The organism is Xanthomonas sp. CFBP 8152 (assembly GCF_014199025.1).
In the GTDB taxonomy this organism is placed as follows: domain Bacteria; phylum Pseudomonadota; class Gammaproteobacteria; order Xanthomonadales; family Xanthomonadaceae; genus Xanthomonas; species Xanthomonas arboricola_B.
Map to the genome: position 1 here is coordinate 56,758 of NZ_JACHNO010000004.1, position 230,686 is coordinate 287,443.

A 230,686-nucleotide genomic window follows, 5' to 3' on the forward strand; every position below is an offset into this window, starting at 1 on the left:
CCCGCCAGCTGGCCGAGCTGCAGGGCGGCAGCGGCCTGCCGCCCCCGCTGACCGGTGCAGCCGGGCGCGCCGACGAGATCGACTACCGCATCGTCGGCAACGACATGCAATTCGTGGAGGTCGAGCTGGACCCGGGCGAAAGCGCCATCGCCGAGGCCGGCGCGCTGATGTACAAGGACGCCGCGGTGCAGATGGACACCGTGTTCGGCGACGGCTCGCATGCCGGCCAGAGCGGCGGCGGCGGCTTGATGGGCAAGCTGCTGTCGGCCGGCAAGCGCGTGGTCACCGGCGAGAGCATGTTCACCACGGTGTTCACCCATGCCGGCAGCGGCAAGGCCAGGGTCGCGTTCGCCGCGCCCTATCCGGGCACGGTACTGGCGCTGCGCCTGTCCGAGCATGGCGGGCAACTGATCTGCCAGAAGGACAGCTTCCTGGCCGGCGCGCGCGGCGTGTCGCTGGGGATCGCGTTCCAACGCAAGATCCTCACCGGCCTGTTCGGCGGCGAGGGCTTCATCATGCAGAAGCTCGAAGGCGACGGCTGGGTCTTCGTGCATGCCGGCGGCACCGTGGTGGAACGCGAACTCGGCCCCGGCGAACGCATCGATGTGGACACCGGCTGCGTGGTCGCCTACCACGCCGGCGTGGACATGGACGTGCGCCGCGTCGCCGGCCTGAAGAGCATGTTCTTCGGCGGCGAAGGCGTGTTCCTGGCCACCCTGACCGGCCCTGGCAAGGTGTGGCTGCAATCGCTGCCGTTCTCGCGCATGGCCGGTCGCATGCTGGCCGCCGCCCCGCAGGCCGGCGACCAGCAACGCGGCGAAGGCTCGGTGCTGGGCGGCCTGGGGCGGTTGCTGGATGGCGATAACCGGTTTTGATGGGGTGAAGCGGCAGGCGCGCGTGCCGGCACCCTTGTCCCGCCGGGAGAAGGTGGCGCGTAGCGCCGGATGAGGGGACGGGCGAAGCCTGCTGCGATCCCATGTGGCCTCGCTTCTTAACCTCCCCCCGCTCCGCGCCCCTGGCCCGTGCAGGTGGCTGCGGTCATCGCCCGAATGAACCGGCTCGCCCTTCTTGCCGGGACAAGGCAGTGCAACGCCTGCAAACGATGCCGTTCTGAACAATCTCCACGCACGCCAACCATCAGCGCCGCCGTGACGGCACGCGTGTATTCTCCCTCGCCTTTCCCATCGACGTTTTCGCCATGACCGCGCTCCGCCGCCCCCGCTCTCTCGCCTTGATGTCGTTGCTCGGTCTGCTCTGCGCCTGCGGTGGCGAACCGCGACCGGCGGCACCGGCGCCGGTCGTGCAGGCACCGTCTGCCGGCACGGTCAAGCCGGTGAAGATCGGCGTGGCGCTCGGTGGCGGCGCGGCCAAGGGCTTTGCGCATATCGGCGTGATCAAGATGCTCGAGGCCAACGGCTTTGCGCCGGTGGTGGTGTCGGGCACCAGCGCCGGCAGCGTGGTCGGGGCGTTGTATGCCAGCGGCATGGACGCGTTCCAGATGCAGGAAAAGGCCGTTGCGCTCGACCAGACCAGCATCCGCGACGTGCGGATCTTCTCCGGCGGCCTGGTGCAGGGCCAGAAGCTGCAGGACTACGTCAACGAGCAGCTCGGCGGCAAGCCGATCGACAAGTTGCGCAAGCCGTTCGCGGCGGTCGCCACGCGGCTGGAAGACGGCGAGCGCACCGTGTTCGTGCGCGGCAATGCCGGCCAGGCGGTGCGTGCGTCCAGCAGCATCCCCGGCGTGTTCGAGCCGGTGACCATCGGCCAATACCACTATGTGGACGGTGGCGTGGTCAGCCCGGTGCCGGTGGATGCGGCGCGCCAGCTCGGTGCGGAGTTCGTGGTGGCGGTGGATATTTCCAGCAAGGCCAGCGGCAGGAATCCCGGCGATCTGCTCGGCACCGTCAACCAGTCGATCTCGATCATGGGCCAGCGCCTGGGCGAGGCCGAACTCAAGCGTGCCGACGTGGTGATCCGCCCCAAGGTCAACGACATCGGCTCGGCCGATTTCAACCAGCGTGGCGCGGCCATCCTGGAAGGCGAGCGTGCCGCGATGGCGGCCATGCCGCAGATCCGCGCCAAGATCGCGCAGTTGCAGGCGCAGCGCAGCAGTGCCACCCGCACCGCCGCCGAGCAGGCTGCCGCCGCCAAGGCGGAAGCGTATCGCCGCTGTCTGCAAGAGCGCTCGCGCTGGCAGAAACTGCGCGGCAAGGACGAGGCCTGCGTGGCGCCGTGAGGCGGATGCAGTGCGAGGTCATGCGGAGCTGATGCGGGTGTCGCGCGAGGTCATGCGGAGCTGAGCGGGCGCGGGGTGCCTGTTTCGAGACGCGCGCTGTTAGGGCCGACGCGTGGGGCGACTGCGTTGTTGGATGCCTTGTGTTGATGCACCGAGCGGATGCCGGACAGGGGTGCGGCGGTTCTTTTCGGTGCGCTGGGGCGTGTCGGGATGGGGTCGCGGCCGGGGCCGCTCCTACGAGGGTGCGGCGGTCTTTGGGTGTATCGGCGCGACGTCGGCACGGCCAGCGCCGCTCTTGTAGGAGCGGCCCTGGCCGCGAGGCCTTACCCGTAGTAACCCCTGGACTTCACCGGCAACGCATCAACCCCGGACGTCATCGGCGACGCCTCAATAGCGCCAACGCAACGACACGCTGACAAACCGCGGCTCGCCGTAGTTCTGGTAATCCAGGTTGGCCCAGTAGGTCTTGTCGAAGGCATTGCGTACCGCCAGCGTGGCGGTCCATTGCTCGCTGATGCGGTAGTTGGCGTTGAAATGCACCAGCGCGTAGGGGTTCTGCACCACGGTCACCGGCGTGGTGGCGCCGGTGCCGTCGCCGGTGGGGCGCGCGATGTTGAAGCCGCGCACCGCGCTCTGCCAGCTGACCCCGCCGCCGATGCTCAGGCGCTCCCAGGCGCCGGGCAGGCGCAGCTGCGTGGACAGCTGCAGGTAATCCTCGGGCAGGTTGGCGTAGATCGCAGCGGTGGGCGGGCGCGTCACCTTGACGTGGGTAAAGCCGGCATTGACGGTCCAGCCGGGCAGGATCTCGCCGTTAAAATCCATTTCCCAGCCACGGCTCTTGGTGCCGTTGATGCCGATGTAGGCCGAATTGCCGTCCGGCAGCGAGGATTCCGGCTGGGTCATGTCGCGCACGGCGAAGTTGTCCTGCTTGGCCTCGAACACGGCGGCGGTGGCCATCGCACGGCCGTCGAGCAGCTGCGCCTTGATGCCGGCTTCCAGGTTGGAGCCTTCCACCGGGGCGAGCAGGTTGTTGTCCTTGTCGCGGTAATTCTGCGGGTTGAAGATTTCGGTGTAGCTGGCGTAGAGCGACACCTCCGGCACGATGTCGTAGACCAGTCCCACATACGGGGTGACTTCGTCGCTCACCTCGTACCGGCCGCTGGTGCCGGTGTAGGCGCCGCTGGCATTGAAGGCCTGGGTGCGGGTTTCCCAGGAGCTCAGGCGTGCGCCGGCGATCAGCGACAGCGGGTCGGCCAGGCGCAACCGGGTGGAGGCATACACGCCACGCTGCGTGGTGCGCGCCTCGCTGCGGCGGCCGTTGCGCGCATAGGTCACCTCGGGGATATCGCCATCCCAGTTGCGGATGTCGGGGATGAAATAGCAACGTTCGCTGCCGCAGGTGGACCAGTCGGCGGGATAGGTCTGCGCGACGCCATAGGAGGTCGACTGCAGATCCTGCCAGCTGCCGCCGACCACTACATCGTGCTGGTGGCCGAACAACGAGAAACCGCCGGACAGGTACACGTCCACGCCATCGCGCGCGTCGCTGGTTTCGCCGGCAGCGGTGCGCAGGAACATGCCGCTGCCATCGGCGGCCGGATAACCGGTGCCGTAGACGCGCAGGCTCTGCACATCGCCCTTGGTGTGCGCGTAGTTGACGCGCAGCAGCCAGTCCTCGCCGAAGCGCTGCTCCAGGTTGGCGAAAGCGGTGCTGGTCTCGCGCTGCCAGCGGCTCCACTTGGGCGCCATGTTGGTCGAACGCGGCAGGTTGGCAGGCGAACCATCGGCGGCGAAGAACGGCACCGTGCCCCAGGTCGAGCCGACGGGGGTGTTGTCCTGGCGCTGATAGCCGACGGTGAGCGTGGTGCTGTCGGTCAGATCGCCTTCCAGCACCGCCATGCCCGACATCTTGTTGTCGTGGTAGCGGTCGTAGTAGTAGTCGCGGTCCTGCCAGGCGGCGACCACGCGGCTGCGCCAGCGCCCGTCTTCGGTCAGCGGCGCATTGACGTCGGCCTGCATGCGGCGGAAATCCCAGGTGCCGGCGCTCACCGCAAACGAGGCATCGAAGTCCTTGCCCGGGCGCTTGCGCAGCAGGTTGACGGTGGCCGAGGGAATGCCGGCGCCGGTGAGCAGGCCGTTGGCGCCGCGGATCACCTCGATGCGGTCGTAGAAGACCGTGTCGTATTCCTGGTTGGTCGCACCGCTGTAGGTGGGCAGGCCATCGACCTGGAAGTCGGTGATCTGGAAGCCGCGTGCGAAATACAACGGGCGCTGGGTGTCGTAGAACGACACATTGACGCCAGTGACGTTGCGCATCACATCGTCGATGCTGAACAGCGATTGCTCTTCCAGCCGCTGCAGCCCGATCACGCTGACCGATTGCGGCGTTTCCTGCAGGGTCAGCGGCAGGCGCGTGGTGGTGGCCGGCTGTGCGCGGCTCACCGCGCCGTTGACATTGACCTGGTCCAGCGTCTTGGCATTGCTTGCATCGGCGGCATCGGCGGCACGGGCAGCGCAGGGCGTCAGCGCCAACGCGCATAGCAAGGCAGCGGACAACGTGGCCAGGGGAGCGGAAATCGCGGGCATTGGAGGGTTTCTCATCGATCGGTGCGGGACGCGTGGCGTCACGGGGAAGAAAAGCGCAGGCATGCGCGGCGCGTCCCACTCGGGCGACGAGCTGGCTGGCCCTGCAGGGCTGGCGGATCGGCGAGAAGACATGCCGGACGCGGCCGGATGTTACGCAAATGTAAATCGTTATCGTTTGAGAGGCAAGTCACACTGCGCGCGCGCCCTGCCTTGCATCTCGCCGGATCACCCCAGATGCGAGAGCGGCAGGCCTTCCGGCGCCTTCACCGTGCGCAGGACGAAGCTGGAATTGACGTCGGACACGCCGGTCGCATTGAGCAGGCGGTCGAGCAGGAAGCGCGAGAAATGCTCCAGATCGCGCACCTGCACCTGCAACAGGTAATCCATGTCGCCGGTGAGCGCCCAACAGGCCACCACCTCGTCCCAGCCGCGCACGCCATCGGCGAAATGTTCGATATCGGCCTGGCCGTGCTGCTCCAGCTGCACCCGCACGAAGGCCTGCAGCCCCAGCCCCAGCGCCTTAGCATCCAGGCGCGCGCCGTAGCCGGCGATGATGCCGGCCGCCTCCAGCCGCTGGGTGCGGCGCAGGCAGGCCGAGGCCGACAGATTGACCTGCACCGCCAGCTCCGCATTGCTGCTGCGGCCCTGCGTCTGCAGCAGGGCGAGCAGGCGCAGATCGGTGCGGTCCAGGGCGATTGGCTGGTCCATATGTTGCGCAGCAGCAGAGGAAGACGCACGAATCTTGCGCCTTCAAACACTGGACACGCAAGATTCGCAATCCCGTTGCGCGGCCGTCGGGCTAAGGTGAGCGCTGATCATCGGGAACTGCCGCCGCATGAACATCGCACCGCAACGCGTCGAGAATCAGCTCACCGACAAGGGCTATGTGCCGGTCTACACCACCGCCGTGGTCGAGCAGCCGTGGGATGGCTACAGCGCCGACGACCACGCCACCTGGGGCACCCTGTATCGCCGCCAGCGCGCGCTGCTGGTGGGGCGCGCCTGCGACGAGTTCCTGCAGGCGCAGGATGCGATGGGCATGGGCGAGACCCACGTTCCGCGATTCGATGCGCTCAATACGGTGCTGCAGGCGGCCACCGGCTGGACCCTGGTCGGCGTGCAGGGCCTGCTGCCGGAGCTGGATTTCTTCGAGCATCTGGCCAACAGGCGCTTCCCGGTGACATGGTGGATCCGCCGCCCCGATCAGATCGACTACATCGCCGAACCGGACCTGTTCCATGACCTGTTCGGGCACGTGCCGCTGCTGATGAATCCGCTGTTTGCCGACTTCATGCAGGCCTACGGCCGTGGCGGGGTCAAGGCGCACGGCATCGGCGCGGACGCGCTGCAGAATCTCACCCGCCTGTATTGGTACACGGTCGAATTCGGCCTGATCGCCACGCCGCAGGGGCTGCGCATCTTTGGCGCCGGCATTGTGTCGTCCAAGGGCGAATCGCTGCATTCGCTGGAATCGCCGGTGCCCAACCGGATCGGCTTCGACCTGCAGCGCATCATGCGCACGCGCTACCGCATCGACAGCTTCCAGAAGACCTATTTCGTCATCGACAGCTTTGCGCAATTGATGCACGCCACCGCGCCGGATTTCACTCTGATCTATGCCGATCTTGCGCAGCAGGCGCAGGTGCCGGCCGGCGACGTGCTGGACACCGATCAGGTTCTTCAGCGCGGCAGTGGCGACGGCTGGAGTCGCGACGGCGACGTGTGAGGGGTGCGTGGGACGGCGCTGGATCGCGTCGATCCAGGATCGGCGCGCGAGCGCAGCTGCCTCACCGCCGCATCCGCTGCACCGACTCGACACCACCGCCGACGCGCACTATGGTCAAACCTCCCCACACCGCCTTCGCTCAATGGACCTGACGCAGCTTCGCATCCGGCGCTTGGAGCTGGACGACACCCGCCTGCTGTTCACCCTGGTCAACGGCATCCGCATCGACGAGCCGATCCAGGCGCATCGGTTGTTGTTGAAGGCATCGCCGCCGCTGCGCGCGCAATGGCAGCTCACCGACGACGGCTTCGGGGTGAACTGGCCGGCAGTGGCGCCGCCCACGGCAGAGGGGCTGCTCAACATGCCCGAATTGCTGTGGCGCCGTCGCAGCGCACGGGTGCAAGCCAAACTGACCGCGCTGCGAGGACGCAGGGATGCCTTGTCGCCGGGCGAGCGCGAGCTCGTGGCATTGGCGCGGCTGGATGCGGACATGAGCGAGAGCGGCTATGCACGCTATTTCGACCGCTGGGATGCCGCCACCCGGCGTGACGCAGTGCAGGGACTGGGCGCGATGGGTGCGGCGCAGGCGCGCCAGGCGATCGAAGGCCTGGGCGCGGTGTTCGAACGCCTGGAAGAAGATCCCAACCTGCTCAGCATCGAAGACATCCTCGATGCGATGAGCGAGACCGACCGCCAGCGCGTGGAGGGTTGGGAAGAGGTCTACTACCGCCGCTCCGGCGAACTGGCCCGGCTGGGGCTGCATCACTACGGGATCGACAAGGCGTAAGGAGGCGGGCGCCCGCTGCCGGACAGGGCGCGGGCGTTGTGCAGTGACGCTGCAGGTGTTGCCAGGCGTATGCCTCCGCCCTCAGCTTGCAGACGCCGCCGCGTACCCGGGCAGATTCACTGGCTGCGCGGCAATGGTGGGCTGCGCCCACGCCGGCCCAATGGCAGGGACAGCGTAAAGGTGCAGCCCCTGCCGATCCCGGCACTGCTGGCGATGACGCTGCCGCCGTGCGCCTGGACGATCTGCCGGACCACCGCCAAGCCGATTCCCAGGCCTGCACCGTTGAATCCGATCGCATGACTGTCCTGCATGAACGGCTCGAAGATGCGCTGCAGCGCCTCGTTGCCGATGCCGATGCCGTTGTCGCTGACCACGATGATGGCGCGGCGTCCGTGCAGGTTCAGCTGCAGGGCGATGCTGCCGCCTTCAGGGGTGTACTTGGATGCGTTGTCCAGCAGGTTGCGCACCACTTGCGACAGGCGGACAGCGTCGCCATGCAACAGCGTCGGCTGCGGCGGCAAACGCAACGCGAACGCCTGCTCACGTGCGGTGAGCAGCGGCAGACACGCTGCCGCTGCCTCTTCGACAACCGCATGCAGATCGATGGATTGCTTGAGGATGCGCAGTTTCCCGGTGCGCACGCGCGACAGATCGAGCAGATCGCCGATCAGGCGTGTCATATGCTGCACCTCGTGCTCGATGATGTGCCGCATCCGCGGCAACTCCGCGCATGGCAAGCTGTTGAGCATCGAACTGGCGACCAGGATCGGGGTCAGCGGATTGCGCAATTCATGCGCGACGAAGGCGAGCATCTCGTTCTGTCGTTGCATCCCTTGCTTGGCGGCCGCATGCAGCTGCTGCGCACGCAGCGCGGCCAGGATCAAGGCGCTGTTGGCCTGACGCAGCGCGTCGTGCGGATCGTCCGGCAACAGCGGCGGATCTGCAGCGGCCGGCGCCGGATCGGCGTGCGCCAGGTCCACGGCGATGCAATCGCGGTAGAACATGAAACGCGCCGCGACATTGCGCTTGGCGCAGTACATCGCATCGTCGGCATGCTGCAGCAGTGTCATCCCGGTCTCGCCATCGTCCGGATACATGCTGATGCCGATGCTCGCGCCCAGGTGCAGTTCGTGCTTGCCGACCAAGCAGGGCGTATCCAGGCTTTGCACCAGCTGGCTGGTGATCGCGGCGGCCGCCGCGTGGCTGTCGACGCCGTCCAGCAACACCACGAATTCGTCGCCGCCATAGCGCGCCACGATGCCCGAGGGCGCCGCCGCAGCAGTGAGCCGTTGCGCGGCCAGACGCAGGAATTCGTCGCCGGTGCTGTGCCCGAACAGATCGTTGATGCGCTTGAAATCGTTCAGATCCACAAACAGCAGGGCGATACGCGTGCCCTGGTGCTGCGCGGCGACGATGGACTGTTCCAGCCGCTCGAAGAGCAGCGCGCGGTTCGGCAACTGGGTCAACGGATCCCGGTTGGCATTGTGCGCCGCTTCACGCAATGCGCGCACGTGATCGTCCAGCTTGCTGTGTGCCTGCAACGAGGACAGCACCAACTGCTCGTTGGCGGCCTGCAGATCGAGTTGCAGCGCAGACGGCAGTTGCCTCTTCAGATGCGTCAGGTCCCGATGCAGATGCCGCAGTTGCAGCCTGACGCTGCGTGTCTGCCGCCGCAGCTCCGACAGCTCGCGCCTGGCGAGGTCCGTGTCGGCGTTGCGGGGCGGCGGCTCCACGCTCATCTGCCGTCGGCGGCAGCCGGCTTGCGTGTGGATCTGCCGCTGAGCAGGCCTTCCTGCTGCTGCAGCGGCGCACCCAGATGCAGACCGGCCTGATCGATATGGAATTCGCGCAGCTCGTCCGAATGCGCGCTGGCCCGCACCTTGACCACCGCCAGGATGCGCCTTAGCCGGCTGTCCACTTCGACGTAGCGTTGCACGATGATGGCGTCGGTCATGAACGCCGTCCCGTAGGGGCTGAAGCGCAGATCGGTGTAACGGTCCTCCAGTTCGGAGGTCATCAATACGGTCACGCCGGTGCCGGCCAAGGCCACCACCAGGCGCGACAGCGATTCGCGGAAGTCCTCGCGGAAGGTGGGCGCCAGCGCCAGCTCGAATGCGGACAGCGAATCGATCACCACGCGCGTGGCGCCGAGTCGCGCGATCTCCTGCAGCAGCAGCGCCAGGGTCTCGTCGATCGACAGGTCCGGCGCGCGGCTGTCCACCACCCCCACCTGACCGCTGGCGATCACCGCCGACAGCGCCGGCATGCGCGAACGCGGGCCGTGCTGCTCGAAGCGCGCCAGCACCCCGGTTTCGCCATTGCGCACGCCTTCGATCAGGAAGGCCGCTGCCAGCAGGCTCTTGCCCGACCCGGACGGCCCGGCCACCAGCAGCGAATAGCCCTGCGGCAATCCGCCGCCGAGCATGGCATCGAGCCCGTCGATCCCCATGCCCAGACGTGGTGCCACGTGCGCCGGCAACGCGTCCTGGCGGCCGCCCACGCTGGGGATGGGTGCGAACACGCGCAGGCCCGCGCTGTCGATGCGGAAGCTGTGCAAGCCCGGCAGGGACGGCCTGCCGCGCATCTTCATGACCTCCAGCTTGCGCACCATCGAATTGCGCTGCACGCTCTGGCGCAGCCAGATCAGCCCGTCGGCCACCGTGAACACCGGGTTGGCATCGGTCTCCACGAAGTACTCGCCGATCAGGAAGGTGGTGGATTGCCAGCTGGTCATCAGCATGCCCAGCTGCTGCACGAAACGCTGCAGGTTGTTGTGCACGTTGCCGTCGGCATTGCTGGCCAGCACCACCGAACGGAACGAATCCACGAACACCATCGCCGGCCGATGCGCCTGCACCTCGGCGACGATGCGCAGCAGCACCTGGTCCAGATCGCCGGCCAGGGTTTCTTCGGACAGATTGATGAAATGGATCGCGCTGTTGATCGCCTCGGCATCGAAGAAGTCGAACTGCTGCTGGTAGCGCAGCATCTTCAAGGGCGGCTCGCCCAGCACGGTGAAATACAGTGCAGGACGCTCGGGCGTTGCCAGTGCAAACATCAGCTGATGCGCCAGCGTGGTCTTGCCACACCCGGGTGGGCCGGCGATGAGATTGAACGAAAACTCGGGCAATCCTCCACCCAGCACCTCGTCGAGCCCGGGTACGCCGGTCTGCAGGCAGTGGATGGCGACTTTGCTGCTCATGGAATGTCCTGCGCGGAAAGTCCGCTGGAAAAAGTGATCCAGACCGAGCGCAACAACCGCTCGGTCAGGGAGGGGCCGATCATGCTGACCAGCACCGCATGGAAGGTGTGCACGAAGGCAGCGCCGCCGGCAGCGGCCATCTCCGTACCCTGTTGACTCAGCACACCGCCGACGGTCTCGACAACGTTGCGGTCATCGGACGCCTCGACCGCAACGAAGGCCGCGTCCAACCAGGGAAAGTCGTCCTTGGTCAGAAATAGCGCACGCTTGAACAACGCTGCGACACCGCGCGGTCCAAGGATGGGAGTCAGCACCGTTTCGATTTGCTGCAACATCGCCACGACGGTGGACGCGATCGTCGATGCTTCAGCACCCGCAACGACCTGTCGTTCGAGAATCGCTACGGCTGCGGCTAGTGCAGGATGATCCATGCCTAAGCGCGCGCCTGCGTGAGTGTCGGACCACTGTATACCTTTCGCGCAGCCGCAACCCGGGGGGCTAATGGGGCACCTGCATGAGCCTGCTTGCCCACGCGTTGCGCGCGACAGCGGCAGTGCGCCATCGTGACGAGCACACGCAGCAGCGACCCGAACATCTTCGTGCGCGTCGTGCGGCTTGGGATGGCCGATCATGCCGATGGTCATGCCGCGCAACACACCGCAATGGCTGCCGGCCTGGAGCGAGTGACACCGGGTCACGGTGTTGGGCCGGCAAGAAGTCAGGCTGGGCAGCGCATCTACGCTGCCGGCACGTGCGATGCACCAGGCCGACGGCTCACCCTGCCGGTTCGAGAAGATAGGCCAACAGCAGCACGAGTGGTTCCTCGCCGGTCTGCTGCAGGGCATGGGTGCTGCCTGGGCGCGTCAGCAGCGCATCGCCTGCATCGACCTGGTAGTGCTTGCCATCCAGCGCGTACAGCCCACGCCCGCTGACGATGTAATAGATCTCGTCCTTGTCGTGCAGATGCAGGCCGATGCCGGCGCCTTTGTGCAGCACACGTTTGCGCAGCACGAACGGCAGCTGCGGTGCGTCGGCGAAGAACGGATACGCCGTGGTCGGCCCGGCACCGCCGTGTGGGCCGGGTTGCGGGCGTGCGAGATCGCGTTCGTGCACCACCAGCGAGGGATGCGCCTGCGCCGCGCGTTGGGCGGCGGTGTCGGCGGCTGCGCCGCAATCGGCATCGCGGCGCAGCTGTGGCGTGAGATCGGGTTGCAGCTGCACCCAGCCATGCACGACCAGGCACGCCACGGCGGAGGCGCCGGCGCGGCTGAAGTGGGTGCCGTCGGCCTTGCCTTGCTCGGGGACGAACAGGAAATACGGCCTGGCCGCCTGTTCGCCGAGGGCACGGATCCAGTCGCTGGAACTGGCATTGAGATCGATCAGGCCAACGTGTTCCTGCGTGGCGAGTTGCTGCATGGCCAGGGTGTAGCGGCCGTGGGTGTCGAGCAGCGCACCGAAGTCGTAGAGCAGACGTGCAGCAGGCGTGATCAGGATCGGCGTGGCGCCCTTGCCGCGCGCGGTGGCGATATAGCGGCGCAGGAACTGCTGATAGTCGCCTTGCGCATCGGTGTAGCGGCTGGGATCTTCGTGTTTGGCGTCGTTGTGGCCGAACTGGATCAGCAGGATGTCGCCGCGTTGCAGTTCGCCGGCGATGGCGTCCAGGCGCCCTTCGGCGATGAAGCTGCGGGTGCTGCGGCCGCCCTTGGCGTGATTGCGCACCTGCCATTGCGCCGGGTCGAACCACTCCTGCAGCACCTGGCCCCAGCCGGCCTGCGGGGCGCGCTCCGGGCCATACTCGGCGGCGGTGGAATCGCCGGCGATGAAGATGTGGTGGGATGCGGCGCGGGCGCTGTTTGCGCAGAGCAGCAGCAATGCGAACAGCAGCAGACGCATGGTGGGCTCCGGGAAAAATGCTGAGTGCGCGACGCTGTTTCCTTCTCCCATCGGGAGAAGGTGCCCGAAGGGCGGATGAGGGTACGGCGGCATAGAAAATGTTGGACGGCCGTACTGTCGTCTCAAGCCTTTCAAGCCTCCCCGTTCAGGCCAGCTGTCTTCCGCCTTACCCTCACCCCAACCCCTCTCCCGGCGGGAGAGGGGCTAAAACGCAGTGGCTAATTACGCCGCTGCTGCGGCGGCTTCGGGCTTGCCCAGCACGCCGGCGACGAAGGCGCGGATCTCGGCGTCCTGGGCATTGTCGAAGAAGCACTGCTGGAAACGCTCGCCGCCCACGGCCTGCTTGATCAGCTCCGGGTCGATGGCGCGCAGGCCTTCCAGGTAGGACTTGGCGGTGGCCTGCTTGAGCTGGGTCAGGATGCCGGCGTTGGCGGCCTGCGATTCGCGACGCTCGGCCGGGTAGCCCATGCCACGCTCGCCGCTGAAGGCCTTTTCGAAGATGTAGCGCACGTTGATTTCCGCGCCCCAGCCGTAGCCCTTGGCGAACGCCAGCGACAGCGCGTTGCCGTTGTTGACCTGGGCGAACAGGTAGGCGTCGGTCGGCTCGATGCAATAGCCGCAGAACACGCCCGGATGCGCATTGAGCGACATCATCGCGCCCTGGCCGGTGCCGCAGCCGGCGACGACGAAGTCCACGGCCTTGGAGTTCAGCAGCAGGCTGGCGACGATGCCCAGGTGGATGTAGGTCAGGCGGTGGTCGTTGTCGCCGTCCATGCCGACGTTGAAGACGCTGTGGCCCTGCTCGCCGGCGACGTCGTTGAGCTGCTGCAGGATCACCGGGTTCTTGCCGGCCTGACTGAACTCATTCATGAGTGCGATTTTCATGGGGATGCTCCGATTGGTTTGGGGACGTTGTTTTGAATGTGGAATGTGGTGACTGCGCGCGTCTGGGTGCTGTCTTGATTCGCTTTTCAGGTGCCTTATCCGTGAGGGATCAAGGCTCTGTAGAAACGTTGCCGGGTATGCAGCGCACGTTTGCCTGATGCGCGTGCTCGCCGGCCCTCATCGGCCCTTCGGGCACCTTCTCCCGGAGGGAGAAGGCACCGCGTGGGTTTGACTCAGCGTGCCAGCCAGCCGCCGTCGACCGGGATGATGGCGCCGTTGACGTAATCCGAGGCGCTGCTGGCCAGGAACACCGCGGTGCCGCCCAGGTCGGCCGGCACGCCCCAGCGCGCGGCCGGGATGCGGTCCAGGATGGCCTTGTTGCGGTCCTGGTCGGCACGCAGCTGGGCGGTGTTGTCGGTGGCCATGTAGCCGGGCGCGATGGCATTGGTGGTCACGCCCTTGCTGGCCCATTCGTTGGCCAGCAGGCGGGTGATGCCGGCGATGCCGGACTTGCTGGCGGTGTAGGACGGCACGCGGATGCCGCCCTGGAACGACAGCATCGAGGCGATGTTGATGATCTTGCCGCTGCCCTGGGCGATGAAATGGCGGCCGGCGGCCTGCGCCATGAAGAAGGCCGATTTCAGATTGACGTTCATCACGTCGTCCCAATCCTGCTCGCTGAAATCCACCGCGTCGGTGCGGCGGATCAGGCCGGCGTTGTTGACCAGGATGTCCAGGCGACCCAGGCCGTCCAGCGTTTCCTTGAGGATGCGCTCGACCGGTTCGACGCTGATCAGGTTGGCCTGGATGGCGATGAAGCGGCGGCCCAGGCCCTTGACCAGTTCTTCGGTCTCGGTCGGCGCCTGGATGCCGGCGGCGGCGATGTCGGCGCCGGCCTGCGCCAGTGCCAGCGCGATGCCCTGGCCCAGGCCCGTGTTGGCACCGGTGACCAGTGCGACCTTGCCTTCGAGACTGAACGGATTGCTCATTACCTTATCGCTCCTGCTGGATGTGCCACGTTGGATGAGTGCGTGCGTCCGCGCGATGCGCGGCCGCTGGCATGGGGTGGATCTGGCGCGTTGATCGGGCTGTCGCATCGACGCGGTGAGTGCGGTGCTGCCCGGCACGCATGGGGTTACTTGAGCTGGCAGATGTCCAGCACGTGCATGTCGGTGTAATCCAGGTTTTCGCCGCCCATCGCCCAGATGAAGGCGTAATTGCTGGTGCCGGCGCCCATGTGGATGGACCACGGCGGCGACACCACCGCTTCGTTGTTCTGGATCACGATGTGGCGCTGCGCGTCCGGCTCGCCCATGAAGTGATAGACGCGGTCGTTGGCGCCGAGATCGAAGTAGAAATACACCTCGCTGCGGCGGTCGTGCAGATGCGGCGGCATGGTGTTCCAGACGCTGCCCGGCTTGAGCACGGTCAGGCCCAGCAACAGCTGCGAGGACTGGCAGGTGGTCGGCACAATGTACTGGTAGATGGTGCGCTCGTTGCTGGTTTCCAGCGCGCCGCGCTCCAGCGCCACGGCGTCCTTGATCGACAGTTGCTTGGTCTCGAAGCGCGCATGCGCCGGTGTCGACGCCAGATAGAACCTGGCCGGGTTGGCGGCATCGTCCGAGGCGAAGCTGACTTCGGTACTGCCCATCGCCACGTACAGGCCGTCCTTCGGTCCGAGCGTGTAGACGGTGCCGTCCACGGTCACGCTGCCGGTCCCGGCGCCGACATTGAGGATGCCCAGCTCGCGGCGCTCCAGGAACGGATGGCCGGCGGCAGACGCGGGTTCGGTCTGCCTGGGCAGTTCCAGCGTGGTGCCGAGCGGTGCTGCGCCACCGAGCACGAAGCGCTCGTAGTGGGTGTACTTGAGCGTGACCGCATCGTCGACGAATAGGCCATCGAGCAGATAGAGCTCGCGCAGGTCGTCGTTGCTGGCGCCCTTGATGGCGTCGGGATGGGTGGCGTAGTGGGTCTTGCAGTACAGGGACATGCGCGATCTCCGGTGCCAAGCGCGGGGGGAATGGCTTGCACCGAGCCATTCTACCGGCTCTGGTTAACCGGTGTCATTGCGCAGTGCACGATAGCCGCGTGGCGGCTTGGGAATTCTTTCTCCCGTCGGGAGAAGGTGGCGCGTAGCGCCGGATGAGGGTGCGCCTCAGGCGATTGCCACTGCCTGCCATGATCAACGCGTCGCCACGCGCCGTCACAAGCGACTCGCCAGCGCCTTGCCTGGCATCCCCTTGCCCGGGCTTCGACCTCGCTCAATCTTCCGGCGGTTGGCAGGAGTCGCGCACGATCAGGTGCGGGCGCACGCTGGCGGTGGGTAGTTGCGGGGCGTTATCGGGCTGGATCAGCATCGCCGCGGCGGTGCGGCCGGTGTCGCGGGTGTGGCGGCGCACCGAGGTCAGCGGCGGCCACAGGCGGGAGGCCAGCGAGCTGTCGTCGTAGCCGATCACCGACAGCTGGCGCGGGATGTTGATGCCGGCGCGTAGCGCGACCTTGTAGATACCGGCCGCCATTTCGTCGTTACCGGTGAAGATGGCGGTGGGGCGTTTCTTGCCCAGCAGCAGTTTTTCGGCCGCGGCCACGCCCGATTCGAAGGTGTAGCCGGCTTCGACGATGCGCTCGGGCGGCAGTTCGATGCCGCGCCGGGTCAGCGCGTCGGCAAAGCCGGAGGTGCGCTCGATCGAGGAACGGTAGGCGCTGGGGCCGGTGACCAGGGCGATGTCGCGGTGGCCGAGCGAGAGCAGGTAGTCGGCGGCCTCGGCGGCGCCGTCGCGGTCGTGGGTGATCACCGTCTGCGAGGTGGTGTCCAGCGCGACCGAGGCGATGCGGGTGTAGCGGCAGCCGATCTCGGCCAGCATGTCGGCCAGCGCCTGGTCTTCGGAGGCGCGTGGGACCAGGATCACCCCGTGCAGCTTCTGCGCCTGGGCGAAGCGGCGCACGCCTTCGATGTAGCCGGGGCTGCGGCTGTCGCAGGGGTGTACCACCAGTTCGAAGCTGGAGCCGCGCAGCGCGTCCAGCGCGCCGTACTGCATGTCCACGATGTATTGCGCGGTGGGGTTGTCGTAGACCATGCCGATCAGGAACGAGCGCCGGAACGCCAGCCCGCGCGCGAGCGGGTCAGGGGCGTAGCCGACCTCGCGCATCAGCGCCTCGACCTTCTCGCGGGTGTCCTGCCGCACCAGCGGCGAGTTGTTGATGATCCGCGAGACGGTCTTCTTGGAGACTCCGGACATCCGGGCGATGTCGTTGATCGTGGCTACCTTGCCCTTCGGCAGGCCAGGCATTCCCTCTTCGGGCATCTTGCGGGCGGGCATAGCGGTCAACCGTTCGAGTTGAATGGATTCTACCGGCCAGCGGGCCGGCAAGCCTTCGCAGGCCTGCCGATGTCCCGCATCCGCAGCATCGAGGCAGGCTGCGGCCGGGTGTGCCGCAGCCTGCCTGGCAGTGCGGAACGGTCAGTCCAGGGCGCGGTAGCGGAAGTTGCGGAACTCCACCTGGCCCTGTCCGGCGGCATACAGCGCCGGTTTCAGTGCCAGGAACTTGCCGGCCACGTTGTGGTGATAGCCGGACACTTCCATCTGCACCGGGTACTTGGTCCAGGTGGTGCCGTCGGTGCTGCTGTGGATGGTGACGATATGGCGGTTGTTGGTGACGCGCAGCCACAGCGCACCGCCCTTGGCACTGGGCGCCAGCCTGGCCGGGCGTTCCTCGCCGTAGCGGTGCATGACGAAGTTCTCGCCATTGCTGCCCACGCCGGCGTAGAGCTTGTCGCTGTAGAACAGCAGCGCCCCGCCCTGCCCGCCCGGCGCGACGGTCATCTGCACCTCGAACTGGTAGGCCTGGTCGGGCGCGATCACCGTCAGTGGCGAGGCATCGCGCGGCGCGCTGCCCTTGCCCTGCAGGCGCAGTACGCCATCGCCGACCTGCAGGCGCTTGGCCTCGTCGGCGGCGGGGTTGAAGAACGCCCATTGCGGGCCCAGCGTGCTGGCGCGGAAGTCGTCCGACAACGCCAGCCCGTGCGGCAAGGCCTGCCCGCTGGGCTTTTTCAGCGGCGTGCCCAGGTCGCCGCCCTTGGCGACGAACCAGCCGTCCGGGGTCCATTCGATCGGGTCCAGCAAGGCCTGCCGGCCCAGCGTCCAGTAGCCGTGCTCGTAGCCGTGATAGAGCATCCACCAGCGTTGGTCGGTGCCTTCCACCAGGGTGGCGTGGCCGCGCGACCACCACGGCTCGTCGGCGCTCTTGGTGCGGGTGATCGGGTTGTTGGGCGCGTTCTGCCAGGGGCCGTGGATCGAGCGCGAACGCGCGGTGATCACCATGTGCCCGGTCGGCGGGCCGGCGGTGCCGCCGACAGCGGTGGTCATGTAGTACCAGCCGTTGTGGCGGGTGATCTTGGGGCCTTCCTGCGCGTAGCCTTCCACGTCCCAGCTTTCCGGGTATTTCCAGCCGTCGTAGACGTGTTTGGGGGTGCCGACCACCTTGAGGCCGTCGTCGGAGAGCTGCACGTAATCGCCGCCGCTCAGGAACAGGTAGCGCTTGCCGTCCTCGCCCACCGCATGGCCGGGGTCGATGTACTTGCCCAGGCCGATGTCGATCGGCGCGCTCCACGGGCCGGTGATGTCGTCGGCCCAGACCACGAAGTTGCTGCGCTCGCCCTGGTCGCCGCGGCGCGCCGGGAAGTAGATGTAGTAGCGCTTGCCGTGCTTGATCAGGTCCGGCGCCCAGATCGCGCCAACGTTCTGGGTGATGGCATGGCCCAGCGGCCGCCAGTTGACCAGATCGCGCGAATGCCAGATCGGCAGGCCCGGATAGGCATCGAACGAGGACAGCGTGAGGTAGTAGTCCTGCCCGTCCTTGAGCACCGACGGGTCGGGGTGATCGCCGGCCAGCACCGGGTTGAGGAAGGTGCCGTCGCCCTGGTCGGCGATGCGCTGGTGTTCGATGCCGCGCTTCCAGTCGGCCGCGGCAGCGAGCCCGGCACACAGCAGCAGGCCGCCGGCCAGCAGCCAACGCAAACGGGTTGAAGCGATACGCACACGCATGCTTGCTCCTAGTCCCCGCTCGGCGGGGCGATACGACGGCCAGCGCCTGGAGCGTCGGCCGCCTGGATGAGGGCGGAACTACCTTCCAGCAGCCACGCTGCGCAGCGCGCCGGTAACGTCGGCCGGCGTTTGTCGGGCGAGGCGCGGCGCGCGGACATCGCATTGCACGCGCCGTGCAGGCCGCTGCCACGCACCGACGACGCCCGCCCGACGGACGCAGTCGGGATCGCGGGCACTTACGCGCGCAGCGCGCGTGGCAACCACAGCGACAGTTCGGGGAAGAACGCCACGATCAGCAGCACGCACAGGGCCGCCAGCCAGAACGGCCAGATGGTGCGCATGCTCTGGGCGATGGTGATCTGCCCGATCGAGGTGCCGATGAACAGCACCGAGCCGATCGGCGGGGTGATCAGGCCGATGCCGCCGGCCAACACCATCACCAGACCGAAATGGATCGGGTCGATGCCGTAGGCCTTGACCACCGGCAGGAAGATCGGCGTGCAGATCAGGATCTTCGGCGCCAGGTCCATGAACATGCCCAACAGCAACAGCATCACCACGATCATCAACAGCACCGTGTTCTTGCTGTCGGCGATGGCCTGCAGGAACTTCACCGCCGCCGCCGGCACCTGCAGATAGGCCAGCAACCAGCCGAACACCGCCGCGGTGGCGATCACGAACAGGATCACGCCGGTGGTGCGCGCCGCATGCGTCACCGCGGCGAAGAACTCGGCCCAGCGCAGCTGCCGATACAGCAGCGCGGTGACGATCAAGGCGTACACCACCGCGATCGCCGCGCTCTCCACCGCGGTGAAGATGCCGGCACGGATACCGATGAAGATCAACGCCACCAGCCCCAGGCCCGGCAACGCGCCGATCAGGCGCAGCGCCACTGCGCGCCAGCCGGGGAACGGCTCGGTGCCGTAGCCGCGGTGGCGCGCCACCGCATAGCCGGTGACCATCATCGCCGCGGTCATCAACAGCGCCGGGAAGATGCCGGCCGCGAACAGATCGGCGATCGACAGCCCGCCACCGGCCGCGGCCGAGAACAGGATCAGGTTGTGCGAGGGCGGCACCAACAACGCCACCAGCGCGGCGGTCATGCTCACATTGACCGCGTAGTCGCGGTCGTAACCGCGCTTGATCATCTGCGGGATCATGGTGCCGCCGACCGCCGAGACGTCGGCGATCGCCGAGCCGGACACGCCGCCGAAGAACAGCGACGACAGCACGCTGACCTGGCCCAGGCCGCCACGCACGCGCCCCACCAGCGAGGAGGCCAGCGCGATCAGGCGTTCGGAGATACCGCCGCGCAGCATCAACTCGCCGGCGAAGATGAACAGCGGGATGGCGATCAGCGAGGCCGAGCCGCTGCCGGCGGAAATCTGCTGCACCAGCACCACCGTGGGCAGGTCCAGATACAGCAGCGTGGCCAGTGCGGCCGCGCCCAGCGCATACGCCACCGGCACGCCGATCAGCAGCAGCACCACGAAGGTTCCCAGCAACATCGCGATGCCCATCAGCGCACTCCTCCGGCCTGGATCGGGCGCAGCACACGCCACAGCTTGTACAAGGCAAAGATCACCATCAGCGCACCGCCGATCGACAGCGGCAGGTAGTTGATGCTTTGCGGCATCTGCGCGCCGGCCATCTTGATATCCAGGCCATCGAGCAGCAGCGCCGCGCTCCACCACGCCAGCACCGCACCGATGGACATGATCATCAACGGGCGGATCAGGTCGAACACCCTGCGCACCAGCGGCGGCACGTGTTCGCCCAGCAGGTAGAAGCCGAAGTGGCGGTTGGTATGCACGCCGGCAGCCGCGCCCAGGCTCAGCGCGGTGCTGAGCAACAGCAGCGTCACCGGCTCGGTCCAGCTGGGCGAGTCGTTGAGCACGTAGCGGGTGAACACCTGCCAGCCCTGCACGACCACCAGGCCCAGCAGCGCGATGGACGCCACGCCAACGGCGGTATCGGAAACGCGGTCCAGCGCGCGCTGCAACGGCGCGACCGGGACGGCGACGGTCTCGGGTTCGGTCATCGGGTCACCTCTATGCAAAGTCGCGGATGCGGCGGTACAGCGCTTCGATCTCCGGCTGCTTGCGGTACTCGGCCAGCAGCGGCGCGGCGGCGGCGCGGAACGCCGGCATGTCGACCTGATTGAGCTGCACGCCGTAATCGATCACCTGCTTGCGCGCGACGGTTTCCGACGCGTCCCACAGCTGGCGCATCACCGGTACCGAGGCGCGTGCCAGTTCCACCACCAGGGCGCGATCGTTCGGGCGCAGCGATTCGAAACTTCGCCGCGACATCACCAGGATGTCCGGCGCATAGGAATGCTCGCTCTGCGACCAGTAATGCGCGGCTTCAAAGTGCCGGCTGGACTGGAAGCTGCGCATGTTGTTTTCCGCACCGTCGATCATGTGCGTTTCCATCGCCGAGAACGTCTCGCCCAGCGACATCGGGGTGGGATTGGCACCCAGCATGCGCATCAGCTTGAGGAAGATGTCCGACGAGGCCACGCGCAGTTTCAGGCCCTTGAGATCCTCCGGGCGGTGCAGCGGGTGCTTGGTGTTGTAGAAGCAACGCGCGCCGGAGTCGTAGATCGCCAGGCCCACCAGGTCGCGCTGCTCGAAGCTGCGCAACACGCTGTCGCCGACATGGCCGTCGATGGCGCGGCGCAGATGCGGCACCGAGTCGAACACGTACGGCAGGCACAGCGCCTGGGTCAGCGGAAAGGTGTTGTTCAACGCGCCCGAGTACACCCGGGTGATGTCGATGGCGCCGAAGCGCGCCATGTCGATCGCCTCGGACTCGCGGCCCAGCTGGCCGGAGTGGTACTGGCGCAGCTTGAGCCGGCCGTTGCTGCGTTGCTCCAGCTGCTTGCCGAACCACCGCACCGCCTCCACGGTGGGGTAGTCGCCGACATGCACGTCGGTGGCGGTCAGCAGCTGCCCGCCGGGGATCGGCGTGGTGGCACCCGCGCCCAGCCAGGGGGCGGCCGCGGCGGCACCGAGCCCGGCACCGAGGAAATGTCTGCGTGTGATCATTGGCGCCCTCCCAAGCGTCTGGTCACTGGGTCCGGCGTTACTTGGCGGACACAGCCGTACAGGAAATGTCGCCGATGCCGGCGAAGCGAATCAGCGCATGCTGTCCCACTTCGATGTCATGGATACCGGTGGCATTGCCCGTGGCGATGAGATCACCGCGCTTGAGCGGACGCCCGCGCCGGGCCGAACGACTGAGCGCAAATGCGTAGGCGGCGCGCAATCCGCCCGGCAGCGTGGTGGCCCCGCCGGTGCCGACGAGCTGGTCGTCGATCAGGGTTTCGGCGGTCAGCGCGGCTTCGTCGCGCGCCAGCCAATCGCTCACTTCCGGGCCCAGGATCAGGCCATTGTTGTTGCCGAAGTCGGAGATCACCACGCGCGGGCCCAGCGTGTTGATGGTCGCCAGCGGACTGCTGGCGATTTCCACGCCGATGAACAGCGTGGCCGGCAGCTGCGCCGCCTGCTCCGGGGTGAAGTGGGTCTGCTCGGCCGGCGCGTCGGCGTCCAGGCGCAGCACGTACTCGGCCTCGACCGCACCGAAGCCGCCTTCGTAGATCGGGAATTTGGTTGTTCCACCGGTAGCATTCCAGAGCTTGTGCGAGAAGATCGGGCCCAGCAGGCGCTCGTCGCCCGATGCATCGCGGCGCTCGGCGGCGATATAGCCCACCTTCCAGCCGACCACCTGGTCATCCCACTGGCTGATGGCGATATCCTGGACCTGGTAGGCGGTGAGCAGATCGTCGGGGATCTGCCCTGGAAAGTCCGGCAGCGATGCCCCTGCACGGCGTGCCTCCACAAAGCGCTGGGCGATCTGCGACAGCGAGGATGTGGCGGATGGTGGGGTGGCGGCGTCGTTGCTCAAGGGTGTCTCCCTGATAGGTGTTTTTGTTGCACTGCCAATCGACAGCGGCACGGTGTGCTGTATATGGTAAACCGGTGTCATTGGCAATGTGCAGTGCGGCAAAACCGGCCGCAACAACGCAGCAACCCTGGGAGGGGTGGATGGAACAGACAAGCCAGATGCGCGCTCTTGCCGCGTTCTCGAAGGTCATGCGCCGGTGCATGACGGTGGTGGTGATGGGATCGCTGCTGGCCGGGCCGGCACTGGCCGCCGAAGTGCCCGGCGCCGATACCGCTGCCGAGCAGGCCAGCCGGATCCCGCTGTGGCCCAAGGGAGTTGCACCGGGAGACAAGGCGCTCAAAGAGCCACAGCGCATCGTCCAACGCAGCAGCGACCCTGCCCTGCCCGATCGCTACATCCAGCAGATCAGCACGCCTTACCTGGTGGTCTACCGGCCCAGGCGGCCGAACGGCACCGCGCTGTTGGTCACTCCCGGCGGCGGCTACCAGCGCATCGTGCTCGACAACGAGGGCAGCGCATTGGTGCCGAGCTTCGTCGACCAGGCCGGCATCACCCTGTTCGTGCTGCGCTACCGCTTGCCTGACGAAGGGCATCCGAACGGCGCCGACGTGCCGCTGGCCGATGCACAGCGCGCGCTGCGGCTGATCCGCGCCAACGCCGCCCGCTACGGCATCGACCGCCAGCGGGTCGGGGTGATGGGCTTCTCGGCCGGCGGCCATGTCGCCGCCAGCCTGGGCACCCGCTACGCCGCGCAGGTCTACCCCAAGGTGGATGCGGCCGATGCACTGAGCGCGCGGCCGGATTTTGCGCTGCTGATCTACCCGGTCATCGACATGGACAGCGCCAACGCGCACCCCGGCTCGCGCGAGCGCCTGCTCGGCAGCAGTCCCAGCGATGCGCAGGTGCGCGCGTATTCGCCGCAACTGCATGTGGATGCACGCACCCCGCCCAGCTTTCTGCTGCATGCGCAGGACGACACCGTGGTATCGGTGCGCAACAGCCTGCTGATGCACGACGCGCTGCTGCGCGCCGGTGTGCCGAGCGAGCTGCACGTCTTCCCGCAGGGCGGCCATGGCTTCGGCACCGCCAGCGGCAGCGGCCTGACCGTGGCCGCCTGGCCGCAGCTGGCGCAGGCCTGGATCGCGCATGTCGCCAAGGCGCAGCCGCCGGCACCTGCATCGGGACCGGCGCAGGACACGGCGCGATGACAGCGCCGTCCACGCCCGACGCGCGCCGACGTACGCTGCTGCGTGGCGGCCTGCTTGTCACTGCCGCGGCAGCACTCCCCGGCTTTGCTGGCGCCGCCGCACCCCCGCCGCCACGCGACGACAGCGCGCCGCTGGCGCGCGTGCGTGGCGGCGCCTTGCGCGGTTATCGCGACCAGGGCATCTGCGTGTTCAAGGGCATCCCCTATGGCGGCGACACTGCCACGCGGCGCTTCCAGGCAGCGCTGCCGGAAAGCCCGTGGCAGCACGTGCGCGAGGCCAGCGCCTATGCTGCGGCGGCGCCGCAGCTCAAGGCCAGCGAGCCCACCAGCGAGGACTGCCTGTTCCTCAACGTATGGACGCCGGGCCTGCGCGATGGCGGCAAGCGCCCGATCCTGTTCTACATCCACGGCGGCGGCTACACCACCGGCTCCGGCAGCGACCCGCTGTACGACGGCGTGCGCCTGTGCAAACGCGGCGATGTGGTGGTGATCACCGTCAATCACCGGCTCAACCTGTTTGGCTACCTGTCGCTGGCGCAGCTGGGCGATGCCGGCTTTGCCGACTCCGGCAATGCCGGGCAGCTGGACCTGATCCAGGCACTGCAGTGGGTGCGCCAGCACGCCGGCGAGTTCGGCGGCGACGCCGGCAATGTCACCGTGTTCGGCCAGTCCGGTGGCGGCGCCAAGATCGCCACCCTGATGGCGATGCCGGCCGCACGCGGCCTGTTCCACCGCGCCTGGACCATGAGCGGGCAGCAGGTCACCGTGGCCGGCCCGCGTGCGGCCACGCAGCGTGCGCAGTTGCTGCTGGATGCATTGAAACTTGCGCCTGGCGCGCTTGCGCGCATCCGCACGCTGCCGGTTGCGCAGCTGCTGGCTGCCGCGCAGCTGCGCGACCCCTCGCGGGTGGAAAACAGCGCGCTGTACTTCGGCCCGGTACTGGATGCACGCAATGTGCCGGTGCATCCGTTCTGGCCGACCGCACCACTGCAATCGGCCAGGATTCCGCTGGTGATCGGCAACACCCGCGACGAGACCCGCGCGTTTCTCGGCAACGACGCGAAGAACTTCACATTGAGCTGGGACGAGCTGCCGGCCAGGCTGGAAAGCCAGCAGTACGTCGACCTGCTGCCGCAGGTGGTGATTGCCGAATATCGCCGGCTGTATCCGCACTACTCGCCTTCGGACGTGTTCTTTGCCGCCACCACGGCGGGCCGCTCGTGGCGCGGTGCGGTCGAGGAGGCCGAAGCGCGCGCACGCCAGGGCGCACCGACCTGGGTGTGTCAGCTGGACTGGGGCTCGCCGCTGGAGGGCGGCAAGTTCGGCGCCTTCCACACGCTGGATATCCCGCTGGTCTTCGACACCATTGCGCAGCCCGGCTCGCGCACCGGCGACGGCGCCGCTGCGCAGCGCATGGCCGAGCAGATGAGCGAGGCGCTGCTCGCCTTCGCACGCCATGGCGACCCGAATCATCGCGGCCTGCCGCGCTGGCGCCAGTACTCGCTGCAGCACCGCGACACGTTGCTGTTCGATGTGCCGAGCCGGATGGCCAACGACCCGCGCGGCGGCGAACGGCGGCTCTACCAGCAGGCGCCCTTCGTCCAACGCGGTACGTTCTGAGCGCTTTCGTTGCGGCGGGGCGATCAGCACGTGGCCTGCGGTCGCCACACCTGTACGAACGTCCCAGACCGGGAGGTCTGCGCAGGACACGCCAATTCCGCAGCGCTGGCCGCCCCCATCCGGCGAGCGCGCAGCAGTGTTTCAGTCGTTTTCGAGGTGATGCATGCGTAAGGACTGTGTTGTTGCACCGATGCTGCTGACAGCGCTGGCCGCTGCCTGCCTGCCCTTTGCCGATGCTGCCGCTGCCGCGCGGGTCGACACGCCGCTCGGGTCCGGGGCATCGACCGCCAACGTCTCTGCGCCCGCCGCGCCGGCCGCTGCGGCTTCGCTTGCCGCCAGCAAGATCGTCCTGGTCGGCGACTCCACCACCGCCGTGCAGGGCGGCTGGGGGCCGAGCTTTTGCGCGCAGCATGTGACCTCGTTTCTGAGCTGCCTCAATCTGGCGCGCGGCGGCCGCAGCACGTCCAACTACCGTGCCGAAGGTTCGTGGGAGATCGCGCTGCACGAGCTGCGCAGCGGCGGGTATCGCCAGGTGTACGTGCTGATCCAGTTCGGCCACAACGATCAACCGGGCAAGCCTGGGCGCTCCACCGACCTGGCGACCGAGTTCCCCGCCAACCTGCGCCGCTATGTGGCCGAGGCGCGTGCTGCCGGTGCGATTCCAGTACTGGTCACACCGTTGACGCGGCGGCAGTTCGCGCGCGGCCAGTTGCTGGACGATCTGGCGCCCTGGGCCGAGGCCACGCGCAAACTCGCGCAGGAACTGCAGGTGCCGTTGATCGACCTGCATGCGCGCAGCCGCGCCCTGGTGCAAGGCATGGGCCCGGTGCTGGCAATGCGCCTGGCGCAGCGGCCGGCCGATCCGGAGCAGGTGCTTGCCGCGCAATCAGGTACCACCATCGGCAAGACACCGGCGCAAACCACATCGACACCAGCCATCCCTGCCGTTGCCGCTGCGCGTGCACAGGACAACGCCAGCGCCGAGCCGATGGGCCAGGCCAAGCTGGCATTCGATTACACCCATCTGGGTGCCGACGGCGCCGATCTGTTCGCGGCGATTGTCGCCGACGAACTGGCCAGGCAGGTGCCTGCGTTGCGGCCGCTGCTGTTTCCGTGATGGGTGACGTGGTGCGTGGTGCGCGACGTGATGCATCGCAAGCGCAGGCGTTTGCGATGGCACCCTCACCACGCGTGAGCCTCAGCCCAGAACAGGCACCGGTGCGTCCGCTTCGATCACCTGGTCGCGCTTGAGCTCTTCCCACACCGCTGCCGGAATCGCCACCCGCATCGAGGCCGCATTCGCATGCGCCTGCTCGGCCGTGCGCGCGCCCGGAATCACCGCCGACACCACCTTGGGTGCAGCGGCAAACTGCAGCGACACCGTGCGCAGATCCACGCCGTGGCGCTCGCAGATGGCCAGCGCCTTCTGGCGCATGGCCGGCGCCCATTCCGGTACGGTGCCGTCGTAGAGATAACGCTCGCGCCCGGCCAGATAGCCCGCCAATAGCGGCGCGCCGACCACCACCGACGCGCCATGCTTTGCGATCTTCGGGAAGGTGTCGTGCAACGCGCGCGCGTGGTCGAGCAACGAATACTGGCAGGCCAGCAGGAAGATGTCCGGGTCGGCCTCCTCGATCGCACGCAGGGCCGGCTCGGGGCGATTGACGCCAAAGCCCCAGGCCTTGATCAGGCCCTCCTTGCGCATCTTGGTCAGCTCGGGCATCGCGCCTTTCACCGCTTCGGCAAAACGCTGTTCCCATGGCATGCCGAGGTCTTTCTCGTTCTCCGGCGACAGGTCGTGGATGTAGGCGATATCGATCTGCGACACGCCCAGCCGTTGCAGGCTGTCTTCGATCGAGCGACGCACCCCGGAGGCGCTGTAGTCGTAGCGATAGTCGAAGGGCGACGGCTGCTGCCACATCGTCTTCGGCGGTTTGCTGGTGGCGGTGAGCAGGCGCCCGACCTTGGTCGACAGCACATAGTCGTCTGCAGCGTGATTGTGCAGGTGGTGCCCGGTACGGCGCTCAGACAGGCCCAGGCCGTACCACGGCGAGGTATCGAAGTAACGCACGCCCGACTCCCATGCCGCAGCCAGGGTCGCTTCGCTTTGCGCATCGCTGGTTGGCGCAAAGCCATTGCCGATTGCCACGCCACCAAAACCCAGTCGACTTGAAGGCCGATAGCGTGCGCCCTTGCTTGCGGGATTGGTCGGCAACGCGGATGCGGCGGCCTTGCCGCGCGTGGGCATCACGCTGCCGGGTGCGGAGGTTTGCGCCAACAACGGGGCGGCGGCCAATGCGGCGGTGCCGACAGCAGCGGCGGAGAGGAACTGGCGACGGGTATTCATGAGAAATCCTTGCAACGACGCGATGCACAAGGATGGTCCCGCCTGCGTGCAGACAAGGTCAGCGCAGGGGCCGGGGGCCTACACATGCAGGCAACGAACGGCTCGCGTGCAGGTTTGCACAAGCAGGCACGTCAGCGCGGGTTGTCAGCGGTCGCTGCTGGCGGTCATCGCATGCACCGCATGCTCAGGGCATGCTGAAGTGGCCTGTGTGTCGGGCCGATGCACCTCATCGCTCGGCATTGTCCAAGAGCAGCTGACACGACATCGCAAGCGGTGGTGAGGTGGGTTCTGGCGCGCACTCAGAACTGCAGTGTACGCGTGGCACATGCCGCTTCCGAGCAGCGGCGGTGCAGTCGTTTTGCTAGCCGCTCTAGATCCCGGCGCAAATCTCCGTTGCACGGATCCAACTTGCATCAGCGTATTTCTAGCAGCTGCAGCTGCGCACGCGGCGGGCCACCGCCCAGCCACAGCGTGCCCACGCTGATCGGCAGGCTGAAGCGACGGGGGCCGGCGCTGCCCGGATTGATGTACAGCACGTCGTCGCGCGTGTGTATCGATGGCTTGTGCGAATGCCCGCTGATGATCACATCTGCAGCAACACCCGCCGCCAGCGCTTTCAGATCGTGCAGCACATGAATCCGCACGCCCGCGACCAGCAGATCCAGCGTTTGCGGAAGCTGCGCTGCCCACGGCGTGTTATCGATGTTGCCGGCGATCGCATGCAGCGGTGCCAGCGCCTGCAGCGCAGTGAGGATCTCCGGCTTGCCCACATCGCCGGCATGGATGATCGCCGCGCAGCCCTGCAATGCAGCCACCGCCTCGGGCCGCAGCAGGCCATGCGTGTCGGAGATCAGGCCAATGCGTAAGGCGGCAGCCGTCATCGGGTGTGGGTGAAGGTGGCGGGCGATCAGGATGCACTGCCGGGTGAGGCCGTTGCGTCAACGGGCCAGGTTGTTGGGCCAGCAGCATGGCCAGCGACCAAGCGCGACGCCGCAGGTGTTGTCCGGCACACCGTGGCGTGCCAGGCATCAATCGCGTCAGTGCGTCGACTCAGCGCGTTGCGCGCGCTTCCACGCCCAGACACTGTTGGGGTCGCCCTGCAGCCCGCGCCGCCTGCTCGCACGCGCCAGTTGCCAGTACGCCCATGCCAACACCAAGGCGATCAGGTCCACGACCAGCACCGTCGCGTCCTGCCATGGCAGTACAACGCCACGTGCCGAAACACAGCTGGCCAGCGGAATCAGCGCGGTCAATCCAGCGCAGGCCAGCAAGACCTCGTACGCACCACGTGCGGTAGGGCGGACCAGCGCCCACACCAGCACGGCCGCAAAGACCGCGTAATAGACATAACGCTCCTGTCCTTGCGCAAGCAAGCGTGCGGCGATGAACAAGGCCGAGATGCCGGCGACGCTGCCCAGGCAGACGCCGATGGTCAGGCGCGCCATCGCGTGGGTGCGCCGCGGTTGATCCACCAACCGACGCTTGCGGCGTGTCTCGATCCACAACAGGTTGCCGCTGTAGAACAGGAACGCACCGCCCAACCCGAGCAGGAAATACAACCACTGCACCGGCGCATGCCCGAAGTTGCCGAAGTGCAGCCCTTGCAGCCCGCGCAAGGCAGCCGTGCCTGCCGACATCGTCCGTGGTTCGAGCACGCGCAGGACCTGGCCGGTTGCCGCGTCCAATGCCACGCCACCGAGCGTGTTGAGGCGGCGCTGATCGTGATGGCCATACACTTCCGCGCGTGCATTGGCATCGCCTGCATCGTGAAACCCGATGCTCTCCGGTACAAAGCCCGAGCTGGCCGCGCGCGCCTTGTCCAGTAGCACCGCCAGCGGCAACACCGGTGCCGCACGCCTGGCCGCTTGCACATGGGGGGTGAGTTCGAACTCCGCTGCGAGGATCTTCATCAATTTGCCGTCGAACACCAGAAACTGGAACGGCGCCAGCAGCAGCACCCCGAGGCACAACACCGCGCCGGACCAGGCAAAGAGCACATGGAACGGCAGCGACAACATGCCGACCACGTTGTGGGCGTCCTGCCACAGCCGCTTGAGGTTATGGCCCGGCCGCAGCGCGAACAGGTCCTTGAAGAACACCGGCGCGTACAACACCACCCCACTGAGCAGCGCCAACCCGTACAGCACGCTCACCACGCCGAACAGATAGGTGCCGAACGCGCGCGGCAGGCCGGCGGTGAAATGCAGGTCGTAGAGGAAGTCGGCAAAGCCCACGCGCTGCGGCAGTTCCAGCAGGCGGCCATCGGCGGCCTGTTGGTACTGCCGCATGCCGCCACTGGCCTCGGCCTGCGGCCCATACCAGTACAGCCGCGGAGTCGGCCCGTGCTCGCTGGGCAGCAGCACCAGGAAGGATTCGGCCACCTGCGGATGCCGTGCGATCACCGCATCCAGCAGGGTCTGCGTGGCGGCGACGGGATCTGCCGGCGCAGGCTGTGTGACAGACGGCGTGGCCTGCCAGCCGCTCAATTCGTGCGTGAACACGGTGATGGCGCCGGCATAGAAGGCGATGAACAAGGCCATGCCCGCCAACAGACCCATCCAGCTGTGGACCGACAGAAACGCGCGCAAGGTCGATGCTTTCATGCACCCAGCTCCGTCCAGCCCAGTGCCTTGATGCCCGCAAGCGCCAGGTAGCACAGCAGCGTCAACCCGCCGAGCACGACCCAGGCGCGCGCTGCGCTACGGAACGCGAACGGCAGTGCCATCGCACCCACCCATGCCGGAAACATCAGCAGCAACCATGCCAGCGTGTAGCTCTGCTGCGGCCCCGGCAGCAACAGGGCGCACAGGCCCACCACGCCGACTGCCAGCGGCAGGCCCAGTACCACCGCGGCCAGCCATCTAGCCCACATTGCGCACCTGCCTGCGTTGCGCACGCGTCTGCTGCCAGGCATCCAGATACGGCAGCGCCACCGCCACCAGCATCAGCGCCGTGACTGCGGCGAAGATGCCGGCCCAGGTGCCCAAGGCCTGCATCGCGCAGCCCAGCGACAGCAGCAGCGATGCGCTGGCGCCGATGCGTAACGCGCGCGCCGACAGCCGGCGCTGCGGCCACAGGCGTTGATGCCGTGTTGCCAGGTAGAACGCCAGCGCCGACGCCGCAGCGGTGAGCAGATAACACCATGTCATCAAACCGCTCATGCCTGCGCCTGCGCCGAAGCGGAGAACGGCAACACACCGAGCTGCACCGGCCACATGTCGCCATGCCGCACGCCGACACACAGCGAACGTGCAACCCGCACCAGTGCATGCGCGCATCCAGCAATGCGCACAACATGGGTAAACGGCTCAACCATCGAAGAAGTCACCGCCATCAAGACGCCCACGCACAACACTCCCGTACACACGGTCGACGGAAGGCATGGCGGCGGCTGTGCCCGGCAGCCCTCCCCGGGCTGCCTACGTAGCGGCTAACACCCCTGTTGCGAAGCCCGGTGGGCGCTTGCAGCGAAGTGTTGGCCGCTCTACGGCGCGCAATCTAACAGGTGCCACAGCGCCGGACCAGCGGTCCGGCGCTGTGTGCGCTGCATCAGCCCTGCGGCGTCAGCACGATGACGCCCAACGGCGGCAACAGCAGCGGCAGGGAGTGCGCGTGGCCGTGCATGCACTGCTGCTCGGCGCTCACCACACCGCCATTGCCCAGATTCGCACCGCCATAGATGCCGGCATCGCTATTGAACACCTCGCGCCACTGGCCGCCTTGCGGCACGCCGATGCGGTAGCCATGCTGCACGATCGGGGTGAAGTTGATCACCACCAGCACCGGCGCATCGCCGCGTTTGCCCTTGCGCAGGAACGCGACCACGCTATTGGCCGCGTCATCGCCGACCACCCAGGCAAACCCGGCCGGGTCGTCGTCCTGCGCGTGCAGCGCGGGGGACTCGACATACAGCCGATTCAGGTCGCGCACCAGGGTCTGCACGCCGCGATGGCGCGGGTCGTCGAGCAGGTGCCAGGGGATGCCGCCGTCGTGGTTCCACTCGGTGGGCTGGCCGAACTCGCAGCCCATGAACAGCAACTTGCGCCCCGGGTGGGTGAACATGTAGCCCAGGTAGGCGCGCAGGTTGGCAAAGCGCTGCCAGTCGTCGCCCGGCATGCGGCCGAGCAACGAACCCTTGCCGTGCACCACTTCGTCGTGCGAGATCGGCAGCACGAAGCGCTCCGAATACGCGTAGACCATGCTGAAGGTCAGCTCGCCATGGTGGTACCGGCGGTAGATCGGATCCAGCGCCGCGTAATGCAGGGTGTCGTGCATCCAGCCCATGTTCCACTTGTAGTGGAAGCCCAGGCCGCCGTGCGCCACGTCGGCGGTGACGCCGGGGAACGCGGTGGATTCCTCGGCAATCATCACCGCACCCGGCGTGTGCTCGCGCACCACCTCGTTGAGCCGGCGCAGGAAGGCGATGGTCTCGTAGTTCTCGCGCCCGCCATGGATATTGGGCACCCACTCGCCGGCATTGCGGCTGTAGTCGCGGTACAGCATCGAGGCCACCGCATCCACGCGCAGGCCGTCGACGTGGAAGCGCTGCAGGAACTCCAGCGCACTGGCGATCAGGAACCCGGACACCTCGCGCCGCCCGTGGTTGTAGATCAGCGTATTCCAGTCGCGGTGGAAGCCTTCGCGCGGGTCGGCATGTTCGTACAGCGCGGTGCCGTCGAAATGCGCCAGGCCGTGGGCGTCGGTGGGGAAATGCGCCGGCACCCAGTCGACGATCACGCCGATGCCTTCGCGGTGGCAGCGATCGACGAAGTGGGCAAAGCCATCCGGCGAGCCGAAGCGCGCGGTCGGCGCGAACAGGCCCAGCGGCTGATACCCCCACGAGCCGCCGAACGGATGCTCGGTCACCGGCATCAGCTCGACGTGGGTGAAGCCCATATCGGCCACGTAGGGAATCAGGCGGTCGGCCAGACCATCCCAGTCCAGGTCCACGCCTTCTTCGCGCAGCCAGGAACCGGCGTGGATCTCGTAGATGCTCATCGGTGCGTCGTGCGCCTGACGGCGCGCGCGCGTGGCCATCCAGCCGTCATCGCTCCACTGATGCGGGGTGGGGTCGGCCACGATCGAGGCAGTGCCCGGCGCCAGCTCGGCACGCCGCGCCACCGGGTCGGCCTTGGCCGGCAACTCGTTCCCCTGCGGGCCGCGTAGCTGGTACTTGTAATGCGCCCCCGGGCCGACGTCGGGCACGAACAGCTCCCACACGCCGGACTGGTGCCGCAGCCGCATCGGATGCCGACGCGCGTCCCAACTGTTGAAATCGCCCACCACCGCCACGCGCGTGGCATTGGGCGCCCACACCGCAAAGCGCGTGCCGCGCACGCCATCGACTTCGATCGCGTTGGCGCCGAGCGCATCGGCCAACTGCAGGTGATGGCCTTCGCTGATCAGGTGCAGGTCGAAGTCGCTGAGCTGCGGGCCGAACGCATACGGGTCGGCGGTGTCCTGCTCGCCGCCTGGCCAGCCGATGCGCAGACGGTAGCCGCCTTGCGCCGGCAACGCGCCGGCGAACAGGCCCGGTTCCGGGCCCGCCTCCAGTGCGATGACCTGGCTGTCGTCGAGCACGGCATTGACGTACGCGGCGCCCGGTTGATAGGTGCGCAGCACCCGACCGCTGTCGGTCGGGTGCGCGCCCAGGATGGCGAATGCGTCGCCATGGCGTGCCTCGGCCAGGGCGCGGGCCGCGCCGGGATCCCATCGATTGGTCACTGCTGTCATCACTCCACTCATCATGTGTCTCCCGCACCAGCGCGCGCACGGTGCAGGATGCGTCGCAAACCCTCGATCGGCACCATCAACCAGCCGGGGCGGTTGGCAGCCTCGTAGCGCACCTCGTAACAGGCCTTCTCCACCAGGAACAGCAAGGTGGCCGCGTTGAACGCTGCCGGTGCGATCCACGGGTGCGTACTGGCATTGAGCACGGCATGGTACGCGTCCAGAAACGCCTGTGTGGAACGGCGGCGGAACTGCACCAGGAACTCGTCCAGATGCGTGTCCACGCCCACGCCGGCGCGCGCGGCGGTGCCTTCTTCGCCGCGTGCCGACACTTCGCTGGCGTAATCGAGCGAGCGCAGGAAGCCGGCCACATCGCGCAGCGGGCTGGCCTTGGCGCGCCGCTCGGACAGCGGCTTGGCCGGCTCGCCTTCGAAGTCGATCAGCACCACATCGTCGAAGGCCACCAGGATCTGGCCCAGGTGGAAATCGCCGTGCACACGGGTCAGCAAGGAATCGGCCAGCACGCTCGGTGCCTGGGCGAGCAAGGCATCCAGCTGCGGGCGCTCGGCCAGCACTGCCTGCAGCGCTTCGCGTTCGGTCGCATCGTCGCTGCCGGCCAGGCGTGCATTGACCGTGTCCCACATCTCTTCGACCTGGCGTGCGACGCCGGCCACCACATCGTTGGCGGTCGGAAGATCGATACGCTGCGGGGCGAAGTCGGCATCGTCGGTGTCGCGCGACAAGGCCTCGTGCAACTCGGCCAGGCGCTTGCCGACCACCGCGGCAAAGGCATCGTAGCCGGCGATGGCTTCGGCACGCGATTCGTCGGTCTGCGCGGTGGCGTACTCGTCGAAGCTGCGTGCCAGATGGTCCAGCGTCCAGCGCCAGGCATCGCCCTGGTTGCGGATGAAGCCCTGCAGCAGTGCGATCGTGGTGATGGTGCCATGCGCATCGATGCGGCTGACGCTGCCCAGCAAGGGCGCGGCATTGGCATAGCCCATCTCGGTCAGGCGACGGCCGATCTCGATCTCCGGGTTGGCACCGTTGGCCACATGCCGCAGCAGCTTGAACACCGCCTTGTCGGCCACCACCAGCGAGCTGTTGCTCTGCTCGGCCGACAGCCAGCGGATGTCCGGATCCTGCGGGATCTCCAGCGTGGCCAGCGCCGGTGTCGCTTCGAAGCGCACCTGCCCCTGCTGCGAGACGTCGTCGCCATCGCAAAAGTCCAGCGCGGCGTTGTCGCGCAAGGCGTCGATCACCCCGCGCACCATCGGCTTGAGCGCGAAGGCATCGGTGAGGTAGCCCACCTCGCGGCCCTGGCGCACGCGCGCCAGCGCAAGCTGCTCGGCCAGCGTGCTGGGCTGGTCGCGCTCCCACACGATGCCCACCGGCAGCATGTAGCTCTCGTGGCGGCCATCCTCCAGCTCCACCTCCAGCTCCAGCAGGCTCATCGGCTCGGCGCCCGGCAGCGGCGTACGGCGCGAGATGCGCACGTGCTTGAGCGCCTGATCCTTGGCCGAGAACCAGCGCCGTGCCGACAACCAGGCCGGCAGGATCTCCGCTTCCAGCGTGGGCAGGTGCGGCAACAGCGCGTTGCTCTCGTCGGTGTCGCTGCGCAACACCAGCGTGCGGTAGTCCGGCAACGGCACCGGGCTGGGCACATGCCAGTCCGGCAAGGTGCCCTCGCTGACCAGCTGGAACGCGTAGAAGCCGAACGGCGGCACGGTGAGCAGATAGGTCAGCCGCCCGACTGGCGGAAAGCTACCGCCGCCGATGATGTCCACCGGCACGCGTCCTTCGAACTCGGACAGGTCCAGCTCCACCGCCTGCAGCGTGTGCGACAGGTTGGCCACGCACAGCACCGTCTCGTCCTGGTAGCACCGCAGGTAGGCCAGCATGCGGCGGTTGCCCGGATACAGAAAGCGCAGGCTGCCGCGGCCGAAGGCCTGGTAGCGCTTGCGCACGCTGAGCACGCGGCGGGTCCAGGTCAGCAGCGAATGCTGGTCGCGGATCTGCGCTTCCACATTCACCGCCTGGAAGCCGTACAGCGGGTCCATCACCGGTGGCAGCACCAGCTGCGCCGGGTCGGCGCGCGAGAAACCGCCATTGCGGTCGATCGACCACTGCATCGGCGTGCGCACGCCATCGCGGTCGCCCAGATGGATGTTGTCGCCCATGCCGATCTCGTCGCCGTAGTACAGCACCGGCGTGCCGGGCATGGTCAGCAACAGGGAGGTCATCAGCTCGATGCGGCGGCGGTCGCGCTCCAGCAGCGGCGCCAACCGGCGCCGGATGCCCAGATTGATGCGTGCGCGGCGGTCGGCGGCATAGGTCTGCCACAGATAATCGCGCTCCGAGTCGGTGACCATTTCCAGCGTCAACTCATCGTGGTTGCGCAGGAAGATCGCCCACTGGCAGCTCTCCGGAATCTCCGGGGTCTGGCGCATGATGTCGGTGATCGGGAAGCGGTCTTCGCGTGCGATCGCCATGTACATGCGCGGCATCAGCGGGAAGTGGAACGCCATATGGCATTCGTCGGCGTTCTGGCCAAAGTACTGCTGGGTGTCTTCCGGCCACATGTTGGCCTCGGCCAGCAGCATGCGGTCCGGGTATTCGGCATCCAGGGTGGCGCGGATCTTGCGCAGGATCGCGTGGGTTTCCGGCAGGTTCTCGTTGGAGGTGCCGGAGCGCTCGATCAGGTACGGCACCGCATCCAGGCGCAGCCCGTCCACGCCGCGGTCCAGCCAGAAGCGCATCACTTCCAGCACCGCTTCCAGCACCGCGGGGTTGTCGAAGTTCAGGTCCGGCTGGTGCGAATAGAACCGGTGCCAGAAGTACTGCCCGGCAACCGGGTCCCAGGTCCAGTTGGATTTTTCGGTATCGCAGAAAATGATCCGCGTGCCTTCGTATTCCTGGTCGGTGTCCGACCACACATAGAAGTCGCGCTCCGGCGAACCGGCCAGCGCGTTGCGTGCGCGCTGGAACCACGGGTGCAGATCGGAGGTGTGGTTGATCACCAGCTCGGTGACGATGCGGATGCCGCGTGCATGCGCCTGCGCCACCAGCTGCTCGAAGTCTTCGATGCTGCCGTAATCCGGATGCACCGCCATGTATTCGGCGATGTCGTAGCCGTCGTCGCGGCGCGGGCTGGGGTAAAACGGCAGCAGCCAGATGGTGTCCACGCCGAGTTCGGCGATGTAATCCAGCTTGGAAATCAGCCCCGGGAAATCGCCGATGCCATCGTCGTTGGAGTCGAAGAACGACTTGACGTGCACCTGATAGATGATCGCGTCCTTGTACCAAAGCTGGTCTGCAACCACCGCGGACTGTTCCGCGTCGGCTTGTAACGATGGGACTGCATTCATGCGACCTCTCCTGCGCGGATGCGCCATAACGCGAACGGCCGCGTCGCCTCTAAACGGATGTGTTGCTGTTTTCCCTGCCATGTGAAGCGATGGCCGTCCCACAGGTCGTCCACCGCCACGCTGGCGTGATCGGGCAGGCCCAACTCCCACAATGGCACTTCGATTGCGGCATCCTGCGCAGCGTTGGGGTCCAGGTTGATCGCCACCAACACCATGCTGCGGCTGCGCGACAGGTAGCCGGCATCCAGAAACTTGCCGAAGTACAGCACCTGGTCGTTGTGCGCCTGGTAGAAGCGCGTACCCAGGTGCGACTGCAGCTCCGGGTGCATGCGGCGCAGCTGATTGAAGCGGGTGATCTCATCGACGATGTCGCCGGGCGCACGCTCGGGCCAGGCGCGCAGCTGGAACTTCTCCGAATCCAGGTACTCTTCCTTGCCCGGCGCCAATGGCGTGGCCTCGCACAGTTCGAAGCCCTGATACATGCCCCACAGCCCCGACAGCGTGGTCGCCAACGCGGCGCGGATCAGATGCCCGTTGCGCCCGCTGGTCTGCAGGAACAGCGGATTGATGTCCGGCGTGTTGACGAAGAAGTGCGGACGGAAGCACTCGCGCGGCACGCCCTGGTTCAACTCTTCCACGTACTCCTGCAGCTCGTGCTTGTGGTTGCGCCAGGTGAAGTAGGTATAGGACTGCGAGAAACCGCACTTGGCCAGGCGGTACATCATCTTCGGCCGGGTGAAGGCCTCCGACAGGAACACCACATCCGGCCGGCGCCCGCGGATATCGGCAATCAACCACTCCCAGAACGGGAACGGCTTGGTATGCGGGTTGTCGACGCGGAACAGCGTCACGCCCTCGTTGACCCAGAACAGCACCGCATCGCGCAACGTGTTCCACAGGTCCGGCACCGCACCGCTGGCATAGAAATCGACGTTGACGATGTCCTGGTACTTCTTCGGCGGGTTCTCCGCATACGGAATCGAGCCATCCGCGCGCCAGGTGAACCAGTCCTTGTGGTCCTTCAACCACGGGTGATCCGGCGCGCACTGGATGGCGAAATCCAGCGCCACTTCCAGCCCGTGCGCACGCGCAGCCTGGATCAACCTGCGGAAACCTTCGAGCCCGCCGAGCTCGGCATGCACCTCGGTATGCCCGCCATCGGCCGCGCCGATCGCATACGGGCTGCCCGGCTCGCCATCGACCGCAGTGACCGAGTTGTTGCGGCCCTTGCGGTTCTTCGCGCCGATCGGGTGGATCGGCGGCATGTACAGCACGTCGAAGTGCATCGCGCGGATATGCGCCAGCCGCTCGATCACATCGTCGAAGGTGCCGTGCCGTTGCGGATCGCCGCTTTGCGAGCGCGGGAACAATTCGTACCAGCTGGCGAAATGCGCCGCGCGTCGCTCGGATTCCACCCGGAAGGTCACCGGCGTCTCGGAGCGGAACGGCTTGTCGTCGGCCGCGGCCATCGCCTGCGCGGTGTCCGGCTCCAGCACGATCGCCAGCTGCTGCAGCGGCTCGCTCTGCGCACCGATGCGGGTGAGGATGGCCTGCAGGCGCTCGGTCAAGGCACCGCTGCTGCGCGCGTGCGCGGCCTGCACCACGGCCACCGCTTCCTGCACGTCCACCGGCAGCACCGTGTTGGCGGCGCGCTTCTTTTCCAGATCCGCATGCAAGGTGGCGAACACATCGCGCCAGCCTTCCACCCGGAACTCATAGGTGCCGATGCGCTCCAGCGGGAACTCCGCACGCCAGCGGTCGTTGCCCAACGCACGCATCGGCGCGCTGGCCCAGGTCTTGGCATCGGCCGGGCGCCACAGCACCGCCACCGCGATACGGTCGTGCCCATCGCAGAACGCATCGGCTTCCACGCAGATGCGGTCGCCCACGGTGCGCTTGACCGGGAAGCGGCCGTTATCGACCGACGGGGTCACCGACTCGATGCACACCCGCGGCCAGGCGGCCGCGGTCTGCGGGCGCGGGCGCATGCGCGGCACCGCCAGCACGTGCCGTGCGGGCACGCTGCGATAGACCCGCACCTCACCCGGCTCCAGTGCTTCCAGCGTCGCGCCGGAGAGCGTGCTGCCATCCTCGCCCACGAGTGCTTCGGCATCGCCGAGCAGGCGCAGCAGATCCGGCGCCGGGACCGGCACCACATGATCGGCATCGCCATTGATCAACAGCAGCGACGGCAAGCCGCCCAGCGGCTCGATCGCCACCGCCGTCAGGCCGGTGCCCTCGCGCAACAGCGGTCGCAACCGCAAGCCGGCATTGCTGGGCGGCACGCCATCGCTGGCCCTGATCGACAACGGCAACGTCTCCAGCTGCGTCTCGTCCAGCAGCCACGCCCCGCCCAGTGCCTGGGCCAGTTGCCAGTGCTGCCCGGCAGTGGCCGCACGTTTGCCATCGGGTGCACCCACCACCGCCACGACCTGCGACGCCAACGCGCGCAGCGCCGTGTCTTCGTCGAAGAACCAGCTGCCGCTGCCGTCCCACCAGGCGAGCGAGGAGAACCCCACGTCGAACCCGGCACCGGCCAGCTGCTGCAAGGCCTCGATGCCCAGGCCCGGCGTCCATGCCGCAAACACCACCTCCGGTGCCTGTGCATGCACGCGGGCGATCAGCTCGCGCCAGCGCTGCGCCGGCACCTGCTGCGGCTGCAACAGGCGGAAGCCGGCCACGCCCTGCGAGGCCCAGTCCAGCAAACGCGCACTCCACCACTCCACCAGCGCCGCACCTTCCTGCGCATAGGTAAAGCGTGCCTCGGCCACTTCGGGCGTGGCGCGCGGTTGGCGCGGGTCCGGTACCGCCGTGCTGCGTGCCCGGAACCACTGCGGGTTGTCGCGCACCACCGCGCTGGCGCCGCCCACTTCGTCCAGGCGCACATCGAGCAGCAGCTTCACGCCGGCCCGGTGCGCGGCCTGCACCACCTCGCGCAGACGCTGCGCGTCTTCCTCGCCGGTGGTGGCAACCTCGCTCAGCCGGCCTTCGGCATCGCGTGCAAATGGCGGCGCGAGCACGACATGATCAAAGCCCGCCTCGCGCGCCGACTTGCAGCGCTGCTCCAGCCCGGCCTGCTCGCCGGTTGCCTCATTGAGAACACAGATCCGCATGGCGCCCCCTCAACCGACCACGGCGCGTACGCGCGCCGTGCCAAAGAAAGCGATGCGGGCCGACCCACCCCGCAGATCCGCCGGCGCTCGGTCACGACGCACCAGTCCAACTCCCGTCCGGATCGACCCGTCTCTACCCGATCCCTGGTCGACCCTTCCTACCGTGACTGCACTCATGCGCAACTCCGCAACGATTCTTGACCGCTGCAGTCAAGCACCCCCACTGCGAATTTCATGTGTCGGTGGAATTGACGAAAATCAAACAAGCGCGGCTGTGGCACGCATGGCGTGTGGTGACACGGTCCTGCTGAAAAACCGGTCGTCTTGCCGCACACTATCGCTCCACATTTGGAGTGATTGCCATGCATAAGGCCTGGATGCTTGCCCTGTTGGGCGTATCGCCGCTGGTCCACGCCGCGTCTGCCGACGAGGACGTTACCTGCCGCAACGGGTTGTTCACCAGCGCGCCGGTGGCGTTCTCGCTCGGCAAGGTCATCCCGCCGCGCCTGTATCTGCTCAAGGACACCGATGGCTGTCCGGACAAGGGCGGGGCCGCATGCCAGGGACGCGCCTACGTGGTCAAGAACGATATCGTCCTGACGGCGCAGCGCCGCAATGCGTACGTCTGCGTGCTCTATCCCAACAAGGGAGGCGGCAATGCTGGTTGGGTCGCACAGTCCAGCCTGCAGATGCAGCCAAGCGCTGCCACGCCCACACCGCAGGCGTGGAATGGCCACTGGCACGACGGCGACAACACGCTGCAATTGACCACCAACCCAGACGGCAGCATCACCGTCAACGGCGATGCGTACTGGCCCAGCGCCTTTCCCGACCCGGAACAGACGCCGGGCGGCCCGCACACGGGCTCGGTCACCGCGCGCGGCTATCCAGAAGGCAACCGCGTTGAGGTCAACGAAGACACGTGCAAGGTTCGCCTGCAACTGGTGGGCGACATGCTGCTGGCCGACGACAACCTGGAATGCGGCGGAATGAACGTCTCCTTCGGCGGGGTATACCGAAAGAGGTAATCGCAAACCTAGCCACCCCGGTGCGCCGCACTCCTGCAGGGGAAGGCGCACAGGTGGTTGCGCGACCTCCAACCACCGGCCCATCCCAACGCAGTCCTACACGCCCCAACCAATGGAAGCACGCACGCCATCACTACCACCGCGCGGCATAAAAGCCGATGCCAAGCGGTGCAGTGCGGTTTACGGTGGCCCGCAACGACCAGAACGAATTCGGCTCGCTCGATCCCGCAATCAGTCCAATGGACGGTGATAGCAGCAGGACGCGCCAGAAGACCTTTTCAGGGGTGACGCACCGCGTAGACCGGCGTCATTTATCATTGTCGATTGCTGTTTTGAAGGAATTGCGTTGAGACGTTCCGCCACGCGTTTGATGCGCGCACCGCTGCTTGCTGCCATGGCGTTGCTTGCCGCTTGCAGCACAACCAACACCACCAACAAATCGTTGCTGCCGTCGGCGGACAATCCCGTCAACACCAGTTACTGCATCGGGCGTCTTGCCGTGACGACCGATGTGCCCCTGCACTTTCTGGGGAGTTCCGCGCAGTTTTATTGGGGCGACATCGATACCTACCGCGAAGACGCGGCCAGCTATGCGCAGCGCCTGCTGACCGCACAAGCATCGGCCAGCGATGGCAAGGTGCGCCAACTGATCAAGCCGGTGGAAACACTGGCACAGGATGATGGCAGGGTCATCGTCGCACACGCGGAAGACGCGTTGCCGCTCGACCCGAATGTCGTACAGGTCACCGGCTTCGCCCATCGCGACGGCACCACCTTTCGCTTCCAGAAGACGGCGATCAGCCGCCTGCAGGACATCACCGAACGGCGCACCAAGGAAATCCTGGCCTCGATCACCAGCAGCGCATCGCCCTTCCCGCCAGCGGCACAGTCCCAGCAGGGGTTTTGCGTCATGCATGGCGCCGTCAATCTGGCCCCGGGGCACGACTGGCACGAAGCTTCCAGGGTCGAAGGGGAATTCACCCTGCAGGAAGCGCGCTACCGTTTCAGTCTGCGTTCGCGCTACCTGCGCTCGCTGTCGTTGAACGCGCAGGAAGTGACAAACCAGCGCGACCTGCTACTGGCACTGGCGGGCGCCGTACCGGACTCCGGCCTGGTACCGATCAGTGAACTGCCGGTCGCCGCCAGCACCCCATCGCAAGGCAGCGCCAGCCTGCTCGAGATGACGACAGCCGACGGCAAGCACCAGGTCTATGAGTGGCACATGCCGGCCATTAGTACAGCGCCTGGTACGCCGGCAACGTTCCTGTATATCTGGCCAGCGTCCGGGCAGGCGTCAGCGCAGGACCAAGCCAAGTTCAGAAGCTGGGTTGTGGCCCACCCGCAGCAGACGACACCGCTGTTGCAGATACAGCAACTAGCCAGCAGCGTTGAACAGCAGCAGGCGACGCCAGCAGTAGAAGAGAGCAGGCTGGTGTACCGGATGCAGCTGCATTACCACGGCGACCAGGCTGCCGGCGGGCGCCATTACGTGATCTACAAGGATGGCCAGAAGGTCGATGATGGATTCAGCGATGCCCACGGTTTTACCAAGGCGCACAACGCGGATTACGACCAGATATGGACAACCGAGGTGCTCAATAAATGAGTACCTGCCTTAGCACACGAAAACCGCGCTGGTAGTGCCAAAGCCAACCAGATTGGCGGACTGGTTGGCATGTCGACCGCCTGAGCGATCGAGGCGTATGGGTTGGATACGGCAGGAGGCGAGCACAGCCATTTACAGCGCATGTGAGAGCGAACTCGATAAGACGCGGGAACAGGGCTTGCATGCTCTGGTGCGCACCTTACGTGCGCCATTAGGACGAACCCATGCGACTGCAGTTCTGCTTGCTTGCGTTGGCAATGACATTTGCGCCACACGCACTTGCCAAAGGACCTTCTACAGCGTTGTCTGATGCCAACATCAGGACGCTGCTGATTCAACAATCGATCAATGCATATCCCGGCAACTGCCCCTGCCCGTACAACGCGGCACGCAATGGCAGCAGCTGCGGCGGTAGAAGCGCATATAGCCGTGGTGGTGGCTACGCCCCGTTGTGCTACCCAAAGGACGTGACCAAGGCAATGATTGCCGACTACCGAGCTGGAGCACAGTGAAGCTGATGGCCCAAGCTGGCCACACCATTCGGGCCAAACGGCCCTTACGTCGTTCGTCTTCTGCGGCCCTGCATAACCATCAAGTAGTTACGAGGAAACATCCATGAAAAAGGCAAAGATCGTTTTGGCGGTCGTGGTAGCGCTCGCCTCCGCGTCAGTGTGCGCGCAGACCCGTGTCAATGGTTACCACCGCGCTGATGGCACTTATGTGCAACCTCACTATCGCAGTGCGGCCAACAGCACAACGCTCGACAATTATTCGACACGTGGGAACGTGAATCCATACACCGGAAAAATTGGAACTGTCGATCCGTATAAAGAACAGAACACTTATCGCCAGCCAGCACCACAGCCAATCTACGAACCATCCAGGGCTGACGCCGTCAATCCTTATGGATCCGGTTACTGATGCATCAAACCCTGCCTCGGCAGGGTTTTTTATCTGCGTCGATGTTTGCTGGTCGTAGCGCACCGGCATGCGTGTACAACACGGCGAGGATGCATCCTGATGTTCTCATCCGGCAGGCAACGCCCCCGGGCGTATCACTGCGCAGCAGCCCGGCACGCGGCCAGTGCGCGGCTGATGTGCTTTTCCACCATCTTGATCGAGATGCCCATGGCTGCGGCCACTTGCGGGTAGGTGAGGCCGTCGATGCGGTTGAGGATGAAGGCCTGGCGGCATCTGGGCGGTAGTGCGGGCAGCGTGTGGGTGTGCAGGTGCTGCAGGATGCGGCGGGCGTCGGCGATCTGGTCGACATGAGCGCCGTCTGCGGCCAGTGGTGCGATCAGGTCCAGTGCGACGTGGGCGTTGGCGTGGCGGCGGTGGCGGTGGCGCGTGCGCCAATGCTCCAGCACCACGTTGTGCGCGATGCGGTACATCAGCAGTGCGTAGTCGCCGATGTCGGGCGCGTCGCGGTAGGCCAGCAGGCGGAGCAGCGTTTCCTGAGTGAGGTCGTTGGCGGTGTCGCGGTCACGCAGGCGCCGGTGCATGTAGGCGAGCAGGTCGGCATGCAACAGGCCGATGGCCTGGTCGAAACGCGCTCTGCCCGCTGCCGGCTCCTCGCGTACGCGCCAACGCGTGGTGTGGCGTACACGGGCGTAGCCGCGCATAACTGCGGCGCGCGGATGTGCGACGTCCGCCGTGCATGTAGTGGCGGTTGTGCCTGAGCCGCTGCGCCGATGCCAGGCGGTGCAGGTAGTGGTTGCGCGTTCGGCTGGCAGCGGCATCCATGTGTTGCCGAAGCGCGGGGATGTGCCGAAGGTGCCGGCCAGGGTGTCATTCACCATGCGAGTTCTCCAACTGCGGGGTACACGCGCGGAGGCGGGTTGGTCACTCGGCAGGTGCCACGGTGACGACCAGCTCGCCGTTGCGCATGCTTATGTTGAGTTTGCTGCCGATGGTGAAGCCGAGTTGTTCCAGCCAGCGGCCGCGTAGGCGCAGCGTGGGGATGCGTTGGTGGCTGTCGGGGTAGTAGCCGTAGCCGACGGTGCAGTGTTGCGGGGCGCGGGGGTGGCCTTGGCGGCGCGGCTTGCTGGGATCGGGGCGGGGCTCGGGGATGGGGGTGCGCTCGAGGTAGCGCCGCGGCGTGATCGAGGGGTCGAGCGAGCGCCAGACGACCTCGGTGGGCGGTGGCACCGTGGCGCGCTTGCGCGCTGGCTTGGGACTGGACGTGGATCGACGCATGGCAAAGCCCTCCTTGACGAACAGGCCCCGCCGCCGGGAGGCGACGGGATGTCGGGAGGTTAGAAACCGCACAGAGCCGGCGGGCGTATTTCCCCGAAGGGTGTTGTATTAGCCGCCCTCCCGACGCAGGCATCGCGTCGGTTGCACCTGCAAGATGCTGCAGGCACAAAAAACCCACCGGTTTGACGGAGGTGGGTACCGCTCTGTGAGGAGTTTCTACGCTCCTTGTGGTAGAGATTGCTGCGGGTTTGTTGGGATGTCAACTGCTTTGAGCTAAAAAGTGACAGTGATTTTTTTGAGTGCGGCCACTACGAAGAACATGCAGATCGCGCCTGTTCTTGCTCGCTTCGCGCCATGCAGCGGACTACCGCTTGGACGAAGCATTGAGATTGTCCATGTCCGAGAAGATCAACCAGCGCTTGCCGGAATCCCGATGCAGCGTGAGAGTGAACTTTCCTATGTCGCCGGGCGCATCTCCGTAGCCGTACGCACCTATGATGTAGGCGACATCATCCTTGGCGGAAAAACCGAGTGAGCGCAGAAGTTGCGGCTTATCTTCGGCGGCAGGGAATTTCCTACGCGCATGCCATTGCAAATCCTATGGCGTTTCACAAATTTTCGGTTAGGTGATCGATTTGTACTTGGCAGTCAAAAAAATGTCTAAGGCATGTGCTATACCTGACATGCAGGGGGTGGGGCCTACGTGGTAGCCACAGTGCGACGGCGTCGGCTATGAGTCTTGGAGAGATGATGTTTATTCGATATGGAAGTTGTGAGCGTAAGGGCAGCTGCGGCCGCACGATTCTTGTTTTGGCAATTCTCTTAGGGGTTTCGGCTGCGTCAGTCGTCCCGGCTATTGCGCAAGAGAATACCAGCCGAGTCAGTTTGGCCTCGGTGGATAGTCAGACGCAAGCCGCTTTGACGCACGCCTTGAAGCTGGACTTGCAGAAGTACATAGACAACCACATGGGTCGAATTTGGGACCAAGAGAAACAAATCTTAGTTAACAGCGTTAGCGTGAGCGGCAAGGGCGAGTTGATAGTGGATTTGAGTAAAGGTTTTCTCCCGCCCAAGCCGGCAAGGATTGAGGAGAATCGACGGGATCAGATGAAGGAGCTCTATGTCGAAGTTATCGATCCAGTGCTGTCGGTGGATTTCCGCAACGCTCCGGTGATCTTTACTTTCGACGGCCGATCGATGGAAGAGGTCCAGCCCGAAGATCCTACGCTTAAGCCAAAAAAAAAAATAAGAGCATCAATAGTTGAACCTAAAAAGGTTGTAATTTCTGCTTCCCATGGACTTTTTTACAACCACGGCAACAAGAGGTGGGAGTATCAGCGACCAGACAAATGGAACGGGATCATTGAAGATCTCTTGACTCCGTCTCACGTGGTTGAGCTCGCTGCGCTCGTGACAACACGGAGTGAGGATGATGTGTACGAGCCCAGGACCAGAAGTACGACGATCAATTCGACGACCAAGAGGCCGTGGTGGGAGATGGCTGCGAGATATAATCTCGAAAGGGTCTATCCTGGACGGACTGATATCTGGGGTGTGACGGCAAGCCCTAATGATCCTATGCGTGAGTATAATAAGGATATTAATTCACGACCGCGCTATGCCAACGAGGTCGGGGCGGATGCTTTGATCAGCTTGCATACTAACGGCAGCAAAACCAACCCAAACGCGCGTGGAACGTGGGTACTGGTTAAAACTGATCGCCCCAATGACTACGCATTGGGTCAAAGCATTCTTTGTGCGATGAAAGAGCAAATTCATGCGGTCCCGGCTTATTCTGATTACCATGTTGACGAGGCACCGCGCGAAAGTGAAGCTTACGGTGAAAATAGTGGTTTCCCTGATATCAAAAAAGTTGTTGTGGAGACCGGATTCCACACGAACGTAGATGATGCTGCCGCGCTTCAGGATCCGGTATTTATTACTGCCGCAATGAAGGGGGTCGAAAAAGGCTATCGGCTAGATAGGGATGGCGTTACTTGTGCGCCGTTCAAAATTACGTCAATCCCGAATGTTACGTTTACCTACGGAAGTGGGTTGCAGAAGACTCCTATATTAATTCAAGGGTCTCCTCGTTATCCAATTGTCTATAAATCAGAAATAACTTCTTGCAGTGGAAGTTGCAGCGGTGCGACGAAGACAATCGCTGATGCCAGCGGGCTGACGATGGATTTCACTTGCCGGCCCGGCGGTTCAACGACGCTCTCTGCAAAACTAAAAGCTACAATGACCGACGCTGATCAAGTGGTGTCGACCTATGAGCACAGCGTTACCTGCAAAAAATAAAACACTGATTATTGTGGATTTCAAAAGCCTCTTCGCGAAACCGTGGAGAGGCTTTTTTAGCAATTTATTACTGGCGAGTCGTTTAAAGATGTCGTGAATCGGCAGGCAACATGTCTTGCCGTGATGCCGCTACAGTGACTAGCCAAGGCGTCAGCGCACGTAAGCCAAAGCCGTGCTCCGGGAGGCCAGCTCTTCGTTTGCGGCTATGCGTCTCTGATATGACCGTACCGCTACATCCGAGTGGGAGGAAATCCTACATGCGAGGTAGCCTTTTGCTGAGCCCGCTGCTGCGTGGGTCAGGGCAATCTACCCATGCCGTACGCGGTGCCAAAGTGGCCACCCAACCTGCGTGGCACGATGTCGCAGTGCCCGCGCTGCTGAAGAGCAGCCCCGACCGTTGCCACTTTATAGCAGGCCTTTGCCGGCATGGCCGACGTGATCGAGGACGGCGCCATCACGGGCGACGATACCCAATTCGTCTCCCGGCGGCTCGATGAGATCCTCGCCTGGCATGGCCTGGACAACCGCGACCGCGACTCGCGACCGCGACTCGCGACCGCGACTGCTGAGGGACTGGCATGTGCTACTCCGCTGAGATCCAGGCCGACTACCGGAAGCTGGTGCGCAACTTTGGCGCGATCATGTCGATCGGGGAGTCGACACTCCAACTGCGGGGTGCACGCACTGAGCGCGGGGTGCGGCTGGTTGGTCACTCTGCAGGTGCCACGGTGACGACCAGCTCGCCGTTGCGCATGCGGATGTGGAGTTTGCTGCCGATGGTGAAACCAAGTTGTTCGAGCCAGCGGCCGCGTAGGCGCAGGGTGGGGATGCGTTGGTGGCTGTCGGGGTAGTAGCCGACGGTGCAGCGTTGCGGGGCACGCGGGTGGCCTGGGCGGCGCGGCTTGCTGGGATCGGGGCGGGGCTCCGGGATGGGGGTGCGCTCGAGGTAGCGCCGCGGCTTGATCGAGGGATCGAGCGAGTGCCAACCGATCTCGGTGGGTGGTGGCACCGTGGCGCGCTTGCGCGCGGGCTTGGGGCGGGATGTGGATCGACGCATGGCAAAGCCCTCCTTGACGAACAGGCCCCGCCGCGGGGTTCGATTCGCACAACGTCCTGCAGTCGGATACCCTTGCGAGAACTCCGGCAGACATACGGAAACGAATGCACTTGACGGATACTTCCGGCAATCTGCATCGCCAACAGCCAAGACTCGGAAGGAATAATGGGTATGGGTGCCAATCACCGAAAGGCCTATGTAGCATTCGCTGGATTGCTTTGCGCCGCAGTAGCGGGGTGTACCTCACCTGCACCCGCCACCGCGTCACAGCGCGAGCATGCAAGTCAACACGCTGCAAAGGCTCCGGTTGTGTCTTGCCCCTCCAAAGATTTCGGCACGTTTCTGCAACGCTATGCGGATTCTGCCGACGAGAGCGTGCGTCGCAGCTTCACCGACGATCCGCTGGAATATGAGGTGCCAACTCACACGGTCGAAAAAGAAACGGATACGTCACCCGCCACGCATCTCTCCAAGCGAACAGGCCTCTCCCGCCTAGAGCTGTTCCCGTATCGTTATTTCAAGGATGCGAAGGTCTTTGATCGAGTCGTTCCAGGGGAGATGAAGCCAGAGCGCCAAAGTAAGGTGGGATACCCTGTGTCTATCCAGACGATGGCCGGTGACGGCCGCAGTGTGGACTTCGGCATGGAGTACGAAGTAGATACCTACGTTTTCAGACGGAGCCAGGGCTGTTGGTACCTGGCTCGCGCGATCAACCTGAGGGACTAACCAGGGAGTGGGCACATGGACGCACAGGATGCAACACAGCAGGTCCCTTATCGCGTCATTCAACTTGAGTGGGATGCGGAGAAGGGTTATCACAACGAGGCTGTCGAGAACTTCGATGGCCTGGTCACGCACCATCCCAACAGCAACAGCGGTGCGCATCTGGTCAATGGCACAGTGGTTGGCGGGCAAGCTGGACGCACGCTGGCGCTGGTTGGCGGTGAGATCCAAGAAATCGAGGTCGCCAAAGCGAACAACGATTATGGCCTTCGCCCAAGCCAGGTATTGCTGAAGAAAGATTTCATCCTTGAAGACTCCGCAATGCCCTCTGGACCTGCGTCAAGGGCACAGGATGTTCCATCGCCTGTTGCTGGTGTCGTGGGCACGGTCAACGCGAAAACCGGCCTGGTCGATGTGCTGGATCGGGAAGGGGGCGATGTCATCCTGCGTGTCCGTCACATGTCCCCTCTCCTTGTGCAGGAGGGTGACCAGGTCGAGTATGGCCAGGCGCTGGGGGTACAAGGCAAGCAGGCGACAGGCGCAATCCACGTGCACATGGAAGTGGATAGCCGTTACTACCAACATTACGAAAACTATGTCGGCGACCTCGTAAGTGGCCGTCTGTCCATCGATGCAGCGAGACGGGACCACGGCATCGAGCCCAGGCCGTTCGTGGATGACGGGACAATCCGTATCGGTGAGTCGTCGGAGATGGTGCGGCAGGTGCAGCAGACATTGAATGCCGAAGGCTTTCGAGGTGCTGACAATCAGCCGCTGCAAGAAGATGGCGTCTACCGCCTTTCGATGCAGGCTGCCGTTATCAATTACCAGCAAGCGCATGGCCTCTCCCAGACCGGAGACATCGACCCTGCAACGTTGCAGCAGATTGCTCCGCTCACGTTCCCGCCAGAGGTGAACAAGGACGATTACAACGCTGCGCCGACGTATCAAAACATCCAGGGGGCCATGCAATCACAAGACCCACTCCATCGCCAGGCAGAAGATGCCGTGCGCCGCCTGGAACAGGGACTAGGCCGTGACTATGACGACAACAGTGCCCGGCTGGCAGCAAGCAGCGCGTATCTGGCCAGGGATAACAGGCTATCAAGGATCGATCACATCGTGCTGAGTACCGAGACAAGTTCTGTGCGGCAGGGCGAGAACGTATTTGTTGTTCAAGGGGCGCTCGACAACCCTACCCACCTGATGGCGCACATGAAAACAAGCGACGCCATCGCACGGCCAGTAGAGCAGTCACTGAGTCAGTTGCAGGCGCTTGGCGAGATGCAACGGCAACAGCAACAAGCGCAACAGCAAGAACAGCAACAGGAACCTTCGATTACTCCACCTCATCGAATGGTGTGAGGTCGCAACCCCGCTCACCGGCGGCATACCAGGCCTAACCCAACGAATTTGTGTACGCGTTTGTGTACGCGGCGCGCCAGCGTTATTCCGTAGGTGCCACGGTGACGACCAGCTCGCCGTTGCGCATGCGGATGTTGAGTTTGCTGTCGATGGTGAAGCCGAGTTGTTCCAGCCAGCGGCCGCGTGGGCGCAGCATGGAGATGCGTGGTTGCTGGTGAAGTAATAGCCTTGGCCGACGGTGCAGTGTTGCGGGGCATGTGGGTGAGTGGCGGCACCTTGGGGCAGATCTGGCGTTTTGAGTTCAGCCGCTCCCAAAGCAGGTTTGCCTTGAATGAATTTTCTGACGCGACATTGGATCTCTAGCGGGTTGGGTCATAGATATCCAAGTCTAAGGAAATGCCTCTTTGTCCAAGCGCCAACAGGGCTTTAGCGGAAAGTGCTAAACCGTCATTCCTCCCGGCCATGAAGATGCCGCAGAACAAGTCAGGCTGATAGCGATTGCTCAAGTATTCCCACACAGTCAAGTCTTGGGTGAGCTGGTTCAGGATTTCGAAGATCTGTGCCTCGAGGTCCTCAGGCTCGCGTTGCGTTGAAGTCAGTCTCCAGCTGCCAGTCTTGGCAATGCGCACTGTGCCGTTCTTCAACTTAAGTTCTTGCCCCTTATGCCTGGAGGCCGTTGGGCTGCCCAAAAGCAACGCGCTGATCTCGTCGGGCACCAGGTCGTCTCCAAAGAATCGGAGTGTTGCTACGGAATACTCTAGTGCTCCCATTGGATCCCAATGTCTGAATTAACCCGCACCGCGAAGCGGCGTCGGCTTGGACGAACTACCAGGCTTATTTCCGCGTTGACGCATGCGCGGCCAGGAACTCGGTGATGCTATCAGGCTCGCGCTTGGATCCAGGCAGCCATTGAGGCTGCCACTCAGTGATTCGTGCGCCGCTTTGGTGCTGATAGACGCCTGGACTGGGTTCATTGATCGATTCCAGCTGCCGCACCAAGACCACGGGTGCCTCGGCACCCCTGTGCGCCTGCGAGAAGGCCAATGCCGACTCGTATTGCGCGAACGCGGCGAAGTAGTCATCGTCTCCAGCCAGTGGCGCCGCTCCCTGCTCGGGATGGAGCCAGACCCTGTACTCAAGGACGTGGTCATAGAAGTAGCCCCCCCCCCGGACTTCGACCGCCCTGAATAAGTTCCGACAAGCGATGGCTCTGCTGCCAGCGGATAGCGGCTCTGCTGTGATACAGACTGATCAAAGTGTGCAGATGAGAACGGAGCGATTGGACGAGAGCACGCCGCGACGACAACTGCCAACAATACTGCGATAAAGAAATTCGCTCGTTTCATTGCTTTCAAAGTATGACCTAGCCTGTGTGTAAAGCCGAGTCGCGGAGCAACTTCGGCTTGGATAAGTTTTTAGGGTACCCCCGTAGTCAAAGCACCATCTCCAGCACAGCGCTACGCATGCTGGTGTGCAGCCTGCGTCCGCATGATGCTCGTCGAGTCGGTGCCTACCGTCAATTGTTGGCCGCCTTGTCTGTCGCCTTCTCGCCATCATCCGCCACGGTGACGACCAGCTCGCCGTTGCGCATGCGAATGTGGAGTTTGCTGCCGATGGTGAAGCCCAGTTGTTCGAGCCAGCGGCCGCGTAGGCGCAGGGTGGGGATGCGTTGGTGGCTGTCGGGGTAGTAGCCGTAGCCGACGGTGCAGCGTTGCGGGGCACGCGGGTGGCCTGGGCGGCGCGGCTTGCTAGGGTCGGGGCGGGGCTCGGGGATGGGGGTGCGCTCGACGTATGGCCGCGGCTTGATCGTTGGGTCGAGCGAGCGCCAGACGACCTCGGTGGGCGGCGGCACCTTGGCGCGCTTGCGCGCTGACTTGGGACGGGACGTGGATCGACGCATGGCAAAGCCCTCCTTGACGAACAGGCCCCGCCGCCGGGTGGCGACGGGATGTCGGGAGGTTAGAAACCGCTAAGAGTCGGCGGGCGTATTTCCCCGAAGGGTGTTGTATTAGCCGCCCTCCCGACGCACGCATCGCGTCGGTTGCACCCGCAAGACGCTGCAGGCACAAAAAACCCACCGGTTTGACGGAGGTGGGTACCGCTCTTAGAGGAGTTTCTACGCTCCTTGTGGTGAAGCTTGCTGCGGGCTTGTTGGGATGTCAACTATTCCGAGCTACAAAGTGACGGTAATTTTTGAGTGCGGCCACTACGGAGAACATGTAGATCGCTCCACCTTGTTTACTCGCCTCGCACCATGCAGCGGATTACCGTTTGGCCGAAGCATTGAGATTGTCCATATCCGAGAAGATCAACCACGGTTTGCCGGGCGCTCGATGCAGCGTGAGGGTGAACTTTCCTATGTCGCCGGGTGCGTCTCCGTAGCCGTACGCACCTATGATGTAGGCGACATTACCTTCGGCGGAAAAACCGAGTGAGCGCAAACGTAGCGGACCTCCGCTGCTACCTTCATAGACCGCTTGAATAGCTGCCCTGCCCCGGATTGGAGGATGATCGCTCTGCAGCAAAAAGCCATCTTCCGCAAATAGTGCAGCAAGCGCGCCTGCGTCGCCCTTACGCCATGCGCGCTCATAGTCGCGAAGTACTCGATCAAGTTCGGGCGGTAACTCAATGCTGGGAACCGCTATTGGCTTGGTTCTTTCTGTGACGTTCTGACCATGCAATGGCCCCGTGGCAAGCACGAGACTGAAGACAAAAAAGGCAATGACTGATCGGCTCATATGTCTCAATTCTTCTAGAGCCTCGTTGGTTGACTACAGAATTATTCCGCCGCTTCGTAACTGCGGCGATCACATCGGATTTTAATTCAACCTGATCCCGTTATTCGCTCGAAAATTCGTTTGAAAGACTCACTGCCGTTGGATAGCCTCTGACACCTCTACAGCCCAACGCGAAGTGTGAATGATCCGCGTCTCTTGCAGCTGTTCTTGAAGGATCTCGCGTTTGGTCAGTTGAGAAACCGCCTCCCACTCGTTCCTAAAAATGTAGGTCGCGTTGCCTGACTCCGGACTCTCGAAGACATATCGGCGCCTGCGCGTGAATCCGAAGACGATGTACTCGCTAAATCCACCTACCCCCACCGCCATGAAGTCGGGCTCGTGCCGAGTGATAGTCCGGATGCGATTGGTCGCAGCTTCGCGAACGCTTTCCGATAGCCGCGCCAGGTAGCCCTCCAAGGCTAGAATCGCTCTATCGAATGGGAAGGCTCCAGGTGGAAGAATGCGCCAGTTGATCTTTTGAACCCTGACCGGCACCGCAAGGGTTGGATTAACGATCTCAAAGTGCGGGAAGCATTCTAAGTAGATATTGAGGAGATTGGCGATGCCATCTTCTGGCTCCGTCCGGTCAATGACCCTTGTGGCCATTGCGATGCCGCCAACAGTTAGTACTGCCGTCAAGAACTCACCAGGTGGAGCGATATATTCCCTAGGATAGGTGTCATACGATCTCGTCTGTGTGCCGTGATGCGTCCGCCCGTGCCAGTCTTTCCATGAGGTGTTGATCGTTCGAGACTTACTGATCATCGGAAGGTCTTTCCTGATGATCTCTTTTCCACGTGCATTAAAGAACGTAGCCGGCCCATCGGCGCTGGGCACAATGGATGCACCCGCGGGCGGGATATCGCCAAATCCCAGCAGCGCCGCTTGGACATCAGTTAGCGGTGCGCTGAGCAGGCGAAACTGTGGCAGTCGTCCGATTGTGCTTCGGTAGATTGAAAGACCTCTCACTTGCTTAGGCATGCGCTAATCTCTATGTAATAACCAGGAGAGTGGGTCAGGTGGACTTTTTAAGTAAACCTGACCCCGTTCTTCAGAGGTTACGCGACAGCGACAGCGACAGCCGCTGCCGGCCCCTTTTTACGAACTACTTCGGTTGCAACAGAACGCGCATTCACCTCTTTGATAAAGCTGTCAAAAGCGAGGATATCTGCCAGAAGTTCGTCTGGATCCGGCAATGCTACCCCTGCGATTTCCGGGCGGTCATGGGCGTAGTTCGAGCATTTAGTCATGCCGTCATTCACTCGCGCGTAGTCCCCATCTGAGACCGTAACTCCCGATAGGCGCTGTGTGTCGACACTCTTACGGAAGCGAATGACTACATTGCGAAGCAGCACTTCTTCGACGGACCGCTCCCAAGCGAGCCTCAGCAAGGTGTACGCCCTAACCGTATGCATCTCATAGTTCGCTTGGTCGTTCTGGCTGTGAGCCTTGGCAGCGAGGACTTGTATGTTCTTCACGACGCCCACCCGTTGACTGCTCGTCTTGCCTTCAAATGGGAGATCAGCGCTGGTCACGCCGAACCCTTGCTGCTGCCTGCTCACGCTTTGGGTCTGGACACTTACGCCCAAGCGCTTGCCGTCGTCTGCAAGGAGCTTTAGGAAGTAGAGGTCATGAGTAAAAACGATGACCTGCCTCTTCGCCGCCTCTTGAACCAGACGCTTTGCGACGAGCTCGCGCCGCCTGTGGTCGAGCGAGCAGACCGGATCATCGAAGATGATGCCGCTCGTTTGCCCATTCAAAGAGATCTCTGCCAAAAAGGACGCAATGGCGATGGCTCGCTGTTCGCCTTCGCTTAATATCTCCGAGGGTGTACGCGATTGGGGAAGCTCAAGGCGAAGCCGATGAAGTGGCTTACCGCGTTCGGAGCGACTTTGCGTACTGACCCGCAAGGCATTGACTTTGAGCACTGCGAATTCGCGATTGAGCGCATCAGCTAGCTCTTGGGACACGACCTTTTCAGCCAGCTCAGACGCCTTTGTTGATATGCCGTTTGTACGAAGTGCAGGTAGACAGGCGTTCAGTCTTGCCAAATGAGCAAGTTTGTCCACGGCTGACAACACCGCGTCCTTGACCAAGCCGAGCTGAGCCCTGGCGTCAAGTTCCCCGAGCTCTGATTGCATTGCCTTGCGTGCAGCCTCGTCAGATGCTTCTTCCAATGCTTTCGCCGAAAGATCAAGCTGGACCGATAGCTGGGAGAGTCGCTGGCTGAAACTAGTAGCGAGAGACAGCACGACACTCCAATCATTGCTCTCAGCTGCTTTCCGGATTGATTGCTGTCGATCCAGAAGCGCCGTCTCATGGGTAGATAAGTCTTCGGCAATCCCCTCATCTTCCGAACGAAGCGCCAAAAGAAGCGCCTCGTCCAAACCAAAGGCGATGGGTTGCTTGGTCACGGGGACGTAGACAACGGCTAACGCCGCCTTTTTGGCGGTATGAATCTTTTCTGCTTCGGCTTGAACGAACGCTTCGAAGCGATGCATCCGTGCAGCTCCCTCTTGCAAAGGCTGCTGGCAAAGAAGACAAGCATCTTCCGGCGTGAGATCGACAATGGTCTTGCCTGGGTCGACTTGCACTGAGAATCGTTTGGCCGCCTCGTATAGCTCGCGCCACACATCGCCGCCCGTGCCTGGCAAGAGGCTCTCGCCTTCGCTATGAAGTTGCGCGGCAAGCTCAGCAGCAGCTTTGGCAGTCCGATACTCATCAGCTGCTTGGCGAACCACAGCCAGCGCCTCATCGCTGACGCGAGCTTCCTGCTCTGCGACCTTGGTCGCAAGCACCGCCCAACGACGCGCGCGAATGCGCAGCGCTTGGGCTTTCTCCTTGGGATTGTTCTCCTTGAGACTCGTCCCAAGCTCCGCTCGCCGCGATAGCTCTGCGGCACTAAGTGTGGCAAGTGACTCAATTGCCTCCGGCTTCGACTTGGCTGTGAGCGCCGCGATCTGCTTGCCAACTGCTGTCTCTCCGCGCAGGTAAGCAAACGCACCGAGGTCAACTGCGCCTGCCAGGATCTGCTGGTCGACCTTCAACTTAAGCCGTTGACTCAGACGCGCGAGTGAACCAAAGACATCCAAACCGTAAGGGACATAGGAGAAATCATTCTCCTGTTCCAGATACGATTTCGCGCAGCGCGCGTCGAACACTGCAATGGAAGACAGTTCAGCAGGTGGTGCCGCATCGAGCCGCCAGACGATCTCTTGGTTAGCCCCGTTCACCGAGATCTCAAACGTGGCTTGGGCAACCCCGCCTTGACTGGCCGGCAGATTCGCGTTGGGATGGATTGGCTCTGATTGATCCCGTGCACGACATGCGCGCTTCAACACTCGCGAATAGCCAGACTTTCCCGAGCCGTTGTCGCCGTAGATCACAGTGACACCGGAAGGCGCCATCATGACCGACTGATCTGACGCAATGGCATTGACGTGGTGCAGGTGCTTCATCGTATGAAGCAGCACGACATCTCCTGTAACAGCAGCGGCGGGTACTTGGTCCTGTGACAAAGGCTTAGAAATCCGTCCTTCAGGGTCGGGAATTCCATTTTCTGAATAAAGCATCGCAAGCAGATCGTCGTCATCGCTGTAATCGAGATCTACCTTCGTCAGAAGACGTCCAACCGCATCACTTTGCCAAGATGGAAGCGTCGTCGTCCATTTGAAAATCTCTTGCAAAATACTCATAACAGCCCCCTGTTAATTTTATTTTGTTAGGTCTCTCGCCTAAGAGCCTGAGCTGCGCTCTCACGTATCGACTCCCAAGAAGTCTCCGGTGTGATCTTTATATCTAACGTCAAGAAATTATGTGGCCGAGCATCACGTCGTGGGTCACCTTGCCCAATTTTTCTCCATTGCCCGCGAAAACAAACAAGCAGTTCAAGCAAGACATCTGAGAATGCAATTCCGTTAGGAAATACTCCTTTGAGGTGCGGTACTTTGTTTACAGGATCAGTCCAAGCATTTGCATCGTCGAGTAGCGAGTTGACCGGTATGGCGGTAGCGCCATACATAGAGGATTGTCCAGGTGTAGAGCTCACACAGAACCCTTGTTCCCAGCTGGAATAGCCATGTTGTGCCCCATCAAGATGCTGTGAGGGCACATACACGAGAAGGAAGGCTAGATCCCCACAAGTGTTTCTCGCCTTAATAAGCTGTTTGCGGAGTGATGCATAACCACCAGGGGTCGCGCACCGGAGCTTTCCTGTCGCAGGGTCAAGAACCTTAGCCTGAAAGAGGCAGTCTTTTAGTCCTTCCGGGGATTGGACAACTAGGCGGAGATCAGCTCCGTTTTTCTTTTCTTGCTTGGCTGTAGTCTTTTTTAGATGTATGACGAAAGGTGGACCAGCTGGGGGAGAATGATTGAGCCAAATACATAGCATGTCGCAGAGTTCATCGGTAAGCGTGCGCTCATCAGACGAAAAGCTTTCGAGCTTTGCTGCAAGGTGTGCTCCTAAAGATCGGCAACACGCAGTTACACCAGCCGCATCAGTCAATGTTGTAAAACCGAAGGCAGTCGACATAATTCTTCCTAAGAGACCTAATGCCTGGATTAAGCCGCGCCGCTAAGCGGCGTCGGCTTGAATGAATTGTTAGCAATCATTCCGTGTCGTAGATTACTAGAGGTGTTGCAATCCATTCACCGAACGAAGTGTTTGCTGAAAAAACACGAACCAATGCGCGGCTAGGAAGAGATAGCCTATCGACTAACAGATGTGTGAGACCCTTAAACGCAGCAATCCCAGACATGAAGTATTGATCTGTCGGTGATAGAGCGAATTTGGCATCGCCGCTTTTGAAGCTAAAGAATGCTTCTTCTCCAACGAGTTCTTCACTTTTTTCGCTCTTGTTTGGATTTGATTTCCCAATGAGCGTGATTGTTTGCTTTGTCCTCGTTACTTTGATCTTGCTGATTCCAAGAGCACCCTCAATCCAGCAATACGTCGACGGTGAGTCCATTTTGTAATCGAGCGTCGCGAAATCTGGGTACTTAATAAGGCGGTTGTGAAGCTTATCCAACATCTCCAGGCTTGAAATACTGTAACTTCTGCTCTCACTGGAGTTGCCGCCGCCTGAAAGAAAGGCGATAGATGCCGATGCTTGAATTCCCTCAGTGCGCGTAATTTGAGTTTTTGGCGAGTAATCAAACTCTGATTCGTACAATCTCGATACGAACTCAGAGTCGAGGTAGATCAATCTTTCAGATAGCCGTTTATCTTTCATGAGAACTAACTACTATTGAACCGCCTAAGCGCGGCGTAACCTGATCCTCGGCGACTGCCTGACTGCGGTCAATCGCTACAAGTGGTTGAAGCTCATCGCTTTTCAACCGCATTCCTACTGCGGCCACACTAAGTGCCACGATGCCCCATGCCTTGCTCAACATTGTTTCTTCCCCCTGAAGAAATTTGTGGCTTTGCGGCTGCGTTACATACTGCGTGCCTTGATCCTCGCCGAGTTTTTGGGTTGCGTCAATGCGCTTACGCGACTGATCGCTGGCTTTATCGGCTTTGCCCTGATCCGCCCTGCGGGCACCTTCTCCCGCGCGCGGGAGAAGAGCTTGTGTCTCGGGTTATTGGCTGTTTTTTGCGGTTGCCGGCTTGGTCGGCACGGGTAGAGCGAGATTATTGTTGAGGTCGGTAATCTCCGGGGCGTTGCCTTCGGTCACCACACGCAGTTGCGCGGCTTTTAGATTTGCCGCGTTGGTTAGCGGCAGGCGTACCTGCGTGGTGATTGGCTGCAGATCGCGTGGTGCCGCGAGTGCCGGAAACGCCGCTCTGGCCAGCTCCTTCCCACGCGCATCCTCCAGCACCACAAACCCAGCCGGCGCATCCGCATGGCCGAGGCTATGCACGGTCACTTCAATGGCATCGGCAGTCACACGCACGTCGTCGTGGCCGATGCCCAGGTCCGGGCGTAGCTCGACCGGGCTGCTTTCTGCAATGCGTTCGAGCTGCAGGACGGTGGTGCGGCCTGCGGGGAAGTCGATGTCGATGGCCGCGCTTTTTTCGAAAGCGACCTCTTGCGTCTTGGCGTTTCTGTCGAGCTTGCCGTCATTGGCCTTGCTCACGCCCTGGGTGATGCGCCATTGGCCCGGGGCGACGTTCCAGCCGGTCATGCTGGCGCGTTGAGTCTTGTTTGAGGTGTTGTAGGCGATGACGGTGAAGCGGTCTTGCTGGGGTGCGGGGATGGCGATGGCCACTTGGGTGGCGGCCTCCGGGTCGTTGAAGCGCCAGCTCACGGTGTGCCCGGGGTAGGTTTGATTGCGCTTGAGCGCCACGCCGCCCAGGCGTGCGCGTTGCAGATTGACGGTGGGAGATTCCACGCGGTCGCTCCACCAGTGGCCTTCGGTGTTCATGTAGAAGTTCTGCAGTTTCTCGCGTGCCTCACTGCGGTAAATGGCGGCGAGATACTCGAGGTTGCCGGTTTGCTCCCAGGCCACATGGTGCGGGAAGTCCGGGGCGCTGCCGTCGTCCTTGTTTGCGGCATCAATGAGCTTGCCGCTCCAGTCGCTGCGCTTGCCCATGACGTCGAGGAAGTTTTCGTTGAGCAGCGACAGGCCGTTGGGGCCGCTGTTGGCCACGCGGTAGTCGATGGGCTTGAGATAGCGCTGCTCGCCGGTGAAGCGGTAGGCAGCCCAGAAGGTGTGCAAGGTGTCGGCGCCGCCGCTGCCTTCGAACAGTTCACCGCCGCGGGTTTTGCCGGTTTGCCAGTTGATCTCGTTGGGTAGCGCCCAGTTGCCCTTGGCGTTGGTGTAGGCGTGGGCGAGATAGGCGTCTGCCAGGCCGGTGACGATGCGGCGGCTGTTGGGGTCGGCGTTATAGCCGCCCAGCAGGATGGCCGGGTGCACGATGGGGAAGGAGTACGGTTTTTGCCATTGCCAGTTGGGCTCGCGGTACACCTTGCGGCCGCCGAACCAGTTGCTGGCAAACAGCAGGTGGCCTTGCGGGTTGACCTGGATGATCGTGTCGAAGGCTTTGACGGTTTGCATCAGGCGCTCGACGGTGCGCGGGTCGCCCCAGTTGAGGTACAGCAGGGCGCTGTTGAGGTTGATGCCCTCCTCGTAGGAATGCAGCTCGTCGGTTTCGATGGTGGACAGGCCGTTGGTGAACATGCCGTTGCGGTAGTTGGCATCGGACAGCGCGAGCATCGAGGCGTTGAGCATGTCCGGGTCCACACCCATCAGGGCGACGCCGGGCCATTGCTGCACCAGGTCCGAGTCGTCGGAGATGCCGCCACCGAAATCGCCATAGGCCACCTGGCGCTGCTCGATCCACCAGCGGATGTAGCGGCGGGTGGCGCTGAGGTCTTGCAGCTGCCAGAACGCCCAGGCGGGCACGCCCTTGGGCACGCTGGGCATCTCCACGGGCAACGCGCCCTGGTTGGCGTAGCTGATGTCGTTCCAGTACTGGCGGCCGAGGGCGTGGTCCGGGTCAACGTGCAGCAGGTCGGTGATGTCGGCGTCCAGGCGCTTGTAGAGCAGCTGGCGCTTGGAGGTGGTGTGCTCTTCGACCAGGAAGCCCCAGTTGTCCTTGACCTGGTTGAAGCGGTCGGCGACGTGCTCCTTGATGGCCTCGGCGCGCGGCTTGAACACCAGTTGCAGCTGGGTGCCGTCGAGTGCGTTGGCGTTGAAGCCGGGCGCGGCGGCGGCGATGCTGAGCATCAGGCTGTCGTTGCTGAGGATTCTGTCGCGCAGGTCCAGCCACAGCGTGCGGGCCTGACCAGGAGTGACCGCGACCGAGACATCGATCATGTCGCGCGCGGGCCAGATGGGGTCCTTGATGCGGATGTTGAGCGGGATGCTGCCGTTGTGGGTGGCCGGCAGGTTGAGCGCCGGCAGGGTGATGGCGATGCCGTCCAGGCCGTCGTGCATGTTCTCCCAGCCGTAGGACCAGCTGCGCATCAGCGCCTGGTCCGGCGGCGGGTCGCCCAGGCTGGACGGCACCAGGATGTGCACGATGGGTTGCTGCGCGCTTGCTGCGGTCTTGTCACTGGGGCGCTTGCGTGCGGGTGCCTTGGTAGGCAGCGCGATGACGGTCTGGCGCTCGCCTGGCGGGTAGCGGCCGGCGATGACATCGCGCAAGGGGGCGAGGTTGTCGTAGTCGGGCTGGATGTCGCTGCGCACGGTGTAGCTGAGTTGCGCGCTGCCTTTGGGCACCTCGCCCGGCTGCACGTTGTAGGCCCAGATTTCCTGGATGGGGGTTTCCTGCGCGGTGTTGGCAAAGCGCAGGGTGCCGCCGCGGCGCGCGGGGAACTGGTCCACGCTGCGCACCACGCCCTGGCTGCGCGCGAACAGCGGCTGCGGCTGCGCGTTGGGCGCGGCGTATGTGGCCTGGCCGTAGGCGGCGCCGCGCAGCTCGATGCGGTTGACCGGCTCGTCCGGCAGGGTGAGATCCAGCGCCTTGCCGCCTTCGACATAGGTGTTCCAGTCCGGCAGCTGGAAGTAGTCGTCGCGCCCCGGCAGGCGCGAGCGGTTGTAGACGCCGGGCCAGGTGGTTTCGGCGATGCCGTCGGTGGCCTTCCACATCCATTGCTTGAGGTCGCGCGCGTCGGTGAACTCCACCTTGCGGATGCGGGTGACCGGTGCGGTGAGTGCAGGCGGTGCGTGGCCGTTGTCCCAGCCGTAACGGTGCAGGAAGGCGGCGTGTTGCGATGCCGGTGTGGCCAGCTCGGCGGTGGCGGGCTCCTGCAGGCGTGCGAGCGCGGCGGCGCCGCTGGCGTCGAGCATGCGGTCGTAGATGCGGATCTCGTCGAAGTCGCTGCCGCGCAAAAAGTTGTAGCGGCTCTGCACCTGGTGCGGTGACATCACGCGGCCGGCCAGGCCGAACTGGTCGAGCGCGGCGTCGAAGTCGAGCGCGCCGCCGTTGGCGCAGGGCGCACCGCAGTCCACGCGTGCGGCTTCCTTGCCATCGACATACAGGCGCACGCCGCGGTTTTCGTCCCAGGCAAACGCAATGTGGGTCCAGTCGCTGGCGGCAGGATTCTTGTCCAGCTTGAAGGAGACGCGGGTGCGCGCGAGGTTGGCGTCGGTGACGAAGGCATCGAAACCGTGGCCATTCCAGTCGATGCGCAGCCAGGCCATGTCCCAACTGGTGTGGTCGGCGTAGCCGACGCGGAAGATCACGAACGGCGCTTCGCCAACGGGATAACGCGCGCGCCAGAAGAAGCCGAGCGTGCCGCGCTGGGTGTAGAGGTTGCCGGGCGCATTCCACGACAGCACGCCGTCGTCGGCCCATTCGATGGCGTTGCCGCGTTTGCCGGTGGGCACCAATGTGATCTTGTCGCGGAAGTTGGGCACGCCGTCGCCGCGGGCCACATCGGCCTGCAGGTCGCGGTCGGCCGACACCCGGAACAACAGCTCCGGCGCGGTGGTGGTGGCCGCGCTCACCGGCAGCGCGATCAGGCACAGCATTCCCAACAAGAACTTCGACACGCTCACCTCGTCAATTCCAAAACGTAAAACAGCCACCGCGCGCTTGCACGCGGTGGCGACGACGCACTTACAGACCGTTGGCGGTGCGCCACTTGGGAATGTCGTCCTTCAACAGCTTGTCCGGCCAGGTGCCGTGCCAGGCATAACCGACGCGGCGCTCGTTGGGCACCTGCATGTACTCGGTCAAGGCCTTGCCGTCGCGGTTGGCATAGAGCGGGCGTTGATTCTGCAGGTCGTAGAAGCGTGCCCATAGTGACGCACCCGGTTGCGCGACGAGGATCACGTCCTGCCCGGTTTCCTGGGTGGGGTCGTCGATCTTCTTGGTGGCCAGGTCGCGCATGCGGTGGGTGTCGAACCAGCGCGCAGCGGCCTCGACCGCGGTCTTGATCTGCGCGGACGGGTTGGGCTGGCGCATCAGAAAGCGCACGATGCTGACCGACTCGCTGGAGGCCAGCGACGCCAGCTCATACGCGCGTGCCTTGGCCGGCTTGAGCGTGACCTCGTCGTACTGCGCGCCCCAGATGGTGAGCGTGCCGCCGATCTTGACCTGGGTGGCGAGCACGCATTCCAGTCCCTTGGTCACCGCCTGGCGGGCGCGTGCACCGTGGCTGGCACGCAGCAGCGCACCGGTGTCGCCCTTGCCCTCGCTGATGTCCTGCAGCAGGTTGAGCACGCGCACCATCGCGTCGTCGTTGTAGGTGATCTGGTGATGGTAGGACGACAGGTCCGGGTAGAACTGCGGCCAGCCGCCGTTGGCGTATTGCGCGGTGAGCAGATAGTCCACGCCGCGCTTGGCGGCAGCCACGTACTTGGCGTTCTTCTCGGTCTTGTAGAGGGTGGAGAGGTAGCCGATCTCGTAGGTGGTGGCCTTGTTGTCGATGGTGGCGTCGTCCTTGCGCCCGGGTTGCTGCAGCTCGGCGATTTCCGCAGCGGTGAAGGTGCGGTTGTAGTCGACGGCGACGCCCTTGTACTGCTTGGACCAGCCACCGGAGGCGGTCTGCAGCAACAGCATGTTGTCGGCGATCTTGTCGGCCAGTGCGGACAGCGGTGCCAGCAGCAGCGCGGTGGCGAGGGCGAATGTCGTGAGCTTGCGCATCAGAACGGCCTCCAGCTGCCGAGGATGGTGTTGCGGTCCAGCGCGGCGGCCTGCGCAGCAGTGAGCTGGCGCGACCACTTCACGCGGCGCGACGGGTTGGCGCCGGCGCCGCTGCTCTGGTATTCGCTGTAGCGGGCGGTGGCCTCGTTGGCGGCGTTGCCCCAGTTGTTCCAGCCCTCGGGCAGGATGTGTGCGCCCAGCTGGCTGCCGATGAAGCTGACGCTGGCATACGGCCGCCACGGCCGGCCCAGGAACACGCGGCTCACGCCGCTGGCAGCGGTGACGCGCGCATTGCGGAACACGAAGCCGCGTGCGCTCTCCTGCGGGGTGGAGGCGGCGGTGAGATAGCCGTCGCCCAGCGAGTGCAGTTGCACGTTCTCGAACAGCGCGGTGCCGGCGCCGAACACGAAGTCCACGGTGCCTTCGACATAGCAGTCGAGAAAGTAGGACAGCTTGGCGCCGCGCAGGTACAGCGTGTCCTGGTAGCCCAGAAAGCGCACATTGCGGAATGCGGCGCGGTCGCCATCCACACGCACCGCCACCGCCTGCCCGACCGGGCCGGCGTGATTGCCGAAGCTCAGTTGCTCGGCAGTGAAGTCGTTGCCGGCGATGATGACGCTGGACGAGCCGGAGGTGCCGTACTCGGTACCGGTGGCCGGATTGATGCGTGAGGCGTAGTTGTCGTAGGTGATGATGGTCTGGGTGGCGCCGGCGCCGGTGAGCTTGAGCGCCGGTGCGTTGGACGGCACCACGATCAGTTCCTGGTAGGTGCCGGCGCCGATGTTGATCTGCGCGCGCTTGCCGCCCTGCACGGCCGCATCGATGGCGGCCTGCACGGTGCGGTAGCCGGCGCTGCCTTGCTTGGCCACGGTGTAGACCGGGTCGGCAGCAATGGCGGCGTTGCTGCACAGGCCTGCCACGGCCACCAACGCGGTGGCAGCCAACTGACGTAAGACGGTTCTGCGATGCACTTGCATGTCGCTCTCCTGGTCAGAACTTGTAGCGCGCGCCGATGTAGTACTGGCGCCCGGTGACGGTGTACTTGTCGGGCAGTTCCAGCGTGGAATCGACGTAGCGGCGGTCGGGGGTGTCAAGCAGGTTGATGGCCTCGAAGGTCAGCGACAGCTGGTCGTTGAGCTTGTAGGACATGTTGAAATCCACGTTTTCCACGCTGTATTTGCCGGTCACGTCGGCTGTGACCAGGCGCTTGCCATCCAGGTCGTAGACGTCTTCCTGGGCGAGGATGTTGTTGATGTAGCCATCGCGATAACTGGTGGACACGCGCGCACTGAAGCGGCCGTCGTCGTAGTAGACGGTGGCGTTGTAGGACTGCGGCGAGAGGTTGAGCAGGTCGCGCTCGGTGGCGGTGGTGGTGATGCTGGTATTGCCGCTGCCGGCGGTACTGAACAGATAATTGATCTTGGAATCGACCTGGGTGTAGTTGAGCTGCACACCGAAGTTGCGCCAGAAGCCGGGCAAGAAGTCGAAGGCCTGTTGGTAGGTCAGCTCGAAGCCCTTGAGCGGGCCGCCGGGCGTGTTGAAGTAGCTCTGCACGTTGAAGATGGTGTCCGGCGTAAAGCCGGCCGGCAGCAGGTCCAGCGAGTAGCCCATCGCTTCCCAGGTGCTGAGCACGCGGGTGCGCTGCACGTAGCTGTCGATGTCCTTGTAGAACACCGCCGCCGACAGCAGCGAGCCTTCGCGGAAGTACCACTCGGCGCTGAGGTCGTAATTGGTGGAGCGGAACGGGTCGAGCTTGGGGTTGCCCAGGTTGATCGAGAAAAAACGCCCGTCGTCGAAATACTGGGTGGGGCCGCCGCTGACGCTGGGCGACAGGTACGCCAGCGTGGGGCGCGCCATGGTCTTGGCCGCGCCCAAGCGCAGCACCACCTCGTCGCTGACATCCCAGGACAGGTTCAACGAGGGCAGGATGTCGCGGTAGTGGTGGTTGACGGTGGTGGGCACCAGCAGGCGCTCGCCGGCCGCGGCGGTGGCGCTGGCCACGCCGAAGAACGACTGGCAGTTGGGCGAAATCGCACCGGCCGCGGTGGCCGTGCACGGCGCATAGCCGCTGGCGGCGATCTGCGTCTGCACATAGCGCACGCCCAGGTTGCCGCGCAGCGCGCGGCCCCACAGGTCGGTGTTGAAGTCCAGCTGCAGGTAGGTGCCCAGGCTCTTTTCGTTGACGGCGAAATTGTTGTTGGACGAGCCGAAGTGGCCGACATCGGCCAGGCGGTAGTCGCCACCGGGCACGCCGGTGTCGCAGTCGCAATTGATGTTGAGCAGGTCGGCGACCTTCTGGAAATCCGGAATCACCCAGGTGGTGGGGAAGCTGCCGTTCAAGCTGCGGCCGAAGCCGTCCAGGTTGGTGCTCAGCTCATTCACGCCCACACCGGCCGGCAGTGCCTGCGCCAGTCGCCCGTAGGAGATGTTGCGCGACTCCGACGTGTCCATGTCGTAGTTCTTGTAGGCCAGCCCGGTGCGGAAGGTGAAGGTGGGGCTGATGTTGAATTCCAGATCCACCTTGGCGGTGTCGAAGGTGTTGCCCACCGACTGCGGGTTGAGCCGCACCTCGCTGATGTTGGTGCCGCGCGCGGTGCCGTTGCTGTTGACCGGCACTGCGCCGTAGCCCAGCCACTGCCAGTTGTTGGGGTTACCCGCGTCGAAGGGGAAACTCATGCTGGGGTAGTCGCCGCCGCCGCGCCGGTCCAGCACGAAGCCGTCCAGGTTGGTGTTGTCGAAACTCACCATCGAAAACTCGGGGCGTTCGTAGTCCGAGGTCGACTGGCCGACCAACGCGTTGACGCGCACCTGGTCGTTGAAGCGGTGCTGCAGGTCCAGGCTGAACTGCTTGAACTCGGTGGATTCTTCGATGTTGCTGGATTCGGTGCGGAAGTCGACGTTGTCGAACACGCCGTAGATGAGGCGGTTCTGGTCGTCCACCTGCGCCTCGCGCACGGCGATCTGGGTCTTGCCGCCGACGTTGGCGGTGCGGTGCAGGTTGGCGCCGACCGAGTCTTCGCGCTGGTCTTTGTCCAGCTTGGAATACAGCATGTCGAAGTTCAGCAGGGTGTCGTCGCTGACCTTGAACTGCAGCGCGCCAGTGACGCCCAGGCGCTTGATCTCGTGGTCGGTGCGGATATAGCGCGGGTAGCGCGGAATCCAGGCGTTGGTGGCGGTTTCGTAGGCCTGGATGTTCTCCGGCGTGTTGGCCGGGCGCGCGATGCCGGTGCCGCAGTTGGTGGCGCTGATGCCATAGCTGCCCCAGCCGTTGTTGCGGTCCTGGTTGGCCTGCGAGCCGACCCCGGCAGGGGTTTCGTTGGCCAGCGGGTTGCGCGGGGTCTGTGGGTTGTAGCCCGCCGGCGAACAGAAGCCGTAGGTACCGTTGTTGGTGGCGGTGCTCTGGTTGGAGTTGCGGTAGTTGCCGTGCTCCCAGCGCACCGGGTTGTAGCCTTCCTCGCGCAGATGGCGCTCGCTGTAGGACACCGACATCAGCGCGCCGACGCGGCCATCGGCCCAGATGTTGCTGATCAGGCCGGAAAAGCGCGGGTCCTTTTCGCGCGAGAGGTCGTTGTAGCCGTATTGCGTGGACGCGGCCGCCTCGAAGCCGTCGAAGTCGAACGGGCGCGAACCGCGCAGGTCGACCGTGGCACCCAATGAGCCTTCGTCCATCTGCGCCGACTGGGTCTTGCTGATGGTGACGCGGCTGAAGAGTTCGGAGGCAAAGGTATTGAAGTCGAAACCGCGGCTGCGGTTGACGCCATCGCTGCCGCTGCCGGCGGTGGCCAGCGCTTCCAGCCCGTTGATGCGCACGCGGGTGAAGTCCGAACCCAGGCCGCGCACGGAGATCTGCTTGCCCTCGCCGCCCTCGCGGTCGATGGAGACGCCGGCGATGCGCTGCATCGATTCGGCCAGGTTCAGATCGGGAAACTTGCCGATGTCTTCGGCATAGATGGCATCCACCTGCTCCACGCTGTAGCGCTTGGCGTCAAGCGATTGCTGCAGGCTTTCGCGGTAGGTGGCCTTGACCTGCACGCGGTCCAGGTCGACCGCATCGGTGGGCGTGGCCGGCGGGCCGACGGTTTGCGCGGCAGCGCCGACACCGTGCAAGGCCAGGACGATGGCCACCGACAGACGTGCGGCGGACAGGCGGACGCCTGCCTCGGCAGCGGGACGACGCAAACGGGCTTGCATGATGCACTCGCTCCAATGGCACTGGCTGCAATGACGCGCTCAGCCTCCCCACGGGCCACCGGCGTCGAGATGAGCGACCGGCAGCACCGCTGCGCAGTCGTCAGGCGACTGTCCGCTGCGTGGTGCCTGACGCTTCCAACATCACGCCCACCGCGTTGCATGCGTGCGGCAACGGCAACGCATGCGCAGCGATCAGGCGTCGGATCGGGGCCCGCTGCGCGTGTGCGCAGCGGGCAGACAGCGGGTCAGAACTTGTAGCGCAGGCCCAGCAGGTACTGGCGGCCGGTTTCGGCGTACTGCAGCGGCAGCTGGCCGGTACGCGGCGAGGACACCCATTCGTCGGAGGCTTCGTTGGTGAGGTTGATGCCTTCCAGGCTCAGCTCCAGCTGCTTGCTGATCTTGTAGCGCAGCGAGGCGTCGAGGATGGTGGTGCCGGTCATGCCGTGCACGCCGTCGACGTTGAAGCCGGTTTCCGCACCCGGTGCCTGGGTGAGGTAGTCGTCGCGGTTGGTGGCCGACACGCGCCCGGCGAAGGAGTCGCCTTCGTAGAACAGCGTGGCGTTCCACGACGAGCGCGATAGACCGAGCAGGTCGTTCTTCATCACCGGTGCGCCGCTGCTGGCCAGGTACTGGATCTGCGAATCGACCCAGGTGTAGTTGAGCTGCACGCCCAGGTTGGCCCACTTGCCCGGCAGGAAGGTGAAGGGCTGGGTGTAGTTGGCTTCCACGCCCTTCAATTCGCCGCCTGGGGTATTGAGCGGGATGCTGAAGGCGAAGTCGTCGTTGACGGTGGCGCCGGTGCCCTCCAGCAACGAAGCCGGCAGGCCGCTGCTGGAATACGGGCGCACTTCGCGCGCGGTCTGGATGAAGCTCTCGATGTCCTTGTAGAACAGGCCGACACCGAGCATGGCGCCTTCGTCGAAGTACCACTCCAGGCCGAGGTCGACATTGGTGGCTTCGATCGGATTCAGATCCGGGTTGCCGCCGGCCACGGTGCGCGCGCCGCCGGCCACCGCCACGGTCACGCCGGGGGTGAGGCTGCCCAGGCCCGGGCGGCTCATCACCTTGGCCGCACCGAGGCGCAGCAGCAGGTCCGGTGCCAGCTCGGCGACCAGGTTGAACGAGGGCAGCGTGTTGTCGTACTTGCGGCCCACCGTGGTCAGCGCCGGTGCGTTGTTGATCAGCGCATAGCCGGTGGATTCCTGCTCGGTCTCCACGTAGCGCACGCCGAAGTTGCCCGACAGCGGGATGGAACCCAGGTCGGTGGAGAACTCGCCCATCAACCACACGCCGCGGTCCTTTTCCTCGACGCTGCGGCTGTTGTTGACGCGCGGTGCCACGGCGAAGGTGCCGCTGTTGCTGTAGATGCCGAACAGGTCGGCCACCGCATCCAGGTTGGGCACCACCCAGCTGGACGGGCTGCCGTTAATGCCCTTGAGCCCGGCCTGTTCGGTCAGGTCGGCCGGCACGATGGTGCTGCCGTTGGCGAAGCTGGGCACGGCCAGTTCGTTGGCGCGGCGCAGCTCGACGGTGCTGAAGCTGTAGTTCTTGGCCAGCACGCCGCCCTTGAGGCGGAAGCCGGGGCTGATGTTCCAGTTGAAGTCAATCTGGCCGGTGTCGAAGTCGTTGTCCACCGACTGCGGACGCAGGCGGATTTCGGCCAGTTCCCAACCGGCGGGGTTGGTCGGGTCGATGCCGTAGTTCAGCACCGGCGCGCGGCTGTTGCCGCGGTAGTCGTAGCTGTACCCGTCGACGTCGTACTTGTCCATGATGATGGTGGTCTGCACCGGGTTCTCGTGCGCAGAGCGCGAGGTGCCGACCCGGGCATTGATGCTGAAGTCGTCGTTGAAGCGATGCTCCAGGTCCAGGCTGACCTGGGTGAACTTGGTGTTCCACTCGTCGTGGCGGTTTTCCGAGCGGATATCGACATTGTCGAACTCGCCATAGACCAGCGCGTTGTTGCGGATCTCGCCGTTGCGCACGATGGTGCCCGGCTTGCCGTCGCGCTCGGGCCGGCGCGGGGTGAGCCCGTCGCGGTTGCGGCTGAAGGAGATCGCTTCGATGTAGTGCTCGTCGCGCTTGGCGTCGATCTTGGAATACAGCGCGTCCAGCGACAGCGTGGTGCGGTCGGTGGGCTTCCACTGCAGCGAGCCGGTGACGCCCAGGCGCTGCTGGTCGTGGATCTGCTGGGTGTAGCGCGGGAAGCGCGGGTGGTAGACATCGGCCGAGCGCGCTGCGGCGTACGGCGAGGCGGCACTGAAGTTGCCGTTGCTGGGGCCGTTGGCCCAGCGGCCGGTGTTGGCGCCTTCTTCCAGCACCTCGCGCTCGGTGTAGGCCACCGACAGCAGGGCGCCGAAGGTGTTGTCGGCCCAGGTGTTGGCGATCAGCGCGGCCACGCGCGGGTTGGCCTTCTCGGCCATGGCGTTGTAGGCGGCCTGGCCGCTGGCGGCGAAGGTGAAGCCGTTGTAGTCGAACGGACGCGCGGTGCGCAGGTCGACGGTGGCGCCGAGCGAGCCTTCTTCCACATCGGCCGAAGCGGTCTTGCGCGCGATCAGCTGCGAGAACAGGTCCGAGGCGAACACGTTGAAGTCGAAGCCGCGGCCGCGGTTGGTGCCGCCGCTCTGGTCGCCGGCGCCCACGGTGGTGAGCGCTTCCATGCCGTTGATGCGCACGCGGGTGAACTCCGGGCCCAGGCCACGCACCGAGATGGCGCGGCCTTCGCCGGCCTCACGGGTGATCACCACGCCGGGGATGCGCTGCAGCGACTCGGCCAGGTTGAGGTCGGGGAACTTGCCGATGTCCTCGGCGACAATGGCATCGACCACGCCGGCTTCGCCGCGCTTGATGTCCAGGGCCTTTTCCACCGAGGCGCGATAGCCGGTCACCGTGACGGTGTCCAGGTCGACGGCCGGTTCTGCGGGCGCTTGGGTGGTTTCTTGTGCTGCCAGATGGCCGCTCAGCACAAGGCCGATCGACAACGCCAGCAAGGTAACCGGTGTCTTCCGGCTGGTGGTCCGAAATTGCATGTACTCCCCTCCCAAGGGTCCATGAACAACATGAAAGTCTGGTTGTGAGCGGTAATGACACCGCTAGTCAAAAAGACGTTACCAGCTGAATCCTCCCGTAACATCTTGCAGCGCAGCAGAAAACGCCATCAAATTTGCCCAAAAGGGGTGCAAGCGGTCACTGCGCGTCGCATCATGGGCCTCGCCCGGCGCGTTAGGCGCCGGCTAGAATGACACCGATGGTCATCCTGACGCGCAGCGGTTCCCCCACACCGTGACGCACCACACAGCCGAGGTAATTGCCGCATGAGTCGTGCCCGTATCCTGTGCTTTGGAGAGTTGTTGCTGCGCCTGGGGGCGCCTGGTCATGAGCTGCTGCTGCAGCAGCCGCGGCTGGACGTGCATTGCGGCGGGGCCGAGGCCAATGTCGGCGTGTCGCTGGCGCATTTCGGCCATGCCGTGGCCATGGTCAGCACGGTGGCCGACAACCCGCTGGGAGCGGCGGTGCTGGGCGAGTTGCGCCGCCATGACGTGGACACACGGCATGTGCGGCGGGTGGACGGGCGCATGGGGCTGTACTTCCTGACCACCGGCGCGCTCCACCGCCCCAGCGAGGTGGTCTACGACCGCGCCGACTCGGCGTTTGCGCTGGCTCCGGCCGACGCCTACGACTGGCCGGCCCTGCTGGACGGGGTGCAGTGGCTGCATCTGTCCGGGGTCAGCCCGGCACTGGGTGCGGACGTGGCGCAGGCCACGCTGGCGGCGGCACGCGCGGCGCGTGCGGCCGGGGTCAAGGTCTCGTTCGACGGCAATTACCGGCCCAAGCTATGGCAACGCTGGCAGGGCGATGCGCGCGGCATCCTGCACCAGCTGTTCGCCTGTGCGGACGTGGTGTTTGCCGACTACCGCGACATCGGCGTGGTGCTGGGCGGCGAGTTCCCGCAGGACACGCTGGAAGCGCGTGTGGAAGCGGCCGCGCAGCAGGCCTTTGCCGCATTCCCGCAGCTGCAGTTGATGGCCTGCACGCAGCGCGTGGCGCACAACGTGGACCACCACAGCCTGGGCGCGCTGCTGGTGCCGCGCAGTGGCGCGGTGGCGCGCGCGCCCAGCGAGGAACTGAGCCCGATCATCGACCGCATCGGCGGCGGCGACGCGTTCGCCGCCGGCGTGCTGCACGGCCTGATCGAAGGCTGGCCGCTGGAGGACACGGTGCGCTTCGGCCTGGCGGCAGGCTGCCTGAAGCACTCGATTCCCGGCGATTTCAATCCGCTGTCGGTGGCCGATGTGCAGGCTTGCGTGGGGGATGCGCGGTTTGATGTGCGGCGCTGACGCGCCGGGAATCGGGAATCGGGAATCGGGAATCGTAAGAGCTTAAGAGCGCTGGCTTTCGGCGCTCTGTCCAGGCTTGTTGCTAACGGAGCGCGGTGCGCTCAGAACTGACGCGTTGTTGCGGCCGCAGGGCGGCGGGTAGGTGCTTGCTAGGTGTTGTTCGCTGCGCTCACGCGTTTCAGGCGGGCGCGCGGGTGCGGCGTTTGTTGGTGATCCATTTGAGTGCTGTGCTCAGCAGCACCACGCACAGCGACGCCGGGACGCTGAAGAACAGCGTGATCAGCAGGGCGTGGTTCCAGGGCGGTGCAGAGCCGTCCTGCATCACCACGGCGCAGACGACGGCCGTGGTGATCAGCACATTGGCGATCGCCTTCAGTGACCGGTGCAACCTGACGAAGCGCAGCACTACGGCGCAGGCCACGCTGACCAGAATGGCCAGCACCAGAAAGGCGATCAGTTTGTCCATTGGGGGCGGGGATTTGGGATTAGGGAGTTGGGATTCGTAACCGCGAGGGCAACCGGCATCGATTGCCGATTGTCCTTGCCGCAACGCATTTGGATCCAGCGTAGATCAACGATGCAGCCACCCACCGCTCTTGCAAATCCCAAATCCCAAATCCCGATTCCCGAATCCCTGCTCTCAGCTCAGCTCGATGCAATCGAACTTCACGTCCGTCGCTACATCGGCGTCGTAGTCCACATCGTCGCGCTCGAAGCCGAACAGCTTGAGGAACTCGTGCTTGTAGCCGGCGTAGTCGGTGAGCTGGAACAGGTTCTCGGTGGTGACCTGCGGCCAGAGCGCCTTGCAGGCGTCCTGCACGTCGTCGCGCAATTCCCAGTCGTCCAGGCGCAGGCGGTTTTCGGCGTCCACCTCGGCGGGCTGGCCGTCTTCGCGGTACAGGCGCTCGCGGAACAGGCGGTCGAGCTGCTCGATGGTGCCTTCGTGCAGGCCCTTTTCCTTCATGATCTTGTAGACCATGGAGATATACAGCGGCATCACCGGGATTGCCGCGCTGGCCTGGGTGACCACCGACTTGAGCACCGCCACGTTGGCGCTGCCGCCGCGCTTGGCCAGGCGCGCGTGCAACCGCTGCGCGGTGTGGTCCAGGTCGACCTTGGCCTTGCCCAGCGCACCATGCCAGTAGATCGGCCAGGTGATCTCGGTACCGATATAGCTGAAGGCCACCGAGCGCGCGCCGTCGGCGAGCACGCCGGCGCCTTCCAGCGCGTCGATCCACAGCTCCCAGTCCTGCCCGCCCATCACAGTGACGGTGTCTTCGATCTCCTGCGCGCTGGCCGGCTCGATCGAGGCCTGGATGATGGTGTCCTTGTTGGTGTCGATGGCGGTGGCGGTATAGGTCTGGCCGATCGGCTTGAGCGCCGAGCGTTTCACTTCGCCGGTGGCCGGCAGCTTGCGTACCGGCGAGGCCAGCGAATACACCACCAGGTCGACCTGGCCGCCCATCTCGGTCTTGATCAGCTCGATGACCTGGGCACGCGCGGCATCGGAAAAGGCATCGCCATTGATCGACTTGCTGTACAGGCCGGCGGCCTTGGCGTGCTTGTCGAACGCGGCCGAGTTGTACCAGCCGGCAGTGCCGGCCTTGCTGGGGCTGCCGGGTTTTTCGAAGAACACGCCCAGCGTGTCGGCACCGAAGCCGAACGCGGCAGTGATGCGCGAGGCCAGGCCGTAGCCGCTGGATGCGCCGATCACCAGCACCTTCTTCGGGCCGTCATTGCGCACGCCGCGCGCGCGCGTGGCAGCGATCTGCTCGAGCACATTGCGCTCGCAGCCAAGCGGATGCGTGGTGGTGCAGATGAAGCCGCGCACTTTGGGATGGATGATCAACGTGAACTCCTGGTCAGCAAGATGCTGGCGGCATCTTAATCGCTGGCCTGCTGGCGAAACAGCCTGAGACGCACCACACGCCGCTGTATGGCGTTGCGTGAAGCCCGCTTGCAGCGCCTGGCATGCCGCGTGGCCGGGCCTGCATCTTCCGCGCACGGGCGCGAACCAACAGCAATCACCATCGATTGCCTGCGCCAGCGCCTGTGCTACTTTTGCGCCTGCCGTGCCGTGCCCGGCCGCGCCTGATGGCGATCGTCGAGGCCCCTCCCACCGTGCGACCGGTATCCGAGCGAATGTCTCTTCGAAGCGAGCGCGTCACGCAGCTGGGCTCTGTGCCGCGGTTTCGGCTTGGGCCCTTGCTGGTCGAGCCGGAACGGCTGGCACTGATCGACGACGGCCGGACCATCGCACTGGAACCGCGCATGATGGAAGTGCTGATCGCGCTGGCCGAGCGTGCCGGCGAGGTGGTCAGCGCCGAGCAGTTGCTGATCGAGGTGTGGCACGGCAGTTTTTACGGCGACAACCCGGTGCACAAGACCATCGCCCAACTGCGCCGCAAGCTGGGCGACGACAGCCGCCAACCGCGCTACATCGAGACCATCCGCAAGCGCGGGTACCGGCTGCTGCCCAAGGTGGTGTTTCCCGACGATTATCGCGGTGCGGTGATGGGCGCGCAGGTGTGGGGACACGGCAGCCCGTATGTGGGGCTGCAGGCGTTCGATCCCGCACATGCCGAGGTCTTCTTCGGCCGCAGCCATGCGATTGCGCAGGTGCTGGGCGCGATGCGCGCGCAGTTGCACAGCCAACGCGGGCTGGTGCTGGTGAGCGGCGCCAGCGGGTGCGGCAAGACCTCGTTGCTGCGCGCCGGCATGGTGCCGCTGCTGGCGCAGCCCGGCGGGCTGGATGGGCTGGAAGCCATTGCGGTGGCGTACTGCAACCTGGCGCAATGCCGTGGCGGCGATGTGCTCGCCACGCTGGCGCGCGCACTGGGCGACTGGGCCCCCGGCGGGCGCGCGGTGTTTTCGCCGGCGCAGATGGCGGCGTTGCCCGAGTGGCTGCAGCGCCCTGCCCCGCTGCATGCAGCCATTGGCGAAGCGATGCGTCAACGCCCACCAGCGCGCGACAGCGCACAGACCCAGCGCCATCTGCTGCTGGTGATCGACCACGCAGAAGCGCTGGTGGCCACGCCCGGGATCACCGATGCCGACCTCGCCGCACTGGCCGCCGCCTTGCAGGCGCTGTGCAGCAGCGCGCAGGTGGCGGTGCTGATGCTCACCCGTAGCGATTTCTACCCACGCCTGATCGATGCGTTGCCGCAGATCGTCGAACTCAAACGCGGCGACGGCCATGTGGATCTGCTGGCGCCGTGCGATGGCGAGATCGGCCAGATCATCCGCGTGCCAGCGGCCATGGCCGGGCTGCGTTTCGAAGAGGACCGCGACAGCGCCAGCCGGCTGGACGATGTGCTGCGCGATGCCACCGCGCGCCAGCCCGATGCGCTGCCGTTGCTGCAGCATCTGCTGCATGCCTTGCACGCGCAACGCAGCGACGACGGGCTGCTGACCTTTGCCGCCTACCGCGCATTGGGCGGGCTGGAAGGCGCGTTGGCGCACCATGCCGAACACACCTTCCGTGCCTTGCCCGCTGCTGCACAGGCGGCGTTGGGCGAGGTGCTGAGCTTGCTGAGCGTGATCCATCCCGACAGCGATGCGGTGACCGCGCGGCGTGCGCTGTGGTCGGCCCTGCCGGCGCACGGCGCAGCGCGCGTGCTGGTGGATGCCTTCGTGCAGGCGCGCCTGTTCGTCAGCGAACTGGTGGCCGGCGAGCCGGGGTTTGCGGTCGCGCACGAGGCCTTGCTGCGGCAATGGCCGCGCGCGGCCGACTGGATCCACGAAAACCGCCGCCTGCTGCAGGCGCGCAAGCGGCTGCAGCTGGCCGCACAGCGCTGGGCTGCCGAAGGCCGGCGCAGCGATCACCTGCTCAACAGCGGCCGCCCGTTGAGCGAAGCGCGTGAGGCGGCGCGGCGCATGCCGCAGGATCTGGACGCGTTGGATCACGCGTTCCTGCATGCCTGCGAACGCTCGCAACGGCGCCGCCGCGGCCTGTATGCGGCGGCGGCGACCTTGCTGGTGGTACTGGCAAGCGCCTCGATGCTGCTGGGCTGGCAGGCGCGGCAAGCGCAACAGGTGGCCGAACAACGGCGCGACCAGGCCCAGCAACTGGTGAGCTACATGCTGGGCGACCTGGCCGAGCAGTTGCGCACGGTGGGCAACCTCAAGCTGCTCGACAGCGTGGGCAGCCGCGCGCTGCGCTATCTGGAAGACCTGCCCAGCGCGAGCATGCAGCCGGGCGATCTGATCAACCACGCCCGTGCGCTGCGCACCACCGGCGAGGTGCTGATGAACCAGGGCAAGCTGGACGAGGCGCATGCGGCATTCACGCGTGCCGCCGCCACTGCCGAGCAGGCGCGTGCGCGTGCACCGGCGTCCCTGGAGGCGCATGCCGAAACCGGGCAGACCGCGTATTGGCTGGGGGATCTTGCCTACAGGAGCAAGCAGTTGCCTGTGGCACAGCGGTACTGGTCGCAGTACCTGGCCGCCTGCGAGCAGCTGGTGCGCGCCGCGCCGCAGGACCCGCACTGGCAACTGGAGCTGTCCTACGCCCTCAACAACCTCGGCACGCTGGCCAAGGAACAGGGCCGGACCGGTGCGGCGATCGGCCTGTTTGCACGCTCGATCGCCCTCAAGCGCCAGTTGCTGGCGCGCACGCCGGACAACGCGGCGCTGCGCTACGAGCTGGTCGACAGCCTGTCCTGGCTGAGCCTGACGCAGGAAATGCAGGGCCTGCTGGCCCCCGCCGAGCAGGGCTATCGCGAGCAGATCGCCATGCTGCGCGTGCTGGTCGACCACGATCCCGACGCGCATGCCTGGCGCAGGCGTCTGGCCGGCTCACTGATCCGCGTCTCCAACCTGGCGCTGGCGCGCGGCCATCTGCGCCAGGCGCAGACCGATGCGCAGGACAGCCTGCGCATGCTGCAGGCGTTGGTGGCCTTGCAGCCGGACAATGTCGCCTGGCGCCGCGATCTGGCGCATGCCGACGCACAGATCGGCTGGATGGCCGCGCTGGACGGGCAACCCGAACTGGCCGTGCGGCACCTCGATCGCGCCCGCCAGACCATGGCCGCGTTGCTGAAACAGGCGCAACCGCTGCCGGAGTGGCAGTGGCTGGACGCCATCATCGCGCTACGCCTGCAGCGGGTGCAGCGCGCACGCGCCGGCAACGATACCGACGGCCTTGCGCCGATCGTTGCGCAGCTGGATGCCTTGCACCGCGCCAGGCCGGACGATCTGCTCGGCCTGTCCGCCTTGGCCCAGGCGCTGGTCTGGCACGGCGAACAGCAGGCCGCCGCCGGCGACGCAGCCGGTGCACGCGCGGCGTGGCAGCGCGCGGTGGCGGTGTTGGGCAAGGACATCGGCAACAGCCGCGACAAGAACCTGCTGGACCCCTGGATTCGCGCACAGGTGCATCTGGGTCAGCGCAGCGCCGTTACGCAACAGCTCGGATGGCTGTATCACGCGGGCTACCGCCACCCGGGGTTCGTCTCCCTCTATGCCCCGCTTCTCAAGGAACAGGACAGCTCATGACGGATTTCAAGATCAAACTCACGGTGGCACGGGTGGGATTCGGCGGCAACACCGGCGCTGGCGAATATTTCTACAGCTTCGCCCCGGACCTGCTGATCGTGGATAAGAACGACAAGGCATCGACGCTGCTCTATTACTTCGATGAAGACGTGGTCCCCAGGCATTTCAAGATCAAGAGTCTGCTGAGTTCCGATGCCTTGAAACAGATCGGAGAACCCACGATCAGCCCCGACGGCCGCAGCGTGCATGTCGCCAATGCCAATAGCGTCCCGACCCTGATCTTTCTGACCATCATCGTCGAGGACGAAAGCCGGAAGGACAAGAAAACCTGGTTCAGCTGTGACCCCCAGGTCGGCAACGATCCGCAGATCAACCCGCAGGAAACCCCACCCCGGCCGTAAGCCCTGCGTCGACACCTGCCTGGCGGCTCGCCGCCAGGCGGTGTGTTGCTGCGGTGTGTTGGCGCGGCACAGCGTGCGCATGCGCGGGACTTGGGCCAGCGATGGCCAAGCCACTGCCGTTGGCACCTACGGTCGACCTGCGCACCGGACCAGCTGCCACCGGATGACACTCCTGGTGGTCACGATGCATCTCGCTGCGAGCTGGCTGACGTGCACCTTGCTAGGTGCTCCGGCCCACCGTAGATAGCGGCAGGCAGGCCTGCCGCCGTATCGCCAACGGTACCTGACGACGTTCTTATCCTACGCAGTCCCGCGCGCGCGGCTGGATGCCGGCCGGCGCGTCCACCAGGCCGGCAGTGCAGTGCGGCGCCACCGGGTGCAGGCGGTCATCGCGCTCGGAGCCGTTGCTGAAAGCCACCTTGAACTGGCCGCGGGTCGACCACGCCACAGGCGTGCCGGCTGCGATGCGATGGGTGCTGCCAACGCCGCGCCCTGTCCATGGCCGACAGGCCGGGCCCGGGCTGCAACCACCCTGGTCGGTATGGGCGGACAAGCTGTCGCAGGTTCGGGCCGCTGCGCCCTGCGCGGTCAGGTCGCAGGGCGCCACACCGACACGCAGGTCGCGCTCGGTTGGCGGCTGGGTATGCAGTGCGGCCTGGACCCAGGCGATCGGCAAGTCGGCCTGGGTCGGCGCCGCCCAGGCGCTGGTGGACAGCACGACGATCAGCACGAACAGATACCGGACCAGGCGCATGACGCACTCCGCAGCGGACCGGAGCGCGGCGCGTCCCCGAGCGGCATCGGTGGCCGCCAGACGACCTTGGTGCCAGGCCGCCCACACGACCTGACGGCAACCTTACGGTTGTTGCCCGATCCAGCCGAAGCCAGGAAATTCCATTTAAAAACAACCAGATGGAACCTGACGGAAACAGCGTTGTCGGCGACGATCAGCGTGCGTCATGCGCATCGCACTGGCAGTGGCGCATGGTGGCGGCAACGCACAGATCTCTGCTCCCGGCCCGCATGAAGGCCAGAGTTGCTTTGGAGAAGAGCAGGCTTTGAGGCAGAGGGGCCTTTTTGCATCAAGCATCCCACCTGCCAACTTACGCTCCTGCGATTCCCGATTCCCGAGTCCCGAGTCCCCGCCCTTACGAATCCCCAATCCCGACTCCCCAATCCCCGCCCTCAAATCACCCGCAACGTGATCGCCTTCAACACCGCGCGCGTACGGTCGCGGGTGCCGAGCTTTTCCAGGATGGTGGAGACGTAGTTCTTCACCGTGCCTTCGGCCAGGAACAAAGTGCGGGCGATCTCCTTGTTGGAATAGCCGCCGGCGAGCAGGCGCAGGATCGCCACCTCGCGTTCGCTGAAGGTCTCGCGCGGGGGCTGCTGGTCGCGGAACTGGTAGCGCGCCCGCACCGGGTCGGTGCTGACCGGCTGCAGCAGGGTCTCGCCGTGGGCGACCCGCTCGATTGCCTCGCGCAGGTCCTCCGGGGCCGCGTCCTTGAGCAGGAAGCCCTGCGCGCCGGCTTCGGTGGCGCGCAGCAGCAGGTCGCTGTCGTCGAAGGTGGTCAGCAACAGCACCGGGGTGCGGTCGCCGCGGGCACGCAGTTGCTGCAGCGCCTGGATGCCGTCCATGCCGGGCATGCGGATGTCGCTGAGCACTACGTCGACCGTGGTGCTGGCGAGCGCGTCCAGCAGGCCCTGGCCGTCATCGGCCTCGCAGACCACTTCCACGCCCTGTTGCTGCAACAGCGCGCGCAGGCCGGCGCGGACCAGGATCTGGTCGTCGGCCAGCGCAATGCGATGTGAACTCATGTCGGTAGTCTCGCCATCAGATGCATGCCGCCAGTGGGCGTGCGGCCAAGTTCAAGCTGCCCGTGCAGGGCAGCCAGGCGTTCGCGCATGCCGGTGATGCCGTTGCCTTCGCGGATATGCTCGGCGCAGCGGCCATCGTCGCAGATGTCCACGTGCAGCTGCCTACCGGCGTGATGCAGGTGCACTGCAACCTCGTTGGCGTCGGCATACCGCACCGCGTTGGTCAGCGCCTCCTGCACCAGCCGCAACAGCAGCTCGGCCACGCGGGCATCGGTGATGCGCACGTCCGGGTCGATCTGCAGGCGCAGCGCAGGGCGCGGGAACGGGGCGGCCAGCGCGCGCAAGGCGGTCTGCAGGTCCAGGCCCTGGTCGTCGCGCAGCGACTGCACCACGTTGCGGATGTCCGACAGTAGTTCGGCCGACAGCTGCTCCACCACCGCGATCTCGTCGCGCCGCGCCAGCGCCGGGTCGGCGCCGAGCAAGCGCAGATTGATGCGCATGGCGGTGAGCTTATGCCCGGCCACGTCGTGCAACTCGCGCGCCAGGCGCAGGCGCTCGGCATCGCGCGCGCTATCGGCCAGCAGGGCGCGGGTGGCCAGCAGATCGGCATTGACGTAGGCCAGGGCATCGCGCGCGCGCTCGGCGCTGCGTGCGTAATGGGCGGTCAGCGCGGCGAAGGCCTGGAAACCGGCGTAGATGCCGACGATCAACCACGGACGCTCGAACCCGGCCTGCACCAGCAGCGCACACATGCCCGCGTTCAATGCCAGCGCCAGCAACAGCACACGCACCGGTGGCCAGGTCATGCCCGCCTGCGCCACCAGCATGACCAGCAATACCGGGGCGGTGCCGGCACGCGGCTCCATCCAGACCATCAGCAAGGCCATGACCGCTTGCAGCAGCGTTGCGACAGTGCGCAACGCATGTAATGGCGGCAACACGGTGTGCAGCAGAAACAACGCGGTGAAGCCGGCCAGCACGCCCCAGCGCCAGGCGCCCTGGGGTGAAGCGTCCGGCACGAACGACAACGCCACCGCGGCAATGGTGAACGCACCGGCCAGACGCAGGGGATGCAGAAGATGAGGCAGGGAGGAATTCATTCGGCGATGCTGACGGCCGCGCGGCCACTCGGCAATGGTGCGCATGCACAAAGTGACTTCCGGCAGGTGCGATCGATGACCTGCGGCCCCTGCCGTCGCTGCGGCGCGTCCGCACACTGGCATCACCAGCCCACCCATCGCCACGGAGTCACGCCATGTCCGCTTCCAGTCTGTTTCTTGCGCTCAATCTGCTGTGGGGCGGCTACGAACTGCTGCTCAGTCGCCGCCGCCGCGCCGGCGACGGTGGCGCGCACGATCAAGGCACCCTGCAACACCTGTGGCGCGTGTTGTCTGCGGCGGTGGCCGTTGCGGTGGCACTGGCCTACAGCGGCCTGGCCCACTGGCCACAGGGTTGGGGCGCGCCGCTGCAATGGGCCGGCTGCGCCTTGATCGGCAGCGGGCTGGCGTTGCGCGTGTGGGCCATCCAGGTGCTGGCACGTTGGTTCACGGTGGATGTGACCATCCAGCCCGATCACCAGCTGGTACGCAGCGGCCCATATCGCTGGCTGCGCCATCCCTCCTATACCGGCGCGCTGATGGCCTTTTACGGGCTGGCGCTGGGCATGGGCAATGGGTTGTCGGTGGCGGCGATCGTGGTGCCGGTGACCTGGGTCTTCCTGCATCGCATCCGTATCGAAGAGGCCGCATTGCAGCGTGCCTTTCCGCTGGCCTACCCGGCTTATGCAGCGCAGAGCCGGCGCTTGCTGCCGCTGGTGTGGTGAGGGTTGAGAAGGCAGCGGGGCAGCACAGCCGCGCGGGGCCTCGCCGGGCTTGCGTCCCGCAGATCGCGCAGCAGTCCACCGGCCACACCGATGGTCTTACACTCAGCGGCTACCCGCCGCTGCCGTGCATCTTCGATGATCATTTCCGCCGCTTCCGACTACCGCGCCGCTGCGCAGGCGCGGCTGCCGCCGTTCCTGTTCCACTACATCGATGGCGGCGCGTACGCCGAGCACACCTTGCGGCGCAATGTCTCGGATCTTGCCGATATCGCATTGCGCCAGCGGGTGCTGCGCAACATGTCGGACCTGAGCCTGGGCACCGAGCTGTTCGGCGAGACGCTGGCGATGCCGGTGGCGTTGGCGCCGGTCGGGCTGACCGGCATGTACGCGCGCCGTGGCGAAGTGCAGGCCGCGCGCGCGGCGGCCGCGCGCGGGATCCCGTTTACGTTGTCCACCGTGTCGGTGTGCCCGATCGAGGAAGTGGCGCCGGCGATCGCGCGGCCGATGTGGTTCCAGCTGTACGTGCTCAAGGACCGCGGCTTCATGCGCAACGCACTGGAGCGCGCCAAGGCGGCCGGGGTGACCACGCTAGTGTTCACCGTGGACATGCCCACGCCGGGCGCGCGTTACCGCGATGCGCACTCGGGCATGAGCGGGCCCAACGCAGCGCTGCGGCGCATGCTGCAGGCGGTCACGCATCCGCGCTGGGCCTGGGACGTGGGCCTGCTGGGTCGCCCGCACGACCTGGGCAATATCTCCACCTACCGCGGCAGCCCGACCGGCCTGCAGGATTACATCGGCTGGTTGGGGGCTAACTTCGACCCCTCCATCGCCTGGAAGGATCTGGAATGGATCCGCGAGTTCTGGACCGGGCCGATGGTGATCAAGGGCATCCTGGACCCGGACGATGCGCGCGATGCGGTGCGCTTTGGCGCCGATGGCATCGTGGTATCCAACCATGGCGGCCGCCAGCTCGACGGCGTGCTGTCCAGCGCGCGCGCGTTGCCGGCCATTGCCGATGCGGTGAAGGGGCAGCTGAAGATCCTGGCCGACTCGGGCATCCGCAGCGGCCTGGACGTGGTGCGCATGCTGGCGCTGGGCGCCGACGCGGTGCTGCTGGGGCGCGCGTTCGTCTATGCGCTGGCGGCCGGCGGCCAGGCCGGCGTGGAGAATCTGCTGACCCTGATCGAGCGCGAGATGCGCGTGGCGATGACCCTGACCGGCACCCATTCAATTGCCGAGATCAGCAGCGATGCGTTGAGTCGGGTGACGCGGGAGAACGCGGTCTCGCCTTGATGGGATTCGGGATTCGGGATTTGGGCTTTGGGCTTTGGGATTCGGGATGCGTTGGTAGCTAAGAGCGGGTGACCTGCGGCTTTGCTGCAGGGCCCTTGCCCGCCCACCATCGCAGGACACGCCGCAAGTACGTCCTTGTAGACTCTTACGCGGCATCCATGCCGCGTAAGGTCCCGCGACGGTGAGCGGGCAAGGACCCGTCGAGAGGGTCGGTGCGCATGGTCAGGCTGTGTGCGTGATGCGTGTCTGATCGAATGAACGTAGCGAGCAGTCGTCGGGTCGGTGCGGGCTGCGCGCAGGACCCGCGATGTACGCGTTACATGCCGGCTCCGAGCATCGACCGCGCCCGCCTGGTGGCGGCGCAGTCGTCTTGTTGGCTCTTAGTGGTTGTCGTCGCCGGTGGGCAAGTATTGCTGCAACGCCAGCACCGATTCCCAGGGATCTGCACGCTGACGCTTGGCCCGTTGCAGTGCCTTGTCCATCGGGAAGGCGTCCGGGCCGCTGATCTTGCCGAGTTCTTCCCAGCGCAGCGGCACGGCGACGGTGGCCTTTTCGCGCGCACGCAGCGACCACGAACACACGCTGGTATTGCCGCGCCCGTTGCGCAGCCAGTCGACGAAGATCACACCGTGGCGCTTGGCCTTGCTCATGGTGGCCACGTAACGGTCCGGGGCGTGCGTTGCCAGTGCCTGGGCGAAGGCCTCGCAGAAATCGCGCGCCTGTTCCCAGTCCGCTTCCGGCACGATCGGCACCACCACATGCAGGCCCTTGCCACCGGACAGGCGCACCGCGCTCTCCAGGCCGGCACTGCGCAGCTTGGCGCGGATGTCGCGCGCGGCCACCACCACGTCGGCCCAGGACACCCCGTCGCCGGGGTCCAGGTCGAACACCAGCCGGTCCGGATGCTCCGCATCGTCGACCTGCGCGCCCCAGGGATGCAGCTCCAGCGTGTTCATCTGCACCAGCTCGAGCAGGCCGGCGGCATCTTCGACGTAGATGTAGTCTTCGGTGCCGCTCTTCTGCTGCAGCGCAATCGCCTTGATATGCGTGCCCAGGTGGCGGCCTTCGTGCTTCTGGAAGAAACAGTCGCCACCGGCACCATCGGGGCAGCGCAGCAACGACAAGGGGCGGCGTGCGATCTCTGCCAGCACCAGCGGCGCCACTGCGCGGTAATAGTCGGCCACATCGCCCTTGCTGATGCCCGCTGCGGGAAACACCACCCGCTCGGGATGGGTGATGGTGATGCCGTCCGTCGACGTGGCGGTGGATTTGGATGTTGTGGACTTGGACGCCGTGGATTTGGAGACCGTGGACGTGGACGCTGCAGCCTTTTTGGATGTCGTCGCAGTCGTCTTCGATGCCGTCGACCGCACGCGCTTGCTGGCGGTGCTGGTGGATGGGTCGACCGTCGTTCTCGACGTTTTTTTACTCGCCGCCTTGCGCGCAGGCGCAGTGGCCGTGGTCGCAGCAATGCCTTTACCTGCAGCACGCGCCTTGGCCGGCGCGGCGCGGTCGCCGCCCAACTCGCTCATGGGTTTGTCCTCGCGCAGACGCTTGAACGCGGCCTGCCGCAGCAGGCCTTCCTTCGCCCAGCCGCGGAAGGCGACCTCGGCGATCAAGACCGGCCGTACCCAATGCACATCGCGTGGCCGCCCCGGGATATGGGTCGGCAATTCCAGCGTGGCAGTGTCGCTATGCAGCGCCTGCAACAGCGCGGTGATCTTGCCGAGCAAGGCATCGTCGAAGCCGGTGCCCACACGTCCGACGTAACGCAGCGTCTTGCCCTCGCGTTGCGCCATCAGCAAGGCGCCGAAGCCGCTGCGCGCGCCCTTGGGATCGGTGTAGCCCACCACCACGAACTCGTCGCTGTCTTCGTGCTTGGTCTTGACCCAATCGGCACTGCGCCCTTCGCGATACCGCGCATCGGCAAGCTTGCTGACGATGCCTTCCCAGCCGGTGCCGGCGCTGGCCGCGAAGACCTCCGGGCCGTGGCCGACCACATGGTCGCTAAACGCCAGCGTGCCCGGCACCTCGCCGAGCAACGCATGCAGCAACTGCTTGCGTTGCAGCAACGGGGTGTCGCGCAGATCCACCCCGGCGACGCCGAGCAGGTCGAACACGATGTAGCGCAGCGGCTGCGTGACGCTGCCATCGAGCGCGCGTTGCAGCGCCGAGAAATCGCTGCGCCCTTGCGCATCCAGCACCACCAGCTCGCCATCCAGGCGCGCATCGCGCACCGGCAAGGCCTTCACTGCGCGCACCACCGCCGGGAAGCGCTGCGTCCAGGCCTGGTCGTTGCGCGAGCGCAGCTGCACCTCGCCATCGACCATATCGGCCAGCAGGCGATAGCCGTCCCACTTGATCTCGTGCAACCAGCGCTCGCCATCCGGCGCCTGCTCGCGCAGCAAGGTCAGTTGCGCGCGTAGCTCGGTTGGGCATGGCGCATCGCGCGCACCGTCCAGCGCCAGGGCGCGGGTGCGCCAGTGGCTGGAATCCGCACGCTTTGTGCGTGCGCGTTTGCTGGCCGCAGCCGTCCCGGCGCTCGCCGTTGCCGTCGGCGCGCGCCGCGCCCGGCTGGTCTTGGCACGCGTTGCCGGCGCCGCGGCAGCCGCAACGCCGGCCGCCTGCTGCACCACCAGCGCATCGGCATCCAGATCCGCCGCGTACGCATCGGTGCGCTTGAACAGCAGCCACTGCGGTTTGCCGCCGCGCATCTGCGTGCGCACCAATGCAAAGCCGCCGCGCAACAGCGTGCCCTGCAGTTCGAATTCCAGCTTGCCCGCGTCCAGCGCCGCCAGCGCATCGCCTTCGCAGTGCCAGTGTCCGTGGTCGAACACATCTACATGCCCGGCGCCGTAATGGCCTTGCGGAATGTCGCCCTCAAAGCTGGCATACGACAGCGGGTGATCCTCCACCTGCACCGCCAGGCGCTTTTCGCCCACGCGCAACGAAGGGCCCTTTGGCACCGCCCAACTCTTGAGCACGCCGTCGACCTCCAGACGGAAGTCGTAATGGCGCGAGCTGGCGTGATGCAATTGCACGACGAAGATCGGCTGCTTGCTGGCACGCGCAGGCGCGTCGCCGGCCGGTTCCGGGGTCTGGTCGAAGCGGCGCTTGGCGTTGTAGTCGTGCAACGACATGGGCTACGCCTATCCGGCCTTGCGGCGCGGCGCCGCCTTGCTGGCGGTGGTCTTGGTGGTCTTGGCTGCGGTTTTCTTGGTGGCCTTCTTGGCCACTTTCTTGGCGGCGGTCTTTTTGGCCGACCCAGCCGTCGGTGCGCTGCTCTTCTTGGCCGGCGTGCGCGTATTGGCCTGCAGGCTCTTCTGCAGCAGCGACATGAAGTCGACCACGTTGGTGGTGGCGTCTTCGTGCTGCGGCGGCTCGACATCCACGGTGGTGGTGCCGCCCTTGGCCTGGATGCGCTTGCGCAGGATCTGCTCGAGCTTGCCGCGGAATTCGTCGTGATAATCCTCCGGCTGCCAGGTGCCGGACATCGACTCGATCAGCTGCTTTGCCATCTCCTGTTCCTTGGGCGTGATGCGGTACTCGCCCACCGCACCGGACGGCAGCTTGAAATCCTGCGGGTCCACCACCTCCTGCTGGTAGCGCAGCAGCAGCAGGATCAACGCATCGCCCTGCGGCATCACCGCGGCCAGATATTCGCGCGTGCGGATGACCACCTTGGCAATGCCCACCTTGCCGGTGTCGCGCAGCGTCTCACGCAGCAGCACATAGCCTTTTTCGGCCTTCTTGCCCGGCACCAGGATGTAGGGCTTTTCGAAATAACGCGGGTCGATGTCGGCGGCGTCGACAAAGGTCTCCACCTCCACCGTTTCGTGGCTTTCCGGCGAGGCCGAGCGGATGTCCTGCTCCTCGACGATGACATAGCTGCCCTTGTCGTACTCGAACGCCTTGACGATCTCCTTCCACGGCACCTCGTCGCCGGTGTCGGCGTTGACGCGCTCGAAGCGGATCGGCTTCTTGTCGCGCGAGTCGAGCATGCGGAAATGCAGATCCACCTTGCGCTCGCCCGACATCAACGACACCGGCACATTGAGCAAGCCGAACGAGAGGGTTCCAGTCCAGATCGGTCGTGCCATCGGGTGTGTGACTCCGGGTGCTGTGCGAATAGCCCATAGCTGTAGCGCGGCCGCCGTGATCCATGCGTGAGCCGTGCGTCTGCGGCTGCCGCTGCGCCCTCTTCACCCGGCGCGCGGTGAACTGCGTATCCCTCTCGATGACCAGGAGCACCGCATGTCCCGTGACCCACTGCGCGACCAATCCACCCAGCCGGGCGAACAGCACGGCAAGCGCGATACCGAACACTACGAAGACCGCGGTGCCGGCGATGCGCCAGAGAAGCTGATTCCTGCCGATGGCGACACTCCGGCCAAGACGCCGGGCACCGCGCCGTCGACCGTGGCAGACCGCTGAAACCAGCCGGCTGATTCCCCGCCCGGCAGCACAGCCAGGCGGGCCTGGGTTACGCCAGGCCTGCCCGCTGCAACTGGGCGAACTCCTCGTCGGCAAACAGGCGCGAGCGCACCAGAAAGCGCACGCCCTCGCCGTTTTCCAGCGAGAACATGCCACCGCGGCCCGGCACCACATCGATGATCAGCTGGGTGTGCTTCCAGTATTCGAACTGCGAGGGGCTGATGTAGAACGGCGCACCGCCGATCTCGCCCAGCAGCACGTCGCGGTCGCCGACGATGAAGTCGCCCACCGGGAAACACATCGGCGAGGAGCCATCGCAGCAGCCGCCGGACTGGTGGAACAGCACATCGCCGTGGCGTGCGCGCAGTGTGTCGATCAACTGCAACGCCGCCAGCGTGGCCATTACCTGCAGCGGCAGCGAAGGAGCGGGCGAGGGCGCGGTCACGGGCGGGCGCTGCGGGCTCAGGCCGCCAGGTCGAGCACGACGCGGCCTTCGATCTTGCCGGCATGCATGCGCGCGAACACGTCGTTGATGTTCTCCAGCGTGTCGGTGGCCACCGTGGCGGCGACCTTGCCCTGCTCGGCGAACTCCAGCGACTCCTGCAGGTCCAGGCGCGTGCCGACGATCGAGCCGCGCACGGTGATGCCGTTGAGCACCATGCCGAAGATGTCGAGCGGGAACTCGCCCGGCGGCAGGCCGTTGAGCGCCACCGTGCCGCCGCGGCGGACCATGCCCAGCGCCTGCTCGAATGCCTTGGGCGAGACCGCGGTGACCAGGGCGCCGTGGGCGCCGCCGATCTCCTTCTTGAGGTAGGCCACCGGGTCGGTGGTGAGCGCGTTGACCGTGACCGTGGCGCCGAGGCGCTGGGCCAGGGCCAGCTTGCCGTCGTCCACGTCCACTGCGGCCACGTTCAGCCCCATCGCCTTGGCGTACTGCACCGCCATGTGGCCGAGCCCGCCGATGCCGGAGATCACCACCCACTCGCCGGGACGCGTGTCGGTGACCTTCAGGCCCTTGTAGACGGTGACGCCGGCGCACAGGATCGGCGCGACCTCGACGAAGCCGATGCCCTTGGGCAGGTGGCCGACATAGTCGGCATTGGCCAGCGCGTACTGCGCGAAGCCGCCGTTGACCGAGTAGCCGCTGTTCTGCTGCGCCTCGCACAGCGTTTCCCAGCCGCCCAGGCAGTGCTCGCAGTGGCCGCAGGCCGAGTACAGCCACGGGATGCCGACGCGGTCGCCTTCCTTGATGTGCTTGACGCCCTCGCCGACCGCCACCACATGGCCCACGCCCTCGTGCCCGGGAATGAACGGCGGGTTCGGCTTGACCGGCCAGTCGCCCTCGGCGGCGTGCAGGTCGGTGTGGCAGACGCCACAGGCTTCGATCTTGACCAGGATGTCGCCGGCGGCCGGGCGCGGCACCTGCACTTCCTCGATCACCAGCGGCTTGCCGAACTCGCGGACTACCGCGGCCTTCATCGTCTTGTCCACATTGCGCTCCTGTTGCGGTTGCAGTTGTTGTATCGAACCGTAGTCCCGTGGCGCGAGGGCGGCCTTGATCGTGATCAAGGCCGTCGCCGCGGCGGGCCGTGGCTCAGAAGAAGCCCAGCGCCTTGGGCGAGTAGCTGACCAGCAGGTTCTTGGTCTGCTGGTAGTGGTCGAGCATCATCTTGTGGTTCTCGCGGCCGATGCCGGACTGCTTGTAGCCGCCGAACGCCGCGTGCGCCGGGTAGCTGTGGTAGCAGTTGGTCCACACCCGCCCGGCCTGGATCGCGCGGCCCATGCGGTACAGCCGCGACGCGTCGCGGCTCCACACGCCGGCACCGAGCCCGTACAGCGTATCGTTGGCGATCGCCAGCGCCTCGGCCTCGTCCTTGAACGTGGTCACCGACACCACCGGCCCGAAGATCTCCTCCTGGAACACGCGCATCTTGTTGTGGCCCTTGAACACCGTGGGCTTGACGTAGAAGCCGCCGGCCAGGTCGCCGTCGAGGGTGTTGCGCTCGCCGCCGATCAGCACCTCGGCGCCTTCCTGGCGGCCGATGTCGAAGTAGGACAGGATCTTCTCCAGCTGCTCGCCGGAGGCCTGCGCGCCGACCATGGTGTTGGGGTCGAGCGGGTTGCCCTGCTTGATCGCCGCCACCCGCTTGAGCGCCTTCTCCATGAAGCGCTCGTAGATCGATTCCTGGATCAGCGCGCGCGACGGGCAGGTGCACACCTCGCCCTGGTTGAAGGCGAACAGCACGAAGCCCTCGACGGCCTTGTCGAGGAAGTCGTCGTCCTCGGCCATCACGTCGGCGAAGAAGATGTTCGGCGACTTGCCGCCCAGCTCCAGCGTCACCGGGATCAGGTTCTGGCTGGCGTACTGCATGATCAGCCGGCCGGTGGTGGTCTCGCCGGTGAAGGCGATCTTGGCGATGCGCGGGTTGGAGGCCAGCGGCTTGCCCGCCTCCAGGCCGAAGCCGTTGACCACGTTGAGCACGCCGTCCGGCAGCAGGTCGCCGATCACCTCCATCAGCACCAGGATCGAGGCCGGGGTCTGCTCGGCCGGCTTCATCACCACGCAGTTGCCGGCCGCCAGCGCCGGGGCCAGCTTCCAGCACGCCATCAGCAGCGGGAAGTTCCACGGGATGATCTGGCCGACCACGCCCAGCGGCTCGTGAAAGTGGTAGGCGATGGTGTCGCTGTCGATCTCGGAGATGCCGCCTTCCTGCGCGCGCACCGCGCCGGCGAAGTAGCGGAAGTGGTCGGCGCACAGCGGCACGTCGGCGTTGAGGGTCTCGCGCACCGGCTTGCCGTTGTCCCAGGTCTCGGCATAGGCCAGCAGCTCCAGGTTCTGCTCGATGCGGTCGGCGATCTTCAGCAGCACGTTGGCGCGGTCGGTGGTGGAGGTCTTGCCCCAGGCGTCCTTGGCCGCGTGCGCGGCATCCAGCGCGGCCTCGATGTCCTCGGCGTTGGAGCGCGCCACCGAGGTGAACACCTTGCCGCTGATCGGCGTGGTGTTGTCGAAGTACTGCCCGCTCCTGGGCTCGACCCAGCGCCCACCGATGAAGTTGCCGTAGCGTGGCTTGAAGATGGACTGCGGATCGGTGTTCAGCGGCTTGGCGGACGTGACGGCATTCATCGGTGTCTCCTGCGGTACATGGGAGGAAGGCCCGTTACGGGGCGCCCGTGATGTCACGCAAAAGGGATGCCAGGTTTGGCCTGCTGCACTGCGTCACGCCTGAGCGCGGCGCGGGTGCGACCGATGGGCGCGGTCTTCGCTGCGGTGCGTCACGCGCGGCGATTGCGCTCTGTCCGCAAACGTGGTGTTTATCGGGACAGTGATCTTCTGGACTGTCGCAGATTGCGACACGAGGTGGGCAATGACGATGTTGACGGAGCAGCAGTTGGGCCGCGCGCGGCGCTCGTTCTTCGAGCGCGGCGCGATGCCGGCCGGGCAGGTACCGGACGCGATCCTGCAGTCGTGGCGGCGCTGCCAGCGCCAGGGCCTGGCCGCCGAGGCGGCGCCGGCGATCGAACCGGTCAGTGCCGCACGCCTGCGCGAGATGCGCGCACGCCACGAGACCCTGTGGCGATGCGCGCGCGCCGAGCTGGAAGGGCTGTCGGCCGACGCCGCGGCCACCGGCAGCATCGTGCTGCTCACTGACGAGGCCGGCTGGATCCTCGACGCCGAGGGCAGCACCGGCTTCCTCGACCGCGCCGGGCGGGTGGCGTTGATGCCCGGCGCCTGCTGGAGCGAGAGCGTGGTCGGCACCAATGCCATCGGCACCGCGATCGTGGAGAGCCGCTCGATCGAGGTGCGCGGCGGCGAGCACTACCTCGCCCCGCACGGCATCCTCAGCTGTGCCGCGGCGCCGATCTTCGACCCCTACGGGCAGCTGGTGGGCGTGCTCGACATCTCCGGCGACGCACGCATGCAGCACATGCACGCGCTGGGACTGGCGCGGCGCGCGGTGACCAGCATCGAGCACCGCTACTTCGACGACGGCATCGCCGATTGCGAACTGCTGCGGGTCCACCACGACCCGGCCCTGCTCGGCACCGCGCGCGAGGGCCTGCTGGCGTTCCGCGGCGGGCGCCTGGTGGCGGCCAACCGCGCCGGCCTGCAGCTGTTCGGGCTGGAGCGCCACGAGCTGGGGCGCGCGCGCTACGACGCGCTGTTCGAGGAACCGCTGACCCGGCTGCGCCATGACGGCGCCCTGTTCGACCGCCAGGGCCGCGCCCTCTACGGCCGCGTGGACGCGCATGGCGACGCGCGGCCGCGCCGGCGCGCCACGCAGCCGCCGATCACGGTCTCGGCCGCCCGCCAGGACGGCGACCGCGACGCGCCGCTGTTCGAGGCCGAGAGCGAGCGCCTGCTCGGGCGCGCCCGCCGGGTGCTGGATGCCGAGCTCCCGGTGCTGGTGCAGGGCGAGACCGGCACCGGCAAGGAAGTGTTCGCGCGCGAGCTGCACCGCCGCTGCGCGCGCGCCGGCCGCCCGTTCGTGGCGGTGAACTGCGCCGCGCTACCCGAGGGCCTGATCGAGGCCGAGCTGTTCGGCTACGAGGACGGTGCCTTCACCGGGGCGCGCAAGCACGGCAGCCCGGGCCTGCTGCGCCAGGCCGAGGGCGGGGTGCTGTTCCTCGACGAGATCGGCGACATGCCGCTGGCGCTGCAGCCGCGCCTGCTGCGCGTGCTGCAGGAGCGCGAGCTGTCGCCGCTGGGCGGCGGCAAGCCGGTGCGGCTGGACTTCGCGCTGATCTGCGCCACCCACCAGGACCTGGAAGCGGCGATCGCCGATGGCCGCTTCCGCGCCGACCTGTACTACCGCATCGCCCACCACGCGGTGGCGATGCCGGCGCTGCGCACGCACGCCGACCGCCCGCGGCTGGTGCAGGAGCTGTGGCAGCGCCTGGGCCAGGGCCGCCGGCTCACCGGCGACGCGCTGCGGGCGCTGGCCGACTACGACTGGCCGGGCAACCTGCGCCAGCTCTCGGCCTGCCTGCGCACGCTGGTGGCGCTGAGCGAACCGGGCGAGCAAATAGACCGCGACGCGCTGCCGGGCTACCTTGCCACCCGGACCGCAGTGTCGGCGGTAGCCGCTGCCGCAACGGCACCGGCACCGGCACCGGCCGATAGCCTGGAGCAGCTGGCGCAGGCGGCGATGCGGCAGGCGCTGGACGCCAGCGGCGGCAACGTCGCGCAGGCGGCACGCCGGCTCGGCATCAGCCGCAGCACCCTGTATCGCCGGCTCGGCCCGCAACGGGCCTGACACTGGGCGCACAAACGCATCGCCCGCCGACGCGGCCCAGCAGAGCGCGGATACGCTTGCCCAACGCCAAGAACCCCTCGCGGCCGCCATCAGTGCCGGCGTGCGTCATGCGTATTCCTGGACGCAAACGGTGGCGTGTGGGCAACGGGAAACGAGGACGCGAGCCAGCTCGGCGCATTACCCCTGCTGACCAACGCCATCTCACGCTGCGCATCAAATCGGGATTGTGCGGGTACAGAACGTTACTCCGCCATTCCACTCAAAGTGCCTGGACTTTCGCCCGCCATCGCGATCGCTGCAGGCCGCGACCGCAGTGCCGCCGTGGATCGCGGCGGGCGACTTGCACGCCGGGCGCACGCACCCTAGCCGCGCGGTGCAGTCGGCTTGAGGACGTCGGGATCGGCCATGGCAGCAGTGCAGTCCTGCACGTTTCTCAGATGATAGGACTGCAACTGCCAGCCTGCCGTGGCCGATGCCGCCGTCCATCGATACGTCCAGTGATGGCGCATCCCCGCGCCACATGCGTCGATGGCGACCGCATCCCCAGGCTGACCATGCTCCGGAAACGCCACCTCGGCACTGGTCAGGTCTGCACGCCCGCCGGCACCTGGTGCGTACGTGAGGTAACTGGTGCGCAGCTGGCCTAGCTCGGCGGCGCTTGCCGGTGGCTGTTGCCTGGACGGCTGCGCCAGCAACCAGCGATGCACCTGAGCCACGGCCGGGCTATTGGCAGGATAGGTTCGCGTGACCTGTAGCGTGCCTGCTTCCGAAGATGCAGCGGCACTGGCGATGGTGCCGCTCAACAGACTGGTCGCGGCGAGCACCGCAACCCACACCACTCCCAGGAATGCCATTCCATGCTCCATGCATCGTGTGCGGAAAATCGAGCGTAGCACGCACCGCACGACCGGCTGAGATCAGGCGTTGCAGCGACGCTGTGCCCGGCCAAGTGCGCCTTACGCAGCTCAGCGATTGCAATAACGTGCCATGTCAGAAGTGGCTGCGGGCATGCAATCCGATGACGCCAGCACCCGCGCGCACAGCGCGGCGATCAGATCCAGACGTCGTTGTCTGCGGTATATGCGCCGCCCGCATCGCCGGTATTGACCACACCGCGCGGCTCGACCAGCAGCACGCTGCATTCGCGCTCCGCCGCCGGGCGGTGTTCGACACCCTTGGGCACCACGTGCATCTGCCCGGCCGACAGCGCCACCACGCCGTCGCGAAACTCGATGGTCATGTTGCCGTCCAGCACGATGAACACCTCGTCCGTGTCCGCATGCTGGTGCCACACGAATGCACCTTGCAGCTTGACCAGTTTGAACTGGTAATCGTTCATTTCCGCGACGACACGTGGGGACCAGTGCTGCGACAGCAGGGCGAGCTTGTCGCTGAAATCGATCGGGGCGTAGCGCGTGTTCAACGGAAACATCCTTGTGCGGGGAATGCGCTGGCAAGCTTAGTGCATCGCATCGCCGGCAGTCACCGCTGCATCAACGCGGCGCATTGCAGCGACGCACGGCGAACAGCGCGAGCGGTTTGCCCGGCGCGATGGGCTCATGCGCGAGCGTTGCTGGTGCCTGCCGCGCGCCAGGCCTGCACCGCTGCGGTGACCTGCGCACCATGACTGGCACTGACATCACGCGCGGCAAAGGCGTGCGGCCGCCATTGCACCTGCGCGGCCAGCCGTGCGCAGGCGGCATGCCCGTCTGCCAGCACATCGGCCTGCTCGGTTGCATTCAACGCCAGCAGGAGCGAGAGGCCGGTGGCCGAGATCGAGCAGTTGATGTCCAGCCAGTAGCGGTTGTCCGCGCGCAGCAGAAACCAGTCTGCGGGGGCGTGATCGATGACGATCATGTGGGGGGCCTGGGGTGGTGGGTCGATGGCAGACCGTGCGTTGGCGGGATGGCTTTGTCGCGCCCGGGTGCGCTCCTACGGGCGGTGCGTGTTGTTGAACGCGCACCGCCTGCGGGTAGCTCAGCCGCCGAAATCCCATTGCAGGCCGACCGTGTAGGTCCGGTCCGGACCCGGTTCGTAATAGCGCCCGTTGCCGTCGTTGACGATCACCGAGCCGATGTAGTGCCGGTCCAGCGCATTGTCGATGCGGGCGAAGGTGCGCAGCCCACCCAGCGTGGTGGTCCAGCGCCGGGACGCTTCCAGGTTGACCAGCGCATAGCCGGGCGCACGCTCGCTGGCCAGGTCGTTGGCAACGGTGGCGTCGGAGGCCACCGTTTCGGCGGCGAACTGCCATTGCAGCGGCTGCCACTGCCAGCGCGCGAACAGCTGCTGACGCGGCACGCCCGGCAGGCGCGCGCCGCTGGCCACCGGCGCGGTGGGCGTGGCGCAGCCGCTGCTGGCGCAGGTGAGGTAGCCATCACGCACGCTGGCATCGACGAAGGTGTAGGCCAGCTGCAGCTGCTGGGTGGTGCCCACCGGCTGATTCCAGCTCAGCTCCGCGCCCTGGCGGCGGGTGGCGCCGATGTTGCGATAGGTGCTGCGGCCATTGGTGTTGCTGGCCACGGCCAGTTCGTCGTCGGTGTCGGCGCGGAACAGCGCCACCTCCACCGCTGCGCCGCTCTGCGCGCGCCACTTGCTGCCGATCTCATAATTGCGGCTGGTCGCCGCGCCCAGATCCAGCGCCAGGCCGGCGCCGCCATCGCTGCGATACCCCAGCTCGTTGAAGGTGGGCGTTTCGAAACCGCGCCCGACCGAGGCGTAGAAACGCAAGTCCTCGGCGGCACGGAACACGATGCCGGCCACCGGCGTGGTTGCCGAATAATCGCGCTGGCCGCTGTCGTCGGGATTGCGCCCGACAATGTAGCGGTCGTCCGAGTCGAAGCGCACCTGGCTATGCCGCACGCCCAGCAGGGCCGACCAGCGCGCGCTCCACTGCCACCACGCCTGCGCGAACTGGTCCACGTTCTCGACCTGATCGCGCTGGTCACGGCGCAGCGCGCCCTTGACGCCCAGCGTATCGCCGACAAAATTTTCATAACCGGTACGGTGCTGGCGCTGGCGATCCACGTTCGCGCCGACGGTCAGCTGCAACGGCCGGCCCAGCGCCTCGCCTTGCCAGGCCCAACGCGCATCGGCGCCTTCGTAATTGCTGTCCAGATCGATCACCCCGCCCGAATGCAGCGGGTTGCGCTGCACCGCCACCGGAATCGCCAGGAACTGCTCCACGCTGCGCTGCCCGCCGTAGGCCATCAGCCGCAGCGTCTGGCCCTCGAACTGCTGGGTGAAGATGGCGCCGGCCTGCGACTGGCGCACCGATTTGCGGGTATTGAACTGGGTGGCCACCGCCGTGGCCTGCGCCGGGTCGGCATTGAACTGGGCGCGGGTCAGGCCGAGCGGGTCCTGTGCGTCGGGTGCGTCCAGATAATTGAGCACCAGGTCCAGCCGGCGGCCCTCGGCTAGATGGAAGCCGAGCTTGGCGTTGACCGAGTCGCGCTTTGCGCGGCTATGGGCGCGGAAACCGTCGGTTTCGAAATGATTGGCGGCCAGGTTGTAGTGCACCGCGCCCTGCTGGCCGAGCAGTTGCACACCCGTGTTGACGGTGGCGTTGCTGCCGTAGGTGGCGCGCAGCCGCCACGGGTCGCCGGGCTTGCCGTCGGCGCTCCACAGCTGCAGCACGCCGCCGGAGGAGTTGCCGTACAGCGCCGAGAATGGCCCGCGCAGCACTTCCACCCGCTCGGCCCCCAGTACATTGAAATGCGAGAGCTGGCCCTGGCCATCGGGCATGCTGGCCGGGATGCCGTCGACCAGCAGGCGCACGCCGCGCACGCCGAAGGCGGAACGCGCACCGAAGCCGCGGATCGACAGCTGGGTGTCCTGCGCGTAGTTCTGGCGGTCGCGCGCCACCAGGCCGGGAATGCCGTCCAGCAACTCGGACACCTGCGCGCCGCGGCGGTTGTCGGCATCGGCCGCCACCACGGTGAACGAGGCCGGCAGGTCGAAGTCGTCCACCCCGCGCACGCGTGCGGCGTCCACCTGCACGGTGGGCAATGGCTGGATCGGTGCGGAGGCAGGCGGCGCCGGATCGGCGGCCAGGACGGGCGGCGCGGCGCTCGTGGCGAACAGGCCGCAGGCGGCGGCCAACAAGGTCAGTCTGGGCATCGGTGTAGTGTCCCTCATCCGTACTGTGGCCGCATCGTTGCGTACGGAACAAAGCATGCTACGCCGGCCATGGGCTGCTACGATGAAGTGGTTTGGCCCAGCCGCGGCCGAGCATCCCGGAAGTCCCTCACTCTTTCGTCCTTCAGCGAGTCATGCCGTGTCCTTCTTTGCAAACGTGGAACAGGTTCCAGGCGACCCCATCCTGGGCCTGACCGAGGCCTACAACGCCGACAGCCGCCCCAACAAGGTCAACTTGGGCGTGGGCATCTATTACGACGAAAACGGGCGCATCCCGCTGTTGCGCGCCGTGCACAAGATCGAGCAGCAGCTCGCGCTGGACGCCAAACCGCGCGGCTACCTGCCCATCGACGGCCTGGCCGCCTATGGCAAGGCCACCCAGGAGCTGCTGTTCGGCGCCGAGTCGGCGCTGGTGGCCTCCGGCCGCGTGGCGACCTCGCAGACCGTCGGCGGCAGCGGCGCCTTGCGCGTGGGCGCGGACCTGCTCAAGAAGCTGCTGCCCACCTCCACCATCGCCATCAGCAACCCGAGTTGGGAAAACCATCGCGCAGTGTTCGGCGCGGCCGGCTTCGAGGTCGTTGACTACACCTATTTCGATGCCGCCAGCCATGGGCTGAACTTCGACGGCATGCTCGCCGATCTGGCCAGGCTGGAGCCGGGCACGGTGGTGTTGCTGCACGCCTGCTGCCACAACCCGACCGGTGCGGACCTGAGCAGGGAACAGTGGAAGCAGGTCGCCGGGCTGTTGAAGGAACGCAACCTGTTTCCGTTCGTCGACATCGCCTACCAGGGCTTCGACAAGGGCATCGAGGCCGATGCGTACGCGGTGCGTCTGCTCGCTGCCGAAGGCATCGACAGCTACGTGGTCGCCAGCTCGTACTCCAAGTCGTTCTCGCTGTATGGCGAGCGCGTGGGCGCGCTGTCGGTGGTCTCGGCCACTGCGGCCGAAGCCAAGGCGGTGCAGTCGCAGGTCAAGCGCATCATCCGCACGATCTACTCCAGCCCGTCCACGCATGGCGCAGCATTGGTGGCCGGCGTGCTGACCAGCCCGGAACTACGCGACCTGTGGGAGCAGGAACTGACCGAGATGCGCGAGCGCATCCACGCCCTGCGCGCGGGCCTGGTCGCCAAGCTGGCCACATTGGGCGCACCGGAGTTCGACTTTATCCAGCGCCAGGCCGGCATGTTCTCGTACTCGGGCCTGACCAGAACCCAGGTGGACCGCCTGCGCGACGAGTTCGCGATCTACGCCGTCGGCACCGGCCGTATCTGCGTGGCCGCGCTGAGCCAGCGCAACCTGGACTACGTGGCGCAGGCCGTGGCCACTGTCAGCCGCATGTAAGCGAGCGCATCGCGATCGGCCAGCGCGGCCGACGCCTGCAGACCGGGAGCGCGCCAGCCTCCCGGTTTTTTTGTGGCCGTTCGCCACCCTTGCCGGTGTGCATAGCTGCGTCAGGGGCAAGCGGCACCTGCCGTCAGCCCTGTCTTTGCCAACACATTCGCGCACGTTCGATCAGGTTTGCTGCAAAACGCGCATGCAGTGATCGAAATCTAACGGCGCAATGGCGACAATGGCGGACCACTTCCTACACAGGCTGCCCGCTCCCATGTCGCGTCCCTCGCTGACCCGCTTCCTGATCGAAGAGCAACACGCCGGCCGTATCGACCCGGAATTGCGCCAGCTGATCACCATCGTCTCGCGCGCCTGCAAGCGCATTTCCATCGCCGTCAGCAAGGGCGCCCTGGGCGGCGTACTCGGCGATGCCGGCACCGGCAACGTGCAGGGCGAGGCGCAGAAGAAGCTCGACGTGCTCAGCAACGACATCCTGCTCGAAGCCAACGCCTGGGGCGGCCACCTGGCCGCGTGCGCGTCGGAAGAAATGGATCACAGCCAGCCGGTGCCCGACCAGTACCCCAGCGGCGATTTCCTGCTGCTGTTCGATCCGCTGGACGGCAGCTCCAACATCGACGTCAACGTCTCGGTGGGCACCATCTTCTCGGTGCTGCGCGCCCCCAAGGGCACCGAAAAGCCGGGCGACGAGCACTTCCTGCAGCCGGGCACCCAGCAGGTCGCCGCCGGCTACTGCATCTACGGCCCCAGCACGATGCTGGTGCTCACGCTCGGCCACGGCACCCACGCCTTCACCCTGGAGCGCGAGGAAGGCAGCTTCCTGCTGACCCAGGCCAACATGCGCGTGCCCGAGGACACCGCCGAATACGCCATCAACATGTCCAACCAGCGCCACTGGGAACCGGCCATGCAGTCCTATGTCAGCGACCTGCTGGCCGGCAAGGACGGCACCCGCGGCAAGGACTTCAACATGCGCTGGATCGCCAGCATGGTCGCCGACGTGCACCGCATCCTCACCCGCGGCGGCATCTTCATCTACCCCTGGGACAAGAAGGACGCGTCCCAGCCGGGCAAGCTGCGCCTGATGTACGAAGCCAACCCGATGAGCATGCTGGTGGAACAGGCCGGCGGCGCGGCCACCACGGGGCGCGAGCGCATCCTGGACCTCCAGCCCACGCAGCTGCATCAGCGCGTGCCGGTGTTCTTGGGTTCGAAGAACGAAGTGAATGAAGCCACGCGTTATCACCTGGAGTTCGACAAGGCGCAGGACTAGACCCTGATGTAGACCCAATCCAGCACGACACCAGGGTCTGTGGTGTCGTGCTGGACGATACCCTTCTCGGACGATGGCAACATCAAGCCACCCGATCTCATCAGGATCAACGGTAATTATCCGGTTCTTGTGCCCACGTCGATCGATATCGGCAAGTGTCGGCCTGGGCAAAAAAACTGAGCGTATCTCGACATGGGCATTATGATCGATACGCATTTCGCTGGGCGCGGCCCCTACACCACAGAAGCGGACGCAGACTTAATACGTGTCTGACTTGGACATGATGGTCAGCTGCGGTCGGCCTTAGACCATACGTACCGACAATCATCAGCATCCCAGGACTCCGCCCCGACCTCTGATCGGGACGGACCAGCTGGAATTGCGGCTTCATGTAAGGCATTATACCGCTGGGGAGGCAGTCGCTTGCCGGGGACCGGCAGTCGTTATTTGAAGCGTGAGGATAGTTGTCCCGGCGGGGGACGCAGTGCATTTGCCTCATGCACTCTAGCCAAGCATAGAATCTAAGCCTTACAGAAGATGCATGCGGCGTAAAATTTTTTTAACCAGGGGTTTCCAATGAAGCTGAGCTTTTTGTTGTTTTTTCTTTTTGTTCCTAGTGTTGCCTTTGCAGACACCACACAGAGAGGAACAATATCTCGCTTCGTTGTCGAGCTAACCTATTTATCTGTCTGGCTTGAAAATGAGCCTACAAACAACGAATGCCTTTCAGACGGCAGATGGGTAATAGATTTCTCAAACGATCCAATCGCAAAAGAAAAATATTCGGCGATCCTTGCCGCCGCGACCTCAAGAACGCCCGTAGTGCTGCAATATACTTCCACTCAGGGGTGCGGCTCTTTTGGCGCAAAGAAAATACATTACGTAGATGTTTCATATTAATAACCACAAGGGATGATTGTGAATCAGATCAGCCACTCAGGTTAGGTGGACATCCGCACTTAATCGAATGATTGATTAGCGCAATGCCCGAATTCAACAAAGGAGTCTTGCCCACTTCTAATTATCCATGCCGTGAATGCGCCGCCCCCTACGATCCAGCGGGACCGCCGTTGCGGACCACGCATTGGGCCATGACGACGGAGATCGTTGGGATTCCGTCGTGTGCACGTCAACGCCGGGAGCATGCCGGCACTGGCAGCGCCAACCACAGTTGGCCAGCGACGTGCACGCGCTGGCGCTGGTCCAGCGCGATGGCCGCGGGTTATGCGTCATGCCATTTGACGGCATCGATCAGACGCCGGATGCGCTCGTTTCGGCCATGTCACGGTGGATGGCGCTGACGGCGCAGCGCGCCATCGCCGCGTGAGCTGCGCGGCAAGGCCACTGGCGGCGCCATGTCTGAAGCACTTGACCATCGTCGCCCACACGGGCCAGTCTCGGGGGCTGGCGCGGCGGGGAGTCGTGCCGCTGGCCTTCAACGGAGAACCGCCGTGGACCGTCGTACCTTCCTCACCCTGTCCGGCATCGGTGCTGCCGGGCTGCTGCTGCCGAACACGCGCCTGATCGCGGCCGAGCAGTTGCTCACACCCAACGATGCCGCGCGCAGCCGTCGCTTGTCCGACACTGCGCTGAGCACCGCCAAGGCAGCCGGTGCCAGTTATTGCGATGTGCGCGTGGGCCGGTATCTGCGCCAGTTCGTCATCACTCGCGAGGCGCAGGTGGAGAACGTGGTCAACGCCGAATCCAGCGGCGTGGGCGTGCGCGTGCTGGCCGATGGCGCCTGGGGGTTTGCGGCCACCAATACGCTCACCAGCGATGGCGTGGCCACCGCCACGCGCCAGGCGGTGGCGATCGCCAAGGCCAACGCGCGGCTGGGCGGCTCGCCGGTGCAGCTGGCGCCGGTGACGCCGGCCGGACAGGTCAGCTGGAAGACGCCGATCCGGAAGAATGCGATGGCAGTGCCGCTGCAGGACAAGGTGGCGCTGCTGATGGACGTCAACGCGGCCGCGCTCAATGCCGGCGCCACGTTCGTGGCCTCGCGCCTGTTTGCGATCAACGAGCAGAAGTATTTCGCCAGCAGCGATGGCTCCTATATCGATCAGGATGTGCACCGGCTGTGGCTGCCGTTCACCGTCACCGCGGTGGACAAGGCCAGCGGCAAGTTCCGCACCCGCGACGGACTGTCCTCGCCGATGGGCATGGGCTACGAATATCTCGACGGCGATGCCGGCCAGAAGCATCAATTGCCGGGCGGGCTGATCGGCTACGGCCACAGTTACGACGCGCGCGAAGATGCGATCGCCGCCGCCAAACAGGCACGCGCCAAACTCACCGCACCGTCGGTGAAGGCCGGCAAGTACGATCTGGTGATCGACCCGAGCAACCTGTTCCTCACCATCCACGAGTCGGTGGGCCACCCGCTCGAGCTCGATCGCGTGCTCGGTTACGAGGCCAATTACGCCGGCACCAGTTTTGCCACTCTGGACAAGCGCGATGCCGGTTTCCGCTGGGGCAGCGATGCGGTGACCTTCGTCGCCGACCGCACCCAGCCCGGCAGCCTGGGCGCAGTGGGGTACGACGATGAGGGCGTCAAGAGCAAGCAATGGGAGCTGGTGAAGGACGGCATCCTGGTCGATTACCAATGCACGCGCGATCAGGCGCATCTGCTCGGCAAGACCGCGTCCGATGGCTGCAGCTATGCCGACGCGTGGTCCAGCGTGCAGTTCCAGCGCATGCCCAACGTCTCGCTGGCGGCAGGCAAGACGCCGCTGGCTGTTGCCGACATGATCAAGAATGTCGAGCGCGGCTTGTACATCCACGGGCGCGGCTCGTATTCGATCGATCAGCAGCGCTACAACGCGCAGTTCGGCGGCCAGTTGTTCTACGAAATCGAGAACGGCCAGGTCACGCGCCTGGTGGAAGACGGCGCCTACCAGATCCGCACGCCGGAATTCTGGAATGCCTGCAGCGCGGTCTGCGATCAACGCGATTTCCGCCTGGGCGGCTCGTTCTTCGATGGCAAGGGCCAACCCAGCCAGGTATCAGCGGTCTCGCACGGGTCGTCCACGGCGCGCTTCGATGGCATCAACGTGCTCAACACCGCGCGCGCATTGGGTTGAGAGAAACTGGTCGGTAGAGGGCGCGGTGCCCAAGAGATTGAGCTTGCGCACCAGCATCGAACAGCGCGCATCACACACTGCTCTTACCGCTCTTCACTGTGCACACCGATCATCTCGACAGGTCCTTGCCCGCCCACCGTCGCGGGACCTTACGCGGCATGGATGCCGCGTAAGCGCCTACACGGATGTACTTGCGGCGTGTCCTGCGATGGTGGGCGGGCAAGGGCCCTGCAACCAAGCCGCAGACCAAACGCTTTCAGCCAGACCCCCATGAAGCAAACACCGCACCCAACGACCTGCTGATCGCACATGCACGATCGCAGACAACCACGCATGCCTGACATCCAGACGTCTCAACGCGCGGCCGCATCCATCGCAGCCGGTCAGCAGTGCTCGCCACGCGTGCAGGCCTGCTGCGCCACCCGATTCATGCAGGTATAGCGTTTGCGCACCGACCCCTGCCGAAAGTCATTTGACGCAGCGTTCATCGCCCGGCAAGAATCGGCGATACCGCGCAGATAGCGATCTGTGCGTCACCACACTACCTGCGCGCCGCGCGGGATCATTGGGGAGTTGCCGTGCAGCGACGTGATTTCCTGGCCCTGACCGGGCTGACCATGGGCGGGCTGATCGTGCCCGCCTACTTCGGCAAGGCGATCGCCGCCGAGCAGTTGGTGACGCAGCTGGATGTGGGCCGCAAGAAGCGCCTGGCCGATGCCGGCCTCAACGCCGCGCGCCAGGCCGGTGCGAGCTATTGCGATGTGCGCATCGGCCGTTATCTGCGCCAGTTCGTCATCACCCGCGAGGACAAGGTGCAGAACGTGGTCAACACCGAATCCATCGGTGCGGGCGTGCGCGTCCTGGTGGCTGGCGCCTGGGGGTTTGCCGCCACCAACGAGCTCACCGAACAGGGCGTGGCCAAGGCCGCCTCGCAGGCCGCCGCGATCGCCAAGGCCAATGCCAAGGTGCAGGGCACACCGGTGCAGCTGGCGCCCACGCCGGGCGTGGGCGAGGTCAACTGGAAAACGCCGATCAGGAAGAACGCGATGGAAGTGCCGATCAAGGACAAGGTGGACCTGCTGCTGGGCGTCAACGCTGCCGCCACCGCTGCCGGTGCCAACTTCGTCAACTCGATGCTGTTCGTGGTCAACGAGCAAAAGTACTTTGCCAGCACCGACGGCTCGTATATCGACCAGGACGTGCACCGTATCTGGGCGCCGCTGAGCGTGACCGCCATCGACAAGGCCAGCGGCAAGTTCCGCACCCGCGACGGCTTGTCCGCGCCGATGGGCCTGGGCTACGAATATCTGGATGGCGCCGCCTCGGGCAAGTTCGTCTCGCCCAATGGCGTGGTGAATTACGGCCTGTCCTACGACATGAAGGAAGATGCCATCGCCGCGGCCAAGCAGGCGCAGGAAAAGCTCAAGGCGCCGTCGGTGAAGCCGGGCAAGTACGATCTGGTGCTGGACCCCTCGCACACCTGGCTGACCATCCACGAGTCGGTCGGCCACCCCTTGGAGCTGGATCGCGTGCTCGGCTACGAGGCCAATTTCGCCGGCACCAGTTTCGCCACGCTAGACAAGCTCAAGGCCGGTTTCCAGTACGGCAGCGACAAGGTGCATATCCTGGCCGACAAGATCCAGCCCGGCAGCCTGGGCGCGGTGGGCTACGACGACGAAGGCGTCAAGACCAAGCAGTGGGATCTGATCCGCGACGGCAAGCTGGTGGATTACCAGGCCATTCGCGACCAGGCACATATCCTCGGCAAGACCGCCTCCGATGGGTGCTGCTACGCCGACTCGTGGTCGAGCGTGCAGTTCCAGCGCATGGCCAATGTGTCGCTAGCTGCCGGCAAGGCGCCGTTGAGCGTGAGCGATCTGATCAAGAACGTGGAAAACGGCATCTACATCATCGGCGACGGCTCGTTCTCCATCGACCAGCAGCGCTACAACGCGCAGTTCGGCGGCCAGCTGTTCTACGAGATCAAGAACGGCGCGATCACCCGCATGCTCGAGGACGTGGCCTACCAGATCCGCACGCCGGAATTCTGGAACGCCTGCAGCGCCGTGGCCGATCAACGCGACTACCGCCTGGGCGGCTCGTTCTTCGACGGCAAGGGCCAGCCGAGCCAGTCCTCGGCGGTCTCGCATGGCTCGTCCACCGCCCGTTTCGACGGCATCAACGTCATCAACACCGCCCGCTCGCTCGGCTGACAGGAGAAACCCACATGAGCATCCTTACCGAAGCGCAGGCCAAGGCCATTCTGGACAAGGTCATCAAGCTGTCCAAGGCCGACGAGTGCACGGCCACGCTCAGCGGCTCGATCGACGGCAATATCCGTTTCGCACTCAACAACGTGTCCACCAGCGGCATCGTCGACAACACCGACCTGCAGGTGCAGGTGGCGTTCGGCAAGCGCGTGGGCATCGCCACCATCAACGAGTTCGACGACGCCGCGCTGGAGCGGGTGGTGCGGCGTGCCGAAGACCTGGCACGGCTGGCACCGGAAAACCCGGAATTCATGCCGGCGGTAGACAAGCAGACCTACAGGCCCAGCCCCACCTTCAGCGAATCCACCGCCGCCATCGACCCGGCATTCCGCGCGCAGGTGGCCGCCGATTCGATCGCCCCGTGCAAAGGCAAGGGATTGATCGCGGCCGGCTTCCTGGAAGATGGCCAGAGCTTTACCGCGTTCGCCAACAGCAAGGGCAACTTCGGCTACCAGCGTGGCGCGCGGTTCGACTACACCTGCACCGTGCGCACCGAAGACGGCCGCGGCTCGGGCTGGGTGGGGCGCAACCTCAAGGATGCCGCCGACTTCAAGGCCGAGCAGGACATCCGCATCGCCATGCGCAAGGCCAGCGACTCGTCCGAAGCCAAGGCGCTGGAGCCGGGCAAGTACACGGTGATCCTGGAGCCGGCAGCGGCGGCAGGCCTGATTTCTTTCATGATGCGCTACTTCGATGCACGCATGGCCGACGAGGGCCGCAGCTTCCTGTCCAAGAAGGGCGGCGGCAACAAGCTGGGCGAGCAGGTCTACGACCCGCGCGTGAACATCACCGCCGACCCGTGGGATGCGCGTGCCGCCGTGCTGCCGTGGGACGAGGAAGGCCTGCCGCGCGAGAAGATGCCGATCGTGGAGAACGGCAAGATCGCCAACCTGCAGTATTCGCGGTTCTGGGCGCAGAAGAACGGCAAGCGCGCGGTCGGCGAGCCGGGCAACCTGCTGATGGCCGGTGGCGACAAGAACATCGCCGAGCTGGTGCGCGGCACCGAGAAGGGCATCCTGGTCACGCGCACCTGGTACATCCGCATGGTCGACCCGCAGACCGTGCTGCTGACCGGGCTGACCCGCGACGGCACCTTCTACATCGAGAACGGGCAGATCAAGTACCCGGTGAAGAATTTCCGTTTCAACGAATCGCCGATCATCATGCTCAACAATATCGACGAGCTGGGCAGGCCGGTACGCGTGGCTGGCGATGAATCCAGCTATGTGATGATGATTCCGCCGATGCGGCTGCGCGATTTTACGTTTACCTCGTTGTCGGATGCGGTGTGACTGAGAGCCGGGAATCGGGAGTGGTGAATCGGGAATGGGAGAGCGGAGCAAGCTCTTCGCGGCCCGATGGTTTTCCCGCACATCCCGTTCCCGGTCTACACGCCCTGGCGGCGCCCGCGACGCGCCGTCATTTCCTTGGATTGCTGCTCGGTAGCGTCGCTGCGTTGGCGTTACCGCGGCGCGCGCGGGCGGCGGGCAACTACGATTTCTGGTTTACCCGGCTGCGGTACGACTCGGGCGATTGGGATGTGGATGCGCGCATGCCGTCCAACCTGATCACCGCGCTGATCGACTACACCCAACTGCGCGTGGACCCGCAGGAACATGTGCTGGATCTGGCCGATCCGCGCATGCTGCAGGCGCCGTTCTGCTATCTGTCCGGGCACAAGCTGGTGGAGTTCAATCCCGCCGAGCGGCGCAACTTCGAGCGCTATGTGCGCAATGGCGGCTTCGTGTTCGTGGACGATTGCAACCACGATATCGACGGCCTGTTCGCCACCTCGTTCGAGGCGCAGATGACATCCATCTTCGGCAAGACCGCGCTGCAGAAATTGCCCAGCAACCATCGTCTCTACAGCGCATTCTTCAAATTCCCCGACGGCCCGCCGGCCACCAGTTTCGAGCTCAATGGCTGGGGCGACGACCTGGTGCACGATTATCTCAGGGGCATCAGCATCGACGGCCGGCTCGGCGTGTTGTACAGCAACAAGGATTACGGCTGCGAATGGGATTACGACTGGCGCAACAAACGCTTCCTGGCCGAAGACAACACCAAGTTCGCAGTGAACATCGTGATGTATGCATTGACCAATTGAGATCGCCCCGTAGGAGCGCGCCTGCGCGCGATGCCGTGCCGGTAACGCCGCATCGCGCGCAAGCGCGCTCCTATGGAAATCGCGTGATGGTTTGCGGGCACTGCGGACCGACAGCACGACATCCAACGCCGCCGTTGCGCAACGAAGATCGACCGGTAAACGGGTCGCCCCAGCGCGCTCCTACGCCAGCAGCCACATAACGAGACTTCCCCCATGACTTCCCCCGACGACGACATCCTCACCCGGCAACTCTCCCAACTCGGCGCGTTGCGTGCGGCCCTGGCGCAGGCGGTGGTGGGCCAGGACGCGGTGGTGGAGCAACTGCTGATCGGCCTGCTCGCCGGCGGCCACTGCCTGCTGGAAGGCGCGCCCGGCCTGGGCAAGACGCTGCTGGTGCGCTCGCTGGGGCAGGCGCTGGAGCTGCAGTTCCGCCGCGTGCAGTTCACCCCCGACCTGATGCCCAGCGACATTCTCGGCACCGAGCTGCTGGAGGAAGATCACGGCACCGGGCATCGGCAGTTCCGGTTCCAGCAGGGCCCGATCTTCACCAACCTGCTGCTGGCCGACGAGCTCAATCGCACCCCGCCCAAGACCCAGGCCGCGCTGCTGGAGGCGATGAGCGAGCGCACGGTGAGTTATGCCGGCACCACCTATGCGTTGCCGGCGCCGTTCTTCGTGCTGGCCACGCAGAACCCGATCGAACAGGCCGGCACCTATCCGTTGCCGGAGGCGCAGCTGGACCGCTTCCTGCTGCATGTGCGGGTGGATTATCCCAGCGAGCAGGAAGAGCGCGACATCCTGAGCCAGACCACCGGCACCGGCAGCGCGCAGGTGCCCAGGGTGATGGACGCCGACAGCGTGCTGGCGCTGCAGCAACAGGTGCGGCACGTGCACGTGGGCGCGGATCTGCTGACCTGGATCAATCGCCTGGTGCGGGCCAGCCGCCCCGGCCCGCAGGCCAGCGAGGACGTGCGCCAGTGGATCAAATGGGGCGCCGGCCCGCGTGCCGGGCAGTCGCTGGTGCTGGCGGCCAAGGCGCGTGCGCTGTTGCATGGCCGCCTTGCCGCCACCCGCGAGGATGTGATCGCGCTGGCCGCGCCGGTGATGCGCCATCGCCTGTTGCTGTCGTTCGCCGCCGAGGCCGAACAACGCAGCGCCGACGATGTGGTCGCCGCGCTGCTGCGCGCCGTGCCATTCCCCGCGTGAGGCGCGTTGCGGCGTGAGCATGGACGTGCCGGCACTGATTCCTGCCGAGCTGCGCAGCCGCCTGCGCGGCCTGCAGCTGCGTGCGCGGCAGGCGCAGGGCGCGCAGGGGATCGGCCAGCACGCCAGCCGCAGCCGCGGCGCCGGGCTGGAATTCTCGCAATATCGTGCCTACGAACCCGGCGACGCCTTGCGCCAGATCGACTGGAAGCTCTACGCCCGTTCAGACCGTTTCTTCGTGCGCGAGGCCGAGCGCGAAAGCCCGCTGACGCTGTGGTTGTTGCTCGATGCCACCGCCTCCGCCGGCCAGGCCGACCAGGCGCGCCCGCAGGTCACGCGCCTGCAGGCGATGGCGACCCTGGCCGCGTGCGCCACCGAGGTCGCGCTGCAACAAGGCGATCAGGTCGGCTTGTTCGCGGTGCATGGCAATGGCCTGGTGGCCGTGCCGGCCGGGGGCGGGCCGCGCCAGCGCGACCGGCTCTGGCTGGCCCTGCACGGGCTGCGCGCCGGTGGCCGCTGGCCGGGCATGGACGCGTTGCGTCCACTGTGGGAACGCATCGCCGCACACGCGCTGGTGCTGTCGATCGGCGACGGCTTCGACCAGGACCTGCTCGGCGCGCTGGAAAAATTCGCCGCCGCACGCCGCGAAGTGATGCAGCTGCAGGTGCTGACCTGCGACGAGCGCGATTTCCCCTTCAGCGGCGGGCACCGCTTCCGCGACCCGGAAACCGGCGAAGAACTGCTCGGCGACGGCGCCGCGATGCGCGCTGCGTATCTGCAACGCTTCGGCGCTGCCCAGCGCGCGCTGCAGGCACGCTGGCAGGCGGCCGGCATTGCGCACGCGCTGCATTATCTGGATGCGCCACCGGATGCGGCATTGCGCGAGCTGTTTGCACACGGTGCGCGGCGATGAGCCGGCACACCGGCGCCAGCGCCGCAACTGAGGGAGCGCAGCAGTGAACCTGCTCCTGCTGTTCCCCGCCGGCCTGGCCGCATTGGCCGCGTTGCTGCTGCCGTTGCTGATCCATCTGGCCCGACGCAGCGAACACCGGCCCACCGACTTTGCCGCACTGCGCTGGCTGCGTGCGCAGCCGCGGCCCCGGCATCGGCTGCGTTTCGACGAATGGCCGCTGCTGCTGGTGCGCCTGCTGCTGCTTGCCGCAGTCGCGCTGCTGCTGGCCGAGCCGGCCTTGCGCGACCACCAGCAGGCACGCCCGCGCGTCGTGGTCAGCCCCGGCGTGGATCTGGCCGCGGCCCGGGCGCTCGGCCACGCGGCCAACGCGCAGTGGGTGTGGCTGGCCCCAGGCTTCCCGGCGATCGCTGCCGATGCGGTACACCCACCCGCCACGCCCGCCGGCACCGCGCCGCCGGTCGGCAGCCTGCTGCGCGAACTCGATGCCAGCCTGCCGCCGGAGACCGCGCTGAGCGTGATCGTGCCCAGCCAGTGGGGGCCGCTGGATGCGCAACGCCTGCAGCTGTCGCGCGAGGTGCGCTGGCAGGTGCTGCCCGGCCAGTCGCCGGCGGCCGCCGTGGCGCCCATCCCACCGTTGCGGCTGCAGGCAATCGCCGACGCCCCCGCCGACCCGGCCCTGCGCTATCTGCGCGCCGTGCATGCCGCCTGGGCACTGCCCGGCGCGCTTCCGGTGAGCGCCCCCAGCGCGGCCGAACCGGCGCGCTGGCCAGCCGGCACGGTGGTGGCATGGCAGTCGCAGCGCCCACCGCCGGCGCCGGTCATCGCCTGGGTCGCGGCCGGCGGGCAGCTGCTGCTCGATGCGCAGACCCCGGCCCCGCCCGCACTGGCTGGCCCGCTGCAAGCGCTGCTGCAGGACGCACACGGCGCCGCGCTGATCGATGCCGCAACGGTTGGCCGCGGCCGCCTGCTGCGCTGGGCCGCGCCGTTGCAGCCGCAGCGGCTGCCGGCGCTGCTGGACGCCGATTTCCCCACCCGCCTGCACGACGCCCTGCAGTCGACACCCGCACCACAGCGCGCGCTGGCGCAGACCCAGCAGCCGCAGCGCGGCCCCGCCATCCGCCTGGCCAGCGCCCCCTGGCCGCTAGCGCCCTGGCTGATCGGCCTGGTGCTGCTGCTGTTTGCGCTCGAACGCTGGCTGGCCACCGCGCCCCGCCGGAGCAGCGCGGCATGAGCACGCCGGCCCTGCGCCACGCCTGGCAGGCCTCGCGGCGACGGCAGGCCGCAGGCGTGCTGCTGTGCGGGCTGCCGCTGGCGGTGCTGCCGGCGCTGCTGGCGTGGCGCGCCGGTGCGCAGCCGGCGATCCTGCCGTTGCTGCTCCTGGGCCTGCTGGTGCTGATCGGCGTGGCGCTGCTGGCGGCCCGCCGGCTGGACCAGGCCTGGCTGATCCGCCGGCTGGATCGCGACGCGGATCTGGAAGACAGCAGCGACCTGCTGTTTGCCCCGGCCGGGCAGCTCGGCCCGTTGCAGGGCCTGCAACGCCGGCGCCTGGAACAGCGCCTGCGCAGCACCCCGCGCGATCTGCGCCCGGCCTGGCCGCGGCGGCGCGCCTGGGCATGCGGCCTGCCCGGCCTGCTCGCCTGCATTGCGGTGCTGCTGTGGCCGCACCCCGCCTACCTGCCCACCGCAGCCAACGACCGGATCGCCGCCGCCCGTGCCGGCACCGGCGCCCCCACGCTGGGTCAGGCGCGGCTGCACAGCACCCCGCCCGCCTACACCGGCCTGCCGCCCGCACGCCTGCCCGGGCTGGATGCGCGCGTGCCGACCGGCACCCGGCTGGACTGGCAGCTGCAGGTCAACCCGGCCCCGCGCAGCGTGGCGCTGCGGCTCAGCGACGGCCGCAGCGTTGCGCTGGCCCGGCAAGGCAAGACCGATCGATGGCAGGGCCAGTGGGTCGCCGAGCGCGCCAGCCTGTACCGCATCCTCATCGACGGCGCGCCGGTCGACCGCCAGCTGCACCGCCTCGACGTGCTGCCGGACCGCCCGCCGCAGGTGCGCGTGCTGACGCCCGAACAGAGCCTGGTGCTGTGGACGCCGTCCCAGACGGGCAATCGCGGCTGGACGCTGCGCTTCGAAGCCAGCGACGACTACGCGGTCGCCGCCGGCGCCGAGCTGCGCCTGACCCTGGCCCAGGGCAGCGGCGAGAACATCACCTTCAAGACCCAGCGCCGCACCCTCAACGGCAGCGGCCCGGCCCGGCAGCGCGGCTTTTCCACCACGCTGCAGCCGCAGGCGCTGGGCATGGCCGCCGGCGACGACCTGATCGCCCAGCTCATCGTGCACGACACCCGCCAGCCCGGCCCGCAGGAAGGCCGCAGCGCCAGCGTGATCCTGCGCTGGTCACCGCCGGAGCAGACCATGGCCGCCGGCCTGGAGGCCAGCGTCAAGCAGGCCTTGCCGGCCTACTTCCGCAGCCAGCGCCAGATCATCATCGACGCGCAGGCGCTGCTGAAGGAAAAGCCGCGCCTGGAGGCGGCCACCTACCTCAAGCGCGCCGACGCCATCGGCGTGGACCAGCGCCTGCTGCGGCTGCGCTACGGCCAGTTCCTGGGCGAAGAGAGCGAAGGCGCGCCCAAGGGCCCGCCGACCGCCGACGAAGCGCCAACCAGCGACGCCCCGGCCGACGCTCTGCCCACCGCCGACATGCCCACCGCGGATGCGCCGGCAACGCCTGCGGCGCCCGCGCCCGCCCGGGACGAACACGGGCACGATGCGCACGACCACGCCGCCGAGGCCGGCGCTGCCGCGCTGGACGACCACGACCATGCGCATGGCGACGGGGCGCCGGAGCGCGGCGGCTTCGGCCAGGCGCAGGACGTGCTGTCCGAGTTCGGGCACACCCACGACCATGCCGAAGCCGCCACCCTGCTCGACCCGCAGACCCGCGCGCTGCTGCGCGCCGCGCTGGACCAGATGTGGCAGTCCGAGGGCGCGCTGCGCCAGGGCCACCCGGAGCGTGCGTTGCCGTTTGCCAACAAGGCGCTGGGCTTCATCAAGCAGGTGCAGCAGGCCGAACGTATCTACCTGGCGCGGGTCGGCACGCAGCTGCCGCCGATCGACCCCGGCCGCCGTCTGAGCGGCGACCGCGCCGGCCTGGGCGACCGTGCCGCCGGCCTGGACAGCCGCCCGGACCCGGACCCGTCCGCCCTGCAGCTGTGGGACGCCCTCGGCGAGCAGGCCCCGGTGCCCGACGCCACCCTGGCCCGCTACGCGCAGTGGCTGCAGACCCAGCAGGAGCGCCTGCAGGATCCGCTGGGCCTGGCCGCGGCGGTGGAAACCCTGCGCGCCGAACCCGCTTGCGCCAGCTGCCGCGCCCAGCTGCGCGCCCAGGTCTGGCGCACGCTGGTCGCCCCGCCGGCCCCGCTGCACCGACGCGCCCCTGCCGACGCGCGCGGCCAGCGCTATCTGGATGCCCTGCGCCAGGAGCCGCAACCATGATGCTGCCACCAATCCTGTTGACCGCACGCGGCAGGTTCCGCCGGCTGCACGCGCGCGCGGCAACCCGGCGCGTGGGGCCACGGCGGGCTGGATGCACGCAAACGGAGCCGCAGGCATGACGCTCGCGCTGCCCTGGCTGGTCGGCAGTGCCTTGCTGCTGCTGGTGATGCTGAGCTGGTTCCGGCTGCTGCGCGCACACGCCCGGCAACCACGCGCGCGCGCGCGGCTGTGGCTGTTGCTCGCCGCCCAACCGCTCCTGGCCGGCCTGCTCTACCCGGTGCTGCTGCCGCCGCCGCGCGCCGGCAGCGCGAGCGCACTGCATGTCGCCAGCGCGGGCACCCAGGCAGACCAGGTTCGCCCGACTGCTGCGCCGTGGGTCGCCCTGCCCGAGGCGCCCGCCTTGCCCGGCGTGCCACGCGTACCGGACCTGGCCACCGCGTTGCGGCGCGCGCCCGGCACCACCGCCCTGGTCGTGCATGGCAGCGGCCTGCCGGCGCGCGACCGCGACGGCCTGCGCGTCCCTGTGCGGCTGGCGCTGGCTCCGGCGCCGACCGGTCTGGTCGCCGTCTCCACGCCGCCACCGGCCGCACCCGGCGAACGCATCGCCATCAGCGCGCGCGTGCAGGGCCTGCCGGGCGCGCGGGTGGAGTTGCTGGACCCCGCCGGGCAGGTGGTCGACACCGCCACCGCCGATGCGGCCGGCCAGGTACAGCTGCGTGGCCTGGCGCGCGCACCGGGGCAGGTGCTGTTCGCGCTGCGCCTGCGCAATGCCGCAGGCACCGAACATAGCCGGGTACAGGTGCCGGTGCTGATCGCCGCAGTGCCTTCCGCGCGCGTGCTGTTGCTGGCCGGCGCACCGCAGCCGGAACTGAAATACCTGCGCCGCTGGGCCAGCGATGCCGGCATGCAGGTGCGCAGCCAGATCGCGGTCGGCGCGGGCATGCAACTGGGCGAGGGCATCGCGCTGGATGCCGCCAGCCTGGACACGCTGGACCTGCTGGTCATCGACCAGCGCCGCCTGGTCGCCCTGGGCAACGCGCAGCGCCTGGGCGTGCGCGCTGCGATCGGGCGCGGCCTGGGCGTGCTGGTGCGCACCGACGGCCCCCTGGATGCTGCCGCCCGCGCCGCGCTCGGTGAGTTGGGCCTGGCCGTGACAGGCGGCAGCACCGGCGCAGCGGTCCCCGCGCCGCGGGCGCTGGCATCGCCCGGCGCCATCGACCCAGCCGCAGCGCCGGCCGACGCCACGCCACTGCCGCCCCTGCAACGCCGCACCCTGCAGCCGCAACAGGCCGATGCCGTAATCGCCGCACGCGCAGACGACGGCAGCGCGTTGGGCTGGTGGCGGCCGCAAGGCCGCGGCCGCATCGGCATCGGCCTGATCGAAGACAGCTTTGCCCTGGTCCTGGCCGGCCGCGGCGACCTGCATGCCGCGCTGTGGGCGCAGCTGTTTAGCGCAGTCGCCCGCGCAGGCGGCAGCGCGCCCGCTGCGGTACAGACAGGCTGGTCGCAGCAACGCATGACGCTGTGCGGTGTTTCCGCGGACGCAGCCGTCATCGGCCCTACGGGTACGCCCCAGGCGCTGCTGATCGATCCCGCCAGCGGCATTCGGGCCTGCGCCGCCTACTGGCCCACCACCGCAGGCTGGCGTCGTCTGCAGACCGGCACCGAACAGCGCTGGCTCTATGTCCGCGCGCCCGGCGATGTCCCCGCGCTGCACACCCAGCAGACCCGCGACGCCACCGTTGCGATGGCCGCCATCGACACGCCCGCGACCCTCCACGCGCCAACACCGCAGCCCGGCACCCGCTGGCCCTGGCTGCTGGCCTGGCTCACGCTGGCCGCAGCACTGTGGTGGCTGGAACGACGCAGGCGCTGACTGCGGCAGTGCATGGCCACATCAGCGCAAGATCGCGTGCGGTGCTGCTTTCAGACAGTCGTACTTGAAATGCATTGAGTTGGGAAACAGCGGTGCTGCAACATCGGCAGACCATCGGCGACACACCTCAACGCGACTGGCGCGACCACACCCGGCAACAGTTGTTCGCCGGCAACGCCACGTCGTCGATCAACTGCAAGCCCACCGACGCCGCCAGTGCATCCACCGCTTCGGCATCGCGAATGCCCGATGCGGCATCGCGCGCGCGCAACATCGCATCGAACGCGCGATTGCTCTGGCTGGTGAATTGACCATCGCGGTTGAACGGCCCGTACACCACCAGTAGCGCATCCGCTGCCATCACCGCCGGCAGCCCCGCAAACAACGCCTGCACCTGCGGCCAGCCCATGATGTGCAAGGTATTGGCGCTATAGACAGCGTCATAGCCGGCAGGCGCGCCTGCCTGCGCAGGCGGCAATGGTGGCGTGGGCGCCAGGCCTGGTGTCGGCGTCAGTACCGCCTGCAATGCAATCGGTGGCGGCGTATTCGGCAGTGCCGCCGCGTCCAGCCACTGCGTCATTCCCGGCAGATGATCGGCATGATCGCTGGCCTGCCAGCGCAACCACGGCATCGCCACCGCAAAATGCACCGCGTGCTGCCCGGTCCCCGCACCGATTTCCAGCACATTGCGGCGGTCGGCAAAGTGCCGTTGCAACACCTCCAGGATCGGATCGCGGTTGCGTGCGGATGCAGGTGAGAACGGCTTGGTCATAAGGAATATCAAGAGAAACGTCAGGACGTCTCTGCATTATGGATGCAAAACATCCAACGAGCTCATGCGCTCATCGGTGGTTTTCACGCAGGCGCATGCCCATCGATTTAGCGATACCCATCCCAAATGCCTCGCTATCGTTTGTGCATGATGACGCGGGGGCATACTCCGGAGGAGATCTGCATGAACAAGGCCGTTGCTTTTTTGACCACGAGCTTGCTAGCGATTGTTGCGAGCTTTGCTGCCGCGCCCACTGCAAACGCACAAGCGTCAACCGTAATACTCGACTGCGCAGGCAGTGATTATTGCTGGGCTGGCGTAGACAGCCCAGGATCACCAGCGCCATTCAAATATGCATGGACATTCAACAATACTGCTGGCGCCATCTTCCCCAGAAATTGCACCAATAGCGAGGATTGCAATTTTTATTGCCCACGTGGCAATACCTTCATCACCGCCAATGTCATGGTGAGCGACGCCAACAATCAGTTTATCGGTTCGGCGAGTGCGCGCGCACTCTGTACACCGCAACCTCTGTGAACTCAGGCAAGAACCTGCGCGTCAACCGATAGCGGCTCCGGACCGCAAGGATCTGTCCCCATCCTTGCTGGTCCGGTGCTTTCACCAGTCAGCTTGTCAATGCCTCATACGCACGTCGCACCGCATCCTCGCCATAATGCCGCTCCAGCCGGCGCACGATGAAGTGACCGCGCGCCATCGCCTGGAAGTGGCGCATGAACACGGTATTGAGCGTTGCGCCGCTGACCGCACCGACCAGCGGCACCGCCTGCACGGCGAGTTTTTCGCCGACATTGACCGAGAACCTGGCCGCAACGCGCGACACCAGCGACACCAGCACCGGCGCGCCCTTGCTGGCAAACCCATGCGCTGCGACGTAATGCGCCGCAGCGCTGAGTTGTTGCGCCATCGCCGCGCGCACCGCGAAGTAGCCCGACTCGGCGCCGTCGTCGCTGACACTGCGTCCGCCATGCGCCAGCACTTCCAGGCAGGCCAGCGCGGTTTCCGGATCGTGCAGCGATTCGCCTTCGGAACGGGCGATATCGGCGATAGAGCGCAACATCACCGTAGTGGTCACCGGCAGCTCCACCAGCAGGCCGGGCAGGCCGAAGAATCCGCCCGCGCCGCCGGCAACAGCCACCGCCAGAGTGTGGCGTGCGGTAGACGCAGGCTGTTGCAGATCGGTCTTGCCGCGCAGGCTCAGTAACGCCGATTTCATCGCCACCTGCAGCGCGCGACGGGTGACGCCATCGATGCTGCGGGTGACCAGTTTCGGCAGCCGCCGGGTGATCAGGCTCTCGATCGGCGCGCCTAGTGCATTGGCCAGTTGGGCGGCCACGCCGGGGTTTTCCAACAGCGCGTGCGCGGTGGCCAGATCGCGTTGCGCGGCAACGTCCATCACCGGGATCGGAAGCGTCGTCATGCCTGCTCTTCGTCGTTGGGGGCTTGCGCCGATGGTACCCAGCGCCACGTGAGCGCCAGACGAGCGGACTCGGCTGGCAAAAAAACGCCCTTCTGCAATTGGCCGGCAAAATGCGCGATCATCGGGCTCTATGCAGCCAATGCTGACCAGATGAATCGTGAGATCCGCCACAGCGTCGTCATTGCGGCCGCGCCGGAGGTGGTCTGTGCCGCGTTGTCCGAGCCCAGGCAACTGGCTCGCTGGTGGACGCGCGAGGTGGGCCTGGTCGAGGACCGGGTGCGGCTGGACTGGAGCCGGCAAGGCTGGCGGGTGGAATTGAGTATCGACGACGGTGCCGACTACCGTCTGGTGCGCTGGCGTTGCCACGCCTCCAACATGCTCGACACCGATGCCTGGAAGGGCACGGTGATGCGCTTCGACCTGCGCCCGACCAGCCAGGGCACGCAGGTGGAGTTCGAACACTCCGGCTACCGCGACTCGCCCTGCAAGGAAGCTTGCGCCCGCGGCTGGCGCTTCTTCCTGGGCAGCAGTCTCAAACGCTATGTGGAAACCGGCGAAGGCATGCCGTCGGCCGATATGCGCAGCCCCGCGCTGCCCGACAGCGGCGGCCACGCGCCGCGCTAGCGGCAACTGTCTGCAGGCACCCATTGCCATCGCGGCGTGCACGGTTGCCGCCGCTGCGTTAGACCACGCGGCTTTGCGTGCCAGCCGCATCGGCGAACCCGTGATGGATCGGTCGCTCGCGCAGAGTCCGCCTATGCCGTGCGCGGCTGGCCCATGGCTGGCGCTGGGCTGCCAGGCAACTGCGCGTCCACCGTCACCGGGCTGTCGCCACGCAGCAACGCACGCGCCTCGGCATCGGTGGCCACCGCTGGCGGCGAGCCGCGCAGCGGCAGGCCGGCGGTTTCGCGCACAAACAACATGGTCACCAGGCCGATCGCCGCCGCGCCCATCAGGTAGTACGCCGGCACCATCGGGTCGCCGCTGCGCTCCACCAACCAAGCGGTCACCAGCGGCGTGGTCCCGCCGAACAACGACACCGACACGTTGAAGGCGATCGACAACGCGCTGTAGCGCACCGGCGTGTAGAACAGCGCCGGCAACGTGGACGGCATCGAACTGGTGAAGCACACCAGCGCCAGGCCGAGCAGCATCAGGCCGGCAAAAATCAAGCCGTCATGGCCGCTGCCGATCAGCAGCAGGCAGGGGATGGCCAGCGCGAACAACGCAATGCAGGCACCGATGATCATCGGCCGGCGGCCCAGCCTGTCGCTGAACAGGCCGCCGACGATGTTGAGCGGCATCATCACCAGCATCACCAGAATGATCAGCAACAGGCCCTTGCTCTCGGCATAGCCCATGGTGACGCTGAGATAGCTGGGCATGTAGGTCAGCAGCATGTAGTCGGTGACGTTGAACACCAGCACCAGGCCCACGCACTTGAGCAGCTGCGGCCAATGCAGGCGCAGCATCGTCAGCAGGCCCTGGGCGGCGGTTTCGCGTTCGCGTTGTTCGGACTGCTCGGTATAGGCGCGAAATGCCGGGGTTTCCTCCAGCTTCATGCGCATGTACAGGCCCAGCAGCCCCAGCGGGCCGGCAATCAGGAACGGTACGCGCCAGCCCCAGTCAAGCATCTGCGCCTGGGTCACGGTCATGTGCAGCGCCGTCACCGTGGCGGCGCCGGCGATGTAGCCGCCCAGGGTGCCGAATTCCAGCCAGCTGCCCATCAATCCGCGATTGCGGTCGGTGGCGTATTCGGCGATGAAGGTCGCCGCGCCGCCGTACTCGCCGCCGGTGGAAAACCCCTGCAACAGCCGCGCCAGCAACAGCAGCGCCGGTGCCCACAGGCCGATCTTGGCGTAGGACGGAATCAGGCCGATGCTGAAGGTGCCCAGGGCCATCAGGATCATGGTCGCGGCCAGCACCTTCTGCCGCCCGTAGCGATCGCCGAGCGGGCCGAACACCAGCCCGCCGATCGGCCGCACCAGAAACGCGACGGTGAAGGTGGCAAAGGTGGCGATCAACTGCGCGGTGGGATTGCTGGCCGGGAAGAATACCTGCCCCAGCGTCACCGCCAGATAGCCGTACACGCCGAAGTCGAACCATTCCATCGCATTGCCCAATGCGGCCGCGCCCACGGCCTTGCGCAACATGCCGCGATCCACCACGGTGACTTCGTCCAGTTGCAGTTGGCGGCGGCGCTTGAACCAACCGAAGTGCGAGGCAATCGCGCGCGTGTCGTGCATGTGTTGTGTCTCCATGTGCGGCCATCGCTGCCCGCTCGCCCCGGCAACGCACAGGACACGGCGTATCACGCAGGCATGGCAATGGCACATGCACAAGATGACGCCGGAGGCATTCCCGGACGGCCGCGTGGATTCAGCGACGCTGCGGGACAGATGACCAAGGGGGTGGGCAATGCCCAAGGGCTTGATCAGCCGGTTATGGTACTACAGCGCGCAGATCGCTGCAGCCGCGATGGTGGAGCATCGCGGAAAACCGCTTGTTTCAAGGCATCTGGCGCATCGGGCGCGCGCATCGCGCCCTCGCTGCACTGCGCATGTCCTGCCATATTTACGCGCCATCGATCAGGCGCGTTACTCGCTTACACCAGCGCCGCACCCAGCTGCGACAGCAGCGGTTGCAGATCTTCGCGCGTCTGCGGGCGCACGGCGCGTGCCACTTCCACACCGTCGCGCAGCAGGATGATGGTCGGCCACAACGTGACACGAAAAGAGCGGCCCAGGGGCCGTCCTTTTCCATCTTCGATCTTGCGATAGTCGAGCGCTGCAACGCCACCCAACAATTTCTGCAGCAGCGGTTGCGCGGCAATGCAATGGCCGCACCAGTCGGTGCCGAATTCCAGCACCTGCAGACCGGCCTGTGCATCCACCGCGCTACGTTCGGGCGCCTGGGTGGCGTAGTCGCGAACAAACCCCATCGTGTGACAGCTCCGTTGTGCTTACGACAGTGCGCGCTGAATGTCTTCCAGCGGCAGATTGGTCAGGTCCTTGGCCAGGTCGCCAACCAGGCGTTGCTGCGTTTCCTTGTGCAGCAGCGGACGCACCCGGCCCAGCGTCGTCGGGTCGGCCACCAGCACCAGATGCGTGTACTCGTGCTTCAGCGCGCCGTCGTTCAAGGCATGCGACAACTGCTTGGCGAAGGTCATTTCGTCCATGTCCGCCTCGCTGAGATCCTGCGGCGCCTTGCCGGCCGGGCCATCGTCGTCGACGTTCTGCACATCGGTGCGCGCATGCTGGCGCAGCACCACCTTGGCCTCGTTACCGGTGTTGGTGAACCAGCGCGCTTCGCCGCCATCGGCCACCACTACCAACGCACCCTGAGGAATTTGCAGACTCATTCGATTCTCCTTGTTAGAGCGGCGCTGCATGTGCAACGCCAGTCGGCCTCAACCTAGGCGAGAGGATGTAAGCGCCGCGCCTAGCCGGTGTCAGCATGGCGTTAGCGTGGTGCCGCCAGCGGCGGAGGCGGCAGACCCAGGTGCTTGCTGAAGAAACGCGCCGCTACCCGCAGCGCCTGCTGGCTCTCCGGCAGTGCATTGGTGAGGTGGAAGGCGTGCCCCAACCCATCCCAGACATGCAGGTCCGATTCGCGGCCCAGGTCCACCAGGCGCGAATGCGTGTAGGCGGCATTGCTCAGCTCGGCAGCACGCGTGGCGGTGAGGAACAGCGTCGGCGGGAACTGCCGCAGCACCGCATCGGAAAACACCGGTGAAACCAGCGGATCGTGGAAATCCACGTTGTCGCCGTAGTACAGGTCTTCCCAGATCGGCAACGCACCGGCCTTGTCCGGCAACAAGGCATCGTTGACTGCCGCCACCACACTGCGCGAATCGCCGCGGTAGCGCGCATCGCCTGCGGCGCAGAACAGCCCGGCCGCCGCCGGCATCGGCAACTGCTCCTTGGCGAACCACGCCAGCGATTCACCGGTGAGCACGCCGCCGGCCGAACAACCGAACAGGCCGATGCGCTCGGGCGCATAGGTCTTGAGCGCAGCGCGATACACCGCTGCCACATCCTCGCTGGCAGCCGGGAAATGGTGCTCGGGTCCCATCCGGTAATCCACCGCGACCACGGTCATGCCGGTCATCGCCGCCAGCGGAATGGCTTCCATCAAGCCGAACGAGGCCGGGCTGCCCATCACGAAGCTACCGCCATGCAGTTCGATCAACAGGCGCTTGGCCTGCTCGGGTGTGCGCGTGCGCGGCTCCACCCGCAGCACCGGCACGCCGTTCCAGGTCTCGGGCGTGATCTCCACCGCGTAGCGCGTGCGCAGCTGCGCAATCACGCCTTCGGCCCAACGCTCGGTGTCGGCGCGGAGACTCGGCAATTGCTTGAGCAAGGTGGCGTTGTCGGCCTTGTCCATCGGATCAACGCGGGCCGCCCCGGCGGCCACATGCGCACGCGCGGCAGGGCTCAGATATTCCGACACCGGCAGGTCGAAGGCGGGTACATGCCGGATGCCATCGGGGGCCGAAGCGGGGGCCGGTGGTGCCGGCTCGGCGGCGGTTGCGTGCATGCTGCACGCGGTACAGATCAACGTGAGCGCCAGCGTCTTGTTCAACCAATGACGTGTCATGCAGTGCCCTCCCAGGCAAGTCGAACCGCCAAGGATACCGGCAGTGGCCGGCTTGCATCGCGTGCAGACAATGGCGTTGCATGTAACGACGCGATGTAACGCAAATGCTGCAACTACGCACACCACAGCGTGCAATCGGACCATCGTGCGCGAGCGTTCGATATCGCAGCAAGGTCATGTGTTCCTCTGCATCCAAGCGGACATCGAGATCCCGCGACCGCCAGCACCGACACTGCGCCTGCCGACGTGTCGATGCCATGCACCGAGCCCATCGTCGCGCTCAGGCGACAGGTGCCGACGCTGCGGTGGGCGGCAGATGCTGCAACGCCTGCAGCGTGGAGGTGGTCAGTGGCGACGGCAGTGCGTCCAGCGCGAACCAGCCGATGTCGGCGATCGCTTCGGGCTCGCGGCACACGGTGTGCTCGCTGCCCTGGATCGCGGCCAGATACACCGGCGCAACCCAATGCTGCGGCGGCCGCAGGTCCGGCTCGAAGTAGCTGACGATGCACAGCACATCTTGCAGTTGCACGTGCAGGCCGGTTTCTTCCAGCACTTCGCGCACCACCGCGTGTTCCACCGTTTCCATCCAGTCCACCTTGCCGCCGGGCAGGCCCCAATGGCCCTGCTCGGGCGCACGCCCGCGCTGCACCAGCAGCAGGCGGCCATCGGCGCGCCGGATGAAGGCGCCGCATCCGACGCGTGGACGAAGGTCGGTATCGATCGAGCTGGACATAGGCATCCCGGAGGTTGTGCCGCGTAGTGTCCCAGATGTGCGGCGGGCAGGTGGTGCATCCACGCATCTGCAAGTGCATGATCGTACGGAGCGCTCTCCACGCCGATCCACACCAATGACGCTGCCTTAGCGCCATGTTGGCGAGGATGCGCGCAGTCCGCGCCGCGCCGGCGCACCGTGTTGGAGGTTGGGATGTCGCGTATCGTCGTGATCGGCGGCCATGGCAAGGTCGCACGTCTGCTCACGCCGTTGCTGGTGCGTGGCGGGCATTCGGTCACCGCACTGTTTCGCAATCCTGCGCACGCAGACGATGTGATTGCCGACGGCGCCACCCCGCAGGTATTGGATATCGAACAGGCCGACACCGCTGCGATCGCCGCGCAACTGGCCGGCCACGACGCGGTGGTGTGGTCGGCCGGCGCCGGTGGCGGCGATGCGGCACGCACCTACGCGGTGGACCGCGATGCGGCGATCCGGTCGATGCATGCTGCCGCGCAGGTACGCGTGCGCCGTTACCTGATGGTGTCCTATCTCGGTGCCGGGCTGGAACACGGCATCGGGCCGGACGATGGATTCTTCGCCTACGCCCAGGCCAAGGCCGCGGCCGATGCGCACCTGCGCAGCACCACGCTGGACTGGACCGTGCTGGGGCCGGGGCGACTCACGCAGGAGCCGCCAACCGGCCGCATCACGTGCGACCCGGGCAGCGCTGCCGACGGCGGCGTGTCGCGCGCCAACGTGGCGCAGGTCATTGCGGCGGCACTGGCCACGCCGGCCACCATCGGCAAGACCGTGGGCTTCATCGACGGGCAGACGCCGATCCAGCAGGCCCTGTCGCAGCTGGAATGAACGCCGCGCCTATCGCAACCGGCGCGCGGGGCGCACGGTGGATGGGCCTAACGAATTCCTAAAGCCAGCCTCGGCATAGTCACAGACGCAGCCCATCGTGGAGGTCGCTTATGTCTGCATTCGTCACGCCACGCCGTGCCGGCATCCTGCCGCCGTATCTGCTGGACCATGTGGCCCGGGCGGCGCCCGAGCGTGCACGCCAGTGCGCGCTGTTGTCGCGGCAGATCACCGCGCAGCTGCGGCAACAGCGCGCGTTCGGCCTGCTCGCACGCGCCCAGGCACTGGCCGCCGATGCTGCGAGCACGCCCACCGCGCAGGCGGTGCAGCGGCAGATCTACGACGCCCAGCAAGGCAGCGCGCTGCCCGACACCCTGGTCCGCGCAGAGGGCGCTGCCGCCACCGACGATGTGGCCGTAACCGAGGCCTACGATTATCTCGGCGCCACGCACGACTTCTTCCAGACGGTGTATGGGCGCAATTCCATCGACGGCGACGGCATGCCGTTGATCGGCACCGTGCATTACGAGCGTGGCTACGACAACGCCTTCTGGAACGGCGAGCAGATGGTGTTCGGCGATGGCGATGGCGAGGTCTTCAACCGCTTCACCATCGCCATCGACGTGGTGGGCCACGAGCTGAGCCATGGCGTGACCGAGCGCACCGCCAACCTGATCTACCAGGGCCAGTCCGGCGCCTTGAACGAGTCGCTGTCGGATGTATTCGGCGTGTTGATCAAGCAGTACACGTTGCGGCAGCAGGCCGGCGAGGCGGACTGGATCATCGGTGCCGGCTTGTTGATGCCCGGCATCGACGGGGTGGGCCTGCGTTCGATGCGCGCGCCCGGCACCGCGTACGATGACCCGGCCCTGGGCAAGGATCCGCAGCCGGCCAGCATGGCCGGCTACGTCGACACGCAAGAGGACGATGGCGGCGTGCATTACAACTCCGGCATCCCCAACCACGCGTTCTATCGCGCGGCCGTGGCCATCGGTGGCTATGCCTGGGACAAGACCGGCCGCATCTGGTACCGCGCGCTCACCGGCGGCGAGCTGGCCGCCGGTGCGGACTTTGCCACCTTTGCCGCGCTCACCGTCAGCATTGCCGGTGCGGACTACGGCGCCAGCAGTGCCGAGGCAACCGCGGTGCACCAGGCCTGGCGCGACGTGGGCGTGCTCGCATGAGTCCACAGCGTCCGCCGGTGGATGCAGGCGTGACCTTGCGGCTGGCACGCGAAGGCGGGGTGGCCGCCTTCCCCGCCATGCGGCGTGAACGGCAGCTGGTGATGGATGACCTGGACGATGCGCAGCGTCTGCAGCTGCGCGCCTTGCTGGACCAGTGCCTGGCGCATGCGCTGCCGCATCCGCAGGCCGGTGGCGGCGACCGCCGTTACTTCAGCATCGCCTGGGACGGCGCCAGCGAGCCGCTGCGCATCCCCGAAGAACATGCACCGGCTGCGATCGTGCGGCTGTGGAAGCAGGGCACCCTATAGCGGTCGCACCACGATGCCGCCGCCCGCGCCACAGCGCGCGTGCCCATCGCCCACCACAAACGAAAACACCGCGCATTGCGCGGTGTCTGTCGACGGTAAGTGGTCCAACTGCGGATGCCTGCACCCTTTAAGCTGCCTAGATGCTCTAGGGCTGCACAGCTGGTGACGCATAGTGCGGGCTGCTGCGTTAGCGCCACGTGCAGCGGAGCGGTCAACTTGAAGACACCCGCTCGTCGCTGCAGTGCAGCAGGTCATTGCCGGTGTCCGGGGCTGGCTGCGCGCATGCCGATCTGCCCGGGCCTGCACCCGCTGCGCCGGCAAGGCAAGCGCATCCGCCATCCCGACTGACAGGCACGCAGCGGCATCTGCCCGGGATGCCCACCTCCAGCGCCTGCAGATTGGAACCGCATGGCGGCGGGGCCACTGCACCGTGATCGGCAGGGTGCCAGCCAGCAGGGCGCGTCGAACCCATCGTCACAGCGCAGCAAGACGCTGGGCGGCAGCTCCTAAGGCGAGTTACCGGACGCGGGCAATGCGATCGGCCGGGTTCGGCCTCGCCCGGCGCCGCACGCCTGCATTGCCGTCAACACCGGCTTCGCGGATAGTCGCGCCACTGATCAGACAAAATCTATGACGCCCGTGATTGTGTTGCTGCTTGCTGCCGGACTGCTTGCCGGCCTGGGACTTGCCGGTGTCATTGCGTGGCTGCTGCTGCGCCGTCGTGCGCAAACCGCCGGTACCCCTGCCACCTCCGCCGTCTCCGCCGCTGGTGCGCATGCCGCACCGGCAGCGCGCGCGCCGGGGCAGGCGGCTGTGCAGGTGCAGGCGCACCAACAGGCACAGGCGCATACCGCCGCTGCACCGCAGCCCCTGCCGCCCCTGCCGCCCGGGCCGCCACCGATGCAGCCACTGCTGCGCCGCATGTATGCCGCGGTGATGTCCACCCCATCGCTGGCCGAGGGCCACCTGCCGACCGACCCGGCGCAGGCCGCGGTGCTGGCTGCGGTCGGCAATGCGCTCGACCACGTGGACCTGCGCCCGCAACTGCTGCCGCGCCGCCCGCAGTTGTTGCCGCAGCTGATGCGCGCGGTCAACGACCCGGATGCCTCCGGTCGCGGCATCGCCGCGATCATCGCGCAGGACCCGGCGCTGGCGGCCAACCTGTTGCGCATCGCCAACAGCGCGCTGTATCGCCCGCAGGGCGGCCCGCTGGAAAGCCTGGAGCGGGCCGTGGTGCATATCGGCACCGAGGGCGTGCGCCAGATCGTCGCCGCCGCAGTGATGCAGCCGGTGCTGAGCCTGGAGGGCGGCCTCTACGCGCGCCTGCCGGCCGCCGTGTGGGATTACGCCCTGCGTACCGCCGCAGCCGCGGCTGCCTACATGCGCGAGCGCGGTGGCGACAGCTTGTCGGCGCAGCTGGCCGGCCTGCTGCAGGGCCTGGGCGCGGTGGTGATCCTGCGCGTGCTGCGCGATGCCTATGCCGAGCGCCCGACCCTGCCCTACAGCCTGGAAGTGGCCGCCGCATTAGTGGAACGCCACACCGCCGCAGTCGCCAAGACCATCGTCACCGCCTGGGATCTGCCTGCCACGCTGAGTACCGCGCTGGACGAGCAACGCCCCGAGCACGACGCCACCGTGCTGACCACCTCGCTCGGCATGGCGCTGCGTTATGGCCGGCTGGCCGCCGCACTGGCCATGCTCGCCCGCCATGGCGCCGAGCAGGAGGAGCACGCGCTCAGTGTGCTGTCCACGCTGGAGCCGGACCACGCGGCCAATGCCGCGCTGTGGCAACGGCTGGTCGCTTCCAGCGTGGAGTGAGGCCGGTCCGGTTGCGGCAGGTCGGGCACCCACGTGCCCTGACGAGCGCACGTGCAGCACCCCACCGCTCAGCCCTCGCTCGCAATCATCTCCTGGACCCGCGTCGCCAGCAGGCTGACGCTGAACGGCTTGGCCAGCACCGCCATGCCGGGTTCGAGGTGGCGGTCGTTCAATTGCGCGTGTTCGGCAAAGCCGGTGACGAACAACACCTTGAGTTTTGGGCGGCCCACGCGCGCGGCATCGGCCATCTGCCGCCCGTTCATGCCGCCGGGCAGGCCGACATCGCTGATCAGCAGATCGATCCGCACCGGCGACTGCAAGATGCCCAGCCCTGCAGCGCTGTCGCCGGCTTCCAGCACGGTGTAGCCCAGCTCTTCCAGCACCTCGGTGAACAGCAGGCGGATGGACGGCTCGTCGTCGACAATCAACACCGTTTCGCCGGCCAGCGAGGGCGCAAGTGCCAGCGTGGCGGTGCCGCTGTCGCTGCTGTCGTCGGCACCGGCATGACGCGGCAAATAGATGCACACCGTCGAGCCCTTGCCCACTTCCGAATGGATGCGCACCTGCCCGCCGGATTGCTTGGCAAACCCATAGATCATCGACAGGCCCAGGCCGGTGCCTTCGCCGATGGGTTTGGTGGTGAAGAACGGATCGAACGCGCGCGCCACCACATCCGGCGGCATGCCGGTGCCGGTATCGCTCACGCACAGCGACAGGTAGTGCCCTTCCGGCATGCCCAGCTGCTGGCCCATCTCGCGGTCGATCCAGCGGTTGCTGGTCTGCACGCGCAGGCGCCCGCCGTCGGGCATCGCATCGCGCGCGTTGATGCACAGGTTGAGCAGTGCGTTCTCCAGCTGCGGCGCATCCACCAGCGCCAGCCACAGTTCGGCAGCGGCGATGTTTTCCACGCAGATCCCCGGCCCCACCGTGCGCTGGATCAGCTCCAGCATGTCGACCACCAGCCGGTTGACGTTGGTCGGCTTGGGCAACAGCGTCTGCCGCCGCGCAAACGCCAGCAAGCGGTGCGTCAGCGCGGCCGCGCGCGTGGTGGCGCCCTGCGCGGTGGCCACATAACGCTCCAGGTCGCGATAACGGCCTTGCTCGATCCGCAGGCTCATCAGCTCCAGCGCACCGGAAATGCCCGCCAACAGGTTGTTGAAGTCGTGCGCCAGCCCGCCGGTGAGCTGCCCCACCGCTTCCATCTTCTGCGATTGGCGCAGCGCTTCTTCCACCGCCATCAGCTCGCGCGTGCGCTCGGTGACCTGCTGCTCCAGCGTGTCGCTCAACTCGCGCAGTGCCGCCAGCGCGCCGTCGCGCTCTTCCGACAGTGCGTGGCGCGCCTCGATGTCCAGCAGCACGCCGGGAAACCGCAACGGCGTGCCATCGGCGCCCTTTTCGACCCGGCCATTGGCTTCCAGCCAGTAATACTTTCCGTCGCGCCGTTTGACCCGGTACTGGTGCGCGTAGGCGCCGCCGCGGGCGATGGCCTCGCCAATGGCCGCGCGCAGCCCCTCGCGGTCGTCCGGGTGCACCGTCCGTATCACCTGTTCCAGCGTCAGGCCGCTGCGGCTGGTGGACGGATCGAAGCCGAAGTTCTGCGCAAACGCCTCATCCACCGAAAACGCGTCGCTGGGCAGGTCCCAGATCCAGGTGCCGATGATCGCCCCGGCCGCCAGCGCCAGCTGCACCCGCTCGGCATTGCGGCGCGCCACCGTTTCGGCTTCCAGCGCACGATCGCGCTCGCTGGTGCGGTTGACCACCTCATGCACCAGATGGGTGTTTTCGTTGCTCAACATCGCATGCTGGATGTCGCGGTTGCGGTCGGCCGCTACCTGGGTGGTGGTTTCGATCGCGATGTTCATCAGCCCCACGATGCTGCCGTCTTCACCGCGGATCGGCGAGGCGGTGGCATTCCAGTAGGTCATCTCGCTGACGCCGTTGCGCAGCATCGGCAAGGCGATGAACCCCTGGCCGAAGCCCTCACCGGTTTGCATCACCCGGTCGAAGTCCTGCGCGATGGGCGCGTAGGTTTCCTTCCACACCTCGGTCACCGGCTGGCCCAGCGCCCGCGGATGACGGTCGCCCAGCGAGCGCAGGTAGACATCGTTGTAGAACATCCGCAGCTCCGGCCCCCACAGCACCGCACCGAGCAGGGTGGAGTTGAGCACCACCGACAACGACGAGCGCAGCGACTGTGGCCAGGTCTCCGGCGCGCCCAGTGGCGTGGCGGCCCAGTCGTGTGCGCGCATCAACGCGCCCATTTCGCCCCCCCCTGCTAGGAAATCCAGACCGACGGGCTCGATGGCGGGGGGCGCTGTGCTCACGTGACGGCATTGCCTGGCGGAAAGTGCGCGCATTGTGGCATGCAGCGGCCTCAGCAAGGCATGCGAGGCACGCCCGCGCCCCGCGGCCACGCTGCGCGCGCGGCAGCTGCGCGTCCTGACGCGGGCACAACGGCATGCCCACATCGCACTCACGTGCCAGGGGTACAGACTGGGCCGCAACATCCCCAACCGTAAGAGGCACCCCGTGGACAAGAACCGTATCGAAGGTACCGCCAAGCAGGTCAAGGGCTCCATCAAGGAAACCGTTGGCCGTGTCACTGGCGACAAGAGCACCGAGCTCGAAGGCGCTGCCGAAAAGAATGTCGGCAAGGTGCAGAACAAGGCTGGCCAGGTCGCCGACAAAGTGCGCGACGCATCCAAGTAAGTCGAGCGCGCCAACAGCGTTTGCAGTGGTGGCAGGCGTTGCGCCTGCCGCGCTGACGCAGTGGAGTGGCCGTCAGGCGTCATGTACGACCGCGCAGACGATCTACTCCACTTCGGCCAGAGATCACACCAACGCCCCGACATGTTCGGGGCGTTGGCGTTTTGGGGCTTGGATCTGCGCTTTGATCTACCGGACGGATGGCAGGTGCAGAATGCCCGGCACCCACGCACGCAATGTGTGGGCTAGCATTAGGGCGCATAGGGGACACACCATGGACAGGATCACCATCGCGCGCCGTGTCGCGCTGGCACTGACAACGCTGTGCGTGCTTGCGTGCGGACAAGGCGTCTCGGCGCAGAGCATGCGCTCAGCCACTGGCAAGGCGACGAGCAAGTACATCCCGCCAGCGCGGCAGCCGTACAACTCCATGGCGCGCGACACCACGCCCTTCAATTGCGAGCAATACCGCGCGCACCCGCACCCGGGCATGGTGCGTTACTGTCAGGGCATCGAGAACATGACCCTGCGCAACGAGGCGCATCGGCAAGGCCGCCCTGCTCCGTCGGATTCCATCATTGCGCTTCCCGGCCTGGGCACCGCAGAGGCCAGGCAGCTGGGCTATGCGTGCGTAGGCGGGCAGGCGATGAAGCGGCTGCACAATGGATGGGAGCAGGTGTCGGCCGCTGCGGGTGGCTGGCAGCGGTGTCAGGGCGGATAGGCAACGTAAATCCGTCCTGACACCGACGAGCAATGACGCCAACACGGAGGTCTCCGGCTGGTGCGACTACCTGGTGCACCTGCCCGGCTGGGCGTGATGCACCGCCAACCCGCGCGACGCATTGCCCTGGCGTTACTCGCCCACCGCCGCGCGGCAGGCGGCCAGGGCGCGGCTGATGTGCTTTTCCACCATCTTGACCGAGATGCCCATGACGGCGGCGACTTCCGGGTAGGTGAGGCCGTCGAAGCGGTTGAGCATGAAGGCCTGGCGGCATTTGGGCGGCAGCGCGGGCAGCGTGTGGGTGTGCAGGTGCTGCAGGGTGCGGCGGGCGTCTACCAACTGGTCCACCGCCGTGCCGGCGGCGGCAAGCGGTTCGCTGCCCTCCAGCGGTACATGGCGGGAGGCGTGCCTGCGGTGGCGCGTGCGCCAATGCTCCAGCACCACGTTGTGGGCGATGCGGTACAGCAGCAGCTTGTAGCTGTGGATGTCAGGCGTGTTGCGGTAGGCCAGCATGCGCAGCAGCGCTTCCTGGGCGAGGTCGGCGGCGGTGTGCGGGTCGCGCAGGCGCCGCCGCATGTAGGTGAGCAGCTCCGCCTGCAGCTGTACCAGGGCCTGGTCGAAGCGTTCCCTAGGCGGCGCGCGCTCCTCGCGCACGTGCCAGCGCGTGGTAAAGCGGCCAAGTACATAGATGCCCGCCGCGGGCGCGCGGGCGGGCAATGCGCTCGCGGTGTAGGCGCTGCGGTGGCGCCACGGGCGGCTGCCGTAGCGCTCAACCGGCACCGCGCTTGCGGCGTGCGCGCGTGCCGCTACCACCTGGCCGATGACACCGTAGCGGTCTGCACGCGACGCGCCGGTCATGCCCTCACTCATCATGCGACGTCTCCAGCAACGGGCCGGGCACATGCGGTGCGCGCATGCGCTGCGGCGTGATCAGCGTGGGTCTTACAACGCTGATGACCAGCTCGCCATCGCGCTGGCGGATGTGCAGCTTGCTGCCGATGGCAAAGCCCAATTGTTCCAGCCAGCGGCCGCGCAGGCGCAGGGTGGGAATGCGCTGGTGACTGTCGGGATAGTACCCATAGCCGACGGTGCACTGCTGCGGGGCACGCGGACGGCCGGGCCGCCGTGGTGTGCGGGGTTCGGCGCGAGGTTCGGGGATGGGCGTGCGTTCGAGGTACGGCCGCGGCTTGAGCGTGGGATCGAGCGAGCGCCAGACGACTTGGGTAGGCGGTGGTACCGTGGCGCGCTTGCGCGATGGCTTGGGACTGGACGTGGACCGACGCATGGCAAAGCCCTCCTTGACGAGCAGGCCCCGTTGAGCAACGCAGCGGGATGTCGGGAGGCTAGAAACTACAGACAGACTTCAGAAGTGTTTTCCCAAACAGCTTTGCATTAGCGGCACTCCGACGTAGGCATCTCGTCGGCTGCACTCGTACAAAGAATCCGGGCACAAAAAACCCACCGGTTTGACGGAGGTGGGTACCGCTGTCTGAGGAGTTTCTAGGCTCCTTGCAGCCGAGATTGCTACCTGTTTGGCGGTGTGTCAACTGGTAACTAGTGCGTCATTGGGCCGCGTGTCCATTCGAAAAACCTCGTGAAAAGCCGCATCTCTACACGCCGGGCATCGCTTCACCTTGACCCAACTCACCGCCACACGCACACTTCCGCTCGGAGCCTAGAAACTCCACACAGACAGCGGTGCCCACCTCCGAGAACTTGGTGGGTTTTTTGTGCTCGGCCATCTGGCCTGGCACTGCTCGGCGTTCTTGCGCCGGGAGGGCGGCGAATACAACACCCGCAAGGGGAATAAGCCCGCCGGCTGTCTGCGGTTTCTAGCCTCCCGGCATCCCGCTGCGTTGTGCAGCGGGAGCTGCCTCACGGCAAGGAGAGCGGCATGCACAACGAACCCGGTTACTGGATGTCCGAAGGCACGCACTACCACCTGCTGCGCGTGCGCGACCAGCTGCGCCTGCTCGCTACCCTGGCAACACCACGCACCCGCGACGAAGCGACGCTGGGGACGCCAACAATTCCATTGCAGGAATGGGCGCATTGCCTGCAGCACCTGTCCGAGCAGGTGGAGGATGTACTCGCGGATTTGGGCACCTTACCCTAGCGGCGTGCCTGCGCGGACGCAGCGCACGCGTCCGTATCTTGGCTTGGGGAGCTACCACTGCCCGGTCCTGGGGCGCCTGAGTTAAACCGACCCGTGGAGTACGTTTGGACTGAATGCATTGCTAAGCGGGCGCGCGGCATTTGAAGTGAACATGCTCATCGACCGTTGTCGACATGAAGTTTCCTACGGGCGCGAACTGTGGGTCGGAATGCGTAAACGGCGTCGAGGTTAGCCATTCCACGAAGATCGATGTTGAAGCCAAGATGGCGTCACCTAACACCCATTCGACGAAACCAGGGTCTATGTCTAGATGCTCTTTAGTGTCGCCGAGCATCACGACACGGGCTTGCTTTTCTCCATCCGGCGACGGAACGCTGACCACATCCCCGAGCCTTATTTCCGAGCCATCGTGATATCTCATGCTGCCGCCTGACTCCTAAAATAACTTGATCTATGCCGCCAACCGCTTGGTGGCGAAGCGGCCGCTCGTGTTTATCGATGTTACTGCCGGGGTGTTTGCGAAGATTCCGCAACTTGATGTGGGGCTGATTGATAGGCGTTATTCCAACGGCCGTGGCGACGGGCGCTGGTCCTTGGAAAACGTCTTGTGCAGTGATGCGGCGCGCTCGTCGGCAACAACGTTTTCGATGCTGCTCAAACCACGCGATGCGATGACGGCCGAGGCTTTTGCATCGCCCAACAGGTAGGCCAGGCGCAGGTAGGCCAGGCTGTCGACCAGGTTCTTGTTTGCGGTGTCGCTGGCATACACATCCGACAGCCCGTAGTACGCATACAGGTTCCCCGCCACCGCGGCCCGCCGCAGGATGTCGATGCCCTGATAAAAACGGCCCGCCAGTGCGGTGTTTTTGCCATAGATCACCGTGGCGGCATGGTTGCCTGCCTGCGACTCGGCCTTGAGCTGGTCCAGCGTCAGCGTTTCCAAGCGAGCCAGTTCGTGTTCGGTCGGGTAGCCGTGGCGCAACAGCCACTGCGCCTCTGCATCGGAATTGGCGATCAACGGCCCACCGGCCGGGCAGGCATTGGGGCCTTGCGGGCAGAGATAGCGCCTTGCCTGCTGGCCTGCCGAGGGCGGATTGCTGTTGGCCGCCTGGTCGGGCGGCAGTGCGGCGGCGTTGCCTTGGGCAACGGCCGGGCCGCGTGCCGCCAGCGCAGACGTGGGCGCCTTGCCGGCCTGTGCGGGCTGGTCCGGGTTTGCGCAGGCGCCGAGCGCAAGGCTCAGTGCGGCCAGGGGCAGGAGTTTGGTGACGTGCATGGGCCATCCGTTGCGGGCTGCAGTGCCGGTGCGTGATGGTGCGTGATGCCTGCCCGCAATGCGACTGCATCCCCTCGCCGGCCGCGCTGGCATTGGCTGCCCACACCGCGCCGCATGCAATGCCGCCCCGATGGCAAAGCACATGTGCGCCATCGCGTACGTGCCGCGCGCCTGGGGCCTGCGCTCGATGTTCTGCCCGTTCCTGGCACGGCGTCCGCCAGGCGGCCGTGATCAACGGCCCTTACCTGCCCACGATTGCGCGGTGCACCAAAGCGGGCGCTAGCGCAGGCACCGGGCGTGGCCTTCTTACCCGATGCGCTGCGCTCTTTGCGCAGTCGGGCCGCTTGAGACAATTCGCAACCCTGATCTGCATCTTTCCGTATACCGTGACATACATCACACTTAAATGTGATGTATGTCTCATTACTACGGAAGAAGGATCTGGCGATGGCCGACGACAGGGTGGGGCTGCAGCCGCAGCCGCTGGGCGCATACGGTGGGGCAGGTCAGCCATGGGCTGCGCTGCTGCCGGCGTCGACGAGATCTCCAGGCGACAGCCGCACCGCACCGCCGGGCACCGACGCCATCAGCCTCAAGCGCCTGCTGCGCAAGGGCGCGCGCGGGCTGCTGCGCACCCTGCCGTGGCGGCACCAGGACCGGCTGTACTACCTGCACACCTTCGGCCGGCTGCCGGATCTGTACGACCCCAAGTGCTTCAACGAGAAGATCCTCTACCGCAAGTGCGTGCACGGGGATTACCCGCTGTACCGGCGGCTGGCGGACAAGTTTGCGGTGCGGCCATACGTGGCGGCCAGGATCGGGCAGGCGCATCTGATCCCGCTGCTGCTGGACAGTACCGACCCGCAGGAGCTGCTGCGCCTGCCGCAGTGGCGGCAGACCGTGATCAAGGCCAACCATGGCGCGGCGATGGTGGAGGTGGTGCGGGAGGAGCCGGACGCGCTGCAGAAACGGCGCATCGTGCAGCGCTGCGGCCAGTGGCTGCGCACCGACTTTTCCGACAAGGTGCGCGAGATCCACTACCGCGATATTCCGCCACGGCTGCTGGTGGAGCAGTACATCGGCGATGCGCAGCAGGTGCCGGTGGACTACAAGTTCCACATGTTCCGGCAGGCCGATGGCAGTTTCCAGTATGTGCTGCAGGTGATCTACGGGCGCTTCGACACGCCCAAGCTGGCGATGACCTTCTTCGTGAACAACCTGCACACGGCCTTCCACCGCATCCGCGACGACGGGCGCACCCCGCCCTGCGCGCCCGCGTTGCTGGAGCAGGCGCTGGGCCTGAGCCAGCAGCTGGCCGGCGACTTCGACTACGTGCGGGTGGACTGGTACATCCAGCATGGCCAGGTTTTTTTTGGCGAGCTGACCTTCACCCCGGGCGCGGGGCTGGTCACCGGGCTGGACCGTGGCCTGGACCGGATGATGGGCGACATGTGGATACAGCGGCGTGCGCCGCTGGAGGCAGGGTTCCCCGCGCAGGGCTTCGGGGCCGGGATGCGGTCGCCGGTGCGGTGAGTCCGGTCATCGCACCATTGCCTGCGCCCCAAGACGCGCATGGCCGGTGTGCACGGGCATGCGTTACAGGCGCACGGCGGGTGCGGCCGGCCGCGCAGGCGCCATGCACCGCTTGCCCGGGTGTGATCGTGCCAATGCGATAATCCGCAACGCCTGCACAGGCCCGCCCCGGTCACACTGGTGAGCGCGCGCGTGGCCACGCTGCCGCACAGCGGCCGGCCACACCGCGCCTGGTGCGATGGCGGCCAGGCAGCGGATACTCCGCGTCCGCAGGCGCCCGCACGTGGCGTGGTACCGCTCCATGCGCACCTTTTCTTCTTACAAGGACGTCACCGTTGCCGCACGTTTCCCCCCGCACCTTCCTGCCGCTCGCATTGCTGGGCCTGCTGTCTGCCTGCAACGGCGGTGGCACGGCCACCCCCAGTGCGCCGCGCCCGGAGTCCGAGCATTTCACGCTTGCCGATCTGCAGCAGCTTGGCTGCACGGTCACCGCCACGCCCAAACGCGATGTCCGCAAGATCCCGTTGCTGGGCGAGGTCGACGGCTATGGCGTGACCAGCACCAGCGCCTGCGCGACCCACCTGATCAGCCTGCTGCAGCCGATCACCTACGAAGACGCGGTGTGGCAGGGCGCACGCACCGCCGCCGGCACCTTTGCCGACAAGCGCGGGTTCGCGCGCGAGAGCCATGAAGGCCGGCTCGGCGAGTACAGCGAGATCGAGGTGTTCAGCCACGGCGGCAGGCCGGTGGGCTTCGAATACAACGTGCAGGCCAGGGGCACGCTGCATTCGGTGATCGTGCTTTCCGACAGCATCGCGCCGGATGCGGCGTTCGAGGCGGTGTTGAAGACCAAGCTGTGAGGGTGTGAGCCGCTTTTTAATTGAGCAGGTGGCGCTGTAAGCCGTGCCTGCGCGCGGTGTGGGCGCATGCGCAGCAACGCGTGTGCAATGCGATACAGCTGGAAGATGGGCGCGCCTGTCAGCGCGAAAGACGATTCTTCCGAAGTAACCGCTCCGAGCGCATCACGTGAACCACGACAACGCGCTGCCCGTCCACACGGTAGAACACGCGGCAAGGTGGCTCGACGATTTGACGGTAGCGGGAGCGCTTGAGCTCCTGCGGCCGGCTTCCACTCTCCGGGTGCTCAGCCAATTGCTCGACATGCGCAAACACCCGTCTCACCAGTGCCGCTGCGGCGGCAGCGTCCTCAAGTGCAATGTAGTCGGCACTCGCGTCCAGGTCGGCCACCGCCGGCTCCGACCAGACTATTTCAGCCATCGCGCCAGGCGTTGTTTGGCTTGCTCGTGGCTCAGGCTGCGGCCTTCGGCTACCGCCATTTCACCACGGGCAATTCCTTCGAGGATCGCCATGCGCTGTTGCATGCGTTCATAGCTGGCGACGTCCACCAGGTATGCGCTGGGCAGGCCATGCTGGGTGATCAGGATTGGCTCCTTGTCGCGCTCGACATCTGCGAGGAGCTCGGTGGCCTGCCGCTTGAGCGTGGTGACAAGTTCTGTGCGCATGCAGTGACACTAAAGTATCACTGCGGGTGGGGCAAGTCGGCTGTGCCGGGCGAGGCTACACCCCACCCAACGGCCGCAGGCACAACCAGATCGCGTACCAGTGCGAGAGCGCGCCGCCCAGCACGTGGGCGTGCCAGATGGCGCGGTTGTAGACCAGCGCCTTGCGCACGTAGAAGGTGACGCCCACGGTATAGAACGCGCCGCCGGCGGCGATCAGCCAGAGCACGGTGCTGTCCAGGCCGGCGACCAGCGGCTTGATCACCACGATGCCGGCCCAGCCCAGCAGCAGGTAGATCACCACCCAGAAGCCCTTGGCGATGCCGGGCAGGAACAGCTTGGCGAACACGCCGAACAAGGCCACGCCCCACACGCCCAGGATCATCGCCCAGCGCCAGGTACCGTCCAGGGCGACCAGCAGGAACGGGGTGTAGGAGCCGGCGATCATCACGAAGATGCCGGCGTGGTCGAACTTGCGCAGCATCGGCTGGCGCTGCGGCGGGGCGAAGTTGTAGGCCGCCGAGCAGCCGAACATCACCAGCAGGCCCAGCGCGTATACGCAGGTAGCCAGCAGCATGGTCTGGTTGGCATGCGCGCGCCAGACCATCCAGGCGCCGCCGACGATGGCCAGGAACAGGCCGGCGGCATGCACGATCACATCGGCACGGCGGGCGGAGCGGGTCTTGTAGTGCGGGGCGGTGAGGCTGGGGGACACGGGCACGGCGGTTCTTCGAGATGGGGGAGCCCACGCCGTGCAGGGCAACGCTGACGCGGCGGGGGCCACAGAATACCCGGCTTGCTGAATCCGCTCAGTGACACAGGCTCGCCGGTTTCGCCCCGGTCTCATACCCTGAGACACCTCCCCTGTCTCATGCCCCTCTTTGGGAGCCGCCGTATGCCTCCGTTTGCCCTCGCTCCCCGCACCGAAACCGCCGAACGCGCGCTGGCCACCACCGATGGCCGCCCCAGCCGCGACGGTGCCTTGCTCACCGAGCGCCTGGAACGGCGTTACCACGACCGCATCACCGGCAGCTTCACCCTGCCCGGGCGCGAGGGCCGCTATGCGCCGATTCCCGCCGATGTGCCAGCCGCACTGGCCGACGCCTTGCGCGCGCGTGGCATCACCCAGCTCTACAGCCACCAGGCCGACGCCTGGGCGGCCACCCAGCGCGGCGACCATGTGGCGATCGTGACGCCCACCGCGTCGGGCAAATCGCTGTGCTACACGTTGCCGGTGGTGAGCGCGGCGATGCGTTCCGGTGCCAAGGCGCTGTACCTGTTTCCCACCAAGGCGCTGGCGCAGGACCAGGTGGCCGAGCTGCTGGAACTGAACCGCGCCGGCGCGCTGGGGGTGAAGGCCTTCACCTTCGACGGCGATACGCCTGGCGATGCGCGCCAGGCGATCCGCCTGCATGGCGACATCGTGGTGAGCAACCCGGACATGCTGCATCAGGCGATCCTGCCGCATCACACCAAATGGGCGCAGTTCTTCGAGAACCTGCGCTATGTGGTGATCGACGAGATCCACACCTATCGCGGCGTGTTCGGCAGCCATGTCACCAATGTGCTGCGCCGGCTCAAGCGCATCTGCGCGTTCTACGGCGCCAACCCGCAGTTCATCCTGTGCTCGGCCACCATCGGCAACCCGCATGCGCACGCACAGGCGCTGATCGAGGAACAGGTGCATGCGATCACCGAGTCCGGCGCGCCCACCGGCGACAAGCATGTGCTGTTGTGGAACCCGCCGGTGGTCAATGCGGACCTGGGGCTACGCGCATCGGCACGCTCGCAGAGCAACCGCATTGCGCGCATCGCGATCAAGAGCGGGCTGAAGACGCTGGTCTTCGCGCAGACGCGCCTGATGGTGGAAGTGCTGACCAAATACCTGAAGGACATCTTCGACCACGACCCGCGCAAGCCGCCACGCATCCGTGCGTACCGCGGCGGTTACCTGCCCACCGAGCGGCGCGAGGTGGAGCGCGCGATGCGCGCCGGCAACATCGACGGCATCATTTCCACCTCGGCACTGGAACTGGGCGTGGATATCGGCGCGCTGGACGTGGTGATCCTCAACGGCTACCCCGGCAGCGTGGCGGCGACCTGGCAGCGCTTCGGCCGCGCCGGGCGCCGCCAGCAACCGGCGCTGGGCGTGCTGGTGGCCAGCTCGCAACCCTTGGACCAGTACGTGGTGCGGCATCCGGATTTCTTCGCCGATGCCTCGCCCGAACATGCGCGCATTGCGCCGGACCAGCCGCTGATCCTGTTCGACCACATCCGCTGCGCGGCGTTCGAACTGCCGTTCATCGCCAGCGAACCGTTCGGGCCGATCGATCCGCTGGTGTTCCTGGAAGCGCTGGCCGAAAGCGAAGTGGTCCACCAGGAAGGCGACCGCTGGGAGTGGATCGCCGACAGCTACCCCGCCAATGCGGTGAGCCTGCGCTCGGTGGCCGACGGCAACTTCGTGGTGGTGGACAAGAGCGACGGCAAGCAGCAGATCATCGCCGAGGTGGATTATTCGGCCGCTGCGCTGACCTTGTACGAAGGCGCCATCCACATGGTGCAAAGCACGCCGTACCAGGTGGAGCGGCTGGACTGGGAAGGCCGCAAGGCCTATGTCACGCGCACCCATGTGGACTACTACACCGACAGCATCGACTACACCAAGCTGAAGGTGCTGGACCGCTTCGACGGCGGCGTGGCCGGGCGCGGCGATTCGCACCATGGCGAGGTGCATGTGGTGCGGCGCGTGTCCGGCTACAAGAAGATCCGCTATTACACGCACGAGAACATCGGCTATGGGCCGGTCAATCTGCCCGACCAGGAACTGCACACCACCGCGGTGTGGTGGCAGCTGCCGCAGGCCACGCTGGGCAAGGCATTCGCCTCCAAGCAGGATGCACTGGACGGATTCCTGGGGGCGGCCTACGCGTTGCACGTGGTGGCCACGGTGGCGGTGATGGCCGATGCGCGCGACCTGCAGAAAGCCGTGGGCAATGGCGACGGCGCGTGGTTTGCGGTGGCCGACCAGACCGGGCGCGGGCAGCTGCGTGGCGTGGACGAGGGCGAGCAAGGCGCGGTGGAATTGCAGCAGGCGTTCGTGCCCACGGTGTATCTGTACGACAACTTCCCCGGCGGGGTGGGCCTGAGCGAGCCGCTGTGGCTGCGCCAGGCCGAGCTGCTGCAGCGCGCCGACGAGCTGGTGCGGCGTTGCGACTGCAGCGCCGGCTGCCCGGCCTGCGTGGGCCCGGTGCTGGCCGCGCATGAGCAAGCCAAGGGCGAGTCGCCCAAGTCGCTGGCGTTGACCGTGCTGGCGTTGCTGGTCGATGCGGATGCGCCGTTGCGGCATGCCACCCGGGTGGACGACGACCTGGCGCTGGACGTGCCTGCATGAGCGTGAGTGCGGACCGGCTGCGGTTGTTGCGGCGTCAGGCCGGGCACGCCGATGTGCCTGCGCCGGTGACGGTTGCACACGGCAATGCAGTGGATGCTGCGGATGGGCCCCGTGTGGTGGATGCGGATACCGATGCACGACAGCTGCACTGTGCAGCGGTGGGGCGAATCTCCGGTGATGCAGTTGGTGCGGGCGCTGTTGCAGGCGATGCGCACACACGCGCCGCCGGTGGCATGCCTGCAACGGCGCAGCCGACGGGTGCGCCGGCAGGACCGGTGCCTGGCAGCGATGCTGGGGTGAGCGCAGAACGTTTGCGCCTGCTACGCCGCCAGGTCGGCGGGCTGACGCCCACCGCGCGCAAGGACGATGCGGTGATTCCCACGCGTGCGCAACGTCAGACTGCCCCCGGTGCTGCTGCGTCTGCGCCGCGCGCTTTGCCGCGCGATGCGGTTGCGCAAAGCGCACAGCCCGGCAGCGTAGATGCTGCCAGTGCACCGCGTCCCCAGGCCGCCACACCGGCCATGACACGCCGCGCCCTGCAGGCGCCGGTTGCTGCGGCGCCTGCGCGCGATAGCTCGGCGTTTGCTTGGGTGGACCACGACGTGCGCCACAAGCCGGCAGGTGCGGCGGTCGATGCGGCAGCGCGCGTGCCGCCTGTGCGCGCGACACCTGCCGCACCGACATCCATCCCGGCACCGCAGCGACGCACCGATATCGCCGGCCTGCGCAAGATGATCGGCCTGCGCGAGCGCGCGGTCTCGGCGCATACGCCGGTGCGTGCGGCCTCCACCGATCGGCATCTGCCCGGCAACGAGATCGCGCCCGGCCTGCACCTGATCGACGCCTTCCTGCCGCAGCCGATTCCGCACCAGGCCCTGTCGCTGGCCTTCGCCAAGCGCGAGGACGCGGTGGACCCGATGAATCTGCTGTTCTTCGACACCGAAACCACCGGCCTGGCCGGCGGCACCGGCACGCGCGCCTTCATGATCGGCGTGGCCGATTGGTACACCGACACTACGCAGGGCAGCGGGCTGCGCGTGCGGCAGCTGATGATGTCCACGATGGCGGCCGAAAGCGCGATGCTGGACCTGTTCCGCAGCTGGCTGTCGCCGCAGACGGTGTTGTCCAGCTACAACGGCCGCTGCTACGACGCACCGTTGTTGAAGACGCGCTACCGGCTGGCGCGCCGCGGCGACCCGATCTCCGCGCTGGACCATGTGGACCTGCTGTTCCCCACCCGTCGCCGCTATCGCGGCACCTGGGAGAACTGCAAGCTGGCCACCATCGAACGGCAACTGCTGCGCGTGGTACGCGAGGACGACCTGCCCGGCTCCGAGGCCCCGGCCGCCTGGTTGAGCTACCTGCGCGGCGGCAGCGCGCGCAACCTGCGCCGCGTGGCCGAGCACAATCATCAGGACGTGGTGACCTTGTCGCTGCTGATGCAGCGCCTGGTGGCGGCGGACGCGCAGGACCGCGAGGTGATTCCGCTCTTGGACGCGCCGTGAGCTCGATGCGTGATCGGTCGCGCGATCACCGCAGACCCTGCAAGGGCCGCCGTGATGGATGCGCCATGGAAGGTCCCCGACCGTCTTACGCTGCGCAGATGAAGGTAAGTGTTGCGTAAAGCCCCGCTTTTTCGGGGGCGTGCCTCGTTCTCGCATGGTTTGCTGCGCGCATGAGGGACTTGCGCCGTGCTGTGTAACATGCGCCTACGCAAGTACTTCCGACACCTCAGTCGTCATCTGCCACGCTGCAAACTCCTGCTCGAACTCGGCCAGCGTCAACAAGCCCATGCAGGCATGCGCGCCGATCGGTAACGCCTGCCCTTCGGCAAGTTTGCGTACCAGCAGGATCGCGGCGAAACAGGGAATTTCCGGGCCGTGCAGCATCGGGGCGGTGAGGTCCCACTGCAGTCGCAGCGGCTGACGACTGCTGGTTTCAGCGTGCCCGATGCCGCGCAGCTCCACGCGCATGCCGCCCAGGTCGGTGCCCAAGCGGTCGAACCAGCGCGCGGCGCGTGCGAACACGTCAGCCAGGCGCGCCATCGGCAATGGCACGCCGCAACGACGCAGCCAGGCGACGGTCGCCAGGCAGCGCTGCAGGAACGGTACCTCCAACGCGGCGCGAAACTGCACGGTCCGCACGCCGGGATAGCGCTGCGGCAACAGGTCGTGGTCGGGCACATCGCACGGTGATGCAAGGCGCGGTGCGAGCTGTGCGAACTGCGCACGTGTGGGCCTGGCCCAGCCCACCACCGTTTGCCAGCCACCGTCGTGCCACCACTCGAACGGCGTGCCGCAATACGACAACACCGCACGCACCGTCGCAAGGCCCAGCGGGGTGCCTTGCGCGGGCGCGATGACCATGCGGATGTCATACAGGGCCGAAAAGCGCGGCAGCAACGCGTCGATGACGGCACTGGAGAGTGCGGGCAAGGTGCTGGCGCCGCTGATGGCCACACGCTGCGCTTGCTGTGCCACGGCGTCCAGTGCAGCGGGGAAATCGCGCACGAAGGTGCGGCCGTCGGCCAGGTCGATGTAGTGCATGCCTGTCTGCAGGCAGGTGCGCGCCACGGCGTAATCCTGGCCCTGGAACGGGCCTGCGGTATGCACCACCACATCGGCGGCGGTGGCCGCCAGTTGCGCGGCGAAGTCGCTTGCCGCGGTATCCAATCGGCAGGCGGTGATGCGCCCGGGTGCGACATCCGGCCACTTGGTCGCCACATCGCCGGGATGCCGCCCGGCCGCGATCACCTGGATCTGCGTCGCCGCCGCCAACGCCCGCACGATGCGTGCACCGAAATGCCCGAAGCCACCCACCACCACCACCCGATACGTCATCGCCTGCTCGCCGTTTGCACCCATTGCACAGTATCGGCGAGCAGACCGGCACCAGCGCGTCCGGCGTGCCCGCACGATGGCGACACGGTGCGACCAAGAGCGGCTGACCCAACGTAGCGAGCGGCCGCCAGGCGGGGCGGCGCGCTCAGAACCGCAGTGTTCGCGTGATACATGCCGATTCCGAGCACCGACTGCGCCCACCTGGCGGTGAGCGCAGTGATCTGTTGAACGCTCTAACCGGAAACCCTTGTGACCAGACCACGGGCCAATGCCTCGCGCAGCACCTTGAGCGCTTCGCGTGTGGCGAGCTTGGACGCACCGGCCTGCTTGGTCGCCAACGCGGCCTGCCTGTCGGCCAATGCACGCTGTTCCTTCGCCAATGCCTGCAGCGCGTCGGGCATCGCGCCCTGCTGCGAGGCTGCGGACGCAGCGGCCGAGGGCGTGCGTGTCGAGGCCTGAAGCGCACGCGGCTCGGTCTGCGCAGAGAGCTGCGCGGCCAGTGCGGCCTGGCGCTCGCTCACTGCCTGCTGACGCGCCGCCACGGTGGCCTGGACGTCGGCCAGTTGCCGGCTGCGGACATGGGCCGCGCTCAGCCGATGCATCAGCGTCGGATCACGCACCAGGTACTGCACGCCATCGGCGCGGAACCACAACACGCGCTGGCCATTACCGCCGTACGCGCGTGCGGTCTGCAGATCGCTGAGCGAACCATGCATGACTTGGTGCTCGCCGTGCACCAACACATAGGCATCGCCCTCGTCCTGGGTGATTGCGGCGGTTTTGCCGCACGCTGCGTTTGCTCTGGCACGCGGTGTGACCGGAGCTGCTGCTGCTGCACTGGACGCAACGGGTGCGACGGGTGCCGAAGGCGCGGTTGGCGCGATCGCTGTTGGTGCGAGAGGAGAAGCCGCAGGTGCCGGCAACGCCGGGGTGGCGGGCGCTGCCGGCACGGCAGCCAACGCACGCGGATGCGCTGCAGATGCAGATGCGATCAGCGAGGAACCAGCGAGTGCGGCGATGGCCAGCAACAACGCGGTGCGTAGGCACGACAAGGGGGAAGCGGTCTGGATCATGAGAGATCTCCACGAAGGTCACGGCTCGTTAGGTGCCGCCTGCGTAAGACACCGGCGGGGTAGGAAACAGCGATCACGCGGCCACGGCGTTGCCGACGCTGCGCAGCGTCGTCACGCAGGAAGTGCCGGGCTGTGGCGGGCCCGTGTCATGCAGGTGCTGCGTGGTGCGCTGCCATCGCACGACGCAGGCAGGTGCCTGGCGTCAGGCAGTGCTTACCGCTGCCGCCGGTCTCCCGGCCGTGCACGGCCGGAAGCGGATCGGGGACTGCACGCCACGCGTTGCCCAGGCGTGGCCGCTAGAGACGGTTGCTGACGCGACCTGCGGTCTGCAGCAAATCCGCTGCGGTTGGCTTTCCATGTGCGGTGGCTGCAGCGGCAGGCCGGACGGTGCGAGCGCCGTCGACCGGTGTAGATGGCGCGCCAAGAAGCGGCTTGGCCCAAAACCGCAGCCAACGCGTGGTCCATGCCGGCTCCGGGCGCTGGTTGCGCCCGCCTGACGGTGGGCGCACCCGTATCGTTGATGGCTCCTAGTTGTTCTGCGCTTGTTCGGCGTCTACCTGCGCTTGCACCGCCTCCCGTTGTGCTTGCGCCGCTTGCTGCTGCCCGCGCGCGGCCTCGATGCGGGCCTGACGTGCGGCCTGTTTGCCCATTTCAGCCTGTTGCCGGGACAGCTCGGCCGCTTGGCGCACCGCAGCGGCATACGCGTATTGCGCCTGGCGATGCTGCTGCGCCATCTCGCGGATCTGTTGCTCGGCGTCGCGCGCCTGCTGTTGCGCGTCCTGTCTGGCCTGCGCCAGTTCCGGCCCCAGGGAGGCCAGCTGTTCGCGCGCTTCCTGCAGTGCGTCCTGCGCGTCCTGCATCTGTTCCTGTCGACGTTCAAGCTCGCTGTTGTCCGCACCCAGCGCATCGTGCATGGCGCTTTGCGCGTCACGCATGGCTGTGGCGGCGGCCTCGCGGCTGACGCGGTCCAGCTCGGCCTCCCAGCCGCCTTGCGTCCCATCCCAGCCATCGCCGTGCGTCTGCTCGGTGCCCAGTACATCGGCAATGACACCCTGCGAGGCGGGGGCAGCGGGTGCCGCAGGCAGTGCGGGCAGCGCCGGTGCAGGCAGTGCGCTCATCGGTGCGACGGCGTCCGCAGCGCTGCTGCCCTGTGTGCGCGCTGCCGGCGCGGTCACCACGATGGGCCGCATGCTGGCGGAGGTTGCCGGCACCGGCATTGCGACCAGACGCAGCGGCACCACGCCAGCCACGGCCACCGTTGCCAGGATCACCGCCGCGGCCAGCCGCGGAAAGGCGCTGGTGTCCTGCAGCATCACCAGCCTGCGCTTCAAGCTGAGGAACGACGGCGAGGCGCTTGCCACGCCACCGAGCAGACGTGGCGACACCCCGAGCTGCAGCAGCAGGCGTCCATAGTGGTGACGGCAATGGCGATGCCCGGCGACCACGGCCGCATCGCAGGCAGCCTCGCGGGCAATGGCGTACTCGCGTGCGGCCAGATGCACCAGCGGGTGGAAGAAAAACAGGTGCTGGGCGAGAGATGGCAGCAACCCCCACCACAGGTCGCGGCGGCGCAGGTGGATCAACTCGTGGGTCAGCGCCATGTCCAGGTCGTCGTCGGCCATCTGTGGCAAGCGCGTGGCCGGGAGCAGCAACACCGGCCGCCACGGGCCGATCAACTGCGGTGAGTCGATCTGCGAAGACAGCCGCAGCGCGGGTGCGCGCGACAAGCCATGGGCCTCGGCCGCCATCTGCAGCGACCGCACCAACGCCCTGTCGGTGCAAGGCTGGGCAGCGCGCGCCAACGCCCGGCTGCGCCAGTAGGCGCGCACCGTGCCGGTCGCTATCACCAGCACGCCGGCCGCCCACGCCGCCAACAGCCATACAGACCACGACGACCAGATCGCGACCTCCATGGCGTGCGCCGTCGCACTGGCCGCCATCGATGCCGGCACGGCAGCCGTCGCTACCGGCACCAACGTGTCGGCGCTGCCAAGCGCAGATTCAAACGTGTGCGCCGGCAGTACCGGCAATTGCACCGGGCTGCTCCACAACAGGCCGACCACGGCCTGCACGCCCACCAGCCACCACAGCCAGGTCTGCGTGGTGGCCGGCAAGCGGCGCACGCCACGGCACAGCGCCCACACCGCCAGCGTCAGCACTGCGGTCTGCACGCTGGTGGCGCCGAGTCTCCATAACAGCGATTCGATCAGGGGCGACATGGCTCAATCCTCCTTGCGCTGCGATTGCAGCTTGGCGACCAGGGCTTCGAGTTCGGCCAGTTCGGTATCGCTGACCTCGGCGCGCTGCGACATCCACGCCACGAACGGCGACACCGAACCCTGCAAGGTCTTTTCCACGAACTGCCCTACCGCGCCACGCACCACGTCGTCCTGGCCGGCGGTGGCGCTGTAGCGGTACACGCCATCCACCTGCTTACGGCGCAGGAAGCCCTTGGTGCGCAGCCGCTCCATCATGGTCAGCACGGTCGAGCGCGCCAGCCCACGCGGCTCACCGAACGCGGCCGCCACTTCGCCGACGCTCGTGTGCCGTTGTTCTTCGATGTGTTGCAGCAGGGCCAGCTCCTGGTCCCCGATGGTCTTGCCACGCATGCCGCTCTCCCTGACTACAGTTGTCGCCACCGTAAGCGTGACGACAGGTGTAGTCAATAGGTCGGATGGCAGGGGGGGCGGTGTAGATGAAGGACTGGGCAACGCAGGTGCCGTTCGGCATCCCCCAAGCTGATTGGTGAGGAATATCTTGAGCGCGCAGTGATGACGTTGAACATCCCGACGCATCAGCTCGCCGGCCAGTAACGACGATCAGTGCTGCGAGCGTTTCTTCCGAGCAGACGGCTCGCTAGCACGCGGCTCTTGGTGGTTCGTGATTCCGACGCAAAGCCGTTGAAGGAAGAGGTTCGCCAAGATTGGCGATTCCGACAGGCAGTTTTCCTGCTGCCAGATGCACGAATTTGACGGGACCAACCGGGGCATCAAGATTGCGTCGGCTATCGATCCTAAGCGGACAGCCGACGTGAACTTGCTACTGCCTTGTTCACCCTTTCATCGTCGGCAAAGGGCGTTGTCGTCCGTGCCGATGGTGACGATTCAACGTATCGAATCGATCAATCAGCGTTTCCGGCTCCGGCGGACATGCCGGGCGAAGGACATGGTGTCCTCATCGCGCGGAAGTGGGTCATTCCCTGCCGCACAGGCGGCTCCCATGGACGGCATGGACGCGGAGGTGACCATCGACAGGGCTGCCTACAAAGTTGCTCGGATACTCGTCCACCCCGGCTACAAGCGTATGTCCGACGTATCGGGCCAGGAAACTTTGAAGTCGGGCGATCCGCCCAAGATTCGCGCCTTTCTGGCTGGTTCGGATGACATTGCCTTGATCGAGTTGGGTGCGCCTGTTGAGCAAGCGCAGTCCCGATCGATGGTCCGCGCCGAGAATACGCAGACGTATCGCGCACACGCGCAGGCACTGCAGGTAGATGCAGCGGGCTGCCTTCACATGCGCCACCATGCCAGCGCGCATGATCGCAACCTCTAGCGGCGCAGATGCTGCACAGGTCATGTCTCGATGCCGCCACAGCGGAAGGCTTCTGCGTTCTCTCTCTGGTGGCAGTCGATTACGCGGCCAGCAGCAACGCTGCACCAGTCCCCGGTCGCTCAAGCGCCGCAAGGCGCGGCCCTGTTCGGCGACGAACAGATGCAGGCGCTGGGACAGGCCCTGGCGCAGACACATGTGCTGCACACCGGGCCCGCGCGCGAACTGCTGCTGGCGCAACTCAAATCCAACCAACGCGCGCTTGGCAGCACTGCTGCGCGATTGACCGAGATGGCGGCCGACGGCGTGCAATTGCACCCGGCGGGCGAATGGTTGCTGGACAATTACTATCTGGTCGAAGAACAGATGCGCCTGGCGCGTCAGCATCTTCCGCCCGGTTACAGCCGGCAATTGCCGCGCGTGCGCACGCCCACCTCGGTCGGTCTGCCGCGCGTCTATGAGCTGGGCTTGCAGGTGGTGGCGCATGGCGACGGGCGCGTGGATGTCGTGACGTTGAGCCGCTTCATCGCCGCCTACCAACAGGTGGCACCGCTCAAGCTCGGCGAGTTGTGGGCGATTCCGATCATGTTGCGGCTGGCGCTGATCGACAACCTGCGCCGCATTGCCGACGACATCATGCACGATGGACGCGACAGCAGCCTGGCGGCGCATTGGGCGGCATTGCTCAACGCCACTGCCGCCACGCAACCCAAGGATGTGGTGGTGGTGGTGGCCAACCTGGCGCGCTCGCAACCGCCGGCGACCGGTGCATTCGTGGCCGAGCTCACGCGCGGCATCCAGGGCCGTGGGCCGGTGTTGTCGATGGCCAGCGCCTGGGTGGAGCAATGGCTGGCAAGCGAGGGCCACAGTGTGGAAGCGCTGGTGCATGCCGAAAGCCAGCGCCAGGCAGCCGAGCAGGTCTCGATCAGCAACAGCATCGGTAGCCTGCGGTTCCTGGATGAAATGGATTGGCGCGACTTCGTCGAGGCCATGAGTGTGGTCGAGCAGCGTTTGCGCAAGGATCCGGCCGACGTCTACGCACGTATGGATTTCCATACCCGCGATAGCTACCGGCATGTGGTGGAACAGCTGGCGCAGCGCCTGGAGCGCGACGAGCCGGCCGTGGCCGAGGCGGTGCTGCAGCTGGCGGCGCACGCAGATGCCGCGATGCCGGTGGCCAGCCACGTGGGCTATTACCTGGTGGATGCGGGATTGCCGCAGCTGCGTGCCGCGCTGCGCGACCCAGCCGCGTCAGATACGCCCACACCTCCTCGCCCGCACGCGCGTCGCGTTGCATTGCCGGTCTACCTGTTGCCGATCGCGGCGATCGCGTTGCTGTGGACCGGCGTGCTGCTGCAGGGCGTGGGCGCAGTGCCGCCAACGCTGTGGTGGATCACCGCCGGCATCGCGCTGCTGGCCGCCAGCGAGCTGGGCATTGCGCTGGTCAACTGGGTGGCAACGTTGTGGGTGCGCCCACGTCCGTTGCCGCGCATGGACCTGCGTGCCGGCATCACGCCCGATTGCCGCACGCTGGTGGTGATGCCGAGCATGCTGGCCAGTCACGATGCCATCGACGAGCTGGTCGGCGCGCTGGAGGTGCATTACCTGGCCAACCGCGACGCGCAGCTGTACTTCGCGCTGCTCACCGATTTCCTCGATGCCGGGCAAGCATCGCTGCCTGCGGACATGGCGCTGGTGGCGCACGCGGCGCAGCACATCGACCGGCTCAACGCGGCCTATGCCGATGCGCACGGCGATCGTTTCTTCCTGCTGCACCGCGCACGCCAGTGGAACGCTGGCGAGGGCTGCTGGATGGGTGCAGAGCGCAAGCGCGGCAAGCTCGAAGCGCTCAACCGCCTGCTCTGCGCCGACGACGCGCGGCAGCAGGCGGCCAGCGAATTCCTGCAGGTGCAAGGCGATGTCGCCGCGCTGGTGCAGGTGCGCTATGTGATCACGCTCGATAGCGACACCCACCTGCCACGGGATGCGGCACGCGCACTGGTCGGGGCGATGTCGCATCCGTTGAATGTGCCGCGCATGGATGCGTCCGGGCAGATCGTCGAGGCCGGTTACGGCATTCTGCAGCCCGGCCTGGGCACCGGCATGAGCGAGGGCGGCGAATCGCGGTTTGCGCGCATGTTCGGCATCGAGCCGGGCATCGACCCATACACCCGCGTGGTGTCGGACGTGTATCAGGATCTGTTCGGCGAAGGCTCCTTCATCGGCAAGGGCATCTATGCGGTGGCCACCTTCGAGCAGGTGCTGGCCGGCCGCTTCCCCGACAACCGTGTGCTCAGCCATGACCTGCTGGAGGGCTGTTATGTGCGCGCCGGGTTGCTCAGCGACGTGCGGCTGTACGAACGGCATCCGCAACGCTATGCCACCGATGCCAAGCGGCGCGCGCGCTGGGTGCGTGGCGACTGGCAGTTGTTGCCATGGCTGTTGCCGTGGGTGCCCGACCGTGGCGGCCGACGCGCGCGCAATCCGCTGTCGTGGTTGTCGCGCGGCAAGTTGCTGGACAACCTGCGCCGCAGCCTGGTGGCACCAGCCGCTTTGAGTTTGTTGTTGATCGGCTGGCTGTGCTCGCCCACACCCTTGCGCTGGACGCTATGGCTGCTGGTGCTGTGGCTGGTGCCGGGGCTGTGTTCGGCGCTGTATGCACTGGCGCATCCACCCGAGGGCCTGGGACTGCGCCATCACGCGCGCCAGGTCGGCACGGGGCTGCGTCAGCACCTGCTGCGCACCGGCGTGGTGCTGGCCTGCCTGCCATTCGAAGCCGGGCTGCAGCTGTCGGCGATCGCCCGCACGCTGGTGCGGATGTCGATCACCCGGCGCCACCTGTTGCAGTGGGCACCGTCCAGCGAGGTGGAGCGCAGCGCGCGCAGCGGCAATGCCGAGCAACAACTGATGGCCGGCGCCGCCTGCAGTGCGGCCTTGGCGATCGCTGCGGTGGCGTGGTGGTCGCCATTGGCGTTGTGGGCGGCATTGCCGCTGGGGCTGGCGTGGATGGGCGCACCCTGGCTGATGGCCTGGCTGGGCGAGCAGCCCGCCGCGCCGGTGGCACAGTTGTCGCAGGAGCAGCGTGCCTTCCTCGGTGGATTGTCGCGGCGCACCTGGGCGTTCTTCGAGAGCCATTGCACTGCGCAGCACCACTGGTTGCCGCCGGACAACGTGCAGGAGTATCCGGTCACGGTGGTGGCCAACCGTACCTCGCCGACCAATATCGGCCTGGGCCTGCTGGCCAATCTGGCCGCCTACGATCTGGGCTACCTGACGGTGGCCGGCGTGATGACCCGCGTGGCCGATACCTTGACCACGCTGGAAACGCTGCCGCGTTATCGCGGCCACTTCTACAACTGGTACGACACCGAAACGCTGGTGCCGTTGTTGCCGCGCTACGTCTCCACCGTGGACAGCGGCAACCTGGTCGGACATCTGTTGACGCTGCGGCAGGGGCTGCTGGCGCTGGTGGATGCACCGGCGGTGGCGATGGCGGTGTTCGATGGACTGGCCGATACCCTGGGCGTGCTGGCATCGCAAGCGCAGACACACAGCGACGCCGCCGACCAGGCGCTGGACGCAATGTCGCAAACCTTGCAGAGCATCCGCAGCCAGCCCGCGCCGAGCCTGCACCAGGCCGACCAGGCGCTGCGCCTGCTGCTGGCGCAGAGCCACACGATCCTGGCGCTGATGCCGGACAGCGACGACGACGAGCCGTGGCCGCAACGCTTGATCGACAGCTGCGAGGCGGCCCTGGCCGAAGTGGGCCATTGCGAAACCACGCCCGCCGGTACCGATGCGCATGCGACGCAGCCCCCTGGCGCCGCGGTCGCCACGCTGCGGCAACTCGCCGTCAGCGACCACGCACCCGGGGTGCAGGCCTGGGCCGCCGGACGCGTGCAGGAGCTGCAACGGCTTGCGCATATCGCCGGGCAGCTGGCGCAGCTGGACTACGACTTCCTCTACAACCCCGCCCAGCAGTTGCTCTCGATCGGCTACAACGTCGACGACCAGCGCCTGGATAGCGGGCATTACGATCTGCTCGCCTCCGAGGCACGCCTGGGCATCTTCGTGGCCATCGCCCAGGGCAAGCTGCCGCAGGACAGCTGGTTCGCGCTCGGGCGCACGCTCACCGACACCGGCGCCGAACCGACGCTGCTGTCGTGGAGCGGCTCGATGTTCGAGTACCTGATGCCCGATCTGGTGATGCCCAGCTACCCGCAGACGCTGCTGAGCCGCTCGATGCGCGGTGCGGTGCAGGCGCAGATCCGCTACGGCACCGCACGCGCGGTGCCGTGGGGGGTGTCCGAATCGGGCTACAACACGGTCGATACGCGGCGCAATTATCAGTACCGCGCGTTCGGTGTGCCCGGCCTGGGGCTCAAGCGCGGCCTGGGCCAGGATCTGGTGATCGCCCCGTATGCCAGCGCGATGGCACTGATGGTCGAACCGGATGCGGCCTGCCGCAACCTGCAGCAGCTGCAGGCGCTGGGATTCGGCGGGCGCTTCGGCTTGTACGAGGCGATCGACTACACCCCGTCGCGGGTGCCGCGTGGCGAACAACATGCGCTGGTACGCTCGTTCATGTCGCACCACCAGGGCATGGCACTGCTGGCGCTGGACCACGTGTTGCGCGATGCGCCGATGCAGCGGCGCTTTGTCGCCGACCCGCAGTTCCAGGCCACGGTGTTGCTGCTGCAGGAGCGCGCGCCGCGCGCCGGCGTATACGTCAAAGGCCTGGCCGACGCGGCGCAACGCCCGGTGGCCGCCGAGGCAGGCATGGCCTTGCGCATCCATCGCGACCCCAACCTGGCCCAGCCGGCGCTGCAATTGCTGTCCAACGGGCGTTACCACGGCATGCTGACCTCGGCCGGCGGTGGCTACAGCCGCGCGCGCGACATGGCGGTGACCCGCTGGCGCGAAGACGGCACCCGCGACCACTGGGGCACGTTCTGCTATCTGCGCGATGTGGACAGCGGCGCGGTGTGGTCGGCCGCGCATCAGCCCACCTGCGTCCCGGTGGAGCGCTACGAGGCGATCTTTTCCGAGGCCAAGGCCGAGTTCAAGGGCAGCCACCAGCGCTACGACAGCCACCTGGAAATCGCCATTTCCGCCGAGGACGATGTGGAACTGCGCCGGCTGCGCATCCGCAACCGCTCGCGGCAGACACGCGTGATCGAAATCACCACCTACGCCGAAGTGGTGCTGGCACCGGCGCAGGCCGACGAGGCGCATCCGGCCTTCAGCAACCTGTTCGTGCAGACCGAGATCCTGGCCGACAAGCAGGCGTTGCTGTGCACGCGGCGCCCGCGCGGGCACGACGAGGCGCAGCCGTGGATGCTGCATCTGGTGGCAGTGCACGATGCCGACGTGGCGTCGATCTCCTACGAGACCGACCGCGCCGCGTTTGTCGGGCGCGGGCGCAGCACCCGCAATCCGCTGGCCCTGCACGATCAGGCCAGCCTGACCGGCGCGGCCGGCTCGGTGCTGGACCCGATCGTGGCGATCCGCTGCCGTATTTCGCTGGCACCGGATCAACAGGCGCAGGTGGACATCGTCTACGGCGTCGGCACCCAGCGCGCGGCCTGCACCGCGTTGATCGACAAGTACCGCGACCGCCGTCTGGCCGATCGCGTGTTCGACCTGGCGCTGACCCAGAGCCAGGTCACCCGCCGGCAGATCAACGCCTCGCTGGAAGACGCGATGCTCTACGAACGGCTGGCCGCACGCGTGCTGTTCGTCGACCCGCAACTGCGCGCCGACAACGAGGTGCTGCTGCACAACCATCGCGGCCAGTCGGCGTTGTGGAGTCACGCCATCTCCGGCGATCTGCCGATCGTGCTGTTGCGCATCGCCGACCCGGGCAATCTGGAGCTGGTGCGGCAGCTGGTGCAGGCGCACGCGTACTGGCGCCTGAAAGGCCTGCGCGCGGATCTGGTGATCTGGAACGAAAGCCAGGCCGGCTATCGGCAATCGCTGCAGGACGCCATCCTGGGCCTGATCGCCGCCGACCCGGAGGCCAATGTGCTCGACCGCTCCGGCGGCATCTTTGTGCGCGCCATCGAACACATCTCGCAGGAAGATCGCGTGCTGCTGCAGACCGTGGCGCGCGCGATCCTGAGCGATGCCAACGGCAGCCTGGACGCGCAACTGCAACGTCACCCCAGCGCCCGCGCGCAGCCGCCATTGCTTGAGCCGGTGCAGCAGCCGGACAGCGTCGATCATCCGACCAGCACCCATGCCGCCTACCTGGACAACACCCTGCAGGCCGCAGCCGAGGAACCGGTGTTGTTCGACAACGGCCTGGGCGCCTTCGCTGCCGACGGCCGCGAATATCGCATCACCCTGGACGAAGGCGCGGCCACGCCGGCGCCATGGTGCAATGTGATGGCCAATGCACAGTTCGGCACGGTGGTCAGCGACAGCAGCCCCGGCTACAGCTGGGCCGAGAACGCGCACGAATTCCGGCTCACGCCGTGGCACAACGACCCGGTCGGCGATACCTCCAGCGAGGCCTTCTACCTGCGCGACGAAAGCACCGGCCAGGTGTGGTCGCCGATGGCGCTGCCGTGTCGCGGCAACGCTCGCTACACGGTGCGCCACGGTTTCGGTTACAGCGTCTACACCCATATCGAACACGGCATCGGCAGCGAGCTGTGGGTGTTCGTCGATGTGGAGCGGCCGATCAAGTTCAGCCATCTGCGGCTGAAAAATCTGTCGGGGCGCCCGCGCCGGCTCAGCGTCACCGGCTATGTGGAGTGGGTGCTGGGCGACATCCGCACACGCTCGCAGCAGCATGTGGTCAGCGAGGTGGACCTGGGCAGCAGCGTGCTGACCGCGCGCAACCCGTACAACACCGAGTTCGACGGGCGCGTGGCGTTCTTCGATGCCGATGCGCCCAGCCGCAGCATCACCGCAGACCGCAGCGAATTCATCGGGCGCAATGGCAGCCTGGCCGCGCCCGCCGCACTCGGCCGGCAACGCCTGTCCGGGCGCGTGGGGGCGGGCCTGGACCCGTGCGCGGCGATCCAGATTCCGGTGACGCTGGCGCCCGAACAGAGCTTCGAAACGGTGTTCCGCCTGGGCGCTGCCGTTGATCGCGACACCGCGCTGGCACTGGCATGCCAGAGCCGCGGGGTTGCCGCAGCGCAGGCCGCCTTGCTGGCGGTGCGCACGCAGTGGCAGCAGGTGCTGGGCAGCGTGCAGGTGAGCACGCCCGATCCGGCAGTGGACTTGCTGGCCAACGGCTGGCTGCTCTATCAGACCATCGCCTGCCGGTTCCTGGCACGCAGCGGCTACTACCAGTCCGGTGGCGCATATGGGTTCCGCGACCAGCTGCAGGACAGCATGGCAATGGTGCACGCGCAGCCGGCGCTGGCCCGCGCGCATCTGCTGCGCTGCGCTGCGCATCAGTTCGCGCAGGGCGATGTGCAGCATTGGTGGCATCCGCCGCAGGACCGCGGCGTGCGCACGCAGTGCTCGGACGATTTTCTGTGGTTGCCGCAGGCGCTGTGCCGCTATCTGGACGTCACCGCAGATGCCAGCGTGCTGGACGAGCGGGTGAGCTTTATCGACGGGCGCGCCCTCAAGCCCGACGAGGAATCGTATTACGACCTGCCACAGATCAGCGGCAACATGCAGTCGCTGTACGCGCACTGCGTGCTTGCCCTGCAGCGCGGCATGGCACGGCTGGGCGAGCGCGGCCTGCCGCTGATCGGCAGCGGCGACTGGAACGACGGCATGAACCGGGTCGGCAAGGACGGCAAGGGCGAGAGCGTGTGGCTGGGCTTTTTCCTCTACGACGCGTTGCTGCGCTTTTCCGCCGTGGCCGTGCAGCACGACGATGCGGCATTCGCGGCGACCTGCCGCACACATGCGCAGGCCTTGCGCACCGCGCTGGAACAGCATGCCTGGGATGGGCAGTGGTACCGGCGGGCCTGGTTCGACGACGGCACGCCGCTGGGTTCGAGCGATTCGGACGAATGCCGCATCGATTCGCTGTCGCAGAGTTGGGCGGTGCTGTCCGGCGCGATGGACCCGGCACGCAGTGCACAGGCGATGGACGCGATGCACCAGCAGCTGGTGGATCCCGACGCCGGGATCGTCAAGCTGCTGGTGCCCCCGTTCGATCGCACCGGGCACGACCCCGGCTATATCCGCGGTTACGTCCCCGGCGTGCGCGAAAACGGCGGCCAGTACACGCATGCGGCGGTGTGGGCGACGATGGCCTTCGCCCACTGCGGCGACAGCGCGCGCGCCTGGCAACTGGCCAGCCTGATCAATCCGATCCACCACGCCCGCGACGCGGCGGGCATGCAACGCTACAAGGCCGAACCCTATGTGCTGGCCGCCGATGTCTATGCGGTAGCGCCGCACGCCGGCCGCGGCGGCTGGAGCTGGTATACCGGTGCCGCCGGCTGGATGTACCGGCTGCTGACCGAATCGCTGCTCGGCCTGCAGCGCCATGGCGCGCGCATGCACATCGCCCCGTGCATCCCGGCCGGCTGGCCGGGCTACCAGTTGCGCTACCGCTTCGGCAGCAGCACCTATGTCATCGACGTCACCCAACGCCCGGGCATCGAGGCGCGGCTGGAGATCGACGGCGTGACACAGGCCGAGCTGGCTTTCACTCTGGTTGACGACGGCGCGGTCCACGCTGTGGCACTGGACTGGCCGGCAGACGCGACATGAGCACACGCAGACACACCCATACCAGCCATCAACTCGCCGACCTGGGCAAGATGCTGTCGGTCTGGCCGCAGCGGGTGCGCGACCCCAGCCAGTTCTGGCAGCAGTTCGACGCCTTGGCCAAAGGCATCCTGGATGAGGCCGCCGCAGCCGATCTGCAGCGGGTGAAACGCCGCCTGCGGCAGCTGCTGCACCGTCACGGACTGACGCGTACGCGCTAAGCGCGCCGGCAATCTGCACGGCACCATCTGCATTGCCACAGCTGCGCGCTGGCTGCGCATGGGCTCGGCCCCTGCGTGCAGCGGCTTCCCGCATCCCGGCGGGCACACGACCTGGACGCCGGCAGGACCGTCGGGGCTGGCCGAAGACGTGCAGGTGCAGGCGCGCATGGCGCAGCGACCGCATGTGCCTTGCGCATGGCGGCCGTTGCCGGAAGGTTTGTCGTGGAGTCGTCCCTAAATCGAGGTCATCGCCAGAAGCTGGTCATCGCGGTCACGCAAGAAGGTCTAACCCCTGCGTCCCGGGTAGCGGCAGGGCATGGCGCGCCTGGCACCACGGCGCGGGCAGCGGGCAGCGGGCAGTCTTCATGCCACGCCAACAACGCTTTCTTCACGCTTGCGCCATTCTTCCGCTGGAGATCCCAGATGATCCGCACCCTCGCCCCGCTCGCTGCCGTGTTATTGCTCTCGGCCTGCGCCTCCAACCAGGTCGTGCAGGTACAGCCCATCGACGGAGTCATCTCCGGCCAGTGCCATATCGACAAGGTGCGCGGCGCGGTCGGCCTGGCCGCGGCGGCGCAGACCATCGAACGTGCGCGCGTGGACAGCGACAGCCTGCAGGTCAGCGTGCGCCGCGGCGAACGCGCCACCGGCGGCACCACCGCCAGCGGCCTGGCCGACCCGGCTCAGGGCGCCAGCGAAAGCGGTGGCGATCACCTCACCGTCGAGACCGGCCCGAACAACAACATCACCGCGATCTACTGCGGCTGAGCGGGGCGCTGGTTCGGCGACCGCATGCGCGGCGGCTGTTTACGGGTCTTCGGGCCTGTCGCCGCCGCGGCACTCACTTCCGCTTCGATGCAGCTTTTGCCGGCGTCTTCAGCTTGCCGCGCGAGGTGGTCAGGAATTTCAGCGTCGCCGCCTCCCATTGACGTTCGCCACGCACGCCGGTGGCCATGGCCTGCAACTGACCGGCGCGCCAGCCTTCGAACACGCACGGGTCGATATACGCCTTGCGACACACCGAGGGCGTATTGCCCAGCGCATCGGCCACTTCGCGGATGACATCGTTCTGCACCTGGGTCAGCGCGCGTTCGCTGATGCGCTCTGGCAGCGGCAAGCGTGCCAGACGTTGCAATGCCGCCAGCGTGCCGCCCCAGGTGCGGAAGTCCTTGGCGGTGAAATCCTCGCCCATCGCCTCGCGCAGATAGTCGTTGACCTCGCCCGAATCCACCGGCTGCAGCTGGCCGTCGTCGTCGCGATACTGAAACAACGATTGTCCCGGCAATTGCTGGCATTGCCGGATCAGTTTGACCAGCTGCTTGTCGTCCACTTCGATCTCGTGATCCTGGCCGCTCTTGCCGCGGAACTTCAGCCGCGCACGTCCGCCGCGCAGGAACTCCATGTGCCGGTTGCGCAACGTGGTCAGCCCATAGGAACGGTTGCTGCGCGCATATTCGGCATTGCCCACACGTACCAGGGTGTCGGCCAGCAGCGCCACCACGATCGCCAACACCTTCTCGCGCGGAAATCCCGGCAGGACCAGATCGCGGCGCAGGCGTCGCCGCAGTTTCGGCAACGCGGTGCCGAAGGCGATCACCCGTTCGAACTTGCCCTCGCCACGCACCTGCGCCCAGTCGGCGTGGTAGCGGTACTGCTTGCGCCTGCGCGCATCGCGGCCGGTGGCCTGCAGATGGCCATTGGGCTTGGCGCAGATCCACACCTCGGTATACGCCGGCGGAATGGCCAGCGCGCGGATGCGTTGCAAGGTGTCGGCATCGGCCACGCGTTGCCCGTCCGCACTGCGGTAACTGAAGCTCTTGCCGGCCTTGCGGCGGCTGATGCCGGGCTGCTGATCGTTGACGTAAGTCAGCCCGGCCGCGCGCGCGGTGGCCTTTGCCTGTGCGACTGCGGCCACGCTCGCCACCGCAGCCGTGGCGGCCACTGCGCCGGCGGCAACGGTGACCAGCTTGCCGGCGGCGCCGACACCGTCTGCAGCATTGCGAAGAATACGTTTGGCTTTCATTGCGCGCCGATTGAAGGACAGGCGTCGATTGTTGAGCCAGGCAGGACTAGGCTGCGTCAACGCTACGCCAACGCCATGTGGGCAAGCGATGCCCGCGAGCGGTTTTGTGCTTATGCTTGGGCTTCCCCAACTGTGCTGGAGCTATCGATGCGCGCTGTCCTGCCTACCGTCCACCTGGCCTGTACCCTGGTCGTGCTGGCGGCATTGACTGCCTGCGGCTCGCCGCAACCGGACGAGCAGGAAGCCGTCTCCACCAAGGCCCAGCAAGCCGCCGAACAAGCGGCCGCACCAGCGCCGGCCGCCGCACCCGAAGCGCCGCCGATCGGCAGCTGCGATGCCACCCAGGTGCAATCGCTGGTGGGCCAGGCGCTGACCGATGCGGTGAGCGAACAGGCCCGCAACGATGCCGGCGCCAAATCGGTACGCGTGCTCAAACCCGGTCAGATGACCACGATGGAGTTCAATGGCGAGCGGCTCAATCTGGAAGTGGATGCCAAGAACGTGATCGCCTCCGTGCGTTGCGGCTGAGCACACGTTGGCGCCTGTTGGCGAACAGGCGCCGAGCCAGCTGGCACAAGGCCTTGCGGCTACCCTCGTTGCAGCTGTAACGGTGTATTGCGGCACCGCATCAACTGTGGTCTAGTCGATCATCCGGTGACCTCTTCGAAACGCTCCACGGATCGAGCGCTGCAACGTCGTCGCCGCTCTCCCAGATCGCAAAGAGGCAGACATGGCCCCCCGCACTCGCCAAGGGCTCAACGACCACGGTCTCTACGACAGCGCGCGCGACGAGCGCGACGCCTGTGGTTTTGGCATGGTCGCCCAGTTGGACGACCAACCTTCCCGCTCGCTGGTGGACACCGCGATTGCGGCGCTCTCGCGCATGACCCACCGCGGCGGCGTGGCGGCCGACGGGCTCACCGGCGATGGCTGCGGTCTGCTGATCCGCAAACCCGATGCGTTCCTGCGCGGACTGGCGCGCGATGCCGGCATTCCCCTGGGCACGCGCTACGCGGCCGGTGTGGTGTTCCTGCCGCTGGACGAGGCCGATGCCGCACGTTGTCGCACCGAACTGGAAACCCAGTTGCATGGCGCCGGCGTGCAGTTCCGCGGCTGGCGCGTGGTGCCCACCGACGACAGCGTCTGCGGCCAGCTGGCACGCGCCACCTTGCCGCGCATCGAACAGGTATTCGTCGATGCCGGCGCCGAACAGAGCGAAGACGGCTTCACCCTGGCGCTGTTCCTGGCGCGCCGCCGCGCCGAGCAGGCACTGCGCGAAGTGGAGAACTTCTACGTCACCACGCTCTCGCCCAACGGCATCAGCTACAAGGGCATGGTGCTGCCGGACAAGCTGAGCACGTTCTACCCGGACCTGCAGCGCAGCGATCTGTCCTCCAGCGCGATTGTCTTTCACCAGCGGTTTTCCACCAACACGCTGCCACGCTGGCCGCTGGCGCATCCGTTCCGGCTGCTCGCCCATAACGGCGAGATCAACACCATCGAAGGCAATCGCCGCTGGGCGCAGGCGCGCAGCAAGGTGTGGCAGACCCCGCGCTTCGATATCGCGCAGTTCGACCCGGTGATCTCCATGCACGGCTCGGACTCGCAGAGCCTGGACAACATGCTGGAGTTGCTGATCGCCGGTGGCATGGACCTGCTGCAGGCGCTGCGCATCCTGGTGCCGCCGGCGACCCAGTCGCTGGAGTTCAAGGACGCCGACCTGGCCGCCTTCTATGAGTTCTACGGCCTCAACACCGAGCCGTGGGATGGCCCGGCCGGCATCGTCGCCTGCGACGGCCGCTACGCCGCCTGCATGCTCGACCGCAACGGCCTGCGCCCGGCGCGCTGGATGTTGACCTCCGACCGCCATTTCCTGGTGGCCTCCGAGGCCGGCGTGTGGGAACTGCCGGCCGAGCGCATCACCCGCAAGGGCAAGCTGGGCCCGGGCGAGATGATGGCGATCGATCTCAAGCGCGGCGACCTGCTGGACTCGGACGCCATCGACCGCATCAACCGTGCGCGCGCGCCGTACAAGCAATGGCTGCAACAGGGCGTGACCTATCTGCAGACCGAACTGATCGACCCCTCGCTGGTGGAGGAACCCTTCAGCGAGCAGACCCTGCGCAGCTACCACAAGCTGTTCCAGCTCAGCACCGAGGAAGTGGAGCAGATCCTGCGCCCGCTGGCCGAGACCGAGCAGGAAGCCACCGGCTCGATGGGCGACGACACCCCGATGGCGGTGCTCAGCCGCCAGACCCGGCCGCTGTACGACTACTTCCGCCAGGCCTTCGCGCAGGTCACCAACCCGCCGATCGACCCGCTGCGCGAAGGCATCGCGATGTCGCTCACCACCCAGCTCGGCAAGGAGACCAACATCTTCCACGCCGGCGCGGAGACGGTGAACCACGTCATCCTCAACTCGCCGGTGCTCAGCCAGCGCAAGCTGCGCCAGCTGCTGAAGATGGAGCAGTACGTCGAGCGCAACCGCCTGATCGACCTGTCCTACAGCGTGGAGGAAGGCCTCAAGGCCGGCCTGGAACGCATCTGCCAGGAAGTGGAAGCGGCCGCACGCGCCGGCGCCGTCATGCTGCTGCTGTCGGACCGTTACCCGGTGCCGGACCGGCCGATGGCGCATGCGCTGCTGGCCACCGGCGCGGTGCATCACCACCTGTGCAAGGTGGGCCTGCGCTGCGACGTCAACCTGATCATCGAAACCGGCACCGCGCGCGATGCGCACCACATGGCCTGCCTGCTCGGCTTCGGCGCCACCGCGGTGTATCCGTATCTGGCCTACCAGACGCTGTTCGACCTGGGCCGGCGCGGCATCCTGCAGCTGAGCAAGGGTGGCGAGCAGTCGCAGATCGGCCGCCGCTACCGCAAGGGCATCTACAAGGGCCTGTCCAAGATCATCTCCAAGATGGGCATCTGCACCATCGCCAGTTATCGCGGCGCGCAGTTGTTCGAGATCGTCGGGCTGGACCCGGACGTGGTGGAGCTGTGCTTTGCCGAGACGCCCGCGCGCATCGGCGGCGTGGGCCTGGCGCGGCTGGACACCGAGGCGCGCGAGCTCACCGCGCGCGCCTGGAACGACCAGCTCAAGCCGGAGGTGGGCGGCCTGCTCAAGTACGTGCACGGCGGCGAGTACCACATGTACAACCCCGATGTGGTCATGACGCTGCAGCGCGCCACCCGCACCGGCGATGCCGGCGACTGGCAAAAGTACGTCGACGCGGTGCATGCGCGCCCGGCCTCCACGCTGCGCGATCTGGTCCAGCTCAAGCGTGCCGACACCCCGACCCCGCTGGACGAGGTGGCCCCGGCCGAAGATGTGTTGCGTCGCTTCGACACCGCCGCGATCAGCCTGGGCGCGTTGTCGCCCGAAGCGCATGAGGCGCTGGCCATCGCGATGAACCGCCTGGGCGGTCGCAGTAACTCGGGCGAAGGCGGCGAAGACCCGGCCCGCTATGGCACCGAGAAGCGCTCCAAGATCAAGCAGGTGGCCTCCGGCCGTTTCGGCGTGACTCCGGAATACCTGGTCAACGCCGAAGTGCTGCAGATCAAGGTCGCCCAGGGCGCCAAGCCCGGCGAAGGCGGTCAGCTGCCCGGGCACAAGGTCAACGAGCTGATCGCGCGGCTGCGCTACGCTAAGCCCGGCATCGGCCTGATCAGCCCGCCACCGCACCACGACATCTATTCGATCGAGGATCTGGCCCAGCTGATCTACGACCTCAAGCAGGTCAATCCGACCGCGCTGGTGTCGGTGAAGCTGGTCGCGCACGCCGGCGTCGGCACGATTGCCGCCGGCGTGGTCAAGGCCGGCGCGGACCTGATCACCGTGTCCGGCCACGATGGCGGCACCGGGGCCAGCCCGGTCAGCTCGATCCGCTATGCCGGCGTGCCGTGGGAACTGGGCGTGGCCGAGTCGCACCAGGCGCTGGTGGCCAACGACCTGCGCGATCGCACCATCCTGCAGACCGATGGCGGGCTGAAGACCGGCCTGGACGTGGTCAAGGCCGCGTTGCTGGGCGCCGACAGCTTCGGCTTCGGCACCGCGCCGATGATCGTGCTGGGCTGCAAGTACCTGCGCATCTGCCACCTCAACAACTGCGCCACCGGCGTGGCCACCCAAGACGAACGCCTGCGTGCGGGCTATTTCACCGGCCTGCCGGAGCGCGTGGAGCATTTCTTCCGACTGTTGGCCGAAGAGGTGCGCCAGTGGCTGTCCTACCTGGGCGTGCACTCGCTGGACGACATCGTCGGCCGCACCGACCTGCTCCAACAGCTGGAGGTCTCGCCGCGTGCCGGGGTTAAGGTCGACCTGTCGCGCCTGCTGACGCATGCGCGCTACGATGGCAGCCACTGCGCCGCCCAGCGCCTGTACGAATCGCCCGACAGCCTGGCCACGCAGATGGACGGCCTGCTCGCCGATGCGATCGCCAACAAACGCGGCGGCGACCATCGCTTCCTGATCCACAACACCGACCGCTCGATCGGCGCGCGCCTGTCCGGCGCCATCGCGCGCGTGCACGGCAACCACGGCATGAGCGATGCACCGCTCAACCTGCGCTTCCGCGGCAGCGCCGGGCAGAGCTTCGGCGCGTTCAACGCCGGTGGCCTGCAGCTGGAGCTGGAAGGCGAGGCCAACGATTACGTCGGCAAGGGCATGGCTGGCGGCCGGCTGGTGGTGCGCCCACCGCGCGGTGCGCGCTTCGAGGCCCGCAGCACGCCGATCGTGGGCAACACCTGCCTGTACGGCGCCACCGGCGGCGAGCTGTTCGCGGCCGGGCGCGCCGGCGAGCGCTTTGCGGTGCGCAACTCCGGCGCGCTGGCGGTGGTGGAAGGCGCCGGCGACCACTGCTGCGAGTACATGACCGACGGGGTGGTGCTGGTGCTGGGCAAGGTGGGCCTGAACTTCGGTGCCGGCTTCACCGGCGGGCTGGCTTACGTGCTGGATATCGAACGCGACTTCGTGGACCGCTACAACCATGAGCTGATCGACATCCACCGCGTCTCCGCCGAGGGCTTCGAGAACCATCGCCAGCACCTGCACACCCTGATCAGCCGCCACCGCGAGCTGACCGGCAGCATCTGGGCGCAGCAGATCCTGGACGAGTTCCGCGACTACATCGGCAAGTTCTGGCTGGTCAAACCCAAGGCGGCCAGCATCGAGTCGCTGACCGAGTCGCTCAGGCGTGCCGCCTGAGTGACGGGAGTGGGGAGTCGGGAATCGGGAATGGTGAAAACCTGGTTCGTCGATTCTCGCTTCCCTCGCAGAGCCGCCGTTGCGATTCCCCATTCCCCATTCCCGATTCCCGCCCTATGAGCCGCAAGCAAGCCTTCCAATTCCTCGACCTGCCCCGGACCATGCCCACGCGCATTCCGGTGGAGCTGCGTACGTCCGGTGACTGGGGCGAGTTGTACGGCAAGTTCGACAAGGCCGACGCGCAGTACCAGTCCGGCCGTTGCCTGGACTGCGGCAACCCGTACTGCAGCTGGAAATGCCCGGTGCACAACGCGATCCCGCAGTGGCTGCAGCTGGTGCAGGAAAACCGCATCGAAGAAGCCGCCGCACTGTGCCATTCCACCAATCCGCTGCCGGAGGTATGCGGGCGGGTGTGTCCGCAGGACCGCCTGTGCGAGGGCAGCTGCACGCTGGAGGAATTCGGCGCGGTCACCATCGGCGCGGTGGAAAAATACATCGTCGATACCGCCTTCAAGATGGGCTGGCGCCCGGACCTGGGCAACGTGCAGCCGAGCGGCTGGCGGGTGGCGGTGATCGGCGCCGGCCCGGCCGGCCTGTCCTGCGCGGACCGGTTGGTGCGTGCAGGCATCGAGACGGTGGTCTACGACCGCTACGAGCAGATCGGCGGCCTGCTGCAGTTCGGCATTCCCAGCTTCAAGCTGGACAAGTCGGTGATCGGCAAGCGCCGCGAGATCCTCGAAGGCATGGGCGTGCAGTTCCGCCTGGGCGTGGAGATCGGCAAGGACGTCAGCATCGAGCAGTTGCTGGGCGAGTTCGATGCGGTGTTCCTGGGCACCGGTGCCTACCGCTACACCGATGGCGGGCTGCCCGGGCAGGACCTGAAGAACGTGCTGCCGGCGCTGCCGTTCCTGGTGCAGAACAGCCGCATCGTCAGCGGCAACGACCCGCACGGCCGGCCGATCGCCGGCTGGGAAGACCAGATGGCGCTGCCCGATCTCAACGGCAAGCGCGTGGTGGTGCTGGGCGGCGGCGACACCGGCATGGACTGCGTGCGCAGCGCGATCCGCCTGGGCGCGGCCAAGGTCACCTGCGCGTACCGGCGCGACGAGGCCAGCATGCCGGGCTCGGCACGCGAGGTCGCCAACGCGCGCGAGGAAGGCGTGCGCTTCTTGTTCAACCGTCAGCCGCTGTCGATCGAATCCGGCGCCGACGACGAGGCGATCGGCGTGACCGTGATGGAAACCCGGCTCGGCGAACCCGATGCCAGCGGGCGTCGCAACGCGGTACCGGTGGAAGGTAGCGAATCGCTGCTGGAAGCGGACGTGGTGATCATCGCGTTCGGCTTCTCGCCGACCCTGCCCGACTGGCTGGCATCGCAGGGCGTGCAAGCCGGCAGCAACGGCCGCATCGTCGCACCGGCCGACGATAACGGCCGCCTGCCCTACCAGACCAGCAACCCACGCCTGTTCGCCGGTGGCGACTGCGTGCGCGGCGCCGACCTGGTGGTCACCGCCGTGGCCGAAGGCCGCGATGCAGCCGGCAGTATCGTGCAGCTGCTCGGCGTCAAGGCGCAGGTCAAGGAACCGGCCGCGGCCTGAGTGCGGACCAGCGCGTGGGCTCGGGCCCACCGCTGGCTGCGTCCTCGCGTGCGCGCAATCCGCACGCTGCATGGGCGACCAGGCCGCATGACGCTGCCCGATGCAGCGCATCCACCGCGCGGAAAACGCCCGCGCGGGCGACGAAGAACCCTCGCCTGGCTCAAGTCCCTGGGCTCTACCTGCCTGCCACGCAGGCCAGACGCCTTCCGGTGCGAAGGCAACATCGCAGCCGCAGGTCGTGTCTTATCCGACCCGGAACGCGCGACGAGACACGCAAGCTTGCGCCGCGACCGACACCGCGCCGAGCATGCGCTGCGCCTGACAACGTCAGCAAACACAAACGCCTATCCGCCATGCGAGCCCGCTGTACGCACGCTCGAGCCTGCAATCGGCATGCAGGCAGGGCTGCATCGATCTGCAGCCTCAACGATTGCACCTGTCTGCAAAGTGTGATTTAAGTCACATATCGACTGTCGCTGTCTAACGCGATCCCCCGCATCACCACCGATGCGCAGGACGCCCTGCGCCGAACCGAACGTACTCGGTAGCGATGGAAGTCGGTCCGTCCCGGGTGCGCGCAACGCCGCGGACTCCCTAGACCTCATTCACCTGTCGCCGCGCCACGCGGCGGCGAAGCCGTGGGCCTTACCAAGGAAGCAACCTCATGACACAGCAACTCACTACCGGCCAACACGGACGCGACGACTGGGTGGACTGGCTCCGCGGTGCCAGCGTGTTGATGGTGATCGTGCTGCATGCCTATGGCTTCGCCTTCGATGCCTATCCGGAACTGCGCGGCGGCGCCGCTGAAGAAAGCAGCGCACTGATGCTGTCGATCGAACGCCTCAATCGCTCGCTGGCGCCGCTGCGCATGCAACTGATGTTCCTGCTCTCGGGCCTGTTCGTGGCGCGCGGGCTGGACAAGGGCATCGCGCCCTACCTCGGCGGCAAGCTGCGGCATGTGCTGTATCCCTACCTGCTCTGGTCGGTGCTGATCTTCGCCCTGCGCGAGGCAGGCTCGGTGCTGGCCAAGGCCGAGCCGATCGCCTGGCTGGATCTGGGCAAGATCGCGGTCGGCAACGTGGCGCTGACCTGGTTCCTGTTCTACCTGTTCGTGTTTCTGGTGCTGATGCCGTTGCTGCGCCGGCTGCCGGCGCCGTTGGTCCTGGCCGCCACCGTGCTGGGCTCGGTCTGCCTGGGTCCGCTGCTGCGTCAGGGCGCCGATCCGTTCTATTACTTTGCGTTCTTCTACCTCGGCACGCTGCTGGCCGGCCGGGTGCCGGCGCTGCTACGGCAGGCGCCGCGCTGGATGTGGCCGCTGTCGTGCCTGAGCCTGTGCGCCATCGTGCTGATCGCCAATCTCACCACGCTGCACAGCATCTGGATCGGCTACCTGCCGCTGGTGCTGATCGCGCTGCCACTGCTGATCGCCGTGGCGACGTGGGCAAACCGGCAGCCGGCCGCGCAGGCGGTCCGCTATGTGGGCCGCAATTCGGTGGTGTTCTATCTGAGCCACTTTCCGCCGTTCATCGTGCTGGCCTACCTGCTGCCGCGCTGGATCGATGAGGGGACGGTACTGTTCTTCGCCTTGTTGGGCATCGGCGTGCTGGTGCCGGCCGTGCTGTGCCTGCTGCGCGCACCGGGCCGCCTGCCCGCACTGAACCTGCTGTTCTCCGCACCGATGCCTGTGCGTCGCCCGCGCAGTACATTGCCTGTGGTCGGCAAGCTGCACGCCTCCCCGGTGTCCGCGTAGCGGGCCATCCATGCAGGCCGTGCCGCTCCGCTGCTGATCCGATTTACACGACTGACGTCGTGCAGTAACACCACCATGCACTGCCGTTCGAAAACCCAGGCGATGCATTCCATGCGGCATCGCCTGGGCCGACCGCAGTACAGGCGATCGGCCTGCAGCCCTGTGGCAGGGCTGCAGGCCAGGCCATCAGGCCGCCTTGTCCAGCGTGGCCATGTCGATCACGAAGCGGTACTTCACATCGCTATTGAGCATGCGTTCGTAGGCCTCGTTGATCTGGTCGGCGCGGATGGTTTCGATGTCCGAGACGATGTTGTGCTTGGCACAGAAATCCAGCATTTCCTGGGTCTGGCGGATACCGCCGATCAACGAACCGGCCAGGGTGCGGCGCTTCATTACCAGATTGAACACGCTCGGCGAAGGATGCGATTCCTCAGGCACGCCCACCAGCACCATCGCGCCGTCGCGCTTGAGCGCATTGAGGAACGGGTCCAGGTTGTGGGGCGCGGCGACGGTGTTGAGGATGAAGTCCAGCGTGTTGGTCTGCGCGGCCATCTGCGCCTCGTCCCTGGACACCACCACTTCGCTGGCGCCCAGGCGCAGCGCATCGGCGCGCTTGCTCTCGGAGGTGGTGAACAGCACGACCGTGGCACCCATCGCCTTGGCGATCTTCACCGCCATGTGGCCCAGACCGCCCAGACCGACCACGCCCACCTTCTGACCGGGACCGACCTTCCAGTGCGCCAGCGGCGAATAGGTGGTAATGCCGGCGCACAGCAGCGGGGCGACTGCAGCCAGGTTGTCGCTGTGCGAGATGCGCAGCACGTACTTCTGGTCGACCACGATGTGGTCCGAATAGCCACCGTAGGTATTCTCGCCGCCACCGAACATCGGGCCGTTATAGGTACCGGTGAAGCCCTGCTCGCAATACTGTTCTTCGCCTTCCTGGCAGGACGCGCAGTTGCGGCAGCTGTCGACCATGCAGCCGACACCGGCCAGATCGCCGACCTTGAAGCCGGCGACCGCATCGCCGACTGCGGTGACGCGGCCGACGATCTCGTGGCCGGGCACCGACGGGTAGCGCGTGCTGTGCCATTCGTTGCGTGCGGTATGCAGATCCGAGTGACACACGCCGCAGTAGGCGATATCGATCTGCACATCGTTGGGGCCTGGGGCGCGTCGTTCGAACACGAACGGTGCAAGCGGTTGATCGGCGGTTTGGGCGGCGTAGGCGTGGGCTTGGCTCATGGGGAGACTCCAGGAAGTGACGTCCCCCGCGACAGTGCGGAAGACTAAAGAATAAGTGGCTCTAGCTTAAGACAGGCGCCTGTCGCGCTCCTGCGACAGTGCATCTTGCCTGTCGGGTTGCGGACATGACCAAAGCGGCATGGTGCGCCCTGCAGGTGTTTGCGCATGATCAAATCCGCGTTCGCTGGCGTGAATGGCGCGCTAACGCGAGAGCTTCTACGCTGATCCACCACCGTCCTGCCCTGCACCATCCCTGCTGGCCGTGCCCTCCCCCTGCGGCCGCCTACGTCGATGCCGAAGGAGGCTTCCATGTTCCGCTCTCCCCCCCATGTCACATCCCTGCGGAGTGCTGCACTCGCACTGGTCTTGCTGGCTGCAATGCCGCTGGCGCACGCCAAGGAGCCTGCCCGCCCCGGAAAGGAGTCCAGTGGCCTGAAGTATGTCGGCGTCAATCTGTCCGGCGCCGAATTCAACTCGCGCAAGAAACCCGGCACCCTGTTCAAGGACTACACCTACCCGGCCGCGTCGGATTTCAGTTACTTCGCCGGCAAGGGCATGAATACGATTCGCCTGCCGTTCCTGTGGGAGCGCCTGCAGCCACAGCTCAGCGGCAATCTGGATCCGGCGCAATTGGCGTTGCTGAAAAAGTCGGTGGCTGCGGCCAAGGCCAACAAGCAGTACCTGATCCTGGATGTGCACAACTACGCCAAGTACAACGGCAAGCGCATCGGCAGCAGCGAGGTGCCCACAGCCGCGGTGGCGGATCTGTGGCGCCGGCTGGCGCTCGAATTCAAGGACGACAGGTCGGTGATCTTCGGGCTAATGAATGAGCCCAACGGCATTTCCGCCACCGATTGGGCAAGCGCGGCGCAAGGCGCGATCAACGCGATCCGCAAGACCGGCGCCAGGAACCTGATTCTGGTGCCGGGCACCGCCTACAGTGGCGCGCACAGCTGGCGCAGTTCCAACTATGGCGTCTCCAACGCCAAGGCCTTGGAGATTCTCAAGGACCCGGGCAACAACCTGGCCTTTGAGGCGCATCAGTATCTGGACAACGATTACAGCGGCACCAAGCCGGTGTGCACCAGCGCCACGGTTGGCGAAGAAAAGCTGCGCGGCTTTACCGCGTGGCTGCGCGAGAACAAGCAAAAGGGCTTTCTGGGCGAGTTCGGCACCGCCAACAATCCGGTCTGCGACCAGGCGCTGGAAGGCATGCTGAGCTATATCGAAAACAATAGCGACGTGTGGCTGGGTTGGACCTGGTGGGCCGCTGGCGCATGGTGGAAGCCGGAGTACTTCTTCACCGTCCAGCCGGGCAAGGACGGCAGCGACAAGCCGCAGATGGCGATTCTGAGCAAGTACGCCCGCCGCGCGACCAAGTAATCCGCACGGGCGAATCGATTACGGTGGGCGCAGCTAGTGCTGCGGCCACCGTTTTTTTTCGCTCCATCCTCCCTGTCCTGCAACGTCTCAGCAATGACATCGGCCAACGATTGCAGACAGCGCAACCGCAATCCCATCTGCCTGTCGCAGACGTATTGGCCGCCCGCTGCCGGAAAGCATGACGCAGCCCACAACCATCGCGTACCGCACATGCAAGCGCCGAAGTTCCGCAATCACACCAGGTGACGTTTGCATGCGCGGGCGCGGTGATACGGCAACACAGTTGCGACTGCGCATGCGGCGGGTTGCGTTCTGACCAGTGCCCTGCGCAGGGCAGCGCATCGCAGTTCCGATGCCCATCGCTGCCGAGTACGCGACGCCATCGACCTGCAGCGTTGCGGTCGCACGACAGCATTCTCCAGGGATGCCGGCCCCCGATATGTCCGCAGCGATCCGGCGCAGATGACGGCCGACACGCAACGCGAGTGACCGCACGGTGTTGCTTCACCACAACCATGCCTGCGCATGTTCGGCAATAACTGCGAAGTCGTTCACAGCTCGGATTAAGTGATATCTCGCATTCGTAGTTTGAATGTTCAGATGCGATTAGGGTGAACGCAATGCAGTGTCGTCATGCACGTGGCATGTCCACGCCAGGGCAATGCATCTCCCCCGCGACTGTTTCAGGAGTCACCCAATGATGCCCTCCCCCACTCCGGCGCGCCGGCTGTCCAGCCGTGCGTTGTCATTGCTGCTGCTTGTCATAGTACTGCTTGCAGGCGTGCCGTTCGCACATGCACAGAACCGCCTGAAGTATGCAGGGGTCAATCTTTCCGGTGCCGAAATCAAATCCTCGCAAAAGCCCGGGGTGCTCAACGTCGACTACCTATATCCGGCCGCCAGCGATTACCGCTACTTTGCCGGCAAACACATGAACATCGTTCGGCTGCCCGTCCTGTGGGAACGCCTGCAGCCCAAGGCCGGCGGCGAGCTGGATGCAGCGCAGCTGGCGCTGATCCGCCAGGCCGTGCTCAACGCCAAGGCCGCCAAGGTCTACCTGATCCTGGATATCCATAACTATGCCAGGTATTACGGCAACAAGATCGGCAGCGCGCGCGTGCCGATCAGCACCTTCAACGATCTGTGGCGACGCCTGGCGATCGCCTTCAAGAACGACAACAGCGTGATCTTCGGGCTGATGAACGAGCCTTACGACATCAATCCGCAATCCTGGGCCAACGCGGCGCAGGCATCGATCGACACCATCCGCAAGACCGGCGCCAACAATCTGATCCTGGTGCCGGGCGCGCTATGGAGTGGCGCGCACAGCTGGTATTCCACCGTTGCCGGACAATCCAACGCAGTGGCGCTGGCCTCCATTCGCGACCCGCTCAATCGCTACGCCATCGAAGTGCATCAGTACCTGGATACGGACTCCAGCGGCACCAGCGCCGGGTGTGCCAGCAGCACCGCCGGTGCCGACCGCCTGCGCAGTTTCACCCAGTGGCTGCGCATCAATCACAAGCAGGGCTTTCTTGGCGAGTTCGGCACCGGCAACAACGCCACCTGCAACAGCGCACTCAACGGCATGCTGGGGTATCTGGAGACCAACCGCGACGTCTGGGCGGGCTGGACGTGGTGGGCCGCCGGCGCGTGGTGGAACCGGGCCTACCCCTTCAACGTGCAGCCCGATGCGCAGGGCCGCGACAAGCCGCAGATGTCGATCTTGAGCGCGCGCGCAAAGCGAATCACCCACTAAACGGAGCCAGCAGCGCGCGACGGGCAACCGTCGGAGCTGCTGGCGCAAACATCCAGTTGGCATGTCCACGCAGTCCGCACACATGCGAGGCAACGGCCGTGTCCGCCCGCGATGAGCACAGTCCTCACCAGTAAGAACGCCAGCACGCAGCGCGCGCAACAGCGTGCAGCGTCAGTGATCCGACGTCGCACCCTTGACGGCGAGCGCATCCATTCGCCGATTTCTCGACAGCCCCCATGCGTGCGATGGCGGGTCGATAAGCGTGCGCAACCGCGGTGCGTCATAGCGTTCTGTTCCAGAACGTGATCGCTGTGAAAAGTGACTGCGACTCAACCTACACATTTAGTTCACATCCGATGTGCTGGGTGTTTAGGCACGACAGATGCATTGATGACGACAGGTGTGGCGCACCTCGCGCGGATTGCACGCAAACCGCTGCGACACACCATCCCCGTCGTCGAAGGAGCTGTTTATGTCTGCTGTCTCTCAAACGCTGCGCACCGTTTTCCACTGCATCCTGCTCTGCATCCTGTTCGCCACAATCGCACCCGTCTATGCGCAAACGCGCGTACTGACGTATGCCGGCGTCAATTTATCCGGGGCCGAATTCGCATCGTCCAAAAAACCCGGCGTCCTCAATAAGGACTATATGTATGCCTCGGCCGGCGATTACACCTATTTCGCCGGCGTCGGCATGAACACGATCCGCTTGCCGGTGTTGTGGGAACGCCTGCAACCAAGTGCGCGCGGCGAACTGGATCCGGCCCAGTTGGCCCTGGTGCAGCAAGCCGTGGCACGCGCCAAGGCATCGGGCATGTATCTGGTGCTGGACATCCACAACTACGGCAAATACTACGGTTACAAGGTCGGTGGCGACGAAGTGCCGATCGCCACGTTCGCCGATTTGTGGCGCCGCCTTGCGCTGGCGTTTCCCAGCGACAATGCCGTGATCTTCGGGTTGATGAATGAGCCCAATGGCGTCTCGGCCAGTGCTTGGGCTGCAACTGCACAGGCAGGCATCAATGCGATCCGTGCCACCGGTGCGAACAATCTGATTCTGGTGCCCGGCGCATTGTGGACCGGTGCGCACAGCTGGTACTCGCCCACCAACGATGGCTATTCCAACGCAACCGCATTGGTTTCGATCTACGATCCGCTCAATCGCTACGCGTTCGAAGTGCATCAGTACCTGGATGCCGATTCCAGCGGCACCACCAATGTCTGCGTTAGTACCACCATCGGTGTCGAGCGTCTGCGCAGTTTCACCGAGTGGTTGCGCATCAACCATAGACGCGGGTTTCTGGGCGAATTCGGCACCGCCAACAACCCCGTCTGCAATGAAGCGCTGCGCGGCATGCTCCGCTACATCGATGCCAATGCGGATGTCTGGGCAGGCTGGACGTGGTGGGCTGCCGGTTCGTGGTGGAACGTCAGTTATCAGTACAGCGTGCATCCCTACAAGGACGGCACCGACAAGCCGCAGATGTCCATCCTCTCGCCGCAGGCCGTGCGCGCCACACGCGCCATTCCGTAATGTGAGGCAGATGGATTGAGTCAAGCGAGCCGCCGCAAGGCAGCTCGCTTTTTTCGCGTCTTTCGTACTGGCTATCAGTTGGATGACAGGCCGAACAACACAGTCTCGATGTGACAACGTTTATGTCGCTCCAGGGCACACTGGGCGTCCCTTGCACCGCGATACAGCGCGCAGCCCGTTGATGAACGTACGTACGCCATCAGACGCACCCCAAGCGCATCATCACCAAAGCTTGAGCTCACTGAACTTTTGCCGCGGCTTCCAACGGTTATTCACCTGGCAGCGATAAAGCCGCGTCCAGCATGAGCGCACTTCACTGCAGGAGCATCACATGGCACATCGACTGATGAAGACCGCGCTGATCGGCGCACTTGCATTGGCAGCGCAGGGCGCATTTGCGCAGGCCGCCGCCGACAGGCCGGCCAAGGCGCTGACCTCCCGCGAGGTCACCAGCATGCTGACCGGCAAGGGCTATACCAAGGTGCACGACGTCAAGTTCGAACATGGCGTGTGGACCGCCGACGCACGCAGCGGCGACGGCAAGGACGTGGATGTGCGTATCGATCCGGTGACCGGCCGCGTCTATGGCGACCAGACCACCTCCAAACTGAGCGAGGCCGATATCCGCGCCGCGTTGTCGACCGGCGGCTACTCCAATGTGCACGACCTCAAGTTCGAAGACGGCTTGTGGAAAGCCGATGCCGAGCAACGTGGCGGGCAGAAGGTGGATCTGCATGTCGATCCGGAAGACGGGCACGTGGTCAGCGTGGATAACGATTGATCAACGCGCCTCGGAGTCGATGGCGTGCCGCCAGTGCCGCTACGTTGCCGGCAACGCATTGTCGGCAGCACGCTTGAAAGCATTGCGCAGCGCATCGACGCTGTATATCGACACCAATCATGAGCTCGTGCGCAACTGGCACGGCCAGGACGAGTTGACGCAAAGGGCCTCCAACAGGAGGCCCTTTGCGTTGATCGCACCGTGCAGGCTTGCCGCTGCACCGCATCCTGCAGACCGCACCACGATGTCATGTATCAACTGTATGACATCGCAGACGGTTCCGAGCCCGGTCAACGCGCCGGTGTTGCCTTTTTGTCCGCGGCAGCGGCGTCTTTCCCGGCCTCAGGCGCCGCTACCGCGGCGCCCGCAGGGGGCTTGCCGGCCATCATGCGATCGCGCGCAGCCTTGAACGGGTTGCCGGCATACCAGTTGGGCCAACGCTCGCCGGCAGCCACCTCCTTGCCCACGCCATACACCGCCTGCAGGTCTTCGATGGTGCCGTCGAGCTTCCAGCTGGCCGCATCGTACTCGTCGCCAGGAGCGTGATAGCGATTGCGCCCGTAGTCTTCGGCGGCCGCACGCCCGGCCGCCGTACCGCCCTGGCGCAGGTCTTCGCCGCCATCGGCATACAGTGCCGGCACGCCGGCCTTGGCGAAGTTGAAGTGATCCGAGCGGAAATACGAGCCGCTTTGCGGCGTGGCTTCGGCGTGCAGGGTGCGGCCCTGCATCGCGGCGATCGGCTTGAGGATGTCCTCCAGCTCCGAACTGCCCATGCCCACCACGGTGACATCGCGTGCGCGCCCGGCCACCGACATCGCATCCAGGTTGACCACCGCCGCGATCTTGTCCAGCGGAAAGCTCGGGTTGGCCACGTAGTACTTGGAACCGAGCAGGCCGGACTCTTCCAGCGTCACCGCCACGAACACGACCGAACGTGCCGGCTTGGGATCCTGATGCGCGAACGCGTCGGCAATTTCGAGAATGCCGGCCACGCCGGTGGCGTTGTCCACCGCGCCGTTATAGATGTTGTCGCCACTCTCGCCCGGATGCTTGCCCAGATGATCCCAGTGCGCCATATACAACACCGCCTCGTCGGCGTGGCTGGTGCCCGGCAGCACGCCGACGACGTTGCGCGAGGATTTCTCCGCGATCGTGCTCTTCAGGTCCACCGACCAGCTGGCCTGCAACGGCACCGGCCTGAAGCCGCGCTTGCTGGCGTCCTTGTAGGCCTGCGCCAGATCCAGCCCGGCATTGGCGAACAACTGCTTGGCGGTCTCGGCGCTGATCCAGCCCTGCACCGGCAGGCGCGGATCGGGATCGTCCTTGGCCGGCAGGTCGTATTGCGGGCCAGCCCAGGAGTTCTTGACCACGTCCCAGCCATAGCTGGCGCCCGGGGTGTCGTGCACGATCAGCGCGGCGGCCGCGCCCTTGCGGGCGGCTTCCTCGAACTTGTAGGTCCAGCGCCCGTAGTAGGTCATGCGCTTGCCGTCGAACAGCTTGGCATCGCCGGTGTGGAAGCCCGGGTCGTTGACGAACATCACCACCGTCTTGCCCTTCCAGTCCTGGCCGGCGTAATCGTTCCACTGTTGTTCGGGCGCATCCACGCCGTAGCCGACGAATACCAGCTCGCTGTTGTCCAGCTTGACCTCGGCCTGGCCGGTGCGGGTGCCGACCACGATGTCGGTGCCGAAAGCCAGGGTGCGGGTCTGTTCGCCGCTGCGCAGGGTCGGCGCGGTGGCCGCATCGGCGGTGGTTTCCACCATCGGCACGTCCTGGAACCAGCTGTCGCCGTTGCCCGGCTGCAGGCCGATGCGCTGCATCTGATCGCGGATATAGGTGACGGTTTTCTCTTCGCCCGGCGTGCCGGGGCCGCGTCCTTCGAATTCGTCCGAGGCCAACGTTTTGACCAGCTCGGCGAAGTCGCCGCCGGTCAGCTCCGGCGAGAAGGCGTGGCGACTGACCGGCGCGCTCGGCGCACTGTCGGCCGGCGCCTGCGCGGCGGGCACGCTCGGCGCATCGGCGGGTTCACGCTTGCAGCCGGCCAGGGCTAGCGTGGCGGCCAGGCACAACAGGATCTTGCGGGGCATCGGGACTCCTCGTGCGGCGAAGGTCCCCCGATTCTAGGCGCTGGCCCCGTGGTGAGCGCGTCAGTCCTTGGGCGCCACGTCGCTGTCGAAGCTGCGCGCGGTGGCGCCGGTGACGGCACCGATCTTCGCAGTGCGATGCACGTACAGGCTGACCTCGCGCTCGAACTCCAGCGGCCCTTCGACCACCGCTTCCGGGCCGATCACCACACGCGGCTTGCGCGCAGGCTTGAACGAAAGGCTGAAGTTCGGCTTGGTGACCTCGATCCCGCCATGCACATGCGAGCGCACCCCGACGGTAATGTCGCCGTTGACGGTCTCGATGCCCTTACCGAGCTCGGTTTCCACCAGGCCGATACTGCCATTGACGGTTTCCACGCCGCCGCTGATGCGGCTGCCGCGTTCCACCAGCACGCTGCCGTTGACCGTCTCCAGCCCGCCGGACACCACCACCTTCTGGCCCAGCGTGATCGCGCCATTGACCGTGGAGACATCGCCGGTGCGGGCGTTGTCGCCGATCTGGATGCTGCCGTTGACCGTTTCCACCTTCCGGGTCTGCGCGCCGGCGCCGACCTCGATGGAGCCGTTGACGGTGTCCAGCCCGCCATAAACCTTGCCGGCCTCGGCGCTGATGCGGCCGTTGACCTTGCTGATGTCCTCGTCGGCCCAGGCGCTTGCGCAGACCAGGGAGAGTGCCAGAAGAAGATGCTGGGGCTTCATGCTGAACCTTGCGCGGCGGCGGCTGTCTTGGGCGTGGCGGCGATCACACCATGCTTGGCTACAATCGCGCACCTGCCTGAAGTCACTGGACCTTTCGTTGCCCCTGTCGCCCGCCCCGCGATCGCGCCTGCCCTCTGCCCCCGCCACCGGCCGCTCCCGCGCGTGGCTGGCGGCGACCGTGCTGGCCTGCGCGCTGCTGGGCAGCGCCGGTGCCGGTGCGCAAAGCCAGCGCGAGGCCGAGCGCAAACTGCAGCAGCTGCGCGACGAACTCAAGACCATCAGCGCCGACCGCCGCGCACTGGAAGGCAAGCGCGGCAATGCCGCCCAGCAGCTGCGCCAGGCCGATGAGAAGGTGGCCAAGACCTCGCGTGCGTTGAGCGAGACCGAATCGGCGATGCGCGAGCAGGAACAACATCTGGGCACGCTGCAGCAGGACCGTGCGCAGCTGCAGCGCGGCCTGCAGAACCAGCGCGTGCAGCTGGCCGCCTTGTTGCGGGCGGCCGATCAGGTCGGCCGCAACGCGCCGTTGAAGGTGCTGTTGTCGCAGGACACCGTGGGCAATGCCACGCGCATGCTGGCCGATCATCGCTACGTGCAGAACACGCGCGCGCAACGCATCCAGGCGCTGGCCACGCAGCTGGATGCGCTGGCGAAGGTGGAGCAGGACATCGCCAACCGTCGCCAGATACTGGATGCGGCGCGTGCGCAGCAGAAGGCGCAGGCCGCGTTGCTGCAGAAGGATCGCTCGCAGCAGGCGGCGACCGTTGCGCAGCTGGACGACCGCTACAAACAGCGCGCCGAGCGCGAGAAAGCCCTGGGCCAGGACGCCAGGTCGCTGGAGCAGCTGCTCGCCAATCTGCGTGCGGCCGCCGCCAAGGCCGAGGCCGAACGCCGCGCGGCCGCCAAACGCGCCGCCGCCGAAGCCGCCGCGCAGGCAAAACGCGGCAAGACCGAGCGCCTAGAGCGTCCCGGCAAGACCCCGCCCAAGGTCATCGCCAGCGCGCCGGCACCCAAGGTCGGCGGCCTGAGCTGGCCGGTGTCGGGCAACCTGCTGGCGCGCTTCAACGCCACCTTGCCGGACGGCCACACCAGCAAGGGCGTGCTGATCGGCGCGCCCAAGGGCAGCACCGTCACCGCAGTGGCCGACGGCACGGTGGTGTTCTCCGACTGGATGACCGGCTACGGCATGATCCTGATCGTGGACCACGGCAACGGCTACATGAGCCTGTACGCGCACAACGACACGCTGTTGCGCGATGCCGGCGCGTCGATCAAGCGCGGCGAAGCGGTGGCCAAGGTCGGCAGCTCGGGCGGGCAGGGTGTGCCGGCGCTGTACTTCGAACTGCGCCGCAACGGGCAGCCGGTGGATCCGTCGAGCTGGTTGCAGCGGCGCTGAGTGCGGCGCACGCCGCGTGCGTGCCGGTGCATGACCGGCTCCACCCCTTGCCTTGCCAAGTCAACGCGGATTTACCGCGGCTTCGCGCATAATCCAAATCGCTCCGTTGCGGGGCGTCTCATCTCTTTGTCGGAGTGCTTCATGCGCGTAGCCGTCCTGTCCGTTGCCCTGTCGCTGGCGTTGTTCGCCTCACCCGGTTGGGCGCAGAAAGCCAGTCCCGCCGCCGCCCAGACCACTGCGGACGACCCGGAAGCCAACGAAGCCGCCGTCTCCAAGGTACCGCTGGATGAGATCCGCCGTTTCGTGGCGGTGTACAACGCGGTCAAGCAGGCCTACGTCGATCCGGTCGAAGACAAGAAGCTGATGCACGCCGCGGTGCGCGGCCTGCTCTCGGATCTGGACCCACACAGCACTTACTTCGACAAGGAAGATGCCGAAGCCTTCGACGAGCAGGCAACCGGCGCCTATGACGGCATTGGCGTGGAATTGCTGCAGCAGCAGGACAACACGCTCAAGGTGATCGCGCCGATCGACGACACCCCGGCCGCGCGCGCCGGCATCCGCGCCGGCGACGTCATCGTGGCCATCGACGGCAAGCCGATCGACGCCAGCAAGGCGATGGAACCGCTGCGCGGCGAATCCGGCAGCAAGGTCGTGCTGACCATCGTGCGCGACAAGGCGCCCAAACCGTTCGATGTGACCCTGCAGCGCGAGACCATCCGCGTGGCCAGCGTGCGCAGCAGGCTGCTGGAACCGGGCTATGGCTACATCCGCATCAGCACCTTCCAGGCCGACACCGGTGCCGACTTCCAGAAGAACCTCAAGCAGCTGCAGGCCGGCGGCAAGTTGCGCGGGCTGGTGCTGGACCTGCGCAGCAACCCGGGCGGCCTGCTGACCTCGGCAGTGCAGGTGGCCGACGACCTGCTCGACAAGGGCAACATCGTCAGCACGCGAGGGCGCATCTCCATCAGCGATGCCAAGTTCGATGCCACCCCGGGCGATCTGCTCGGCGGCGCGCCGGTGGTGGTGCTGGTGGACGCCGGCTCGGCCAGCGCCTCGGAAGTGCTGGCCGGGGCGCTGCGCGACAACCAGCGTGCGCGCATCATCGGCAGCCGCACCTTCGGCAAGGGCTCGGTGCAGACCGTGCTGCCGCTGGACAACGGCGACTCGGTCAAGCTGACCACCGCGCGCTATTACACCCCCAGCGGCAAGTCGATCCAGGCCAGCGGCATCGTGCCGGAAGTGCTGCTCACCCCGGAACCGCAACCGGGCGACGCCGACGTGCCGGCCAGCCTGACCGACTTCAGCGAAGCCACGCTGCCGGGCCATCTGCGTGGCGATGCAGAAGGCGAGGAGGGCTACACAGCCGGCGACGTCCTGCCGGGCGATGGTCCGATCGCCTCCGCGCTGGCCGAGCTCAAGCAGCCCGGCTCGGCGGCCAAGGCGCAAGCCGCGCTCAAGGCCAAGGCGCAGGCAGCGCAGAAGGCCAAGGCCGCCAGGACCGCAGCCGAGCCAAAGCCGGCCGCGCGCCCGGCAGCGACCGACAAGCCCAAGCCTGCCGACAAGCCGAGCGAACCGGCTGAGAAGGCCAAGCCTGCGCCGCCGGCGGAACCGGCCGCGCCTGCGCCGGCCGAACCGGTCAAGTAAGCCGGCCACAGCGCAGCGGGTGAATCCCCCGCTGCGCGCCAGGCCCGATCGAGACGCGTCGGCACTGCCACGCCACCTGCACGCATCCCTGGATCACCCGGCCACCACAGCGCCGGCGGGTTTGGACCCCGAGGCGTTTGTAGGAGCGACCCCGGTCGCGACAAGCCTCGCCGATCGCGCGATCACCCCTTCTTCAAACACGCGCTATCGCGCAATCGCCAACGCCTCGGGATTGACCAGGTTGCGCGGCGTACCGGCGGCAAACGCCAGCACGTTGTCGAACGCCGCTTCGAAGTACTGCGCATAGCTGTCGCGTTCCACGTAGCCCAGATGTGGCGTCGCCAGCACGCGCGGATGCTGCAGCAGCGGGTCGCGCGGATCCAGCACCGGCTCACGCTCGAATACATCCACCGCCGCCTGCGCCGGCCGGCCCGCATCCAGCGCGGCCAGCAATGCGCCGGGCGCGATCAGCTCGGCGCGGCTGGTGTTGACCAGCAACGCATCCGGGCGCATCCACGCCAGATCCTGCGCGCTGATCTGGTGGCGGGTCTGCGCGGTCAGGCGCCGATGCAGCGACAGCACATCGCTGCGTTCGAACAGGTCCTGCCGGCTGGCGGCAACGTCGAAGCCATCGCGCGCAGCCTGCGCGCACGAGGCCTCGCCGCCCCACACCAGCACCTGCATGCCGAACGCACGCCCGAAGCCGGCCACGCGCTGGCCGATCCGCCCATAACTCCAGATACCCAGCGTGCGCCCATGCAACGCGCGCCCCAGGCCGGGATCGCCCAGCGCCTGCCAGCGGCCCTGATGCAGCGCGCGCTGGTACTCGCTCAGGCGCCGGCTGGCCGACAGGATCAGCGCCCAGGTCAGTTCGGCTGGCGCCACCGGCGAACCGACGCCTTCGGCCACCGCCACCCCGAACTCGGTGCACGCGGCCACATCCACATGCGCGCCGACCCGGCCGGTCTGGCTGATCAACCTGAGTCGCGGCAATCGCCGCAGCAGCGTGGCGTCCACGCGGGTGCGTTCGCGGATCAGCACCAGCGCATCGGCTTCGACCAGCCGCTCGGCCCATTCGTTGGGGTCGGTGGCCAGCGCGCCCAGCACCTGCACATCGTGGCCGTGCAGGCGCTGCAGGCAGGGCAGGTGACGCACGGCGCCCTGGTAATCGTCGGGCACCAGGATGCGCATCAGCGCGGCTTGGTCGGCAGCGGGAACGGCGTGACCACCTTGTCGCCGGTGGTGGCATCGCGGATCACCGACTGGCCTTTTTTCTCGACTTCCTCGATACGCACGATGCTCTGCATCGGCAGGTGCAGCGTCTTGGTGTTGCCGAACTCTTCGCGCAGGCGCTCTTCGGTGGGATCGACCACCAGCCCGTCGTGCACGTCGAACACCAGCTCGCCGATCTGGTTGAAGCCCCACAGATGGCTGCCGGTGACCTGGCGGGCGTAGAGCTCGTACACCTTGCCGTGATTGAGGAAGGTGACTTTGTACAGGGGCTTGGACATGCGGCGATTATAGGCGCGCCACCGTGCAGCGACGCAGCGCGCGGCCGGCGCAACACAGCGCCCGGTGCGCCTTGCCCCGACTGGCGCCGCGCTAGAACCCGTGGCGTTTGCGCAGTCGCCGCGCGATCGCCGCGCGCACGTACAGCCCGTAGACGATGCCGAATACGAACCCGGCAATATGCGCCGACCACGCCACCATGCCGAAGGCCGGGCCGATGTAGGCGAACACCACCTGCAGCAGCGCCCAGGCACCGATCAGCAACGGCGCCGGCACCCGGATGAATTCCAGAAACACCCCTAGCGGCAGCACCACGCCCAGCTTGGCGCCGGGAAACAGTGCCAGATAGGTGCCGATCAATGCCGACACCGCGCCCGAGGCACCGATGATCACCCGGTCCGGCGTGCCAATCGCGAAGATCGCCGCCAGGTTGGAGGCCGCGCCGCCGACCAGGAACAGCAACAGCAGGCGCCACGGCCCGAGAATGCGCTCGGCCGGCAGCCCGAAGATCAGCAGGAACACCAGGTTGCCGAGCAGGTGCGACCAGTCGGCATGCAGGAACAGCGCGGTGAACAGCCGCAGCACGCTACCGTCGCGCAGCGTCGCCCACCAGTCGCCCAAGTTGGACACGCCGCTAGACAGCGCGCCCCAGTCCAGCCATAGCGTACTGCGCGCTTCGCCTGGCCGGCTGATCGACCACAGATAGGCCAGCCAGACGGTTGCGAACAGCAACGGCACTGCCCAGCGCGGGGTGGGTTTCTTGCGGGAGGGCAGAGAGACGAACATGAAAGTGGCACTTTAGCGGGTTCACGCTCCTGAACCCATCCCTAACCTGTCTAGCCGATCAAAACGTGCCTCGTTATTGTTCGGTTAATTGTGGTGGGTATACTGCGTACGGCGTCGTATGTCGGGGGGGGGTCTCCGGCGCGCCCCAGCAGCCACCTGGCGCTGGGCGCGGGCGCTGTACCGACCACTGCAGTCTTTATCCGGAGAGCACCACCTTATGTCTACCGCTTCCACTCTCAGCCGCGCCACCCTGTTGGCCGTCGGTATTGCCGGCGTACTGGCCGTTGGCCAGGCCCACGGCGCCGCCTTCCAGCTGAAGGAAAACAGCGCCAAGGGTCTTGGCCGCGCCTTCGCAGGTTCGGGCAGCGCCCCGGACGACGCCTCGATCATCGCCAACAACCCGGCCGGCATGCGTCAGCTGGACGGTCGCCTGTTCCAGGCCGACGTCAGCGCCATCAGCTTCTCGGCCAAGTTCCAGCCCGACACCGCCACCTACGCCAACGGCGCCCCGGTCTCCGGCGGCAATGGCGGCGACGCCGGCATGATCGCGCCGGTCCCGGCGATGTATTTCCATGTGCCGTTCGGCGAGAACGACAACATGCACTTGGGTACCTCGCTGACCGTGCCGTTCGGCTTCAAGACCGAATACGACCGCAACTGGGTCGGCCGCTACCACGGCACCAAGACCGAGCTGCAGGCGATCGACTTCAATGTCGCGTTCTCCTACGACGTCAACCCGTACGTGTCCTTCGGTGCCTCGGTGTTCGCCGAGCGCCTGGATATCGACCTGGCCAATGCGGTCGACTTCGGCAGCGTGCTGGCCGCGCGCCGCGTGCCGGGCTTTGCACCGGGCAATGCCGATGGCTACTCGCGCATCAAGGGCGACAGCACCGAAGTGGGCTTCACCCTGGGCGGCTTGTTCAGCATCGACGAGAACACCCACATCGGCTTCAGCTACCGCTCGGAAGTGGAGCACAAGATCACCGATGGCGATGCCGACTTCACCGTGCCGGGTCCGGCTGCGGCAGTCCTGAGCGTTGCCGCACCCGGCACCTTCGTCGACACCAAGGGTCGCGCCACCGTCAAGCTGCCGGCCAGCGCCACCGCCAGCTTCACCCACAACGTGAACGAGCAGTGGTCGATCATGGCCGACGTCACCCGCACCGCCTGGAGCAAGTTCGACCAGGTGACCGTGGACTTCGCCTCCAACCAGCCCGACAGCGTGCTGGACTTCTCCTACCGCGACACCACCTTCGCCTCGATCGGTGCCGACTACCGCATGAGCGAGAGCCTGACCCTGCGTGGCGGCCTGGCGTACGACCAGACTCCGACCACCGCAGAGCATCGCGACGTGCGCGTGCCGGATGCGAGCCGCAAGTGGGTCTCGCTTGGTCTGAGCTGGCGTCCGTCGCAGCAGGCCGAATACAACTTCGGTTACACCCACCTGTTCACCAGCGACCCGACCAGCGACACCCGCAGCGCCACCGGCGACCGCTTGGCAGGCAGCTATAAGGTGAAGGGCGACGTGCTGGCCGCTTCGGTCAACTACAAGTTCTGATCGACGCCTCCCGGTACGCGTGACTAAAAACCCCGCCTCGGCGGGGTTTTTTTTTATTCCCTGCGACCGATATCTTTACACGACCCCCCCATTGATGCCGATAACTTGACCGTTAATGTAACCGGCGAGTTCGGAACATAAAAAAGACACCAATGCAGCAACTTCGTCCGGCGTACCAGCGCGGCCGGCAGGTGTCATTTGCCTCAAGTACTGCGGAGTGAAATCCTGATCCTGCGCCATTTTCCCTGAGATCAAACCTGGCGCAACGACATTTGCAGTGATTCCGTGTACACCCATTTCTCGCGCTAGCGACCTAGTCGCTCCATGCAATGCAGACTTCGCAGCTGCATAGTTCACCTGTCCACGATTTCCCAGCATTGCTGCCACACTGGAAACGTTGACTATCCTGCCCCAGCGAGAGCGTGCCATCGGCAAAAGAAGAGGCTGAGTCACATGAAAGAAACCATGCAGCGAGACATCTATGACGTGTTTCCAACTTGCATACGACATGCCCGCCATAGGTGCATCATCATGCACACCTGCATTATTGACAACAATCTGGATAGGGCCACCGACCAACAGAGCGTCAATCGACCTGCGCGCAGCATCCGAATCGGTAACATCGAAAGCCACTGCACTAGCACTCATGCCTTGCGCGACAATCCCCTCCACGACCTCGTCGGCGGCCTTACGATGATGACCCGCGTGAACAATCACGTGGCATCCAGCAGATGCCAGATGCCTACATATCGCGCCTCCGATGTCGCCACTACCGCCCGTCACCAACGCGCGTTTCAGCATCCCATCCATTTGGCGAGTATCCTATAAACTTAGTATCTGGCACGGTTCAGCAATCTATTTTTGAAACTATTGATTATATTTTTAACTGGATTCACGCAAACTCGCCGCACGCAGCTCCAAATACTCTTTGGATTTTTCCGCCAATGAAACCTCTGTTCCTTGCGCAACGAGCCTGCCATTTTCCAGCACTAAAATCTCGTCAAAGTACTTGAGCAGGTCTAGCCGATGAACTGAAGCGATCAAACACGTATCGGAAAAGTGCTTGAATAAGTTGCGATAAACAATCAATTCTGTAGGAGCGTCAAGATTGGACGTCGGCTCATCGAGCAGTACCATCGAACTGCCGCGTGCGGCCAATATACCTCGTGCCAGCGCAACGCGCGCGCGTTGACCACCAGACCAGTTGGAGGCGTTCTCGGCGATTAATACCTGCATCGGATCTGCATCGGGCGATAGAAATTCAGACACGACCGCCAACTCAAGTGCATGCCGAAGATCGTCGCACACCGGCTGACCATCGAGTGATTCGCACATTTCCAAGTTGCTTGCGAGAGAAGCTTCAAAAAGCTGAACTTCTTGAGGGACCAAGGTCGTGGAGCCGCGCAGCAGCCTCGCCACGTCTGCGGGCGAAGCGGATGGATACGCATCTCCTCGGTCCAGTTTGATTTGATCGGCGACGTACAGCCCCGCAAGGATGCGCAGAAGAGTGGTCTTTCCCGCCCCGCTTTTGCCTATCAATGCGTAACGCTTGCCGCGCTCCAGTGACAAGTGGATATCGGTGAGGATAGGGGTAACGCTACGCTCGCCTTTGAAGCGGAATAAGACATCACGGATCTCACAATGTTTCCAAGTAACGTGTGGCACTGGCTGCCTGTCGACCTCACTGACTGAGATTTCCCGAATGACATCCGCACTCTGATAATTCGCGTACTGGGTAGCGAAAACTTGGAAATTCATTGCCACCGACGCAACTACCGTTCCAGCCTGTAACGCGTATTCCCACACCATGTAGACATCTCCCAACATCAACGGCTTTTCTCCTGCCGATGAACGGAGAGCAAGCCAGGCATACAAGCCCACCAGACAACAGCTTAGTAACCTGCTTGCAATATCGACCACGCACCATTTGCCCTCATTGATCATGATCATGCGCTTGAAGGGCTCGACCAAGGCCTCCACGCGCTGTTGCAGCAATCGCACAAATGGGCGGGTCTGGCGCAGCGCCTGCATGGTCGTCGCATTACCCAGCGCATCGGCCAGCGTTGCACTGTAGCGGCGCTCGGCATCGTTCGCGCAGATGGCAAGCCGCAGCATGGCGCGATCAAAACCCACAACGGAAATACAAATCGCCAGCAGGCCAATCGCGGCAACGGCGCCTACCAGCGGATGGATGATCAGCAGCAAACCAATCGGGCCGACGAGTTTGATGGCGCTGCCCAAGTAAATGAACTGACTTTCGGCAAAGGTTCCCAGCGCTGCACTGCTTTGTTGCACACGGTGCGTACTGGCCACCGAATGGTGCTCGTCGTGCCAGGAAAGCGGGAAGGCAAGGAGTCGCTCTGTTAACGCAGCGGCGACACGCTTGCGCACCTCAAGTGCCACATTGCGCTCGATAATGCGTGCTGGGCCATGGATCAGCCAGCTGGCAAGCGTCGCGCCCAACATGGCAAGCAACCAGAGTGCTGCATGCCAGGCACCGGCTTCACCTTTCATCTGTAGGACATTGAACGCCCGTCCGACCAGATAGGGAACCAACAGCAGCACCAACTGTGCAGCAACCAGCAACAGCATCGCAGCCACGAGAAGGCCCCGACGTCCTTCCGACTGCTTCCAGAGCTCGCGGTAGAGTAGCAGTACCGGGTTTCCTTGCCTGCCCGACTTTGAGTCGTCACTGTCCATGCGATTCCGGCGAGCCACGGGATACGAGCGCGTACTGTAATACAGTGCAGGTAGAACACAATCTGCATCAACGGATCAAATGGCAGTTCAGGCCCGTGTTGCCGGTATGACTGTCGACCAGGGTTTTGGCGAAGTCTCCTACCGCACCGCAACACAACGCTGGATTCGAGGATCGAAAGCTGAACCGTGGGACGATGCAATACACGGGTCCACTCGGAATAAATGCGACGATGCATCTTCGCGGTGCGCGACGGCCTTCCGGCATTGCTTTGCTCAACTGTTTGCGCTATGAAATGCCAATGGTGGAAAGGAATTCATCGGACGGCGGAGAGAAATGATGTCGCAAAAATCCATGATTGATGGTTATGACACGGCCATGCAAGGCGCGGTAATCGAGTCGTATTATGGCTCCAGCGATTTCTATAACTTCGGCTTCTGGACCTCCGATGATCAGACCCAATCCGAAGCATCCGAGCACCTGGTTTCGCGTTTGCTTGATTTGATTCCAGTCCGTGAACGGACCGGCCGCATTCTAGACGTCGCATGCGGCCTGGGTGCCTCGACTCGCCACCTTCTGCGTCATTATGCTGCAGACCAGGTCGTTGCCATCAACGTCTCGGAACAACAGCTTGAGCGCGCGCGCCACAACGCTCCCGGCTGTCATTTCATGCTAATGGACGCTACGCGGCTGGCATTTCCGGATGCATCCTTCGACAACATCCTCTGCGTCGAGGCCGCCTTTCACTTCGACACGCGTGCTACATTCTTGCGCGAGGCAAAACGCGTATTGAAGCCGGGTGGCAGGCTGGTTCATTCAGACGCTCTCATGACCCCGCTCCCTGCTGCCACCATGAAGCGCACGCATATTCCCGACGCCAATGCAGTTGCAAGTCCCGCAGAACTGAAAGAGATCATCCTCGACGCCGGTTTCGCGAGCGCCGACGTCATTGATGCGACGGAGCAGTGCTGGAAGCCTTTCCTTCGCTCGGTCCGCAGGTTCAAGGCGCTCCACAGGCAACCGGCGAACACCGCGCAGGCACATGGCTCGCGATCCAGAAAGCCGATCTTCTTCGGCCCTGAATATTTCGCGCGTTTCATCCACCATTACGTGTTGGCCTGTTCACGCAAGGCATTAGATTGAAAAGGCGTCGCACGCTTTTTACGTAGGTCACCAGCCTGGGCCGCAGCGCGCGACTTATCTCAAGGGACCGCACACCTCGTGGCAATGAACCAAAAAAGGGCATAAAAACGCTTTACCCGTGAGGCAAATGGACATCGACTGTCCCAGAAGCCGCGAGGATGCCCACATGGGTTGACGCTCGATGGCTAGTTGGTGAAGTATCCGCTGCTGGAGTTGTGTCTTACCACATGCGCACCATCATCTTGCCAAGGTCAACTGGCAGGCATAAGTGGAGGTCTTTGGATGGACTTGGACGTTGCTGTCGAAAGCCCTGCGGCCTTGGGGGAGGATATCGACGCGGTTCTCCGGCGAGACCCGATGGGCGTGTATGCTCAAATGGACCAACGCTCTCGCGGCGATTATCAAGCGCGCGTCGCGTCCTGGGCGCAACGCTCAGGACGCCAGCCGGTGTCGGTCGCGCACGTTGCGATAGACCTCGCGCTCCAGTCCCTCCAGCGTCACGGCGCGACTGATCGCCGCTCCCATGTCGGCTATTTCCTGACCGATGGCGGTATCGCAACACTTGCTCGCACACTAGGCACAACACTCAGCTTGCAGGAGCGCATGCGCACGCGTACCTTGCCTGGCTTGGTGCTCGGGTACTGCACACTGGCCTTTTTGTTGTGCGCCACATATGGCGTGCTTTCGGTCTGGCTGCTCAAGATAACCTTGCCCTGGCCAGGCAAGATGCTGCTAGCCATGGCGGTGACGTTCTACGCGCATTGCATCATCCCCGGCTGGTTCAATATGCTGCTGTCGCGCCGGCTGCGTCCACGCCGAATGCCGCGAATGGACTTCAGCACCGGTGTTCCGGTCTCGGCCAAGACCCTGGTCGTCATTCCCTGCCTGCTCACTTCACGCGAGGGCATCGACAAGCTTATCCAATCGCTGGAACGCTTGTACCGTAACAACCGCGATGCCAACGCAGGCTATGCGTTGCTCTCCGATTTCACCGACGCACCGACGGCCCAACACGACGAGGACGCAAGCTTGCTCGATGAAGCCTGCGCACGGATCTCGGCGATGAACGAACGGCACGGCGGTGGGTTCGTCTTGCTGCATCGTCCTCGCCGTTGGAATCCGGGTGAGGGAATGTGGATGGGCTGGGAACGCAAGCGCGGCAAGCTGGAGGAGTTGAATGCCTACCTGGTGGGAGCGGCATCGCCCTTTCAGACGATGCACGGCGACCTGGATAAGGTCGCCGGGACGCGATACGTATTGACAGTGGATGACGATAATGCCCAGTTGACGAAGGGTGCGGTCAGCGAACTGGCAGCAGTACTGAGTCACCCGCTGAATCGTCCTGTCCTCAGCCAGGACGGAACGCGGATCGAAGCGGGTTTTGTGATCATCCAGCCTCGCGGCATGATTGCCTTGCCGGACAATGCCGCACCCAGCCGACTTGAGAGATTCCTGCATTCGACCGTCGAGATCGAGACCAGCGATGCGATCCGCTCGGAACAGCCGGTGGTCGATGTGGACCAGGATGTCTTCGGCCAGGCGGTCTATGTCGGAAAGGGCATTTACGATGTGGAGATATTCTACCGGCTGACGCATGGGCTCATTGCCGAGAACACGATTCTCAGCCACGACGTGCTTGAGGGTGGCATCGTGAGAGCCGCTGTCGCGACCGATATCATCTTGCATGAAACCTTCGCACCCACCTTCTATGCCGCCGCCCGTCGTACCCACCGGTGGCACCGTGGCGACTGGCAATCGATACCATGGCTGTTTCCTCGGGTGCGCAACGCGTCCGCCACGCTGGTCAAGAATCCGCTATCGCCTTTCGGACGTTGGAAGATCTTCCATAACGTGGTTCGGATGCTCTTTCCGATCGTGTCGCTTGTGTGTTTCGTCGCCGGCTGGCTCGCCTCGGCGGTTCCGGGCCTATGGACACTCAATCTGTTGATGATCGCCTGGTTCCCGCCGCTGGTGGGACTCACGATCGGAGTGGTAAGGAACCTGTTGTCGGGCAGCTTTAGGTTGATGGCACGCGGATTTTGGTCGTCGCTGTGGATGCGCTCTTCGCCTTTCATATTCAGTGTCGATAATGCAATGAACGCGTTCGATGCTGCGGCCCGCGCAACATTCAGAATGCTGATCTCTCGCAGACACCTGCTGGAGTGGACAGCATCCATCATCGTCTTCACCGGGCGCGGGCACACGCTGCGGCAGTACCTCGAGATGATGTGGGTCTCGCCGGCATTCGCTCTAGCGACCGTCGTGCTCGTCGCCTACCTCAACCCTGCTGCTTTGAGTAGTGCGATACCGTTTGCGCTGCTATGGATATCGGCACCCATCGTTGCCTGGTGGTGGAGCCAGCAGCAGGAAGAACACGTCTGTACCGCCCAGCCCTCTGGCTCCTAGCGATGCGCTCCAAGGACTGGATCTGCATTGAATCTCCATATCGCCTTAGGGGCGGCACCGTCAATGACGTCTGTTCCCGCTCCAAACGCTGGTCATGTGCAACCTTCTAGCAAGGACTACGAGCTCATATGTTGATACTAGGCTTTTATGGTGGCCCAAATACCGAGTTCGAGATCGATTCGCCTACACAGACGCACGACGGCTCTGCCGTTCTCTTAAAAGACGGCAAGGTGGTGGCCGCGATCGAGGAAGAGCGACTCAACCGCATCAAACATTCGTATACGGCGCCGCTTCGGGCAGCCGGAAGCGTGCTCGCCCAGGGCGGTGTCACCCTTGCCGACGTGGATTACATCGCCATCCCCTATGGCCCCCAGTTCGCCGAACGCCTGCTGCGCCGGATATACCTTGCCAACCCGTCCGCTACGCACACGCTGGACGTCATCGATGCGCTACGGGCACAGTGGCACCTGCATCTGGGCGTGGACGTACCGCGTGAGAAAGTTCGCTTCGTCCCTCACCATATTGCCCATGCGACAGCGACATTCGAGATGTCAGGCCTGGACGAGGCGCTCGTGATGACGATCGATGGCCAGGGCGAGACCGAGTCAGGGCTCGTCCTGAAGGGAGGGCCTACTGGCCTTGAGTTGCTGCATCGAGTTCCGATTCCAGAGTCGCTGGGACATTTCTACTGGCATGCCATTGGCTTCCTTGGCTATCAGTTGTTTGACGAGTACAAGGTAATGGGGCTTGCACCCTACGGTGATCCGGCACGATTCCGTGCGCGCTTCGATGCTATGTGCGAGCTCCTTCCGGAAGGCAGCTGGCAGCTGCGTCCACAGTTGCTCGAGACGATGTTCGAGATGCTGATGCCACGCCGCAAGGGCGAACCGATAGAGCAGGTCCACATGGATTTCGCCGCTGCGTTGCAGGAAATGCTGGAACGCGCGGTCTTCCACGCATTGAAACACTTCAGGGCTTCCACTGGATTGCGAAACCTCTGCCTAGGCGGCGGCGTGGCGCACAACTGTACGATGAACGGCAACATCCTCCGCTCGGGTTTGTTTGACACGGTATTTGTGCATCCTGCGGCGCACGACGGCGGCAATGCGCTTGGCGCAGCGCTCAGCGTCCATCGCTCGGTCGGCGGCTCTCTGTCTCCACAGCGTCTTCGCAGTGTCAGTTGGGGTACTGACATCGGTGGCAACAGGGAGATTGAGACCGTGCTGGGCGAGTGGTCGGATTTCCTCGAAATCACAATGAGTAGCGATGTGGAAGAAGATACCGCTGAACTGATTGCCGCCGGACAAGTTGTAGGCTGGGTCCAGGGGCGCTCCGAGTTTGGGCCGCGCGCATTAGGCTACCGCAGCATTCTTGCTGATCCCAGGCCTGCGGACAACAAGCGCCTGATCAACAGGATGATCAAGACGCGGGAGTCATTCCGTCCCTTCGCACCTGCGGTCCTGCAGGAAGAAGCCGCAGACTACTTCGAGTTGCCGCAAGGCGAAACCCGGTTCCCTTTCATGACGTTCGTGTTGAACGTGCAACCGCACAAGCGGGAGCTCCTGGGTGCGGTCACCCACGTGGACGGCACCGCACGTGTACAGACCGTATCCCGTGACGATAGCCCACGTTTCTGGCGACTGATCGACGCATTTCGGCGACGGACCGGCGTACCGGTCGTGCTGAATACGTCGTTCAACAATAATGTTGAGCCCATCGTCGATTCGGTTGATGATGCCATTGCCTGCTTTCTGACGACCGGCCTGCAAGCACTGGTCGTTGGCGATTTCATCCTCACGCGCAAACACGCGGCCAATCGCGCGTCGCTCATCCCGCAGCTGTTGAACCATGTCCGGCTGGTCGAGCGTCGGCAACGGCAGCCGGATGGGACCATCGCCGATCACTGCGAAATCAGGCGGGCGACCTGGAACGGTGAGGCCAGCAAGATGCTGACGCCTCCGCTGTTCGCGCTGCTCAGGCAGGTGGGGGATGGCGCTTCCATCGAACAACTTGCCAACGCAGCAGGCATGGCCCCTGAGATCGTACTGCCGACCATGGAAGAGCTTTGGGCAGAACGCTACCTAACCTTGAGTCCCCGTTTCACCCGCCACTGAACGTCAGAGATCGACATGTTTATGCAAGGACGGGACAGCAGTACCCAGATCGGCAGGCTGCCCCCCTCATTTGCGAATCGCCGCAGGTTCACCTAAGGAGATACCAGCAATGAAGCCTTATACCCTCATTTCCGTGGATGGACACGCCGGACTGCCGACAGCTCAGTATCGCGACTATCTTGAGCGGAAATACCACGCGGCGTTCGACGACGAAGTCCAACAGTTGGCAGCGCTACGCAAACGCTTCCTGGTGGCCGGAAAGAACGCCACCGAAGTACCGCTGATGTATGAGGCACATATGCACCGTTATTCGGACCCGGACAATGCGGAGATGCAGGAACGCATCCGCGGTGCATGGGATATCGATGTACGGTTGAAGGAGCTCGATGCCGAGGGCGTCGTGGGAGAGGTGCTGTTTCCGGATGGGCAAGGGTTCAATTCGTTCCCCTTCGATGGCTTCTTCGGCGAGCACCCGAAACCGATTCGCGACCCCGAGCTCCGCTCGGCCGGTGCACGGGCGCATAACCGCTGGCTGGCGGAATTCTGCGCGGCGGGCGGCGGAAGACTGCAAGGCGTCGCGATGATCATGCCTTACGACATTCTGCAGGCGGTAGCCGACGTTCGCGCGGCCTTTGCGTCCGGACTTCGCGGCATCGTGTTGCCTCCGCCGGACGATATCTATCTGCCCTACCACGAGAGTGTCTATGACCCTCTATGGGCGGTCTGCGCCGAGCTGGGCATGGCAGTCCATTCGCACGGCGGCGATCCGCCGAAGATCTACGGCAGCAGCGTCGCGTCGCAGACGCTGGCCATCCTTGAATTGGGCTTCTTCCGGCGTCGGATTCTTGCCCAGCTGATTTTCGGCGGGGTCTTCGTACGACACCCGAAGCTACGATTCGTCTACACCGAAGTGGGCATCGATTGGCTGCCGAACTTCGTGGAATTGCTGGAGCATGTCTACCATAACGACTGGCTGCGGATGGGAAGGGCACCGAAGAAGTGGTTGTCCCTGTCTCCCAAAGATGCATGGGCGCAGAACTGCGCTGCGGCAGCGACTGCGGCGACATACGAGGAAATCCAGGAGGCACGCCGGCTGGGTGTCGATACGGTGATGTGGGGAGCCGACTATCCGCACGTGGAGGGCGGCTGGCCACATTCGTGGCAGGAGATCCGACAGGCATTCGCTACTGTCGACGATGTCGATCGCCGCAAGATGATCGGTGAGACCGCAGCGGAGTTCTATCGCTTCGATCCCAAGGTTGTTGAAGCGCAGGTCGCGCGAATCGGCCCACCTGCCGGCACGTTTGTCAGTGATGATGCGCCTGGACGAACGGAGTACACCGTGCATGACTTCACCAACGGTTGGGTCAATACGTACGGCGGCTTCGCACGCAACATGCGTTGGTCACTGGAGTCGTAGTCGTATCGTGGTTGGCAGTCCAGCCGGGGCTCGGTCGACACATCCAGCCAGGGCATTCGGCTACCACACCGACTATTCTCAAGGTGATCGATGAAAGTTTCGATGTTCCATTTGATGCCGTTGCGCGACCTGCCCGCAGACTTCGAGCACCGTTATCGCTCCGTGTGGGTGGATGTGCCTTGGCATCAACTGACGACCCCGCAGCGGGTCGGCCAGTTCTACAACCAGTCGCTGGATGAGTTGCTCTATGCAGCGCAATGCGGCATCGACGGCATCTGCGTCAACGAGCACCATCAAAATGCCTACGGAATGATCGCGAGCCCAAATCTGATGGGATCGATCCTGGCTCGGCAGACTGCCGGGCTGGATGTGGCCTGCATCCAGCTTGGTGCCACGCTGCCCAATACCCATCCGCCTACCCGCATTGCCGAAGAGTACGCGATGCTCGATTGCATCAGTGATGGACGGATCGTGGCAGGTATGCCACTGGGCACACCGTTCGACGTGAACTATTGCTATGGAATCACCCCGCTGGAGCAACGCGAACGCTACTACGAGGCACATGATCTGATCCTGCGTGCCTGGAGCGAGCGTGAGCCGTTCGCCTGGAACGGCAAGTACACGCAGCTACCCATGGTCAATCTCTGGCCACGCCCGGTTCAGGCGCCGCACCCACCCATTTGGGTTCCCGGCAGTGGCAGCCTCAGTACCTGGGAGTTCACTGCGCAACACGATTATTGCTACTGCTTCCTGTCTTACCATGGCATCCGCTTTGGCAAGAGCGTGATGGACCGCTACTGGGAGTTCGTCAGCAAGAACGGGCACGATGCCAATCCCTATCGGACGGGGTTTTTGCAGCTCGTCGCTGTATCGGAGACCGATGAGCAGGCAGAACAGGACTACTACGAACACATACGCTACTTCTACGACAAGACCCAGCACGTTGCTCCAGAGTTCACGCCACCGGGCCATCAGGACTATGCCTCCATGGTGAATACCATTCGCAGCCAGGTGTCACAGGTGCAAAGCGTGCGATCGAAGATCCCTCAGTTCAAGTTTCGCGATTTCGTCGATAACCAATTGGTCATCTCGGGCAGCCCGGCCACTGTGCGTGAGCAGCTTGCCGAGTCGGTACGCTCGCTACGCGTAGGCAACCTGATGGTATTGCTACAGATCGGCTCGATGTCGCACGAATTGACGCTTAAGAATATTCGACTTTTCTGCACCGAGGTTCTTCCGTACCTGCGCGACATCTGGGACGACCAAGGATGGGAGAACCACTGGTGGCCGGAGAAACTGCGGGCAACGCGTCGGCCGCCGTTTGATCGCGCCTCCCCTGCAGGAATAAGCGCATGACCATCGAGCAACGCGTGGTACTGGCCTGGAATGGCCGGATCCAGACTCGTGTCGATGTCCAGGGGGACGGTCCGCCAGTGCTGTTCCTGCATGGCGAGACTGGTGAATGGGATCCCTTCCTAGAACGTCTCGCACGTCGATTCACTGTCTACGCACCGGACTTCCCGGGTACCAGTCCCGGCTCCGAGGCCGCAATCAACGAACTGCGCGACGTTTGGGACTTGACCCTGTACTTGGAGGAGCTGATCGACGCGCTGCAGCTGGACTCGGTCGCTGTTGTCGGTCATTCGGTCGGCGGTATGTTCGCTGCAGAGCTGGCAGCCCAGTGCCGTCGGCGCATCCGACGCCTCGTATTGATCGCCCCTGCCGGGCTTTGGCGAGACGATCATCCCATCCCGAACTGGTGGTCGATTCCGACCGAAGAGCTTCCCGCATGGACACTCGCCCAGCCATACGGCCTGGTGGGGAAAATCATGTTTTCGCCGCCCACCGACCGCGAGGAAGCGCTACAAGCCGTAATCCGGCAAACCTGGGCCAAGGCCTGCGTCAGCAAGTTCACATGGCCCATCCCCGAGAAAGGGCTCTGTCGCAGGATGCACCGCATCTGCGCTCCTAGCCTGGTGGTGTGGGGAAAGCAGGATCGTCTGATTCCCCCGCTTTACGCGCAGGAGTTTGTAGGCCGCATCGCCGATGCGTCGGCCTTGCTTGTCGAAGATGCAGGACATATCCCCCAACTCGAGCAACTGGATATCGTCTCCGAGGCGGTCGTGCGCTTCCTCGGTTGAGATGCCGCTCTACACGATCGGGAACCCGTTGATTTTTCCGGCGCTCTGCGATGCGCTACCGTCACAGGGCACCGGCCGGGTCAACCGGCATCTTCCAGATTGATCCCGGGCTCGCCGTAAATCGTGGGCGGCTGACCGCCGGCAAGCATCATCAAGATGCTGATCTGGCCACGGTGATGGGCCTCGTGCCGGAACATCAGGTGCATTAATTCCACGCGTTTCCACGGCTTTCCGTAGAAATTCACCGTCTCGCCCATCCACGCCTCCTGCTTGCCGAGCGTCGCTTCCAGTAAGGAAGCATGTGATGTACGGAATGCCGCCGTCATTTCTGCGACCGTTGGCGGCGGCGCATCCATCGGCACCGCATTCTCTCCCGCAGGGACCGCCCCCATGATGTCCGCGCAGAACCAGCGCTCGGTAATGCAGATGTGCCAGATCAGTCCTCCCAGCGTCCAGCCTTTCTGCGCAACAGCCGTTTGATCGTTGTGCCCTTCCGGTATCGCCGCCAGCACCTCCAGCGTGGTCCGGTGCTCGTAGTCCCAGGTTCCCAACAGGTCTTCAATCTGTGTGCTCATCGGTGCCTGTGCTCACTTTGGGGGCGGCCTCCAGGACCGCCGACGCTACGTCATCTCTGCCTTGGGTTACAGCGCCGCACCAGGCGATCGCATGTACACCATGAACTGTACGGCCTCGGTCTTGGTCAGGCTGTCCAGCGTAAGCTTGCCGAGCCGGTTCCATAACAGATGGGAAAGAACTGCGCCGGAATAACCCAGCCTTGCCGCGGTACGTTCAATTGTCTGCTTTTGCACGGGGCTGATCGCACCGACAGGGCGGGAGCGAGCGGCCAATGCCGGCTCGATATAGCGTGCGGTTTCTCCGATGTCTGCAATGATTTTGTCCACTTCCTGGCCTTCCAACTGTGGCGGACAGAACTGGGACGACGCCGTGTCCGGCAGCAGTTCTGCACAGGCGCTGCGAAGCACCGAGCGCATCCCGATCACCTTCTCTCTGAGCGTCGCGCGCGGCCGCACGTATTCCGCTTCGATCTCCGGCATCAGCCTGGCGTAGCCTGCATGATGATGCGATCCGGCAAGCCGCGAACCAAGGTTCTGGATGTACGAATCGCGATGGACATTGTCCACGCAGAGAAAACGACCGAATCTATTGCGTTTGAAGCGCAAATTAAACGACATCGCATCGTCGATGTAGCCAAGATAATGCCAGATCAAGGCCGGCATATAGATGGTCTCGCCGGGCTGCAGCACCGCGTGGTAACCGCCCACCTCGGCGACGAAGTCCAGTTGCTCTTGCGGGGACATCCTCTCTAGGTAGACGCCCGAGGACCAGGGCGATCCGGCTGCGGTCCTCAAGTGGATGCAGGTCTCTGGCTGGAACAGCAGGACCCGCTTCCGGCCGAACAATTGGTGCAACAGGACCTGCCGATGGTCGCCATCGAAGTGCAGGTGGGCACGGTTGCCTTGATTGGCCACGAAAATATTCGCGCACAGGTCGTGATCTCCATACTTTCGCGGCATGCCCAGGACCTCCGGCTCATGCAGATCGTCGGCGAGGCACAACTCCGGGAGCCGGAACATCTGCATGATCTTCGCGGGAATCTCGTACTCGGTGGACAGCAAGGCAGTATCGGGATGCTCCCGCACATGCGCCCAATACTGGTCGAACGTCATCGTCGTTTCGACCGCGGTCTCAGGAGAGCTCGCCGCCACTGCGTACTCGGTCTGTACGTGCAGAGGAACGCTACCGAAAGCGGCACTGGCGTCCGCCTTGGTACGTATCGTGTCGATGCGCTCCCCCGCAAACAGATCCGTGATGATCACCGGTGTGCGCGTCTGAACATAGTCGCGCAAGAACAGCGCAGCATCAGGCCTGGAGATTCTCGCAATTTCCTTCGCTTCCATAGCGTCTCCCGATTCTCAAATGGCTCGCAGGTCGTCGACGACCTGGCTCTTTATCGATCGCACGGCTGGAATCAGGCCGCCAAGAACCCCGATCAGCAATGCCGCGCATAACCCTTTCAGTACCACTGACGGCGTCAGTACCACATTGAACACCAGTTGGCGCAGATCACCACCAACGGCAGTACTGACGGTGCTGCCGTTGGCTACCAGCCAGGCCATCGCCGCACCCAGTACGCCACCCACCAGCGCAAGCAATGCGGCCTCCACGAGGATCGATGCTACGACGACAACCGGCGGAAAGCCGATGGCGCGCAAGGTGGCGATCTCCCTTCGCCGATCGTCGATACTGGAGTACATCGCATTGATCGCGACAAATGTCGCACCCAACGCCATGATGCCACCCATCACGTAGGCCATGAAGCGCAGCATGCGGTTCAGACTCTGGGTTTCCCGCTGGAGGAACTCCGGTTCGGTGAATACATCCATCGCCAGGCTCGGGTTGGCCGCCAACGCCTTCTTGAAACGTGTGAATGCCTCTGCGCCAGGAAGCACGACCGTGATGTTCTGGAACATGGGGCGATGGCTGACGCTCATGATGGTACTCACATCGGCCATCAACTCGGATTCGCGAATGCTGCGGCCTGCCGAGTAGATCCCGACGACCTTCCACGTTGTGCCATAAGCGACCAGATCGCTTCCCAGCGCCAGACCACGGAACTGCTCCAAGGCCTTGCGCCCGACCACGATCTCGAACTTGCCGGGCTCGAACATGCGGCCTTGGACGATCTTTATTTCCGGACGCATCGCCATGATTTCCGTTCCAACGCCACGGATGGTGCCGTTGACCTCCATGCCGCTGCCACGCTCGATCAAGGTCAGCGGCGCAACCGCCTCCCCAGTGATCAATGGCATCCCATCCGGGCTCCGTCGCAAGTCGGCGGAATTGGCGATCATGTTCCGCTCTTCGTGCGAGATCGCACTTGCGATCTCGACGGTGGAGCCGGCACGCAGCACGATGACGCGATCGGACCGGCCGGCGTCGCGCATGGCCTCGTCGAGCCCGGCATTCATCGCCAGAACGCCGGAGAAAACCGCTACGACACCCGCGATGCTGACGATCATGACCAAGGCATTGACGCGCCTGCCCACAAGTCCATGCAAATTCATCACAACGGCCGAGACGATCAGTTTGAACGATGGCATAAGGCCTCCTAGCGTCCGGACAAGGCGGCGACGATGCTGAATCGCATCGCCCGAAGAATCGGCAGCACCGCGCTGACCACGGCAATGCCGACCGCGATGAGCAGCACATAGACCATGGCTGCCGGCTGCAGCCGCATGGCACCGAACAGCTCGGCAACGGACGGAAATACCAGCGTTGTCAGACCGATCCCCGCCGCCGCCGCCAACAGACACAGCAGCAATGACTCTGCGAGGATCAACAGGGCAATACGCAACGGGGTAAAACCCAGCGTCATCAGCAGGGCGAGCTCCGCGAAGCGTTGGCGCACCGACTGCATCATGGTGCTGGCACTGACCACGATCAGGGTGAACAAGACGGTCCCGATGATGAAATTGCTGACCTTGCGCAGATCGTTGATCTGTCGCCACTGCACGGCGGCGTACGCGTTCTCGGTGCGGGTACGGGTCTGGAACGCGGAATTTTCCGCCATGTCATCGATCGTCTTGGCGATCGCTCCGCTCTGTCGCTCGTCCTGCACGCGGACGATCATCAGGTGGACCGAGCCGGCCCCATAGGCACGTGCCTCATCGAAGTACTCCAGATTGATGAAGAACAGGTCGTTGAGTGCAGGAGATGCCTCAATTGGCTCATAAATGCCGACCACGTCGAAGTACCACACATCGCTCCCATCCTTGCGCGGCCAAAGCGAGGACTTGATCGGTATCCTGTCGCCAGGCTTCCAGTTGAAGCGCTTTGCCAGGTTGCGGCTGATGATCGCCCCGGACCTGATGCGAAGCATGTCCTGTACCTTCTCGGCAGGCAGGCGCAGCTCGGGATACATGCGGAACATTCGCTGGACATCGGCGGCGACAATCGGCAACTGCACCGTAGGCCGCTGGTAATAGCCGACAAAGTAGGCCCAGTAGGCAACATCCGCTACTCCAGGGATCTTTTGTATCTGCTCCGCCAATGGCAACCCCAGTGGGTGATACATGCTGATGCGGTTCATCACGTACAGGCGATCCAGATGGAACCGTTCAGTGACCGTGTTCAGCCCCTGGTTGATGCCGCTGAGCAGTCCGAACAACAGGAACGCCACGGTCATCGAAGCGAAAGTCAGGCCGGTACGCACCGGCTTTCTCCATAGTCCTTTCCAGACCAGCAACAGATGATTCATTGAATAGCCACTCTCGGCGTCAACTCGATGGATGCTGGGTTCATTCGATGCCTTCCTGAAATGGGAGTACCAGATCTATCGGCGACCTGGAGTCACTCGGAGGACCTGAGCGAGCGTGCGAACGGTTCGATACTTGCCGGATACGGCATGCGCGGCGCTGTCGCTGCATCGAGCAGCGTCATCTGAGCCGGCGAAAGCTGGAGATCGGACGCACCGAGATTCTGCTCTAGCTGAATCGGCGACGAGGCGCCAAACACAATGGCGCTGATGCCGGAGCGGTTCAATATCCAGCGCATGGCGACCTGTGACCTCGGTCGCCCCAGTTGTGCAGCCACCTCAGCGAGTGCGGAGAGAACACCCGGCTCGACGGCATCAGGACTCCAGGCGCCTTGCTGAAGATCGCTCACCCTTTCTGTCAGCGCTCCCCGTGCGAGCGGACTCCAGGCAAGAACACCGATACCCTTCTGCGAACACATCGGCAGCAGATCGATCTCGATGTCCCGATCGCGCAGATTGTAGAGCGCCTGTATGCAGCAGTAGCTGGCGCAATTGCGTATCAGCGCGATCCAGAGCGCCTCGTTGAGGCGCCATGCCGTGTAGTTGGACGCCCCTACGTACAACACCTTTCCCTGCCTGACGAGCTGGTCGAAGGCGCTCAGCGTCTCCTCGATCGGTGTCAGGAAATCGTCCGAGTGCGCCAGGTACACATCGATATAGTCGGTCTTGAGACGACGCAGCGATGCCTCGCATGCCTGCACAATATGCTTGCGCGAGAGTCCCGCATCATTCACTCCGGGACCGGTCTGGCGGAATACCTTGGTCGAAATCACCAATGCTTGGCGCTTTTCGTGCGCGAAGACTCCCAGCAAGGCCTCACTTTCGGGGGCGGCATCGGCCGTGTCGAAGAGATTGATCCCAGCATCGATGGATCGATTCCAGATCAGCCGCGATACGTCCGGCGATACGCGCGTACCGAAATCGACCATGCCCAGGCACAGCTGCGAGATCCGCAAACCCGTCCTTCCCAGAAAAACATAGCGCATGGCAGGTCGGCTCAGTGAACCGCAGGGGCGTCGATGGTACGCCCCTTGTCCAGATGTAACTGGCGCGTCGCACGCGCTGCGGCCAACGGGTCATGGGTGACCATGACGATCGTCTTGCCGTGCTCGCGATTGAGCGCGCCAAGCAACGCAAGCACCTCATCGGCGCTGGTCCGATCGAGGTCGCCGGTCGGCTCGTCGCAGACCAGCAGTGGCGCATCGGTGACGATGGCGCGTGCGATGGCGACGCGTTGTTGTTGTCCCCCTGAAAGCTGCGACGGCTTGTGATGGACGCGGTGCGAAAGTCCTACCAGATCCATGGCGATATGGACCTGCTGCCTGCGCCGCACCGCGCTCAGGCGTGTCAACAGCAGCGGCAGTTCGACATTCTGCGCAGCGGTCAACGCCGGCATCAGATTGTAGAGCTGGAATACAAAGCCGATCTGGCGTGCCCGCCAATGCGCGAGCTGCGTGGTGTTCATGCTTGAAATATCCTCGTCCGCAACCCGCACTTCGCCCGAGGTCGGCTTATCCAGTCCGGCAATGATATTGAGCAGGGTGGACTTGCCCGAGCCGGAGGGACCCATCAGCGCCAGGAATTCGCCCTGCGCAATGGTCAGATCCAGACCATGCAGCACGTCAACGCAATGCTCCGCAGGGCCGTAGGACTTCCTCAACGCGCGTAGCGTGACCAGGCTCATGCGTGCTCACTCGGCCGCGGAGCAAGCGCTCCTGCGCTGAACAAGGCCTCCAGACGCAAGCGCAGGTCGTCTCCCGAACGGATCCCAAGACGCGGTAGCACCAGTGAATGGTGCTCTGCAGACGCAGCCAGGTTGCCGGTGGTGACCGCCACGGTGAAACCCGCCTGTGCCGTAAATTCGACGGTCTCCTGGTCGAATCCGCCGTGCGGGTAGGAGAGGGTCGCAACCTCCTGCTCGAGCACGGCTTCCAACCGACGTTTGCCGAGCACGATCTCGCGTTGCTTGGTCGTGGCCGGCTGCGCGGGAAGCAATAGGTGGTTTTCGGTGTGCGCACCGATCTCCATGCCTGGCAAGCGACTCAACACACGCAGTTCATCGGGGTTCAACGCCCGGACATGTGTCGCGTTCGTCGACGACGGCAAACCGCTCCATTGCAAAAGTTCGCGGATGCGCGCCTGCCGTACTTCGAGGGGCAACGGGTAGAAGGTTGCCCTGACCGCGTCGAACGCAGCCCGCCGCTCTTGGCGTGTTCTGGTCGGCATCTCACCGACCCCGTCAGGCAGTGCCTTGTCGATAGACGGCGGAAGGTCCGAATGCGCAAACACGCGCTCGAGCGTTTCCCACCAGAACTCGCCTGGTCCATCGAGCGTGGAGGAGATGGCGAAAAACGTCGCCGGAAACCCGAACTCCTGCAGGACCGGCGCGGCGTGCGTGAGCGCATCCAGATACCCGTCATCGAAGGTGATCGCGACGCTGCGCTCGGGCAGGGCACCGCTTTTCAATCCTGCAGCCAGTGTCTGCAGCGGAAGCACGCGATATCCAGCATCGTCCAGAAAGGCCAGATGCTCCCGAAACTCGGCAGGGGAAACGCACAGATCGGTGCCATCGTCGGCAATGCGGTGGTACATCAGGATGACGGCGGCCTGGCCTCGAGGCGTGGTGTCCATTTTCCTTCCGGGTCTCAGTGGGTAACGACAGGCGGGGGGGCGCTCACGCGGATCTGCGAGATCAAACGGGTCAGGACGCTCCCCGGACCGGCTTCCTCGAACGAAGTGGTGCCGACCTTCAGCATGCTTTCCACGCACTTGACCCAGAGCACCGGCCGCACCATCTGCCGGACCAGAAGGGATCCAATGACTGCGCTAGACGCCTGGGCCGGATAGAACGTTCCCGTCACGTTGGAGATGACGGGTATCTGCGGGCGAAGAAAGACCACATCTTCGATGAAATCGGCAAATGCGCGAGCTGCGTTCGCCATGCCACGGGAATGGAACGCTCCGCTGACGGGCAGACGAATGCATGCTGCCGCACCGGCCAGTTCGAACACGCGCGCGGCGTTCTCCACCTCGGCGGCCGGACCGGAAATGACGGTTTGCGTGGGTGCGTTGTAGTTGGCAACATCGATGGCCTCCAACCCTTCGGCCATCATGATCTCGATGATCCTGGCCGAACTCAGTCCGAGCACGGCGATCATCGCGCCACCCTGCACCTCTGCCATCAATTCACCGCGCTTGGTCACCAGGCGCAGTCCTGTCATCAGATCGAAGACGCCTGCCGCCTGTAGTGCGTTGTACTCGCCGAGGCTATGCCCGGCGACGCAAGCGACCGCCATGCCACTATCTAGCGCGCGGATACCGTGCAAGGCGTTGACCATGTACAGGCATGGCTGGGTGATCCGGGTGTCGGTCAGCGCTTGCGCGTTGTCGAGACACATCCGACGCAGCGAGTAGCCCAGTAGCGCGTCGACCTGTTGCTCGATCTCGGTGTAGTCGCGCAGGTCGAATAGCTCGCCACCCATACCGGATTTCTGAGAACCCTGTCCCGGGAAGATCATCGCGCGCATCGTGCTCTCCTTGTCGTCCATCGGCCTATCGCGCTCATGCTCGGGCAAAACGCCAGCTCGCCCATGCCAGCAGGCGTAGTCGCGGCCACAGTGGAATCGGCCTGGACCAGAGCTCTGCAAGCAAACTGCGGTAGATGCGAGGTCGCTTGGCGAAGCTGCGGGCCTTGCGCTGAAATCCTCCCAGGTCGATGGGCACACCTGGAAAATCCGCTGCTCCTTGCACCGGCACGCGGTCGGATTTTGGCTCGAACAAGCGCAGGACCTGGTCGTTGCCGAAGTGGTTACTGACGACAAATGGCTCGACGACATCGCTCATATCGACAAAGCGCAGGAGCCGGTCATTGGGGGCGACCGTGGTCTCATCGTAGCCGGCAACACGACCGCTGAAGTCATCCATGCGACCTGCGATGAAGGCGGTCGCCTCGACCGCACGGTCATCGGGCAGCGACCAGCGTTCCTGAAGCAGCTGCATCAGCGCAGGACCGCGTTCCGACCGATACCACAGGTCCGCGACCTGGTGGTGGATTGCAAGCACCGTCACGTTATGTTGCGGCCACCGACACAACAGCGAGAGTCCGGTGGAGAGAACCCAATTGCCGCGATGCCAGGTGCATTGATAGCCGAGTGGTGCTCGCCGGCTATGCAGCAACTCCCATTGCCGGCTGTTTCTGCTCGCCAACGTCGCCACGGGAGCAAGCTCGCTGCTGCGCTCGGTGATCACGCGCTGCATCTGTTCGATGAAGTTCGATGGCAGCGCATCGTCGTCGTCCAGCAGCGTCGTCACCAACAGGCTTGCCTGCGGCGGCGCATGCCGACTCAGCCACTGTGTCCCGCTCAGGTCCTCGCCGGGATCGTAGTCGTGCAGATGGGTGCGTGCCCGGGCGGCCACCAGGGTCTGTAGCCGCTCACGCCACGGCTGCGGCAGGTCCGGATCTACGATGATGAACCAGTCGAAGTTCTGCTCGGTCTGGGCCAGCAGCGATGGCAAACAGGTCAGCTCGAACAGGCAATAGCGAAACGCCAGGCGTTCGGGCTGCAAGGGATCGCGGCGAAGTACCGAAACCAGCACGCCGTTCAGACCGGCTCGCGTGGTCGAATGGCGATAGCTGAAACGCGTAATGACAGCATGCCAAAGCATCGTTCAACCCAGTTGATCGAGGTGAAGCGGCGGAGCGCCGTGGGAATCCAGCCAATGGGAGACATAGTGGCGGACCAATGCATTGAAGCGCACCGGGTTATCCAACATGACAGCATGGCCGGCCCTGTCCACCGCTTCGACGGTCGCATGCGGTATACGAGCGAGAAAGTCCTCGGTCCAGCGCTTGGAGCATAACGCCGATACGGCGCCACGCACCAGCAATAGCGGAACCATGATGCGTTCGAGCGCATCCCACAACGTCTGCTCAAGCCTGGGACACGGCTCCTGGTAGCCGAGCGCCCGATCCGCCTTGAGCCGGAACTCTGCCGGCCCCAGCGCTTGCAGCGCATCACTGGCGATGGCCTGCAGCAGCGATGTCGCCGCCAGTGGCATCGATGCCTGCAGGTGCTCCTGGTATTCGGCAATGGAGTGATAACGGAACTTCGAGCGAAGGAATTCGTCGCGGATATAGGCTGACGTCGACGCACTCAAGCCGGGGCCACCGTCGATCAATACGACCGCACGCGGAGGGCAGGGCAAGCGCTCGGCAGCCAGAATCGAAACCACCGCACCCAATGAATGCCCGATCAAAACATAGTCCCGCAGCTCGAGCGCACGCGCTACCGTGACGACATCCTCGACATGCGATACCACCGAATAATGTCGCGTACGATCACGGTCTGAGTCGCCATGGCCGCGCAAATCGACGGCTGCGATCCCACACTCTGGCATCGAGTGTGCGAGCGCACGCCAGACGAAGCCACCTTGTCCAAAACCGTGGACCAACAGCAACTTGATCGGTGGTGTCCCCCAGACGCGCACATGCAGCGCCACATCCTCGGCCACGCGGATGCGCATCGATGCCTCGCTCATTGCGTGCTGCCGCTGCCGGATGCGTTTTCCTGCAACGCCAAACGGACGCTGCGCGGCGTGAGGTCTGTCCAGACGTCATCGACATAGTCCAGGCATGCCTGTTTGGTCGACGGGCCGTGCACCACCCGCCATCCTGCGGGGACGTCGATGGAACATGACCAAAGCGAGTACTGCTCCTCATCATTGATCAGCACGATGAAATCCTCGGATGTATCTTGCTCAGACATCTTCACCTCCGGCTTTGGCGGGACGATATCCCGCGCTGTTGGGTGGATCGACGACGCCAGGAGATCAATACCAGCCACTGACAGCACCAATGGCGTCGTTCGGTACGACCTGCGTCAACAAGACTGCTCCTTGACGCTGATCGGTTCATATCGTGTAGCTCAAGGGTTGGGGGCGTGTTTTTCCAGACGTGGTCCGCGATACCGATGTCGTCAAGGCGTCGTCGACTACCCACTCATGTTCTTCGCGTCCCTCCATGATGTGCCGCAGCAACGCATCCAGGGTCGGATGGTCGAATGGACTTGTCGTGGTCAGCTCTAACTGCAGCGACTGGTTCAGACGCTCCACCCATTGCACGGCGAGCATGGAATCCAGGCCGTAGTCGGCGAACGGGAGCTGCGCGTCGAAGTCGCCAGCATCAATGTCCAGCACGGCACATAGTTCCTGCAGCAGACGCTGACGCAGGCCATTACTCGAAACCGATGCGACGGCGGCGGCCGAGTGTCCGATGCCGCTCGTTGCCGGTGTGGTCGGCGCAGCATCTACGCCGGGAAGCAGCGCACCGATATGCAGGACCAGTGCATCAATGGTTGGATGGTCGAACAAGACCGTGCTGGTCAGCTCGATCTCGAAGCTCTGGTTCAACACCTCGACGATCTGAACCGCCAGCATCGAATCGATGCCGTAGTCCACGAACTGCGCATCGGAGCGCATGTCACTACGCTCGATACCGGCAACCTCGATCAAGGTCTGAACAATCGCCTGTGTGATGCGATCCGTTGACGCCGGTAGCGCAGCCGTAGGTGCCGTTATCGTTGTCGGTGCGGGGCTGGATGGAAGCGATGTGGGCACAGTCCCACCAATCCTTTGGATATGCGCCACGATGGCGTCCACTGTCGGATGGTCGAACAGGCTGGTCGTGGTCAAGCTGGTGTCCGCCTGCGTGTTGAGTACCTCTACCGCCTGCACTGCCAGCATCGAATCCAGGCCGTAATCCGAGAGTTGGATGTCGTCACGGATGTCGGCCACGTCGATAGCGAGCGTGTCGGCGAGGGTGCTGCGGACAAGCCGGCGAAGCGAGGCAGCAGCGCTGTCGGTCTCGACCTCGAGCTGTTCGACCGCGACCTGCGCCACGGCGGCAGTGATTGGCTTGGCGCGAGCTGCGACGTGCTCGACTCGAACCATCGTACTGGCGAGCGGCTGGCGGACCCAGCCATCGCTGGCGGCGACGATGATCTGCTGTCCCAGCGCACTGGCGTTCTGGGCCGGCAATGCAATCGCACCGAAACCCTCCTCGGCCAGGACATCGCACCACGATTCCGGCGACAACGCCGGCGACCCGGGAAGACGCAAATGGGCATCTGCATATAGCCACCATCCCTTGAGCAGACCGAAGGTGGCATGGGCGAACAGGCTGGTGGCGCTCACCTCGTTCAGGACGATGACGCCGTTGCGCTTCAGGGCCGCCTTGGCATTGCGCAGCGTCTTGTGGATATCGACGGTCGCGTGCAGGACGTTTGCGGCAATGACGATATCGAATTCCCCGATGCCGATGTCCTGAGGCGCCACTGCGCGCTCGACGTCGAAGGTCTGGTAGCGCATGTAGGGCACCTGCTTGCCGTAGTCGTTCTCCGCGGCCACCACGAATGCCTTGGAGATGTCGGTGAACAGGTAGTCGGCAATGACATCGGTATACGGTGCTAGGACCTGGATCAACGGCGCGGTGGTGCCACCGGTGCCGGCGCCGATCTCCAGGATACGCAGACGCACCTCCGGATCCAGACGACGACGCCGTTCGATGTAGCGGGTCACCACCTGGCAGAGGACACGATTGAAGAAGTCCGGCACCGGGCTGTCGCGATAGATTCCTTCCACCAGGTGCGACGATGACTTCGGAAATAGCACATCGGTGGCGGCGCGCTTGCCACCGAGCACTTGACCCAGCTCACGAAGCGTTGCTTCGGCCAACAAGACCGGAGCGGCGAGCTGCGGAGTTGCGCGCCATTGCTGCGCGCAACGCTCCCATTCCACCCAAGGCGATGCCGTCGCCGACGGCCCGAGCCGTCGCCAGCGACCATCGTGTTCGGCAGCCAGGCCGTGCTGCGCAAGCACGTCCAGGGTGTGCCGCAGCCAGGGACGGTACTGGGCCACGACTGGATGATCAGATACCTGCACATCAGCGAACGCGCCAAGCTGTTCGAGTTCGTGGCACATCAGCTCCAGCAGCAGTGCTTCGAATCGCGGGGGCAGGCCCTCGCTGACCAGTGCGGCGGGATCCATGTCTATCTGGACATCCAGTGGTACCACTGGCGCGGCGTCCTCCACGCGTGTCAATCGGTCGTCGGAGAACTGCACTCCCCGCAACGCGTTCGGCCGTTCTGTCTTGACGAACGCCAGCTGGCGGAAAGGGCCGGCCAGCAATTTTTCCAGTGCGAGCATCCCCTCTGCCGGCTCCACCGAGCCCATCCCAGCTTGCGCGATCCAGTTGCGGTAACCACTGGAAACGGCGGCAAAACCGACGCTGCCCCAATAACCCCAGTTCACCACGCGCACCGGACAGTTCCATTCTCGTGCCAACCTGGCGGCGTAGGCATCTTCGACGGTGCATCCAGCTGCGTAGTTCGCTTGGCGTTCGGTCTTTTCCAAGGCCTGGATGGATGAAAAGAACAGTACGAAGTCCAACGGCAAATGCGCAAAAGCCTGGGCCATGCGCACCGAGACTTCGATCTTGGCGGCTAAGCCGCGCCAGAAGCGCTGTTCGTCCATGCGCTCTAGCGTATCGCCAGCCATGAGCAGCGCCGCATGGACGACCCCATGGATCGTTCCGAACTGCGTCTCGACCTCGATACAAGCCCGCTCCAGTGCGACTTGGTCGGTGGCATCGGCCGAGATGTAGTAGGGCGCTTGCCCCAGCGCGCTCAGACGGCTGATCTTCTGTTCGATGACATCGTCGCGCTTTCGCAGCCCGATCCATACCACCTGGGCCGTGTACTGACGAATCAGATATTCACTGAACGCCTCGCCGATACCGCCGGCGCCTCCGATCAGGACATAGACGCCGTTTTGACGGAACGCCGGCTGCGTCGGCGGGGGCATCGCGCACGGCATCCAGCGCTGCCGATACCATCTCCCATGACGTGACGCCCAGGCATTGCCGTCGGCGTCCGCAGGAATGGTCAATAGATCTCCCAGTGGCCATGGCGCGCCTGGCTGCAGATCCAGCAGGCGCACGCGCCAGCGTGGATATTCCTTGGCGGCGGTTCCGACGATCCCGTGCACGCCAGCGTGAGTGGGGTCGTTCGCTTCACCCTCGAGCACCGGTTGGCTGCCTTTGGTGATGATCGTCAGGCCCAGCGGCTTGTCGGCGTGTCCGAGCTTCACCAATGCCTTGACGAGCCGGAAGATGGTCAGCACGCCGCGCTGCTGTTCGTTGACGATGCTTTCGCCGTCAATGCTGCGGTATGCGCTCTCCGGTACCAACCATAGAAGGTGATCCAGCTTGCCGATGCTGCGCAGTTGGTCGGCGGCGTGTTCGGCGGTGTCGCCGATCGATGCTGGAAGATACTTCGCGCGCGGATAGAGGCTTTTGAGCGACGAACGCTGGGTCTCGTCACCGCCGATGACCACAAGCGCTTCTTTGTTGCCTGGCCATGGACTTGCCTCCGGGGGGAGTGTCGGTTCCCAGACCGGGGCCAAGGTCAAGGTGCCGACCGGGCACGCGTCGCGCAAGGCGTCCGCACACAGGTCATCACGCGTTGCCTGAGCGCTTTCTGCAGCCGCGGCCCCTGGTTCAGTGCGTGCCGGCGCCGCTTGATCCAGCCCTCTGCTGGACGGCGTGGGCAGTGCGGTAGCCGGCCTTGTGTCGCTGCGCGCAGGTCCGCCGCTCGGGCGCGAGGTGACGCCCTGCAACTTGATCAGGATCTGTCCAGCCGCGTCAAAGAGATCGATGTTGAGCCTATGGCTGGATGCGCCTGGCTCGCGGCGAATCCAGACCCAGACCTGAGCCGGACAGTGGCCGAACACCTGCAGCTGATCGAGTGCAAACAGCATCAGTGAACGCGGCTGCGTCTCCTCAACCGGGTCCATAGCGCGCTCGACTCCGATCTCAAAACCGATCGACACCTGCAGTGCGCTATCGAGCAGACTCGGGTGCATCAGGAAGTCCGGATGCGTCTGCTCGGCGCTGGCGGGCACCCTGACCTGTGCCAGAATCTCGTCCGCGCCAACGAATGCCCGTTCGATACCCCGGTAACTTTCCCCATAGGCAAGTCCCATGAGCTTGAAGGCGTCGTAGTAGTCGCGCGCGGACAACTGGCGTTGCTTGCAGCGGCTGCGGATCGATGCAAGGTCGATCATCGGCGAAGGGGATGCTCGACCCAACACCGCACGGCCCTGGCAGTGCGGTATGTCGTTGTCCACACCGAGCACGCGGAAGCTGACATCAGCGCCTTGCGGCGGCTCCAGGACCACCCGCAGTTCCACCGGGGCTCCGGCGACAAGAGGACGCAACCAGACCACATTACGCAGCTGGCGGACATGCCGGCCTGGATAGGCCAGATCGACGGCCGCCCATGCCATTTCCAGACACGCGGCACCCGGGAGCATCGCGACTCCTTGCACGACATGATCGCGAAGGAAGAACTCCTCGCCCGTCCAACGGGTGACGAAGCTGGCGTTGGGTGCAGTGTCCAGCACCCCATGCACGAACGGATGCAATGGCTCCACCGGCGGCGCTTCCGTCGTTGTAGCTGTGCCTGTAGCCGATGCCGGGTCGATGGCCATGCTGCCAGCCCGGCTGCTCTGCGGAACCCAATACCGTTTGCGCGAGAATCGGTAACCGGGGAGCGGGAGACGCCTTTGGGTCCTGAACACAGGGCCGAGTTGCATGCGCGCTCCCTGCACGTACAGCGTCGCCAGTTCGGATAACAGACGCTCGCGCTTGCCGCTATCGGTTTCGAGCGCCAGCATGCCGATCCCATATTGCGCCTGCGCCGAAATACCAGCGTGGGCAGTGCTGGGTGCGGCCGCAGATGCCGTCACGCGCGAGGTCGCGCCCGCCAGCCATTGGCGCAGCTCGCGTGCGGCATCCTTCGCGTCACCGGCGATCAACGCCAGGCGATGACCGTGATGACGCCGCCCCGCTGCGAGGGTGAACCCGACCGCGGCAATATCGACAGCGGCATGACGCTCCAGGTGCTCGGCCAACGCTTTGGCCTGCGCCGGCAAATCCTCGGCGCGATAACCGGACAACAGGAGCAAGTTAGGCTCCGCTGAAGCGGCTTGCGCGACAGATGCCGATGCGTTTTCTGCTTCTTCCACCACCACATGCGCATTGGTACCGCTTAATCCAAACGAGCTCACGGCCGCCATCCGACGTTGCCCACTGGGGACGGTCCAGTCCTTCAGCGCGGTGTTGACGACAAACGGGCTATCACCGAAGGCGATATGGGGATTGGGCTGGCTGAAATGCAGCGAGGGTGGGATCTGCCGGTGGCGCATCGCCAGCAGGACTTTTATCAGGCCTGCGACACCGGCAGCGGCACCGGTATGCCCGATGTTGGTCTTGATCGACCCCAGCGCGCAGAAGCCTTTGCGCTGGGTGTAGTGACGGAACGAACGGGTCAGCGCCGCAGCCTCGATCGGATCGCCGAGGATTGTCCCGGTTCCGTGCGCCTCGACCATCTGCAGGTGTTCCGGATCGATCCCGAACGTGTCGTAGACCTGACGTTGCAGGCGTTCCTGCGCGGCGGCGCTGGGCGCGGTGATGCCATTGCTGGCACCGTCCTGATTGATCCCACTGCCCTTAATCACGCCATGGATATAGTCCCCGGCGTCCAATGCGTCCTGCAGTCGCTTCAGCACGACGACAGCGACGCCTTCGGACGGCACGAAGCCGTCCGCATCGGCACTGAAGGCGCGGCATTGACCCGTTGGCGATAGCATGCCCGCGCGGCTAGAGGAGATCAGGAAGCCTGGCGTGCACTGGATCCAGACACCACCGGCAAGCGCAATGTCCGTTTCTCCTGTCCACAACCCCTGGCACGCCAGGTGCACGGCAACCAGCGAACTTGAACACGCGGTGTCCAAGGTGATGGCCGGACCCTGCAGGTCGAGATAGTAGGCGATACGTGCAGATAGGACAGAGGCCGCATTGCCCCACATCGCATGCGGCGGAAGCGATGGCTGTTCCTGGAGCAACTGGCCGTAGTCTCCACCATTGAACCCCATATAGACGCCGCAGCGCGCGCCGGCGATGCTTTCCCCTGCATACCCTGCGTCTTCCAGCGCATGCCAGGACGTTTCGAGCAGCAGTCGATGCTGCGGATCCATATAGGTGGCTTCGGTCCCGGAAATATTGAAGAAAAGCGGATCGAACTGGTCGATGTCGTCCAGGAACCCGCCTCGCGGGCACACCCGGGTATGTTCCGGCAGCTGCGAGGTATCGACCTGCCAGCGCGTGATCGGTCCGATGACCTCGTCGCCGGCAGCCAGGTGAGCCCATAGCTCCTGCAGGTCGCCCGAGGCGGGAAAGCGGCCGCTCATGCCGACGATGGCGATCGGAGCGGCGATGCCGGCGCCGGGCGCGGCAGCTGTGTGAGGCTGCAGGCGGCTGGCGCCGTGCGGCGGCTCTTGCACATGCGTCTGCGCAGGCGCCGCAAAATGTGGCAAGGACGTGTCAGCACAGTGGAGCAACTGCCCGTGGTCGTACGCCTGCAGGATGTGGTGAACGAGTTTGTTCACCGAGCTGTGGTCGAACAGCGCTGTGCCGGCCACATCGATCCTCAAGGCATCGTTGAGTGCGCGCACGATCCGCGCGCTGCTGATCGAATCTACACCGTAGGAGGCGAATGCCCCATCGGGATCGATACGCTCTGGAGCGAGCTTGAGTGTTGCTGCCAGCTGGGAAAGCAACGTTGTTTTCACATGGGCTTCGACGTCGATGGCGGCCACCGTATTGGGAAGTTCGAGCATTTCAACGACTTCAGGTGAGGATGAGACAGCGTCTGGTGATGATTCCGGCCGCTCGTCCGGCGAGAGCCGGTGCAGGACCGCTAGCTGGGGCACAGCGGCATGCATGAAGATTTCCAGGGCATCCATCGCCTCCTCCGGCTCCAGCGCGCCGACGCCAAGTTGGGCAAAGCGCTCGCTGACGCTTGGAGGCAATGCCGCCGTCGCGCCGATGCCGCCCCAGAAGCCCCAATTGATCGTCTTGATCCGTGGCGCGAGACGGTTCGCCAAGTATCTGGCCAAGGCATCCTGGTACAGACTCCCGGCGCTGTAGTTGCTCTGGCCAGCCTCGCGCGAATAACTTGCGAGCGAAGAGAACAGCACGATGCAGTCCAGCGGATCCTGCCCGAAAATACGAAACAGATTGCTTGCCACTTGCGCCTTGGTGGCGAAGATTTGCTCGAAGCGCTGCGCATCCATGCTGGCAACGCTCTGATCGTGCAGTTCGATCGCCGAATGGATGACGCCATGAAGCTGGCCATACGTCTCCATCACGCGTACGCGCACCTCAGCCAGCGCGACCGGATCAGTCGCATCGGCCTGCAAGTAGAGCGGGGCCGGCCCCAGATCGGCTAGATTGCCCAGCTTTGCAGCCACGCCGCCATCGGCCGGCCGACGTCCCACCCACACCACGCGGGCCTGGTAATGACGCAACAGGTACCTGGTAAAGACTTCGCCGACGCCACCGGCACCGCCGACGATCAGATAGACGCCGTTGCGGCGGAAGGCACCATCGGCGCGGGACGGCACCGGGACGGGCTGCAAATGCTCGCGTGCCCACTTGCCCGAACGATGGATCCAGGTCCGCCCGGTCGTATCAATCTGTATGGCAGCGATCTGGTCGACGGGCATCGCCTCGTTTCGGCCGATATCGACTAACCTCGCGCTCCAGTTTTCCTGCTCCTTGACCGCGCTTGCGACCAGACCGAGTAGCGCGGCGTGGGACGGCGTTGCGTTGAGCTCACGCGTGATCAATGTCCACTCCAATGGCGCGGCTGCGTAGCCATGCTCGAGCATTGCCTTGATCGTCCGGAAGCAGGCATGCACCTGCTCGGATTGGCTCTGATAGGCCAGAATCTCGTCGGGACGCGCAGTCGCGTGGTCTGCTGCGATCCAGACGATATGGTCGATATGCCCCAGAGCGCGCAGCGACGCGACCCACGCATCGACACCCCCGGCGGTGGGCAAGTTCAGTCGATCAGCACGTGGCCAGAAATGCACGAACGCAGCGGCTTCGCTGTCACTTGCACCCACCAGGACCACCTGCGCCTGCGCATCGACGCCGGCGACAACGGGCGAGGGCACAACGTGGAGCTCGGGAATCAGCAGTTCGAGATGCGCGAACGGTGTCGCCGGCGCCGAAGCGGGTTGCGGTAGGCATTCGTCGGTGACCGGGGGGCCGTCTCGTCCAGGTGCAGCGGCGACATCGCGATCGACGACAGCACCTACCCAGCAATACTCCTTGGCGAACGGGTAGGTGGGTAGGTGCGCCAGGCGTACGCGGCTTGATCGGGACAGATCGCCCCACCGCGGATCGAATCCTTGAACCCAACGCGCGGCCACCGCTGCAAGTCCTTCGGCGCTATTGCCGTGGTAGTGCAGCGTCTGCGTATCGTCATCCTGCAAGCGGGCATCGCGCATCAGTGCAGTGATGTGCCCGAGCAGCAGATCATCCGTCGCATCGCCGGACAGGTAGTGCTCCAGCTTCGCGATCGCCTCTTCCCGGGTATCGACCACAAAGGCCAGTCGATGTTCGAAGGCCTCGCGTGCGACCTGCAAGGTGAAGGCGACGTCGGGCAGCGGAATGTCCTGATCCAGGGAAAGGTAGCGGAGCAGGGAGCGGCACTGACTCTGCAGCAGGTCAACGTCGCGGGCCGAGACCACGAACAGCACCGGCTCCGGTTCTGAATGAGACAGTGGGGTCGGGTCGGTCCACTCCTCCAGCACGAGGTGCGCATTCGTGCCGCTATAGCCGAACGAACTCACCGCAGCGCGCCGAGCCGTCGATGCGGAGCCCTGCCATGGGCGCAGCTCGGTATTGACCACGAAGGGCGAGAGCTCCATCGCGCAGTGCTCGTTGGGCTGTGTGTAATGCAGGCTAGGTACCAGCTGCCGCTCGCGCAGCGCCAGAACGACCTTATGCACGCTCGCCACACCCGCTGCCGCTGAGGTGTGCCCGATATTGCTTTTCACCGATCCGAGTGCGCAGAACCGCGTATCGCTGGTCGCTTCGCGGAAGGCCGTGGTCAGCGCCTCGAATTCGATCGGATCGCCGAGCTTGGTTCCGGTGCCATGGGCCTCGACATAGCCGATCGATGCCGGATCGATTCCATGACGTCGATACACATCGCGCAGCAGATCGATCTGGCTGCGGACGCTTGGCGCAGTGATGCCGTTGGTACGTCCATCCTGATTGATGCCCGAACCCAGCACGACCGCGTGAATACGGTCGTTATCGGCGATCGCATCGCTGAGCCGTTTGAGGACCAGCGCACCGGCGCCCTCGCCGGGCACGAAGCCATCGGCAGCGTTATCGAATGCACTACATCGGCCGGCAGCGGAGAGCATGCCGGCCCCGCACATACTGATATAGCTCTCCGGCGTCAGGTACAAGGTGACACCACCAGCCAGTGCGAGATCGATTTCGCCAGCGAGCAGGGCTTGGCAGGCCAGGTGGGTGGCCACCAGCGACGACGAGCAGGCGGTATCGATGGCAATCGCCGGGCCTTTCAGATTCAGGTGATAGGCGATTCGTGCGGCCGCAATCGATGCGGAATTTCCTGTCGCTTCGCCGATGCCCGCGCCGGCACGCTGGCACAGGCTCACGTACTCATTGCCCATGATGCCGAGGTAGACGCCGCATCGGGCGCCATCCAGACGCGATGGGGCATAGGCGGCATCCTCGAAGGCACGATAGCTTTCCTGCAGGAACAACCTGTGCTGTGGATCCATCAATGCAGCTTCTGCCGGCGAGATGCCGAAGAACAGCGGATCGAAATATTCGATGTCATCCAGCGCACCCATCGATCTGCAATACATCTTGCCAGGCAGCTGTGGCCGAGCATCGTAGTAATCCTCAACCTTCCATCGCGACGGTGGAACGTCGCGGACTCCCGACCTGCCTTCGGCCAGCAACTGCCAGAACGCTTGGAGCGAGCCAGCGCCGGGATAACGACCAGACATCCCGACGATCGCGATGCGCTCGCTGGCCGGCGTCGCTGATGATGGCGTCGACGACGGTGTTGCCGTCTGGTCCGTTCGCGCCGGCGCAGCCAGCATCGCCTTCGCTTGCTCCGGCGTGATCTTTCTAGCTTGCAATGCGCCAAGAATGTCTTGCTGATTCATATCCGTCGTCCGTTTGATCTTCCTGAAGCAACGATCCGCCACACATCATCTCTATGGCCGACAAGCACTAGTCACCTGATTCACGGCGGCCGGCGCGCGCTTCTACAACCGCAGCGTGCCGGCTCAGTGAGCATGCCGGCCTCCGGCAGAGGCGGCATGTTGGACCTGCAGCCAATGCGGTGCGTCGTCCGGGCTTGCCGTACCGTCATAGATGGCCTGAAGCCATTCGTCGATGGAACGCTGCTGTGCAGGTGGTGGCTCTTCCAGTGCGGTGCTAGGCAGTTGCGACAGCACAAACACGGCCAGTTCGCTGAGCGTCGGGTATTCGTAGATCTTGGTCGCGCCAAGCGCTACGCCCAGCTCCTGCTGGATCATCGGCAACCACTCCACCCCCATCACCGAATCCATCCCCAGATCGACGAAGGCGGTGCGCACACCAATGTCGGCCACTTTCATGTACAGCACTTCGGCAAGCGTTTCGCACAGGATGCGCTCGATGCGCCGGAGCTCACTGCCATTGCCGCGGGCCGGGGCCGGGGGAGAATTGCTGGTATTGACCGGAACCGCTACAGGCGGTGCGGTCGTCTGCGAACCAGGTGCGTCGGTCGTGCCAGCAGACCTGTGGCCAGACGGTTCCATTGGCACCGAGGCAAGCCGACGTGCGCCAAGCAGGTCAGGCGCCCAATAGCGCGTGCGCGCAAACGGATAGCCGGGGAGGCGTAAGCTGGGCAGATACCGCTCGTGGTACAGGGAGTCCCACGGGCACTGCGCCCCCGTTACCCAGGCGTCCATCAAACGTCGCTCTTCGCCGCGTTCGAGCATTGCGGCAAGCTCGGTGGGCGATAGCACGCTCATCGCTGCCTCATCGACCTCACCACAGGCCACGTTGTGGCGATCGCCCTGAATGAAGGCCTGCAACTTCTCGCAAACTTCGGCAATCGACCACGCCGAGAGCCCAAGCCGGTGCACATGATGTTCGCGTCCGGTCTGCAGGGCACGGGCGATCGCGTGTAACTCAGCCGGATCATGCGGTACGGTGGACAAGACAGCCCGCAAATCCCTAGCCGCCTGCATCAGGCGATCAGGCGCACGCGCACTGAGGAGTATCAGGTCGGGACCGGGCGGCGCATGCGGATCGGGTATCGTCCGTGCAGCTGGGTGAAATTCCTCCACGACTACATGGGCGTTGGCCCCCCCCGCGCCGAAGGAAGACAGCGCCGCGGTGCGCGGCAACGAGATGCCGTTGCTGTCGCGTTGGCTCTGCCACGGCTCCAGCGTGCGCTGGACGACGAACGGGGTCTGCGCGAAATCGATGTTCGGATTCAGACGCTGCGCATGCAGCGTAGGAACCAGCATCGCATACTTCATCTGCAGCAGGATCTTGGTCAATCCAGCAATTCCCGCCGCGCTCTCGCAGTGGCCGATGTTGGATTTTACCGAGCCGATGGCGCAGAACTGGGTGTCCTGGGTTGCGTTACGCAGCGCACGTGTCAGCCCGGCGACCTCGATAGGATCACCCAGGGCGGTACCGGTGCCATGCGCCTCGACGTACCCGATCGCTCTGGGTGATACACCGCTACGCTCAAGGACCCGGCCAATCAATTGGCTTTGCGCCGTGGCGCTCGGCACCGTGAACCCGTTCGAGCGCCCGCCATGGTTGATGCCGCTGCCCTTGATCACGCCGTAGATACGATCGCCGTCGGCAATGGCCTTGTCCAACGGCTTGAGCAAGACCGCGCCCACGCCTTCGCCAGGGACGTACCCATCGCCGCCATCGCCGAACGCTGCGCAACGGCCGGTACTGGAGGCAAACTTGGCTTGGGAAAGGCCCAGATACTTGTTCGGGTGCAGCGAGACATTCACCCCACCGGCGATCGCCACGCTGCAATCGCCATCGCGCAAGCTCTGGCAAGCCAGGTGAATCGCGGTCAATGACGAGGAGCACATGGTGTCGACCGCCAGCGAGGGCCCTTGGAAATTGCCGAAATAGCTCACCCGGTTGGCGACCGATGCGATACCCGATCCCAGCACGAGCGGCTCACCCCCCACCTGTGCAGTGGCGCCGTAGAGTTGGTACTCGGTGTGCATCACACCAACGAAGACACCGACCCCCGCGCCCCTGGCCTGGGCGTTGAGATTCAGCGCTTCCCGGGTGTAGCCGGCGTCTTCCATCGCGTCATGCGCACACATCAGGAACAACCGTTCCTGTGGATCCATCATCGGCGCCTCGCGCGGCGAGATGTTGAAGAAGCTGGGATCGAAGTCGGCAACTCCATCGATGAAACCGCCCCACTTGCTGTAGCTCTTGCCGGGCACGCCTTGCTCCGCGTCGAAGAACGATGCCATGTCCCAGCGATCCGAGGGGATTTCGCTGATGCAATCGACGCCTGCCTTGAGATTCTCCCAAAAGGCCTCCAGCGTCGGCGACTGCGGGTAGCGTCCCGCCAAACCGATGATGGCGACATCGCTACCTGGTTTCATCGACACGTCTGCACCTGTGTCGGCCATAGTCTGCTCGGCCGGTGGCAGGATGGCGCCAGATGGCGGCGCTACCTCCGCTGACGGCAAGCGCCGCTGTCCAGCCAGATGGGCCGCCAGGTCGGCGACCGTGGCATGTTCGAAAAACAGCGTCTTGGACAGCGGGCCGTACTGCTTCTCCAGCGCGGCAGTCAGCCTGACTGCGACCACCGAATCTATCCCAAACGCGTCGAAGGTGGCATTGGCATGGATACGCGCCGGAGCGATCATCAGATGCCGGGCCAAAAACTCGCGCAGCGCATCGATGGTCTGCGTCGTTGGCGGGACCCGCTCAGGCTCTGGCGTCGGCATGCCAGTCCCGGCCGCCGTGCTGCCCAACAGCAGGCGGCGAATCTGCGCGGGCTGGCCATGTGCGACCGCGAGCTGCGGAAGGTCCGTGGCCAGCGCGCGGGCAAGCGCATCCACGCCGGTCTGCGCATCCAGCGGGACGAATCCCTGGCGCCGCATGACCTGGACCATGTCGGCCGGGAGCTGCATGCCGCCATCGGTCGCCCAGTAGGGCAACGCAAGGGACAGGCTCCGCCCGCTACGTTCGCCGAGCGCCTGAAGTTCATGACGGTATTGTGCGTATTCATCCAGAAAGGCGTTGGCCGTTGCGTAGGCCGCCTGGCCGATGGCGCCGGTACGCGTCGTCAGCGACGAAAACAGCACGAAGCAGTCCAATGCCAGATGGCGCGTTGCAAGGTCCAGATAGCGCGCGCCCAATGCCTTTGTTGCCAGCACCTCGTGCAGTTCGGATGCAGTCAGTGCAGCGAGCAGGCGGCTATGGGCGCTACCCGCGCAATGCAGTACGCCGTGCAGGCAACCGAAGTGCCTGACGATCTCCTCGACCAACTCGTCCACTTGGGCGCGATGCGAAACGTCCACCCGGCGATATTCCACGCGTACGCCGAGGGCGACCAGTTCGGCCAAGTGCTCGCGTCTGCCCGTGTCCAGATCGCTGCGGCAGGCGATGATGATGGTCGCCGATCGCACACTGCGCGCTATGTCGGCCACCACCGCCCTGCCAATGCCACCCAGGCCACCCGTGATGAGGTAGACACCGTGGTCGCGCCAGGGACCGGTGGTGCCGCGACTCGGCGGCTCGATCTCGACCAGGGCATCGCCACGTGGCATGCCCGGTACGGCAGCAACAGGACTGACCTGCGGGTGATCCAACACCAGCAGCTGGGTGCGCAGCCCGCGCGTTTCCAACTCCGCACCGCGTAACAATGCGGCCAGCCCTGCATGAAGACGGCCAGTGCCGCGTTGCGGTACCAGAACCTGGAGCAGGGTTGTTTGACCCGTGCGCTGCCGCTGTAGCGTTCCCAGGACATCCAGCAGTTGCTCGGCGTAGGCGCTGAAGCGCTCAGCCGGATCGGTCGCGGTGCTCTGCAGGACTTTACTCTGGGACGCTGATGCGAACGGCGCCATTGCCGCCGCCGGAAGATCGCACGCCAGCACGATCCTTTGCTCGTGCTGGTCATGTGCGGGCAACGCCGGTGCCGGTGCCGGTGCCGGTGCCATGAAAATCGTCTGCGCTGTCCCGGTCACGCCGGAACCGGAGCGATACGTCCTGCCGGTCAGACCTTGCAGGCGGACGCAGAGGCGACCGGTGTCGTCACAGATGTCGATATGGGTCTGCGCCAGGCCCGAGGTCATTTGTCGCACGATGGCCCAGCCATCGCGCGGACAGGGAAAGAACCACTGCAAGCTATCCAGCGCGAATGGCACCGATGCCGGGCCGTGGCTGTCGCTTGCGGCAGCGACATCGTGAAGGAAGCCGGCAGCCTGCACTGCCGAATCCAGCAGGCCGGGAGGAAGACCCAGGCGGCCCGCATCTGCCAACGCTGGCAGGCACAGACGCGCCAGCACAAAGCGGCCCTCCGCGTCCTGGCCCGCCTGCAGTTCGACCAGTCCTCGGTGCGAGGGCCCATACACGACGCCCATGGCGCTGAGTTCGCGATAACAGCTGTCGCCGTCCATCGGTGCGCCGGACAACGCGGCGCGCAGCGCGGCGATGTCCCGTACCGCCCCCACCTGGGGCTGCATCGAGACCTTGGCTCGGGCGCAAGGCGCCGTTGAGGCATGCGAGCCGTCGGCACCGCGCGCATCCTCGTCGAGCAGAAACTCGCAGACCAGGTCGGTGTCCTGCGGCGTCACCTGGATGTGCAGGTGCAGCGGGGCCGGGCCGGCCATCACCGGTTTGAGCCAGACCACATCGCTGATGCGGAGGGAACTCACCTGTTCGACGTTGAGTGCCAAGGTGGCGGCCGCCTGTGCCATCTCCAGGTAGGCGACTGCAGGGAGGATCGCCTGGCCGGCGACGACGTGATCGGCGAAGACCGGTTCGTTCCCCTTGAAGGTGGAACTGAAGCGCAGCCCGTGAATGGACGATGTATTGCGCTGGACCAGCGGATGCAGCGCAGACATGGCATGGGCCGCGACGGACGACGCTGGCGCGGATGCTTCCATCCAGTAACGCTCTTTTGCAAACGGATACGTCGGAAGCGATATCCGCCGCGGCCGCGCCTGCGGATACAGCTGCTCCCAATCGATGTGCGAGGCGCCAGCGACCCACACCTCCAGCAACCGCTCCAGTTTGCCGCGCGCCAGCCAGGTTGCCAGCAGCGTCTGGATATCGTCGTCGTCGCGCAACCAGGACAGGGTCCTGCGAGCGTTGCGGGTGTCTCCATAACGGACGTCACCGCTAGTGGTCTTCTCACGCAGGAATCGCTCAAGGCTGTCCTGCAGTTCGGCCAGCGATTGGACCACGCAGCCGAACCGCACTTCCATCGCTTCGCGTGCCACCTGCAACGTGTATGCGACATCGACCAGCTGCGATTCGTCCAACGCACCGCACGCCTGGAGCAATGAACGCACGTAGTCATCCAGGCGTGCATCGTCCTTTGCCGACAACAGCACCAAGTAAGGTCCGTGTGCAGCTGTCGCTGGCGATGGGTGGGCGACGTATTCCTCGATAATCACATGCGCGTTCGAGCCACCGGCACCGAACGAAGACACGCTGGCTATCCGTTTGCCCAGCCCGCTTGCGGGAGGATTCCAGCTCACCAGTTCGCGCTGCAGTCGGAACGGGCTGCTATCGAAATCGATATGCGGGTTGGGCACTTCCGCATGCAACGAAGGCACCAATTGGCGGTGCTTTAGCTGGAGCAGTACCTTGGTCACTCCGGCGACGCCTGCGGCAGCCTCTAAATGCCCGATGTTGCTCTTCACCGAACTGAGCGCGCAGAATCCGCGCTCGATGGTCGACCCCCGAAAGGCTTGGGTCAGCGCATCGATCTCGATCGGATCGCCAAGCTCGGTTCCGGTTCCGTGGGCCTCGACATGCGAGATGTCGCGGGCGCTGATCCCCGCTTTACGGATCGCGGCCTTGATGAGTTCGCGCTGGGCCGCCGGATTGGGCGCGGTATAGCCCTTGGCCTTGCCACCATGGTTGATGCTGGTCGAGCGAATCACCGCATGGATGGAATCGCCATCGCTGATGGCCTGGGAGAGACGTTTGAGGACAAGGACACCGACGCCTTCGCCGGGAACGAATCCATCGCCTCCGGCACCGAAACTGCGGCAACGTCCCGAGGTCGACAGAAATCTTCCCTCGCACGATGCCACGTAACGCGATGGATGCAGGTTGAGGTTGACGCCACCGGCGACGGCCACGTCGCACTCGTCGCGTAGCAGGTGCTCGCAGGCTTCGTGGATGGCCGTCAGCGACGAGGAGCACATGGTGTCGATCGGCATGCTTGGGCCTTGCAGATCGAGCAAGTAGGAAACCCGGTTGGCCACCGAGCCGAACGAGGTCTGCGGATAGATCGCATTACCGTCCGGATCCTGGCCACTGGCGCAGCGCTCGAAGCCGGACTGGGATACGCCAGCGAAGACGCCGACCCGGCGCGCGTGCCTGCTGGCCAGGCTGGCGCGTGTATAGCCGGCGTCCTCGAACGCCCGCCAGCTTTCCTGAAGAAACAACCTTTCGTGCGGATCGATCGCCATCGCCTCGCGCGGCGCGATTCCGAAGAACAGCGGATCGAAGTCTGCGAACCCATCGATGAAACCGCCCCATTTGCTGTAACTGCAACCCTGTGCGATGGCGCTGGCCGGATCGGCATCGAAGAAGCCGTCCAGACTCCAGCGCTCGGCCGGGATCTCGGTGATGCAGTCTTCTCCGCAGCGCAGCCGCTCCCAGAAAGCGTCGAGGGTGGCGGCCTGCGGATAGCGCCCGGAGACGCCGATGATGGCGATCGCCCGGTCCTCATGCGGGGCAGCGGCCACCTGCGCCGGGGCAAGGGGGGGAGTGGCGAAGGGATCGGCAACCTCGGCTACGGCCGGAGGCGACGGGAACAGGCCGTTTGTTGGTACCGCCGCCGAAGGTAGCAAGCGTCTGGCACTGTCGGCCTGCGTGGTCAGCAGATGCGCGGCGATAGCGACGACGGTACGGTGCTCGAACAGCAGCATACTGCTGACATCCTCGAAGGTCGCGCGTAGTTCGTTGGCCACACGGATGGCGAGGATCGAATCCACACCATAGTTCTCCAGCGGCTCATGGATATCGATCTCATCGATCGGCTGTTCCAGCGTACGGCCGACGATCGAACGTACATATGCGGTCACGATTCCACGCAGGTCGGTCTCCCCTGTGCGCGGCTGCAACGTAGAACGCGGCGACGCGATTGGCTTCACCGGCGCCGCGGCCGTTGTATTGGTCGGCAGCGATTGCAGATATCCGGCGAGCGCGCGTGCATTGGAGTATTCGAAGATCACCGTGCTGGACACATCGGGGAAGCGCGTCCGCAAGGCATTGGCGAGGCGGATGGCCAGTATCGAGTCGATGCCGTAACTCTCGAAAGGCTCATCGGCATCGATGTCGTCTGCGGTCAACTCCAGCACCTCAGCAACCAGACCGCGGACGTAAACGGTCATCGCTCCACGGGGTGCGTCGGCACTGGATGTCTCGGTGCCAGATGGGTCGGCCCGGAGAGGGAGCGCACCGGCCGGGGGCCGTGCACCTTGGTCTTCGCGTGAAGGCTGCACCGCCGTGCTCTTCTGTCGAAACACTCCGTCGCTCTCCGCAATGATGATTTGCTGCCCGAACCGATGCGTCTCCCCTAGCGGGAAACGGATCGCGCGAAATCCTTCTTCTTCCAGGACCCGGCGCCAGGTCGCTGGCGCCAGCCCGGGCGAACCCGACTCCCGCAACCAGCCGTCCTGGTAGGCCCACCATCCTGGCAACAGGCCAAAGGTCAGGTGTGCGAACAAGCCATGGCCCTGCATCTCGTTGATGATCAGCAGGCCATTGCGTGCAAGTCCGCTCTTGGCATGGCGCACGGTACGATGCATCTCCCGGGTCGCATGCAGGACGTTGGTCGCGATGACCACGTCATACGTTCCGCAGTCCAGTCCTTGCGCGGCGAGCGGACGTTCGATATCCAGCAGCAGGCAACGCAGATACGGTGCCTGCTGCCGGTACTGCCGTTCGGCATGTCCGAGGAAGGCGCGCGATATGTCGGTATAGCAGTACTCCGACACGGACGGCGTCAGTGGCCGTAACGTTTCGAACACGCGTTGGCTGGTCGCCCCCGTGCCCGCGCCGATCTCCAGCAAACGCAGTTGCGCGTTCGAATCGCTGCGCAGTCGCTGCTCGGCATACTGACCAACCAGGACCGCCACAATGCGGTTGTAGTAATCGATGTACGGGTTCTTCTTGTAGACATCCTCGACACGTTGCACGGACGCGTTGGAGAACATGACGTCGGTTGCCTGGCGTCTACCGGCAAGGATGTCCGGCAACGCGCGCAGCATCGGTTCGATCAGGTCGGCATGGGCGCGCTCGCTCTCGCTGCTTCCGGCCTTGGCGAAGTAGCGCTCCACCGTTGCCCAATCGGCATCTGACGCGGAGCGTTCGAACTCGAATTCCCCATCTTCACGCGCACACGCATATCCCGCCGAGCACAAAAAGCGCAGCGCTTCGTGCAACCAACGGCCATACACCTGCGGCTTTGCAAGCCGAGCGTGGAGCGAGGCCAGCGACAGCGTGGTCGCGGTGCCGCCAGCAAACACGCTGAGCTGGTGGAACAGGCCGGACGCGAGGACCGCATCCAGCGGGTCAGGCGGTGCCGGCAACGCGAGGTCGGGGAGTTCCACCGATAGCGATGGATCGGACATAGCAAAGCGTCCATTGGTCAGCGCCGTTGCAAGCTCCACCCTATCGTCGGTGACGATTGGCAGCGCTGCGCCGCCATGCGCAGCGCTACGCTTGAGCAACGCCATCTGCTCGAACGGCCCGGCCAGCACGCTTTCGATGAAGGGCATGGCCTCTGCGGGTTCGATGGAGCCTTCACCGATATGCGCCATGCGCCGCCGATGCGCCCCCGAGGCCACGATCCCTACGCTGCCCCAGTAGCCCCAGTTGATGACGCGTGCCGATGCCTGGCCGTTGCGACGCAGCCAGGTGGCCAATGCGTCGACATAGGCACTGCCCGCGGCATAGCTGCTCTGGCCTGGTGAGGGATTGAAGCTCTGGAGCGCTGAAAAGAACAACACGAAATGTGCGGGGCGATAGCGCGCCAGTGCGCCCGCCAGTGCCGCTGCGGTCAGGATCTTGGACGACAGGGCATCGGCGAACTCGGCTTCCTCGACAGCCATGACACCGCGATCGTGCAAGCTCAGCGCGGTGTGGATGAAGCCGTGGATGACCGCATGCTCGGTTTCGACCTGCTTCAACGCCGCTTCCAGCGCGGGGCGTTGCCGTGCGTCCACTTGCAGGTAGCGCAGGCTGCCGCCGAGCGCGCTGAGCCGTTGCACGGCGTTCGCGATCTCGCCCTCCGGCGAGCGCCTTCCCAACCAGACCACATTGGCGCGATAGTGACGCAACAGATAGTCGGTCCATGCCTGGCCAAGCCCGCCCGCGCCTCCCAACACGACGTAGACGCCGCCTTCGACAAGACGTGTGGGTAGGGCTGCAGGCAGCACGGCCGGAATCAGCCGCTGCGCATAGCGATTGTGCCCACGTATTACGGTCGAGCTGCGTTCCGGGTCCGCTGGGGCACCAAGCACCATCGGCCACGGGCAATGCTCGGCATGGTCCACATCGAATGCATGCACCGCCCAGTGCGGATATTCCTTGGCCAATGCGCCGATGAAGCCATGCAGCGCGGCCTGCGCCGGATTACCGGATTCGGCGTTGTGCACGGCGAGTGCGCCGCTGGTGATCGCCGCCAGGTGCAGCGGTTGGGTCTCGTAGCCGGCGTGCAACAGCGCCTTGGCCAGGCGCAGGCAGCACAGGACATGCTGCTGCGGATCGGACCCGGCATGATCGTCATTGGCGATCCACACGACATGCGTGGGCCGTTGGGAAAGAATCAGCGAGGCCAACTCGGCCTGGCCGGCGTCTGCCGGCAGCGTGCAGAGCGCATCTGGACCGCACGCCTCGCGCAGCGAGGTCGCCAGCGGTGGCGTGGAGCCGATCAACAGCACCCGCTGCGACTGGCCGCTATCGGTGATCGCCGTTTGTGGCCCGAGGCATTCCCAAACCGGGACCAGCGGGACCGCTCCAAGCGACTGGCCCAGCGTCGCAGGAGGAAGCTCGGACACGGTGCTGAGCGACCCTGCGGCAGTCGGGGCCACCACCCGCGCACTCAGACCCGCCATCTCGACGACGAGATGTCCTTCCGCGTCGTAGATGCGCACATCCAGTTTGTGCACCAACTGCGAGCTTCCGGCAGCCTCGCAGACGTACACCCAGGCCTGTTCTCCCGGTGGTTGCAGGATGCTCACCCTGTCGACACTGAGAGGCAGGGTCTGCTCCAGTTGGTCGTCGGCCAGCACGCCGTCGACCAGGCCCATGCCGATGGAGGCCTGCAGCGCAGCGTCGAGCAACCCCGGATGCAGGACCAGGCGCCGGTCGCGAACCGCCTGCGCATGCAGGCGCAGGTGTCCAAGCGCGAAGCGGGTGCCGTCCTTCGCCTGCCCTGGAGCGGTTTCTACCAATGCCCGCAGCGATGGGCCATAGCGGCAGCCAAGCCTGTCGAACAGGGCGTAGCAGGCATCCCCATGTGCGGGCTGGCCGCACGCACCGCGCAGTGAGGCGATGTCCAGTTGCTCACCGCGCGCCTCCGGCGCCAGGGAAGCGGTGCCCTCACAGTGAACGCAGGCAGGCGCATCGTCCAACTGACTGTAGATCTGAAACGAGACGTTCCTGGCATCGCGCCTATCGACTCGCACATGCACTGTCAGCGGATCGGTCGCGGCGACCAGCGGACGCAACCAACTGACATTGCTCAGCAGGATTGGCGTCTCCATCGAGCGCAGCGCTTGCGCCACTGCGGCGCGTGCCATTTCCAGATAGGCCACGCCCGGCAGCAATCGCGCACCGCGCACGTTGTGGTCGGCGAACACGAACTCCGCTCCGCTGAAGCGGGTCGTGTAGCGGTGCTCGGCCAGGCTGGAGGTGTTGCAATGCAGTAGCGGATGCAACGTGTGCTCCTGCGTCGCAGGCAGCGCCGGTGTCGACCGTCGATAACGGGTCGGAGCGAAGGGATAGGTCGGCAACGAGATCCGGCGCGGCGCGCGCGCTCCCGTCCGGCACAGCGTCCAGTCCAGGTCTGCACCCGCCATCCAGACCTCGCCGACCTTGTGCCAGTGGCCGGCCTGAATCCAGTAGGGGAGCAGGCGCTGCAACTCGCCGCCATCCAGCCACTGGGGAGTGGCGCCATTCTGACCCCTGTGCTGGGCAAGAGCGTCCTTGCCGATGAATCCGCGCAGGCCCACGCATAGTTCGTCCACGCTGGAGGCCTGCAGTGCGAGGCGACAAGCGAATGGTTCGCGCCCGACCTGCAAGGTGTGGGCGATATCGTGAAGATCCAGGCCCGGATAGCGTTCCAGGAATGACAGCAGATCCACCGCATACTGGCGCAGCTGCTCGGGCTTGCGCGCTGACAATGGCACCAGGCAGCGGGCTGTTGCTGCGGTGCCGATGGAAGGCGCGTGGAATTCCTCTAGCAGCGCATGGGCATTGGTACCGCCGATACCGAACGAGCTGACGCCTGCGCGATGCGGGGTCTGTCTCGGAGTCAGCGTCAGGTGCTTGCTCACCACATAGAAAGGCGACGCTGCGAAATCGATGGCAGGATTGGGCGTGTCGTAGTTCAACGAGGCCGGAATCTGGGCGTGCTTCAGGCCGAGCGCCACCTTGATGCAGCCGACCAGGCCGGCCACCGTATCCAGATGGCCGATGTTGCTCTTCACCGAACCGATGCCGCAGAACTGATGCCGCGACGTGTGGCGTCCGAACGCATCGACCAGCGCCGCCACCTCCAGCGGATCTCCCAACCTGGTCGCTGTGCCGTGGGCTTCGACATAGTCGATGGTTTCGACATCCACGCCGCTAGTGCTCAGCACCTTGTCAATGACCTCTGCCTGCCCTGCCAATCCGGGTGCGTAGTAACCCGCTTTATCGGCACCGTCGTTGTTGATGGCGACTCCGCGCAACAACGCGTAAATCGGGTCCTTGTCGGCGATCGCCTCGCGCGCGCGCTTCAGCAGCAGCACTGCCACACCTTCGCCGCCGAGCATGCCATCGGCTCGCTCATCGAACGGCCGCAGATGCCCGTCGCTGGAGAAGTTCATGCCGCGCTCGGCGACGTAGCCAAGTGTGGCGCTGTCCGAGAGCGAGGCAGCGCCAACCAGCGCATGCCTCGTATCGCCGGCAACCACGCTGCGATATGCCGTATGCAGCGCAACCAGCGATGACGAACAATTCGAATGGACGAACAAGCTCGGCCCACGCAGACCCAGGCGGTGGGAAATAACGGTGGGCAGCGCACCGGGCTGTGACCATGCAGAGGCGACGTACTGCTTGGAGCCTCCCATCACGCTCCATGCCGCCGGTGGAGCATCGCCGTGGTAACCGGCATTGGCGGCGGTCATGAACACCCCCGCGTCGGCGATGTCCGATGGCCGGTAGCCGGCATCCTCGACCGCTTTCCAGGCATGCTGCAAGAGCATCCGCACTTGCGGGTCGATCGCCTGGGCATCATGTGCGGGAATATTGAAGAACTCGGCGTCGAAGCAGTCCTTGTCCTCGATGATGGCGCGCGCAGTGACCAGCCCCGGCGTCTGCAACAGTGCTTCCGGCACGCCCAGCGACCGCAACGTTGAGGTGCTGAGAAATTCGATGCTCTCTACGCCATTGCGTAGATTCTCCCAGAACTGGCGATGATCGCGTGCCCCGGGCACATGGCAGGACATGCCGATGATGGCGACACAGTCGTCGATTCGATCGGGCATGGTGCCGCACGACTCCACTGCGGCAGCAGGCGTGGCGATGGCCGCCTGGACGGTATCACCGGCGCGGAACTCTGCGATGTGCCGGCTGATTCCTCGCACGCTGGCCAGCTTCAGCAATGCGGTCACGTCGAACGGCATGTCGAAGGCTTCGGCAACGCGACGCGCCACGCTCACTGCGAGAATGGAATCACCGCCCATGTCGAAGAAGCCTTCGTCCAATGCCACGTCCTGCACCCGCAACACCTCTCGCATGATCGAACGCACGGTCGACTCGATAGCAGGGGCATGTTCCATCGCGTGCTGCTCCTTCGTGTGGCTGTCCTGCCAACCTGCTGCCAGGGCGCGTCGATCCACCTTGCCGTTCGCGTTGGTCGGCAGCTGCGGGACCAGTGTGACCCGTGCTGGCTGCATGTAACCGGGCAGATGCTTGGCAAGATATGTCTTTACTGCTGCAGCATCCGCAATGCCGGCCAGCTGCGAAGGAACAATGAACGCCGCCAGTTGCTTGCGTTCGTCCAGCACCACAGCCGCACACTGCGCTACGCCCGGATGGGCTTGCAGTACCGTCTCGACTTCACCGAGCTCGACCCGCGAGCCGCGGATCTTCACCTGTGCATCGACACGTTGGACGAACTGCAGCTCGCCATCAGCGAGCTCGCGCACGCGATCGCCGGTGCGGTACAGGCGGCTTCCCGGCGGCCCCGACGGGTTGGCGATGAAGTTCTCTGCTGTCAGCCCCGGGCGGCGCAGATACCCCCGCGCCAACGCGATGCCCCCCACGAACAGTTCTCCCACCTGACCAGGCGCGATCGGCTGCAACGTCTCCGGATTCAGCACAACGGTGCTCGTGCCCCTGATGGCACGTCCAATGGACAGCGAGCCGGAGGGAAGAGACACGTCCGGATCGCTCGCCCCGCGCGTTGCATCACCGACGATGGGCGGTACAGGATCACAGGTCTTGAATGTCGCGCAGACCGTTGTCTCGGTCGGGCCGTATGCATTGACGAAGCGGCACCGTCTGCTCCAGCGCGCGGCGAGCGCGGGCGCGCATGCCTCGCCCGCCACGATGAGCAGGCGGAGTTCGGGCAGGTCCACCGATTCGAGCAACGTGAGTGCAGATGGCGGCAACGTGGCGACGTTAATGCGATGCTGTTGCATGAGCTCGGCGAGCTGTCCGCTGCGCTGCAGCGAGCCGCCAGGCGCCAGATGCAGCGTGGCACCGGCCTGCAAGGCCATTGCCATTTCCCAGACGGATGCGTCGAACGTCCAGGGAGCGAACTGCAGTACCCGCTCGCCTGCCGTCACCCCGAACGCCTCGGCCTGAGTAAGCGCCAGGTTCGCCAGGCCTGCGTGCGGCACTGCCACTGCCTTGGGCCTGCCGGTGGAGCCTGAGGTGTAGATGACATAGGCGAGTTGTCCCGGCACGACGACGGGCGCCACATGGCCAACGGCGGTGCCCGTGATCGCCTCGACGAGCACCAGATGCTCTACCGCACAGGGCAGTCGTTCACGTAGCTGCTCGCGTGTGACGATCGTCACGGGGGCCGCATCTTCGATCATGAAGCGTAGTCGCTCGGCCGGGAGTTCCGGATCGAGGGCCAGATAGGCGCCCCCGGCCTTCCATACCGCGAGCAAGGCGCAGACCGCATCGATCGACCGCTCCAGCAATACGCCGACGAGGGAGTCCGCAGCAACGCCAGCGCGCTGCAGGTGTTCGGCCAGGGAGTTCGATCGCGCGTCGAGTTCAGCGTAGCTGAGTTGCGCTGTCTCGTGCACTACAGCCGGCACCTGCGGATAGCGCTGGCACTGCACACCGATCGCCTCGTGCAGCGGGCACCAAGCGACCTGCTCGGGAAGAACCGCACCGTGATCGACGCTGCGCTCTGGCCTCAGCGCAGCGTCGATCGCGATGACGATCGAATGCAGCCAGCTCTCAGCCGTGTACTCAGCTACCTGGCTGGCGTCATGGTCGAAGTACAGGATATAGCCGCTTTCCTGCTCGGCAACTTTGAAGGCGAGCGCATACTCGCCCTCCTGGTACAGGCCTTCCACAGGCTCGAAGCGCACCCCTGCCCATTCCCTCCGTGTCGAGGGCAGCGCGAAGAAGCGGCGACTCTTGTACTCGAAAACCGTGTCGAACAGCTGGGAAGATCCATCGCCACGCTGATGCAGCGCACGCGCCACACGCTGGAACGGATAGTCCGCATGTGTCAGGACCTCGGTCAACCCGGCGTGGGTGCTGCGGAGACGATCATCCAGCGATGCGGCGAACTCGGACGTGGAGCGCACGGCGACGAGATTGACGAAGCAGCCCACCGTGTGGTCGAAGCCTTCGTGTCGACGGCGTTCGACCGCCATGCCGATCGTGATATCGCTTTTGCCGGAAACAGACCCAAGCAGCGCTTGATACATCGACAGGAAAAAGCTTGCCGGCGTGATGCGTAACCGTGCGCAGAGGCTACGGATCTTTTGCGTTGCATCAGCGTCCAGCGCATGCCGCAGCGTATGCGGGCGGCACGGATCCGCCGTGGCCAAACCCAAACCGAGTACCGGGGTGGCACCGTGCAGCTTTTGCTTCCAGAACTGCAGCGAGGCCGCACCAGCCTCGCTGGCGACAAAGTCGCGTTCCCATTGCACGAATGCACCAAAATCGAGCGCGCTCATCTGCGGCGCCGCCGTGGACAGACCTTTGGCCAACCGTTCGTAGGTGGCACACAAGGTCTGCATGAAGACAGCGACCGATCCGCCGTCGAAGGCGATGTGGTGAACGACAAGAAGCAGGTGCCAGACCTCGTCGGTGTGCGAGTACAGATCGGCCCGCATAAGCGGTCCTTCATCCAGTACGAACGGCTGTTGCAGCCGCACCGACATTGCCTCCATCAGCGATGCATCGTCCAGATGCACAGCCGCATGCCGTGTGAGCGACAGCGTATCGGGAGCCAGGGACCGCCGCTGCGGACGCCCGTCGCGCTCGACAATTGCCGATGCCAGCATCCGGTGGCTACGCATGACCTCGTACAACGCACCTTCGAGCGCTTTCTCGTCCAGCCGGCCTTGTAGTCGCAGGCAGAGCGGGATGTTGTAGGCGAATGACGTCGGCTTGGCCGATTGCAGCATCCAAAGGCCCTGCTGACCTTCGGAAAGCGGTTCATTGGCCACTTCGTGCTGGAGCAGCTGTCGGCGCAATTC

161 protein-coding genes, 2 other RNA genes and 2 pseudogenes (2 of these 165 running past the window's edge) are annotated in these 230,686 nt (G+C 65.3%); 70 read left to right on the forward strand and 95 right to left on the reverse strand.

The genetic code is table 11. The annotated features are described in order from the left end of the window. Together FHT09_RS15755 and FHT09_RS15760 are read left to right on the forward strand one after the other, a co-directional pair. Positions 1-875, forward strand: partial view of a TIGR00266 family protein gene (locus FHT09_RS15755; protein ID WP_104538966.1) — the 3' portion only. 136 nt of this gene lie to the left of the window's left edge; the window shows 875 of its 1,011 coding nt (coding positions 137-1,011); its start codon lies off the left edge, out of view; its stop codon occupies positions 873-875. Between the two features lie 323 nt (positions 876-1,198). Next, on the forward strand, positions 1,199-2,236 hold the full coding sequence (locus FHT09_RS15760; protein WP_104538967.1) for a patatin-like phospholipase family protein: 1,038 nt from the start codon (positions 1,199-1,201) through the stop codon (positions 2,234-2,236). Positions 2,237-2,623: 387 nt separating this feature from the next. Here the strand turns inward: FHT09_RS15760 and FHT09_RS15765 are convergent, their stop codons facing one another. Together FHT09_RS15765 and FHT09_RS15770 are read right to left on the reverse strand one after the other, a co-directional pair. Next, the gene (locus tag FHT09_RS15765) at positions 2,624-4,822 is read right to left on the reverse strand and encodes a TonB-dependent siderophore receptor (RefSeq protein ID WP_104606665.1); all 2,199 of its coding nucleotides are present in this window, start codon (positions 4,820-4,822) and stop codon (positions 2,624-2,626) included. Positions 4,823-5,047: 225 nt separating this feature from the next. Then, positions 5,048-5,530, reverse strand: coding sequence for an Lrp/AsnC family transcriptional regulator (locus FHT09_RS15770; protein WP_016901223.1), 483 nt, complete (start codon positions 5,528-5,530; stop codon positions 5,048-5,050). 127 nt (positions 5,531-5,657) lie between these two features. Between FHT09_RS15770 and phhA the strand changes: the two genes are divergently transcribed. Continuing rightward, positions 5,658-6,548 (forward strand): phenylalanine 4-monooxygenase, encoded by an 891-nt coding sequence (gene phhA, locus FHT09_RS15775; protein WP_104606664.1) that lies wholly within the window; start codon positions 5,658-5,660, stop codon positions 6,546-6,548. A 142-nt stretch (positions 6,549-6,690) separates the two neighbouring features. Continuing rightward, complete coding sequence (locus FHT09_RS15780) at positions 6,691-7,335, forward strand: DUF4375 domain-containing protein (protein WP_104606663.1); 645 nt, start codon at positions 6,691-6,693, stop codon at positions 7,333-7,335. A 116-nt stretch (positions 7,336-7,451) separates the two neighbouring features. On the opposite strand, the gene FHT09_RS15785 is transcribed toward FHT09_RS15780, so the two are convergent. From FHT09_RS15785 to FHT09_RS15845, 13 genes are all read right to left on the reverse strand, one after another. Continuing rightward, a complete protein-coding gene (locus tag FHT09_RS15785) occupies positions 7,452-9,068 on the reverse strand; it encodes a diguanylate cyclase (protein WP_258077243.1) in 1,617 nt (538 codons plus the stop codon). A 2-nt stretch (positions 9,069-9,070) separates the two neighbouring features. Next, complete coding sequence (locus tag FHT09_RS15790; RefSeq protein ID WP_104606661.1) at positions 9,071-10,537, reverse strand: ATPase domain-containing protein; 1,467 nt, start codon at positions 10,535-10,537, stop codon at positions 9,071-9,073. Next, complete coding sequence (locus FHT09_RS15795) at positions 10,534-10,968, reverse strand: hypothetical protein (protein WP_104606660.1); 435 nt, start codon at positions 10,966-10,968, stop codon at positions 10,534-10,536. The genes FHT09_RS15790 and FHT09_RS15795 overlap by 4 nt, the downstream gene beginning before the upstream one ends. A gap of 343 nt (positions 10,969-11,311) precedes the next feature. Then, a complete protein-coding gene (locus tag FHT09_RS15800; RefSeq protein WP_104606659.1) occupies positions 11,312-12,430 on the reverse strand; it encodes a GDSL-type esterase/lipase family protein in 1,119 nt (372 codons plus the stop codon). Between the two features lie 222 nt (positions 12,431-12,652). Then, positions 12,653-13,315: an RpiB/LacA/LacB family sugar-phosphate isomerase gene (locus tag FHT09_RS15805; protein ID WP_104606658.1), complete on the reverse strand. Its 663-nt coding sequence runs from the start codon at positions 13,313-13,315 to the stop codon at positions 12,653-12,655. Between the two features lie 233 nt (positions 13,316-13,548). Continuing rightward, positions 13,549-14,304 carry a 2-dehydro-3-deoxy-D-gluconate 5-dehydrogenase KduD gene (gene kduD / locus FHT09_RS15810; protein WP_054592011.1) on the reverse strand — a complete coding sequence of 252 codons (756 nt, stop codon included), beginning with the start codon at positions 14,302-14,304 and terminating at the stop codon, positions 13,549-13,551. A gap of 146 nt (positions 14,305-14,450) precedes the next feature. Beyond that, the gene (kduI, locus tag FHT09_RS15815) at positions 14,451-15,305 is read right to left on the reverse strand and encodes a 5-dehydro-4-deoxy-D-glucuronate isomerase (RefSeq protein ID WP_104606657.1); all 855 of its coding nucleotides are present in this window, start codon (positions 15,303-15,305) and stop codon (positions 14,451-14,453) included. Between the two features lie 271 nt (positions 15,306-15,576). Continuing rightward, positions 15,577-16,635 carry a LacI family DNA-binding transcriptional regulator gene (locus FHT09_RS15820; RefSeq protein WP_181109262.1) on the reverse strand — a complete coding sequence of 353 codons (1,059 nt, stop codon included), beginning with the start codon at positions 16,633-16,635 and terminating at the stop codon, positions 15,577-15,579. A 141-nt stretch (positions 16,636-16,776) separates the two neighbouring features. Then, positions 16,777-18,360, reverse strand: coding sequence for a family 43 glycosylhydrolase (locus FHT09_RS15825; RefSeq protein WP_104606656.1), 1,584 nt, complete (start codon positions 18,358-18,360; stop codon positions 16,777-16,779). A 236-nt stretch (positions 18,361-18,596) separates the two neighbouring features. Next, entirely contained in the window at positions 18,597-19,880 is a 1,284-nt protein-coding gene (locus tag FHT09_RS15830; RefSeq protein ID WP_104535644.1) for a TRAP transporter large permease, read from the reverse strand. Continuing rightward, complete coding sequence (locus FHT09_RS15835; protein ID WP_016901233.1) at positions 19,880-20,401, reverse strand: TRAP transporter small permease; 522 nt, start codon at positions 20,399-20,401, stop codon at positions 19,880-19,882. The genes FHT09_RS15830 and FHT09_RS15835 overlap by 1 nt, the downstream gene beginning before the upstream one ends. A gap of 10 nt (positions 20,402-20,411) precedes the next feature. Beyond that, complete coding sequence (locus FHT09_RS15840; RefSeq protein ID WP_104606655.1) at positions 20,412-21,410, reverse strand: TRAP transporter substrate-binding protein; 999 nt, start codon at positions 21,408-21,410, stop codon at positions 20,412-20,414. 37 nt (positions 21,411-21,447) lie between these two features. Next, positions 21,448-22,269: a 2-keto-4-pentenoate hydratase gene (locus tag FHT09_RS15845; RefSeq protein WP_104606654.1), complete on the reverse strand. Its 822-nt coding sequence runs from the start codon at positions 22,267-22,269 to the stop codon at positions 21,448-21,450. A gap of 140 nt (positions 22,270-22,409) precedes the next feature. Between FHT09_RS15845 and FHT09_RS15850 the strand changes: the two genes are divergently transcribed. The 3 genes from FHT09_RS15850 to FHT09_RS15860 all read left to right on the forward strand — a co-directional run bounded on the left by FHT09_RS15850 (position 22,410) and on the right by FHT09_RS15860 (position 26,213). Further along, a complete protein-coding gene (locus FHT09_RS15850) occupies positions 22,410-23,477 on the forward strand; it encodes an alpha/beta hydrolase (protein ID WP_104606653.1) in 1,068 nt (355 codons plus the stop codon). Then, complete coding sequence (locus FHT09_RS15855) at positions 23,474-25,096, forward strand: carboxylesterase family protein (protein WP_104606652.1); 1,623 nt, start codon at positions 23,474-23,476, stop codon at positions 25,094-25,096. The genes FHT09_RS15850 and FHT09_RS15855 overlap by 4 nt, the downstream gene beginning before the upstream one ends. 163 nt (positions 25,097-25,259) lie before the next feature. Further along, a complete protein-coding gene (locus FHT09_RS15860; RefSeq protein ID WP_181141365.1) occupies positions 25,260-26,213 on the forward strand; it encodes a rhamnogalacturonan acetylesterase in 954 nt (317 codons plus the stop codon). 81 nt (positions 26,214-26,294) lie between these two features. Here FHT09_RS15860 and FHT09_RS15865 read toward each other — a convergent pair whose 3' ends face one another. The 9 genes from FHT09_RS15865 to FHT09_RS15905 all read right to left on the reverse strand — a co-directional run bounded on the left by FHT09_RS15865 (position 26,295) and on the right by FHT09_RS15905 (position 39,651). Continuing rightward, positions 26,295-27,443, reverse strand: a complete 1,149-nt coding sequence (locus FHT09_RS15865; protein WP_104606651.1) for an aldo/keto reductase — start codon at positions 27,441-27,443, stop codon at positions 26,295-26,297. 251 nt (positions 27,444-27,694) lie between these two features. Further along, positions 27,695-27,770, reverse strand: a non-coding RNA gene (locus tag FHT09_RS15870) — sX9 sRNA. Between the two features lie 86 nt (positions 27,771-27,856). After that, on the reverse strand, positions 27,857-28,324 hold the full coding sequence (locus FHT09_RS15875; RefSeq protein ID WP_104606650.1) for a metallophosphoesterase family protein: 468 nt from the start codon (positions 28,322-28,324) through the stop codon (positions 27,857-27,859). Between the two features lie 156 nt (positions 28,325-28,480). Beyond that, positions 28,481-30,046, reverse strand: a complete 1,566-nt coding sequence (locus tag FHT09_RS15880; RefSeq protein ID WP_104606649.1) for a PepSY-associated TM helix domain-containing protein — start codon at positions 30,044-30,046, stop codon at positions 28,481-28,483. After that, positions 30,043-30,315, reverse strand: coding sequence for a hypothetical protein (locus FHT09_RS15885; protein ID WP_104538984.1), 273 nt, complete (start codon positions 30,313-30,315; stop codon positions 30,043-30,045). The genes FHT09_RS15880 and FHT09_RS15885 overlap by 4 nt, the downstream gene beginning before the upstream one ends. Further along, entirely contained in the window at positions 30,305-30,604 is a 300-nt protein-coding gene (locus FHT09_RS15890) for a hypothetical protein (protein ID WP_104606648.1), read from the reverse strand. Before FHT09_RS15890 ends, FHT09_RS15885 begins: the two co-directional genes overlap by 11 nt. A 388-nt stretch (positions 30,605-30,992) precedes the next feature. Beyond that, positions 30,993-33,176 carry a 1,4-alpha-glucan branching protein GlgB gene (gene glgB / locus FHT09_RS15895; RefSeq protein WP_104606698.1) on the reverse strand — a complete coding sequence of 728 codons (2,184 nt, stop codon included), beginning with the start codon at positions 33,174-33,176 and terminating at the stop codon, positions 30,993-30,995. Between the two features lie 11 nt (positions 33,177-33,187). Continuing rightward, positions 33,188-36,538, reverse strand: coding sequence for a maltose alpha-D-glucosyltransferase (gene treS, locus FHT09_RS15900; protein WP_104606647.1), 3,351 nt, complete (start codon positions 36,536-36,538; stop codon positions 33,188-33,190). Continuing rightward, on the reverse strand, positions 36,535-39,651 hold the full coding sequence (locus tag FHT09_RS15905) for a maltotransferase domain-containing protein (protein ID WP_104606646.1): 3,117 nt from the start codon (positions 39,649-39,651) through the stop codon (positions 36,535-36,537). The genes treS and FHT09_RS15905 overlap by 4 nt, the downstream gene beginning before the upstream one ends. Positions 39,652-40,013: 362 nt before the next feature. Here FHT09_RS15905 and FHT09_RS15910 point away from each other — a divergent pair, with 362 nt between their 5' ends. From FHT09_RS15910 to FHT09_RS15925, 4 genes are all read left to right on the forward strand, one after another. Continuing rightward, entirely contained in the window at positions 40,014-40,679 is a 666-nt protein-coding gene (locus tag FHT09_RS15910) for a hypothetical protein (RefSeq protein ID WP_104606645.1), read from the forward strand. A gap of 370 nt (positions 40,680-41,049) precedes the next feature. After that, the gene (locus tag FHT09_RS20105; RefSeq protein ID WP_258077242.1) at positions 41,050-42,285 is read left to right on the forward strand and encodes a hypothetical protein; all 1,236 of its coding nucleotides are present in this window, start codon (positions 41,050-41,052) and stop codon (positions 42,283-42,285) included. 224 nt (positions 42,286-42,509) lie between these two features. After that, positions 42,510-42,797 (forward strand): hypothetical protein, encoded by a 288-nt coding sequence (locus tag FHT09_RS15920; protein WP_219842991.1) that lies wholly within the window; start codon positions 42,510-42,512, stop codon positions 42,795-42,797. Positions 42,798-42,900: 103 nt separating this feature from the next. Continuing rightward, positions 42,901-43,206 (forward strand): hypothetical protein, encoded by a 306-nt coding sequence (locus FHT09_RS15925; protein ID WP_181141364.1) that lies wholly within the window; start codon positions 42,901-42,903, stop codon positions 43,204-43,206. 134 nt (positions 43,207-43,340) lie between these two features. Here the strand turns inward: FHT09_RS15925 and FHT09_RS15930 are convergent, their stop codons facing one another. Continuing rightward, positions 43,341-43,907 (reverse strand): RNA polymerase sigma factor, encoded by a 567-nt coding sequence (locus tag FHT09_RS15930; protein ID WP_104606697.1) that lies wholly within the window; start codon positions 43,905-43,907, stop codon positions 43,341-43,343. A 220-nt stretch (positions 43,908-44,127) separates the two neighbouring features. Continuing rightward, positions 44,128-44,481, reverse strand: coding sequence for a SymE family type I addiction module toxin (locus tag FHT09_RS15935; protein ID WP_184417007.1), 354 nt, complete (start codon positions 44,479-44,481; stop codon positions 44,128-44,130). 280 nt (positions 44,482-44,761) lie between these two features. On the opposite strand from FHT09_RS15935, the gene FHT09_RS15940 reads away from it, so the two are divergent. From FHT09_RS15940 to FHT09_RS20465, 3 genes and pseudogenes are all read left to right on the forward strand, one after another. Continuing rightward, complete coding sequence (locus tag FHT09_RS15940) at positions 44,762-45,016, forward strand: hypothetical protein (RefSeq protein WP_146096604.1); 255 nt, start codon at positions 44,762-44,764, stop codon at positions 45,014-45,016. A gap of 215 nt (positions 45,017-45,231) precedes the next feature. Beyond that, positions 45,232-46,785, forward strand: coding sequence for an N-acetylmuramoyl-L-alanine amidase (locus FHT09_RS15945; RefSeq protein ID WP_181141479.1), 1,554 nt, complete (start codon positions 45,232-45,234; stop codon positions 46,783-46,785). 332 nt (positions 46,786-47,117) lie between these two features. After that, positions 47,118-47,316: pseudogene (locus FHT09_RS20465) on the forward strand (hypothetical protein); the annotation flags it as partial. 178 nt (positions 47,317-47,494) lie between these two features. Here FHT09_RS20465 and FHT09_RS15950 read toward each other — a convergent pair. Beyond that, positions 47,495-47,842: a SymE family type I addiction module toxin gene (locus tag FHT09_RS15950; protein WP_104607565.1), complete on the reverse strand. Its 348-nt coding sequence runs from the start codon at positions 47,840-47,842 to the stop codon at positions 47,495-47,497. A 165-nt stretch (positions 47,843-48,007) separates the two neighbouring features. On the opposite strand from FHT09_RS15950, the gene FHT09_RS15955 reads away from it, so the two are divergent. Further along, a complete protein-coding gene (locus FHT09_RS15955; RefSeq protein ID WP_221230796.1) occupies positions 48,008-48,568 on the forward strand; it encodes a hypothetical protein in 561 nt (186 codons plus the stop codon). Between the two features lie 552 nt (positions 48,569-49,120). Continuing rightward, complete coding sequence (locus FHT09_RS20470) at positions 49,121-49,930, forward strand: peptidoglycan-binding domain-containing protein (protein WP_308686697.1); 810 nt, start codon at positions 49,121-49,123, stop codon at positions 49,928-49,930. A gap of 82 nt (positions 49,931-50,012) precedes the next feature. Here FHT09_RS20470 and FHT09_RS15965 read toward each other — a convergent pair whose 3' ends face one another. The 12 genes from FHT09_RS15965 to FHT09_RS16020 form a co-directional block, all read right to left on the reverse strand. Next, complete coding sequence (locus tag FHT09_RS15965) at positions 50,013-50,126, reverse strand: SymE family type I addiction module toxin (RefSeq protein WP_104607568.1); 114 nt, start codon at positions 50,124-50,126, stop codon at positions 50,013-50,015. Positions 50,127-50,289: 163 nt separating this feature from the next. After that, the gene (locus FHT09_RS15970; RefSeq protein WP_104607569.1) at positions 50,290-50,700 is read right to left on the reverse strand and encodes a DUF4279 domain-containing protein; all 411 of its coding nucleotides are present in this window, start codon (positions 50,698-50,700) and stop codon (positions 50,290-50,292) included. A gap of 746 nt (positions 50,701-51,446) precedes the next feature. Further along, the gene (locus FHT09_RS15975) at positions 51,447-51,830 is read right to left on the reverse strand and encodes a SymE family type I addiction module toxin (protein WP_184417009.1); all 384 of its coding nucleotides are present in this window, start codon (positions 51,828-51,830) and stop codon (positions 51,447-51,449) included. Between the two features lie 364 nt (positions 51,831-52,194). Then, positions 52,195-52,668 carry a nuclear transport factor 2 family protein gene (locus FHT09_RS15980; protein ID WP_104607604.1) on the reverse strand — a complete coding sequence of 158 codons (474 nt, stop codon included), beginning with the start codon at positions 52,666-52,668 and terminating at the stop codon, positions 52,195-52,197. Between the two features lie 129 nt (positions 52,669-52,797). Further along, positions 52,798-53,688: a hypothetical protein gene (locus tag FHT09_RS15985; protein ID WP_104607603.1), complete on the reverse strand. Its 891-nt coding sequence runs from the start codon at positions 53,686-53,688 to the stop codon at positions 52,798-52,800. A 77-nt stretch (positions 53,689-53,765) separates the two neighbouring features. Further along, on the reverse strand, positions 53,766-56,402 hold the full coding sequence (locus FHT09_RS15990; protein WP_104607574.1) for an AAA family ATPase: 2,637 nt from the start codon (positions 56,400-56,402) through the stop codon (positions 53,766-53,768). 912 nt (positions 56,403-57,314) lie between these two features. Continuing rightward, entirely contained in the window at positions 57,315-57,938 is a 624-nt protein-coding gene (locus tag FHT09_RS15995) for a hypothetical protein (protein WP_146096607.1), read from the reverse strand. 349 nt (positions 57,939-58,287) lie between these two features. Beyond that, complete coding sequence (locus FHT09_RS16000) at positions 58,288-62,154, reverse strand: LamG-like jellyroll fold domain-containing protein (protein ID WP_104607469.1); 3,867 nt, start codon at positions 62,152-62,154, stop codon at positions 58,288-58,290. Between the two features lie 61 nt (positions 62,155-62,215). Continuing rightward, complete coding sequence (gene pelA, locus FHT09_RS16005; RefSeq protein WP_052767964.1) at positions 62,216-63,244, reverse strand: pectate lyase; 1,029 nt, start codon at positions 63,242-63,244, stop codon at positions 62,216-62,218. After that, a complete protein-coding gene (locus FHT09_RS16010) occupies positions 63,244-64,221 on the reverse strand; it encodes a pectinesterase family protein (RefSeq protein WP_104607468.1) in 978 nt (325 codons plus the stop codon). The genes pelA and FHT09_RS16010 overlap by 1 nt, the downstream gene beginning before the upstream one ends. A 13-nt stretch (positions 64,222-64,234) precedes the next feature. Beyond that, positions 64,235-67,435, reverse strand: a complete 3,201-nt coding sequence (locus FHT09_RS16015) for a TonB-dependent receptor (RefSeq protein ID WP_104607467.1) — start codon at positions 67,433-67,435, stop codon at positions 64,235-64,237. 245 nt (positions 67,436-67,680) lie between these two features. Continuing rightward, entirely contained in the window at positions 67,681-70,461 is a 2,781-nt protein-coding gene (locus FHT09_RS16020; RefSeq protein ID WP_104607466.1) for a TonB-dependent receptor, read from the reverse strand. Positions 70,462-70,746: 285 nt separating this feature from the next. Between FHT09_RS16020 and FHT09_RS16025 the strand changes: the two genes are divergently transcribed. Beyond that, positions 70,747-71,769, forward strand: coding sequence for a sugar kinase (locus tag FHT09_RS16025; RefSeq protein ID WP_104645566.1), 1,023 nt, complete (start codon positions 70,747-70,749; stop codon positions 71,767-71,769). Between the two features lie 178 nt (positions 71,770-71,947). Here FHT09_RS16025 and FHT09_RS16030 read toward each other — a convergent pair whose 3' ends face one another. Together FHT09_RS16030 and fabV are read right to left on the reverse strand one after the other, a co-directional pair. After that, the gene (locus FHT09_RS16030; RefSeq protein WP_104607464.1) at positions 71,948-72,235 is read right to left on the reverse strand and encodes a hypothetical protein; all 288 of its coding nucleotides are present in this window, start codon (positions 72,233-72,235) and stop codon (positions 71,948-71,950) included. Between the two features lie 174 nt (positions 72,236-72,409). Then, positions 72,410-73,618, reverse strand: a complete 1,209-nt coding sequence (fabV, locus tag FHT09_RS16035) for an enoyl-ACP reductase FabV (RefSeq protein ID WP_104607463.1) — start codon at positions 73,616-73,618, stop codon at positions 72,410-72,412. A 293-nt stretch (positions 73,619-73,911) separates the two neighbouring features. Here fabV and FHT09_RS16040 point away from each other — a divergent pair, with 293 nt between their 5' ends. Both FHT09_RS16040 and FHT09_RS16045 read left to right on the forward strand, forming a co-directional pair. Next, on the forward strand, positions 73,912-77,262 hold the full coding sequence (locus FHT09_RS16040; RefSeq protein WP_184417011.1) for a winged helix-turn-helix domain-containing protein: 3,351 nt from the start codon (positions 73,912-73,914) through the stop codon (positions 77,260-77,262). After that, positions 77,259-77,663 carry a hypothetical protein gene (locus FHT09_RS16045; RefSeq protein WP_047129879.1) on the forward strand — a complete coding sequence of 135 codons (405 nt, stop codon included), beginning with the start codon at positions 77,259-77,261 and terminating at the stop codon, positions 77,661-77,663. The genes FHT09_RS16040 and FHT09_RS16045 overlap by 4 nt, the downstream gene beginning before the upstream one ends. Positions 77,664-78,042: 379 nt before the next feature. Here the strand turns inward: FHT09_RS16045 and FHT09_RS16050 are convergent. From FHT09_RS16050 to FHT09_RS16060, 3 genes and pseudogenes are all read right to left on the reverse strand, one after another. Further along, a pseudogene (locus FHT09_RS16050) lies at positions 78,043-78,417 on the reverse strand (hypothetical protein); the annotation flags it as partial. Positions 78,418-78,848: 431 nt separating this feature from the next. Then, positions 78,849-79,481 carry a response regulator transcription factor gene (locus FHT09_RS16055; RefSeq protein WP_104607461.1) on the reverse strand — a complete coding sequence of 211 codons (633 nt, stop codon included), beginning with the start codon at positions 79,479-79,481 and terminating at the stop codon, positions 78,849-78,851. Beyond that, positions 79,478-80,704, reverse strand: a complete 1,227-nt coding sequence (locus FHT09_RS16060) for a histidine kinase (RefSeq protein WP_104607470.1) — start codon at positions 80,702-80,704, stop codon at positions 79,478-79,480. Before FHT09_RS16060 ends, FHT09_RS16055 begins: the two co-directional genes overlap by 4 nt. Before the next feature lie 32 nt (positions 80,705-80,736). On the opposite strand from FHT09_RS16060, the gene FHT09_RS16065 reads away from it, so the two are divergent. Next, a complete protein-coding gene (locus FHT09_RS16065) occupies positions 80,737-81,303 on the forward strand; it encodes a PEMT/PEM2 methyltransferase family protein (protein WP_046345258.1) in 567 nt (188 codons plus the stop codon). Positions 81,304-81,438: 135 nt separating this feature from the next. Continuing rightward, positions 81,439-82,599, forward strand: coding sequence for an FMN-dependent L-lactate dehydrogenase LldD (gene lldD, locus FHT09_RS16070; RefSeq protein WP_184417014.1), 1,161 nt, complete (start codon positions 81,439-81,441; stop codon positions 82,597-82,599). 380 nt (positions 82,600-82,979) lie between these two features. On the opposite strand, the gene ligD is transcribed toward lldD, so the two are convergent. Continuing rightward, positions 82,980-85,739 (reverse strand): DNA ligase D, encoded by a 2,760-nt coding sequence (ligD, locus tag FHT09_RS16075; protein WP_104607547.1) that lies wholly within the window; start codon positions 85,737-85,739, stop codon positions 82,980-82,982. Positions 85,740-85,748: 9 nt separating this feature from the next. Then, positions 85,749-86,699, reverse strand: coding sequence for a Ku protein (locus FHT09_RS16080; protein WP_104536667.1), 951 nt, complete (start codon positions 86,697-86,699; stop codon positions 85,749-85,751). A gap of 154 nt (positions 86,700-86,853) precedes the next feature. Between FHT09_RS16080 and FHT09_RS16085 the strand changes: the two genes are divergently transcribed. Further along, the gene (locus FHT09_RS16085) at positions 86,854-87,033 is read left to right on the forward strand and encodes a hypothetical protein (RefSeq protein WP_104607546.1); all 180 of its coding nucleotides are present in this window, start codon (positions 86,854-86,856) and stop codon (positions 87,031-87,033) included. 49 nt (positions 87,034-87,082) lie between these two features. Here the strand turns inward: FHT09_RS16085 and FHT09_RS16090 are convergent, their stop codons facing one another. The 3 genes from FHT09_RS16090 to adh form a co-directional block, all read right to left on the reverse strand. Then, positions 87,083-87,436 carry a DUF779 domain-containing protein gene (locus tag FHT09_RS16090; protein WP_104607545.1) on the reverse strand — a complete coding sequence of 118 codons (354 nt, stop codon included), beginning with the start codon at positions 87,434-87,436 and terminating at the stop codon, positions 87,083-87,085. Positions 87,437-87,495: 59 nt separating this feature from the next. After that, complete coding sequence (gene adhP, locus FHT09_RS16095; protein ID WP_104536783.1) at positions 87,496-88,524, reverse strand: alcohol dehydrogenase AdhP; 1,029 nt, start codon at positions 88,522-88,524, stop codon at positions 87,496-87,498. A gap of 103 nt (positions 88,525-88,627) precedes the next feature. Continuing rightward, on the reverse strand, positions 88,628-90,157 hold the full coding sequence (adh, locus tag FHT09_RS16100; RefSeq protein WP_104536665.1) for an aldehyde dehydrogenase: 1,530 nt from the start codon (positions 90,155-90,157) through the stop codon (positions 88,628-88,630). A gap of 241 nt (positions 90,158-90,398) precedes the next feature. On the opposite strand from adh, the gene FHT09_RS16105 reads away from it, so the two are divergent. Continuing rightward, complete coding sequence (locus tag FHT09_RS16105) at positions 90,399-92,288, forward strand: sigma-54-dependent Fis family transcriptional regulator (protein ID WP_104607544.1); 1,890 nt, start codon at positions 90,399-90,401, stop codon at positions 92,286-92,288. 362 nt (positions 92,289-92,650) lie between these two features. On the opposite strand, the gene FHT09_RS16115 is transcribed toward FHT09_RS16105, so the two are convergent. The 4 genes from FHT09_RS16115 to FHT09_RS16130 form a co-directional block, all read right to left on the reverse strand. After that, on the reverse strand, positions 92,651-93,142 hold the full coding sequence (locus FHT09_RS16115; RefSeq protein ID WP_181141492.1) for a hypothetical protein: 492 nt from the start codon (positions 93,140-93,142) through the stop codon (positions 92,651-92,653). A 197-nt stretch (positions 93,143-93,339) separates the two neighbouring features. Continuing rightward, positions 93,340-93,720 carry a cupin domain-containing protein gene (locus FHT09_RS16120; RefSeq protein ID WP_104535720.1) on the reverse strand — a complete coding sequence of 127 codons (381 nt, stop codon included), beginning with the start codon at positions 93,718-93,720 and terminating at the stop codon, positions 93,340-93,342. Positions 93,721-93,845: 125 nt separating this feature from the next. After that, positions 93,846-94,145 carry a hypothetical protein gene (locus tag FHT09_RS16125; protein ID WP_104536661.1) on the reverse strand — a complete coding sequence of 100 codons (300 nt, stop codon included), beginning with the start codon at positions 94,143-94,145 and terminating at the stop codon, positions 93,846-93,848. Between the two features lie 120 nt (positions 94,146-94,265). Then, positions 94,266-96,404 carry a TonB-dependent receptor gene (locus tag FHT09_RS16130; protein WP_181141484.1) on the reverse strand — a complete coding sequence of 713 codons (2,139 nt, stop codon included), beginning with the start codon at positions 96,402-96,404 and terminating at the stop codon, positions 94,266-94,268. Between the two features lie 157 nt (positions 96,405-96,561). On the opposite strand from FHT09_RS16130, the gene FHT09_RS16135 reads away from it, so the two are divergent. The 13 genes from FHT09_RS16135 (at position 96,562) to FHT09_RS16195 (ending at position 113,990) form a co-directional block, all read left to right on the forward strand. Beyond that, entirely contained in the window at positions 96,562-97,764 is a 1,203-nt protein-coding gene (locus tag FHT09_RS16135; protein WP_104536659.1) for an amino acid aminotransferase, read from the forward strand. Positions 97,765-98,029: 265 nt separating this feature from the next. Then, on the forward strand, positions 98,030-99,046 hold the full coding sequence (locus tag FHT09_RS16140; protein ID WP_104607608.1) for a class 1 fructose-bisphosphatase: 1,017 nt from the start codon (positions 98,030-98,032) through the stop codon (positions 99,044-99,046). A gap of 576 nt (positions 99,047-99,622) precedes the next feature. Then, positions 99,623-99,946 (forward strand): hypothetical protein, encoded by a 324-nt coding sequence (locus FHT09_RS16145; RefSeq protein ID WP_104607591.1) that lies wholly within the window; start codon positions 99,623-99,625, stop codon positions 99,944-99,946. 271 nt (positions 99,947-100,217) lie between these two features. Continuing rightward, positions 100,218-100,373, forward strand: a complete 156-nt coding sequence (locus FHT09_RS16150) for a hypothetical protein (protein ID WP_181141487.1) — start codon at positions 100,218-100,220, stop codon at positions 100,371-100,373. A gap of 124 nt (positions 100,374-100,497) precedes the next feature. Continuing rightward, complete coding sequence (locus FHT09_RS16155) at positions 100,498-102,126, forward strand: TldD/PmbA family protein (RefSeq protein ID WP_181141486.1); 1,629 nt, start codon at positions 100,498-100,500, stop codon at positions 102,124-102,126. Between the two features lie 578 nt (positions 102,127-102,704). Further along, the gene (locus FHT09_RS16160; RefSeq protein WP_184417018.1) at positions 102,705-104,339 is read left to right on the forward strand and encodes a TldD/PmbA family protein; all 1,635 of its coding nucleotides are present in this window, start codon (positions 102,705-102,707) and stop codon (positions 104,337-104,339) included. Positions 104,340-104,353: 14 nt separating this feature from the next. Beyond that, on the forward strand, positions 104,354-105,688 hold the full coding sequence (locus FHT09_RS16165; RefSeq protein WP_024940480.1) for a TldD/PmbA family protein: 1,335 nt from the start codon (positions 104,354-104,356) through the stop codon (positions 105,686-105,688). Further along, positions 105,685-106,503 carry a DUF4159 domain-containing protein gene (locus FHT09_RS16170; protein WP_184417020.1) on the forward strand — a complete coding sequence of 273 codons (819 nt, stop codon included), beginning with the start codon at positions 105,685-105,687 and terminating at the stop codon, positions 106,501-106,503. Before FHT09_RS16165 ends, FHT09_RS16170 begins: the two co-directional genes overlap by 4 nt. 213 nt (positions 106,504-106,716) lie before the next feature. Beyond that, positions 106,717-107,709 carry a MoxR family ATPase gene (locus FHT09_RS16175; RefSeq protein ID WP_104607533.1) on the forward strand — a complete coding sequence of 331 codons (993 nt, stop codon included), beginning with the start codon at positions 106,717-106,719 and terminating at the stop codon, positions 107,707-107,709. A gap of 13 nt (positions 107,710-107,722) precedes the next feature. Beyond that, positions 107,723-108,619, forward strand: a complete 897-nt coding sequence (locus FHT09_RS16180; protein WP_104607534.1) for a DUF58 domain-containing protein — start codon at positions 107,723-107,725, stop codon at positions 108,617-108,619. A gap of 43 nt (positions 108,620-108,662) precedes the next feature. Then, complete coding sequence (locus tag FHT09_RS16185; RefSeq protein WP_104607535.1) at positions 108,663-109,850, forward strand: BatA domain-containing protein; 1,188 nt, start codon at positions 108,663-108,665, stop codon at positions 109,848-109,850. Then, the gene (locus FHT09_RS16190) at positions 109,847-112,114 is read left to right on the forward strand and encodes a hypothetical protein (protein ID WP_181141476.1); all 2,268 of its coding nucleotides are present in this window, start codon (positions 109,847-109,849) and stop codon (positions 112,112-112,114) included. The genes FHT09_RS16185 and FHT09_RS16190 overlap by 4 nt, the downstream gene beginning before the upstream one ends. A 115-nt stretch (positions 112,115-112,229) precedes the next feature. Next, entirely contained in the window at positions 112,230-113,990 is a 1,761-nt protein-coding gene (locus FHT09_RS16195) for a hypothetical protein (RefSeq protein WP_104607536.1), read from the forward strand. A gap of 127 nt (positions 113,991-114,117) precedes the next feature. Here FHT09_RS16195 and FHT09_RS16200 read toward each other — a convergent pair whose 3' ends face one another. After that, positions 114,118-114,762, reverse strand: coding sequence for a DUF938 domain-containing protein (locus FHT09_RS16200; protein WP_184417022.1), 645 nt, complete (start codon positions 114,760-114,762; stop codon positions 114,118-114,120). Positions 114,763-114,945: 183 nt separating this feature from the next. On the opposite strand from FHT09_RS16200, the gene FHT09_RS16205 reads away from it, so the two are divergent. Beyond that, positions 114,946-115,302 carry a hypothetical protein gene (locus tag FHT09_RS16205; RefSeq protein ID WP_146096616.1) on the forward strand — a complete coding sequence of 119 codons (357 nt, stop codon included), beginning with the start codon at positions 114,946-114,948 and terminating at the stop codon, positions 115,300-115,302. Positions 115,303-115,390: 88 nt separating this feature from the next. On the opposite strand, the gene FHT09_RS16210 is transcribed toward FHT09_RS16205, so the two are convergent. Beyond that, positions 115,391-116,179: an EcsC family protein gene (locus FHT09_RS16210; RefSeq protein ID WP_104606215.1), complete on the reverse strand. Its 789-nt coding sequence runs from the start codon at positions 116,177-116,179 to the stop codon at positions 115,391-115,393. Between the two features lie 174 nt (positions 116,180-116,353). Here FHT09_RS16210 and FHT09_RS16215 point away from each other — a divergent pair, with 174 nt between their 5' ends. Further along, positions 116,354-116,827: an SRPBCC domain-containing protein gene (locus FHT09_RS16215; RefSeq protein ID WP_104606156.1), complete on the forward strand. Its 474-nt coding sequence runs from the start codon at positions 116,354-116,356 to the stop codon at positions 116,825-116,827. A 131-nt stretch (positions 116,828-116,958) separates the two neighbouring features. Here the strand turns inward: FHT09_RS16215 and proP are convergent, their stop codons facing one another. The 5 genes from proP to FHT09_RS16240 form a co-directional block, all read right to left on the reverse strand. Then, entirely contained in the window at positions 116,959-118,449 is a 1,491-nt protein-coding gene (gene proP / locus FHT09_RS16220) for a glycine betaine/L-proline transporter ProP (protein ID WP_104536644.1), read from the reverse strand. Between the two features lie 359 nt (positions 118,450-118,808). Beyond that, complete coding sequence (locus FHT09_RS16225; RefSeq protein WP_104536643.1) at positions 118,809-119,144, reverse strand: thioredoxin family protein; 336 nt, start codon at positions 119,142-119,144, stop codon at positions 118,809-118,811. Between the two features lie 21 nt (positions 119,145-119,165). Then, complete coding sequence (locus FHT09_RS16230) at positions 119,166-119,564, reverse strand: host attachment family protein (RefSeq protein ID WP_104536642.1); 399 nt, start codon at positions 119,562-119,564, stop codon at positions 119,166-119,168. 101 nt (positions 119,565-119,665) lie between these two features. Then, positions 119,666-120,802, reverse strand: a complete 1,137-nt coding sequence (locus FHT09_RS16235) for an alpha/beta hydrolase (RefSeq protein ID WP_181141309.1) — start codon at positions 120,800-120,802, stop codon at positions 119,666-119,668. A 280-nt stretch (positions 120,803-121,082) separates the two neighbouring features. Then, on the reverse strand, positions 121,083-121,541 hold the full coding sequence (locus tag FHT09_RS16240; protein WP_104606157.1) for an NUDIX domain-containing protein: 459 nt from the start codon (positions 121,539-121,541) through the stop codon (positions 121,083-121,085). A gap of 186 nt (positions 121,542-121,727) precedes the next feature. On the opposite strand from FHT09_RS16240, the gene FHT09_RS16245 reads away from it, so the two are divergent. The 4 genes from FHT09_RS16245 (at position 121,728) to FHT09_RS16260 (ending at position 125,691) form a co-directional block, all read left to right on the forward strand. Then, positions 121,728-122,384: an SDR family oxidoreductase gene (locus FHT09_RS16245; protein WP_104606158.1), complete on the forward strand. Its 657-nt coding sequence runs from the start codon at positions 121,728-121,730 to the stop codon at positions 122,382-122,384. Positions 122,385-122,494: 110 nt separating this feature from the next. Continuing rightward, on the forward strand, positions 122,495-123,565 hold the full coding sequence (locus FHT09_RS16250; RefSeq protein WP_104606159.1) for a M4 family metallopeptidase: 1,071 nt from the start codon (positions 122,495-122,497) through the stop codon (positions 123,563-123,565). Next, positions 123,562-123,873, forward strand: a complete 312-nt coding sequence (locus FHT09_RS16255) for a protealysin inhibitor emfourin (protein ID WP_104606160.1) — start codon at positions 123,562-123,564, stop codon at positions 123,871-123,873. The genes FHT09_RS16250 and FHT09_RS16255 overlap by 4 nt, the downstream gene beginning before the upstream one ends. A 630-nt stretch (positions 123,874-124,503) precedes the next feature. Next, positions 124,504-125,691, forward strand: coding sequence for an HDOD domain-containing protein (locus tag FHT09_RS16260; protein ID WP_104606161.1), 1,188 nt, complete (start codon positions 124,504-124,506; stop codon positions 125,689-125,691). A 68-nt stretch (positions 125,692-125,759) separates the two neighbouring features. Here FHT09_RS16260 and FHT09_RS16265 read toward each other — a convergent pair whose 3' ends face one another. Then, a complete protein-coding gene (locus FHT09_RS16265; protein ID WP_181141310.1) occupies positions 125,760-128,048 on the reverse strand; it encodes an ATP-binding protein in 2,289 nt (762 codons plus the stop codon). 172 nt (positions 128,049-128,220) lie between these two features. Between FHT09_RS16265 and FHT09_RS16270 the strand changes: the two genes are divergently transcribed. Then, positions 128,221-128,400 (forward strand): CsbD family protein, encoded by a 180-nt coding sequence (locus FHT09_RS16270; RefSeq protein WP_104535312.1) that lies wholly within the window; start codon positions 128,221-128,223, stop codon positions 128,398-128,400. A 271-nt stretch (positions 128,401-128,671) separates the two neighbouring features. Next, a complete protein-coding gene (locus tag FHT09_RS16275; RefSeq protein ID WP_104606163.1) occupies positions 128,672-129,118 on the forward strand; it encodes a hypothetical protein in 447 nt (148 codons plus the stop codon). A gap of 132 nt (positions 129,119-129,250) precedes the next feature. Here FHT09_RS16275 and FHT09_RS16280 read toward each other — a convergent pair whose 3' ends face one another. Beyond that, entirely contained in the window at positions 129,251-129,976 is a 726-nt protein-coding gene (locus FHT09_RS16280) for an RNA polymerase sigma factor (RefSeq protein WP_104606164.1), read from the reverse strand. 4 nt (positions 129,977-129,980) lie between these two features. Then, entirely contained in the window at positions 129,981-130,403 is a 423-nt protein-coding gene (locus FHT09_RS16285) for a SymE family type I addiction module toxin (RefSeq protein WP_104606165.1), read from the reverse strand. Positions 130,404-131,012: 609 nt separating this feature from the next. Between FHT09_RS16285 and FHT09_RS16290 the strand changes: the two genes are divergently transcribed. Next, a complete protein-coding gene (locus tag FHT09_RS16290; protein ID WP_181141311.1) occupies positions 131,013-131,234 on the forward strand; it encodes a hypothetical protein in 222 nt (73 codons plus the stop codon). 121 nt (positions 131,235-131,355) lie between these two features. On the opposite strand, the gene FHT09_RS16295 is transcribed toward FHT09_RS16290, so the two are convergent. Further along, positions 131,356-131,655 (reverse strand): hypothetical protein, encoded by a 300-nt coding sequence (locus tag FHT09_RS16295; protein ID WP_146096495.1) that lies wholly within the window; start codon positions 131,653-131,655, stop codon positions 131,356-131,358. A 138-nt stretch (positions 131,656-131,793) separates the two neighbouring features. Continuing rightward, positions 131,794-132,507, reverse strand: a complete 714-nt coding sequence (locus FHT09_RS16300) for a hypothetical protein (RefSeq protein WP_104606167.1) — start codon at positions 132,505-132,507, stop codon at positions 131,794-131,796. Between the two features lie 462 nt (positions 132,508-132,969). Between FHT09_RS16300 and FHT09_RS16305 the strand changes: the two genes are divergently transcribed. Together FHT09_RS16305 and FHT09_RS16310 are read left to right on the forward strand one after the other, a co-directional pair. After that, entirely contained in the window at positions 132,970-134,040 is a 1,071-nt protein-coding gene (locus FHT09_RS16305; protein WP_104606217.1) for an ATP-grasp fold amidoligase family protein, read from the forward strand. Between the two features lie 335 nt (positions 134,041-134,375). Beyond that, positions 134,376-134,900: a hypothetical protein gene (locus FHT09_RS16310; RefSeq protein ID WP_104606168.1), complete on the forward strand. Its 525-nt coding sequence runs from the start codon at positions 134,376-134,378 to the stop codon at positions 134,898-134,900. Positions 134,901-135,018: 118 nt separating this feature from the next. On the opposite strand, the gene FHT09_RS16315 is transcribed toward FHT09_RS16310, so the two are convergent. From FHT09_RS16315 to FHT09_RS16325, 3 genes are read right to left on the reverse strand one after another with little or no spacing between them, the layout of a single operon-like run. After that, complete coding sequence (locus FHT09_RS16315; protein WP_104606169.1) at positions 135,019-135,318, reverse strand: type II toxin-antitoxin system RelE/ParE family toxin; 300 nt, start codon at positions 135,316-135,318, stop codon at positions 135,019-135,021. After that, on the reverse strand, positions 135,306-135,563 hold the full coding sequence (locus FHT09_RS16320) for a type II toxin-antitoxin system Phd/YefM family antitoxin (RefSeq protein WP_016902922.1): 258 nt from the start codon (positions 135,561-135,563) through the stop codon (positions 135,306-135,308). Before FHT09_RS16320 ends, FHT09_RS16315 begins: the two co-directional genes overlap by 13 nt. Before the next feature lie 55 nt (positions 135,564-135,618). Then, entirely contained in the window at positions 135,619-136,281 is a 663-nt protein-coding gene (locus FHT09_RS16325; protein ID WP_181141312.1) for a hemolysin III family protein, read from the reverse strand. 174 nt (positions 136,282-136,455) lie between these two features. On the opposite strand from FHT09_RS16325, the gene FHT09_RS16330 reads away from it, so the two are divergent. Together FHT09_RS16330 and FHT09_RS16335 are read left to right on the forward strand one after the other, a co-directional pair. After that, entirely contained in the window at positions 136,456-138,951 is a 2,496-nt protein-coding gene (locus tag FHT09_RS16330) for a DEAD/DEAH box helicase (protein WP_181141313.1), read from the forward strand. Next, positions 138,948-140,456 carry a ribonuclease H-like domain-containing protein gene (locus FHT09_RS16335; protein ID WP_184417025.1) on the forward strand — a complete coding sequence of 503 codons (1,509 nt, stop codon included), beginning with the start codon at positions 138,948-138,950 and terminating at the stop codon, positions 140,454-140,456. The genes FHT09_RS16330 and FHT09_RS16335 overlap by 4 nt, the downstream gene beginning before the upstream one ends. Positions 140,457-140,660: 204 nt before the next feature. Here FHT09_RS16335 and FHT09_RS16340 read toward each other — a convergent pair whose 3' ends face one another. From FHT09_RS16340 to FHT09_RS16360, 5 genes are all read right to left on the reverse strand, one after another. Then, on the reverse strand, positions 140,661-141,791 hold the full coding sequence (locus FHT09_RS16340) for a saccharopine dehydrogenase NADP-binding domain-containing protein (RefSeq protein ID WP_104606220.1): 1,131 nt from the start codon (positions 141,789-141,791) through the stop codon (positions 140,661-140,663). Between the two features lie 101 nt (positions 141,792-141,892). Beyond that, positions 141,893-141,964: non-coding RNA, sX9 sRNA (locus tag FHT09_RS16345), on the reverse strand. 60 nt (positions 141,965-142,024) lie between these two features. Then, complete coding sequence (locus FHT09_RS16350) at positions 142,025-142,561, reverse strand: hypothetical protein (protein WP_181126231.1); 537 nt, start codon at positions 142,559-142,561, stop codon at positions 142,025-142,027. Between the two features lie 830 nt (positions 142,562-143,391). After that, on the reverse strand, positions 143,392-145,083 hold the full coding sequence (locus FHT09_RS16355; protein WP_104606171.1) for a M56 family metallopeptidase: 1,692 nt from the start codon (positions 145,081-145,083) through the stop codon (positions 143,392-143,394). Positions 145,084-145,086: 3 nt separating this feature from the next. Further along, the gene (locus FHT09_RS16360) at positions 145,087-145,473 is read right to left on the reverse strand and encodes a BlaI/MecI/CopY family transcriptional regulator (RefSeq protein ID WP_104536626.1); all 387 of its coding nucleotides are present in this window, start codon (positions 145,471-145,473) and stop codon (positions 145,087-145,089) included. A gap of 610 nt (positions 145,474-146,083) precedes the next feature. On the opposite strand from FHT09_RS16360, the gene FHT09_RS16365 reads away from it, so the two are divergent. From FHT09_RS16365 to FHT09_RS16380, 4 genes are all read left to right on the forward strand, one after another. Next, entirely contained in the window at positions 146,084-146,416 is a 333-nt protein-coding gene (locus tag FHT09_RS16365; protein WP_104606172.1) for a hypothetical protein, read from the forward strand. A 159-nt stretch (positions 146,417-146,575) separates the two neighbouring features. Beyond that, entirely contained in the window at positions 146,576-155,104 is an 8,529-nt protein-coding gene (locus tag FHT09_RS16370) for a glycoside hydrolase family 94 protein (RefSeq protein ID WP_184417053.1), read from the forward strand. Then, on the forward strand, positions 155,101-155,322 hold the full coding sequence (locus FHT09_RS16375; RefSeq protein ID WP_104606173.1) for a hypothetical protein: 222 nt from the start codon (positions 155,101-155,103) through the stop codon (positions 155,320-155,322). The genes FHT09_RS16370 and FHT09_RS16375 overlap by 4 nt, the downstream gene beginning before the upstream one ends. A 423-nt stretch (positions 155,323-155,745) precedes the next feature. After that, the gene (locus FHT09_RS16380) at positions 155,746-156,090 is read left to right on the forward strand and encodes a hypothetical protein (protein ID WP_104606221.1); all 345 of its coding nucleotides are present in this window, start codon (positions 155,746-155,748) and stop codon (positions 156,088-156,090) included. A 73-nt stretch (positions 156,091-156,163) separates the two neighbouring features. On the opposite strand, the gene FHT09_RS16385 is transcribed toward FHT09_RS16380, so the two are convergent. Then, on the reverse strand, positions 156,164-157,435 hold the full coding sequence (locus tag FHT09_RS16385) for a DNA topoisomerase IB (RefSeq protein WP_181126229.1): 1,272 nt from the start codon (positions 157,433-157,435) through the stop codon (positions 156,164-156,166). Between the two features lie 57 nt (positions 157,436-157,492). Here FHT09_RS16385 and FHT09_RS16390 point away from each other — a divergent pair, with 57 nt between their 5' ends. The 4 genes from FHT09_RS16390 to FHT09_RS16405 all read left to right on the forward strand — a co-directional run bounded on the left by FHT09_RS16390 (position 157,493) and on the right by FHT09_RS16405 (position 165,899). After that, entirely contained in the window at positions 157,493-157,873 is a 381-nt protein-coding gene (locus FHT09_RS16390) for an I78 family peptidase inhibitor (protein WP_104536621.1), read from the forward strand. 202 nt (positions 157,874-158,075) lie between these two features. Further along, entirely contained in the window at positions 158,076-162,548 is a 4,473-nt protein-coding gene (gene gltB / locus FHT09_RS16395) for a glutamate synthase large subunit (RefSeq protein ID WP_104606174.1), read from the forward strand. 116 nt (positions 162,549-162,664) lie between these two features. Beyond that, positions 162,665-164,146 (forward strand): FAD-dependent oxidoreductase, encoded by a 1,482-nt coding sequence (locus FHT09_RS16400; RefSeq protein WP_104536619.1) that lies wholly within the window; start codon positions 162,665-162,667, stop codon positions 164,144-164,146. 664 nt (positions 164,147-164,810) lie between these two features. Next, positions 164,811-165,899: an acyltransferase gene (locus FHT09_RS16405; RefSeq protein ID WP_104536618.1), complete on the forward strand. Its 1,089-nt coding sequence runs from the start codon at positions 164,811-164,813 to the stop codon at positions 165,897-165,899. Between the two features lie 186 nt (positions 165,900-166,085). Here FHT09_RS16405 and FHT09_RS16410 read toward each other — a convergent pair whose 3' ends face one another. Next, positions 166,086-167,144: an NAD(P)-dependent alcohol dehydrogenase gene (locus tag FHT09_RS16410; RefSeq protein WP_184417026.1), complete on the reverse strand. Its 1,059-nt coding sequence runs from the start codon at positions 167,142-167,144 to the stop codon at positions 166,086-166,088. A 309-nt stretch (positions 167,145-167,453) separates the two neighbouring features. Here FHT09_RS16410 and FHT09_RS16415 point away from each other — a divergent pair, with 309 nt between their 5' ends. The 4 genes from FHT09_RS16415 to FHT09_RS16430 all read left to right on the forward strand — a co-directional run bounded on the left by FHT09_RS16415 (position 167,454) and on the right by FHT09_RS16430 (position 172,601). Beyond that, complete coding sequence (locus FHT09_RS16415) at positions 167,454-168,527, forward strand: glycoside hydrolase family 5 protein (RefSeq protein WP_104606177.1); 1,074 nt, start codon at positions 167,454-167,456, stop codon at positions 168,525-168,527. Between the two features lie 697 nt (positions 168,528-169,224). Then, positions 169,225-170,286, forward strand: a complete 1,062-nt coding sequence (locus FHT09_RS16420) for a glycoside hydrolase family 5 protein (RefSeq protein WP_104606178.1) — start codon at positions 169,225-169,227, stop codon at positions 170,284-170,286. A gap of 472 nt (positions 170,287-170,758) precedes the next feature. Further along, positions 170,759-171,820, forward strand: coding sequence for a glycoside hydrolase family 5 protein (locus tag FHT09_RS16425; protein ID WP_104606179.1), 1,062 nt, complete (start codon positions 170,759-170,761; stop codon positions 171,818-171,820). A gap of 331 nt (positions 171,821-172,151) precedes the next feature. Continuing rightward, on the forward strand, positions 172,152-172,601 hold the full coding sequence (locus tag FHT09_RS16430) for a PepSY domain-containing protein (protein WP_181141314.1): 450 nt from the start codon (positions 172,152-172,154) through the stop codon (positions 172,599-172,601). A 290-nt stretch (positions 172,602-172,891) separates the two neighbouring features. Here the strand turns inward: FHT09_RS16430 and FHT09_RS16435 are convergent, their stop codons facing one another. Both FHT09_RS16435 and FHT09_RS16440 read right to left on the reverse strand, forming a co-directional pair. After that, positions 172,892-174,688, reverse strand: a complete 1,797-nt coding sequence (locus FHT09_RS16435) for a M28 family metallopeptidase (protein ID WP_104606181.1) — start codon at positions 174,686-174,688, stop codon at positions 172,892-172,894. 60 nt (positions 174,689-174,748) lie between these two features. After that, positions 174,749-175,405, reverse strand: coding sequence for a hypothetical protein (locus FHT09_RS16440; protein WP_104606182.1), 657 nt, complete (start codon positions 175,403-175,405; stop codon positions 174,749-174,751). Positions 175,406-175,502: 97 nt separating this feature from the next. Here FHT09_RS16440 and FHT09_RS16445 point away from each other — a divergent pair, with 97 nt between their 5' ends. Then, positions 175,503-176,801, forward strand: coding sequence for a peptidoglycan DD-metalloendopeptidase family protein (locus tag FHT09_RS16445; RefSeq protein WP_181141315.1), 1,299 nt, complete (start codon positions 175,503-175,505; stop codon positions 176,799-176,801). Between the two features lie 141 nt (positions 176,802-176,942). Further along, positions 176,943-178,448 (forward strand): S41 family peptidase, encoded by a 1,506-nt coding sequence (locus tag FHT09_RS16450; RefSeq protein WP_104536609.1) that lies wholly within the window; start codon positions 176,943-176,945, stop codon positions 178,446-178,448. Positions 178,449-178,652: 204 nt separating this feature from the next. On the opposite strand, the gene FHT09_RS16455 is transcribed toward FHT09_RS16450, so the two are convergent. The 3 genes from FHT09_RS16455 to FHT09_RS16465 form a co-directional block, all read right to left on the reverse strand. After that, positions 178,653-179,639: a D-2-hydroxyacid dehydrogenase family protein gene (locus tag FHT09_RS16455; RefSeq protein ID WP_104606183.1), complete on the reverse strand. Its 987-nt coding sequence runs from the start codon at positions 179,637-179,639 to the stop codon at positions 178,653-178,655. Further along, positions 179,639-179,959 carry a DUF1820 family protein gene (locus FHT09_RS16460; protein WP_016901574.1) on the reverse strand — a complete coding sequence of 107 codons (321 nt, stop codon included), beginning with the start codon at positions 179,957-179,959 and terminating at the stop codon, positions 179,639-179,641. The genes FHT09_RS16455 and FHT09_RS16460 overlap by 1 nt, the downstream gene beginning before the upstream one ends. Before the next feature lie 91 nt (positions 179,960-180,050). Then, entirely contained in the window at positions 180,051-180,743 is a 693-nt protein-coding gene (locus FHT09_RS16465) for a rhomboid family intramembrane serine protease (protein ID WP_104536607.1), read from the reverse strand. Positions 180,744-180,960: 217 nt separating this feature from the next. On the opposite strand from FHT09_RS16465, the gene FHT09_RS16470 reads away from it, so the two are divergent. After that, positions 180,961-182,301, forward strand: coding sequence for an outer membrane protein transport protein (locus tag FHT09_RS16470; RefSeq protein ID WP_104606184.1), 1,341 nt, complete (start codon positions 180,961-180,963; stop codon positions 182,299-182,301). Positions 182,302-182,376: 75 nt separating this feature from the next. On the opposite strand, the gene fabG is transcribed toward FHT09_RS16470, so the two are convergent. Further along, positions 182,377-183,111: a 3-oxoacyl-ACP reductase FabG gene (fabG, locus tag FHT09_RS16475; RefSeq protein WP_104606185.1), complete on the reverse strand. Its 735-nt coding sequence runs from the start codon at positions 183,109-183,111 to the stop codon at positions 182,377-182,379. 72 nt (positions 183,112-183,183) lie between these two features. Continuing rightward, positions 183,184-185,001, reverse strand: coding sequence for an ABC transporter ATP-binding protein (locus tag FHT09_RS16480; RefSeq protein WP_104606186.1), 1,818 nt, complete (start codon positions 184,999-185,001; stop codon positions 183,184-183,186). A 334-nt stretch (positions 185,002-185,335) separates the two neighbouring features. Here FHT09_RS16480 and FHT09_RS16485 point away from each other — a divergent pair, with 334 nt between their 5' ends. The 6 genes from FHT09_RS16485 (at position 185,336) to FHT09_RS16510 (ending at position 194,223) form a co-directional block, all read left to right on the forward strand. Then, complete coding sequence (locus FHT09_RS16485; protein ID WP_104606187.1) at positions 185,336-186,142, forward strand: class I SAM-dependent methyltransferase; 807 nt, start codon at positions 185,336-185,338, stop codon at positions 186,140-186,142. Positions 186,143-186,424: 282 nt separating this feature from the next. Then, complete coding sequence (locus FHT09_RS16490; protein ID WP_104606188.1) at positions 186,425-188,548, forward strand: hypothetical protein; 2,124 nt, start codon at positions 186,425-186,427, stop codon at positions 188,546-188,548. 128 nt (positions 188,549-188,676) lie between these two features. Next, the gene (locus FHT09_RS16495) at positions 188,677-190,662 is read left to right on the forward strand and encodes a carbamoyltransferase C-terminal domain-containing protein (protein WP_104606189.1); all 1,986 of its coding nucleotides are present in this window, start codon (positions 188,677-188,679) and stop codon (positions 190,660-190,662) included. A gap of 109 nt (positions 190,663-190,771) precedes the next feature. Then, the gene (locus FHT09_RS16500) at positions 190,772-192,082 is read left to right on the forward strand and encodes an amidohydrolase family protein (protein ID WP_104606190.1); all 1,311 of its coding nucleotides are present in this window, start codon (positions 190,772-190,774) and stop codon (positions 192,080-192,082) included. A gap of 90 nt (positions 192,083-192,172) precedes the next feature. Next, entirely contained in the window at positions 192,173-193,438 is a 1,266-nt protein-coding gene (locus tag FHT09_RS16505) for an LLM class flavin-dependent oxidoreductase (protein ID WP_104606191.1), read from the forward strand. Beyond that, positions 193,435-194,223: an alpha/beta hydrolase gene (locus tag FHT09_RS16510; RefSeq protein ID WP_104606192.1), complete on the forward strand. Its 789-nt coding sequence runs from the start codon at positions 193,435-193,437 to the stop codon at positions 194,221-194,223. The genes FHT09_RS16505 and FHT09_RS16510 overlap by 4 nt, the downstream gene beginning before the upstream one ends. An 80-nt stretch (positions 194,224-194,303) precedes the next feature. On the opposite strand, the gene FHT09_RS16515 is transcribed toward FHT09_RS16510, so the two are convergent. The 13 genes from FHT09_RS16515 to FHT09_RS16575 form a co-directional block, all read right to left on the reverse strand. After that, complete coding sequence (locus FHT09_RS16515) at positions 194,304-194,798, reverse strand: DinB family protein (protein ID WP_104606193.1); 495 nt, start codon at positions 194,796-194,798, stop codon at positions 194,304-194,306. Between the two features lie 66 nt (positions 194,799-194,864). Continuing rightward, positions 194,865-196,142, reverse strand: a complete 1,278-nt coding sequence (locus FHT09_RS16520) for a cupin-like domain-containing protein (RefSeq protein WP_104606194.1) — start codon at positions 196,140-196,142, stop codon at positions 194,865-194,867. Positions 196,143-196,157: 15 nt separating this feature from the next. Then, positions 196,158-197,345: an FtsX-like permease family protein gene (locus FHT09_RS16525; protein ID WP_104606195.1), complete on the reverse strand. Its 1,188-nt coding sequence runs from the start codon at positions 197,343-197,345 to the stop codon at positions 196,158-196,160. A gap of 8 nt (positions 197,346-197,353) precedes the next feature. Beyond that, the gene (locus FHT09_RS16530) at positions 197,354-198,502 is read right to left on the reverse strand and encodes an ABC transporter permease (protein ID WP_104606196.1); all 1,149 of its coding nucleotides are present in this window, start codon (positions 198,500-198,502) and stop codon (positions 197,354-197,356) included. Between the two features lie 92 nt (positions 198,503-198,594). Beyond that, positions 198,595-199,545 carry an aldo/keto reductase gene (locus FHT09_RS16535; RefSeq protein ID WP_104606197.1) on the reverse strand — a complete coding sequence of 317 codons (951 nt, stop codon included), beginning with the start codon at positions 199,543-199,545 and terminating at the stop codon, positions 198,595-198,597. Positions 199,546-199,556: 11 nt separating this feature from the next. Beyond that, a complete protein-coding gene (locus tag FHT09_RS16540) occupies positions 199,557-200,243 on the reverse strand; it encodes an ABC transporter ATP-binding protein (protein WP_104606198.1) in 687 nt (228 codons plus the stop codon). Then, positions 200,240-201,190, reverse strand: coding sequence for a polysaccharide deacetylase family protein (locus FHT09_RS16545; RefSeq protein WP_104606199.1), 951 nt, complete (start codon positions 201,188-201,190; stop codon positions 200,240-200,242). The genes FHT09_RS16540 and FHT09_RS16545 overlap by 4 nt, the downstream gene beginning before the upstream one ends. 14 nt (positions 201,191-201,204) lie before the next feature. Next, positions 201,205-202,107 (reverse strand): ACP S-malonyltransferase, encoded by a 903-nt coding sequence (gene fabD, locus FHT09_RS16550; RefSeq protein WP_219842983.1) that lies wholly within the window; start codon positions 202,105-202,107, stop codon positions 201,205-201,207. Positions 202,108-202,120: 13 nt separating this feature from the next. Further along, positions 202,121-203,224 (reverse strand): glycosyltransferase, encoded by a 1,104-nt coding sequence (locus FHT09_RS16555; RefSeq protein ID WP_104606200.1) that lies wholly within the window; start codon positions 203,222-203,224, stop codon positions 202,121-202,123. Between the two features lie 3 nt (positions 203,225-203,227). Then, positions 203,228-204,097 (reverse strand): alpha/beta hydrolase, encoded by an 870-nt coding sequence (locus FHT09_RS16560; RefSeq protein ID WP_104606201.1) that lies wholly within the window; start codon positions 204,095-204,097, stop codon positions 203,228-203,230. Next, on the reverse strand, positions 204,094-204,324 hold the full coding sequence (locus FHT09_RS16565; protein WP_104606202.1) for an MbtH family NRPS accessory protein: 231 nt from the start codon (positions 204,322-204,324) through the stop codon (positions 204,094-204,096). Before FHT09_RS16565 ends, FHT09_RS16560 begins: the two co-directional genes overlap by 4 nt. A gap of 145 nt (positions 204,325-204,469) precedes the next feature. Then, positions 204,470-214,675 carry an SDR family NAD(P)-dependent oxidoreductase gene (locus FHT09_RS16570; RefSeq protein ID WP_184417028.1) on the reverse strand — a complete coding sequence of 3,402 codons (10,206 nt, stop codon included), beginning with the start codon at positions 214,673-214,675 and terminating at the stop codon, positions 204,470-204,472. Positions 214,676-214,798: 123 nt separating this feature from the next. After that, positions 214,799-230,686 carry the 3' portion of a non-ribosomal peptide synthetase gene (locus tag FHT09_RS16575; protein WP_104606204.1) on the reverse strand. It continues 54 nt past the right edge of the window, so the window shows 15,888 of its 15,942 coding nt (coding positions 55-15,942); its start codon lies beyond the right edge, outside the window — the gene reads right to left on this strand; it ends in the stop codon at positions 214,799-214,801.

Coding starts and splice junctions, on each gene's coding strand:
- FHT09_RS15760 (WP_104538967.1), top strand. CDS start 1,199: ATGACCGCGCTCCGCCGCCCCCGCTCTCTCGCCTTGATGTCGTTGCTC.
- FHT09_RS15765 (WP_104606665.1), bottom strand. CDS start 4,822: ATGCCCGCGATTTCCGCTCCCCTGGCCACGTTGTCCGCTGCCTTGCTA.
- FHT09_RS15770 (WP_016901223.1), bottom strand. CDS start 5,530: ATGGACCAGCCAATCGCCCTGGACCGCACCGATCTGCGCCTGCTCGCC.
- phhA (WP_104606664.1), top strand. CDS start 5,658: ATGAACATCGCACCGCAACGCGTCGAGAATCAGCTCACCGACAAGGGC.
- FHT09_RS15780 (WP_104606663.1), top strand. CDS start 6,691: ATGGACCTGACGCAGCTTCGCATCCGGCGCTTGGAGCTGGACGACACC.
- FHT09_RS15790 (WP_104606661.1), bottom strand. CDS start 10,537: ATGAGCAGCAAAGTCGCCATCCACTGCCTGCAGACCGGCGTACCCGGG.
- FHT09_RS15795 (WP_104606660.1), bottom strand. CDS start 10,968: ATGGATCATCCTGCACTAGCCGCAGCCGTAGCGATTCTCGAACGACAG.
- FHT09_RS15800 (WP_104606659.1), bottom strand. CDS start 12,430: ATGCGTCTGCTGCTGTTCGCATTGCTGCTGCTCTGCGCAAACAGCGCC.
- FHT09_RS15805 (WP_104606658.1), bottom strand. CDS start 13,315: ATGAAAATCGCACTCATGAATGAGTTCAGTCAGGCCGGCAAGAACCCG.
- kduD (WP_054592011.1), bottom strand. CDS start 14,304: ATGAGCAATCCGTTCAGTCTCGAAGGCAAGGTCGCACTGGTCACCGGT.
- kduI (WP_104606657.1), bottom strand. CDS start 15,305: ATGTCCCTGTACTGCAAGACCCACTACGCCACCCATCCCGACGCCATC.
- FHT09_RS15820 (WP_181109262.1), bottom strand. CDS start 16,635: ATGCCCGCCCGCAAGATGCCCGAAGAGGGAATGCCTGGCCTGCCGAAG.
- FHT09_RS15825 (WP_104606656.1), bottom strand. CDS start 18,360: ATGCGTGTGCGTATCGCTTCAACCCGTTTGCGTTGGCTGCTGGCCGGC.
- FHT09_RS15830 (WP_104535644.1), bottom strand. CDS start 19,880: ATGGGCATCGCGATGTTGCTGGGAACCTTCGTGGTGCTGCTGCTGATC.
- FHT09_RS15835 (WP_016901233.1), bottom strand. CDS start 20,401: ATGACCGAACCCGAGACCGTCGCCGTCCCGGTCGCGCCGTTGCAGCGC.
- FHT09_RS15840 (WP_104606655.1), bottom strand. CDS start 21,410: ATGATCACACGCAGACATTTCCTCGGTGCCGGGCTCGGTGCCGCCGCG.
- FHT09_RS15850 (WP_104606653.1), top strand. CDS start 22,410: ATGGAACAGACAAGCCAGATGCGCGCTCTTGCCGCGTTCTCGAAGGTC.
- FHT09_RS15855 (WP_104606652.1), top strand. CDS start 23,474: ATGACAGCGCCGTCCACGCCCGACGCGCGCCGACGTACGCTGCTGCGT.
- FHT09_RS15860 (WP_181141365.1), top strand. CDS start 25,260: ATGCGTAAGGACTGTGTTGTTGCACCGATGCTGCTGACAGCGCTGGCC.
- FHT09_RS15865 (WP_104606651.1), bottom strand. CDS start 27,443: ATGAATACCCGTCGCCAGTTCCTCTCCGCCGCTGCTGTCGGCACCGCC.
- FHT09_RS15875 (WP_104606650.1), bottom strand. CDS start 28,324: ATGACGGCTGCCGCCTTACGCATTGGCCTGATCTCCGACACGCATGGC.
- FHT09_RS15880 (WP_104606649.1), bottom strand. CDS start 30,046: ATGAAAGCATCGACCTTGCGCGCGTTTCTGTCGGTCCACAGCTGGATG.
- FHT09_RS15885 (WP_104538984.1), bottom strand. CDS start 30,315: ATGTGGGCTAGATGGCTGGCCGCGGTGGTACTGGGCCTGCCGCTGGCA.
- FHT09_RS15890 (WP_104606648.1), bottom strand. CDS start 30,604: ATGAGCGGTTTGATGACATGGTGTTATCTGCTCACCGCTGCGGCGTCG.
- glgB (WP_104606698.1), bottom strand. CDS start 33,176: ATGACAGCAGTGACCAATCGATGGGATCCCGGCGCGGCCCGCGCCCTG.
- treS (WP_104606647.1), bottom strand. CDS start 36,538: ATGAATGCAGTCCCATCGTTACAAGCCGACGCGGAACAGTCCGCGGTG.
- FHT09_RS15905 (WP_104606646.1), bottom strand. CDS start 39,651: ATGCGGATCTGTGTTCTCAATGAGGCAACCGGCGAGCAGGCCGGGCTG.
- FHT09_RS15910 (WP_104606645.1), top strand. CDS start 40,014: ATGCATAAGGCCTGGATGCTTGCCCTGTTGGGCGTATCGCCGCTGGTC.
- FHT09_RS20105 (WP_258077242.1), top strand. CDS start 41,050: ATGCGCGCACCGCTGCTTGCTGCCATGGCGTTGCTTGCCGCTTGCAGC.
- FHT09_RS15920 (WP_219842991.1), top strand. CDS start 42,510: ATGCGACTGCAGTTCTGCTTGCTTGCGTTGGCAATGACATTTGCGCCA.
- FHT09_RS15925 (WP_181141364.1), top strand. CDS start 42,901: ATGAAAAAGGCAAAGATCGTTTTGGCGGTCGTGGTAGCGCTCGCCTCC.
- FHT09_RS15930 (WP_104606697.1), bottom strand. CDS start 43,907: ATGCGCGGCTACGCCCGTGTACGCCACACCACGCGTTGGCGCGTACGC.
- FHT09_RS15935 (WP_184417007.1), bottom strand. CDS start 44,481: ATGCGTCGATCCACGTCCAGTCCCAAGCCAGCGCGCAAGCGCGCCACG.
- FHT09_RS15945 (WP_181141479.1), top strand. CDS start 45,232: ATGTTTATTCGATATGGAAGTTGTGAGCGTAAGGGCAGCTGCGGCCGC.
- FHT09_RS15950 (WP_104607565.1), bottom strand. CDS start 47,842: ATGCGTCGATCCACATCCCGCCCCAAGCCCGCGCGCAAGCGCGCCACG.
- FHT09_RS15955 (WP_221230796.1), top strand. CDS start 48,008: ATGGGTATGGGTGCCAATCACCGAAAGGCCTATGTAGCATTCGCTGGA.
- FHT09_RS20470 (WP_308686697.1), top strand. CDS start 49,121: ATGGAAGTGGATAGCCGTTACTACCAACATTACGAAAACTATGTCGGC.
- FHT09_RS15965 (WP_104607568.1), bottom strand. CDS start 50,126: ATGCTGCGCCCACGCGGCCGCTGGCTGGAACAACTCGGCTTCACCATC.
- FHT09_RS15970 (WP_104607569.1), bottom strand. CDS start 50,700: ATGGGAGCACTAGAGTATTCCGTAGCAACACTCCGATTCTTTGGAGAC.
- FHT09_RS15975 (WP_184417009.1), bottom strand. CDS start 51,830: ATGCGTCGATCCACGTCCCGTCCCAAGTCAGCGCGCAAGCGCGCCAAG.
- FHT09_RS15980 (WP_104607604.1), bottom strand. CDS start 52,668: ATGAGCCGATCAGTCATTGCCTTTTTTGTCTTCAGTCTCGTGCTTGCC.
- FHT09_RS15985 (WP_104607603.1), bottom strand. CDS start 53,688: ATGCCTAAGCAAGTGAGAGGTCTTTCAATCTACCGAAGCACAATCGGA.
- FHT09_RS15990 (WP_104607574.1), bottom strand. CDS start 56,402: ATGAGTATTTTGCAAGAGATTTTCAAATGGACGACGACGCTTCCATCT.
- FHT09_RS15995 (WP_146096607.1), bottom strand. CDS start 57,938: ATGAAAGATAAACGGCTATCTGAAAGATTGATCTACCTCGACTCTGAG.
- pelA (WP_052767964.1), bottom strand. CDS start 63,244: ATGCGCAAGCTCACGACATTCGCCCTCGCCACCGCGCTGCTGCTGGCA.
- FHT09_RS16010 (WP_104607468.1), bottom strand. CDS start 64,221: ATGCAAGTGCATCGCAGAACCGTCTTACGTCAGTTGGCTGCCACCGCG.
- FHT09_RS16015 (WP_104607467.1), bottom strand. CDS start 67,435: ATGCAAGCCCGTTTGCGTCGTCCCGCTGCCGAGGCAGGCGTCCGCCTG.
- FHT09_RS16020 (WP_104607466.1), bottom strand. CDS start 70,461: ATGCAATTTCGGACCACCAGCCGGAAGACACCGGTTACCTTGCTGGCG.
- FHT09_RS16025 (WP_104645566.1), top strand. CDS start 70,747: ATGAGTCGTGCCCGTATCCTGTGCTTTGGAGAGTTGTTGCTGCGCCTG.
- FHT09_RS16030 (WP_104607464.1), bottom strand. CDS start 72,235: ATGGACAAACTGATCGCCTTTCTGGTGCTGGCCATTCTGGTCAGCGTG.
- FHT09_RS16040 (WP_184417011.1), top strand. CDS start 73,912: ATGTCTCTTCGAAGCGAGCGCGTCACGCAGCTGGGCTCTGTGCCGCGG.
- FHT09_RS16045 (WP_047129879.1), top strand. CDS start 77,259: ATGACGGATTTCAAGATCAAACTCACGGTGGCACGGGTGGGATTCGGC.
- FHT09_RS16055 (WP_104607461.1), bottom strand. CDS start 79,481: ATGAGTTCACATCGCATTGCGCTGGCCGACGACCAGATCCTGGTCCGC.
- FHT09_RS16060 (WP_104607470.1), bottom strand. CDS start 80,704: ATGCCAGTGTGCGGACGCGCCGCAGCGACGGCAGGGGCCGCAGGTCAT.
- FHT09_RS16065 (WP_046345258.1), top strand. CDS start 80,737: ATGTCCGCTTCCAGTCTGTTTCTTGCGCTCAATCTGCTGTGGGGCGGC.
- lldD (WP_184417014.1), top strand. CDS start 81,439: ATGATCATTTCCGCCGCTTCCGACTACCGCGCCGCTGCGCAGGCGCGG.
- ligD (WP_104607547.1), bottom strand. CDS start 85,739: ATGTCGTTGCACGACTACAACGCCAAGCGCCGCTTCGACCAGACCCCG.
- FHT09_RS16080 (WP_104536667.1), bottom strand. CDS start 86,699: ATGGCACGACCGATCTGGACTGGAACCCTCTCGTTCGGCTTGCTCAAT.
- FHT09_RS16085 (WP_104607546.1), top strand. CDS start 86,854: ATGTCCCGTGACCCACTGCGCGACCAATCCACCCAGCCGGGCGAACAG.
- FHT09_RS16090 (WP_104607545.1), bottom strand. CDS start 87,436: ATGGCCACGCTGGCGGCGTTGCAGTTGATCGACACACTGCGCGCACGC.
- adh (WP_104536665.1), bottom strand. CDS start 90,157: ATGAATGCCGTCACGTCCGCCAAGCCGCTGAACACCGATCCGCAGTCC.
- FHT09_RS16105 (WP_104607544.1), top strand. CDS start 90,399: ATGACGATGTTGACGGAGCAGCAGTTGGGCCGCGCGCGGCGCTCGTTC.
- FHT09_RS16115 (WP_181141492.1), bottom strand. CDS start 93,142: ATGGCATTCCTGGGAGTGGTGTGGGTTGCGGTGCTCGCCGCGACCAGT.
- FHT09_RS16120 (WP_104535720.1), bottom strand. CDS start 93,720: ATGTTTCCGTTGAACACGCGCTACGCCCCGATCGATTTCAGCGACAAG.
- FHT09_RS16125 (WP_104536661.1), bottom strand. CDS start 94,145: ATGATCGTCATCGATCACGCCCCCGCAGACTGGTTTCTGCTGCGCGCG.
- FHT09_RS16130 (WP_181141484.1), bottom strand. CDS start 96,404: ATGCCCAGACTGACCTTGTTGGCCGCCGCCTGCGGCCTGTTCGCCACG.
- FHT09_RS16140 (WP_104607608.1), top strand. CDS start 98,030: ATGTCGCGTCCCTCGCTGACCCGCTTCCTGATCGAAGAGCAACACGCC.
- FHT09_RS16145 (WP_104607591.1), top strand. CDS start 99,623: ATGAAGCTGAGCTTTTTGTTGTTTTTTCTTTTTGTTCCTAGTGTTGCC.
- FHT09_RS16165 (WP_024940480.1), top strand. CDS start 104,354: ATGAGCATCCTTACCGAAGCGCAGGCCAAGGCCATTCTGGACAAGGTC.
- FHT09_RS16175 (WP_104607533.1), top strand. CDS start 106,717: ATGACTTCCCCCGACGACGACATCCTCACCCGGCAACTCTCCCAACTC.
- FHT09_RS16190 (WP_181141476.1), top strand. CDS start 109,847: ATGAGCACGCCGGCCCTGCGCCACGCCTGGCAGGCCTCGCGGCGACGG.
- FHT09_RS16195 (WP_104607536.1), top strand. CDS start 112,230: ATGACGCTCGCGCTGCCCTGGCTGGTCGGCAGTGCCTTGCTGCTGCTG.
- FHT09_RS16200 (WP_184417022.1), bottom strand. CDS start 114,762: ATGACCAAGCCGTTCTCACCTGCATCCGCACGCAACCGCGATCCGATC.
- FHT09_RS16205 (WP_146096616.1), top strand. CDS start 114,946: ATGAACAAGGCCGTTGCTTTTTTGACCACGAGCTTGCTAGCGATTGTT.
- FHT09_RS16210 (WP_104606215.1), bottom strand. CDS start 116,179: ATGGACGTTGCCGCGCAACGCGATCTGGCCACCGCGCACGCGCTGTTG.
- FHT09_RS16215 (WP_104606156.1), top strand. CDS start 116,354: ATGAATCGTGAGATCCGCCACAGCGTCGTCATTGCGGCCGCGCCGGAG.
- proP (WP_104536644.1), bottom strand. CDS start 118,449: ATGCACGACACGCGCGCGATTGCCTCGCACTTCGGTTGGTTCAAGCGC.
- FHT09_RS16225 (WP_104536643.1), bottom strand. CDS start 119,144: ATGGGGTTTGTTCGCGACTACGCCACCCAGGCGCCCGAACGTAGCGCG.
- FHT09_RS16230 (WP_104536642.1), bottom strand. CDS start 119,564: ATGAGTCTGCAAATTCCTCAGGGTGCGTTGGTAGTGGTGGCCGATGGC.
- FHT09_RS16235 (WP_181141309.1), bottom strand. CDS start 120,802: ATGACACGTCATTGGTTGAACAAGACGCTGGCGCTCACGTTGATCTGT.
- FHT09_RS16240 (WP_104606157.1), bottom strand. CDS start 121,541: ATGCCTATGTCCAGCTCGATCGATACCGACCTTCGTCCACGCGTCGGA.
- FHT09_RS16245 (WP_104606158.1), top strand. CDS start 121,728: ATGTCGCGTATCGTCGTGATCGGCGGCCATGGCAAGGTCGCACGTCTG.
- FHT09_RS16250 (WP_104606159.1), top strand. CDS start 122,495: ATGTCTGCATTCGTCACGCCACGCCGTGCCGGCATCCTGCCGCCGTAT.
- FHT09_RS16255 (WP_104606160.1), top strand. CDS start 123,562: ATGAGTCCACAGCGTCCGCCGGTGGATGCAGGCGTGACCTTGCGGCTG.
- FHT09_RS16260 (WP_104606161.1), top strand. CDS start 124,504: ATGACGCCCGTGATTGTGTTGCTGCTTGCTGCCGGACTGCTTGCCGGC.
- FHT09_RS16265 (WP_181141310.1), bottom strand. CDS start 128,048: ATGCGCGCACTTTCCGCCAGGCAATGCCGTCACGTGAGCACAGCGCCC.
- FHT09_RS16275 (WP_104606163.1), top strand. CDS start 128,672: ATGGACAGGATCACCATCGCGCGCCGTGTCGCGCTGGCACTGACAACG.
- FHT09_RS16280 (WP_104606164.1), bottom strand. CDS start 129,976: ATGACCGGCGCGTCGCGTGCAGACCGCTACGGTGTCATCGGCCAGGTG.
- FHT09_RS16285 (WP_104606165.1), bottom strand. CDS start 130,403: ATGCGTCGGTCCACGTCCAGTCCCAAGCCATCGCGCAAGCGCGCCACG.
- FHT09_RS16290 (WP_181141311.1), top strand. CDS start 131,013: ATGCACAACGAACCCGGTTACTGGATGTCCGAAGGCACGCACTACCAC.
- FHT09_RS16295 (WP_146096495.1), bottom strand. CDS start 131,655: ATGAGATATCACGATGGCTCGGAAATAAGGCTCGGGGATGTGGTCAGC.
- FHT09_RS16300 (WP_104606167.1), bottom strand. CDS start 132,507: ATGCACGTCACCAAACTCCTGCCCCTGGCCGCACTGAGCCTTGCGCTC.
- FHT09_RS16315 (WP_104606169.1), bottom strand. CDS start 135,318: ATGGCTGAAATAGTCTGGTCGGAGCCGGCGGTGGCCGACCTGGACGCG.
- FHT09_RS16320 (WP_016902922.1), bottom strand. CDS start 135,563: ATGCGCACAGAACTTGTCACCACGCTCAAGCGGCAGGCCACCGAGCTC.
- FHT09_RS16330 (WP_181141313.1), top strand. CDS start 136,456: ATGCCTCCGTTTGCCCTCGCTCCCCGCACCGAAACCGCCGAACGCGCG.
- FHT09_RS16335 (WP_184417025.1), top strand. CDS start 138,948: ATGAGCGTGAGTGCGGACCGGCTGCGGTTGTTGCGGCGTCAGGCCGGG.
- FHT09_RS16340 (WP_104606220.1), bottom strand. CDS start 141,791: ATGACGTATCGGGTGGTGGTGGTGGGTGGCTTCGGGCATTTCGGTGCA.
- FHT09_RS16355 (WP_104606171.1), bottom strand. CDS start 145,083: ATGTCGCCCCTGATCGAATCGCTGTTATGGAGACTCGGCGCCACCAGC.
- FHT09_RS16360 (WP_104536626.1), bottom strand. CDS start 145,473: ATGCGTGGCAAGACCATCGGGGACCAGGAGCTGGCCCTGCTGCAACAC.
- FHT09_RS16365 (WP_104606172.1), top strand. CDS start 146,084: ATGGACGGCATGGACGCGGAGGTGACCATCGACAGGGCTGCCTACAAA.
- FHT09_RS16370 (WP_184417053.1), top strand. CDS start 146,576: ATGCAGGCGCTGGGACAGGCCCTGGCGCAGACACATGTGCTGCACACC.
- FHT09_RS16375 (WP_104606173.1), top strand. CDS start 155,101: ATGAGCACACGCAGACACACCCATACCAGCCATCAACTCGCCGACCTG.
- FHT09_RS16380 (WP_104606221.1), top strand. CDS start 155,746: ATGATCCGCACCCTCGCCCCGCTCGCTGCCGTGTTATTGCTCTCGGCC.
- FHT09_RS16390 (WP_104536621.1), top strand. CDS start 157,493: ATGCGCGCTGTCCTGCCTACCGTCCACCTGGCCTGTACCCTGGTCGTG.
- gltB (WP_104606174.1), top strand. CDS start 158,076: ATGGCCCCCCGCACTCGCCAAGGGCTCAACGACCACGGTCTCTACGAC.
- FHT09_RS16400 (WP_104536619.1), top strand. CDS start 162,665: ATGAGCCGCAAGCAAGCCTTCCAATTCCTCGACCTGCCCCGGACCATG.
- FHT09_RS16405 (WP_104536618.1), top strand. CDS start 164,811: ATGACACAGCAACTCACTACCGGCCAACACGGACGCGACGACTGGGTG.
- FHT09_RS16410 (WP_184417026.1), bottom strand. CDS start 167,144: ATGAGCCAAGCCCACGCCTACGCCGCCCAAACCGCCGATCAACCGCTT.
- FHT09_RS16415 (WP_104606177.1), top strand. CDS start 167,454: ATGTTCCGCTCTCCCCCCCATGTCACATCCCTGCGGAGTGCTGCACTC.
- FHT09_RS16420 (WP_104606178.1), top strand. CDS start 169,225: ATGATGCCCTCCCCCACTCCGGCGCGCCGGCTGTCCAGCCGTGCGTTG.
- FHT09_RS16425 (WP_104606179.1), top strand. CDS start 170,759: ATGTCTGCTGTCTCTCAAACGCTGCGCACCGTTTTCCACTGCATCCTG.
- FHT09_RS16430 (WP_181141314.1), top strand. CDS start 172,152: ATGGCACATCGACTGATGAAGACCGCGCTGATCGGCGCACTTGCATTG.
- FHT09_RS16435 (WP_104606181.1), bottom strand. CDS start 174,688: ATGCCCCGCAAGATCCTGTTGTGCCTGGCCGCCACGCTAGCCCTGGCC.
- FHT09_RS16440 (WP_104606182.1), bottom strand. CDS start 175,405: ATGAAGCCCCAGCATCTTCTTCTGGCACTCTCCCTGGTCTGCGCAAGC.
- FHT09_RS16450 (WP_104536609.1), top strand. CDS start 176,943: ATGCGCGTAGCCGTCCTGTCCGTTGCCCTGTCGCTGGCGTTGTTCGCC.
- FHT09_RS16455 (WP_104606183.1), bottom strand. CDS start 179,639: ATGCGCATCCTGGTGCCCGACGATTACCAGGGCGCCGTGCGTCACCTG.
- FHT09_RS16460 (WP_016901574.1), bottom strand. CDS start 179,959: ATGTCCAAGCCCCTGTACAAAGTCACCTTCCTCAATCACGGCAAGGTG.
- FHT09_RS16465 (WP_104536607.1), bottom strand. CDS start 180,743: ATGTTCGTCTCTCTGCCCTCCCGCAAGAAACCCACCCCGCGCTGGGCA.
- FHT09_RS16470 (WP_104606184.1), top strand. CDS start 180,961: ATGTCTACCGCTTCCACTCTCAGCCGCGCCACCCTGTTGGCCGTCGGT.
- fabG (WP_104606185.1), bottom strand. CDS start 183,111: ATGGATGGGATGCTGAAACGCGCGTTGGTGACGGGCGGTAGTGGCGAC.
- FHT09_RS16480 (WP_104606186.1), bottom strand. CDS start 185,001: ATGGACAGTGACGACTCAAAGTCGGGCAGGCAAGGAAACCCGGTACTG.
- FHT09_RS16485 (WP_104606187.1), top strand. CDS start 185,336: ATGATGTCGCAAAAATCCATGATTGATGGTTATGACACGGCCATGCAA.
- FHT09_RS16490 (WP_104606188.1), top strand. CDS start 186,425: ATGGACTTGGACGTTGCTGTCGAAAGCCCTGCGGCCTTGGGGGAGGAT.
- FHT09_RS16495 (WP_104606189.1), top strand. CDS start 188,677: ATGTTGATACTAGGCTTTTATGGTGGCCCAAATACCGAGTTCGAGATC.
- FHT09_RS16500 (WP_104606190.1), top strand. CDS start 190,772: ATGAAGCCTTATACCCTCATTTCCGTGGATGGACACGCCGGACTGCCG.
- FHT09_RS16505 (WP_104606191.1), top strand. CDS start 192,173: ATGAAAGTTTCGATGTTCCATTTGATGCCGTTGCGCGACCTGCCCGCA.
- FHT09_RS16510 (WP_104606192.1), top strand. CDS start 193,435: ATGACCATCGAGCAACGCGTGGTACTGGCCTGGAATGGCCGGATCCAG.
- FHT09_RS16515 (WP_104606193.1), bottom strand. CDS start 194,798: ATGAGCACACAGATTGAAGACCTGTTGGGAACCTGGGACTACGAGCAC.
- FHT09_RS16520 (WP_104606194.1), bottom strand. CDS start 196,142: ATGGAAGCGAAGGAAATTGCGAGAATCTCCAGGCCTGATGCTGCGCTG.
- FHT09_RS16525 (WP_104606195.1), bottom strand. CDS start 197,345: ATGCCATCGTTCAAACTGATCGTCTCGGCCGTTGTGATGAATTTGCAT.
- FHT09_RS16530 (WP_104606196.1), bottom strand. CDS start 198,502: ATGAATCATCTGTTGCTGGTCTGGAAAGGACTATGGAGAAAGCCGGTG.
- FHT09_RS16535 (WP_104606197.1), bottom strand. CDS start 199,545: ATGCGCTATGTTTTTCTGGGAAGGACGGGTTTGCGGATCTCGCAGCTG.
- FHT09_RS16540 (WP_104606198.1), bottom strand. CDS start 200,243: ATGAGCCTGGTCACGCTACGCGCGTTGAGGAAGTCCTACGGCCCTGCG.
- FHT09_RS16545 (WP_104606199.1), bottom strand. CDS start 201,190: ATGGACACCACGCCTCGAGGCCAGGCCGCCGTCATCCTGATGTACCAC.
- fabD (WP_219842983.1), bottom strand. CDS start 202,107: ATGGACGACAAGGAGAGCACGATGCGCGCGATGATCTTCCCGGGACAG.
- FHT09_RS16555 (WP_104606200.1), bottom strand. CDS start 203,224: ATGCTTTGGCATGCTGTCATTACGCGTTTCAGCTATCGCCATTCGACC.
- FHT09_RS16560 (WP_104606201.1), bottom strand. CDS start 204,097: ATGAGCGAGGCATCGATGCGCATCCGCGTGGCCGAGGATGTGGCGCTG.
- FHT09_RS16565 (WP_104606202.1), bottom strand. CDS start 204,324: ATGTCTGAGCAAGATACATCCGAGGATTTCATCGTGCTGATCAATGAT.
- FHT09_RS16570 (WP_184417028.1), bottom strand. CDS start 214,675: ATGAATCAGCAAGACATTCTTGGCGCATTGCAAGCTAGAAAGATCACG.